We start from the raw sequence: 230,686 nt of genomic DNA, 5'->3' as shown, positions 1-230,686 counted from the left end.
ATGCCAAGTCCGACGTCAACGACTTCTGAGTTTGGTTCGAATACATAGTAGCCAATCAATTCTTCCCCATTCAACACAGCGAAGTAATGCTCGGTCCGTTCCTCTGGATTGAGAAACTCGGCTAAATCTTCCTCGTCATTCGGCATATCATAAAATGCAAACGGTCCATCATACTGCCACTCGTAGGCAATCTGCTCCGCCTGCCGCTGCGTTAGCGGTGCAAAGACATAGTTCATCGTGTTTCAGCTCCTCTTCGGTTCGTTAACGAGATCGATTCTTTCGGTAGTCTAACAGTAGCGGCAATACATTTAATCCGATCGAGATGAACGTCAATACCCACAGTGCCCGCTCCATGCCCGGTACGACGTCTTGTAACGCTGCCCAGTCCTTCCGTGCCACAAATTCCGCGACGAGTCTGTATTCCGCGCACAGCGTCAGTGCCGTAAAACTCAGTCCGAGCACCATCAGGAAACGATAGTCTTTACCAATTAAATAAAAGATGATATTCAGAGCAGTAAAACCAATCGCCAGTAAACCTAGTATGATCCACATCGAACCCTCTCCTCTCACCTCTCTTTTTTACTATATTTGGAATCCATTAATCGGTATATCCGCCTAGAGTTGGATTTTCTGTCCGCTCAGCGAAATAACGCTCGAGCAATCGATGATGGAGTAACGTTTCGACCAAACGGACGGTTTCGAGCGTCGCCGCAAAATCAACCTGTTCAAAATCCGTATGCTCATGCAGATAACCGACGGACAAGTTGACAGCCGGAATAGCTCGTAGCGCGAATAGTTTCGCATCACTACTTCCCCCGTACCGCGTCATTTGCCAATCTGGCATACCACTCAATATACCGGCTTGCTCAAAACATGCACCAAAAGCCGTCTCGCAAAAATCAAACTCTCCATAACACCCCGTAACGATATCGCGTGTACCGCGGCGGTCAAAGACGATTGCTGCATCGACGTCCTCTAAAAAGGACGCGTCCATCGCTTCTGTACCACGACAACCGATTTCCTCTTCGACTGAAAATGCGAGCTTGATCGTTCCGCGGAAGTCAGTCGCTGGGATGCGTTCCATGAGTTCAAGTATCGCAGCGATACCCGCTCGATCATCTGCCCCGAGAATTCCGTTTGAGCTCGTTAGGACCGTTCCTTCTTGAAACAGCGTCCGGTACGAATCGATACGTTCGACGGTATCGAGATGTGCCGATAATAAAATGACCGGTCCTTCCCCTCGATGGTAGGTCACGAGCAGGTTCCCTTTTTCATCGACAAAAGAATCGTCAGCAAACCGGCGGACTGCCTGTTGTACGCGACTGCGAACCATCTGTTCCCTTCTGCTTTGTCCAGGAATAGCGAGCCATCTGAGCAGACGCTTTCTGAAGCGTTGCAATTGCAGCTCTTGTATCGTCGACGCGTCTTGTTTGATGCGGTATAAGACTTCCGCTAAATCGAGCAACAGCGAACGCTGCTCTCTCACTTCAAGTTGAATCCACCGACTCTGTAAGGACACGGTCAACCCTGGAACCGCGTCTGCCGCTAAACGAAGCAAATACCGTTGCTGGTTCGTCAGCAAATCCTGCGTATAAACCCGAGCAGCTCGTTTACCGTGACCGTCACAACAGGAACTTGTCAAAATTCCAAGTTCGTTCAACATACGGACGATGCCTCTGACATACCCGTCAAACAGATGATAAGGTAACGCCTGTCTTCTTGGATCAAACAATGCTTCCATCCCATGATCGTCAAGTGGTGCATAGCGATGTTTTGCTTCTTCGATCCAATCGAGAATCTCTTCATCCGTCGCTTCCTGTTGACCCGCTCGTTGCACGACATCTTGCACACAAGCTGACCATGTCTGTTCTTTGATGACTTCTCCACGTAAAATGCCATAACGGATCCATTTGCTTTCGTTTCTCATCTCATATCGACTCCTTTAGTGTTGGTACCTATAGAGTAGCAACACCGCTGTGACAGCTTGTCACACGCGTTCGTCCGCCCTATGATGAAAGAAAAGAGACAGAAAGGATGACCGAAATGATAACGAGTTATGCACGAGCGCAAGAACTCCAGCGCGCCATTCGGGAAACGACAGATCGAGATAAAAGAAGACAATTGGAAGACGAACTAACGAATCTGTATGTCCGCCAAGCGGAGTACTCGAAATTTTCGGAGACACCGGATTATGACGCAGCGCGTCGCGCATTGACTAAGGCAATCCGCCTTCGTCCGAAGCATCCGCTTGCGAATTATCGTATCGGCTATATTCATTATGTCGATCGTCAGTATGCGGAAGCGATTCGTCACTTCAGCCGAGCGCTCGACGGTACGGTCGATGCTGCTCTCAGTGACATCCAGACGACGCTGACGCATATGTTCGTCGTCAACTGCAGCATCTACCTCGCTCGCGAATCACTTGCTGAACTCGAATACCGCGAACATGAGGAGCACCCGGATGAAGCAGCACGACTCAATAAATATCGAAACGAGTTACTCGTTGAAGACGAGCAATTATTTGACCGTCTCTATTATCGAAAGATCCAAGATGGAATGGAGACATTAATCAATGAACGTTCGTTTCAGGAGTATCAGGCTGACGTTCAAGAAATCATCTTACGTAGCAGTTCAGAGGGAACCTTCGTCGAGTGGAAAAATCAAACCATCTTACTGAATCCGAACGGTTTCTTGACACTCTTCATGATTATGACGAACACGACGTCAACGTATCCTGCGCTAGCCGAGCGATTGACGGAATTGAGTGGTCAAGCGATTACGTACGATCATGTTCGCCAATTACTGCGTCGTTTACGAAGTGACCTATTTTTCTTCCAGGACATCGTCCAAACGACACCGCTTCGCATGAATGATGGCACGCGAATGAATGGCTTTTCTGTCGCTGATGGTGTGAAGGTGACGGTTTTATGTCGAGCGGACCATTTGTTGACGTAAAACTGTACATTGAATAAGTACATAACGTAAAGAAGACCGAATAATGATTTCGGTCTTCTTTACGTCTATTTCGTTTTGGAACGGCTACAAAACTATACGCAAAATCAATGACTCACTTTAATGAGTTTATAGCTTACTAAAACTATTCATTCTTCCTACTCGGGTTCATATAGTTCATCATTGACTTGATACGTGATGATTTCTTCTGGCATACTCCGAATGACGTTTTCTAACGAATTCACCGATCGATCGTTTGAACATATGAAAAAACCACATCCGTCATGACCAGGCTTGATAAGCACCGATGGAGGATTTCGATCAAACGAAGCAACTGACAGATATTGTTGAAACCCCCAATGTTGCCTTTCCTCAAACGTAAATTTTAAATTATCATAATTCGAAATCACGTAGAAGACATTCTCTTCTCCTAACCAGTACGTTTTACGAACGACGCGTCTGAGTGCTTCCTTGTTCTTTAACTCGACTGTAAAATAGACAAGCGGATCTAAATGATGTTTGCGATTCGGATAAACCGTTTGAATGGTATAGTCAACATCTTGTTGTTGAAAGAACTGCTGATGTCTTTCTCTTAATACATATTCATCTGAAAAATACAGATACAGCGGAAAATCATTTCGATGCTCTAAAAACTCAAACAAAATTTTCTTCGTCGGTGTAATACATTCGTCTCCCTCTGACGGACTTATTAAATATGCCGTTTTAATTGAATCATCCATATCTAAAAAGTGACCAAATAGACGCCCTAAATCACCCGTTACTTCATACTTTTCGATCCAGATCCTTGTCATGTTTTTCTCCCTCAGTATGTATAAGTACATCATTTATGTTTACCTTTTGACTACTATTCGCATCATCCTGCTTAAAAATATACTTTGTGCTAATCAAAAACTCTTTCAAAGTTTGTACTTTTTTTAAGTATGTCATTTCAAAGGGATTTTTTATATTGTCCTAATTTAATCTAGAGAGGTTCTTAAAAACTATGTAATGATTGTGCATTATCAATCATGTATATAATAAATGTAACTTTTGCATGTGCTCTTCCACGATAGAGACTATAATACTTGGAAATTAATGCAGTAACTACATTTCAATATTCATATACGTTAAGTATACGATTATTCGATGCGAAGATAGTTGTCCTATTGCTTAAATTTATGTCGTATAATAAACCATTTTGAGTTAGAATTAATATGGAAATTAAATTCATAAATGTACTAAATTAGGATTAAATTAATAATTACTGATGGAGGATACGTCGTGGACAATGAAAAGAAACGTACTTTTAAATATAGTCGTTATAACAGACGGACCATCCAGATGCGCTGGATTATCGGAATCCTTGCAGTTGTAATAATCGGGGGATCGTACTTTCTTGGGATGCATGCTAAATCTTCACAGGTTAAAAAGGAAAATCCTATCACAGAATCAAAAACAGAAAAAGCAAAACAAAAAAATGACACACCTGTAGCTTCTGATCCGAGAGACCTCGCCTCTTTCGGACATGGAACAAATGTAGAACAAACGAACAACGATTTTTCTCCAGAAGATGTCCAAAATGCTTTAGATACAGGGAAGCCTGTTGTTGAGAAAGCTATTTCATCCACAACCGAGTTAGTGAACCGTATTGTTAAAGAACAAAAAGAGATGAAAGAAACAGAACAACTTCGAATCAAAGATTTTCAAAAAACTGTCACCCAAGATGTGAGAGATCGAGTAGACGCGCAAGTTAAAGTACTAAACGAAGCTGCACAGATTGCCCATATGATGGCATCAGGTGCGTACATGGCGAAGAATGAAGACGTCCCATTCACAAATGTAGAAAACGTGATAGCTGAAAAACTCGAAACTCTTTCTCAGAACCTATTAGATATGGCATACAGCTTAGAGACGTATACGGTTTCTAAGAGTTTTGAAACATGGAACGAAGCTGAAAACTATTTACCTAATCGAGAAGAAAAAACTTTACGGGCAATTCCGCTTAATGAAGCTATCTTCAAAGCTTCTTCTACTGATGCTACTGAAACGAGTACTGGTGTTTCAAATGTAATGAACAAAGATGATGGAGAATTGATTGCAGAATTTTTAGATGGTCAATTTCAACTGACAGCCATGCTAAAAGAAGCGGATGAAAAATATTACGAGATGTCACTCGAATATCCAGTAGAAGCTGACGATTTAACAACTGGCGATTCTTTGTCTCTCATGGTAAATGGTATGTCGGAAAAAATCATAGGCATTCAGAAATCGCTCACAGCAGATAGAGATATCAAACACATCGCCAACGCCTTGTCGACTACGATCATTGAGATGCAATCCACTGCGTCTGAATTAGTGAGTTCGGAAAGACTACTTAAGAGTGATGAGATGGAAACGCGTCAGGACGGATACTATAGAGGACAAGAAGCTATCCAAAATTTGAACGACTTGAACAGCAATTTAGATACATCCGGATTTACCTCGCTAGATTTAACTACACCCGATATCGACGGCAATTAAAAAGGTTTACACTGAAGGCACTCAGGTGCTTTTTCTTTCTGACAGAAACAGAACATAAGTATGTAAAAAAGTTATGATTTGAAAATTTCTTAACAATCGAACTGGCATTAAAAACTTCAGTACAATCCGAAATGTCATCCAAAAAAGACTTGGTGATTTTGATTCGAGCAGCTTTTGAAACGCAAAGAAACCGCTCAACCGAGCGGCTCATAACATTTTGGCGAAAAAAATAAAAAAGTGGGAACTGAGTGGGAACTGGCGCCCACTCATCTCTCACAAATGGCTTAAGACTGCGGTCTTTTCCGACGCAAACCATAATATTGATAGAACTGAACTTCAATATTTCCGTTATAGAGCTTCCGGCGTTTCGTCGCTGGGCGACCGTACGCTTTTTCGAACTCAACATACGACGTGATCATGTAGACACTGTAGTATGGGAATTCTTTATACGCTGTTCCAATCTTGCGGTAGAGCTGATGGACTTCACGTGCATCTTCCAAACGTTCCCCGTACGGCGGGTTCCCGATGATGACACCGAAGTCTTCCTTCGGTTTGAAGTCTGCAGCGTCGCGTTGCATGACGTTGATCGCATCGCGGACGTCTGCGAGTTCTGCGTTTGTTTTCGCAAGCTTGACCATCTCTGGATCGACATCGCTTGCGTAAATCTTCAATGGTTTGTCCCACTCTGCTTTTTCGTTCGCTTCGTTGATCGCATCAAACCATGCCTTCTTCGGAATGCATTTCCATTCCTGTGAGACGAACTCGCGGTTGATCCCTGGTGCGATATTACGCCCGATCATTGCTGCTTCGATCGCCAGCGTACCTGAACCAGTGAAGACATCGTAGAGCGGCATGTCCGGCTTCCAGTTCGTCAGCATCAGCATCGCTGCTGCCATCGTTTCTTTTAGTGGGGCTGCTGAATGGAACTCACGGTAGCCGCGTTTGTGCAATGCGTCGCCTGACGTATCGATCGTTAATGTTGCGATGTCTTTTAACAAGGCGACTTCGATCGGATAGCTCGCGCCTGTCTTCGGCAACCATTCCGTTCCTTTGTTGTACGCTTCTTGCATGTGCGAGACGATCGCTTTCTCGGTGATCTTCTGACAGTCACGGATCGAGAAGAGCTTCGACTTGACCGAACGACCGTTGACGATGAAGTTCGCATCCCACGGCATCAATTCGTGCCATGGCAGTGCCTTAACTTGATCGAACAATTTTTCGAATGTCGTCGCGCGGAACTCGGCAACGACGAGTTTGACCCGGTCCGCTGTCCGAAGCCACATGTTCAAACGGGGAATGTCCTCCATCTCACAATCGATGTAGACCTTTCCGTCCTCGACCGTACATTCATACCCTAACGCACGGACTTCTTTTGCGACGAGCGCTTCGATTCCCATCGCCGCTGTCGCGATGACTAAGCGTTTTGCCATATCGCGTTCACTCCTTTATCATTTCTTCCACTGAATCGTTTCATTGCAATAAAAAAAGAGCCCAGGGTGGACCTGGACTCTCGTTCAACTTAAAAATAACAGCCTATGTGGTCCTGTAAGCCATGTTCTGTTCCTTAGTGTTTCAAACGGTTTGACCCTCACACGCAGGCGACAATCATCTATCTCCGTATTTGCATACGCTCTCCTTCGCGTTCAATTCCGCTCCGGAAATTCCCCTACCAAATTTGGGTTTCTCGCTCGTGGGGTTTACCTCGTTCCACCTTCATGGTTTCCCATGAAGCTCCGTCACTGTGGCACCTTCAAGAAGTTTCGGCCATATCCGAAGACTTAGGCGTTCCTTCTGCCGTCAGCTTGACGCTGCCTACACTTATCTTTTTGTGTAGCACGATCACTACAGCCATCGCAGGCTGTGCGAGCATGGACTTTCCTCAAAGCACCGAAATGCCCCGCGATTGTCCGAACCAACATAGTCACTGCTTATGAGTGTAGCGTAGATGCCGCTTTCCTGCAAGAGGCAATTCTCGTTTTATAAACGAAAAAGTTGCGTCTCTGCCTCATTTCACGGTATAGTACAAGAGTTCAGAAGGGGGCATGTAGCATGAAAAAACGACGCTCTGGTACGAACCGGCGAACGGTTCGCAAGTTGACGTTCTTGATTGAGATCGACGAGATCAAGGCACTTCATCTGCGAAACGGCATCTTCGCCTTCTATCGTCAAGGAGAGCTCATCCACGCGTTCGAGCCGTTTAACGTCAAGGCGCCCGATGCACTCTCAAAACGTAGCTATCATTTCGATCAACACGATATCTTGCTTATGAATGAACGTTTCCCTGAGCAAATCCCGTTGTATGATGATGCAATGACGTTACGCTCTTGGGCTGACCAGGTCGCTTATGGTTTATATCAATTGATCGATTCCAGTCGTCTGTCGTTCGTCCATGAGGATGACACAGGATACAAGATGGAAGCGATGATCACGTGGACTGGAGAGGCAATGACGCCTCCGACGCCCGTCTATAAAAAAGGAAAAGACCCGAAGTAACCTCCGGGTCTCGTACGGCGCTTCTCACTATGTGAGTAGCGCTTTTTTTATTTCACAGTCAATAATCGTTCAACGGTGCGCGTATGACGTCCGCCTGTCGTAGTAAAGACGAGCTTGTAAGACCCCTTCTCTTTCAACTTGTACGTAAATTTATGTGTCCCATTTCTTAAATTCGATTGCGTGAACGTTTTGACAACTTTGCCATCCTTATACAGACGCGTCGTCGTCTTCGCACTCGCATATTCATCGAAGTAGAACGAAAACAGCTGATTCGGCTTCACCGTTGACGGCAACGAAATCTTCGAGATCGGTGCCGGCAGTGTCGCAAGGATGCCGGCATTTAAGCGACCGGTTCCGTAATGCGACTTCGTATCGCCTGATTTTTTTGATGCCGCAGCGTATAACTTGCTACGCATCGTCGTGTTCGAGACGAACGGATTTTTTGATTTCGCAAGTGCGAGGACACCACTAACAACGGGAGTCGCCATCGACGTGCCATCGAGATAGCCATATTTATTGCCGACGATCGTCGAGTAGACACCTTCGCCTGGTGCCATAATGTTGAGTCCTTTACCATAGTTCGAGAACGTCGAGGCGCGACCGAGAGTACCGACCGAGCCGACAGCAACGACTTGACTCATCGAGCCCGGGAAGAGGACTTTGCCCTTCCCATCGTTTCCTGCCGCCCCGACGACGAGAATGTTCTTCGCTTCTGCTTTTTTAATCGCAGACTCCATATACGGATCGTATTCGTATTGTCCGAGCGACAGATTGATGACGTCTGCCCCTTGCTCGATTGCATACAAAATACCGTCGCCGATATCGATTGATCCGGCAAATTCTCCATCGAAGACATCAGCCCCAATCAATTTAACACCAGATGCGACACCAACGATTCCTTGACCGTCTTCACGTGCCCCAACGATTCCCGCGACGTGTGTCCCGTGGTCGTCGGGTTTGCGGATTCCAGAGATCGTCGTTGTTTTATAGATGACATCTTTGAACTCACGGTGTTTCGTATCAATCGCATCATCGATAATCGCGACGCGAACATCTGATTTACCACGGCTATACTTCCAGTACGTAGGAATGCGTGACTGATCAAGATATGTTTGTTGGAACTGGGCAGAATCCGTCGCTTTTTTGACTTCCGTAATCGGAATCAAATCAGCATCGATGTCCTCTTCCTCGAGATGCGCAAGTGGCTCGACGAGTGAGAAGCCTTTTTGTTTTAAGGCGCGAAGCTCAGTCAGTCCTTGATTCGCTAACCACTCTTGTTTTTGTTGTTCTGTAAACGATGGGTCGTATTGTACATATTGAGACTGCGCGAAAGCAGACGTTGGCATGGCGACGATTGTCGCTAGCGTGAGTAGTGCAAGTTGCTTTTTCATGGGAACCCTGCCCTTCTCTGTTTACGCGCCGACCGAAGAATCGTCTGGACTAAAGCGGAACCGTACCGTCCGGTTCTTCGCTGACTTCAAAAGGAATGATCTTTCCGATCGTCACGTAAGCATAGTAGCGTGCAAGGACCGCACGCCAACGCGTTGCATCGATGCCCGTCAGGTCTTCACCTAATGGAGAACCGTCGAACGTCTCGAACTGCTGGCAAAAGAACGCTTCTTCCTCTTCATGCCACGTTACTTCCTCACCGATGAACCCGGTCGAAAAGCGGACGAAGTCCGCAATCGAGGGTCCGATCACTTCTGCAGGTAAACGTTCGCTCATCCGTCCGACCAGTTCATACCGGTCGCGTTGTGCTTGTTCCGCTTCTTCGATCGAATGACACAATAGCACTTCACGATTTATTTCTACTAACACGACATAGTCACCACTCGGTAAATTGACGTGAATCATCCCTACACCCCTTGGATTGGATTCGTGCGGCTTCTAGGTGTCATTTTTTCTTCGATAATTTATAATGTCCATTTTCGATCAAACGTTAATTCAATCGGCTCGTTATCTTTCGACTTTAACATACCGACCCGTGTCGTTTCAATTTGATCGATGAGATCTGGTTGACGCAGCGACTGGATTTCCTTTGATGAACCGGCTTCAATTCGGTCTCTGTACGGGGCAAGCAACTCTTGTTGATTACTCGCGAGTGCGTACCAGGCAAGGCGAGCGAATGGTTCATCCTTCGCTGTTTCGAGCGCATAACTCTCGAAAATATCTGGAAGATAACTGCTAAATTGATCAAGTGCGTCGATTCGTTCTGCGACGTCTAAAATCGTCAACCAACTTGGGAGTGATAATAACGATTCACTCGACCACCAGTCCAGTAAATCGACATGTTCTTTAAGTAATTGCTGGGTTTCTGATCGATCAATCATATGTTGTAAGGTCTGGATGAGTTCGTTCCAAGCGAGCGACCAATATTCCTCTGACGGATTAGCTGAGAGGAAGAATTGACGATAGACCGTCAGTAATTCGGAAACATCCGTTAATGGTTCGACTTCTAAGCGTTGATTAAACCGACTAACTGCTTTTGTAAAATAACTTGGTTCAAGTGTCAGTGCCATATAGAGTAATTTGGGCGCATTTTTAATTTCGCCTTGGTCGACCGTCTCAAATAATTCTTGAATCCATTCTGGTTGTGGTTGTGTCATAATCTTTTTCCTCCGTTTAGTAAATTTGTTTACTATACCCGAAAAAAGATTAGTTAAATCATGTCCTCCTTAAATCGCTCCGATTCGTTTCGCGGTTTCTTCTGAACATAAAACAATCAGCGTTCCGTTTTTTGGAATCGATTCATCCAGACGTTGGTTCAAATCAAGCCGTTTTCCGTCGGATAAAATCGTCACACCTTCCTCAAGTAAGGCATGGAACGCATCGCGGTATGTCATCCATTCCGGTCTTGTCGGAATCGAGAACATCCCCTCGCCATCCTTCGTCAACAAGTTTGTCACGACCTTCGTCACACCAGGATGATGCGACGCGAGAATCGCCATCCGGGCAATCGTCTCGTCGCCGAGCAAGACTTCATCGACTTTGACCTGTTCGAAACTATCGAGGTGTTCCTCAAGCATCATCTCAACGATTGTATAAATGTTCGGATTCGCCCGTTCGATGCTTGACGCAATCAAGAGCGTCCGTCCATCCGCATGGACCGGTGGAATCGAATGATCGGCGAGGACGATCGCACGAACCGCTTTTTCAATGTGTGCTCGCTCGAGCGTTGACGTCAGTGCCGGGTCACCACAGACGTAATGAAACCGTGGGTGACTGAATGGCTCGCGCTCTAAATCATCGACGAGGACGACATCCGTATGTTCGAGTAATGACTCGATGACGTGCTTCGAACGGCGACTGTACCCGAAGACGACTGTATGCCCTGTTTCCTTCACTTGCAACAACCCTCTTTCCTTTTGATTACGAATCAACTGAACTCCATCGACCAGTTTTGAGATTAATCCACCGACGATCCCGATCCCGAAGATGAAGACGAAGATCGTCAGAATCCGACCGGTATCGGAATTCGGGAAGAAGTCTCCGTATCCGACTGTGACGACGGTCGTCATCGTCCAGTAGACGGCACGGAAGTAGGATCCGAACGTTTCCGGTTCCAGCGCATACATGATTCCTGCGACACCGAAGACAAAGATCAAGGACGCATACCCAAGCGTCCGCATCCGTAGAAACGAGACTTTTCGTAAAAAACGTAACCAGACCATGTTTTTTTCATTCCTTTCGAACAATCTGGTCTCTTGCCCTGTCAATAAGGGCGAAGGAGGTGATACACATGACACAAGCAGAAGAGATCAAAACGAGTCTCGTCATCGTCTTCGAACGCAAAGACAAAGTGACAGCAAACGGCGATGCCGTCGTTGCTCGTCGCCGCTACAACGGCTTACGTTCGAATCTTCCAGCAGACGTCGTCGCTTCGATTGGTCAAGCGGTCGGCAATTTGCTTGAAGGACGTTACGCGCTGACGGAAATCAGCCGTGACTACGCTTTACTGAAGGCATAACCCATCCCCTACATTTCATGAAAGGAGTGACCACTGATGGAACATACGATCGTCCTGACTTTTGATACGGTGACGAAAAAACCGTATCGCTTACGCATCGCTGGTGCGAAGGAGAACGCGACTGTTGCTGAGATCAAAGCAATCGGAGATTTGTTCGTCGCCCATGACCCGTTCATGAACGGCGTCACACGCCTCGCGTCCGCCGAATTACAAAACAGTTCAGAATCGCCATTCGTCTTGTAAGCTTTTTCAGACCATCGTCACGGGATTACGTGACGATGGCTTTTTTTTGGTATACTAGAAACATCAACCAGCTGAAAGGAAGTCAATTTATGGCCAAACGCCCACTCACTCCTCGCGAATGCGAACTCGTCGTCTGTAGTCTCTACGTAATGGAACTCATCCCGTTCGAAGGTATCATGGAACGTCTCGAATCCATTACGCTGCGAGACATCATCGGCCCCGTCGCACGTGGCGAATCGACGCGGGAGCAAGCTGCTGACGCGCTTGACCAGTACATCAAGGTTCGACGTCGCCGGTTCCGTAACGTCCCACCAGAGCACCTCTGGTCGCTTGACGACCGGATTGAACAGGAAGCACTGCGGATGATCCGCAAGCGCTCGCCACTCTCGGCAGGAGAAAAGCTTCAGCCGAAAGCCATTCCCCATGAAATGGGTGATACGGTCGAGATGAAAGTGACTGAAATCCAAGATCGCAACAATAAAGTGACCTTGATCGGGAAAGTCGGTAATGTCACGGCGAAGCTCCCGGTCGCGAACCGTCAAGCCTATAAAGGCAATAAGACGATCTCCGCTTGGATCACGGGTGTCGAAAAGAAACCCGCCTTACTTCATCTGTCGACATCTGATTACGGCAAACACCAACCGTCGGAAGACGTCAAGGCAGCATATGCGACTGCTGTCGCAGCGTTACGTCTTTATTTCGAGACGAACGAACTCCCGACGACCGAAGAAGTCGATCTCGCGAAATCATTATTCCAGCGGATGATCCGTCGCGATCAAAACGATTGGTTTACGGTATACGTCGCAATGGGTCGCCCGCAACTCGATCACGTCCGCCGCTGGGTCAAGGTCATTCAGATGCTCGCCCGCTCACTGCGCGGAGACGAGGAAGCGACACAACAGCTCGCTTCACAGGAAGATCGTTTCTTCAAGGATGCCTTATTGCGTGCCTGTAAAGCAGCAGAGAAAAATTTCACTTCTTGATGCTTTCGCCTTATGATGGATCGATTCCTAGTTAAATCTAAAAAAAGAACGCTTCGGACCGGATAACTTTTTCCGGTGCAAAGCGTTTTTTCATTCGCTGATCATTGAATCGCAAAATCGTAGATACTTGTTCCTTTTTTGTGATTTGCATCTTTGATTTCACCTTGATACATCAGGTGCTCATTCTTCAGATCAATCACGGACATTTGGAATCCATCGTTCGTCTCGGATGCGAGATAAAGCTGCATCTCGTCCGTTGAGTCCAACCAATCGATCTTTTTCATAACAAGCGGACTACTGACGCTATGCTCAGATAATTGCTTCGCTTCCAAATCGAACTTCGACCATTCGATTCGCTTCGTTTCCCCTTCCGGTAGACGGAATCCGATTAAATAACGACCGTTCGCATATGGTGTATAACCGATTTCTTGCTGATTTAACTCCTTGATGGACTGAGCGCTTTTTCCGTCATCGAGGAAATAAGATAGTTTGGTGTTCTGTTCATCGCTGTCAGACGGTTGTTCCGTGTAGACAACCTCATTTTGATGAATCGCTAAAAATTGGCGAGAATGGTTAGGCGTCACTGATTTTTGAAGAACGATTTCTTCGACCTGGTCGCCTGCTAAATCGAGCACAAGGAGTTTTGTTTCCATGGGCTGATCGACACGATCGAGTTGAATATAGACCTTCATCGCCTGTTTATCAACGACACTTGCTTGCAAGTCCGTCCCCGTCTCAAGTTTCGTCTCATATTTAAATGTTTTCTCAAACATTTCCTTTGTCTTAAACGTAAACATCTTAAATTGCAGTCTATTGTGTTTGATTTGAATCGCATACTCCGATTGTTCATCTCCACTGACGTTCGTTTCCATTTGCGTCGTGAAAGTATAATATTCGTCTGGTAAAGCCGTCATTCCATCCTTACGGAATAGTTGTCCGACGTATGAGTTTGACTGTTTTTCGATGTCTCCATTTGCATTGACATCATAAATCGTCGAGCGCATGCCTTTCGTCTGTAAACGTAAATTAAAATTTTCGATTTCCGAAGATTTTCCACTGACGGTCTTAAGGGACAAGTCTGCGCCTTGGATTGAAAGCGTATAACCGATGTAGCTTCCGATTGTAACGAGAATGATCAATCCATAGATCAGAAGGTGACGATATCGTTTCATGAGATTTCTCCTTTAAACGGATAGGCGCGTCTGGACTAACCGCAGATTTTTGTACGACACATATAACGTCAAGAGCACAACGTATCCAAAATAAAATTGCATGTGCAATTGACTCAAATCGTTCGAAATAGCTGTTAATGTCACACCTATGACGAACCAACCACCAATTAAGGCAACGCCATGTAATCCGACGAGTAAGAACGCTTTTCCTCTACGGAATGATCGTTCAAGTAAAACTGTCATGAAGACGAACGAGATGACGATGAATGTCATCAGTAAAATGAATAAAATGTCAGTTGGGTACATCGTATAGAACAACTTCATGTAGAAGGAGTATTCGTTGATGCTGGCTGTGACCTGTTGAGCATCTGGCAATAGCCATAAGTAAAGATTGCGACTAAGTAACAACAACACCCACTGGATCCCGATCAGACTAGCAACGACGAGAAGAACGGCCGTCAGTTTTGATGCAACAATCGCCCGGCGTGAACCAGGTAACAACAGCAATCTGTAGATGTATTTCGTCTCGCCCATCCAGTCGCGGTACCAAATCCAGAACGCGAACAAGAGGATCATCCCCATCGCTAATACGATGATTGAATCGTAAAAATCCGTTGCCTGTGCGAAGGTCAACGCACCACCTGCTCGCGCGATCGCATCCATTTCTGATATCTGATCAATCCGCATCGTTTTTTCGATCGTGCTTTGATAATCGTAAATCTGATAGAGCAGTGACGCGATTTCCGCGACAATCAATCCTGAAATCAACAACACCAGTAATTTCATGCTCCGTTTCAGTTCTTCATTCGTTAATAATAACCAGCGTTTCATCCTTGATATACCTCCCGCATCCGGTCCTGGACCGATTGATGATGACGTCCGCGCAGCTCATCCGTCTCTTTGACTTCGACGATTTTCCCGTCCCGTAAGAACAACACTCGGTCAATCACCTGCTCGACCTCGGCAATTTCGTGAGTCGTCATCAGGATGCTCCGTCCTTCCATGAACTCACTTGAGAAAATCCAAGCAATCTGTTCCTTCATGAAGAGATCAATTCCTGCGAGCGGTTCGTCGAGTAATATGTACGGTCGATCGAGGGCGAATCCTAAGACGAGATTGAACTTCGCCTTGTTCCCTTTTGATAAGTTCGCCATTTTATCCGTCGTAAACAGCTGGAACGTCTGCAGCAGTCGTTCCGCTGTCTCTTGATTCCAGTCTGGATAATGATCCGCCATATACGTGAGCGCTTGTCCGATCGTCATATAGCTCGGCATCGTCTGAAGATCAGGCACGAACGCGATCTGGTCGCGCGACGTTTTACCGTCGACCGTCACCGTCCCGGCATCTACCGGAATCAGACCGAGAATTGCTTTTAAAATCGTCGACTTCCCTTCCCCGTTCAAGCCAATCAGACATGTCACTTCGTTTAGACCGACAGAGAACGTCACGTCACGTAAGACCTGTTTTTTTCGTCCGTATCGCTTTTGTAACCCCTTCACTTCAAGCACTAGAATTCCCCTCCTCAATTCCTACCATTGTATTAAGACAATAGTACATCTGTTAACTGTATGGTACATGCCATACAGTCTAGCGTCAACCTGTTTTTTCCTGCTATCATCCAGAAAATGAAAAAGAGCCGGACAATCATGTCCGACTCCGCGAGTATTTCGACTTCATTTCTACTTTTTATATCCGGAAGAAAGGAAACCGATTTGTTCACTCGAAATCACTTCCCAGGAAAACGATTCGAGATGAACAAAAAAGAGAGGACGCCCTGATGGACGTCCTCTCTGAACACGTGACTGGTGTTTCAATAAATATCAATCGTTGACTCCAGTGCTCGGCATGTCCGACGCACGGTCGGTAAGAAGTCGGTCCGTTTTGCGACACCGCCTTCAATCTGTACATGCTGAATGCCTTTCGTCCGCTGCATCGCTGTTAAGACGGTGACCAGCTCGATGAACCAATTCGAGATCAGTTCGACGACCTGTTCGTCAAAAGCGGCAGCACCATACACATCATACCCGTTCTCGCAGAGATGGTTCGGGAAGCGGGCTTTGAACCGATGAATCAAAGTGTCCGTCGTCGGAATTAAAAATTCATCATAGACAACACGTTGTTCGGCATCAAGCGTTTGTTCTGTCACACCATCCATCATCAAATGTGGCTGATTGCCGATATTCAATGTCCAACTCGTCTTCTTTCGCTCGCCAGTGGAAGTGATCGTTCGCATGGTTTTATCCATCTCCTTTTGATGTGTAAGCGTTTACCTTCTCATTCTACCTGTCATTTGACCTGTTCTGCAACCGTCAACTTGACCAATTTAAACGATGACTTCGCTTGACATTCAGTCTACCAAATTCAACGCTTTTTGACGATGTCAGGAATTAACATCGTCCTTGTAAATGTAGACGGCAATGAGGTCGATTAAGACATGGATGATGATCAGCGGCCAAAGTGTCTCGAGTGCTAGGTACAAGTAACCGAACCCTGCCCCAATCAGTCCCGTCACGAGGATTGCGAACCACCCTTGATAACGATGAGCGACACCGAACAAAATTGCCCCGATCCAGACGAAACTAACGTCAGAAAACGGTAAAAATAGTCCGAGCGTATGAAAGAGAAACCCACGATAAATCAACTCTTCCGTCACACCTGCCATCAGCGCGACCATCTGGAATCCGGTCCGTTCCTCCTTCGTTCGTGGCAAAATTAGCTGTTCCGCCTCACTTTGATAGAGTGGCAACAGTCGTTTGCGAAACGCCGGAACGGTTGCTGTCAAGATGAGGACGATGAATAGAAAAACGATCATTCCAATCGTCGCGTACCAGACGGGACCACTTGGGACAAAAAACGTTAACCCGACTTCTTGCAATGTCGTACCACTGATCAGCGTTCCACCGACAAGCAACAGACATAAGATCCCGCTTGACTGGACCATCGAGGGATAAAATTCCTTGCGTGGGACGATCGTCAAATCGACCGGACGGACTGCCGCGATGATTGAAAGGACGACGAGCAATCCGAGTAAAAAACCATTTACGAAGAGATACATGACTTCGACTCCTTTTTTGATTCCACACTCCCGTCACAGAAAGTGCTATTAGACCCTACTAAAATATGATACCATTCAGTGGAATCCTATATAGAGGAGAGAACAATATGCGAAAAGTTTTTCGAATCAGCATCTTGTTCGTACTGTTCGCCCTCATCGTCAGCAGCTTCATCTACTGGCAAAATCGGGAACGTGTTCAAAATGAAATGTATCGTACGTATTATGGACAGCATGGCGTACCTGCCGAGAACATCGACATCTACGAACAAGCCGCGGCACGTTACGGCATCGACTGGAAGCTACTCGCCTCCATCCATCGCGTCGAGACGATTTTCTCGAACTCGTCAGCGATGCAATCGTCCGTTGGCGCCATCGGTCCATTCCAATTCATGCCGAAAACATGGGTCGGTTGGGGATACGAAGGTGGCACGTCGCTCGGTGACATCGAGCATGACGGCATTGACGTCACGGATCCAAAATCCATCGAGAAGTATGGTGGTCTTGGAGTTGACGCGGACGGCGACGGGAAAGCCGATCCGACAAGTCTCGTCGATAGCGCCCACACGGCAGCGAAATACCTGAAGCAACACGATGTCACACAGACATCCGACCGAGACACGCTCGCGACAGCACTGTTTGAATACAATCGCAGTGAACAATATGTCTCTGACGTGCTCGCCCAATACGATCGTTACCAGCAACAAGTCGAGGCGATCGATGCGAACGATCTCGACCTCAAGAAGAAGACACTCGCGTTCTTCCTTCGCATCAGCTCACGTTTGACCAATTAAAAGGAGGCACCACCCATGACACCAGCCGATTCTTCCGAACTCTTGATTGAGGAATCGTCGATCCGCGTCCAGACGACGTTTGATCGAGACAAGACGAAACGCTATTTACGCAGCTACATCTTTGACGACATCGCAGAAGGTACGCACGTCGCCGCTTTAATCTACACACCACGGACGACGGACGCCTTTCTCTCTGGAACGACGACACAACGTGCGTACAATTTGATGAAGAAATATGTCAGTGATCCTGTTAAACAATATGACATCATCAGTTTGATGCCCGACCTGCTCGTCAGCGAGGATCTGCCGTTCGCGCAAGCGAGCTTCGATGAGACGAACTATGAGTTCGTTGCGAAGACCCTTGCCGATGTCAAAGCAAAAAATGGCGTCGTCCTTTGTGGCTGGGGTTCTCCTGGTCGTCTGATGCACCATTTGCCGGCTTACGAAGATCTGTTCAATGAATATGCCGATATTTTGTATTGCTCCGGTATTACGAACAAAGGCGAACCAAACCATCTGCGTTTGACGATGGACGACAGCCCGATGATCACGTACAACGACATGAAACAAAAAGCGAAAAAATTACGTCGTAAATGACACAAAAGACCCTTCCATAACGGAAAGGGTCTTTTTTTGAAACATTTTCCAAATCTTTCGCGTATAATCAAGGTCTACATACTACATAGCAAGGAAGGTCATACAATGGCATTTTGGGATGAAGAGTTACAAGAAGAAACGATGATTTCAGTTAATGAAGCAGACATTAAACGAATCGAGCAAGCCGTTAACGGTCGACTTCCTGCCCGTTACCTCGAACAGATCCGGGAACAAAATGGCGGTTCTCCAGAGGCAATGGCCGTAATGGTCGAGTTCGAGAATACATGGTCGGACGAAGAAACGGGATTACACCTCCCACTCCGCTCCATGACGTCATTATCATTCGAACGGTATCTGAACGAATTGTCGGTTCTTCGGGAATGGGGTGTCGAAGGAAACGTCATGACGTTCGCAGAAGGAGAAGGTAGCTATTTTTGGTACTTCCACTACACGGAAGCTGCTGAGCCGACTGTCTGGTGCCTCGACATTTCGGACGAGACGACACATTTCGTTGCGGCGACCTATGACGAGTGGTTAACGAAGCTGAGTCTCGATGTTCCAGAAGTAGTTGAATCGGATGTCGTATTTCTGACGTTACCTGAAATCAAGGACATCCTCCGTGGTGAGGATGAGAACGAAAAACTCCTCGCCTACTCCCACTGGATGATTCTCGATGAAGAACAAGAAGAACTCATCGAAGCATTTATGACACTAATCGAACGAAACGACCAGCCTGATTTCCTCGACTCCTATGCGTATTACCTCATGGAAGTGTTGACGAACAACCCTGAGTTGTTAGAACAGAAACGAGCCGACGTCACGGCTTTGATCCTCAGTAAAGGTGATGCTCTTGATGCAGAGGATCTGTTGTCTTGGATGGACGAAGAAGAAGAGTTATGACCTAAACAATAAAGCCAGTATTCCTCGTCCATACGGATGACGAATACTGGCTTTTTTATATGCCTATCAAATCATTTAAGACAACATCAACTCAAGCAGGCAGTCGACGAGATCCTTCTCCAGTTCAAGTGCTTGCAACTGGTGCATCATGTTGACCGGGTCGAGCTTTTGTGACAAGAGACGGTACAAACGGTCCTTCAGGTCATAGCTGATTTCCGCTTGATCGAGGAACGTATACAACCGGTCCATCTTGTTCTCGTTCGTCGACATCTCGACTTGAAGTGACAACGTGATCGTATCCGTCACTTCACCCAGTTCAACGCGAAGGGACTGTGTCGCATGATCATAGTGGCCGGTTACACTCTCCCCGTCGCGTTGCACGTATCCTTCACGGACTCCACGTAAGATCAATGTGATCGAACGGCTCTCCGGCAATAAATCACGATGCCCGGTCGGTGCTGCAATCGTCAGCTCACGTGCCCCCCAGTCGAGCGCAAACGTCGTCTCGACGTTGACACCGTCGCGGTGCGCAACACCTGAACTGTCGTCTTCAAACAAGGTAAACCGGTTCGATGCGCCTGGGAAGACGACGACTTCGAGCTCTTTTGGATTATGCAGGGCATTCGACTGTTCAAGATGACGACCGAGTGGAACGATTGCGCCGGCTTTTGCGAGTACGCCTTGGTCTTCGAGATAGCGGAACAAGCGTATTTGCTTGCCGCCACGGTACCGATGCCCATTGAAGAAATCGAACCATTCGCCTTCCGGTAACCAAGCTGTCGTAGATGTCATGTGCAATTTCCGATGCATCGGTGTGACCATCGGCGCGACGATCAGTTCCGTTCCGAAGTAAAACTGATTCGGAACGTTGTAGGCTTGATCGTCTTCCGGGTGCTCATAATACATCGGTGAGACGAGTGGTAACCCGTCAAAGTGATTGCGGGCATTCATCGTATAGATGTATGGCACGAGCTGGTGACGGAGTTGCAAGTATTTCTTCATAACGTTCGCTGCATCAGTCGAATAACGCCATGGTTCTTTTCCGTTGAAGATGCTCATCGTACTGTGGAGGCGCATGATTGGACTGAAGACACCGTACTGGAGCCAACGTGTCGATAACTCATCATCTTTTTCCCCGCGCTGGTGACCGCCGATATCATGGCTCCACCACCCGTAGCCGATGTTTGACGCTGTTGCCGTGAAATACGGCTGGAATTGAAGCGATGCCCACGAGATGATCGTATCGCCCGAGAAACCGACCGGATAGCGGTGACTTCCGGGTCCTGCGTAACGGGAGAAGATCAACGGTCGATTGCCGTCGCGCGCGATATCAAGCGCGTGATAGTGATTGAGCATCCAAAGCGGATCGAGTCCCTTCATCTTCGAGTTCGCGCCCTGTTGCCAGTCGATCCACCAGAAGTCGACTCCATCCGCTTCGTGCGGATGATGCAGCTTCGTGAAATAGTTCTCGATGAACGTTCGGTCTGAGAAATCAAACGGGATCCGGACATCTGATTCAGGATCGACGCCCATTGCGACCGCCATTGCTTCATATGCTTCCTCAAAGCCACGGACACCGTCGGCTGGGTGCAAATTAAGCGTGACCATCCGGTCGTCGTCTTTCAACCATTGTAAGAAGCCGCGTGGATCTGGGAACAAATCACGGTTCCACGTGTAACCCGTCCAGCCGCTCCCGTATCGTTCCGGGATGTCGGTGACGTGCCAATCCATGTCGATGACACTGACCGAGAATGGAATGTCCTCCGTTTTGAAGCGTGTCATCAAGTCCTTGTACTCTTTCTCACTATAACGCCAGTAGCGACTCCACCAGTTGCCAAGTACCTGACGCGGTAACATCGGCGTCGGACCTGTCAGGTGGTAGAAGTCACGCAATGCCTGTTTATAGTCGTGACCGTATCCGAAATAGTAGATGTCATGCGTACCGGAGCGACGCGGCTCGACGAAGTGATCTTCCGTCAGGACGAAGGCGTTCGAGTCGTCGATCGCTGCGTAGCCTTGGCGTGAGAGAATCCCTTCTTCGAGCGGGATGACACCGTCTGCATGATCGAGTGTCCGCGCCGTTCCTTTTAACGTCCGAAGTGGTCCACCGAACGTATAGCGGCTGTAATAGGTACTGAAGTTCCCTAGTACATCGATATAGAGTGTGTTCGCAGCGAACGGTCCCTTCGTATAATGCAGATGGACATGCTCGGTGATGATTTGCAATTCTTCCTCGTTTTCGACGATGCGGTAAGCAGGTACCGGGAAATCACGATTGAAGACCGTTTGGGTCGGTCGATCCTCGAACTGTCCATCCGCCGCGTATTCGAGTCGAATCATCCGACTCGTCAATACCGTGAAACGGTAGACATCTCCTTGGATAATAGCGTCTGGTCGTGCTTGTGGTTTCATGTCGCGCGTGTAGAAATGGGATTCATCAATTGTTCGCATACGGGTTCGGGACTTGCGCCCCTTTCACTTCCTTCCAGGCTAAGTAGTGTGCAACCGATTACACATCTAGTGTATAAGAGTTCATGTTCCCACTTCAAGGAAGAATCAACCCAAAAATGTCCCGCATCAAAAAATAGATGCGGGACATTTGGTCATAATAATGGTGAAATCAAACGTGAGAGTGACTCGAAAATTCGGAAGCGGAGTGGTCGTTTGACGTAATCATTCGATGATAACTGAATCGAAACATCAAAATCAGCGATGAAGTCGCGCTCGAGCTGCTCGGTGCTTTCCGTGTCATATAAAAATGCCATCAGTTCATAGTTGAGGACAAAGCTACGAATGTCCATGTTCGCCGTTCCGACGGCACCGATTTTCCCGTCGACGAGGAACAGTTTCGCATGAATGAAGTGACGGTTATACGTATAAATCTTGACGCCATCCTTCAGAAGTGGTCCGAAGTAGGACCGAGTCCCGTAATAAGACGTAAAGCTATCGCCTTTACCTGGTGTCAGGATCCGAACGTCGAGTCCGGCACGGGCTGCGAGTCGAAGCAAAGTCATCGTCTCGTTGTCTGGAATCAAATACGGTGTTGCGATCCAGATTGAACGCTGCGCCGAGATGATGGCAGCAATCAATGCATTTCGAATCGCAGGGTCCTTTGAGGTCGGTCCGCTCGTGACAATTTGAATCGCCCCGTCTGTCGCGACGTCGTGTTTCGGGAAATACTGACGAATCGTCTCATCACCAGCAAACGTTTCCCACGTATCTTCCGATTCGATTTGAGCATAGATCCAGTCGTCAAGGAACGTCGCTTGCAACTCTTTGACGGCACGCCCTTCAAGACGTAAATGCGTATCGCGCCAAAAGCCAAACTTCTTACTCTTGCCGTCGTACTCATCTCCGACGTTCAATCCACCCGTAAAGCCGACCTTCCCATCGACGACAACGATCTTCCGGTGATTCCGGAAGTTTGCTGTGAAGATGAACAACGGACTCGAAATTGGATCGTAAGCTGCGATGTGTGCTCCAGCGTCTCGAAGTGGGCGCAGGAAGTTCTCACCGAGCATATAGCTCCCGAGTCCGTCATACATGAAGCGCACCGTCACGCCCGCTTCTAGTCGCTCGATCAATGCTTCCCGGATCGCCTTGCCCGTCTCATCATTACGATAGATGTAATACTGGATGTGGACGTGATGCTGTGCTTGACGAATCGCGTCAAGAATCGCCGGGAACGTCTCTTCTCCATTCGTCAGAATCTCACTTGATGTATGAACGTCCACACCGCCACCACCGAAGTTACGAATCGTGTTCGCAAGCTTCAAATGATTCGGTGGCAACTCACTGACAGCAAGCGACCGGACTGGACGGATCGCTTGTTTGAGCAATTTCCGTTCATCGTGTGAACGACGATTCCGGCGACGTCGTCGCGGGTTACGACCAAACATCAACCAGATGATAACACCGAGAATCGGTAAAAAAATCAGGACGAGAAACCAAGCAATCGTTGATTCTGCTGTCCGGTTTTCGATAAAAATGATCATGATGACGGCAAGTGGCACGACCGTCGCTGAAATCGTTAAAACATAAAATAAATAGCCGAGTTGATATAGTCCCCAAATGATACCACCGGCGACTAAAAATACGAGTGCGAATTGTAAAATCCGGTTGCGCACAGATTTTCCTCCTTCAATTAACATACCTTCACTAGTATTCTTTCCCCATTCACTATGAAAATATAACAAAAAAGAGAAACCGCAGATACGGTTTCTCTAAAGATTGACCTCTTATGAAAAGTTTTCTTCGTACATCTCACGACCGGGAATCGGATCGTTCAGAGATGCCCAGTCTGTTTCCTCTGCTTGGACGAGACACGTATCAAACAACGCTTCGAGTTTCGCTTGTTCTAGCCCAATACCAATCAAGACGAGCTCTGTCCGTCGATCCTCGTCTGATGCAAAGCGACCAGCATATTCCATGTTCGACGCATATCCTGCTTGATGGAACAAGAGTGCCATCTCGGGACGAGTTGCGAGGAACAAGAAGCCTTTCGCCCGGACGACTTCTTGCGGCCAGTCTTCGATCAAAGCAAGCAAACGCTCAGGGTGAAATGGGATGTCCCGCTTGTAGACGAATGAACTGATTCCGTATTCTTCTGTTTCCGGTATATGTTCTTCGGCATTTAACTCACGAATCCAACCGGCACTTGCTGCTGCTTGTTCGAAATCAAATAGATCGACGTCGAGAATGTCTGCTGGATCAACTTGACCATACGTCGTCTCGATCAATCGAGCTACTGGGTTCAATGCCTTTAAGTAGCCGATGACGGTATGGCGTTCTTCTGGTGTCAGGCGATCGACTTTATTTAAGACGATGATGTCCGCAAACTCGACTTGATCGACGAGTAGATCGACGACTTCACGGACGTCCGTCTCATCGACTGCCTGTTTCCGTTCAATCAATGATTCGCCAGATTCGAAGTCCTTCAAGAAACGGTACCCATCGATGACCGTAACCATCGCATTGATTTTCGTGACCTGTGATAAGTCAATCGCACTGTCCGGATCTTCATACGTAAAGGTCTGAGCGACCGGAATCGGTTCCGAGATGCCACTCGACTCAATAACGATACCATCGATATCGCCTTGGTCAACGAGGCGTTTGACTTCAAGTAACAGATCATCACGTAACGTGCAGCAGATGCAGCCGTTCGAAAGTGTGACGAACGATTCTTCTGTCCGCGAGAAACCACCCTGTTCAATTAGTGCTGCGTCGATGTTGACTTCACTCATGTCATTGACGATGATCGCAAGGCGTCGCCCTTCGCGATTATGTAGCAAATGGTTCAATAATGTCGTTTTACCGGATCCAAGATATCCAGATAAAACGGTGATCGATATCGGTTGCATCATCATTCATCTCCTAAAACGTAATCATTACGCTTTATAGATTAACCGACTTTTCTATTGACGTCAATCGGAATCATTTCGATTTATTTTTCATAAAAGAAAAAAGCCGACGCTTGTCGACTTTCTCCATCACTCATTTTTGAATCGGTAAATTCCATGTCGTACCAATCAAATCCGTAATTCGCATTGCTGCCTCGTGGGAAAAACCAGCAATCGTATAATGATTCGTGTCCGCAATCACATGATACATTCCGTTCGGTAAATGGTCTGCAAACGCGGCATGAGCCGTATTGATTTGTTCGGTCAATGCCGGATTCAACCAACTTTCTGGCATACCACCTGCCCAGTCTGAGGCAGACAGAACGAGAACTGGCTGTGTCACCTGTTCGATTAATAAAAGGATTTTTTGATTGTTTTCCTCGACCGTCTGCCATTCGTCAAGCGTTCCACGCCAGTGTCCGGGCGCTGCAAAATGCCGCCACATCGGTAGTTGATCGGCTTCTGGTAAGACACTGAACATCTTTTTACCAATTTGATCAGGAATCATCCAAGCAATCGGTCGGATATGACTAAGGAAATAGAGAAAACGATTCCACTCCTCTTGCGTTCGTTCATACCAGTTCGGTAATGCCGCATCGACATCTGGATGCGATGGATCGAGTAAGACGATACCACGAGTCTCGTCCGCAAACAGTTGACCACTCGCGAGCGAGATATAGGCACCAAGCGAGTGACCGATGAAAACGTATGGTCCTTCGACACGAAGGATCCGTAAGACGTCCGCGAGCTCATCCGCTTGATGTGAAAAAAGACGTTTATTTTTCCCGCGACTCGAGCGACCATAACCAAGACGCGAGTATTCAAAGACCCGTCCCCGTTTTAATAATTCAGTTCGTAACCAACCCCATTGATGCCGATTCGACATCATCCCGTGATCGAGGACGAATGTAACGTCCCCGCTTCCTGTTAACCGGGTATCAAATCGACCGGCTGGTGTTTCAACGATATATTCCACGCTATCTCCCTACTTCCATTCATTCAAATAACGATATCTTCAATTCGTATCCGAGGATGTTCAAATAATCAAATAGCTGTGATCGATGATGATAGAGATGGACTGCAGCTTCAATCGCCCATCCATTCATCGAGTCGTCAACACCCCAGTACGTCGGACGCGTCATAAATCCAGTCGTTAGTTTTTCTTGATAGATACGAAACGCCCGATCGATGCGGTCACAGAGCTGATCGCGCGTGACCTGCTCTGCGTAAAATGTCTCCATTGTTTCCGCATTCGCTCCGGCTGCAATCAATAAATCGGCTTCGAGCAACACAGCAAGATGAACCGCCACTTCCCCAACGGTCCGTTTACCAGGAATTGGCCGTGCGTCCCAATCCTTCGCCTCAATCTTCTTAAATAAGACTTTCGACGTTTTGACACCCACTCCGACATGGCGAATGAGCGCACGTTCCCAGTCAGTCATACGCGTTCCCCCAAGCGATTGCACGATGTTCGAGTTCCTTGACGAATGCATCCTTTCCGGCGATATAAGCTTCGATATCATACGGATATGTTGCAGCCAACTGCTCTTTTAATGTCCCATAAGCATTAGCTTCTTCTGGATGCGCACGCAAGTAGTCTCGGAAAACGAGATGCCGCTCGATTTCTGGATTTCCTACCGCATACAGATGAATATGATGCGTCCGTTCGTCTCCGCCTTTTCGGAAATAGCGTCGTCCGGGCATCCCGAACTCACCCTTCGCTTCGTAACCGAGTGCTTCCATTGATTCGTTAAACTGCTCGATTTCATCAAGAGAATTAACGACAGGTAAGATATCGATGATCGGTTTTGCTGCGAGTCCTGGAACAGAGGTACTTCCCATATGATGAATGCGATGTAGACGTGCCCCAAACACGTCTTGTAATCGTTTTGCTTCTCGTGCGTATTCACTTTCCCATTCTGATTGATATGGTAACACAATGACTTGTCGCATGTACGTCCCTCCTCTCGTCTCAGTATGCCAGTTTTTAGGGTAAAACAAAACGACCTTCCGCTTTGGAGGTCGTTTTATTAAACGTGATGTTAGCAATTCGTTAATCCTATAGATAATCGTGCAGTTTCGCAGGTCCACCAAGTCGAAGATCAGCGATGATATGCTGGGCATCGACGATCTTTCGAACTGGGAAGTCAGCAAGTGGCGCCATGACATGTTCAAACAACTGAAGGCGTGCTGGTCCACGGTATGCTTCTTTCACCTCAAGATCCGTAATCTGACTGCGTGTCAGTTCAGAAATGATCAACTCACCTTGATAGCCGCGGTGTTGCTTGAGCATGAACTGTGGCGCACCAACAATCGACTGTGCTTCTTCGATTGCCATCGGAACATATTTGTATCCCATCGTCGCTTGAGCGACACGGAGTGAATGATAGTCAAGTGTACCAACGAGGACATCATTATCGAGATACAATCGGGGAGAACCATACTTTTTCGGAAAAGCAGCTACTTCACGACCAGATGCGATCGCCGGCTGATTGTTGACGTACATCGAGAGGTAAAACTCGCCGATTTCTCCTTGATAACGTACCGGAATGACTTGTCCGCACTCGAGATAACTACCCAGTCCTGTACTATCGGGCATATTGATGATTTCAAACTTGATCTGATTGCTCAGTACTTCAAGCGGTTCCGGAACGACTGCTTGTAACGCTTCGATATCCGTCTCATAGATGATGTTCATGTATTCCCGGTTACGAAAGAAGATATCGACTGCCGGAAAGACCGGAGCATTGATTGGCGTCGCAACAACATGTTTTACATCTTCCTGTCTCATCTGAGTTCCTCCTTTAATCGTTCAGTAAAGTAGCAAAGCGTGCGACACTTGTTTCAAAATCAGGAACCATCTTCGCAGCTTGCGCTTCTTCGACGATTTCTTGAATGAGTGAGTTGAACGGTGTTGCGATATCGTACGTGTTACCGTACATCGTGACGATCCCATTGATGTAACGAATCTCGGTCGGTTGCCCTTTTTGTAAGTCCTGCAACATGCTCGCTTCTAAGTCTCGCGATCCGTGCATCAATTGTGGCACGGTGATCAATTTTTCATCGATATCATCCAGTGTCGCGTAGGTTGCCGGCTCAAACGTACTCATCGGAGCGAACGTGATGCCATGGGCGTGACCAACTTGAACGACTTCCTGCATCGTATGAAGCGCTGCCCGTAATAAGATGGGATGATCGAGCACGTCGCCATACGTCCCATTACACGCAGCAGATAACCCACTGAACGTACTATTGATGACGAGTTTTGACCATTTCGTTCCCGAGAGATTATCGGAAATTTCCGTACCACCGATGTGATCGAGGATACCTTTCAAGTGAACGATTCGGTCTGTTGTCTTCCCATCTAGCTCACCGATTTGCATCGCATACGTCTTAAAGTGTTCGTAGTTCGACGTCAAGCGTGACTCGCCTGGTCCAACGTACGTTGCTCCGAACTCGACCGATCCCGCGATGATACGTTCGCTTGGAATCTGTTGTTGAATGAACTCTTCCGGCACACCGTTTTGCAAGGAGACGAGGATCCCGTCTTCCTTCAAGATTGTCCGCACTTTTGCCAGAACCGGTTCATTGTAGACCTGCTTCGTCAGCAATAACACGATATCGTACATATCCGTGATGTCATCCGGATGAATCGCATGAACGGATTGCGTTAGATCCGGTCCAATGACGTGTGCGCCTTTCGTATTCAATGCCTCGATATGTGCGCGATTCGTATCGATCAGATCGACACCCGCACTTTGTTGACTCAAATAAGCTCCCATAATGGTTCCAAGTGACCCTGCTCCGTAAATTCCGATTTTCATTTCTATCACCTCTGGTATTTACGATATACTGGTTTTATCATAAACAGAAATATATATAATTGTATATTTTGATAACCTGTAGGTTATGTCAGGAGGATATCATGGAACTCTTACATTTGAATTACTTTCGTCACGTCGCGGAAGAATTGAACGTGACACGTGCTGCCGAACGATTATTCATCAGCCAACCTGCCCTCAGTGCAACAATCAAGAAACTCGAGCGGGAATTGAACACGACATTATTTCATCGAAAAGGCAGAACGATCAGTTTGACTGATAATGGTCGACTGTTACTACAGTCGGTCGAAAAAATCGAACACGAACTGACACGTGTTCAGGAACGAATGGCACGGAATGATGCATCAACGGAAACACCACTCAGTCTTGCTAGTTCGCACGGTCGCTTCATCCAATTGATTCTACGGGAGTTTCTTCTCCCGCAAACGGCTCCCTTATTCAACTCGGACATCCTCTCGAACCGTGAAATCCTGACCGGTCTGCTCCGTCAAGAATTCCATTTCTCGATCAGCTTCATGGAACTCAAACATCCGCTCATTACGAGTGAACCTATTGTTGAAGAGGATATCGTCATCACTTATCCAGCTTCCTATTCAGAGAAAGAAGCAATCCAGGCGCTATATGCAGATGCAACCGAGACTGCCTTTTTATTCCCCTCCCACAATAAGGACTACAACCGCTTCATCCAATTGAAGATGGCGGAACTGAACATCTATGCCAATACCACGCATTACATCGATGACGTCTCACTTCAGCTCGCCTTACGCCAGCAACGGTATTTCAGCTTCGTTCCTGTTTCCGTCTGTCGCGAGATGGAGCTTCCCTTCATTACGGACGATGTATTTACCGTTACGTCGCGACTCTATATGTCGCATGCGACGGATCAATTGACGGTAGAGCAAGCAACTATGTATGAACGTGTCAAACGATTCCTGCTCTCACAAGGCACGTTTTTATCCAAATAAAAACGGATGCCTGCATATGCAGACACCCATTTTTCATATTACTTCGTGATGAAGTAGCGTGATTGATCGAGATGATCCTTCGCTGTATAGATGTTGAGTTTGTACGAACCGTTCGTCAATGCTTGACGCATCTTCAAGACGTAGTTCCCGTGCTGATCCGCTACGTCTTGTGCGATCAATTGGTAACCAGACGCTGTTTTTTGGTAAAGGCGGACGATTTGACGTTTTTCGACTTTACCAGTCAACGTCTTTTTACCTGACCATTTTTTAACCGGATACGTGTTCTTGATCGTGAACGACGCTTTTTTCGTGATCTTGTTCGAGATGTCTGTCGACTTGACTGTGTACGTGCCCGTCGTTAGACCCTTCTTGACCGCAATCTTGAAGCCACTTGCTGTCGTTTTTGCTTTTGCAATCTTCGTTGATCCTTTGTAGAGCGTGACGTCAAGACCTTCCGTTGCTTTACCACGAAGGACCGTTGATCCGTAGACTGCTGACTTTTTATCAATTGCTGGTGTTGCAACGACACCAGTTCCGACAGTGACGCTTGTTTCTGTTTTCATGAAGCTAAGTTCTGAGACAACCGTCAACTTGTCACGCAATTTGAGCGGACGTGTTGCGACTTCGTATTGACCCGCTTCGTTTGCAGTTGCCGTACCGAGGACTTTATCACCGAGTTTAACCGTGACTTTTGCGCCCGGAACGGCTTGACCTGTGACGACTTTTGCACCTGGTTTGACTGCTTTTGCCGAGACTGTGAAGTCTTTCATCGGCACGTTCATGTTGAATGTAAGGAACGTACCCGTTTCACCTGGACGCGTTTCACCTGTGTTCGTGATACCTTCGTACCGTTTGACGTACGGTGCCGCTGCAACCGCTGAATCAAAACTGACCGTCATCGGCTTACTTGCAACGAGTGACCAGTTGTCATCGGCTTTATAATCAACTGGTTGTTTTGCTTTAATGAAGTCTGAGATGACGTTACGTGTTTCGTATGCTGATTTGTAGACGATATTCTTACCGCCGCCAAGACCTGGGAACGTCGCACTACCTGCACGATAGTTGTTCGTCGCGACGAGGAATTCTTGATCATCTGCGATCGCTTTCCCTTGATACTTGATATTTTGGACACGGCTTGCATCCTTATTGACAACAACACCGTTATAGTCGAACTTCGCTGGTTTCGTAATATCGATTTCATATGTCAATCCATCGAGAATATCGAAGTTGTAGCTACGGAATTCTTTATTCAATAAGTTCGTCTGCTCACCGTCGACTTGGTTGAACTGACCCGCTGACATTTCGAGCCAGTCTTTGACGTCTGCACCGGTTACTTTGACGACTTCCAGTGTATTCGGGTACACGTACAGATCGGCAACATTCTTAAGTGCGATCGGTCCTTTTTTGATTAATGTGTAATCTGATGCGTTGACTTGGTTACGACCACCTGTCTTAAATGGTGCACCTGCTGACAACAATGGAAGATCTTTATATTTCGCAAGATCCGCATTTTCCTTGAGTTGTTTCTCGACATACCATTTTTGAGCGTTCGTGACGAACTGAACTGAATCATCATCTTGTGCGAGGGCGAAGAAGCTCTGGATATCGTCGTTGATCGTCCCGACTTCTTGACGAATGTAAGCGAGTGTTCCTTCATGCGCTTTTTCGATCAACTTAACGGCGCCTGCATCTGCTGTCGTGTCTTTCGTGACGTCTGCTAGTTTTGCACCTGACGTATCAACCACCCATTTGCCGTCAACTTGCTTCAACTGAAGGTCGATGACACCGACGTTTTTCCCTTGCGTGTTCGCCATGACGACCGGTTTGCCATTGATTAGACCATTTGCCGCATCAACGTTCGGTAGTTTGTTGAAAGCAGAATCGGCTGCTGGGAATTTCCCGTGCTGATGACCTGTCATCAAGACATCGATGTCTGCGACTTTCGTCAACGCGTAGCCGACATTCTCATCGCCATCTTTTTGATCCGTCGTATCCCCGATACCTGTGTGTGCGAGTGCAACGACGACGTCTGCGCCAGCATCTTTTAATTTTTTCGCTGTTGCTTTAGCAGTCGGGATGATATCTTCAGCCGTGACTTTCCCCGTCAGGTTCCCCGCATCCCATGCCATGATTTGTGGCGTGACGACTCCGAACACACCCACCTTGACTGTTTTCATGTCACCGTTCTGGTCCTTGACTTGACGTTCGATGATTTGATAGTCTTTTCCATCTTTGTTGTAGTCCGCGACGATCGGCTTTTTCGTGACTGCATCCAATACGTTCGAGTTGACGAACTTGATTGAACCGCTCGAAGCACTCATCGCTGACTTGAGGAAATCAAGACCGAAGTTGAATTCATGGTTTCCGAGCGTGACCGCATCATAACCGAGGTATTCCATCAATTCGTACATCGGATGTTTGCCTTTGTTTCCTTTGTCGTACTGGTTCTTCACGTAATCACCGAATGGCGTTCCTTGAAGTGTATCTCCGTTATCGAACAAGAAACTGTTCGTTGCGCCCACTTCCGTTTGTTGTTGTTTGATGACCGTAGCGGCTTTGACGAGACCGATTGTTTCGTCCTGCGCATCCTTGAAGTAATCGTAGTTCATTGAGTTCGTATGTAAATCCGTTGTTTCTAAGAAGCGTAACTTGACGACACTGTTGTCGGCAGCAAGTGTCTTGACTTGAACGACTGGTACGAGCATCGGTGCGATCAACGTCGACGCGATGACAAGTTTGGTAGCTTTTTTCATATGGATTTTCCCCCCAGGATGTTTTGACTGCTTCATTAATTTAGCATGGTTCGATTATAGCTAATAGTCCTTTCAAATAGGTCGGACATCCGTCTTATTTAACCTACTTAACTAATTCCAAATAATGGCTTTACATTGTTGATTTCCCCTTTACAAATCAGGTGTTAATGGTAAAAAAAGGTGTTTTACATCATTGTATGATTCATATAAAAAAAACGATACTTTTTCAGGATTTAGTCCTGAAAAAGTATCGTTTTAATTAATGCAGAACGTATCTATTCATTCTCGACTCCTATAGGAAAAGAAAGCACGCTCTTCGCTTTCGTCAGGATCAGGTGAGGCCCGGTAGTCGAAACGGAGTTTTGGATACCACGGCTTACCTCCCGCCTGTGGAAAGCGAGGATGACAGTAACGTTCGTCGCCCGGATTCATGGCACAGGATTTTCACTACGCCATGTTCCCTTACACCGTTTTCTCTGGTTTCCGTCGGACGACATAACCGAGAATACCAGCAAGTAACGCAAGTCCTGCGGCGTAAAGTACCGTCCATCCTGCTGTCTGTTGAGCAAATTCGAACAAGACGTCACTGCGCCACTTCATCGCGAATTGGACGTATGAAGCTTGACTGACGATGAAGCTAATGACACCGATCGCAATTGCAAAGACGAACGGATCGATGATCGACTTGAAGCTTCGGATACTACAAACGAAATAGATCGCGAATGTCACGAGCAATAATACCCAATACCCACTCTCACTCGAAACATTCGGTGGTGTCGCTCCTGCTGATTCCGCATCAATCACTTGGATCGTCTGTCGCGCGACACCGTAATCAACAGAATCGAGCTTCAATTGTGTCGCTGACAAGTCAGGGCGTTCTCCACCGAGTAGCGTCAACAGTTGTTCGGTCACCCGATCCGTATCAATCCCGTCGACGACTTTTTGAATCGAGTCATTGAGCTGATCCGTTGAGGTTTCACCGTTCAACATTGAGACAGGAACTTCTGCGTTTGCTCCAAGGACGTCTGCTTGATAGACGACTTGACCGCCGTGGATCCAGTCGTACATCCCACCACTTCCGGCGTTCAAACTTGCGACGGTCAGTGCTGTCCGTAGTGAGGAATCTCCGTCGTACGCCGCTTCATCTTGCACTGTGAAGACGAGTTGCAGAGTACTTGCGAACATCAAGATGAGCAGACTGGCACGTCCAGCAGCTGTTAAACCGGATAACTTCTGCGGGAAGAACGCCATCCAGCCAAGTAGACTGACGACGAGGAGTGGTAAAATACCATTCATCGCGTAGCCGTCTTGTAGCGCAAGGAACGGTACATCATTTCCTCTTCCGGCAAGTACGAACCAAATGATACCGACCGTCAAAAAGAAACTGACTGAGCGAATCGTCCAACCAAGACGACTTGCTTTAATCCGTAATACTAAAAATAGCAAAGTGATCAAACCGATGCCAAATACGGAGTAGAGTAACGTCCCGTAAGAGACATCAAACGTAAGTGGTGCGAGGACTTGTTTTAAATCGATTCCGAACAATGATAAGACGTCTCCGGCAGAACTCGCATCAAGCACCTGATTGATGATCCCTTCCCGGACCGCACTCGGCATCGTAATCGACAGCCCACCAACGAACAGGAGCATGAGCGAGACCGTAATATCTGTATCATTCCATGAGACATCCGCCTGTTGCATCTGCGTCACAAGATCTTGATAGTCTGAGGACGAAGTAATCTGTGAAGTCAAAAATGCCATCGCGCCATAGATGACACCGAAAAAGATGAGACCGATGAGGACGCCATACAGGACATCCCAGACGGAAAACCGTCGTTGTTTCCTTTCTTGCCTTGGCTCCATCCTAGTTCCTCCTTTTATGTCTGATGTTTGAATATTCCTGCTTCAGCGAAACCAAAAACATCAAATTCATTCAACAGCCATTATATCCCACCTTTTCTCTGACTGTCTCCACTGATTTCCAAAACAAAAACCGACTTCTCAAAGTGAGAAGCCGGTTGAACGATCTGGTGCCATGGTATTTTTTCTCTATTAGATGCCTTCGTATGCTTGTTCCATGATCGTCCGTAACTCAGCGACAAGCGGCATCTTCGGATTCGCTGTCGTACATTGATCCTCGAAAGCATCAACTGCCATCTTATCGAGTTTTGCCTCGAAGTCTGCTTTTTGAATGCCTTGCGCCTTGAATGACATCTTGATGTTGAGACGTTGTCCAAGATCAGCAACTGCTTGAATGAGTGACTCGACCCCTTGTTCCGTCGTTGCTGCCGGAAGGCCGAGGTAGCGGGCGATGTCGGCATACCGTTCATCGGCAACGAATGACTCATATTTCGGGAATGCTGCTAGTTTTGTTGGGCGTGACGCGTTATAGCGAATGACGTGTGGCATCAGGATCGCGTTCGTCCGTCCGTGTGGCGTATGGAACTCCCCACCGATTTTGTGCGCAATTGAGTGGTTGATTCCAAGGAATGCATTCGCGAATGCCATCCCTGCCATCGTTGACGCATTGTGCACTTTTTCGCGTGCTTCCGCGTCAGATCCGTTCGCGTACGCTCGTGGCAAGTAGTCGAAGATCATTTTGATTGCTTTGAGTGCCAGTCCATCCGTGTAGTCGTTCGCAAGAACTGAGACGTACGCTTCTGTTGCGTGTGTCAAGACATCCATCCCCGTATCAGCGGTGATCGAAGCGGGAACTGTCATGACGAATTCTGGATCAACGATCGCGACGTCTGGTGTCAACGCATAGTCAGCAATCGGGTATTTGACGTTCTTCTCTTTATCCGTGATGACGGTGAACGGTGTCACTTCTGAACCTGTCCCCGATGTCGTCGGAATCGCAACGAACTTCGCTTGACGACCAAGTGTCGGGAATTTGTAGGCACGCTTACGGATATCAAGGAATTTTTGACGTAAGTTTGAGAACGTTTCGTTCGGCTGTTCGTAGAAGAGCCACATTCCTTTTGCAGCATCCATCGCTGAACCACCACCAAGGGCGATGATCAAGTCTGGTTTGAAATCACGCATCGCTTGAGCACCCGTCTGAACAGTCGTTACGGATGGATCCGGTTCGACTTGGTCGAAAATCCGGTAATTGACGGACTGCGGCAAGTTTTGAATCACTTTATCGGCATATCCGAATTGCACCATCGTCGGATCAGTGACGATCATGACGCGTGAGACGTCAGTCATCGACCGTAGGTACTGGACGGAGTTCTTTTCGAAGTAGATTTTTTCAGGAACCTTGAACCATTGCATGTTCACGCGTCGTTTCGCCACCTTTTTGACGTTGAGTAAGTGTTTCGCCGTTACGTTCTCTGAAACAGAGTTTTTACCGTATGATCCACAACCAAGTGTCAGTGATGGTGTCAACTCATTGTAAAGATCACCAATCCCTCCATGAGCAGATGGACTATTGACGAGGATCCGGCAGGCTTTCATCCGGAGTCCGAACGCTGTCATCAAATCATCGTTCGTCGTATGAATGACGGCTGTATGCCCGAGACCACCGATTTCAAGCATTTGTTCAGCAATCACGAACGCTTCTTCGGATGAAGCGACGCGGTACGCACCGAGAACGGGACTGAGTTTTTCGTGAGACAGTGGTTCTGCTGCTCCGACGTGCTCGAGTTCCGCGACGAGCATGACGGTTGTTTCCGGAACGTTGATTCCGGCTTTCTCTGCGATCCACGTCGCTGGTTTACCGACAATGTCCGCGTTGACAGCACACGTATCGGTTTTGATGACGAGTGTTTCGAGACGTTGTTTTTCTTCCGGCGAACAGAAGTAACAACCGAGTGCTTCCATTTCCGTCCGGACCGTTGCATAAATCTCTTGGTCGACGATGACGGCTTGCTCAGATGCACAAATCATCCCGTTATCAAACGTTTTTGAGAGAACGAGATCGCTGACTGCCCGTTTTACTTTCGCAGATTGTTCGATGTAGCATGGAACGTTCCCTGGTCCAACACCGAGTGCTGGTTTCCCCGTTGAGTACGCTGATTTAACCATTCCTGCTCCACCTGTCGCAAGGACCATGGCGATGTTTTCGTGGTTCATCAAGACTTTTGTTGCTTCAAGTGATGGTTCTTCGACCCATTGAATACAGTCTTTAGGTGCGCCTGCTTTGATTGCTGCGTCGCGGAGTGTTTTCGCCGCTTCAACGGAACATCGTTGTGCCGATGGATGGAACGCGAAGACGATCGGGTTACGTGTCTTAATTGCAATCAACGCTTTGAACATCGTCGTTGACGTTGGGTTCGTGACCGGTGTGACACCACAGACGACACCAACTGGTTCAGCGATGTATGTGATGCCATTTTGAACATCTTCTTCAAGAATTCCGACTGTTTTTTCATGACGTAGACTATTATAGATATACTCTGTCGCGAACATGTTTTTAATCATTTTATCTTCAAAGACACCGCGTCCTGTCTCTTCTGTTGCGAGACGCGCAAGCTCGACGTGCCGTTCCAGTCCGGCAAGTGCCATATCACGAACGATCGTATCAATTTTTTCTTGATCGAATGTCAGTAATTCTTGTAACGCACGTTGCCCTTTTTCAACAATTTGTCCGATTGCTTGTTCGACCGGTGTTGCCGTCGATTTTGTTTTTTCTTTCACAGCCATGAGTGGTTTCCTCCCTGTCGTGGAACGAATCTGAGTTTGATTTGCCAACCATTATGTCAGGAATGCCAAGCTGTTTTTCAATAGTTTGTGCTTTCCTTCACAAATCAATCATAACTCCTTTTTCCTATTTTGTGCATGACTATCCTGTGAATTCCCTCACACTATTGATAGCGTTTACATACGTTGTCTGGTCTACCTTCTAGTCATTCCGTTCTAGACACGACAAACTGTGCGATTTATCACACCTCGCATTTTCCTGACTTGATAGCCGTTTCGTCATCTTGTATTCTGATATGGGGTACATATTAAGAGCTACCACTAAAGGAGGACACTTGAATGTCAGTCGTACAGGAAATGCTAGCTTTCAACGAGCGATTCGTCGCCGAAAAACAGTATGAGCAATTCGTCTCGGATAAGTTCCCAGACAAAAAAGTCGTCATCTTGACGTGCATGGATGCCCGTTTGACGGAGCTTCTTCCACACGCACTCGGTTTGAAAAACGGGGATGCGAAGATTATCAAAAATGCCGGCGCTATCCTATCGCATCCATTCGGTTCCGTCATGCGCTCGATTCTCGTCGCGTTGTATGCACTTGGTGCTGAAGAAGTCGTCGTTATCGGTCACCACGATTGTGGCATGAGCACGATTGATCCTAAACACATGATCAGCGAGATGAAGGGTCGAGGTATCGACCAACAGATTCTTCACACGCTTGAAGTATCAGGTGTTGATTTGAATCAATGGTTGCGTGGCTTCACGTCAGTTCAAGAAAGCGTCGCTCATTCGGTCAGCCTCGTGAAGAACCACCCATTACTGCCACCTGGTACGAACGTCCACGGACTCGTCATCGATCCAGGTACCGGTAAACTCGACGTCGTCGATTGTTGATCACTCTCTGTTGATCACTCTCTATAGAAGAAACGCAAATAGAATTGGATAATTTACTCTGCTTTAAACTAAAGATAACGTGCCATTTTCTCGTATCAGAGAAAGATGGCACGTTTTTTCGTATGAATCATTTTCAGTGATCAAAACGCTTCTCACTTCAAGCTTCAGGGTATAAAAGAATCTAACTTCTTGTGGAAAGCTAAAAAGCGTATCATTCATCTTTTGATTACGAGGTCAGACTTTTACTCTTGACAGCATTCCAACATGGCTGTAAGATACTTTAGTATAGTACAGTGATAACAAAAGAAAGTGTGGTTTTACTGAATGATAAACGCCGTATTGTTTGCCGTCTTTTTACTATTTATTTTAGCGATCTTCCGCGTCCACATCGTAGTCGCGATGGTCATCAGTGCGTTTGCCGGCGGTCTCGTCGGTGGTCTCGACCTGACTGAGACAACAAAAGCGTTCTCCGATGGTCTTGGTGACGGGGCAGAAATCGCCCTTAGCTATGCATTGCTCGGTGCTTTCGCTGTTGCACTCTCGAAAACCGGATTACCGGATGCACTTGCACACGCCTTGATTCAACGTTCACGCGGCGATGCAAATGCTTCTTCTGTCAAAAAACTAAAAGGATTCATCTTGTTTGCGATTCTCTTACTTGCGATTAGTTCACAAAACGTCTTACCGATCCACATCGCATTCATTCCAATCATCATTCCGCCGCTTCTTGGTCTCTTCAATCAGTTGAAGATGGATCGTCGCCGGATTGCAATCATCATGACGTTCGGTCTTGTGACACCGTACATGTTCTTACCAGTCGGTTTCGGAGACATTTACCTCAACCAGATTCTACTAAAGAACTTGAAGGCAAATGGTCTCAATACAGCAGGAGCATCCGTCATCGAAGCGATGGCGATTCCGGCACTCGGGATGGTCGTCGGTCTCTTAATCGGTCTATACTCATATCGTAAAGAACGGACATATGAGATGCGTGACATCGCACCGGACGATTATGAAATTCCGGTCATCACGAAAACAAAGCTTGTCTTAAGTGGTGTTGTCGTCATCGCGACCTTGATCGTCCAACTGCAAACCGGATCAATGATTCTTGCTGCGACAACAGGACTCATCCTCTTCTTGTTGCTTCGTCTTGTTCGCTTCAGTGAAGCAGATGACGTCATAACACGCGGTATGCGCATGATGTCATTCATCGGTTTCGTCATGATTTCAGCAAATGGATTCTCAAACGTCTTGCGTAAGACGGGAGATATCGAGCCACTCGTCGAGAACTCGAAATCGTTGATGGGCGATTCCCAACTCGTTGCAGCATTCGTCATGCTCTTGATCGGTCTTCTCGTCACGATGGGGATCGGCTCAAGTTTTTCAACTGTTCCAATCATTGCAGCAATCTTCGTTCCACTTTGTATCCAGTACGGATTCAGTTTAGAAGCGACGATCGCTATCATCGGTACATCCGGCGCACTCGGTGACGCGGGTAGTCCGGCATCTGACTCGACACTCGGACCGACAAGTGGTCTAAATGCCGATGGTCAGCATGATCACATGCGGGAAACAGTCATTCCGACGTTCCTTCACTACAACATTCCATTAATCATCTTTGGTACGATCGCTGCTGTCGTATTATAAAAACAAGACGGGTTCGCTGTCATAGCGAATCCGTCTTTTGAATTGTCTCCGTTTTTTTCCTTTTCATTTTACCGTCAGTTCTCTAAAATAAAGGAATGAACTGATACAAAGGAGTTGTCTTACGTGTTATCTCAAGTCGTCAACCAAATTTTGCTTTCGCTTGCCGATCTCGGATATTTCGGCATCGCCCTCGGGTTGATGATTGAAATCATACCGAGTGAAATTGTCCTCTCTTACGGTGGATTCATGATCTCCCAAGGAACAATCGGCTGGCCGCTCGCCGTCGTCGCTGCCGTCATTGGTGGATTGTTCTCGCAATTATTCTTATACTGGTTCGCGCGCTATGGCGGTCGTCCCCTGATCCTGAAATACGGAAAGTATGTCCTGATTTCAGAACACCATCTCGATTTAGCCGAGCGTTGGTTCTTGAAATACGGACAAGGGGTCATCTTTGGCGCTCGTTTTATTCCCGTCGTCCGCCATGCTATCTCGATTCCAGCTGGTCTTGCAAAGATGGATCAGACGAAGTTTTCCCTCTATACAGTCCTGGCGATCATTCCATGGTCGATTCTCTTCTTGTACCTGGGTGAAACGCTCGGAACGAACTGGCTCTCGATCAAGGAAGTCGCAGCACCTTACACGAACGGTGTGTTGATTGCTGCTGTCGTCTTAATCATTTTTTACGTCATCTTTAAACGCCGTCAACGAACGGTTTGAACAACTAGCAGTCTGTCTTACGACGGACTGCTTTTTTAAACAAACAGGAGGTCCTGCCATGCTCACATCCCCACTCGCCCATTTCCCATTACGTCGTTTGACCGCATCCTATCGTACAGGACGTCCAGTCGCGACTGGCATCACTGTCGACGGTCATATTTTAATCGTCGAAGAAACCGTTGACGAAACACGAAAGAAACATGTTCTTTCTATTCATCAGTTGATGGACGATTGGCGGAAGACGACGATCATTGAAAAAAATGAGATTGATTTTTCGCTCGTCGATCGCTTTCCTGATGGCCGTCTGCTACTCGTCGCTTCTCGTTGCGATGATGATGTAGACGGTACTTGGTTACCGAATGCTTTTATTTATGATATTCAAGGAAACCTAGTCAACCAATTTTGTTTAGACGATGGGATCCAAAACATGCAAATTGATAAAGACGGTTTAATCTGGGTCAGCTATTTCGACGAAGGTATATATGCAGATGCAGCAACGGGCTCAAATGGCGCTTTCGGTTTAGTCGCTTTTGATGACGCTGGTGAAGTACAGTATAAAAATCGTCAGTATCCGATCGATGATTGTTATGCACTCAACGTCTGTTCCTCAAAAGAAATCTGGTTCTTCTATTATTCCGATTTTCGTTTCATTCGAATTGGTCAAGATGAAGACCTCGTCTACGAGGCACCTACAATCGCCTTTTCTCAGTTCGCTCGATATGATGACTATATTCTTGCTGCAAATTCTGATGAAGTACAATTGTTAGAACGGAAAGGAACAGTTTTAGAAAGTGTTCGTTCGATTCGTTTTACGAACGAGCAGGGAGAAATCCTGTCAGGTGACCTTACAATGCGTAATGATCTGATTGTTTTATCCACTTCGAATCAGCTATTTTTCGGTAAATTAGAAAGACACCTTTCAGCTTTACTAGCCAACGAATGAAAGCTGTTACATGTTTGTTTCATAAATTCCTGATTCTTGAAACCTCCATTTCAAATTTTCAAAAAGACTAGCCGAGTCCTATCCGAGGATAGTATACTCAGCGTTATAGTTATTCGGGCAAGTTGTCTGAACATTATGACGTCACAGATTTTTTTGGGGGAAATGATGAGTTCGAATTTGAAACGCGATTTAACAGCACGACAAGTACAAATGATTGCACTTGGAGGAACGATCGGGGTCGGTCTGTTCCTTGGAGCATCAAGCACAATTGCTTGGACAGGTCCATCCGTCTTACTTGCGTACATGCTAGCAGGAGTCTTTATCTTTTTTATCATGCGTGCACTTGGTGAGATGGTCTACACCCATCCTCACAGTGGTTCGTACGCAAAGTTCGCAAATGATTATATCCATCCAGCCGCTGGTTTTTTGACAGCAAGCAGTAACATCTTCAACTGGGTCGTCGTCGGGATGAGCGAAGTCATCGCCGTCGGAACATACCTACGCTTCTGGTGGCCGGAACTTCCGACTTGGATTCCAGGGGTCGTCGTCATCGTTCTCTTGACGCTCGCGAACCTCGCTTCGGTCAAGATGTTCGGTGAACTCGAATTCTGGTTCGCCTCCATCAAGGTAATAACGATTCTTCTAATGATCGTCGCCGGATTCGGAATCATCTTCTTTGGTCTAGGAAATGACGGAAACCCAGTTGGCTTCTCGAACCTGTGGGCGAACGGTGGATTCTTCACGAATGGTTTCACCGGCTTCTTCTTTGCCCTCTCGATCGTCTTCGCCTCTTACATCGGTGTTGAGTTGATCGGCGTGACAGCTGGAGAAACGAAAGATCCAGAAAAGAACATCACAAAGGCGATCAATGGTGTCGTCTGGCGGATTTTGATTTTCTACGTCGGATCCATCTTTATCATCGTCACGGTCTATCCGTGGAATGAGTTGTCGGATCTCGGCAGTCCGTTCGTTGCGACATTCGCGAAAGTTGGTGTCACGATTGCTGCTGCTATCATCAACTTCGTCGTCATCACAGCCGCGTTATCTGGGTGTAACTCAGGGATATTCAGCGCAAGTCGGATGATCTATGCATTGGCAGAAAAAGGACAAGTACCGTCCTTCTTCTTGAAAGTCAACAAACGTGGAATTCCATTTTATACGGTCTTCGCGATTTCCATTGGGATTTTCTTCGGTGTCATTCTTGATATCACCTTACCGCTCGTTCTCGGGAAGGATACAAATATCTTCGTATATGTCTACAGCGCTTCGGTACTTCCAGGGATGGTACCGTGGTTCGCCATCTTGATTAGTCATATTCGTTACCGCAAAATTGAAAGTGAACGAACGGCTTCACATCCATTTAAGATGCCAGGAGCTCCTGTGACGAACTATCTATCAATTGTTGCACTCGTGACAGTACTCGTCGGAATGTTGTTCAATGACGAGACACGCGCTTCCATCTTAATCGGTATCGCCTTCTTGATTTTAAGTACGATCTATTACGTCGTAAAAGTACCAAAAATCGAAAAGTAATCGTATTTCTCTTCCTCTCATAGCAATATGGGAGGTTTTTTGTGTTTTCTATTTTTATATTGACATCACTTTTTATTCATGATAGCAAATCAAATACGAACCAATTCACCTTAGAACACCAAATTATTCATGGTTTTTTCGTTAAATGTCATATTTCATTTACTATTTTTTTAATAAAAAGACCAATTTTCAGAAAATATAATCTATTTACCCAAAGTGTATTTTGATGTTTTAAGGTCTTTTGAACGGGAATAAACTCACCATACACATAATATTTCATGTGTAGAACATCCTAACTAAAATATTTTTACGAAAGAAAGGAGAGATGTAACATGAACGGATTCAATCGTTTCCTACTCGTTCTGATCGGCATTCTCGGCTTGATCAGCGTCGGTCTTCTTGTACTCGGCGTTTATGATGTTCCACGCCTCAGTCCTCTGATTGAACAGTGGCAAGATCAACAATGGTACAGCTACACGATTTTATCGCTTGGTGGCTTCCTAGCATTCGTATTTGTCATTCTATTATTCACTGGACTGCTTAGCCGGTCTAAAGGACAACGCCTTCTGATCCAAACCGGTGACGGCAATATCACGATCTCAAAACAGACGATCGAACGAACGGCACTTGAGTCGATCCGCGGCATCAACGGGGTTCGATCCCCACGCGTGAACGCGGACATCCACTCGAAAAAAGAGACAGTCGCTCTCGAAGTCGACTGCTCGGTCTTTGGTCAAGAAGGATTACCAACAATCGGGAAAGACATTCAAGAACGTGCCAAACATGCAGTCGAATCATTACTTGAACTGCCCGTCACAAAAACACGTGTCCGTATTAGCGACACGAAGACAAAAACGTCTGAACGTGTCGTCTAAGACAAGGGAGGAGGAAGATCATGAAAACGAGCGAAGCACTTCGTCCGTATCGCTACCGACTACTCGGTGGACTAGTCGGACTAATCCTCGCCATCTTGTTCTTGACGATCGGTTTTGGACCAACGTTGTTAATCATCGTGTTCGCAACAATCGGTTTCTTGATTGGTCAATGGCGAGACAATGCCCTTGATGTCGAGGGATGGATTCAGTTCTTTCAACGGGACTGAACGTAAAGAACAGTAAAAAATCAGTTAACAAACATTAAAAGGAGAGATTTCTCATGGCTAACGAAATCAACACGAAACAAAACGAAAACGAAGTAGTACGCGAAAACAAACTCACATTCGAAGATCAAGTCATCAAAAAAATTGCTGGTATTGCATCAAATGATGTCAAAGGAATCCTTTCAATGAGCGGTGGCTTCATGAGTGGGTTGACAGACCGCTTCCGTAGCTCAGAAGACATCACAAAAGGAATCGACGCAGAAGTCGGCGAACGACAAGTCGCACTCGATTTAAAAGTCATCGTCGAATACGGTAAAAACATTCCATCGATCTTCCAAGACGCTGTAACGAAAATCAAAAAATCAGTCCATGATATGACAGGACTCGATGTCATCGAAATCAACATGCATGTCGAAGATGTCATGACACGTTCTGAGTTCGAAGCAAAAAGTAAATCGTCGAAAGAAGAGGAAGAAAAACGCGATTTAAAATAAGACCCTTAATTAGATAGCCGCACGAAATGGACCCGTTTAAAAGCGGGTCCATTTTACTTTTTCAGTGCCCCTCGTGCGTTCAACGCAGCAAAGATCACCATTGCGATACTGAGAACAGCAGCTACAATCAAACCTTGCCAGTAAACGGACCAATCGATGTCCGGACGAGTTAACACACTGCGCATCCCTTCCATGATATAGGTCGTCGGATTGATTGTCGCAGCAATCTTGAGCCACTCGGCCTCAATCAAATCTTTCGGTACGAACGTCGTCGATAGGAAAATCAATGGGAAGAATAAGAGTGTTCCAGCTTGTGCCGCTTGTGCGTTACGAGTCTTCAAGGCAACACCGACCGAGTAACCAGCAAAGGCAAGTCCGAATCCGAGCGCGAGTAAAATCGTCAAGAAAAAGCCGCTGATCCCCACTGGAATCGATAGACCGAGCAAAAAAGCCATTCCGAAAATCAATAACGTTTGGACGAATAATTGCAACATACCAGCTAACATCGGTCCGAGAACAATTGCGGTTCGTGAGACCGGTGTCAATAAGAGTCGAGCAAAATAACCGCTCTCGATGTCCTTGACGAGCGCTTGACCAGCACCCCCTGCTCCTCCGACAGCACCCGAGACGATTGAGACAGGCAGAATGAAGTTTAAATAATCGACACCATCGAATTGAGGTAAGTTCGAGATGCCAGAAAGACCACTCGTATAGACGAGTAGGAAAAAGACACTAATGATTAAGTTCGGGATAAAGGAGAAAGGATTGCGTAACGTCACGAGGAGACTCCGCCGCATCAAAAACCATGTTTCTCGTATCATGTCACGATTCCTCCTTATAGGCTTGCCCCGTCAAACGAATGAAGACATCATCAAGTGATGGTTGTTTGACGACGAGTGACGTAGCGACCATCTTCCGTTCGTCAAGAAAGCGGACAACAGCGCGTAATGTCTCCGTTCCATGCGATGGAATGATTAGACGATCTTTTTCCTGACGACCAGTAAATGTCTCTAAGACGATTCGCTCATCCTCTTTTTCAGTAAGCGTCAACTCGATTCGTTCCTCTCCGTTTGCTGCCTTCAGTTCTGCTGCCGTTCCTTCGGCAATCAATTGCCCTTCGTTGATGATCGCAATCCGGTCTGCCAGCTGATCGGCTTCTTCCAAGTATTGTGTCGTCAAAAAGATCGTCGTGCCGAACTCTTCATTTAATCGCCGGACCTCGTTCCAAATTTGCAGACGGCTCGCAGGGTCTAGCCCGGTCGTCGGTTCATCGAGAAACAGAACGGTTGGTTGATGGACGAGCGTCAAGGCGAGATCAAGCCGTCGTTTCATCCCACCGGAGTAAGTGCCAGACCGTCGTTGTCCGTCCTGATCGAGTCCGACGAGTCGTAGCAATTCCTCTGCCCGTATTTTTGCTTCCGTCTGACTTAATCCGAACAATTTTCCTTGTAGGACGAGTAATTCAAGCCCGGTCAAATCTTCATCGATGCCGGTATCTTGTAAGGCGACCCCAATTTGCAAGCGGACTTGTTTTTCTTGTTTGACGACATCGAATTCTTGTATCGTCGCTCGACCACCGGAAATCGGAATCAGCGTCGTTAACATCTGAACGGTCGTCGATTTCCCAGCACCGTTCGGTCCAAGAAAGGCAAAAATCTCCCCTGCCTGTACGTCGAACGAGATCCCTTTGACGACATCCTTTCCATCGTACGTCTTCGTCAAGTTCTCGACATGAATCATCTTCATTCCTTCTTTCCTCGAATTCAAAGTCATGTCCAAGATTTTCCCGTTTTTTCTGTTCGCGAATCAAAAAAGACACCTGAATCGGTGCCTTGATTGAAGCTTTAACTATTACGCTACAATCTGGTATACACCATAGACGACACCAGCAGACACTAAGAGCGTCGTAACGATTGATACCATCATCACAGTAAACCCAAATCCTTTCAAACGAACGGCTCGAGCTAACGAGAGACTAAACGAGAGCACCGCACCACTCGCAAGTACAATCGCTCCTGCGAATAACAACGTAGGGTTAATCCATGACTCTCCGATGACAATCCATGCGTAAGTGACACAGGCAAAAAGAGCGGTCATGATGAGCCATTGTTTCGATGTTCCCTTTTTCAGCATATCGGTTTCCTCCTGGTTTGCTTCTACATACTTGTTCGCCTTTTCCCATCAAATTCCTGTCATTAAAAAATCGTGCCTCCTGTTGTTAGGAGACACGATCCACTTACGACGCTACTTGCCATTTCTCTTTTAATTGCTCCATCTCTTCCTGTCCTTCGTATGACTGCATCCAGAGGTTAAAAACATCGACGACGTCCCCTTCTGACTCTCGAACAAGATAACTCTTTTCCGCCGGAATCCATTTTTCCTGAATCGTCGGTGCTGCGAGTCGTTGATCGAGTGCTTCATAATGAATTGCCTCGACCGTATCAGTGATCATGACATCGACTTCGCCTGACGCGACCGCATGCGGGATGTCGAGGTTTTGCTCATACATGACAATCTTCGCTTTTGTGAACGTCTTGCGGACGAACTGTTCATTCGTTCCGCCTGGGTTTAGACCAATCGTGACGTCTGGACGATTGATCTGTTCGATCGAAGCGAAGCGTTCAGCATCTTCTTTACGGACGAGCGGTGTCTTCTGGAATGACAGGTAACTCGACGTGAAATCACCGATGATCTCGCGCTCAATATTCTTCGTCACACCACCGACGACCATATCGAATTTGCCACTTGCGAGATCAGCCGACAGCGTCGGCCATGTTGTTGGAACGAATTCGACGTCGATACCGGTCGTCTTCGCGAAAGAACGGATCACTTCGATATCGAATCCTTCGTACTCGTTCGTCTTCCGGTTCAAGTACGTGAATGGTTTGTAATCCCCAGTCGTTCCGACGACGATTTTTTTCGTCGCAAAGACGTTCTTCGCTTGTACACGTCGTGGTTGCTCCGATTGCCATAGCGTCAGTAAGCTCGCAAACAGGACGCCACCTCCGACAACGATCCATCCCCATTTACTCATGTGCTCCCGCTCCTTTCGCTCCGACCGTCTCACGCGTCGAGACGATGTTCCATTTTTTCTTCAATTTTTGAACTTGTTCTTGCCCCTCTGCACTTTCAATCCAGACGTGGAAGACGTCTCCAAGCTGCTTTTGTCCTGGTTTCATCAAATACGCCATCTCGGCTGGTTCCCACGCCTCTGTCAGTTTCGGCACCGCAAGATCGAGTTCGGTTGCATAGTGCAATGCCTCGATATCGTCTGTCACCATGACGTCGACTTGACCGCTTTGGACAGCTTTTGGAATGTCTAAATTGTTTTCAAAGACGGTCACATCCGCCTTTGGAAAATACTTCTTCACGAACGCCTCGTTCGTCCCACCCGGATTGACACCAATTTTGACGGATGGATGATTAATCGTTGCGAGTGAATTCAAGCGTTTGACATCTTCTTTCTTTACGAGCGGAGCTTTTTGAAAGGAGAAATACGACGATGTAAAGTCTCCGACGACCTCGCGCTCGACTTTTTTCGTGATGCCACCGACAGCGATATCAAACTTGCCTGATTTCGTATCCTCCGATAATGTCGGCCATGTCGTCTTGACGAACGTCACATCAAGATCCGCTGCTTTCGCAAACGCTTGGATGACATCGATATCAAAGCCTTGATAACGATTTTGTTCCTCGTTCCAGTATGTAAAGGGTTTATAATCCCCCGTCGTTCCGACGACCAGTTTTTGGTCTTCGAAGATGTCATGTGCTTCGGCATCTGTCTGTTGGTTCCAGATCATCCAAGCAGCAATGCCTGTCAAAACAAGTCCAGCTAATAGCCATGGTTTCTTTCTCATCGTATCTCTCCTTTCTGTTTCGTCGTTGCCCATTCACCGAATATTGCTACAATTTAACCCAAATGATTTTCGGTGTGGGTAATAGTCATTATCCTACCACACTTACACGTGATTTCAAGATAATTTGACGATTTTATGCATAAAAGCATTAAAAAGATGTTTTGATGACGGTTACAGTTCTATAAGTCGTCTCCCTTTACAGAATTGCCTCGTCTTTTCCATACTGATACAGAATCATCAAATCGTGAAATGGAGGAATGGAACATGAGTCAGATTTTCATCATTGGTGCAAATGGAAAAGTAGGTCGTCAGGCTGCTCGCTTACTGCAGGATTCGGAGCACGATGTCAAAGTAGGATTACGTTCCAAGGACCAGTTCAGTGATTTTGAGAAACTCGGTCATACACCGGTCCATCTCGATCTTGAAGACGACGTCGCAACAATCACGGAAGCATTACAAGGGGCAGATGTCATCATCTTTACCGCAGGATCAGGTGGTCATACTGGAGCCGACAAGACGATGCTGATTGATTTCGACGGGGCCGTCAAATCGATTGAAGCAGCGGAAGCAATCAATGCGAAACAGTTCATCATGGTCAGTGCCTTAAATGCCGATTCGCCGGAAACATGGTCCGACAGCATGAAGCCGTATTACATTGCAAAACGCTACGCGGATCGTGTCCTGAAGGAATCGTCACTCAACTACACGATTCTTCGCCCAGGCGGACTATCAGATGAAGCCGGAACAGGAAACGTCACGACGGATCCGTCCGAGCAAGCGACTAAAAAAATTCCGCGTGAGGATGTTGCACGCGTCATTTTAGCTGCAATCGGTCACGACAAAGCGTCGAAGCAAGTCGTCACACTGCTTGAAGGTGACACACCAATCAACGAGTTGTTCTAATCCAAAAGCTCACGTCTCAATTTCCGAGACGTGAGCTTTTTTTGATCAAATGAATCATTCGTATAATTGGCGATACATCACGAGCATCGTCTCACCAATGACGGGTAACGACGCCCGAATATCGATCCAGCGCTGGGTATCGTGATCAAAATACAGCCCTTCCGTACGCATCTTCTCTTTTGTGTTGATCTCATCGAACTCAAGAAACATATCCAGCTCATCATCCGCGTTCTGAAAGTCGTTCCACGGTCCGGGACCAAAATAAAAGAGTAGTCCTTCCGCATCGTAGCCAGCAAGCTCGTTCAATGCCCATTCCAAATGCTCTTTAGATTTTGCCGAGGTCCTGACGGAGTCGGCTAGTGTTTGATGAATCCCAAATGTGTTTCCGCTAATCAAGTGACGTTGCTGATACCATTCCCAGATGTTTTTCCAGCGTTGTACGAAAATACCAAACCGAAATGCTTGAGTTGCTTCATCCCGTTCTCGCACGTCATATGACCAGGAAATCTTTTCTCCACTAATCCACATACTTACGTGAAAGATTCCCTCACGCGCTTCATCAACTTGTAAAGAAGTCCACTCTGCTTGCTGTTGCTCTAGATAAGTAAAGAGTGGAAGTCGTTCTCCCGCTTTTTCCTCAAACTCAAATTCAAATCGTTCGATACAATTCAAAATATCTTCCTCTCCTTACCTCATTCGATCACAAAGTCGATTCCACTCGGCCCTGCAACCGGAATCTCGTGAAGTAACTCATATTTTTGATTCGTAATAAGCAGCTTCCCTTTATCCGGTTTTTCAGGGTCAAATTCGATGAAGTATGATTTTTTTGTCTTGGGATGAATGTATAAGTACTTGTACCATTTGTCTGCTTCCCAAAATTTCGGTTTGATTTCCTGAACCGAGAACGCTTTACCGAACGTCCATTTGACTAAGACTTGGCGATCCCGATTTTGATTATCACGCGAGGATTGCTGGACGACTTGAATCCCTTGTGATGCATCAATCATTCGAATCGGATCAGTACTATCAAAATTCGTATTCTGAAGAAACGGATAGTACCGCTCGGTTTGTTCACCTGCCTCATTGATTCGAATCATCCAGCCACCTGTACTAGCGAAGTATGCCGTATCATCCTTTCCATAAAGTGCTGAGTAAGCATACGGTTCTTCCCCCTTACGATATACAGTCGGTTTTTTAGTCTGTTTATCCAAGAAGATCATCGCTGCTTTTTCTTCTTGTTCATTTTCGCTTCCAATACTGGCATAAGCTAAATGATGCTCTAGTTCAATCATCATCGAATTTCCTGGTTCGAATCGCGCAGGTGTCTCATAGTTTTCTTTTGTATCAAAATTAGAAAAAGTTTGCGAAAAGCCTTTTCCTTGAGACGATCGTTGCGTACCAGTTTTGTATGAATTCAATGTCTTGAACCATGTGTCCGTCCCAAAGTGTTTGATCGATTCCATCATGGGATCGTGCTTGAAATACGTCACATTATGTTGAACAAACCGTCGTTTCGTAAAATCAAATGTATGGAAGTGATTCGGATATCCTTCGCCAGAGGCATACAACACATTCGGCGTACTCGGTTTTTGCACAAGCGTCATGTTCGTAACTCCAGGATCATTGACCTGTCGTTCGTTTACTACCTTTCCTTTCATGTTGATCGTGACAATCGAACTGTAGGCAAGTTCAGGATCATTCGTTTTTCCTTGCACCTGTCCTGGGTAAACTAACATCACGGTATCTTTTTGAGGACTGAAATCAATTGCTGTAATCGAAGAACGTGGTAGAACATTTGCGGTTGCTCGATTCTGTTGCACTTTCAGAAAAATTGCTAAAAGGATACTTCCACTTACAAGACATACTAGACTAAAATATTTCCACTTATTTCGGATAAGCTTATCCATTCTATTCATTACTCCTCGACTCATTGATTGATATCATTCCTTCTCTTTAGTTATACAATGTTAAATCGTTATATTTGGTCTTTCTTACAAGACTGTTAGACGAATTGACCCACTTTACAAACTTTTATTTTGAATTCTGAATACGTCAAAAATCCCTTACGTTCATTTTAGCAACGTGAGGGATTTAGAAATCAGTTTCTATGAATTTAATCTTGCTCTGCAATGGTACGCAATCCACGTAACGTTTGAATTTTACGTTCATGGCGTTGCATCACGAATGATAGACCCGTCACGATCGCGAGATTGAACCAGATCATCTGGTCGGTAATCGGATTAAACAAGTTAATGAGTACTGCGATGATATTAACCAAAAAAACGACTTTATAAAGCTGTAAAATCCGATGTTCGTGATGGATCTGTGAATCAAAATCAGAGTACATATGAAACGGTTCATCTGAGGTCCGTTTTCTTAAAAAGACCCAGCGGAACGATGTATCGACGACTTCAATATCCATCTCTTCTAAAAACTCAAAGTATTCCTGCGACTTCGGATGCTTTGGCATGTTTTCTAACAATTCGATTCGATACGTATACCTGTTAGGTTCGCCTTCAACGAATACATAACGTCCGAGTCGAAACTTCTGTAGGTACCAGCCTTTGTTTGCCATCTCGTTTAACCATACTTCTTCTTTCGCGTAATCAGCATAAAAGCGATAGACCGTTTTACTGTTCATCTTGACTCACTCCCATCGTTTCTTGTCCATGTCGCACGAGTTCTTTTAGTCGATCTAGCTCTACCTGTAATCTCTCTCGCCCCTGATTCGTCATGATGTACTCTTTCTTTCGCCCTGCTTCTTGCTCGATGGCTTCAATCCAGCCTTTATCGACTAGACTGCTGAGTGCGCCGTACAACGTCCCGGCAGCTAACTTGACCCGGTTGTTGCTCAATTCCTGGACGAATTGCATGATGCCATAGCCATGACGGGGTTGTTGGAGCGAAAGCAAAATATAATAGACGGCTTCTGTCAATGCTGTCGCTTGATCCGTACGTGCCATTTCCACACCCCTTACTACGTCTTCCGTTATATCGCTTACCGATATACTAAAAATATCCTATTTTAACTGAATTAGCAACAAAAAAAACGTACCGCCCCCTAAACCAACAGGGTCGGTACGTTACATGGTGCAAGATTATGATAAGCACTTTTTGATATGTTGATAGTTCTTGTTACCACCTGATAAGTTGCAAACATCCGTAAAACCAAGATTTTTCAAGACATTTTGCGCTGCATTACCGGTTACCCCTTTATTACAATAGACAATCGTCGGCAATGTCGGATCTAATTCCTTCGCCCGTGTCCGCAGTTCACCGAGTGGAATATGAATCGCTCCATCAACATGATTTTTCTCGAATTGTGCTTTTGAGCGTGTATCGATGATTTGGAACGCCTTTCCACTTGCGACTTGATCGATCAATTCATTCGGCGTCATCAAACGCGCTGTTTTTTTGATGGCATTATCAAGCGCCATCCCCGTGTAAAGAACTGGATCCTTTGTCGTCGCGAACGGTGGAGCGTAAGCTAAATCGAGATGGAACAAGTCTTCCGCTTTCGCTTTAAAGGTAATCGCTGTCGCTAGGACATCAATCCGTTTATCGACACCTTGCGGACCAACGATCTGAGCTCCGAGGACTCGTCCTGTTGCTCGATCGGCAATCGCTTTAATCGTCATCTCTTTACCGCCCATGTATTCTGGACGATCTGGTTTGATATTATGCAGTACTTCAATGTCATACCCTGATTCACGCGCTTCTTTTTCCGTCAAACCCGTTTGAGCGACAGTCAAATCGAAGGCTTTGAAGATACCCGTTCCTAAAATACCACGGTGCTCCGCTTCTTCTCCGGTAATGACCATACCAGCAATCCGTCCCATCTTGTTCGCGGTGGACCCAAGCGGACGATAAAGTGCTTCACCCGTGATGACAGAGAAACTCTCCGCGACGTCGCCGACTGCGTAAACATCCGCTACATTCGTCTGCATTTTACGGTTGACTGCAATCGCGCCTGTTTTACCAAGTTCTACGCCAATCTGCTTCGCAAGATTCGTGTTTGGTTTAACGCCAACGGACAGAATGACGAGATCCGTCTCGATCGTTTTTCCACTCTCAAGCGCGACTTCAGAAACGCATTCTTCTCCGTTGAACGCTGTCACTGATTCACCGAGCAAAAGGGATACCCCTTTATCTTTTAGATGATCGGCTACGCGTTCTGCCATATCGCGATCAAGCGGCGGCATGACTTGCGGCAAGCGTTCGACGAGCGTGACTTGAATGCCCCGGTACGTCAATTGCTCAGCCATCTCAAGACCGATGAATCCTCCGCCGACGATCGTTGCCGTCTTCGGATCATGGGCGTCAATGTAGGACCGGATCGCATCGGCATTACGGACATTTCGAACGGTAAAGACATTCTCCTGCTCGACACCTGGTAGTGGCGGAACGATACTTGACGCACCGGTTGCGAGCACTAACGTATCATACGTGTCCGTGAACCGATCACCCGTCAGAAGATTGACGATCGTCGCTGTTTTTGTCGCATGATCAATCGATTCGACTTCGTGTTGTGTATGAATATCAATGTTATACCGCTTTTTAAAGAAAGCAGCATCTCGTGGTGTCAATTCATCGATATCAGCGATTTCTCCCCCAACGAAGTAAGGAATCCCACAACCCGAATAAGAGATATCTTGATCGCGGTCATAAATCGTGATTTGCATCTCTTCACTGTTACGACGTGCTTTTGCTCCAACCGATGTTCCGGCAGCAACCGAACCAATAATCATTAATTTCATATCTAGTTCCTCCTCAAAATCAATAAAGTATCAAGCTGATATACAAGCCAAGCAATGTGATGGCAAGTGTCGGAATCGTCAGGATCGTACCAATCTTAAAGTATTGTCCCCAGCCAATCTTCACGCCTTTCGTCCGAAGTACATGGAGCCATAGTAATGTCGCTAGACTACCAATCGGCGTAATCTTCGGTCCAAGATCGGAACCGATGACATTCGCATAGATGAGTGCTTCTCGAATCGTTCCGGTTGCCTGACTTAAATCAATCGCAAGGGCATCGATCATGACGGTCGGCATGTTATTCATGATCGACGACAAGATGGCTGCTAAGAAGCCCATACCAAATGTCGCAGCTGCTAGATTCGTCGCAAAGCCATCAATGATGTCCGCGAGTACTTGTGTCAATCCGGCATTTTGCAGACCATATACGACGATATACATCCCAAGCGAGAAGAAAACGATCGCCCATGGAGCACCACCGATGACCTTTTTCGTCGGTACGCTCGGTGAACGGCGTGCCATCAACAAGAAGAACAAAGCGATGACTCCAGCGACAAGACTGACAGGAATGCCAATGACGTCACTCGTAAAGTATCCGACGACAAGCAAGATGAGAACGAACCATGATAGCTTAAACATCCGCTGGTCCTTGATCGCTGTCGCGGGTACGACGAGCTGCGCGACGTCATAATTCTTCGGAATACTTTTACGGAAATACAGATATAAGACGATTAGACTGCCGATGACAGAAAAGAAATTGACGAATACCATTCGTGACGCATACTCTGTAAAGCCGATGTCAAAGAAGTCTGCTGAGACGATGTTGACGAGGTTCGAGACGACGAATGGTAAGCTTGCCGTATCAGCGATGAAGCCGGAAGCAAATACATACGCTAATACGACGTAATCTGGCAGTTTCAAGTGACGTACCATCGCGAGGACAATCGGCGTCAGGATCAACGCCGCTCCATCGTTTGCGAATAACGCCGCAACGACTGCACCGAGCAATGTCATATACACGAATAGTTTGACACCGCCCCCTTTTGCGATCCGTGCCATATGCAGGGCTGCCCATTCAAAGAATCCGATCTCATCGAGGATCAACGAGATGATGATGAGGGCGATGAAGGTAAAGGTGGCATTCCAGATGATACCCCAGACCGTCGAGACGTCATCGAGGTTCACGACTCCCGTTAATAGTGCAATCAGCGCCATGCCCATCGCCGAATAGCCGATGCCGAGTCCTTTCGGTTGTTTGATGATTAAGAATAAGGTGATCAGAAAAATTCCGATCGCTAGTAAATGTGTACCGGTCAATGCGTTCACTTCATTTCTGTATTAAATTTCGTTTTTACCGATTAACAATTTGATGCTCCAAGAAGAACGATTTGCTGTCCTTCAGGTGTTTCTTCCAACGCAAGCGTAATATTTTCACTGACGCTCTCCAAATCACGATCAATCGCAAGTAATAAGCCATCAAAGTCTTTCACTTGATCACCGTCTTCACCTATACCGAATCCAAGTCCGAAACTCGGTCCACAACATCCTTGTCCGGATTGATATAAACGGATGCCAGGTGCTTGTTCATGCTCGACTTGTTCTTTTAAGTACGTAACTGCTTCGGGTGTAATGTGCATAGTGTTCATCCTTTCGAAAGTGTGAGTAATTGTTCGTATCCTGAGACCGGTCGGGGTTGCCATGCGACGACAGCCAACTGTCGACTTAGACGACCGACTTCTTCCAACCAAACACGTTCTGATTCTGCTTTATGACTTAAAATCGGATCACGTGTAGCCGTTGCGGCGAACGATTGATTGATAATCCATGCCATTGGTTCAATTCCGGCGCGTCGTAAGTCCTCTTGTAACCGATTGGCCTCAAAAACGGGTGTTGCCTCTGCAAGTGTCGTAATGATGACATGTGTTTTCTTTTCGTCACGTAGTTGCGGTAGCAATGTTTTGATTGATTCTGGTACTTCACCTGTCGCCCGTTCCATTTCTTGATGGTAACTTTCCGTTGCATCAAGTAATAGCAACGTATGACCCGTCGGTGCCGTATCAATGATGACGTAACGATCCTTTGCTTGCGCAACGGTATCGGCAAAGGCACGAAAGACCGCAATTTCTTCCGTACAAGGAGACTTCAAATCTTCCTCTAATAAAGCATGCGCTTCCTCTGTTAGGTTACCTGCCGCTGCATACACTTGTTCCCTATAACGATTGATTTCGATCTTTGGATCAATTTTACTGATCTCAAGACGCGGATTTTGGTTTGTTTCAATTGTTAATTCAAGATGGGCAGCAGGATCTGTTGTCGTCAAAAGAACATCGTGTCCACGTTCTGACAAGGAAATTGCAAGCATGGATGCCATTGTCGTTTTCCCTACCCCGCCTTTCCCCATCGTCATAACGACGCCGGGACCGGCAACTTCTAGTTGTTCGACTAGATGAGATAAAGAGGGTAGATCGAGTTGCTTACGTTCTACTGTCAGATCTGGATAATTTGTTTCTTTCAACCAGTTACGAAGCTGATCGACTCCAATCAAACTCGAAGTGGCATAAGGTAAGCTAAACACTGGAACATCATGTAAAAAGATTGCTGGCAATGTATCAAGCGCCTCTTTTTGTCGACGTAAGAAAGCTTGATAATACATATCTGGACTGACTGTCATTGGCAATATACCATTGACGACTAAACGTGCGTTTTGAATGCCGATGGCTTTTAGTTCCTTATATGCGTGAGCCGCTTCCATCAGCGTCACGGGTTCCGCCCGAGCGACTAGTATTAACGTTGTCTCCGCCGGATTTTCCAATAGTGTCATTGCTTGTTCATACTGCGACTTTTTTTCATTTAAACCCGCAAGTGGACCAAGACACGATGTACCCGTCGTATTTTCATCCAAATAAACATTCCATGCATTCGGCAAACTGAGTAAACGTAATGTATGTCCCGTCGGTGCCGTATCAAAGATGATATGGTCATATGTTTTTTCAGCTTCAGGCGCCGCCAGTAATCCTGTAAATTGATCAAAAGCCGCAATTTCGACAGTGCAGGCACCAGATAATTGTTCTTCCATGGAACGTATTGCGTTATCCGGTAAAATTCCCCGATAAGGACCAACGACCGTTTCTTTGTATGCTTCAGCTGCTTGTTCCGGATCAAAATTCGCAACGTGTAAGTGATCAACACCAGGAACAGCGGTCGGTTCTTCTGTTAGCTTCATTTTGAAGACATCCTGTAGATTACTCGCCGGATCTGTCGAGACAAGCAACACTTCTTTTCCGGTATCTGCAAGTTCGACGGCGAGAAGCGAGGCAGTCGACGTCTTTCCAACTCCACCTTTGCCAGTCAAAAACAAATATCGCGTCAAATGCAGTCCTTCTAACGTTAGCGGTTCCATTCTCGTCACGTCCTTACTTTAATGTCAGGCGAATTTTTGGTTTCCGTTCATCTTCGACAGCGAATCTTTTTTCATCTAAACCCGTTAATTTTGCGAATTCCGCATTAGATAAGTAACCATGGCGACGAACGATGGCACCATCCACGAGAGTGATTGGTAAGATATCAACACCCTCCGCAATGGCCTCTTTGATGAGATTATTCGTAACGAACGCCGTTGGCTCATTTGCTAAGTTGAATCGTTCTATCGGATAACCTTCTTGTTTTAAAGCGTGGACCACCATCGATATCCGTGTTAATTCAGGATCAATCGACGGTCCACATAAACCGGTCGGACAACACATCGCCGGATCATAGATTTCAATCTTTTTCATTTTCATTTTCATCATAATCTACTCCTCTATATAACTAAATGGTTATAAAATATATAACGTTTTCGTTATATAATCCACAAGGGAGGTTTCCCTTTTTTTAACGCGGCTAATTCAGCAATTTTTTGCTGGAATCGACGGCAACTCCATCGCATTCAAAATAGTCAATAGTAAATCATATTGAGGATGGTTCGGGTTGATTCGAAAATGTATCCATTGTCGTTCACGTCGCTCTAAAATGATTTGTGATTGACGTAATAACTTCAAATGGCGACTGATTGCGGGTTGTGAGATATCAAACATCTCGACGAAATCACAGACACAATGTTCACGGACGTACAGCCTTCGTAAAATTTCAAGACGTGTTCCGTCGCTAAGTAGCTTTAAGAATTGACTCATCTCTTCAACACGATTTGTGGTTTCAATCACGAAAATACTCTCCTTTCGTATCAGACAGTCGTTTCCTCTTTTGCAAATCGTTCGATCCGTTTCTTGATTTGTTCACAGACACGTTGGAAGACGCTCCATTTCTCCTCTTCTGATCCTGTCGCACGTGCTGGATCATCAAACCCCCAGTGCTCATGACGGACATTCGGTGAGAGGACAGGACAATTATCACGGGCATCACCACATAATGTGACGACAATCGTCGCCTGCTTTAGTAATTCTGGATCGATCAGGTCGGAAGTTTGTTTGGAAATATCAATGCCCTGTTCTTGCATGACACGAACTGCCTTTGGATTTAATCCATGTTGTTCAATACCTGCTGAATAGACATCCCAATCCTTCAGGTATCGTTTAGCCCAACCTTCAGCGATCTGACTACGACATGAATTCCCTGTACATAAAAAATAAATTATCGGCTTTGACATATTAGAATGCCCCCTTTTTCATATAACCACAATATTATATAACACTTCGGTTATGCAACCCCTTTTTAGAAACTTTTTATCAAGCTCACAGATAATAAGACGTTCTCCCTCACTTTTTGCTGTGGAATAAAAAAAGATCGTCCGCTACATTGGTGGACGATCTTGTAGTCACATTACTTTTCTCTTTTAGAAATTAACTGTTTTCAACTAACCGATTACTTTTTACCCGTACCTCTTTCCAATAGAGAAAAAGGAACGTCAACATGAAGCTACTTACACAAAGCAGTGATAAATGAAGCACCTGTGGTCCTACTGAACCATCCATGAACAGCAGACGGCTGAAACCGGAGACTGCATTCGGAACGGGCAGGAACGTTCCAAGCGATTGATAAAACGGTGCCAGCATCTTCGCCGGCACGATGTTTCCGGCAGTCATCAACTGGAACGGAATCAATGCGACGTTGACGAGCGGCGCAATCGGTCCAAATATCGCAAAGTTCATCTGCGTGACAGCGATACAGGTCGCAACAACGAGGAGTTCGAACGCCCACAGTTTGATGAACGGTGTCGTGATGTCCGTTAATACATGTGCCACGGAAACGAGCAGTAATGGAACGACCAGAAGGACGATCCCGTGCAACAGTTGGCGACTCCAAAATAGGGACCAGATCGAATGACGCTTACTTAAGATCGTGCTTACAAGGTTGAATTGAATCCCCATCGTCATCGTCGCAATATAGATGACGAAACCGAGGACGAGCGGCAGCATCGATAAGGCAAAATCTGAAACGGCATGTTCCGTGACGATCGACGTCGTGAACGTCGGTTCGCCATTTAACTGTTTACCGATCGTTTCTGTCGCCCGCTCGAGAATCGCGTTCGCGAATTCGGCATTCGTCTGACTGACGTGTGCCGTCAGTTGACGCGTTGCATCATCTTTTTGTAAGACGAGATCGACTACATTGGCATCGAGTGCTTCCAACCCTTTCGCTTCCGTCGCCACCGCTTGAACCGTAAATGGTGCTTCCTTTAGTGATTTGACGAACGGATCGTTCACTTCACCGACAACCCCGACATTTAATTGATCAAGCCGTTCCGTCGTGCCTTGGTAACCGGTCATCCAGACGACGAGGAACAAGAGCGGGACGACGATTGCGAAGACGAGTCCAACTTTCGTTTGTGTCATTGACCAGACATCTTTCCATGCTTTCATCTTTCTATCTCCTTTTTATATGCATTACTTATAATATCATGTGCAACTATATATCCGAAGGAAAACCATTCACGTCACATTCCGGTGAATGGTCTCGAGTGTTTCCTTTAATTGTTCGATTTGCTGTCGCGATAGTCCACGGAACGCTTCGAGTTGTAACTGATCGAGCTCTGGACCGAAACGATCGACGATGTCGCGTCCTTCACGCGTCATCAAAAGGAGAACGGCTCGCCGGTCCCTTGGATCGGGTGTCCGAACGATTAATTCCTTTTTACCAAGTTTATCGAGAATCTTACCAATCGTCGTCTGATCACGTTCCGTCACGAGTGCCAGTTGTTTTTGCGAAACACCATCTTGTTTAGCAAGTTCACTTAGGACAGAAAACTGTTCTGGCGTTAGACCGAACGCTTCCATCCGTTTAGCAGCGGCACGTTTGAACGCATAATAACTGCGGGATAGTTGCATCCCAAGCGACCATTCTGATTCCTTCATCCCATCATCTCCATATAGTTGCACTACTTATTATTTATTCACTATAACGGAATGAGAGACATCACGTCAACGACTTCATTTAGCCTGTCGTTGACGGATTCCTTCGATATGCGCCTGCTGTGTAGCACGATCGACTTGTGAATGCACGCCGAGTTTTCCAGCAATCGCATCCACCTGACTCGGCGTCAATGGTTTTTCAGTCGCGAGTCGCTCAATCGTTTTACGTAAGACGTTTCGTTTCAAGACACGAACATGCGCCGAATCGACCGTGATTTTTTTCAGTTCACACCGCTCGCTGAAGACAATCAATGAATGGAAGAGCGCAGGATCTGTCCCCTCCAAAAAGCGTTGCATGCTTTTGAGATGTCCTTCATTTTGTTTGATCGGATTATAGAATCGTTGTTTAAAGCGATTCTGGAATTGCTGCGTCCATTGACGATCCTGCTCACGACCGAAAATCCAGCCACTATAGTTTTTCGATTCGAGCACGTAGATGCCACTTTCATGAATGAATGTTACGTCAATCTCCGTCGTACCTTCGCCCCGCGCTCGCGGTAAGTATGTATTAAACACATAAGTTCCGTATCCTGATACTTGGTCGAGTTGACGTGTCGTCAAGTACTCGCCCCATTTTCCTTTATCACGGACGATCCGCAAAAACGGCTCTCGTGTTAATCGATAATAACGACTGCCGTGATACGAATTGCGTTTAACGAAGAAAAACAGACCAAACGTTCCGAAGAAGAACAGCACCATGAGCAGTCCGACTTGAATCAGAAACGGCAAAAATGTCACTATCACATTGTCCACTACATTTATCTCCTTTCCATATTAACCCTTTATTTTCCACTATATCAGCATAATCAATTTCCATATCATTTTCCACTATTTGTTATGGATGTTTTCCTATGGTACGGTGGAACAAAGGAAGGTGTTCACTATGGATTCTGTCGTCACGTTCGCACCACTGATCGTATTATTCTTCATCTGGATGTCCTTATCGCAAAAAGTGGATGTCCTTATCGCAAAAAGCGGACGAAGCAAAACGCCGTCAACAAACCATTCTAAAGAAATTACAACGCATCGAGGAACATCTCGGTCTAAATGAGGTGTCTTTAGAAGAGGCAGCCTTACAAGTCGAACTGGTTCAGTTGCTCAAAGAAGGCAAAATGGTCGAAGCCGTCAAACGGGTTCGGGAATCACTCGGCTTCTCCTTACTCGAAGCAAAACAGTATGTCGATCACTTGAAAGAAGAACATGGACTTTAGTCAAAAGACCATCTGACGTATGTGTGTTAGATGGTCTTTTGACAATTAGACATTCGGTTTTATCGCATCAAGAATTAACGAAGGAAATTTCATCTGTTCTGTATTCCGAGGATCATATCGTTTCGACCTGAAAATGATACCGTCTGTACCTTTCCAGTCCGCTTGATGAAATACTCCGTTCTCATCGTAATATTCAAGTAGTCGTACTTGAAATCCAGCTTCTTCAAATACGTTCTGTAGCGTTTCATACGTATAGACGATTTTGTGACTCGCTGCTGGATGGTCAGCAGGACCCGGACCACCGACTTGAACGATTGTTTGGTAGGCGTCATCCCGAAAATAACCGTCCGGGACTGCACAGCGGACGTAACCCCCTTGCTCAAGATAGGCGTAACAGTGCCGTGCTGCTTCCTTTCCTTCTTCGAGCGTCAAATGCTCCCAGACATGCTCGGCAAGAATTGCTTGCAACGTGTCGCTCGAACACAATGTCTCCCAATCAGACCAATTGAGCAGATTCAGCTCATCTTCCTGTGTATGATACCATCCTGGATTATTATGATACGGTCCCGCCCCAATAACGATGCGTTCTTTCATGTGATATCCCCCTTCTCGCTAACTACTTCGTATTTCCCAAGGTCATCCCTGCTTACGACAAAAAACAGACGACAGAGATTCCGTCGTCTGTTGCTGTTAGTCTCGCGCCGCGAGGCGGTACAAGAGATCGAGTAATTCGATATAGAGCCAGATGATCGTGACGATCAATCCGAATGCCGCGACCCACTCCATTGATTTTGGAGCACCTGCGCGAACTTGTTGCGAGATGAAATCAAAATCCATCACGAGTGACAGGGATGCGACGATGACGATGACGAACTGAATACCGAGCGCAAGCGGTGAGCTGCCTGTCATGAATGGGAGATCGACACCGAATAACGACAGGATCAAGTTGACCGCGTACAAGACGAAGATCGAGAGAATTGCCGCTGTAACCGCCGAACGGAAACGTTGCGTTACTTTAATCATCCCCGTCGAGTAGACGAACCACATCGCAAACGCAACGACGAATGTTGCAAGGACTGCCTTTCCGACGATGCCTGGGTACATACTTTCAAAGACGAGCGATAACGCTCCGACAGCGACACCTTCAGCTAGTGCATAGACTGGTGAAAGAACAGGCGCTGTTGCCGGTTTGAAGGTAATGATCAGGGCAAGAATCAGACCGATGACAAATCCACCGATTAATGCTGGGAATAGGAACGCTTGGTTTTCTGCGAGGAAGAACCAACTTCCCCCTGCTGCTGCCGTGACGAGAGCGAGCATCAAGAAAATCTTGCTCATCGTTCCACTCTTTGTCATTGGTCGTTCTCCGACACGTGCTGTATCGAATCCACGACGCAATGCCGGGTTAACTTTAAAACGTGAAGCCATTGCATTCACTCCTTTTTATGATTCTGTTGTCTACTACGATGGTTTCCCGAAAAAGTTTCAAAATAACCATTGATCGAGCGCTTTTAATTGCAACATGACGACAGGAATCGATGCTTTGGCATCAATTCGGTACGATTTTGCCTGACCAATCAAACCGGACGTCACGAAATCTGCGTTTTCTAATGCTTCACCAATCGGACCAAATGCATCACTATCGATTTGACGATGTCGGTAATGAATGAACCGCTCGGATGCCCCTTCTCTGACTTTACAGCCATCTTCAACGTCCGGACGATTCAATCCATATTCCGCGTAATGCCAGACGGTCGTCGTGTCCCATGGTGAGCCGATATGGAGGATTTGACCGCCCGCTTCAATGAATCGTTCGATCGGTGATCCCGGACCGAAGCCGTTTTCTACTGTATGGTCGGCAACGAATATTGCTGCATCTTTCCCCCACGCAGTGACGGACCACATCGGATGATCGCTTCGGACGACACCTGGATACGTCCGAAAGACTTCCGGTACGCGCCCGATCCCGCGCGTGACCGTTTTTGCCGGATCATAAGCAGGCATCTCCCGGCGGATTGTTTCCCACCATTCTTCAGGCACAGCCGGTTGACTCCAGTTCTTCGGGTCTGAATTATCCGTACTTTGCGCCGGCATCATGATCAAGCCTTCTGCTGTAACGACTTCCTGTAATGCTTCGATCAAGGCTTGAACACCACCTGGGATCCAGCCGATTTGTTTGAGCGACGTATGGACGAATAATTTCATCCCCGGTGTCACACCTAATTCGCGTAACGCTTCTTTGATTTGTGATTTCGTGACCATGTTTCGTGTTTCCATCGATCCTAGCTCCTTACTCGACGACTAGTGTAATCGTCGACCCCGTTTTTCCTTGTTTGACTTCGATTTTGGCATCAACACGTGATTTGAGTTCCTGGACATGACTGATGATCCCAACCATTCGACCGCTCGCTTGGATTGAGAGTAACGTCTCGATTGCTTGTTCGAGCGATTCCGGATCAAGCGTTCCGAATCCTTCATCGATGAACATCGTCTCGAGTGATACCCCACCACTCGCTTCTTGGACGACTTCTGACAGTCCGAGCGCAAGTGCGAGCGACGCCTTGAAGCTCTCTCCACCGGATAACGTCTTGACGTGACGTGTTTGTGACGTATAGGCATCAAAGACATTTAAATCCAGCCCATATTTCTTGAGCCCTTTTCCGGCTTCTGTTTTCCGTTCAAGCTGGAAACGACCGGATGTCATCTCATGCAGATGTCGGTTCGCAGCAAACAAGATTTCGTCGAAGTATGCCGTTTGAACATACGTCTCGAATGTCATTCGTTGTGCATTTTCACCGACACCGACACGGGCGAGTTCTCCGATGATGCCGTATCTTGCGTCCTCATCTTCGATTTGGCGTTGCAAGTTTTCCCAAGCTGCCATCAATTGATTAATGTGTGCCCGTTCCTTCTCTAGCCCAACCCGCCGATCCGTTTGCTCTGCTAGTGTATCCGTCGTCTCTTTTACCGCCGTCCGCAACACATCAAGATTCGGACGAACCTGTCCGTCCGTCTTCAAGCGAACGTGTTCCTGTTTTAACTTCAGTTCCTGCCGCTCTGAGCGATCCTGCTCGAGTCGTTCGTGGAGATGACGAAGGTCTTCGCGCGACCGTCTCGCTTCACGGAAGGCTTCAATCGTTGGGAACGCTTCTTCTGATAAGACAACACGTAGTTCCTGTTCGCGTTTCGTTAAGCGATCGCTCTGTTCCGCAAGTGCTTCAGTCAATTGACGGAATCGTCCTTGTTGTTCTGCTAAGTCACGATCGAGCTGCTCCTTCTTGCGTAACTGGTGTTGTTTGTCTTGCTCAAACTGTTTGATACGCGTTTCTGCCTGTTGTTGTTCCTCACGTAGTTCTGGTAACGATTTCGCGGTTTCTCCGGATTGACTCAAACGACCCGTTAGATGTGCCAGTTCCGATTCGATACCAGTACGGTCTTTTACCACCCTATCGATGTTCAGTTGTAGCTGCTCCATGGATTGCTCAAGTTGTTGCAGGCGTGTCTCAAGACGTCCTTTTTCCGTCTGCGATGCCGCTAACCGTGCTTCCGTCTGTTCGACTTCCCGGAGCTGTAACGCAATATCAGCGTGTCCTGACTCGTTTTCACTGGTCTTTTGAATCTCGGTCGTCAGTTGTTGCAGACGCTCCGCAATCGTCCGGTAAGAGGCTTGCAACTCTTGATGCGCCTGTTGTGCTTCTAGGAACCGCTGTTGCGCTACGTCGACGGATAGTTCCTGCGCGACGACGACAGCGTGTTGCGGATGGGTCGTGCTACCACAAACAGGACAAGCCGTTCCGTCCGTCAGTCCTTTCGCAAGTTCAGCAGCCAGTTGTTCCCGTTCATGTTTACGTGCTTCTTCATATTGGCGAGCCGCTGTTTCTTTTTGATCTCGAACGCTTGTACCACGAACGATCAATTGTTGTCGTTCTGCTTCCAACTTGTCATGTTCAGCGTACTTCGTCGCTAGCTGTTGTAAGGTAAATCGACGTTCTTGTGCCTGTAAGCGTTCCACTCCGACGTTTTGCAGCGGACGAAGTTGTTCTTGAACCGTCTTACGATCCACCCGTACTTGTTCCAGTTGTTTTCGTAACGTTTCCGGATCGAGTTGTTTTAACCGTTCTGTAAGTTGTTGTTGCTGTTGTCGCAAGACGGCTTCCGCTTCTAAGCGTTCGCGCTCTTCCTGAATTTTTTCAAGGCGACGATTTAATTGTTCGATGTTCGGTTCTTCGGCCAATAACCGCTCGACTTTCGCTTGTACAACCGCTTGTCGCTCCGTTAAACGAGTGACCTGTTGCTCCGTTTCCTGCTTCCGCTGCTTAAGTTGCGTCAGTTGTTCCTGATCTTGTTGCCACTGATCATGAATCGGTCCAACAACTTGAGCGCGTTCAGCCGCTGTTGCTTCTTCTTGCATCCGCTCAATCTCCGGTAACCGGTCGTGCAACTTTTGTGCTGTCCGGTGGAGTTGCTCTTGTTCCTGAAATGCGGATTCGAGTTGTTCGCCTTGCTGCAACAACAGTGTTTTTTCTTCAAGGATTGCGCGTGTCTGTACTTCAGCTTGACGTGCAGTTGCTAACGATTCGTCGCGTTCTGTCGTCAAGGCGTCCATCCGCAGACGTATGTCTGCTTCCGTCAGTTCACTCCAGTTCGATTGCAAGGGTAGTTCTTCGAGCTTGGCCCACTGTTTCGTCTTCGTTTCCTTAATCCGTGCTGCAAGATCAAGTGCTTGCCGGTGCAAGCGTTGCTGGAATTCACCGTAGTGCTCCGTCTTGAACAGCTGCTTGAGAATCTGGAGCTTATCTTTCGACTCTGCCATCAACAGTTCGCGGAACTTATTTTGTGGTAACAAAAGAATTTGTGAAAACTGTTTATGGTCGAGCTGGATCAATTCTTGAACGCGTTGCTTGATTTCCGGAATCTTGACCGCAAGCGGTTTCCACATCGTTCCGTCGAACCGCGCGAACTCGGCTTCATGCGAATAGCCAGTTTTGTTGACCGGATGCGGTTGACTCGGTTGGCGGATGATCCGGTACCGTTCCCCTTTAAGGGTGAACTCCAGTTCGACTTCCGTCTTTTGCTCGGGCACAGCGAAATGACTGCGCAGTTCGCTCATTTCCCGTTCACCACCAGACGTCTCACCGTACAGAGCGAATGTCAGCGCATCGAAAATCGTCGTTTTTCCTGCTCCGGTATTTCCAGAAATGACGAACATCGTCCGCCCGGCAAGTGCCGTGAAATCAATCGTCTCTTCGCCAGCAAACGGTCCAAAGGCGCGTAATGTCAGTCGTTCTGGGCGCATGTCGCTTCCTCCTTCAAGACGGCTTGCATCGCTTCCGTCGGTTTCTTCTCGCGGACCGCTTCATAGAACTCACTGAACAGATCCGCAACGGACGCATCCTTGACCTGCTCCCGCGACGCTTTGACTGCCCGGGTACTCTCGCGGACGAAACCAATTCGTTCGAGGTGTAAGATGTTCGGATAGATCTTTTTCAGCTTGCCCATCGGATCCATCAAGGCTTCGCCGTCCGTTAGATTGATTTTTAAGTAATCGTCCGTCGCTTGCGTCGCGACGAACGTCGGGTCTGTCAGTTCACTGAGACTACCGGTCAACTCTCGCAAGTCACGTTTTGGTGCAAGCGGTTCGAATCGGCGATCAAACGTACCTCCATCGTTTAACGTCAGAATATCGATGCCCTTGACGTGACTTGCTTCTGAAAACGAATATTTCAAGAGTGATCCGCTGTAACGAACCGTCTCCGATTGAATCGCCAGCGGATTATGCAGATGACCGAGCGCTGTATAGGTAAACGGTGAAAATTGGCTCGCGCTGACCTGTCCTGCCGTTCCAACCGACAATTGTCGTTCTGAATCCGTCTCGAGTCCACCGATCACAAAGGCATGTCCAACGAGGACACTCGGTCCCTCTGGTGTACAACTCGCAAGGATTGTTCGCATCGCGTCATCATGTGTCTTGATCGTTTCGTCCTTGTGCACGTATCGGACCGTCGCTGGATCCGCGAACGGCACTGGATAAAACGAGACTCCTTTGATCGTGACCGGCGTAATGACCGGCGTTAGTTTTCCGACGAGGTGCAAACCTGCCCGTTGCAATAAGGTCGTACCGAAACTCAATCGTTCGGCTGAGTCATGGTTCCCACTAATCGCAACGACCGGGATGTCTCGGTCGAGAATCAAGGAAGCGAGCGTCTCATCAAGTAGTTCGACGGCTTCCGTCGGTGGCACGGCACGGTCGTATAAGTCACCTGCAATGACGATCGCATCTGGTTGCTCCCGATCGACGAGTGCCAAAAAATCGGCCAGGACCGCTCGTTGGTTTTCGAGCATCGACTCGCCATGAACGATTTTTCCAAGATGCCAATCGGCAGTATGTATCCATTTCATCTTCATCACACTCACTTTTTAAATATAGTAGCTTAAGTGTAGCATGTGAGCGTCCGTACTGCGACGAACATCCGTTTGGAACACAAAAAGCAGAAGGCGGGTGCCTCCTGCTTTTCTTCCGACCAAACAATGGACTCGTTATTTCATCCGTTGTTTGCGAAAACGTTGGACGGAACGAATCACTGAAACGGAACCACCGATGATCGCGCCGACACCGACGACGATACCCGTTTTGAATTTCGTCCCTTGTTTTTCGGATGTATGCGTTGCTTGATTGTGTTCAAAAAGTTGTTGGAGGGGCGACGACGTCTCGACTTCGAGAATTTTCGATGCATCCTGATGCACGTCTTCTCTACGTTCGACACTACAAGGTGACAGATAGAATGGGTTCAAGTTCGTCCGGTACCGATTCGGATTCCAGTTGGCTTGTTGGACAACTGCCTGTTTCTCTTCCGTCTGTGCCTGATCCTTGATTGGATCGAATTCTTGTTTCATCTGAATCACTCCTCTTCACGTTCAAGACCTGTAGACCGATTTACGTCTGAAGTCTTATTTACCTGTTTTTTAAACATTTAAAACATATATATCAAAAATTAGTTTACCGTTTTGTGAACGTTTACCCGAAATAGGCGTGATAGAGCCGTTTTGCTTTGACGAGATCGGCTTCGCCATGAATCAATACGCGACCATCTTGGAAGGCGACCATCCGATGTTCATCCGTCGTAAACGCTAGCAAGTATGGATTATGGGCAGAAATTGCTGCGACCGGCTCGAGGCGTTGCTTCAATTGATCGAGATCCCGCTTGCCGTCCCCCCGAATCTGGACGGCATCACGACCGCAAAGTGCCGTAAAACGGACCGTCTGCTCCGATAAGTAAGGATACACCGGTCGAGTACCGCATGAGGGACATTCCGTTTGCTTCAACGATTGAACGTTGATTTGTTGGAACGTGTTCGACCAGATGTCAAAGGCAAGGAGACGTGTCCGCATGGCGTCCGTCTTACCGCTCAACCACTTCAGCGCTTCCGTCACTTGTAGAGAGGCGACCATCTGAACAGCCGGACCGATGATTCCTGCCGTATCACATGTCTCCTGATCACGTGGTAATTGATCGAGCAAACAATGGAGACACGGTGTCTCTCCCGGACGAACCGTAAAGGTGATCCCGTAACTGCCGACGCAACCACCGTAAATCCACGGAATCGAACGCAATAACGCCATGTCGTTCATCAGCAAACGAATATCGAAATTATCCGTTGCGTCGATGATCAAATCGATGCCGTCTAATAGCCACGTCAGCGATGCTCGGTCGACGTCTAACACGTGCGCTTCGATCGTTACCGTCGAATTGATTGCTTCAAGACGTGCTTTCGCAGCAATCGCCTTCGGTACGATGTGCCGTGCATCTTCCTCCGTATAGAGTTGTTGCCGTTGTAGATTACTCCACTCGACATAGTCCCGGTCGACGATTCGGACGACGCCGACACCGGCACGAACGAGTTGTTCTGCCGATGCTGTTCCGAGCGCCCCCATCCCGATGATCAGTACCTTTGCTACTGCTAAACGTTCTTGTCCTGCTTCCCCGATCGGTTGAAATCGAGTTTGACGTGAATAGCGGTTCATCGGATCAATCCACTCGCTGGACTACTCGCAACCGCATACTGTTTCTTCTCGATCCGCCCTGCTTCGTATCCTAAACGCCCCGCTTCGACTGCTAGTCGCATCGCGTACGCCATCTTGACCGGATCTTGGGCATGAGCGACCGCCGAGTTCAATAAGACACCATCTGCTCCGAGTTCCATCGCATAGGCGACATCGGTCGGTGAACCGATGCCAGCATCGACGATGACCGGAACCGTCGTCTGTTCGATGATGAACTGTAGATGAAGTGGGTTGAGAATGCCTTGTCCGGAGCCGATCGGTGACGCTGCTGGCATGATGGCGTGACAACCGAGTTCTTCAAGACGTCGTGCAAGCACGACGTCGTCCGACGTATACGGTAAGACGATAAATCCTTCTTTAAGCAACTCTTCAGAGGCACGTAATGTCTCAATTGGATCCGGTAACAAGGTTTTGTCGCAACCGATTACTTCAACCTTGACCATGTCACACATGCCGGATGCTCGTGCGAGTTTCGCTAGCCGGACGGCCTCTTCCGCTGTCTTCGCACCAGCCGTGTTCGGCAGTAGATCGTACTTCGTTAAATCAAGCGACTCCAAGAAATTCGCTTGTTGTTTATCAAAGATGTCAAGTCGACGGACGGCAAACGTCAAAATTTGTGAAGCGGAAGTGTCAATCGCCTCCTGCTGTACCGTAGCATCCGTATATTTCCCTGTACCGAGTAATAACCGTGAGTCAAATGTCTTTTCTCCAATTTTCAGCATGCTTATCCTCCTCCTACGAAATGAACGATTTCAAATGTGTCATTGTTCCGAACGACCGTCTGACCGTAAGCTCCGCGGTCGATGATTTGTCGGTTCTGTTCGACGATGACGAGCTTTTCTCCTAAGCCGAGTTGCGCAAGCATTTCCTCGATCGTTTCAATCTGTTCGATCGTATGGTCGTTTCCGTTAATCGTAATGTTCATCGGACTTCCTCCTTCTGAATCAATCGTAATGCTGCTGATAATACTTCCGCTGTCGCCGGCGCGAGTAAAATACCATGTCGGTGATGCCCCGTCGCTAGGAAGATGCGACGCGCAGACGCGGCGACTCCGATATACGGTAAGCCGGATATCGTTTGTGGTCGTACGCCGGACCAGACTTCTTCGATGACCGCGTCGCGAATCGGCGGATAGAGACGTTCTGCTGCTTGAAGCAGTGACGTGACCCCCGCGACACTCACGCCGACCGTCTCATCATGCGGTAATTCCGTCGCACCGATCAAAATCCGTCCGTCCGCTTTCGGTACGAGATAGACAGAATCATCGAACAGAATCGAGCGTAACGGTCGTCCCGCGAGACGGACAGCAAGACACTCGCCTTTGACCCCATACGTCGCAATCGAAATGCCGGCTGTCGCGAGCAAGGCTTGCGACCCCCGTCCGGCAGCGACCGTCACCGTTCGTCCTGTCCACATTCCCGTCTTCGACTCAACCTTCACGACGTCATCGCTCTCCTCGATACGCGTGACATCCACCTGTTCTTCGATTGGTATCCCCCGCTTGTGTAAAGCAAGTGTCAATGCCTTCGTCAGTCGTCGCGGATCGATTTGACCGACCGATGGAAATAAGTACTCTTCTTCGTCTCGTTTTAACAAAAACGGTTGTTCCCGGTAGCCACAATCGATGCCTGTCTCGCGCGCGAGGCGTCGCGCAAGTAACGGATACAGATGGCGACTTCGAGCGGCAAGCGCATGCAATTCATCACGTAGCTCGATGTCCGTCGCAAGCATTCCGGCAGCTGCCCGACTCGTTCCTTGCCCGCATGTTCCGCGCTCAAGGACAAGAACGGATTCGTTCTGACAGGCGAGACTGTAAGCAAGCGTCAAACCGATGACTCCACCACCAATGATGATGTGATCCGTCATACCCGTACCCCCTGATAACGCTTGATCGCAGCAAGTGGATCCGTTTGACCGAGAATGCCTGACAAGACGGCGATTCCGGTTGCACCGGTCGCTGCGATCTCAGGAATGCGATCTGGTGTAATGCCGCCGATTGCAATGACTGGTTTTGTCGTAAACGTAACGACTTGTTTGAGAGCATCGATTCCCCGTGATGGGAGATCCGGCTTCGACGACGTCGGATAAATATGACCGTACAGCAATCGATCGGCACCTTCCGCTTCTGCTGCAAGTGCTTCTGCCAGTGAATGAACGGATTTTCCGATTGTCAGATTCGGAAAGTGTCGTTTTACATCGCGGACGCGTAAGGAATGTCGCGTCAATTGCACACCGATGCCACCGACATGGGCAACGTCGACACGGTCATGAACCGTTAACTGATCAGGCGAATATCCTTGCGCAAGGAGCGCGTCAATTAAATCGAGCAACTGTCCCGCTGATAAAGCCGGTTCCCGCAGATGCAATTGATCCGTATAAGGTTGAAGGGGTCGAAAGATCTCAACTTTGTCACGCAGATCGATCGAACCTGTTGTAATCAGATGTAAACGCATCGCTTTCTTCCTTTCTAGACGAAAAAGGACCACTCCCGATGTTGAAAGGAGTGGTCCGAAAATGCGCTGAAGCGCTAAGGATATCTAAGGTTTCGAGCCACTTCCCTCCGCTAGTACGAACTAGATCAGGTTCAAAGGGTCCGGATACTTCCGTCTCAGTCTGCTGGGAGACTCCCCTAGTGTCTTTTCGTGTTTAGTTGGCTTGCCCCATTAGTCTAGCATGAGTCGCTTTACTTCGCTAGTCCTAGTTGAGCGCTTCCACTTGCTGAACAAGCTCCGATTTCGTCGGTCGCTCTTGCTCCTGACTATTGGCATACGTCTGCTTCAACTTCAGGATTCGCATCACTTTTGCATCGAGCATCTCGGTCGTCAGCGTTTCTTCTTTGATGGCTTGCATCACTTCAGCATGGACCTTCGTATAAGCACCTGCATCTGAAAACATTGCCATGTCAGCCCCATTGACGAGTGACTGCCGCGCTGCTTCAGCGAGACCATATTGTTGCGTGATCGCTCCCATGACAAGATCATCCGTAATGATGACACCCTTGAATCCAAGTTGCTGACGCAAAAGATCAGTCAGGATTGGCTTCGAGAGCGAGGATGGATTCTGATCGTCATACGCGGGATACAGAATATGGGCGACCATCACCATCTCGGCACCCTCTTGGATCGCTTCTTGAAACGGTAACAGTTCCGTCCGCTTCAGTTCTTCCTTTGATGCCGTCACTTTCGGCAGTCCGACATGGGAATCGACACTCGTATTTCCGTGACCCGGAAAATGTTTGACGACCGGAATCGTGCCCGTCTCCTGCATTCCGTGCATCAGTGCTGTACCAAAGGTCGCGACGGTCTTCGGATCAGCACTTAAGGCACGGTCACCGATGATCGGATTGTTCGGGTTACTGTTAACGTCTAGGACTGGTGCGAAGTCCATGTTGAATCCATAATACTGCGATACATGACCGAGCGTACGTCCGACGTCTTCCATCTTCGCCGCATCTGCCCCTTGCGCCATGCGTTGGCTCGTCGGCAGACGTAATCGTTGATCCGGTACCCGGCTGACCCGTCCACCTTCTTCGTCAATCCCGACGAACGCATACGGTTTTTGGTTCGTCTCTTGGATCGCTCGCGTGAACGTCAACAGTTGCTCTTCTGACGTGATATTTCCGCCGAGCAGTAAGACACCACCAATTGCGTGCGTCCGCAACAACTGCCGGTCTGCCGCTGAGAGTTCCGTACCAGCGACGCCGATGTAGAGGAGCTGGTCGACTTTTTCAGACGTCGACATCGCTGCCAGTTGTTGTTTTCGTTGTGCGTGTTGTCGTTCTTCCTTCGTCGGCTCAGATTTCGGTTTCTTCGCCTCGGTCGGTTGCTTCGTTTCTGGTTGTGATGATTTCGTTGGTTCCGTCGTCTCCTGCGCACACCCTGCAAGCAACAGACAACCGATCAGTACGGTTTTCTTCACAAAGGATCCTCGCTCCGCACACCATTAATCGAATAATAGACGGAAATCTCAGCGTTCAGGGATTGTGAGACCGAACAATATTTATCTTTTGATAACGAGATGGCACGCCGGACCTTATCTTCCGGGAGATCGCCTTCGAGTCGGTAATGAATCGAGATCGATGTAAAACGCCGTGGATGATCCTCTGCTCGTTCTCCTTCGATATCCATTTCGAAATGAGTGATCGTCAAGCGCATCTTCTCTAAAATCGAGACGATATCGATCCCCGTACAGCCGGCAACGGCATGTAGCAAGAGCTCGGTCGGTCGTGGTGCTTGATTTTCACCACCGTTTTCGGGTGCTGCATCCATCGCAAGATGGTGACCTGATTCCGTTTGTCCACTAAACCCCATCTGTTTGTTCCATGTCACTGTCGCTTGCATCGTTTCCACTCCTTTATCAGTAGTCTTCTTTTGTAGTATACGCAAAAAACAGAAACCTTGGAAATTCACGCGCTATTTCGAATAATGGTTCTTTTCCCGGAATCTTGTTTTGCGATACCCGACGAAATCGTTTCGTGCTATCCTGTTACTCATAGTTTCGCGCGCAAGCGCTAGAATTGAGGAATCATCCATGTCACCTACTACTCGTTTAAGTCGACGCGATTGGCTCTTGATCGCCACGTTGTCGCTCCTGACGTTCGTTCTCGGAACAAGCGAATTCGTCATCGTCGGGATCCTCGCTGAAATCTCCTCAGCCCTTGATATTACGATCGCAACAGCGGGTACGCTCGTCTCTGCTTTTGCCATCTCCTTTGCGATTGGTACACCAATCGTCATGTCGATGACCGGTCATTTAGAACGGCGTCGTCTGATTCTTCGTCTGTTACTTGCCTGGGTCTTACTGAATCTTGCCAGTAGTTTTGCGCCAAGTTATGAAGTGTTACTTGCCACCCGCATTCTGACAGCCATCTTAACCGGTGTCTTGATCTCGCTTGCAATGGTCGTCGCAAGTGACGGTGTGCCGGTCGCGAAGCGCGGTGTCGCCGTCTCGTTCATTTTCGGTGGTTTTACACTCGCGAACGTCCTCGGTGTCCCGATTGGTACGTTCATCGGTCAACACGCTGGATTCGAAGCCACGTTTTGGCTGACGACAGTTATGGGATTGATCGCGTTTCTCGCTGTGTGGAAGATCGTTCCCGTCCAGCAATCAACAGGTTCCGGTTCGATTAAAGAGCAGCTCGGATTGTTAGCCAATCCACGAATCTTGATCGCCTTCTTTATTCCATCGTTCGGCTTCGGGGCAACGTACGTCGTCTACACGTACCTCGTCCCGATCCTCCAAACGGAACTCGGTATCGCGAAGACATGGATCAGTCCGATCTTGCTCGCTTACGGTGTCGTCTCGATCTTTAGTAACATCCTTGCCGGTAAAATCGCTAGCAAAAATCCGATGGGACGATTACGATTCGTCTTCGTCGTGCAAGCAATCGTCCTTGCTGCCTTATACTTCACGACAGCATCGCTCTCACTTGGACTGTTTAACATCGCCTTGATGTCGTTGATGTCGATTCTACTGACGACTTCGACACAGATCTACTTGATTGATCTCGCTGAAAAGTTCAATCCGGAAGCAAAAGGACTTGCCGCTTCGTTGATGCCAGTTGCGAGTAACGTTGGGATTGCTTTTGGTTCGGCACTCGGGGGCATCGCCTATGCGAACGGACCGATGATGAACACGGCACTCGTCGGTGGACTTGTTGCGCTTGTCGCTGCTTTATTGACCGCAATCAGTCATCGCCTCGATCAACGGTCGTGAAACCGTTACCTTACGCTTTTTTGTAACAGGTCGATGACGGTTCAATGACGTTATGATGATAGTTCCCATCTGACTGATGATTTTTCAGTATGATGGGGACTATGTTGTAGTAGAGGAGTGTCTGAAAGTGAAAGCATTACACATCATCGGTCTCGGTCTGTTGACGATCATCCGACTCTGGCTCGGAATCCAGTGGTTCATCGCTGGAATCGGCAAGTACATCAATGGCTTCGATGCGAAACCGTTTCTCGAAGGAGCACTCGTGAAGTCAACTGGCGAAGACGCACTCGTCAGTTCCTGGTACGCGACGTGGATTGAGCAACTCGCCTTACCAAACGTCGGGCTGATCAACGCCTTGATTCCGTTCGCGGAACTCGTCGTCGGCATCTTGTTGATTCTTAGTCTATTGACGGTTCCCGCACTCATCGTCGGGAGCATCATGAATCTCAATTACTTACTTGCTGGGACGATTGCGTTGAACCCGGTCTTCCTAGCAGCAGCTGTCGCCTTACTTGCTGCAGGACGCTACGCGTATTACATCGGCATCGATCACTGGATCATCCGCTGGTATCGCTCATCGCAGCAACCGCACCCCCTTGACCGGATTCCGGTCTAACGAAAAAACTCTCCCGAACGCGGGAGAGTTATTTTTTTTGCTGCTCGAGAATCGTCTGCTGTGTCGGAACCCCACCGACTGAGACCGTCCGCTCGAGGAACAGGTATGGTTTGCCATCAACTTCAAAGCGACGGTCACCGAGATAACGCGCCGAATGTCCATCCGTTGCGAGTTTTTGCTCGATGGCTGCGGCGTGTTCGTCGAGTGAATAAAACCGGTCGTCAAATGTTAGCGTGATGTTTTTCTTACGGTACCCGAGTAAGAAGCTGTAGTAGAACCAGTACATAACTCCTGCGAAGACGACAAAAATCAAGAATTGCATGTGAGTTCCCCCTTCGTATAGTCTTTATACGTTGGAAGAAAACGGGAGGTTTCAAATTAGGAGTGGACATTGGTTACTTTTATTAATTTGTTGTGACTTCATTTAGATAAATATTATTTTTCGAACCTTGTTTCTGAATATTAGCTTCGTAAACGATTTCAGATGTCAGCGGATTGATCACCAATGATTTGACCTCATCTTTTTTCGTTCGATAAGCGAAATAGATATGGTCGTGGTCTACAGTAAAGCTCGTATGGGAAAAATCTTCTTCTGATGTAGGCGATTCGAGGTTAATCGTTTTGGTAATTAGTCGCTCTGACTCAACATCATAGATTAACCATCTTAACTTTTTCTTACTCGATGGTTTCAGAGAGATTTCAAGAAGTCCTAGATAATTTTTACCATCGTTTATGACATTTGATTCGTTGACTTGATCGAATTCTTTTAATACTTTTGTTTGTTGACCATCTTTTACGACGGTTTCAGACAAAAAATCATCAGGATATTCCAATTCTTTTACTTGATCGACAATCATTTTTCCATCGTAAAACGATCGAATCGTATCACCTTTTCCTAAACGGTCAGGTAATTTGATTTTAATCATCGTTTTCTTTTTTAAATCGATTTGATAGATATATTCTCTTTCAATCTGTCTATTAAGAGGGGTCGCATCAATGAGTAACTTGTCCTTTGTTCGTTGAAACGGAGAAAAACGTAACTGTTTATTCATTTGATCTTCAGGCAGCTTAATCGTTGTGCTCGTCAATTTCTTAGTCTGCGCATTCCAATACTGAAGTTCAAGTTTATTTTCGCTTAATCTATTGATTCCATATGTAATCGAATCTTTTGTAAACACATGTGTATCATTCTTCCAAGCGAATTGTTGGAACGATCGTGGAGCATCGGTCCAATTAGATTCATTATAAAAAAGTAACGAAAGTATTGTTTGACTATCCTTCGTCATATCCCCATTCATCGAAATACTATATTCATTCGGATTTTGTCCCCACTCACTAAGACTAAGTTGCATGTTTCGGACGACTTCTTCGTTTGGATCACCTTTTTTTGTTTCAACGACGAATTTCGTCTTATCGAACGAAAGTACTTGTCCCACATAAATTCCTAAAGACACGATAGAGATGACGCCTAAAAGTAAAACATATTTTATCGAACGCATAGTGTCCTCCTTAAACCGTAATTTTCCATTTTAATAAACGTAGACTTCTCCAAATCACATAAGCAAAATAGAGGACGAACAACCCAATCAATACAAGCGTCTTTTCTGAGTTCAACAATAATTTAGTTTGCTCTAAGAAATAAAGACCTGTCACAGTAAAAATAACCACGATGAAAATCTCGACTCCCATTCTCAGAAGACCAGTCCATTTACGATAGGAACGTTCAATTAAGACAAGTAAAAATATAAAACTAACAACGAACATCGACAACGCGATAAGGATGAGTAAGTTCGTCAAATTAAACGAAAAGATTTCGCCTAACGTACTTCCTAGTGTGCGATGACTGTCTTTATCCAGATAGTCAACTCGGACAGACCAATTAAATAATAGATTTCCGAATTGGATCAAACACCACTGGATACCGAGAAAACTCGTGATGATCAAAAGTAATGTCGTCCACTTCGAGAAGAAAATGCTTGCTCGATTTCCTGGAAGCATCAATAAACGATAGATATATTTCGTTTCACCAACCCAATCCCGGTACCAAATCTGAATTGTATAAATAACGACTAACGCCATACCAATCAATGTCATGTAACTGAAAAAGGAGGTTGTATCAATGAACGAAATTTTTCCAATGTCGTTGAATGCGTCATACAAAGTAGCAGTATTCGCCTTCAAGTAATCTTCGATTCTGCGCTCATGTAGTTTGACGTTTACAACGACCGATACCAGCTCAATCGCTGCCATCACAAGCACGACAATCACATAAAGCTTAAAGCTCCGCTTAATCTCTTCGTTCGTCAATTGTATGTATTGTTTCATCGCAAATAGACCTCCCGCATCCGGTCTTGTACCGACTTCCCGTACAGTTCTCGCATCTCTTCTGTCTCATGCTCATCGATGATCCGACCGTCCTGTAAGAAGACGACCCGGTCGATCAAGTGCTCGATTTCCTGAATTTCGTGTGTCGTCATCAGGATACCGCGCCCCTCCATGAAATGACTCGAAAATAGTCCAGCAATCTGTTCTTTCGTAAATAAATCGATTCCGGCGAATGGTTCGTCGAGCAATAAGTACGGACGATCGAGAGCAAATCCGAGGATCAAGCTGACCTTCGCTTGGTTCCCTTTTGATAAGTCTGTGATCTTGTCCGTCGAAAGTAGCTGGAAGACCCGCATCAATTCATCTGCCGTCGCTTGGTTCCAGTCAGAGTAATAATCCGCCATGTACGTCAGCGCATCACCGACCGTCATATAGCCGGGCATCGTCTGGATATCCGGAACGAAGGCAATCTTATTTCGGTTAATCTCGCCATCGACGAGAACTGTTCCCGCGTTAACTGGGACAAGACCTGCGATTGCTTTCAGGATCGTTGATTTCCCCTCACCGTTTAGTCCAATCAGACACGTCAATTGATCCATCGGAACAGAAAACGAGACGCCTTGAAGAACTGGTTTTTTACCGTATTTCTTTTGTAAGCCATGGACTTCAAGCATCGATCTTCCTCCGTTCCGTTTCCTGATACACCGTCTCGACTTTTGAGACGACCTCATCGAGTGGGATTTGAATCGCCTTGACGGCATCGATGAATTCAGAGACGGCTTCTTCCAGCATCTCAGCACGTACTTTTTGGACGACTTGTGGATCGCGTGTAATCTTACTCGGGACATTCCGTTCTGTCGTAATCAATTGCTGCTCCTCCATCTCTTTGTATGCTTTTTGTGCGGTATTCGGATTAATTCCGAGCTGTGCGGCGATTTCGCGGCGGGACGGGATCTCTTGCCCGCTTTGCAATTCCTCGGTCGCGATTCGTTGTTTGAACCAACGGACGACCTGCAGGTACACCGGGCTTCTTTGGTCGAACTGCATCGGTAGACCTCCCTTTCCTGTTTAATGTATTAAAACAATAATACACTTCTTCTCTGTATCATACTCACCATACAGTTTGACTGTCAAGCTGGTTTTTCATTTCTGTCACGAAAAAACCACCATCCTCGATTTGGATGGTGGTTCTGATCAATTCAATCAGTACGGACTCGGATCTTCCTGCGGTGTATCCGGAATCTCGGTTGGTTCTGGGAACGTATCCGGATCTGGTTGACGGACCGGATCTTCTTGTGGCGTATCCGGCACCTCGCTCGGTGGTGTCTGTGGGATTTCGTCCGGTTGATGATCTGGTTCGCGTTCAGGTATTTCGTTCGGATTCTTCTTCATGTTGTTTTCCCCCTTAAGACGTGATGTAGTCGCCGCCGTTGATATGAATCGTTTGTCCTGTAACGTAGCTTGAATCGCGCGACGCAAGATACACATAAGCTGGTGCATTTTCCGACGGTTGTCCCCGGCGTTTCATTAACGTATCTTCCCCGTGCGCCTCGACTTTTTCTTTCGAGAACGTCGCTGGAATGAGCGGTGTCCAAATTGGACCGGGTGCGACGGCATTGACGCGGATTCCCTTCTCAATCAAGCTCGAAGCAAGTGAACGTGTCAATGTCGTGATGGCCCCTTTCGTCGCCGAATAATCGATTAACGTTGGTGCCCCGCGATAAGCTGTTACTGATGAGGTATTGATGATTGTGTCTTCCTTATGCAGATGCGGTAACGCAGCTTGAATCAGATAGAACATCGAAAAAACATTCGTCTCGAATGTTTCCTTCAGTTGTTCTGGTGTGATTGAAAGGAAATCATCCTGTGGAAACTGTTTGCCGGCATTATTGACTAAGATATTCAATTGACCGAATTCTGCAATGACTAGATCGATGATCTCTTGTGCATTTTCAGGTTGACTGACATCTTTCGCGATTTTTAAGGCTTTAACCCCGTAACCTTCAATCAACGATTTTGTCTTTTCAGCGTCTTTGCCTTCATTTAAGTATACGATCGCGACGTTTGCTCCCTCTTTCGCATAAGCGACAGCGACAGCACGACCGATTCCACTATCCCCGCCTGTAATCAGCGCAACCTTCCCCGTCAGTTTTCCTGAACCGACATAATCCGGATCATCATAGATCGGTTCCGGCTTCATGGCGTACTCGACACCTGGTTGTTGTTCTTGCGTTTGCCCTCGTGCCTCCTGATGCATCGCTTCGAACTGTTCTTCTCTCATGAACGGTCAGCTCCCTTGTCACTGTTGGAATGAACTACATGATTAACCATTCCCTTGCGATACATCTATAAACGTTCTTCCGGAAAAGTCAGATGTCATTCGTCAACAGCGTTGGAAATACATTCGCTCGTAGCATCTCCGAGAGTTCACTAGGATACAACGTATAGTGCTCTAAATCTTCGAATGGCACGAATCGATACTTCAATCCTTCACCTTCAGGACCATAGAAGTCTTCTTTCAAGAGTGGTAGCGGTTCTCGACACGTCACTTCATAAAACATCCCGAGTTCATGAAATTGATGATCCGCGTAATGAAAGAAATTTTCATGCAAGAAACGAAAGATCGGCAGCTCGATTGTCTGCCCTAATTCTTCTAACAATTCACGTTCGATCGCTTTGGCACCACTTTCCCCAAATTGGACACGCCCTCCTGGCAATGACCAAAAATCATCTTCTCCTTGACGATGAATCAAGAGGTGTCCATCTTGAATGAGTAGCGCCACTGCGCGAATGTTAAGCTTTTTTTGATTTACTGTAAACGTCAAATCCATCTTAAAACCTACTCTCTTCTTATTAGAGTCCCATACTTTCTCATCATTTCCCATGATTGCATTTTGTCATCAAATTCATCTCGTTGTAACACGGATTCATCTTGATTTAAAGGGATTTTGAGATTGAATACATATTCAATATTACAACAATTGTTATTAGAATATATTTAAGCAATCGAATTGAAACACAAAGGTCTGATGTTTGAATGCTATACTCTCGTTAGTCAAATGACCGCATCACTCACTTCAATACACACTAAACGCATCCACTTCTATAGATGTCATTCCGACGACAACAAAAGATATTCAACTTAGGAGGAACATTCATGAAACGAACAATCACGACGTTAGCAATGAGCGCCCTCGTTGTTTCAGGTTTTGCAGCTACGGGTACAGGTAAGGTTGAAGCCGCTTCAGGCTCATCGTATAAAGTAAAGATTAAAGCAGACGGACTCCGCGTCCGGACTGGTCCATCGTTGAAACACCGCATCGTCGACGGCGTCAATGCGGGTCAAACATTTAAATACCTCGGTCGGACAGGAAACTGGACGAAGATCATGCATAAAGGCGAAAAACGCTTCGTCTATTCAGGTTACGTCAAGAAGTACAGTGTTTCTAGTAAGTCAGCGAAAAAAGCATCATTCTCTTCGTCGACTGGATTCATGCGTCCGACAAGCGGATCAATCACGCAAGGCTACGGAAATGCTAGCGGTAAATACGGCTACACGTTCCATAACGGTATCGATTTCGGAGCACCTACTGGAACACCAGTTAAGGCAGCAGCTGCCGGAAAAGTCATCAAGTCGTCATATCAGGGAGCTTATGGTAACCATGTCATGGTCCAACATAAAGTGAACGGTATTTCGTACACAACGGTTTATGCTCACTTAAGCAAACGTTCTGTATTCGTTGGTCAATCGATCCCGAAAGGCGCAAACATCGGAGCTGTCGGTAGTACGGGTAACTCTTCTGGATCACACTTACACTTCGAAATCCACCGTGGAAGCTACGTCTACAGCGGTTCTTCAGCAGCAAGCAGTGTCAACCCACTCGCTTTCTTATAAGCACTTTCAGGTACCTCATTCGGGGTACCTTTCTTTTGTTTGATGGGCATTTCATCTTATCCAATTCCATCCAATCTTGTCAAAGGATTTTATGGATAATTGGATAATGAATAAAATTAAGTCCGTTTAATATAATTTATTGAAATAATATCGAAATGTGAATGTAACATTTAAACATTTTCGTAAATGTTATACTCATCTATGAAATTTACATATCGGTTTAGTCATACAGATTACATATTCAGGAGGAATGAATCATGCATGGTTTTTGGAAAGGTGTTTCGGCGACAGCCATCGCCGTTGCAAGTTTTGCATCGTTTGCTATCCCACGTGCGGATGCAGCAACGACGTTCTATAAAGTGAAGGTCATGGAAGACGGCTTACGTGCTCGGACTGGTCCGTCGACATCATACGGTACGGTCACAAGTTTCGAAAAGGGTGATACATATAAGTATCTCGGACGGACAGGTAACTGGACGAAAATCCTCTATGGTTCAAAAAAAGTCTATGTTTCTTCTACATATGTAAAGAAATATTCTGTAACACGTATCTATAAGATTAAAGTCAACGTCGACAATCTTCGTGTTCGTAGCAGTAACTCGACAAGCAGTTCAGTCGTCGGAAGTGTCGATCAAGGAGAACGATTCCGCTACCTCGGTCGTACAGGGGATTGGATCAAGTTCCTATACGGAAGCGATAAACGATTCGTTCATGCGGACTACGTCTCGAAATACGCCGTTCTGACACTGACGAATAGCGGTGGTGCTTCGAAAGCGTCAACGTCGACTTCAAAGAGCTTTGCGACACCAACGAGTGGTCCGATCACGCAAGGCTATGGCAAAGCGAGTGGCGTTTACGGCTATACGTTCCATAACGGTATCGATTATGGCGCAGCAAAAGGTACTCCGGTCTACGCGACAGCAAGCGGTAAGGTCATCACGTCTCAGTTCAAAGGCGCATATGGCAACTACGTCATGGTCTCACATACTGTCAACGGATCGCCGTTCATCAGTCTGTATGCACACATGAATAGCCGCTCCGTCTCAGTCGGTCAAACGGTCGCACAAGGTCAAAAGATCGGTACAGTTGGCGAGACAGGTAACGCATTCGGCACGCACCTTCACTTTGAACTCCACAGAGGCTCATACGTCTATAGTGCAACGTCTGCCGGGAGCAGCGTCAATCCGCTCGATTATTTATAATAAAAATCGCCCCGACCACATGACTCATCTGAGTTGTCATGCGGTCGGGGCTTTTTATATCTTTTAAACGGTAGCAAATGCAGTCTGTTTCTCTTCAATCGTCGAGGCGATCGCACGAGCTGCGGTTTGTCCGCCATAAATCGAACGAGCGAACGGTCCGACCGTCAAATCAGCAAGACTTCCTGTCGCAAATAAATGCTCTCCCCACTCAAAAGTCGATTCATCCAGCAAAGGTGTCCGGCAAGGGGATAATGGCAGATTCAACTCTTGCTGTACAGCTTCGAGCCATGATCCTTCGACGACCATCGGACGGATACCCGTTGCGCAAATAATCGATTCAGCGGTGATGATCTGACCATCCGTCAGCTTTACTCCGCTTTCGACTTCCTGCTCGACTTCACCGGTGATATGTGTGACGATCCCTTCCCGAACGAGATGACGGACACGCTGAATCAGATCCTGTGTTGCCGTGCCCGGGCGCCGCTCCTGTATGATCAACGCGCGTCTCTCGCTCGCAGATAACAACTTGAAAGGGGTAAGTCCTTTCGGTCCCATGAATTTACGATCGGCATCAAACGAACTTTTTTCGAGTGGACGTCTTGAGAGAAGCGTCACCTGTCCAGGATAACGTTCGGCACATTGAATCGTATGATGCAGAGCACTGATTCCCCCACCGATGATGATGACCGGAGGTGTATCGTGCTTTGAAAAGAAAACGTGACGCGCTGAGTTCGCCCATTCCGGCATGACATGATGCTCCGATTGCCCGAGGGCGAGAACGACACGGCTTGCCCGTAATTCCCTCTCCCCCAACGAAACAATCCAAGTTCCGTTTTCTCGTCTTAGTCGCGTGACTTCCCCTTGTACCCAGCTCACCTCTACTTCGTTTTGCTGTGCTAGTCGAAGGGCATGGTCGTTGAACAGTTCCAAGGATGGTCGTCCGTATGTATCCTTGAATGCTTGATGTGTATACTCTTGTTCTTCAGCATGATGTCTGAGACTTGTCGGATTCGTCGAAGTGTGGTGAACACGTGTTGAACGTAGGTAAGGCATGCCAATCCGTTCGGTCTGTTTCCGCCAATTCATAAGTGGTTGCTCATGACGGTCGATGATCCGAATCATCTCTCGGTCGATCCCTTTTTCACGTAAGGCATTAAATACCGTCATGCCATGAATTCCTCCACCAACAATCACCCATTCATATCGATCCGTCATCACAAAAACTCCTTTACCTGATTTAAATCGTAATCATTACGTTTTATAACGATAGCGTGTTTTTGAAAAGAATTCAAGCAGATTTCGACAAAGACTCAAAAAAAATCTGCTTCCCCTCATCATGAGGAAGCAGATTTGAACTCATTAATCAGGAAGAAGCATGTTTCGCTTGATACGCTTTCGAGTAGCGATCGGCTGCAATGATCGCATCGGCAACTTCGTCAGCGGTGACATTGAATCCGCTGTGGATCGTCTCTCCTTCAGCCGTTGCTGCCTCGCCGACTTTGACGATGTCCTCACGCGACGCATCCTTTAGCTTGACGTCTTCGAGCGTCACCGGTAAGCCGAGATCCATGTAGAGCGCGATATACCGCTCGATTTCTTCTTGTGGATGTTCTTCGAGCGCCAGCTGAACGAGTGTACCGAAAGCGACCTTCTCCCCATGCGTCAAGTGATGGATCTCCCCATCCAGTGCTGTGAAGCCATTGTGAATCGCGTGCGCCGCAGCTAATCCACCACTTTCGAAACCGAGTCCACTGAGCAGTGTGTTCGCCTCAACGACGGCTTCGAGTGCCGGCGTGACAACTTTCGCCTGGACCGATTCATAGGCTAGACGCCCGTGCTCGAACAAGACTTCTTCACAACGTTTTGCGATCGCTTGCGCCGCAATCGTCGGTCGCCCACCTGCCATCGTTTGTCCACCAAAGGCAACGACGCTCCGGACTTCGACCCATGTCGCAAGGGCATCGGCGATTCCGGACGCAAAGAAGCGCGCTGGTGCTTGCGCGATCAGTTTCGTATCGACGAGAACGAGATCGGGATTCTTCTTATAGAAGCGATAACTTTCGAAAATCCCTTCGTCGGAATAGATGACGGACAAGGCACTTGTCGGCGCATCGGTCGAAGCAAGCGTCGGCACGATGACAACGGACACGTTCAACTCATCCGAGACCGCTTTTGCCGTATCGAGCGTTTTCCCGCCACCGACACCCATGACGAACCGGACGTCCGCTGCTTTTGCTTGCTCCGCGATTCGTTTTACTTCATGCCGTGAAGCTTCCCCACTAAAGTCCGCTTTCTCGATGCCGACGTTTTCGCTCGACAACGACTGCTCGACGCGTTCCTTGACGATTTTCCAGACGACATCATCCGCGATGACGAGCGCTTTTTCACCGAACGGGCTCACATATGTACCGAGCCGGTCAATGACATCCTTTCCTTGGACATACTTTGAGGGACTAATGAAGACACGTTCTGACATGTTTCAACATCCTTTCTGTAAGGGACACGATGGTCAATGACATACAGTAGAGGAATTTCCTTTTCTGCTGACGTTTAAACCCCATCAAGCCGAATCATCTTGACAAAACGGGTACTCTTTCAAGTGATTGAACAATAAGACGTCGATCTTCTTTTAATCGCTTGTCAGGATCAGGACCGAACCATTCGAGGCTTGCCGTCAAGTGCTCGAGTTGACCCGATAAGTCTTCAAAGAACCGTTGATAGTCAACGATGCCTTCGAACAGCGGAACCATCCCTTCTCGTGATCCGCTTGCTGCGTATACATTCGATGGTTCAAATACCGAGAACTGATCCGTTTTTGCAACGGTCTTCAGATGAAGGTGGTCCACATATGATGCCAGTCTGACATATGCTTCAACGGGGTCCGCCTTTGACTCGATGACATGTAAGACATCGAAGTTGATCCGACATGCTGGGTGATGAATCGCCTGTAGTAAACGTTGCGTTGCTTCTACCGTATCCGTCGCTGTGTTTGGATGAAATTCTAGTAACAAGCGTTGCCCTGCTGCATCAAGAACACGGCAAATCCCGTTCAGCCGATAAACGAGTTGATCCCATTTAGCGTCGGATAAAGTATGGCTCGCTTCATTACCAGCAAAAATCCGGATACGCTTAGTTCCAATTCGTGTAGCTAATCGCGAGAGTCGTTTTGTCTCCGCAAGTAGTTCTGACATCGGTCCATTTAAATTCAAGTAATGACTCAACATACTGACATTCAGATGGGATGACTTTAGCCGATCGACTTCTTCCGTTCTTAAATGTTCAGCATGAACGCCCCAGATATCAATGGCGTCAAAGTGTTCTTCTGAAGCAAATTCGATTAAATCATTAAATGAACGCAGATGATGCCGATAGCTGATCGTACAAAGTGCGAGTTTCATGTTCAATCCCCTCCTGTCGTTGAAACGCATGGAACGTATCGACGAGTTGTCGTTTAATCGCACGCTCACGACGCTCCTGTTCTTCAAGCAATCGTTCGATTTCCAAATATACTTCCACTTGCCCTGTCAAAGCGTATTTGACAGCCCGATGCTGGATGACAGAATATTGATTGACTAATGTTTCAACCTCATCCGTCCATTCTTCAAAATCAGATGTCTGTAAATCACGTCCGATCGTTTCATATAAATAAGCAAATGCATGCTCATAGGCATATTTTCGAATGGCAATGACCGGCAACTGCTTTAGGGCATTCGGTAATCCCTCAGGTTGGTCACGATAGTGATGCACAACACGTTTGACTGCTTCAGTCAACGGATGTTGTACGTTTATACAGCTCATGAAATACGCACTTACTGTCGTTGCGTCCGGTATTCGGACATCAGTACTTCGAAACGCAAACCCACCAGCGACAGCAGGATTACGTACTGCTTCAAGAATACGTGCTCTGTCTATTTCACCTTCATACCGGAAGTCAGGATCAAGCATATGCCACACTTCCGGATTTTTTGTCGCCTCTAACATGACGTAGTGTGGAAACACGTCGTGGTGAAATTTATTTTCGCGCTCAGGCAAACTGGCTAAATCCAACATGACGATCACGTTTTCATCTTTATCCTTCTGTTCGATTCGTTTAATCAGCTGAGCGATGTTTTCATCTTTTGACTGTTCGTGGTCGTACCATTCTTCGACTGGGATTCCATAAAGACGTTCATACCAATCAAGCATCTCCTGATGGTTGATTTTCTCATCATGATGGGAGAGGACATAATCAGCCGACAAGGAAAACGCAGCATCCCATACGCCAAAGTAATAGGGACGATGGTCCGCGTCCGATCGTTTGATCGTCTCGCAGACGCAACTGACGAGACAGTGTACTTTAATCATGTATGACCTCCTGTAAAACAGACATCAACTCTTCTACTCGCATGTTGGGGAGGGCTGACATGCGTTTATCTGGAATCACTAACCCGTGCTCTAATTCAAGATGAAGCAACAAATGAATCAAACGCATCGAATCCAGTCCTAAATCATCTCGTAGAGAGTTTGTGGCAGAGACGGCGACGGGTGACGACCATTCAAGTTGTTCGGTCAGTATATCTTCGAATTGCGCAATCGTTAAACGGGACATGCTTGTTCCCCCAATCGTTTTCTACTGACTTTCCCATTCGCAGATACCTCGATCTGCTCGACGAGTTGCCACTCCGTCGGTCGTTGATGTGGTGCGAGATGCTGCATGCAATGTTGTTTCAATTCTTTCTCCGATGCCGTCGTCACGAGTTGAGCGCAGACGCGCTCTCCTTGAAACGGATCCATTCGCTTAAAGACAACGACAGCTTCGACGGTCGGAAGCTGATGCAAGACATCTTCGACTTCCCCTGGATAAACCGATAAGCCAGATACATTGATCATCTCATCAAGTCGGCTCAGAAAATGCAGCCCGTCTTCAAAGTACATCAAATCCTTCGTTCCGATTCGTTCGTTTTGTTGCGTAACGACTAATTCTGCCGGTCGTGCCTTCGTTCCGGTTTGAATCTCAAGGTGCTCTAACGGATATCCGATGGCTTGTGGGCTCGTCGGATTCGGATGAAGTGCGATACAGCCGATTTCTGAGCAACCGTATTGTTGGAGTAAATGAGAGGTCTTCCGTTCAATCGATCGGAACCATTTCTCTGGTAATGTCATCCCGGAAATCATCACTGCATGGATTGATTCCGGAAACAAACTCATCGCATACGCCAGTCCCGGTGCCGTATAAATGATAGCGTCCGGATGCAATCGATGAATTGCTAAGACGTGACGTGGCGAGAAGTCTTGAAGGATGACCGGTGTTGCTCCGCGTTTTAAAGTCGCGAACACTCCACATAGTAATCCGAACGAGTGCGTCGTCGGACAAGCAACGATCGTCGCTTTCGTCGTCAGCGGAAAACTGTTCGTATAGGCATTCAGTTCCGTCTCGATCGACTCCCATGTTCGGTAAATGACTTTTGGTTGTCCCGTCGTACCGGAACTGAATTGAATCAATCCACCCGCACGTTCTTTTGCTTCCGGAAGCGAAATGATGGTCTCTTGATAAATCAAGTAGCCACATCCGGCTTGCCTCGCTAATCGTTTAGCACCAGAAACCGGCGTATCCGGATGAATAGGCAGGATCGTTCCATTCATTCGGCGCATCGCAAAACAGAGGGCTAACCACGCTTTTGTATCTGACGTACAGATGGCTACGGTCTTCCCTTCCGTTATGAACGATTGCTGCGCCAGTTCATGTGTCGTCAATGCTTCTTCTGTCACCCATTCCTTCTCAATCCATAGCATGATCGTTTTCCTCTCCTCGTTGAACTAGTGAATTTTTGACATCGATTTGATTCGTCAAACCAAAGCGTGGTGCTAGCAAGGCTTCAGCCGTCAATCGTGGTGCATACCATCCGATCCGTTCTAGTCGATCTCGATCAATAGGTAATCTCTCAATCGTCTGATGAATCCAGTCAAAGAACGTCGTTTCACTTAAATTCTCCGTCTGTTTAAGTTGATACGCTAGTTCCGTCAAATGGTAGACGAATAATGTATCGTACAGCAGCTCGCGTAAGGCAAGCGGATGTGACATTTCATAATACGTATTGATCGGTGCATCAAAATCAGGATGTAACTTCTTAAAATCAGGAACATCCGCTGGGTCGTAGAGTAGTTCGCTAACGAATTCGATACTGTCATGAAAATCGCGTAGCATGATCCGTTCCGGCCATCCATCGCGTAAGACAAGTAACGTATTCTGGGCATGTGCTTCGACACCGATTCCTTTCTCAGTGACGAGTCGGATGATCGGTTCGAGGTAGACGACGAAAAATCGACGGAGCCACTTTTCATGACCGTATCGTTCCAACCATGGACCTAGAAAATGACGTCCATCCACCTCGATTTGAGCAAGTGCTGTCAAAGGAATGACTTGTTCTTCTGCTTTTACATGAACTAAGACGTTTTCTCGAAAGACACAACCGACCCGGCCAGCAAGTGGACCGCTCGAGCCGACGCATGAAGCGAATTCAGATAACAACGTTACTGGTAATTCGCTCGCCTGTTTTTTCAACCAATCGGATACCGTAGGAGCTGCCACGACATTCGGCACGGAAAACGTCCGAATGGCTGATGTTTGCTTCAAGTCGAGAGGTAGTTTGATATGCGGTAGTTCAGGATGACCTGGGCAAAAAACGGTTCGAATCGACTGCGTCGCTTGAACGAATACTCCGCCTTCTCCTAAGTCGACACCCTCGACTTGCGCCACTTCCTGCTTGATACGTAACCATTGCCATGGGTGGACAGGAAGGATCTGATAATCGCCTCGATTCAATTTTTCTAGCCTATCCAAAAAAAGACGTAGCTTTTGCTCTCCAAGTATTTCTCGAATTGGCATACGTCCGTTTCCTTGAACGAGAGAAGCCGGCAAGGCGACCCAATGTAACTGGAATCGATTGCCCGCTTCAGGTCCGTATGCTTCATGATCAGCTTGCGAAAAGCCAATCCTTGATTTGAAACAAGGATGGTAGGGATGCCCTTCGATGATGGTCTGCTCCAACTCTTCATAATCCAAGCCTGCTCGGTGGATCCGTAACCGATGCCGCTGCGACAAGTCATCAAAATCATGCGTATGTCGTAACTCCTCTTGAAAGTCGTCCGAGATCGGTAACTGCGTCAAGAGATGGTCAAACCAGTCGTTGACATGAGACCGATCCGATGAACGTAATGTCGAGATGTCGAGCCGAATCCGGTCGAACGGACCACGTCTGCCTTCGACTGTCACTTCACTCTCTTTTATGTGGAATGTAAAACGACGCTTCATTCCGACAATCATTTCAGTAAAAGGTAGGATCTGCTCAAATAACAAACTTTCAAGAAGTTGTTTGCAGATGCGTTTTTTGCTGTCGTAAAGCATAATTGTCCTCCTGTAACGGATTATCCAAATCAACGAAGCAAACCCGTTCCCCCTCGACTTCGAGTTCATCGAGTCCGTGTAGACGCGTCAGTAAATTCGCCTTATATGGAAGTGTCGGCGATTCTAGCAACATGAAAAGCCAAGACTTGCCTCGCCCTTCTAGATTTTTGACTCGTTCTTGACACCATTCGCGTAGGATTTCTAAAGCAATCTCCTCTTTTACTAACTCGTCTGCTGCCAATCGGTCGATGACACTCGCCAGATGATTCCAAATCATGTAGTACGTCAGACGCTCAGCAATGACTTCTTCTGGGTAGAACAACGTCGTATCTTTCAGGTCTGGTTCGAGCAGGATAAAGGAATCCTGATTCGTGTCTGCTAAGTAATAGCCCTGATTATCCCGGACGTGGTATCGAACCGGCCACCCGTCTTCGAATGTGATGAGACTATTTTGCTGATGTGCCTCAAGTCCGATTCCTTGTTCCTCGTAAAGAGTAACGATCGCGCCTAACGTCAGCTCGAGGTATTGTCTCCACCACTGGATGACATGTTCCGGTTCGATTGATCCTGACTGCCGAATGAGGCGCAACATGAGCGATTCCGAATCCGGTAATGCCGGTTGAACGAGTGCCGCAACGTTTACTGCGTGGGGTGCAGAATCTCGCAGGATGACTTCGAATCCAGTCTCTTCTTTAGTCCGGATCGCTAAATAAGCAGGGTCATGGATGAGATGAAACGTATCTGGCAGCGACAGGTGACAAAACAATCGATACATCAAATAACCAGCATCTAATTCGTGCCGCTTGTTGACGCGTCTTGAGTTCGTCACTTGGACAGGTATGGATAACTTCAACATATGACTTCGGTCGAGTGCTTCAACTGTCCGAATCGACGAAGTCGCATTATATAGTGGTCCAGATGCGCCATGATAACGGAGAATACCTTGCTCGATCCATTGCTCAACTGTCGGCTGACGCAACAAATACTCAGCTTGAAGCGGATGGATCGGAACGATTCGTTCTTGCGCCGTCACTTGGATCGAGTTAGCCAGTTGGTTCCCCATCAGCTGACTAATCGTCTCGTAGCTACCTGAACGCTCCTCGAGCAATGTCTCATGTACCGTGAAATAGTGAAGTTGAAACGGCTGACGGAATTCAGGCGCATACGCTTTTTGTTGCCAGTCGGTCATACCGACTCTACTTTTTGGGGTCGGATGGAACCAATGACCACACCACAAGCGTTGTTCATAATCGATGAACGTCTCTTGCTCTTGTGCGTTCAGTTGTTCCTCCAAAATCAATTGCACTGTCCGGTGACTATCAAGAACACGGAAGAGTAAGTCCGTTTGATCCGGATCTTTTTGTTGAAGCTTGATGCAACAGGTGATGATACAGGACATGGCTGACACTTCCCGCCATCCGTTCTTTGTCTCTTCACGGATCATCCCGATCTCGTGTCGTCCGATGATAGCGCGACGTTTAATTTCGATGAGATACGGCTTCATCCAATAAAAAGAGGATGTCTCGGATGCATCAATCAACCTCTCGTTGACCCATTCTCCTGGGTTCACTTCTCGGATGTAGCTGTTCATGAACGATTGAAGCGTCACCTCGGTCGCCAGTCGCTCGATTTGTTCTTCGCAAGTTCGCACGCTCTACTCCTCCTCTTATTGAAAATCATTCTCATTCCATATCAATAGAAAAACGGGTTTCCCCGTTTTTGATGGTGTTTATTCGCACTTATTTTGAGTAAAAGATTTTCAAGTTCCTTCCATCCTTTTCACGTACGATTGAATCCTAGAAAGCCTATCTCGTCGTGAGATTTAACATAGATCAAACCGAGCGATCCTTCTAAGATACATACGACAAGACGACGTTTAGGTTCATTCGTCAGTCTTATCTGCCTCATCGTGAACTCCATCTGTAATGATAATCATTATCAATGATGAGTAACATGGATTTTCTTTTCATTTTTCATGGACAAACAAAACAGTTAAGATCGCTGATATATGTATGCAATTGACGCAACATATGCATCCGCCCAAGTGGTCCCCACGGATCCCAGTCTACACTGTCTGGCTGAAATACTCGTCCCATCCTTACGGCGCGAAGCATTTGCCACTCCTTCGTTCCTCGAACTCGTTCCACATCTGCCGGTTGACTCCACAACACAAACAGACCATCAGGATCCAACTGTTGTAATGTTCCTAAGTCAATTGTTATGTAGATAGTTTGCGGAAGTCCTTCTACTGCTCGTAGACCGATTTCATTGAATAAAAAATCTAACATCGTATGTCCTGTACTCCCGTACAGTCGGATTTCTGAGTCTCTAATCCAAATGACTGCCCATGTCACATTCTGATTAAATTCGAATTGTTGCTTCACAACTGTTTCAAGCATCTCGACCTCGTGGATGATGGCTGTCGTTCGCTCAAGCGTATCAGTCGCCTTAGCAACCGCATGTAGGTAATCTTTCCAGCACCTCTGTTTCGCAATATCAATGACCGGACAAGATGTCAACAGAGGGGGCGACTCACCTTGTATCGGTGTCCGTAAAACGAGATCAAGGTTTGATGTCTCGAACCATTCCGGTAAAATCGTTGTTGACGCGTCATAAAGTCGCGTACCTTCGATTTCGCTTAAATAGTCTGGTACACCGTTCGAACGATAGTGCGTCGGAAAAGATGGTGCGATGACAGGTTGAATGCCAAGTGCCAATAAGTGATCTTGTAACAATGCCTGACTCCAGATTCCGACGCGTGGAATCAACCGTTTTCGGTACTGCCTTGGAGATACTCCCTCCCGTTTTTTAAAGAGACGGCTGAAATAAAATTCATCATTGATGGATACACGTTCTGCAATCTTAGCAATCGTCCAGTCCGGATGCGCAATCATCCATTCCTTCGCTCGTTGCATTCGCAATTGATGCATCAGTTCCTTTGGTGATTGATCGTAGTGCTTTTTGAATTGGCGCGAAAATGTCGGCAGTGACATGTTCAACTCACTTGCCAAGTCACTGACTGTTCCTGATTTCCCAAGTTCTTCTAACCATAAAGACGTCACTTCTTCAAACGTCTGCTCCTGACGACGTTCACTTAGTTGCTCCAGCAGTTGATACAGATAGCGGCGCTGTCTAAGAGACCCGGGCAATGTTTCCGGACACCTGTGCATTCGTTCTAAGCACTCCACTAGTTCATTCGTTGGTTGTCGGTAGATTGGAAATGGCGTCAGCTCGACCTCTAACTGATACAACAGACAATGCCCCTCCTGGACGATGAATCGTTCACCTGATTTCATGACGAAACAGGCTTCTCCTGCCTCTACACGTTTTTTCTCCGTGTAGGTAAAGCCAGCGCCTTGTACGACGACGATCAAGCTCGGACGTAACGCCAATTGTCCTCCTGTTTGTAACGCATGTTTCCTCACTCGAAATGTATTTAATGCTTCTGTCATTTCCAACTCACTCCTAAAAAACATTTACTACCTGATGTTTTTTCGTAGATAAACTTTGAGTATTCCTAATTGATAATGAATATCATTTTCGTTAACACTATAGCATCACACTACCGGTTTTTGTCAACAACTGTTGCCAAAATACGTTCTACTGTCACAACAAAAAAGTCCCTTCACCCAGTGTAATCTGAGTGAAGGGACTTGATTTTTAAGCTACCCGCGATGACGACTGTGTTTCCGCTGTTTTCTTACCGACGATGGCTCCGATCACCCCACCAATGATAGCTGGAACGACCCATCCGAGACTGACGGAAGCAAACGGCAATACCGCATTGAACACGTTCGTGACGACTGAGACGTTGATCCCTGCTGTCTTTAATCCATCAAACAAGCTGACGAGGAATGTCATCCAAAGTGCCCCTTGATAAACGGCTGGTTTTCCTTTGAAGAGTGGATGTAAGAACGTCAAGAAAATCAGACAGATCGCCAGTGGATATAGCGTCATCAAGACTGGTTTAGAGACGGCGAGTAATTGATTCAGACCGATGTTCGCAACAAGTGCGCTGAATACCGATAGACCAATCGTCCATTTGACGTATGAGATTTTCGGCACGAGGGCTGAGAAGAACGAGGCACACGCCGTGATCAACCCGACACTCGTCGTCATACAGGCGACTGTAATCATCAGACCGAGTAAGATCGCACCATACTCACCGAAGTAATGATCCGACACGGCAGACAAAATCTCCGCTCCGTTTGCGAGTTGACCAATCTCCGAGACACTCGACGCACCCATGAACGCAAGCGCCGTATACGTGATTGCAAGTAAGGCTGCGGCAATCAATGACGCTTTCGTACAAATCAGCAACAACTGTCGTTTTGATGTGACGCCTTTTTCCTTGATCGCTGCGATGATGATGATACCGAAGACGAATGCCCCGAGTGCATCCAGTGTCATGTATCCTTCTTGGAAACCGTTAAAGAAGGCATTCGACTGATATGTCTTCAAAGGATTCTGAAAACTTCCGATTGGATGAAGGACGGCGACGACGATCAAGAGACCGATGAACGTAATCTTGATTGGCGTCAGTACTTTACCGACGACATCGACGATCTTTGTCGGGTTCAACGATAAAAGACAAGCGACCGTGTAGAACAAGACCGTGAAGATGAGTAAAGGCCAGTGGCTCGTTGACTCACTGAAGAATGGCTTGATGCCGATCTCATATGAGACCGTTCCGGCGCGTGGAATCGCGAAGAATGGTCCGATTGCCAGATACAAGATGACCGAGAAGCCGATTCCGAACATAGGATGAACGCGTGACGCCATCGCTTGTAGATCGCGTTCCCCTGAGTACGCGAAAGCGAGAATCGCTAGCAATGGTAGACCGACACCGGTAACGAGGAAACCGGCATTGGCGACCCAGACATGCTCCCCTGCGAGCTGTCCGAGCATCGGTGGAAAGATGAGATTGCCTGCCCCGAAGAACAAGGCGAAGAGCATCATACCGATGACGATGATAAATGATGTTGGAACAGTTTTAGACATAATAAACCCCCACTGATGATGATCGACTTGATCCGCTCCCTAAGCAGATGAAGTACTTCGTTCGAAAGAATACCATACGTTTAAGAGCTCGTGCTAGGAGTTTATCTGGAGAATATTCTGAAAATTATGCAGAAAGTTTGATATAGCTTGTTTCTACATAATTTGTTACGTCTGTGCGTCGAAGCGTGAAACCGGATTCATAAGTTCATCTGACGGAGTAGAAGCTTTTACTTCTTTTAAAAAAGAAGATAATATAAATTGTCCACAATGATGACTCTCACCAATCGACTTAATTCGTATGCAAAGAATCAAGTCTCCTTTGTCAGCGACACTTATAGTGAATAGTGAAAGGAGGGGAATAAATATTGCTCGATCAATTAAATCAATTGATGCGTTATATCGATGAACATTTGACGGAAGAACTATCACCTCAAGACATTACTCGACTGACAGGACTATCCGATTATCATTTTCGAAGAATGTTTTCTTATATGTCCGGGGTAACATTAACGGAGTATATTAAACAACGGCGTTTATCAGAAGCAAATCGCGACTTGATTCAAGGTGCTTCTGTCACTACGGTCGCCTTCCAGTATGGCTTCCGTTCTGTAGAAGGTTTTTCGAGAGCTTTTCGTAACTGGTCAGGTTATTTACCGTCATTTGCCATAAAACATCAGATTCAAAAAACCTTTCCTCCCTTCACATTTCATTTAGAAATTAAAGGAGGAACTTCAATGGAGTTTAAAATCGAAGAAAAAAGTTCATTTTTTATAACGGGTGTCTCTAAACGTGTACCAATTCAATTTGAAGGGGTTAATGAATCCATCATTGAGCTTGCCCAATCCATCACGACGGATCAACGACGACAAATGAAGGCAATGGCCGATCTTTATCCTAATCATATATTGAATGTATCTTTTGATCATGAGGAACAATTCCAGGAAGAAACCGGTTCACTTACTCATATGTTAGGATATGCTACAACGCAAAAATTAACTGATTCCGGTATAGGACTTGAACAGTTGTACATCGATGCATCGACATGGGTCATTTTCCCGAATCGTGGACCTTTCCCAGCAACTTTACAAGATACGATGGCTCGATCATATTCTGAATGGTTACCTTCCTCTGGTTATGAATTGATTGACTTGCCTGCCATCTCCTTTACGATTCACGGTGACGACCCTGAACAGGTTTATAGTGAAGTATGGGTCGCAGTTTCAAAGAAAAGTAGTGAACAGTAATTCTATATATATTGGCAAACGAAAAAGCCGTCTTCTCAGCAAACGAAGACGGCTTAAATCTCACACACTCCCTTAAATTATTTGAACTGAGGGAGTGTTTTCATTTCTTTTTATTATTCCTAATTCAATCATCCTCTTACAGACCTTACGATCGTCGCAACCCCTTGCCCGCCACCGACACATAACGTCGCAAGACCATGCGTTTCACCCGTCCGCTCGAGCTCATGAATCAACGTGACGAGAATTCGCGCACCACTTGCACCGATTGGATGACCGAGAGCGATTGCTCCCCCGTTCCGGTTAAGTTTTTCGTGCGGGAACTGTAGCTCCGCATCGACCGCGAGAGATTGTGCCGCGAACGCTTCGTTCGATTCGATGACATCGATCTCGTCAAGCGTCAGTCCCGCTTTATCGAGTGCCTTTTGGACCGCTTGGACGGGACCGATTCCCATGATGCTCGGATCAACACCGGACGTTCCATTCGCAACGATCTCAACGAGTGGTGTCACGCCGAGTTCTTTCGCCTTCGCCTCTGACATGATGACGAGTGCGGCAGCACCGTCGTTAATGCCTGACGCATTGCCTGCCGTGACCGTTCCGTCCTTCTTGAACGCCGGACGCAAGCGACTGAGTTTTTCGACAGACGTTCCGGCGCGTGGAAACTCATCTTGATCAAAACGAATCGGATCGCCTTTTCGTTGTGGAATCAATACTGGCGTGATTTCCGAGACGAACCGTTCTTCCGCTAATGCCGTCTGCGCTTTTTGCTGACTCGTCGCGGCGAACTGATCCTGCGCTTCGCGCGATAGTTCATACGCATCGGCTAAATTCTCTGCCGTAATACCCATATGGTAGTCATTAAAGGCACATTCGAGCCCGTCCTGGATGATCGTATCGACGAGCGGTTGGTCTCCCATCTTCAGTCCAGAGCGTGCACCCGCGAGAACGTAAGGTGCTTGGCTCATGTTCTCCATCCCACCGGCAACGATGACGTCGGCTTCGCCTGATTTAATCGCCTGATACGCGAGATGGACGGCAGATAGACCAGATCCGCAGACTTTGTTGACGGTCATCGCTGGGCACGTCTCCGGTAATCCGGCAGCAAGTGCCGCCTGTCGTGCTGGATTTTGACCAAGTCCTGCTGAGAGGACGTTTCCGAAAAAGACTTCATCGACGTGACTTCCTGCGACACCAGCTTTCTCGAGTGCCGCGCGGATGACCGTCGCTCCGAGTTCCGTTGCTTTGACGTCCTTCAAACTTCCATTGAAATTCCCGATCGCCGTGCGCGTCGCACTGACGATGACGACTGTTTCACTCATCTGCTCCATCTCCTTATTGAATCGTATATCCACCATCAAGGACGTTCGCTTGTCCCGTGATGCCTTTTGCTTTGCGGCTCGCAAGGAACAACGCGTAATCCGCGATTTCTTCGACAGCAAGCAAGCGTTTTTGCGGAACGAGCGGATAGATAACTTCTTCAAGTACCTTCTCAAGCTCGACGTGTCGCGTTTTCGCTAAGTCTTCCATTTGATTACGGACGAGTGGTGTATCAACGTAACCCGGACAAATCGCGTTGACGGTGATTCCGTGCTCTGCTCCTTCAAGGGCTGCGACCTTCGTTAGACCGAGCAACCCATGTTTCGCTGAGTTATATGCTACTTTACCGGCAAAGCCGATCAAACCGTTGATTGATGACATGTTGAGAATGCGTCCGTAGCCTTGATCCTTCATGATCGGAAAGGCATGTTTGATGGCGATGAACGGTGCCGTCAACATGATTTTAATCATCAATTCGAACTTCTCCGTCGGAAACTCCTCAATCGGTGAGACGTGCTGGAGACCGGCGTTGTTGATCAGGACGTCGAGTCGACCGAACTGTTCGACCGTTTGCTTCAAGACGGCTTCGACTTGTGCTTCATCGGTGACGTTTAACGTCATCCCGACTGCTTCATGACCGGCCGTGCGAATCGATGCCGCTGCTTCCTCTGCTGCTTCCGCACGAACATCCGTGACGACGACTTTTGCGCCAGCTGCTGCGAACGCCTTCGAGATTTCAAGTCCAATCCCACTCCCTGCACCTGTAACAAGTACGATATCTCCTTGTACCATCAGCTTCACTCCCCTACCGTCACGCGCTCGAGTTCCGGACTGACCGTGAACCGCGCTTCCGTGACTTGTTTGACGTCCTCGACCGTATGACCATTCAGCGTCTCGATCAAGACCATCCCGTCCGGTGTAAAATCAAAGACGGCTCGGTCCGTGATGAGGCGGTTGACGACGGCGCGTCCTGTCAACGGCAAAGTGCACGCCTGTTTGACTTTCGATTCACCGTGTTTGTTGACATGTTCCATGATGATGACGACGCGTTTTGCTCCATTGACGAGATCCATCGCCCCGCCCATTCCTTTGACCATCTTACCCGGAATCATCCAGTTCGCGAGATCACCGTTCTGATCGACTTCCATCCCACCTAGGATTGCGAGATCGATATGCCCGCCGCGAATCATCGCGAACGACTCAGCACTATCGAAGTAAGAAGCTCCTGATTGAGCCGTAACTGTCTCTTTTCCAGCATTGATCTCGTCCGCATCAACCTCATGATCGAGTGGATAAGGTCCGATCCCAAGCAGACCATTTTCGGATTGCAGCATCACATGCATATCGTCCGGAATCGCATTGGCAATCAATGTCGGAATCCCGATTCCGAGATTGACGTACATCCCATCTTCAATTTCCTGAAGTGCGCGTTCAATGATGATCTCTCGTGTCGTTTTCATGTCAATCTCCTCCTCAAGCTTCCCGGACAGTCCGGCGTTCGATGCGTTTTTCATAATCCGTCCCGACGACGATGCGCTGGACGTAGACGGCAGGTGTATGAATTTCGTTTGGATCAAGTTCGCCGACTTCAACCAGTTCTTCGACTTCGACGATCGTTACTTTTCCGGCTGTCGCGACAATCGGGTTAAAGTTGCGTGACGTCTTTCGGAAGACGAGATTCCCGAGACGATCCGCCTTCCAGGCTTTGACGATCGCAAAATCACCAACGATTCCTTCTTCAAGCAGATATGTTTTTCCGTCGAACTCTTTTTGTTCTTTTCCTTCGGCAATCGGTGTCCCAACGCCAGTCGGTGTGTAGAAACCAGGAATGCCAGCACCACCAGCCCGAATTCGTTCCGCAAGCGTACCTTGTGGGACGAGATCGACTTCAATCTCGCCACTGAGGTACTGTTGTTCAAACGTTTTGTTTTCTCCGACGTACGACGAGATCATCTTCTTGATTTGTCGCGTTTGCAAGAGCAGACCGAGTCCAAAATCATCGACGCCACAGTTGTTACTGACGACCGTCAAATCTTTGACGCCCTTCTCTTGTAACGCCGTGATTGATTTTTCCGGGATTCCGCAGAGTCCGAAGCCCCCTACGACTAGCGTCGCCCCGTCAAAGATGTCTGCTGTCGCTTCCGCGAATGATGCGTATACTTTCCCCTGTTTCATCTGATGATGCCCCCTTTGAAGTCTTTAATACAAACCAGTTAAGCTATACAATCCGATCATCAAGAAGACGGTTACTGTCTTGAGGATCGTAATCATGAAGATATCCTTATAGGACTGACGGTGTGTGAGTCCTGTGACCGCTAGCAACGTGATGACGGCACCGTTATGCGGTAACGTATCCATCCCACCGGACGCCATCGAGATGACGCGGTGCATGACTTCTGGCGGTACACCGCCTGACGTGATCGCTTGCGTATATTTATCAGACATCGCACTTAACGCAATCCCCATCCCACCAGATGCGGAACCAGTGACACCGGCAAGCGTCGTCGTCGTGACTGCTCCGTTGACGAGCGGATTCGTAAATGTTTCCGAGATCCCGCTTGAGACGGACTTGAATCCCGGAAGTGCAGCGATGACACCACCGAAGCCATACTCAGCACCGGTATTCATGACGGCTAAGAGTGCGCCGCCGATACTGACGTTTAGACCCGCTTGGAAGTTCGTCTTGATTTTCGGGAAGTCATATAGCATCGCTGCGAGAATTCCAATCAATAGCGCCATTTGGACGGACCAGATCGCAAGAACAGCTGGTGTCTCAATCTTTCCGAATGCTTCTAATCCAATCGCTGAAAAGTCGAACCCTTCTGGATACCATTTCGGAATCGACAAGGTGAAAACTTTGTTCATGACGGCAACGAGTACGAGTGGGACGAAAGCAAGGACTTGACGATAGACCGGTTGACGATCCGTCTCAAGTGTCATTTCTGGTTCATTTTTCAATTCCATCTGTGGTGCGGCACTCGCAGCTGTCGCTTCGAATCCAGCGTATCCTTCACCCTCTTGATGGGCTTTTTTCTTGCGTGACTCGAGATACCACATCCCGACGACTAAGATGAACAAGCCGCCGACCGTCCCCATGATCGGTGCAGCGTAGATATCTGTTTTGAAGAACGTCGTTGGAATGACGTTTTGAATCTGCGGTGTTCCTGGCAACGCGTCCATCGTGAACGTAAATGCACCAAGGGCAATCGTTCCCGGAATGAGGCGTTTTGGGATATTCGCTTCGCGGAACAGGTTTGCTGCGAATGGATAAACAGCGAAGACGACAACGAACAGGCTGACACCGCTATATGTAAGAATGGCGCCAAGCAAGACGATAGCGAGGATGGCGCGTTTTGCACCAATCATCCGGATGATCGTTTTCGCGATTGATTCCGCGATACCGGACATCTCGACGACTTTCCCGAAAATTGCTCCGAGAAGGAAGACCGGGAAGTAAGCTTTAATGAACCCGACCATCTTTTCCATGAAGATATTCGAGAAGAAGGGTAACACCCAATCCGGGTTCGTTAGTAAGACGGCGAACAAGGCACAGATCGGTGCAAAGAGGATGACCGAAAAACCACGATAGGCAACGAACATCAATAAGGATAAGGCAAGAAGAATGATGACTAGTTCCATAAATAGATCTCCTTCAATTTTTAGTAAGCGCTTTCATTATCGCTTCTTCCTCATTTAACAATGTCGTGTCTAGTAAGGTCAATTAAAATCGCAATATCTATAAGTACAACTTATAGAACGCATAATTTCACATTATAGACACATTTCATACCTATAGAATATTTTTTTAGAAAACAGGAGATTTTCCTTTTGTGGCGTATCTATTTTAAATAACGCTTATTTTTTGAAAGGATGGACGATTTATGAAAAGCATCCTTTTTGACGTCTTGCATAACGTGACGCTATTAATGGCTGGTTTCTATTTACTTGGGAAATTATCTCCACTTCCGATCACCCGAGAATCTCCGCGTATGACCCGCGTGTATTATGGTCTTGCCTTAAGTGTCATCTCATTACTACTCATGCAGATGACGATCGAAGCGGCTCCCGGTGTCATGGTCGATTTACGCCATATTCCAGTCATCGTCGCTGCCTACTTCGGTGGTGCTATCCCGACGACAATCGTGACAATCGCGATCATCATCTATCGATTTAGTTTAGGAACGAACTTAGCTGCTTTTACTGCCTTTGGTTTCATCGTTGCCGTTGCGCTCGGGACGAGTTTGATTGTGCGCGAGATGCCGCCTTACGCGAAACGGACGTTTACACTCGTCACGATTTACGCGACTGCTTTGCACGCTCTGGTCTTATGGATCGTCTTACCGAAACAGATTCTTTTACTCGAAGTGATGGCAGTCGTCATTCCTGCATCGTTCGTCAGTAGTTGGCTCGCCCTACTGATCATCCGTGATATTCGGTTAACGAAACAATCATTACGGATGCTCCATCAAAAAGCCCAACTCGACTTTCTGACGGGTCTGAATAATTCACGTGCCTTCAACGAATACTTTACGGATGTCAAACAACGGTTGATTCTAAACAAACAATCAGTTGTATTATTGACGATCGATATCGATCATTTTAAACAGGTCAACGACACGTATGGACATGAATCAGGCGACGAGGTGTTGCGACAGTTTGCTTCGCGACTGCGAGACGGTGTCGCCGAGAGTGGTTACTTATCACGTAACGGCGGCGAGGAATTTTCTGTCCTGTTTGAGGCTGTTCCGCTTACTGAAGTCCTGCCTTTAGCAGAGCAATTACGTGAACGGATTGCTTCTAGTCCGTTCCGACTAGCGACGACAGAACTATCGCTCACAGCATCGTTTGGTTTAGCCGCCTACGATGAGACGACATACCAGATCGAACACCTCCTGCTGGATGCCGACGCAGCACTCTATCAGGCGAAACAGCAAGGACGGAATCAAGTCGTCTTGTTTTCTACTAACGCGGAATCTGCCGTCAGCTTTCAAGAATAACGATGGACGTCACCACGGAAATCCGCTACCTTTAAAGAAGAGGTAGGTGATTGGCATGAAGTTAGCAAAAGGTCCCTATATCCTGATCGGCCTCATTTTAGGTCTCTTGTTCGGATTCATTGGTGACAACTTCTATTTGTATGTATCAGCAGGTATTCTTGTCGGAGCTCTGCTCGAGTTATATGTTGCATACGAACAACGCAAGAAAAACAAAAAATCATGATGGAGGTACCAGCATGACATTCAGTGATCTATTCCTTTCGACCCTCTCGTATATCGGTGTCGCAACCGTACTCCTTGCGATTGGTGTCGTCCTGTTCGAAGTGACGACGAAATCAAAGGAGCTCGAACTTATCCGTAACGGTAAGAAAGCTGCCGTATACGCATTCGGTGGACGTATTCTTGGTCTCGCCATCGTCCTCTATTCGAGTATCTCAAACTCTGTCAGTATTCTCGATATGGTGTTATGGGGCGCGCTCGCGATTGTTTTACAAATCGTCTTGTTCTATCTCGCGGATTTGTTGATTCCTCGTTTGAGCATGACGAAAGAGATTGATGCGAACAACGAAGCAGTTGGTTTATTGCTCCTCTTCTTATCGATTTCGATCGGTTTGATCATCGCAGGATCGCTTACATATTAAAAACAGATCGTGTTTCATTAAAAAAACACCCATGAGAGAAGAAAATTGTCTTCTTTCATGGGTGTCTTTTTTGATCCAACCCTATTTCTATACGCTTATTTAATAGTTGTAAAAGTCTTATCCCATTCCAATAACTTATCGAACTCAGATATCTTAAAATCCTTTGGAAGATTCGTTAGATCGATCCATACCCATGAACGAAAAGCTGTAGCCTTCTCGTCATCCGCTCCCATCACAATCACTTTTCCAGCCTTCATCGATCCGTCTTTCATTTTATCGACTAGCTTTGCCAAGTCTTTTTTCACCGTGTATTGCGCTTTCTTATGTACGTTCACCATGATTTCAACATGCTGCATCGACTCTTCGCTCAATTCTGTATATCTCATTAAATTATTCAGTTTTACATCATCTATGAATAATTCTGGTGGAGAGTTCACCTCAATCCTAATAAAGTTGTTTCCATACACCTCTTTTGCTTGGTTCGTAATTGCCTTACGAATATCACGTGACCAAATTTCTTCCCGATATGTATCGTACAATTCGTTATCATTATGGTACGTAGCGTAGAACGAAACATTATCCTCCTTATCCGGTTCGTCCGTATTAAAAATCGCCCCATACTCACTTCTAGTCGCGTCGTAACGAGTGTACTCTAGGTCAAATTTCGTTTTGTATTCTCGCTCTAAATCTACTTCCAATCGTTTTCCGATTTCTTTTTCTTTGATTGGATTTCCATTCATGATTAAAATAAATGAACCAACGATAACAATAAAACAAGCGATGATCACGATCCAACCAAACTTCAACCACATACGCCTCATTTTTCTTAACCACCAATACATACATGTGCCTCCTACTGTTTGTTCCATGGATTATTTTCTACAGTATTCATTCCTAATCGCTGGTCGCTTCGAATCAGTTCAATTCTGTCTAATACTTCAATTGCATATTTGACAATAAGCGATATTTCATACACTAAAACTAAACGGCTGAAGTCCGTTCACTAATTGGACTCAAGCCGTTTAAGCAATTCGTAGCTGATTTCGGTTATTTTTCAAGCTCCTCCAGTTCCGTCCGCGAACGTGGGAACCCGTTCGCTTGCCACTCGGCTCGATAGATGGAATCGAGTTTCGTCAATCCGATTTCATCCGGATCCTTCGAAGCATCCGGGCTCGGATCCTGATCGAGATGCGCTAAATAGTCACGTAACGCATCCGTCTGTGTTCCCTGTTCCCGTTTCCTTAACAGGAGTAGACTTGTCCCAGCAATGATGCCGGCACCGAACAAATACCGTTTTTTCAAGCCCATATGGTTTCCTTCTTTCTTTCCTTAAACCAACCCACCGCCGTCACGCAGTCGAGGATGCGCGATGCGTTTGACTCTTCCCTCTTCAACCGTCAGGACATGATCGGGTTGTCGCTCGAAGTAACCGGTCTCAAGCACCCCAGACCAGCTCTTGACTTCTTTTGCGAACAACCGAACGTCCGAGATGGCTGATAAATCAACATCCAGAATCATGTGACCTCCATCTGTAACGAAGGGACGATCATCTTTCACGCGTAGTGTTCCGGAGACATGTTTATCACGCAACCGCTCGAGCACATACGGTAAGGCAAACGGATCGAGTTCAACCGGTAACGGTCCACTTAAATGATGAACGAACTTTGAAGAATCGGTCAGATAGAGCAATTCACGACTCATCAGTGCGACGATTTTTTCGCGAAATAGCGCACCGCCACCACCTTTGATCGTTTGAAACTGACCGTCGATTTGGTCGATCCCGTCGATCGTCACATCGATTTCCATTCCCTCTTCCAGATCGATCAATGGAATCTGTAAACGTTCAGCAAGCTCTACCGTCGCAAGTGACGTCGCTACGCCTTGAATCTGTAGCCCCGCATGTACGAGTGGACCGAGCGCTTCAATGAATCGTTCGGTCGTCGAACCGGTCCCAAGCCCAACTACCATTCCATCCTTCACATAAGCTAGTGCCGCTTCGGCGACTAATTGTTTCTCCTGTTCATACATCCGCATCCCTCCTCACTTAGCCTTTTCCCGTTTCGATTCGTCTTCAATCGACTGGGAGAGATGATTCCGTCAAGGTAAGGTACTGCTCAATCGCCTCTACGAGTGGTTCTTGTGCTTCGACCCAAAAGGCAACAGAGGTCGGATCGGCGTTTAGATGACGTTTAACGATTTCATCGATCGTCGCTTGTCCCGAATCATGCATGACCGCTTCAAAGACTGTCGAAAATTGAAGAGGATCAGCTTGAACCGTCCGGTACAGACTATTACTCAGCAAATAACCGATCGTGTAGGGAATGTTATAGAACGCGAGATTCGGATTGAACAAGTGACTGATATACATCCATTTGTAGCGCGCCGGCTCAGGTAACACCGGACCGTAGGCTAAGCGTTCTTCGTCTTGCAGGAGTTCACTTAACCGATCGGCACTGACCGTACCTTGCTGACGTTCCGCATAAAAACGTTGCTCGAATCGGAACATCCCAGGAACGATGCTGGCATATTTCAGCCCTTCCCGAATCTTGACTTCAAGCAAAGCAAGCACTTCATCCCGTTCCGTCGTCTCTTTGATCGCAGCATCGAGGACAAGATTTTCCATGAACGTCGAAGCCGTCTCCGCGATGCTCGTTCCTTTGACTTGATTTAAATACGGTTCGTCTTGCAGTAAATAATTATGATAGGCATGACCGAATTCATGAGCGAGCGTCGCGACGTCCGGATAACTGTCGCGGTACGTCATAAAGATTCGACTCTCTTTGGCAATTGGAAAGGCAGCACAAAATCCGCCCTCCGCTTTTCCAGGACGATTCTCTGCATCGACCCAGCCTTTACTAAACACTTTTTCCGCGAAGGCGCCGAGCTGCGGATTCAATCGTTTGAATTGTGTCGTGACGATTGTCTGTGCTGTCTTAAACGGAACGTGACGCGCGGAGCGATAGGTGTTCGTCTCAAAATCATGCCATTCTCCCGTTACCCGCTCCGCCTGAGCAATCTTGCGAGCGTAATAGGCTTGGAAAAGTTCCCGGTGATGTTCGAGTGCGTCCATCATCGCTTGTAGGCTCGCTTCCGTGATTCGGTTCTGCTCGAGCAGCTCAGTTAATGGTTGCTCCCAGTTCCGCATCTTGTAGGATTGCAGTCTGAAGCCAGCAATCCGGTTCAGAATTGTCGCAAACAAGTCAGCTTCTTCTGCACACGTAGCGTCAATCGCTTTCGCTGCCGCTTGACGCGCTAAGCGGTCAGGCGCAAACATTGCTTCGTGTAGTCCCTGACCGATTGTGACCTGCTTCCCGTCTAAGTCAACACGTAATGCCATAAAGCGCTGTTTGTAGAGTTGCCCCCAGCCCTGGAATCCGTCCACACCCAGATCTTGTAACAATTGTTCCTGAACAAGCGGTGCACGACGCGACTGGATGTCACGGCGTTCATTCAAGAAAAAGGCATACGGTGAACCGGCAACAAACGCTTCCCAATCTTCTGTTGATACCGCTGCAATCTGCGTATCAAGCGCTGCTGCCAGACTACGCACCGTTGCTTGAACGATTTCGATCTCTTCGAGCAGTGGATGGACTTCTGAACGCGTAACATCCTCGGCGTATAAACAATAAATGAAGTCACTCCATTCCTCGACGTCTCGCGCGACTCGCTGGTAGAGTTCGACTTGTTTCGTTAATGTAGTTGGACGTTTTATCAACGCCGCTTGTATCGAGGCGATTCCCGCTTTGACGTCATCAATTGTATACAGTTTTTCTAGTTGCCATCGTGTCTGTTGCATTCTATTTCCCCCCTATGTGTGATCTATTCGTTCTTTCATTCGAGAGAATGCTTCGCTTCTCCTGTTTTTTCCATTCATCATAAAAAAACCTCCTTCAGTCATTAACTAAAGGAGGACATTGTCATCATAAAACGAAAAAGTAGACACAGAGGAAGTGTGCTAGACTTCCGAGAAGGACGAATATATGGAAAATCTCATGGAACCCGAGATATTTGAATGATAGAACACGCGGCTTCAGACCATAGATGATGCCACCAATCGTATAGAAGATACCACCAAGGAATAATAAACCGATACCGAGTGGCGAAAGGACTTGTGCAAGCGGTGTAATCGCAAATACCATGATCCAGCCCATTCCGATATAGAGCGTCGTCGATAACCAGCGTGGACTGTTGAACCAGACCAACTTAAACGTGATTCCGGAGACGGCAATCAACATGACGATGCTAAATAAGACCCAACCGGTCGGACCATTCAGACTGACGAGACAAAACGGAGCATACGATCCGGCAATCAATAGATAAATCATCGAGTGATCCAACCGACGCCAGATGGCAATCGCCCGGTCACTGGCAAGCACCATATGATATGTTGCTGAGACGGCATAGAGCGCCATCATACTGACCCCAAAAATAATCGCTGCGACGATTGCGAGCGACGCCCCTCGTTCTAACGATGCTTTGATGACGAGTGCGAGTAACCCGACAAAAGCGAAGACTGCCCCTCCAAGATGCGTTAGTCCATTGATTGGTTCTCTCATATAAGCTTTCACTGTTGTTCCTCCTCTGATATGTAGTTTCAAATACTACATGGCGTTATATACATATTCTATCATATGATGGAGAAGTAGAAAGTCCTATTTTAACGATTTTGGAGGTTTTTTTATGACACGTTCTGACGACACGAGATACGATCGTCAATTACAGCTCGAAGATATCCCGAACATCGATCTCTATATGGATCAAGTCATCCAACTGTTCGAGCGGACATTCGAGGAAACGACACGCAATGCGGACGAGACGATTTTGACGAAGACGATGATCAATAACTACGCCAAAAAGAAATTATTCTTTCCGGTGACGAATAAAAAGTATACGAAAGAACACTTGATTCTGATCAGTTTGATTTATCAGCTGAAAAGTTCATTTTCAATCAATGATATCAAGACGATTCTTGCGCCCTTAAACGAAGGGATCGAACAGAACAAACTCGATCTAGCAGACTTTTACCGAAATTACCTTGAGCTGACAGAACAAAATACAGCCCGCTTCGAAACGGAACGAGAGGCTTTGACGGCTTCGACGACCGATCCATTAGAGCAGATTCTCGCTATGGCTCATATGAGTAATCTATACCGACGCGCGGCGGAACAGTTGATCGATACACAACTGAAAAAATAAAAGAACGGTTTCACTGCGTGGTACACTAGAAGAAAAGGCTGAGGAGGAACGGTCATGGAATTAGCGACGAATTTCTTGCGACACTTGGATGACATCGGACCAGAACTGAGAACGTACCAAGATGGTATTCTGATTGAACTGGCATTCGACCGGACGATTGGAACAGAGCAGGTCCCTGCAAGTGTGCTACTTGAGACAGCCGACGATTTAACGGCACGACTGCGCACACAAACCACTCAGGCACTGCTACTCGCTTCGAAAATCCATGCGTTTGACGTCCATGCACCGAGCCGCATCGCTGAGATGATGTCAATTCACGGCTATTTTAAATCTCACCGTCTATCACATCCCTTGAACGCTTACTCCACCGCCCTGTTCATTAGCCGCCTCTCACCGCAGGACACGGTACTCGAACGGACGGTTCAACTATATGCACTTCTTAAGAAACAGCATCGTTTTATCGTGACGCCTTTACTTACCTCTTTCGTTTACTTTCATGCTACGACACGCGGTGATTTAGATGAACTCGCCACACGTATCGAAACGGTCTACCAACGACTGAAACGACGGTTTGGTCGTGCGCAACAGACGTACGTCGTCGCCTTATTATTTGCTTTACTACCAGAGGACGATTGGGATCGCTATATCGCTCAGCTAGAGTCGTCTAAAAAACTGCATCGCAAACATCACGTTCCCTTATCGTTTCATGGCATGCTTGCTTTACTAGGTGACCCGAGCGATCACGCTTCATCACTCGAACAAATGGTAGAGACGTTACGGTCCGATTTGCACTTTAAATATCGGAAAGATTTAATCTATTTGACAGCCATCCGGTTGTACTTGAGTCAACAAACGATTCTTCAGCAGCTCTTTCCGTCTTCTATCCTACCGCCGGATGGAGCCGACACGATTCCCTTCTTACTTTTCCCAGTTGATTTAACCGATACATCTCATGCAACGGATGGTGGGATCGACAGTGGATTTGATGGCGGAGGAGATGGCGGTAGCGGTGGTGGCGAATAAGTTTTCAAGAACACCACATCAAAAAGAGCACTCGCGGTTTGGTATTTCTACCGAATCGCGAGTGCTCTTTGTATTGGTCATTCCTTATCTTGCTGATTCTCTTCAGATGGCTCGACATCGCCGTCTTCATCTGAAGCATGCGATAAATCGGGCGCTTCTTCACTTGAAGCTTTACGATCTGGTTGTTCTGTTTTCTCAGCATCGTGGTCTTGATGCTTCGAGTCTGTTTCATCCTTCGATTTCTCCGGTACATCCGTATGGTTCTGCGGATCACGTCCAGCAATCTCATCCTTCGTCATACGATTCCCAGAAGTAATCGGATCCGTTTCTTTTTCGTGTTGATCAGCCATTTGGCATCCCCCTTAAAATGTACTTGTTCCACATTTTAAGGTATTCCCGACTGTCGTCCCGTTAAACCTCTGTTCGTCCCCGCGCGATGTCTTCGACGAGCAAGGATTCAACCGGTTGCGGATGATGGACCTCGTACCCTTGCACATATAATAATTCATCGAGTGATTGAATATGTTGCAGTTGAGACGGTGTTTCGACTTCTTGAATGACTAACGCGATGTTTAGAGCAGACGTTAAAGATTGAACTGACCGAATCATCGAACGCTCCAATTGATTCTGAACGAGACGACGTGTAAAGATTGGATCGAGTTTGACCGCTTGGACAGGTAAGCGTAATAACGAGTTGAGCGACGCGTAATGGCTGCCGAAATGATCAACAGTCAGACGATAGCCCGCTTGACGTAATTGTTCTAAGCGTTTGATGGCAAAACGACGACGTGTTTGCAACACTTCTTCCCGGATTTCAAGAATGAGTCGTTCTTCTGGAAAATAGGATTCTTCCGTTAATCGAAGAAGCTCTGCGAATAGTTGATCTGACTCGAACTGACTCGCAGATAGATTGACGGCGACTGAAATCTTCCGACCGAACGTCTCCTCTAGCCGACGTTGATCCAGGATGGCCTGACAAATCGTAAAGCGACCGATGTCAGGGAAAATATCCATCTTCTCGGCAATCGGAATGAAATCCGTTGGACTAACGAAACCAAGTACTGGGTGATTCCAACGTAGTAGTGCTTCAACGGCAACAAAACGTTCTTGTTTCGCATCCACGATCCACTGGTAGTAAAGTTCGAACTGCCCGCGTTCAAGAGCATGGGATAATTCAGTCTCGAGAACCGCTGCAAAGGGATGTTGTTCCGCGCTTCGATCCGGATTAACGAACGACGTCCGATGTTTTCCGTCATGTTTGACTTGTTGCATCAAGGCTTCCGCCGCATAAATCTGCGTCTGACGACTCGTCATGTCACCGGTCAAGAGACTGACACCAGACGATGCTGTCACATGAATCGGTTCGTCCGCGACACCAACGATTGGTTTCTCGATCGCTTCCGTAATCATACGGGCATAGTCTATTGCATGCTGTTCGAATTCGTCTTCCTTCTCAAGTTCTGCCAATACGACGAACTCATTACCATCCATCCGTCCGACGACATGATTCGGTAACGGTACATACTTCAAGCGACTTGCGATTTCACGTAACACTTCATTCCCTATCCGGTAACCGTGCGTAGCATTAATCGCATGAAAACGGTCGAGGTTCAAGACCATCAAGAAAGCTGGATGAATCGTCACACTCGAAATCAAACGATTCATATAGCGTTCGTTATAGACATCCGTCAAAGCATCTTTGATGACATACGTTTCAACGTTGATTGATTTACTAATGATGTCCGCATACCGTTCCACAAGTGCAATATCCTGCTCCTTGAAGTCAAATGGCTGGTCGTCGAAGGCACATAACGTCCCGATTTTTTCATTCTCAGCGTTCTTGATTGCCACTCCCATGAAACTCCCGTTCCCCAGTGCTTTTGTAACCGGATGATTAACCGTCAACGGGTCATTGAGCAATTCACTGATTGACACCTTCCCATCCGTTTCGTCGACGACCAGCTTACAGAGGACATGTTGGAAGACATGGGTCGATCCTTCTTCGATCAACTGTCGCTCTTGATTGATCGCCTTGACGACAAAGTTGCTATAGGAATCATTTAATGCAAAAAACAACGTGTTGACGCCAATCCGTTCACTGAGTTTTTCCAAAATCTCTTCGACGAGCGGATGGAGCGCCTCATAGCGAATGTGTGCGTTATTGTTCACCGTGTCTTCCTCCTCTCGTTGTCCGCCGTTCGTCATGCGTCGATTGGCAGCTGAATGATGAAGGTACTGCCTTCCCCTTCCGTCGATTGGACGGAGATCGCCCCTCCGTGGTCTAAAACAATCATTCGACAAATCGCGAGTCCTAAGCCGGTTCCACCGATTTTGCGTGTATCCGAATTGTCGGCTCGGTAAAACTTATCAAAGATATACGGCAGTGCTTTTTCTGGTATCCCCAGTCCTTCATCGGAAATTTCAATCCGTAGCATGTCAGACTGAATCATACCTTTGATTCGAATCGCACCGCCCTCAGGTGAGTATTTAATCGCGTTCATGATTAAGTTGGTAAACAGTTGCTTCATCTTTTCATTGCTTGCAGGAATCGTATAAGAACCAGGCTCGAACTGGACGCTGATCCGATGCGCCCGACTTGCGAGATCAAACATCGGCTTCATCTCGAACATCAGCTGCTTCAGATCAAGCGGCTCTTTTTGTGTTCCATGCGTCGAGTCCTCGCCTTTTTGAATTTCTAAGATGTCATTGATCAATTCCGCTAACCGGACCGTCTCCGAATGAATCGTCTGGAGATAACGTCGCTGACGCTTCGGATCCACTTCTCGTTTCATCAACAGTTCTGTAAAGCCCATGATGGAAGAGAGCGGCGTCCGCAACTCATGTGATACGATCGAAACGAACTCTGCTTGCTTCAAGTCGAGTTCTTTATCCTTCGTCACGTCACGTAAGACGAGCATCATTCCCCACTCGACGTTTGCAATCGCAATCCGCTCAGCATAGGCACTCAGCAATAAGTTCCCCCGAAATGCTGAAAGTTCGATCGTCTCTCCCGGTATATCCCCGTTCATCAGTTGCCCGATATAGTCATGAAGTGCGTCCGGCTGATCGACGTGTTCAAACAGCGACGTCGCTCGTTCATACGCATGGCGGAATCCTTGCGCTTGATTGACGAGTTTTGGAGGAAACATGTTCAACAATGCTTGGTTTGCATAGATTTGTTCCCCACTGCTCTCGATGTAGAGGACCGCTTCCCGAATCGAGTCGAGGAGCTGGTACGTCTTGATTTTTTCATGCTCCATTTGATGGAACAACAGATGACGTTCAAGCGTCATCCCAAGTTTTCGTGATAGATCCAGTAAATCCCCGACCTGTTCTAGATTGAACTGTGGAAAAGCATGACGGATGTAGAGCAACCCGACGACTTGTCCATTACTTGGTGACTGGACTGGTATCGCGGACTCAAACTGATCATCAAGCGGTAACTGGACGGATTTACGCATGACGAACGCACGACGTAAGACAGAATATTGATCAAGATCCTTTTCAATTAGTTCCATCTCATCGATGCCTTGCGCAACGAAATGATTCAACTGTTCGCGACGATACAGAAGGATGGCTCCCTCTTCGATCCCAAGCAGTTGCAACAAAATCGTCAAAACCGTTTCACAGGCTGCTTCGACATTTTGTGTCGCTAACGCTTCCATGATTTCATTACGTTGCTTCAATTTTAATTCGACTTCCCGCAAATTCTGTTGCAAGCGGTCGATTTCACGTTGATCGAGTGTCGTGGGCGGTGCTTCAGTTGCTGCCGGAAGCGTCCCTTGACGTAATCGGTATGGACGATCCTTCGAATGGTCGCGTAAAATTCGTTTCAACGTGTATCCTCCTTCCTGAATTCATTCCTGTTTCAAATTATAGCATGGTCCCTATTCAATCGACAGTTCGAGTACTGCGTCACTCACATGCTTGTTTGCACTAATGTACAAAATGCCTCTTCAAACGCTCGGTCAGCGTCACGTGTCCGCTTTTTCGGTCCCTTCGTCCGTCCACCCGCTCGCCGGATTTGTTGTCCGACATGACGCGTGTGAAGCAATAGATCAATATTATCGTTCGTAAATTGACGACCGTTTTGATCGATTGCGAGCCCTCCACGCGCTAAGACAAGCGCTGCTAATCCATAATCCTGGGTGACGACGAGATCACCACGCTCCATCCGATTGACGATCGCATAATCGACGGCATCCGGTCCTTGTCCGACCGTAATCGTCGCCGCTCCATCGCGCATCATCTGATGCGCTGTATCACACACTAAAAAGACGTCATGTCCCTGTCGGTGTCGAATGACGAGATCGACAACGGGACATCCGTCCGCATCTACGAAAATAGACATCTGAATCCTCCCTTATTGTTTCCACTATCAGTGTCACAAACAGAAAGATTTCTTGTCAAGTCGCGCTTCCCATTTGACCCTTCCTTCGTTCTTTCGGACAATGAAAGAGAGAGGATGTGTTGAAATGAACGCTGCGACGTTCCAGTCTTTTTACCTGTTATTGAAAAAAACGAAACCCCCGGTCGGTTTATTATCCGCCGCTGTTTCTGTCTCCGTCATCCAAGCGCTGGCAGCACTCGCGATTCCTTGGTTCTTAAAAACATTAATCGACGGTTTTACGGTCGACCGATTGACGCCACAATTGATCAGTCTATTCGTAATCGTCTTCGTCGTCCAAGTCGTCGCGAACGCTCTGTCGATTTATTGGTTGCAGATCGTCGGTCAACGGATTGTCGCTAATTTACGGACGCTTCTATGGAAGCACCTCTTGACGTTATCGATCCCATTCTACGATGAGACGAAGTCCGGTGAGCTTGTCTCGCGACTTAATAGTGACGCGACGACGCTCCAACAATTGCTGTCGGAACAGCTCGTTCGCCTGCTGACGTCACTCGTTTCGATCATCGGTGCAATCACGATCTTATTCTTCCTCGACTGGCAGATGACACTTGTCATGGTCATCGCTGTGCCCGTGACGCTATTGATCATCATTCCGCTCGTCCGAAAGTTGCATAAGATTTCTCGTGAGACGCAAAAAGAACTTGCTGGATTATCTGGCTTTTTTGCTGAAATGCTTGGTGAGGTCCGCCTTGTCAAATCACAAGCGACTGAAGAACACGAACTCGGACGCGGTCAGACACGAATTGAGAATTTGTACGGATACGGCGTCAAGGAAGGACGAATCCAAGCCCTTCTGTTACCGATCTTTAACGTCACCTTGACGACGATGCTCATTTTAATCATCGGTTTCGGTGCGTACCGGGTCGCGACGAACCAAATCACCGCAGGCGAACTCGTCGCCTTTTCGCTCTATTTGTTCCAAATCATGACGCCGCTCGTGACGATGACCGAATTCATCACGAAATTACAGAAGGCTCGTGGGGCAACGGAACGGATCATCGAGCTCCTCGATGAGACACCGGAGTCTCCCGGCAAGCTTGACGCGCCACGTCCCTTCACAGACGTCACCGTCGAACGGTTATCGTTCGGTTACAATGAGACACCTATCTTACAAGACGTCAGCTTTACGTTACCACGCGGTAAAACGACCGCCATCGTTGGTCCGAGTGGTTCCGGTAAAACAACGTTGTTCGCTTTGCTCGAACGCTTTTATCAACCGACGTCCGGACAAATCCGACTGGGTCACCACCCAATTTCTGATTTGACGTTGTCATCTTGGCGCCAGGCGATTGGTTACGTCGCGCAGGACTCTCCCGTCTTATCCGGGACGATTCGCGATAATCTCGTCTACGGTCTTGCGGAAGACGTCAGTGAAGAACGGATTCGTGATGCCGCACGGATGGCGAATGCCGATACGTTCATCGAAGAATTTTCCGAAGGATATGAAACGGAGATTGGCGAACGAGGCGTCAAGTTGTCCGGTGGTCAACGCCAACGGATTGCCATTGCACGTGCACTCTTGCGCAATCCAGAAATACTATTACTGGACGAAGCAACGTCTAGTCTCGATTCAGAATCGGAACGTGTCGTTCAAGAAGCACTGGAGCGCTTGATGGTCGGACGGACGACGTTCGTCATCGCCCATCGTCTTGCGACGGTCCGCCATGCCGATCAAATCATCGTCCTTGAAAAGGGTCGAATTTCTGGGATTGGAACACATGAAAGTCTAGTCGTCGACAATCCATTGTATAATAAGCTCGTAACGCAACAATTCATCGGCACGGAACGTGCAAGGGGGAATCACGTATGAAGACAGTCGGTTTTATCGGATTAGGTGTCATGGGGCAAGGAATGGTTCGCAATCTGCGCAAAGCAGGTTTTGCAGTCAAAGGCTACAATCGTACGAAAGAGAAAGGACTTGTCCTTGAGGCGGATGGTGTCGAGATCGTCGATACGATTCAAGATGTCGTCACGGATGTCGACGTCGTCATCTCGATCGTCGGCTATCCGCAAGACGTCGAACAGATCTACTTAGAGAATGGGATTCTCGATCATGCTGCACCTGGAACGATCCTGATTGATATGACAACATCAAGTCCTGCACTTGCTGAACGGATTGCGAAGGAAGCAACGACGCGTGGGTTACAGGCACTTGACGCACCCGTCACAGGTGGTGACCTCGGTGCGAAGAACGGAACACTTGCGATTCTCGTCGGTGGTGAAGACGACGCTTTTACGAAAGCGAAGCCCTTGTTTGAAGCGATGGGCAAATCGATTTCGCTCTTCGGTGGTCCTGGTAAAGGACAATCGGCAAAACTCGCGAACCAAATCGCAATCGCTGGCTCGATGATCGGAACAGCGGAGATGCTGTTGTTCGTCACGCGATCCGGCATCGATCCGACGCAGTTCATCGAGACGATCAAGTCTGGATCTGCTGGTAGCTGGAGTCTCGAAAACTTGATTCCACGTGTCATCGCTGAAAACTACTCACCTGGTTTCTTCGTTAAACATTTCATCAAGGATATGCGCCTTGCACTCGAACGCGGAGCCGAGATGGGCATCGCGACACCTGGTCTCGCACTAGTCAAAGATTTATATGAAGAGCTTGCTGAGATGGGACACGCTGATTCTGGAACACAAGCGCTCTATCTCTTACTTGCCGAACGCTCACGTGCTTCGGTAGAATGAACAAAAGCCTGTACATGACGTCATGTACAGGCTTTTTTCGTTCATCCTTCAACAGATGATTGACGTGTTGGTTTCAAGCGTTCATAGAAGTGTGCCATCGTCGTATCGAAGTACGGCGTCAAGAAGATGACACCAACCGTACTGAGCAGCGCGAGGATACCCCAGCCGATGAAACTCAAGTAAAGCATAATCAATTCACGCTTATGCCCTTTCATCATCCGGCGGCTCTCGCCGAGGACTTGCCAAAACGACAATTCAGGTCGGTCGACCAAAATATACGGTACGAGGCGATACGATAAGTAAAAGTAAAGTGCCGGTAAAATCAAGAATGACCCGACATAGACTAATATCGTTACGATTGCATACGCAGCAATCGTTCGGAAGGCACGTCGAAACGAAGAGAATCCTTCAAACAGTGTTCCGATTCCTGCAGACTCCCCGCGGGTGAAGCGTAAGTAAGCAATCGTTCGACTAACTGTCACTGGAGCCAGGACGATCGTGACGACCATGTTCAGCCCGATGAAACGTACCATGCTGTCGATGTCATCTTGATCAAATGACATCCGACTCGCAGCGAGGGCGAAAATCAGAAAGTAGATGATCGAAATGCTTAATCCGACCAACCAACGTCCCTTTAATGAGCCGAGAGCGGCTTGTTTCAATTGTTTAGAGTTCATGTCATACCCCTTCATTTCCACTATTTCCATCTTTGATTTTAGCGTAGTCTCGTTGAAAAACCTAGTTATCCCACTCTGCTTTTCACGCGACTCAAGTGAATCGTCGAAAATCCGTCACGAACATTTACAAAAAAATCCATTTTTCTTATCTCGTAAGACAAGAAAAATGGACTGGTTCATGACACGATCAACCAAGCAGACGTGTTAATGCCTCGACACGCTCTTTCTGGATGACACCGTCTTGCAAGACAGCTGAACCCACGTGTAGTTCAGATGCTTTCGTTGCCTCAAGAAGAGTTTCTGCATTCTCAAGCGTAATCCCGGATCCCGGTAAGATGATCAAATCCGGATAATCCTCGATCAATCGTGCAATCGTCTTCTTACCCTCAAGTGCCGTCGCTTGACCACCTGACGTCAAAATTCGGTCAACTTCCGGAAAATCAGCGAGCACTTCTGCCGCTTCGAGAATATCACGGCTACTATCGATTGCCCGGTGGAACGTCAACGATAGCTCCCCTTTATGTTTGATGATCCGACCAAGGAATCCTTCATCGACTCGTCCGTCAGCCGTCAAGGAACCGACGACGATCCCGGCAGCGCCGAGTTCTCGAATCAAGTCAATATCAGTGATAATCGTCTCTTCGTCCGCTTTCGAATAGACGAACGACTTACTATGTGGTCGAACGAGGACGTGAACTGGAATCTCAACCGTTGAGACAACTTGACGGATCAAACCATAACTCGGCGTCAATCCCCCTTCGGATAATGCGGAAACGAGCTCGATCCGGTCCGCTCCGGCTTGTTCTGCTGCGACCGCTTCTTCTACGGTCGATGCGATGATTTCTAACATGATACATCCCTCCCGCATCAGTGTATCATGAGACGACCATCCAGTTCACGCGTTCGTTGAACAGTTTCATCTCCCAAGATGGTGGATAAGACGCTGGACTGAGGACGATTTTTGCGCGACGGAACTCCGCCACCTTGTACTTTCGATTTCCTTGGAATTCGTCATTCGCTAAGAAGGCATAGACATCTTTCGTGCAACTAATGACTGCTTTTTGGATAAGTGACGATTCGATATCATCACTGACGAAGCCTCGCTCAATCTCAGCACCGTCAAACGATAGAAAACAGGCATCAAAAGCGTAAGCATCCAATGCTTGCAAAACTTCGACTCCGACCGTCTGCCCATAGGCATCGACCGTCCCGCCGAGTAATCGAATCTCTCCTTTGAACGGTCCCGTCTTGCGGCACTGCTCCAAGTGACTGGCGACTACTAGTGAATTCGTAACAATCGTCGCGTTTCCCGTTAGATAAGGTAAGAGATGCTCGACAGGCTCGCCTCGCCCCAAAAAGATACAGGAATAATCGCTGAGCCAGCCTTTCGCATAACGCGCTAAGCGGCGAGACAGCTGATCCGTCCGGCGAGAAATTGGTGTCTCTCGTTTTCCACCTTGATAAATCGCTCCCCCATACACACGTTTTAGCTGACGTTCCCGTTCTAGCTCCTCTAAGTAGCGTCGTACCGTTTCTCCCGAGACATCGAGACGTTCGATCAAATCCTTCGTCATGACTTTCCCTTCCTCTTCGAGCCATTCCATGATGCGTGATTTCCGCTCTTCTCCTAACAACGACACGTGCGCTTCCCCCTTTACAGACAAGTTCTAGTTCTAGTGTATCGAATGTCTGTAAAGGTCTTGTAAATCAGGTGTAAATAAACGTGTAGTTCCTATGAAATGTCGTTGAATTCGTCCGTTATCCGACTTTTTTCTGTACAAAAAGACGCCCTAACATCTCAATTTAGATGCTAGAGCGCCAAAAACGTTCATTCAGACGGTTTCTTTGCAAAGAGTGGAATCTTAGACTCTGTTCCTTGGCGAATCCGTTGGATGTTATCGCGGTGCTTGAAGATAACGAACAATGCTAGGACTGTAAAGAACGTCGGAACGATCCAGTCATTCGTCAAGACACCAATCGTGATCGACACGACGATTCCGATACTTGCTGCGACGATCGAACTGAGCGAAACCATCCGGCTCAGACGAAGCGTCGTCAAAAAGGAGACGAGCAGAAAGAGGAATAGGATCGGGCTCGTCACGAGCAACATCCCACCGGACGTTGCGACAGCTTTACCACCTTTGAACTTAGCGAAGATCGGATAAATATGACCGACGACGGCTGCTAGTCCAGCAAACAAAGGATGTACATCTGCTCCCATTAAAATCGGAACGAGACTCGCGACAGCTCCTTTTCCGAGATCACCGATCAAGACGATGATCCCCGCCTTTTTCCCCAAGACACGGAACGTATTCGTCGTTCCGAGATTCCCGCTACCGTGTTGACGGATATCAATCCCATGTCCCCACTTCCCAACAAGTAGTGCGAACGGAATCGAACCAAGCAGATAGCCAAGAACCAAAATCCCTATGATTTCAATCATAGTTAACCTCCAACCTCTTAGTGACCGACTTTCATATATTCCTCAAGAGTCTGTCCGTTATTTTTAATTTGTGTCGCAACATCGACACCGACATAACGAATGTGCCATGGCTCATACGTGTACCCTGTCCGGGATTGGAAACCACGATCGTAGCGGACGATGAAACCATATTTTGCTGCGTTGTTCGCAATCCATTTTCCTTCTTTCGTATCACCAAGAGCAGCTGTTAAGCCATTACCAACGCTTGGTGCCGAAATATCGAAAGTGAGACCAGTCTGGTGTTCACTATGACCAGGGCGTGCTGAATATTGATCAGCAGCTGCCTTGCCGTCACGTGCGACATAATTATTATACAATACTTTTTGACGTTCGCCTGAACGGAATCCGCTGACAGCGTTCAATGTCACGCCTTCTTTTTTAGCAGCGGCGAACATCTTTTCCATCTGCTTCGCAGCTGGCGCCCGCATGTAGCTCTGTTCGAGAACGCCTGAGTAAGAGAAGCTGACATTCGGTACGACGAGATCCGATGGTTTGTAGTCAATCGGTAAGCTGTACTTCTTGTTGACGACGACGAGATTACCAAGTGATAGGTCTGCTTTGGCATCTGCTGATTTATCGACGTCTGGCGTCTCATCTTCTGGTTTCGATGGTTTTTCTTGCTCTGGATCCTGAGACGAACTGTCCGGTTTATCCGTCGATTCGTCCTTTTTGTCTTCTGTTTTGTTCTCTGCTGCAGGTGTATCTTCTTTTTGCTCTGTTTCATCCTTCGTTGCTTCATCCGAAGAACCTTGATCTTCTTGTGTTGCCTCATCAGACGAGTTGTCTTCTTGTTTTGCATCTTCTGACGCATCGTCTTTTGTTGTTTCGTCTGTTTTGTTTGATTCTTCTTTGTTCGTATCTTTTGCTGTGTCTTCTTTTTTCGTTTCGTCGTTTGATTGTGTTGTCTCATCTGATTTCTGTTCAGTTTTCGTCGTATCGTCCGCTTGTTGATCCCCAGGATTACATCCTGCAAGGAGAAGCGCTAACGTACTAACGGTTACGATTTTTTTCATGAGTAAGACCCCTCTTCTTTTTATGCTTCTCTATGTTACCGCTAATCGTTCCATCCGTCGAGTCTACTTCCAACAGATGGAGTAAGACCCTACCTTACTTCAGCTTCTTTATTTTCGCAAATGATCCTGACTTTGTCATCGGTCGTTAGTACCAAGTGCTAAATTTTACTGTTCAGGCTAAAAATAAAAAAAGCGAGACCGATTTAAATCGATCCCGCTGTTGATGTATCTCTTCACGCTTCCGTTAAGAGTGCTGCGTCTGTCTCGCTCATCTTTTCATAGATATCGTGCCAGTTCGGGAACACTTTTGGCAAACGAATCGGTCGGAAGTTTTCTTTTTTGACGACGACATGGGTCGTCTTCGCAGATACCGCCAGTTTTCCGTCCGGATGCTTGACCGTATAGCCGTAAATCGTCCGTAATCCATCGTAATGATCAATCCAGACTGTGACGACTGCCGTATCACCGTACGTCAACGAACGTTTGTAATCGAGATTGACATTCGTGACCGGAGAGACGTATCCCGCATCTTCCATTTCCTTGTAATCAAGGCCCAAGGACTGGATCAATTCTGTCCGTGCCAGTTCCAAATAGACGAGATAGTTTGAATGATAGACGATGCCCATCATGTCCGTCTCGGCGTACCGGACAGGTATTTCAATCGTGTGCATGTAGCTTCCCCCTTAAAAATCCTCTTTTTCAAGATAGGACCATTCTGAACCGGATAAGCTAACTTTGTCAATTAATCGCATCGACTGCTTCGCGATAGCTTGTTCAACGATCGTAATCGCCGCCCGGGCGTTTCCGTTCGGAACGACGTCAATCTTCTCTGTCAGCGTTTGTCGTGCATCCTCCGTCAGCTCGTACCCAAATCGTGCTGCGTAGCCCTCAATGATTTCAATCAACTCGTCTGGCGAGTAATTTGGGAAGTGGAATGATCGTTTAAAGCGTGATTTTAACCCTGGATTACTAGCAAGTAAGGCATTCATCTGTTGCTCGTAACCGGCAAGGACAACGACGAGATTATCTTGATGTTTCGTCATCTCGTCAACGAGCGTATCGATCGCTTCCTTCCCGAAGTCGTTCGCTCCGCCGTTCAACGCATATGCCTCATCGATGAATAAGACACCACCTAGCGCGTCGCGGATCGCGTCACGTGTTTTTTGCGCCGTTTGTCCGACGTAACCAGAGACGAGATCCGCCCGACTGACGACTTTCAAATGTCCGCGTTTCAAATAACCGCATTGTCGTAAGACATCAGCATAGAGCTGAGCGACGGTCGTCTTCCCGGTTCCACTATTGCCGCTAAAGACCGCGTGCAATTCGACTGGCAAGACTTTATAGCCCGCTTCCCGACGACGTTTTTGCATCGATAATAACGCTTCGATCTGCTTCAGTTCATCTTTAAGATCAGACAGTCCGACGAGTGAGGCAATCCGTTCCTCGACAGTAGCGTCCGGTTCCTGCACCATCTCGAAATCTTCTTGTTCGAGTAAGGCGAAGTCCTCGTGACTCGCACTTTCCCCGAGACTCGCCCCTTTTTTGAAGATCGCATCGAGCACGATGTTGCGGACGGCCCGACCGTTTCCGAAGCTTGCGTCGACACGTTCCCGCTCCAAGCGACCGAGCAGTGCTCGTTCTGCTTGTTCCGTCAAGACGTAATCATTTGCTGTTGCAATCGATCGTCCGATGGCGAGTAACTCCTGATCTGTATAGTCAGCAAGCAGATAATGATTCGATTCCGGGAAACGACTCCGGAGTCCCGGATTCGCCTTCAGGAAATCGCGCATCTCTTCCGGATAACCAGCAAGGACGACCGCAAACCGCCCCGCATACTCGCCACTCGTCATCGCGGCGACAAGCGTGTCAATCGCTGCTTGTCCATAGTCGTTGCCACTTTGTCCGGCACGTTTTAAAGCGTAGGCCTCATCGATGAAGAGCACACCACCGACGGCTTCGCGGACCTTGCTCATGACTTGTTCTTCCGTCTGACCAACGAATGCGCCGACGAGCGATGAACGATCCGTCTCGACGACTTCTGGTCGTTCGAGGAGTCCGAGCTCGTGGTAAATCTTCGCCATCAAGCGAGCAAGTGTCGTCTTCCCGGTACCCGGATTCCCCATGAAGATCATGTGTAGCGATGGTTGATCGCTTGAACGATAGCCATCTTCCGATCGTTTTTGTTGATACTTCAAGAACCGATACATATGGTGAACCCGTTGTTTGATGTCTTCTAAACCAATCATCGCGTCGAGTTCCTCGAGTGCCGATCGCTCGACTTGTTTGCTTTCAACGGGGAGCAAAGCAACGACACGTTTGAGGTCTTGAATCGTCGTCGCCTTCAGTTCCGTCATCTCGCGGAACGCTTCTCGGGAATAGAAGCGCTCTTGTAGGCTATCGACGAACGTCTGCGCGGTCTGTTCAAGCGTGGCACTCGATCGAAGTAATGCTGTTCCAGCGTCAAACAGCTCCGTCCAGCGTTCAGCATCCAAGCGGCGCAACCGTTCCGTCAGTTCGACGATTTGATCCGTTTCCTCGACGATTTGGCTCGCTTGGAGGATCAGTTCCTTCGTCGCCGATCGTTTGGCGTTCGCATTATCTGTTTCGCGAATCGTCGGGAACGTATGCGCGACGAGACGTTGATACGTACTTTGTAATTGTTGTTCCGTTAATAACTGTTCGAGACGTGCCGGCAAGCGATCGTGCTGACGAATCTCTTGCATCCAGCTCTCAGCAAGCGCATCGAGTCGTCCTGTCATAATATAGCGATGCTCGACGAGTAACGCTAATATCCGGACGAGTGCTTCCGTTTCGCCAAGTAACCGACTACTTTGGGCATATCGTAACGCTAGCACCTCCTCGACTTTTGCGCCCTCTTCCCACGCCTTGATTTGATTGAACATCTCCTCTTTCGAGAATGCTTCCATGTTGAACCTCCTGCGTCTCGAAAAAACCGACTTTGTCCGCTACCGTTTCGTAGCGTCATCGCCGGTCGTTTCTTGATTATTTTGCTTTTAACCAATCAGGATCGAACGTATCGATCGTTTCAAAACTCTTCATCTTGACGGAGTAGAACAGTTTACCGTTATTACGCGATTCCGCACCAAGTACTTTCGAACGGTCAGATGCTACGTAATACGTCGCTTGTTCTTGGTTATTTTCTTTATCGAAGATCGATGGATATTGTTTGATCCAGTCCTCTGGTACCGTACTCGACGGTTCTTTTTTCACATACACGTCTGCTGCCATTCCGGCAATGTCCGCTTCCCCTTCGACTTGTCCAAAGTCACCTTTGTTGATGAAGGCGAGGATCTGTTCGTTGAACCCACGTGAGAGGAATGGGCGCGGCGCACTGACGCTCTTGCCAGCTTTCGTCTCATTGACTAATTTGCCTGTCGCATCATACTCACGGAACATCGTACCGTTCCAGATCGCAAGCGACCCTTTAGACGGACCGTCTACGACTTCTGTCCGGAAGTGTCCTTTGTCATTAAAGACGACTTCATACGTGCGTGATTCAAGTTCATCCTTTTTCGTCGCGAGCTTTTTCTCAACATATTGAATGCGTGTCATCGTATAGAACGGTTTGACCGTCGCAGCTTTTTCATCGCTTGCGGTCTGCGTCTTGTTCAAGAGATAAAAATTGTAGGCAAGGAGGATCGCCATTGCCACGATTGCTACTGCAATCCACGTGCTCGTTCGTTTCGTCATGCCATGTACACCTTCCTAGCTCAAGTCTCTATTCCTTATCATCGTATCGGTTTTAAGGGGAGAATACAAAGGGTTTGTCCGAGATTTCACGATTTCTAACTAAATTCGTCAGACTTTTGAACAAATCTGAAAACGGTCTAGACGACAAAAAAAGACGAACCGAATCATTTCGGCTCGTCTAGGCATCAAGACTGTTGTTCTTTTGGTGTTAACGAGACAATCATCGACTCATCGACGAGGTAATAGCTATGATGCGGCATTTCGCGTAAATAGCCATCCTGATACAACATCGCACAGTCGACTTGGAACGTTTTACTATACGCTTTCAAAGGGAGCTTCTTCACCCGGTCAAAGTAACGATCAACGGCAACTTGAACATGATCCATCTCATAGACGAGTTCCCGGTCTTTTGCTTCCATGATGGCGAATGTCTCGCGCGACATGTAAAACACTTGTGTCGAACGGACCTTTAAATACGGCTCCAGCTGCTTTAAGTCGATGCGCTGCTCATCATCCAGAAGTACCGTCCGATTCGTCCCTTTCGGTAGTTCGGATTCAAAGGCATGCGTCGCTTGTTTGACTTCTTCAAGCGTCACATCACGCATCGGCAATGGCTGACCTTCCTTCGGTTGAAACCACTTCTTGAATCGGTTCATCGGATTCCCCCTCTCGTCAAAAAAAGGTGGGGTTTCCCCCACCTTTGATTAGACAATTTATGCTTGTTGGAGACGTTCACGAAGGACCATTGGTAAGATCCCGCCGTGACGGTAGTAATCGATGTCGACTTCTGAATCAAAACGAGCAATTGCTTCGAATTCAGTGACTTTTCCATCTGCCGCTGTTGCTGTGACTTTGACGATGTCACGTGGACGAACAGACTCATCGATTGCGATACTGATTGCTTCTTCACCTGTTAGACCAAGTGTTTCCGCTGTCGTGCCTGCCACATATTGAAGCGGCAGAACACCCATCATGACGAGGTTTGAACGGTGAATCCGCTCGAAGCTCTCCGCGATGACGGCTTTGACGCCGAGCAAGTTCGTTCCTTTTGCTGCCCAGTCACGGGAAGAACCCATTCCGTAATCTTTACCAGCGAGGATGACGAGACCTGTGCCATCTTCTTTGTACTTCATCGCAGCATCGTACATTGCCATCGTTTCGCCTGTTGGCCAGTACGTCGTGAAGCCACCTTCAGTACCTGGAGCGACTTGGTTACGGATCCGGATGTTCGCGAACGTTCCGCGCATCATGATTTCGTGGTTACCACGACGTGAACCGTATGAGTTGAAGTCTTTTGGTGCAACCCCTTTGTTGACGAGGTATTGACCGGCTGGTGTCGTTTTCGAGAATGAACCAGCTGGTGAGATGTGGTCCGTCGTGACCGAATCAGCGAACTTACCGAAGACACGGAGTCCGTTGAGGGCTTCGACTTGACCAGCTTCCTTCGCAAGGTTCTCGAAGAACGGTGGGTTTTGGATGTATGTCGACTCACCGTCGAAGTCATACTGATCTCCTGTTGGCACGTCAAGGTTGTTCCAGCGTTCGTTTCCTGTGAAGACTGAATCGTATTCTGCACGGAAGCTTTCTGGTGTGACGACCGTGTTGATGATCGTTTGGATCTCATCACGCGAAGGCCAGATGTCAGCGAAGAAGACTTCTTGTCCGTCTTTGCCTGTTCCGAGTGACGCGTTCATGATATCGACGTCGACCGTTCCTGCAAGTGCATAAGCGACGACGAGTGGCGGTGAAGCCAAGTAGTTCGCTTTGACGAGCGGGTGGACACGACCTTCGAAGTTACGGTTTCCTGAGAGGACAGACGAAACGAGCAAGTCTGAACCAAGGATTGCATCTTCAACAGCACGGTCGAGTGGACCGGAGTTACCGATACATGTCGTACAGCCGTAACCGACCGTGTTGAAGCCGAGTTCGTCAAGATACGTTTGGAGTCCTGATTTCTCGAGGTAATCCGTAACGACCTTCGATCCTGGCGCAAGGGAAGTCTTAACGTATTTCGGAACCGAAAGACCGAGTTCAATCGCTTTTTTCGCGACGAGTCCCGCACCGATCATGACGTATGGGTTTGATGTGTTCGTACAACTCGTGATCGCAGCGATTGCCACGTCCCCTGTACGCATCTCAACCGCTTCGTCTTCGAACTGAATGACTGCGACTTTGTTTGCTTCTTCTTCTGCAAGACCAAATCCAGCGTTTCCTTGTGGAGCCGTCAACGCTTTTTTGAATGATGTATGCACATCTGTCAAATCAATCCGGTCTTGTGGACGTTTTGGTCCAGCAAGAGCAGGAACAATCGTTGAAAGATCGAGTTCGACTGTTTTCGTGAATGTTGGATCCTCGTTTTGTGGCGTGTAGAACAAACCGTTTGCTTTCGAGTAGTTCTCGACTTTTTCGATCAATTCTTCATCGCGCCCTGTCAAACGAAGGTACGTCAGTGTTTCTGTATCAACTGGGAAGAATCCACATGTTGCACCGTATTCTGGCGCCATGTTTGCGATTGTCGCCCGGTCAGAAAGTGACATCAAGTGGAGTGATGGACCGAAGAACTCGACGAATTTACCGACGACGTTCTCTTGACGGAGCATTTCCGTTACGCGAAGGGCAACGTCTGTTGCTGTCGTTCCTGGGTGCATCTCACCTGTGATGCGTACACCGATGACTTCTGGTACTGGGAAGAACGATGGCTGCCCGAGCATGCCCGCTTCCGCTTCGATCCCACCGACACCCCAACCGAGGACGCCGAGACCGTTGATCATCGTCGTGTGTGAATCCGTTCCGACGAGTGTATCTGGGTACACATCAACTGTACCGTCCGCTGTTTCCTTTTCAAGGACGACAGATGCCAAGTACTCGAGGTTGACTTGGTGGACGATCCCTGTTGCTGGTGGTACGGCACGGTAGTTATCGAATGCCGATGTCGCCCAGCGAAGTAATTTGTAACGTTCTTCGTTACGCTCGAATTCGAGATCCATGTTTTCTGCAAGTGCACCAGCAAAACCGTATGCATCGACTTGAACCGAGTGGTCAACGACGAGGTCAACTGGTACTTCTGGGTTGATGACCGATGGGTCTCCACCGAGATCTTGCATCGCTTTACGAAGTGACGCGAGGTCTACGACCGTTGGAACACCTGTGAAGTCTTGCAGGATAACGCGTGACGGTTTGAACGGAACATCGACATCGTTCGAAACTTGAGCTGTTCCCCATTTCGCCAAGTTCTCGACGTGTTCACGTGTGATCGAACGACCATCTTGTTGACGAAGTACTGACTCGAGTAGGACACGAATCGAATATGGAAGGCGTTTGACTTCCGTCAATCCGAGTTCTTCCAATTTTTCAAGACTGTAGTACTGATAATTCTTACCGTTTGCTTCAAACGAACGGCGTGCGCCAAAGACATCTTGCGACACATCTGTTTGCTTCATGGTGATTCCCCCTTTAAGTGTTCACGACATCAAGCCCCTGATACCGCTTACTTGTACAGTTCTATCATAGTATAATATGGATTCCGTTACAATTTGAAAGAACAAAAGACTTTCGATAAGTTTTACTTATTGCCAATATTAGAAAATTATTCTGTTGTCTTGTTTTTCTCATATTTACCGTCAGGCGTTTCCATTTAGAATGTTCAGGGTACTTAAAAAGTGTAGTACGATATCCGATTCTTGTGGAGGCGTTTATTATGGCGAAATATAAAAGCGAAGCAACGCACGTCATTACGACAATCATATTCAGCGATTTAGAACAAGCAAAAACAGGCTTTGCGATGATTAAAGATCTCGAAGCAATCAAGGAAATCGAGATGGATCAGATGGTTCTCGCGAAACGTGACGAAGCGGAAGGCTTCTCTTTCATCGATGCAATCGACTTCACGCAACAAGATCAATCGTTTAAAGGTTCCCTTATCGGTATGGCGATTGGTGTCGTCGGTGGTCCGTTCGGTATGCTCGTCGGTTCCGTCGCTGGCTACTTGATCGGTGCAAATCGGGATGAGAAGAACGAGCGGGAATCATTTGATTTATTCAACCGGACGCTGAATCAGATCAATCCCAACCATTACGGTGTCATCCTCATCAGTGAGGTCAACGAAGATTCAGAAGCCGTCAATGCGATCGCCGCTGAACTCGGAGCGACGATTCGACGCACAGGTGAGACGTTACCGGATGGTACGGTCTAATCAAATCAGAGTTGTCACCTTTACGTTCTCGTTTTAAACGGGGACGTTTTTTAATTCGTTGATCACCTGTTTTGCTGCTTCCTGTGTCGTGTCAGGATCTACTTTGTTTAATGAATTTTGTTGTACGGATATGAGGATGTTTTTGTAGCTAATGATAATGAGCTCGCCGTAACCACCGTTTGATTGATACTGAACCATATCATTGCCTATGTATCGGTCCGTATATGCAAAATGGATTGCTAACTGCGTATCTTGCTTTTTATTCTCAAAATAAAGTGACTCTTGTGTTGATCCACTGTCGATTGTTCCATCAACAGTCAACCATCGTCGCTTACCGAAACTTAATGCTCGATCTACAACCGTGAAATCGTCTCCTAGCGTGCTTGCCTTCAACTGGAATTGATCTATCTTTACATGCTGATCCATGTTTTCGAATAATTTTTCATACTGCTCATGTGTCAACACTTGATGTTGCTTTTCGTTTATCTTTTGATCCGTATGAGCAGCTGTTTTGACCTCTGCTTTCGGCTTCGTCGTGGCTGCCTCATCTGTACACCCAGCGATTAAAAATATACTTGAAATCAGGATTAGCATTCTCCCTCTATGTTTCACGACACACCCTCCTATAACGAACTACTTCACTTCGCCTTAAAATTGTATAGCGGTTTAATGATTTCGATGACATCGACCGTTTCTTTCGTGTTACGGATGATTTCGTCCGTCGGTTTGTAGACGAACGGTGATTCGTCACGTGTCGATGCGACGACAGAACTCGACCAGACATCAGTCATGGTCTTTTCAAACGCATCTAGTTCAACCGTTTTGAATGCTTTTGACCGCGACATAATACGCCCTGCTCCGTGTGGCGCAGAATAGTTCCAATCGGGATTTCCTTTTCCGACGACGATCAAGGAGCCATCGCGCATGTTCATCGGAATGATTGCCCGTTCGCCTTCTTTCGCAGAGATGGCACCTTTTCGTAGAATCATTGCCTCGAGATCAATATAGTTGTGAATCGTATCGAACTGATCCGCTACCGTCCATCCCATCGCTTCGAAAATGACCTCGGTCATCGCTTGTCGATTTAGTGCTGCGTAACGTTGCGCGATCTTAAGATCATGCAGGTAGCGCTCCATCGCTTCGCCGGAAACAGATGCTAAGTCTTTGTTAAATGAAGATCGTTGTTCCTTCAGTTGTTGTAAAGTCTCCTGAATATCTGACTGACGCACTTGTTGCTTTAATTCTGCGATCACTAGGTCCGCATCAAACTGGAATCGCGTTGTTTCCGCTTCTGCTTGATAATGTTCAGCGATTGTCTTCCCAAGATTGCGGCTACCAGAATGAATCACGAGATATAATTGTCCTGCTGCATCCTGATTCAGTTCAATGAAGTGATTTCCTCCACCGAGCGTACCAATCGATAATCGTGCGCGGGTCTCGTTAAACGGAGCAAGTACTTGATCAAATGGTATCTGTTCAGACAATGGATGGGCTTGCTGCCGTACCGACATACCACTAGGAACAAGACGCTGAATCGTTGCATCCAATTTCGCATAGTCAATCGGTCCCTGTTCAACGAGTCGCGTGCATAACATGCCACAACCAATGTCGACCCCAACGAGATTTGGTACGACTTCGTCGGTCACATGCATCGTCGTTCCGATGACGGAGCCTTTTCCAGCATGACAGTCTGGCATAATCCGGACGCGACTGTCTGTCGCAAATTGTTCGTTTAACATGGCGGAGACCTGTTGAATCGTCAGGTCGTCCACGTTATCCGTGAAAATTTTTGCTTCCCCGTACGTACCTTGAATTGTTTTCATACAATCTATCCTTTCTTTCCGATCGATTTAATTAGTCTGCTATTTCTTGCATGATTTCAATGAACTGTTTCGTCAGTGTCGTCGGTCCTGTCTCTGTTAACCAGACGAAAGCTGTTGTACTTGATGCACCTGACAGGTATGTCTGGTGCAGTCCTGTCATATCTAGTTCCCGCAATGTACTTTTCGGTAAGACGGTTACGGCTTGTCCGCTGCGGACGAGTCCGATCAGCGTCAAGACATCGGAACACGTCTCTTGCGATACGACACCGAGTCGTTGACTTAACGTCTGAAAGACACCGAGTCCTTCTTGACTTGGAATGATCAGATCTGCGGTCGGATGATCGGGGTGCCAGACTTGATGAAAGGGTTCTTCCTCCATCCATTCGATTGAGACACCTTGCGCATCAATTGGGAGACGAACGAACGCTGCATCAAGCGATCGCTCTTTCAACCGTTCGATGAGCGCACTCGATTCTCCTTGGTGGACTTGTAAGATGATGCCAGGATGTCGCCGCTTCATCTGTTCAATCCAGTCGACTAAACGGCTGGCTGATAACGTGTTGACACCAATCCGCAAAATCCCCGTACGACCGGCTTCGATATCGCTCACTTCCATCCGTGTCTCCTGCTCGAACTGTAGTAAAGAGACCGCTCGTTCATATAAGCGATTGCCACTTGGCGTAATTCGGATCCCGCGTCCTGCCCGCTCAATCAGACGAACACCGAGCTCTTCTTCCATTCGCCGGATTTGCTGGGTTAAGGCAGGTTGTGCCATCCGTAAGCGCTCCGCTGCTCGCGTAACGGATTGTTCCTCAAAGACCGCACAAAAATAGCGGTACTGCCGTAAATCCATATTCATCATCTCTTTCATATGTTTTCATATATAAAGATATATGAATCATAACATCAATCATATGCTATGATGCAGGAATATCTGAAGTTAAAGAAAGGAGCTTTTTCATGAAACAAACGACTTCTACCTTCCAGTGGATCGTCTTTTTACTCGCGAACACGATTGCCTTACCAATCGTCGTCGCCAGTCTGTTCGACCTCTCCTCAGTCGAAACAGCTGCCCTTGTCCAACGGTCGTTCTTTGTAGGCGGGATTGCCTGTTTCCTACATGGCGCTTTCGGCCACCGGCTTCCGATCGTATCGGGCCCTGCCGGATCATGGGTCAGCATCTTCGTCGTCATCGCCGCCTTACCGGTCGATTCAAAAACAGCCTTTACGATTGCGATGGCAGCTGTTGTCATTGCTGGTGTTGTTCTCATCATCCTTGGTTTAACAGGATGGACGAAATACTTATTACCTGTCTTCACACCGCTCGTCAGCGGAACGTTTTTGCTCTTATTATGTATTCAATTAACAGGTGTCATGCTCGGTGCCGTCCTCGCCGTTGAAGCGACTCGCGTTGCCGGTATCATCACGTTCTTACTCGTCCTCGGACTCAGTCAATTCGGTCCGAGCCGCTTACGTCCGTTTGCCTTGATGATCGGAATCATCGTCGGTTGGCTCGTCAGCCGTCCGTCGCTTCCTACGTCGTCTAGTTTGTTTGCACCACCACAAGCGTTACCCTTCGGGTGGCCGCAGTTTGACGGCAGTGCATTTCTTGTCGCGATTCCATTCGCAATCTTACTCGTCGTCAACTTGATTGCTGCCTTAAGCGCCGTCGAAGCGACGCTTCAAAAACAAGGACGCTTGCACCAAGGGTTATCGATCGAAGGTGTCATTCACTTGCTCGCTGCTACGTTCTCGACGCTTGTACCGGTTCCTTTACCGATCACGAGTGGCTTCATCGCGCAAACAGGTAGCCGGAAACGCCGTCCGTTCTTGATTGCCTCACTTGTCATCGCACTGATTGGTTTCTTCCCAAGCTTGATCGGCATCATTGCGACATTACCACGTAGCGTTGCGAGTGCCGCATTGCTTGCGACATTGCCGCACATGTTCCTGATTGCCTGGCAGTCAGCAGAAAGTAACATGGAAAACAGTCGACGCCGTCATGCGTTTGCGATCAGTGCCGTCATCGGTATCAGTATCTTGTTGCAATCGACCGTCATCGCTGAAGTCCTACCGTTGACGCTGCGTCCATTCCTCAGCAATGGATTGCTTGTTGGAACAATGCTCGTGCTCGGTTTCGAAATCATCGAAAAAGTTCGCTCACGTCGCGCGAAACAAGCGGATCGACTAGCGAGCTGAATCATTTGAATTAAATTGAACTAATAAAAAATAGCCTTTCCGGAGGGTGTCGGAAAGGCTATTTTTACATCTTCGTATTCAATTAAAAACAAAAAGCTACTTCACTCAACGCACTTCGCGCCACCATTTCCGTGTCGTGCTCTCTGGTGTCACACTCTCCCCAATCATCGGTGTCAGAACAGGAATTTCATCGCGTTTTGCTTCTTTTAATAACCGTTCGACCGGTTCGAACCACGCATGAAACGCGAGGATGAAGGCGGACCAGTGAATCGGCATCAAGACCCGTCCTTTAACGTCACGGTGCGCTTGAACCGTCTGTTCCGGTAACATATGCGAATTCGACCACCGGACATCATACTGCCCACATTCCATCATCGTCAGATCAAACGGACCATATTGTTCACCGATCGCCTTGAAGTGCGGACCGTATCCGCTATCTCCACTAAAGAAGACTTTTTGTGAGCCTTCGATGACCCATGACGCCCAAAGCGTTGAAAACTGATCAAGACCATTTCGACCGGAATAATGGCGTGATGGAGCTGCCGTCAATTTAATACCGCCGACTTGCGTCGATTCATGCCAGTCGAGTTCCGTGATCCGATCTGCTGCTACGCCCCATCCACGCAGACGACTACCGACACCGAGCGGCACGATGAAGCGACCGACTCGATTTTTCAAAGCGAGAACCGATGGATAGTCGAGATGATCATAATGATCATGTGAATAGACGACGACATCAATCAATGGAAGTCGCTCGAGATCGACTTTCTGCGTCGTTTGAAAACGTCCTCCTCCTAGTTTCGGGAACGGTGACGGGGCGCGACCGAGCATCGGGTCAAAGAAAATCGTCTGCCCGTCAATTTCGAGTAAAAACGCCGAATGTCCAAACCACGTGACACGCGGTGCTTCGCTATCGTCTTCTCGTCGTTGATACGGAAGCGTCGGCAATGCTTTGACAGGACGTAGATTCGGAATGTTTCGTCCGTAGTCCTTTAAAATACTTTTCATTGATTCCCATTCCATTTTCAACTGGAAATCCGTCTCATTTTTGAATTTCCCATCGATAAAACGATCTGACCGTTCAAAACTGCGTCGATCCGCTCGGCTTGGTCGTTTCCCGAACACAGGATATCGGTTGATGAACCACGCACTTGCAAGACCGATTCCTGCTAAAGCTGTCACTACTTTTTTCATGTCTTATCACCTCTTCGATGCTCTCAGTATAGCACCTCGATTCCTCACACATCTCGCCCTACGACTCCAGGTGCGAAAAAAAGTGAAGTTCACCGAAAGCGGTGTCTTCACTTCTAGGTATTAATCGATATCGTCGGCTTTCCATTTCGCCCGGTCGCTCTTCTCAGCGTCCTCACGATGATTGGTTTCATAGGCGTTGTTCCCTGGATTTTCGACTTTATTGTCATCATGTCGGTGATCATGGTCGTGGTTATGGTTATGATGATGCTCATGGTCATGATGGTGATCGTGATCGTGATCATGGTCGTGATCTCGATCCTTGACGAACAATGCAAGACCGCCGCGTTCAACTTCCGCGTAATGCCGTTCTGCCTCATCATCTGAGTGCCCGACACGTTTTAACGTCTCACGAAGCGGTGGTTCTTTAGAGAACTTTGATTTGACTTGATCGATCCAGCTTGCACCTGATGCTTCGTCTGCTGCGTCATCTCGACCCACTACAGAAAAGTCCGATTCATGATGCCCCTGTTGTTTCAAATCCTCAATTTTTCGTTCTAGACTCGATTGATCTTGATAGATTCCAACAAAACGTTTCGCCATCACATGACACCTTCCTTTTTCATATGAATTCAAACACGCTCTATTTTTACCCTTGTTCGATTGTCATCAAACGAGATTTCAAGAACGAAAAAACGGACCACTTCGAAAAGTAGTCCGTGAAAAAATTAAAGTTGTTGCGGTGAATCGACCAAAGTGATCGTTCCTTCGTTTTTCTGAACGAATCGCTCGTAGACGAAATCGTTCGCGAATAACAGAACGGCGTTTTCCCAGCGGTCATACACAAGAACCGTCCGTGAATCCGTCAATTGTTTGACAGCAGCGACTTCTGCCGGCTTGATCCACTTCGCAACTTGGAAGTTCGCAGCATCCTTCAAGATATCAACGCCATACTCACCTTTGAGCCGGTGCTCGAAGACTTCGAATTGGAGTTGTCCGATCGCTCCGAGGATAATTTCGTTGTATTCCGTTTTGTAGACCTGGATCGCTCCTTCTTGTGCGAGCTGCTCGACACCTTTTTGGAACTGTTTCGACTTCAAGGCGTTTTTCGTATAGACCTTCAAGAAGAGTTCCGGCGCGAACGTTGGGAGTGCTTCGTATTGCAGTGAAGGATCACCGTTCGTAATCGTATCACCGATTTGATAGTTGCCTGAATCGTATAATCCGATGACATCTCCTGCAAACGCTTCGTTGACCGTTTCACGCTCATCCGCCATAAATTGAGTTGACTGTGACAGTTTCATTTTCTTACCTGTCCGTGTCAAGACGACGTCCATCCCACGATCGAACTTACCAGTACAAATCCGAACGAACGCAATCCGGTCGCGGTGGTTCGGGTTCATGTTCGCTTGAATTTTGAAGACGAAACCACTGAAGAATTCTTGAGCAGGTTCGACCTTTCCTTTATTCGACTCACGTGGTGTCGGTGAAGGAGACAGATTCAAGTAATGCTCGAGAAGCGGTGTGACACCGAAATCAACAAGGGCTGATCCGAAGAAGACCGGAGTCAATTCGCCTTTCGCAATCAATTCTTCATTGTACTCGTTACCTGCACCGTCGAGTAAGTCGACTTCGTCCATTAACGTCTCGTACATTTCCGAGTTGATCGTCGTTGCGAGTTCTTCGTTCGCAAGACCTTCCTCACCAAGTTCGATCGTCTTCCGATCGTTCTTGAAGCAATGGAATTGTCCTTTGACACGGTCGTAAACACCTTCGAACTGCTGTCCTGACCCAGCTGGCCACGTCACAGCAACCGACGGGATGCCAAGCACTTCTTCAAGTTCTTCCATCAATTCGAGTGGGTCACGTGCTTGACGGTCCATCTTGTTGATGAACGTAAAGATTGGAATACCGCGCATCCGACAAACTTGGAACAGTTTCTTCGTTTGCGACTCAATCCCTTTCGCCGCATCGATGACCATGATTGCCGAGTCAACAGCTGTCAGGATCCGGTACGTATCTTCACCGAAGTCTGAGTGACCTGGTGTATCCATGATCGAAACGATTTTTTTATCGTATTCGAATTGCATGACCGAAGATGTTACAGAGATTCCGCGTTGTTTTTCGATTTCCATCCAGTCGGATTTCGCGAATTTCGAGTTTTTCCGCGCTTTGACAGAACCTGCCTCACGGATTGCGCCTCCGTGCAGGAGGAATTTTTCAGTTAATGTCGTCTTACCCGCATCCGGGTGGGAAATGATGCCGAAAATCCGACGCTTTTCGACTTCCGTTTGTAAAATGTTTGTCATGTATGGTAGTTCCTTTCACCGATATATTCAAATGTCCGATCAATCTTTTTCGCAACTAGTCTATCATACCGAATTTTCAAGGTCTCGTCCATTTCACTTCATTGACTTAATTTTCAGAATAAAAGTTGACAATTCAACACTTTCTTCATTACGATGACTAGGAAGTTCACTATTACAGAAGGAGGAGACGTACAATGGTATTCCATCAAGCCCGGACATCTGTCCACACTGTCTTTGTATCGGCTACAACTGTACGTCACCCAATCGTTTAATTTTTAATTAAGCAGGGTGTGCGTATGCGTATACGTACATGCTGCCCTCTTATATTAGGACGGGTATGCCCATATTTGTGCGTATCCGTCTTTTCTATTGTCTAAAAACGGAATATAAGGGGTTTTCACTATGTTTAACGCACTCAAACAGCTCGATCGCAACATCTGGATCCGGTTCGTCGGGGAAACGATCACGGGAATCATGATGTTCATGATTGCACCATTTTTAGTTCTTTATTACGCGGATCGACTCGATTCCTACTTCCTCGTCGGTGTCATCATGGCGACCGGACCGATCATGTCACTCGTCGGCGCCGTCCTAGGTGGTCACTTCGCCGATAAGTTCGGTCGAAAACCACTGATGGTCCTCTCGATCATCGGTGACGTCATCGCCTTAATCGGTTTCTCGTTCGCCGATTCATTCGGACCGTTGCTCGCTTTGAACGCGCTGCTCGGTTTATCGAGTTCGCTGTTCCACCCGGCAGCAAGCGCCATGGTTGCTGACGTCACACCGCCAGAACGATTGAACGAATCGTTCGGATTGCTCCGGATGGGGCATAACGTTGGGGCAGCGTTCGGTCCGCTGCTCGGAAGCGCCGTCCTGTTCGTCGATCGTTCGCTCATCTTCTACTCGGCTGCTTTCGTCTTTTTCCTATACGGACTCGTTCTCTACTTCTTCATTGAAGAGACAAAACCGGACTATATCGAAAAGACAGACGAAGTCAAAGTCTCACCACTGACCGTCTTGCGAAAGGACCATGTCTTTTTGATCTTCATCGGGGCTGGTGTCTTCATTTCGATGGGCTTTGCCCTCGTCGAGAGCATGTTGCCAGTCTTTTTGAAAGAAGCACTACCGGGGTTACCAACGAAACAAAATCCGTTCCCTTACTTGATGGCACTGAACGGGATCATGGTCGTCTTGTTCCAGTTCCCGATCGCAGCTCGCTTGTCAGGGAAGGCATTCGGAAAAGTCATGTTGCTTGGCGCTTCGATCTTTGGAATCGGGATGATTTTCCTCGCGTTCGTGCCGTCTTACTTGTTCTCACTCGGAACGGATTATGTCGTCCTCGTGACAATCTTACTTGCGATCTATGCTTTTTATACACTTGGCGAAATGATCATGTCACCTGTCCAGATGACGTTCATCGCCTTGATTGCACCGGAACATCTTCGCGGAACGTACAATGGTGCTGCGAGTCTTCAGTGGTTGATCGGTGGTGTCACCGCCCCGCTTCTCGGATCCTTGTTCCTTGACACTGGGAAAGGTGATTTCGCCCTAGCGTTCATCGGATTGCTCTGCTGCGTTTCGGGTGGTGTCTATCTCGCACTCGACCGATCGATTCAGCGTGCGAAACGATTAACGAAATCTGCTTAAAGCTAAAAAAAGCGATGTGTAGCGCCCCGACTTCAGTCAGAGCGTTACACGTCGCTTTTCTCGTTAAGATGGTAATTGATTTGCCGCTACGAACGGACCGAACAAGACTGGTAACGGATCGAGTCGTTGCTGAATTTCTGCAATGAAATTCGTCGATCCACTGACGAAGACGATCGGATCATTTGCTGTAATCATCGTCAGGAACTCGTGCATCTGTAGCTCCCAGCCAGTTTGTTGGATTTGATGAAGAACCATTCCTTTCGTCGTCAAGGATACGACATTCGCTAGCATCTGCTCTGCTAGTGTTTCAGCTGAGACGTGAAGTAACGTCGTCTTTCGACCACTAAGAAGTGCATGGCGTGCTTCATCAATGACGGCACCAATATGATGGTCTTCTGCAATCAACAAGATATCCTGCTGTCGCCAGTTTCCGACCTGACGATACTTACAGAAGTGTCGACACGTATCGACGAGTTGGTGATGGACGATGCGCCAAGCTTGTAGAAGCGGTGCATCGTCTGCGAGTGCATATTCGATCTGGATGGCTTTTAGAATCTCATAGCTGATAATGTCCGGATACGTCAACAGAAACGATTTCGTCTGATCGATTTCGTTTATCAAAATCAATTTAAACAGTTCGCTCGATTCGTGCTGATTGGTAATCTGGTTCAGTAATTGGCTCAGGCGCAAAATCCGTAAGGCACGAGTCCCGTCCTGAGCCCCCGCTTCCCGAAGCGCGCGCAGTTCTTCTTCATACGTCGCCTCAAGCGAGTCATAGAAGCGCGTCGCGATCCGCAATCCCTTTTGCTCCATCGAAGGACCGAGCTGTTGCAAAAGGTGTAATGCCTGATCGAAATGCATAATTTAACCTACCTTTCACCGTTCATTATCCGATAATTCCTTCTTAAAAACAATCTGTAAAATGCATCTTATTTTTTGCACATTGAGATTTGTAAAAGCTTGCGTCCCCCCCTAGTATGTGTGTTAAGTAGGTGATGAAAATGCGCATGACACGTTATACGGATTATGCGATCCGGTCTCTGCTCTTCGCAGCAGCCCATCCCGATCGTTTAGTCCGAATCCAGGAAGTAGCGGATTGTTACGACATTTCTAAAAATCATTTGATGAAAGTAGTCTATCGTTTAGGACAGAGTGGTTTGATTGATTCTGTTCGTGGTCGTGGAGGTGGATTCCGATTAGCTGGTCCTCCAGATGCAATTCATATCGGTGACGTCGTACAACTGTTTGAACCAACCGTTCATTTTCTCGATCCGCAAGAAGGCATTCACGAGGTCCCTTCGCTCAATCCGGCACGTGATGCTTTCGATGATGCCATTGCGGCGTTCCATCAAGTACTCAATAGTTACACAGTACATGATTTGCTACATCCGACAGCTGACACTCATCCACAAATACTTGAAATGATTCCGAACCGCGATTGAGCGGGTTCGGAATCTTTTTTTATTCCGTCCTTGCTCAATTGCGATTTCTCAAAACGCTCGTGGTATACTTATATAAGAAAGGAGGGGTACAGATGAACCCTCAAGAAGAACTCCATCTCTTATATCTTCGCTTAAAGGAAGAAGAACCCTCCGTTGCACGCGGTGAGGCCTTATGGGCCGTCTTTGAGGAAACAGCTGATGATTCACTCCGCTTCCTCTCCTTATGGACGTTTTCACAAAATCAATTTGATTTAGGACACTTCCGGTCGTTTCTCGTGTCCTTTACGCTTTTGATGGAATGGATTCGTAAAGACGAGATGACACTGACTCCAAAACAAGAACTTGATTTGTACTGGAACTATAAGTCCTATTTGATCTATATGGCAGAACAAGAAGATGTGACGGTTTCGCTCCTCGAAGAAGATCTCGATCGTTTCATCGACTTCTGTGACGCGCACGGCTTTATTCGGACGCGCGACTATATTAGCTTCATGGTCTATAGCAAACTCGGTGACGAGGAACAGGCCGATCACTATCTATCGGAATGGGTCGATGCGCCAAGCGACGAACTCAGTGACTGCCCATCTTGCGAAGCCTTCAGTCGCATGACCTATGCCATCGAGCGCGGATTCGAAGATCGTGCCCTGCTTCTGTATGCAGCACTTCGTCATGAACGCGGTTGTTCACGGATGCCCGATCAGGCACATCCATATATCCTTCCGCTATTTCTTAGTCGGAAAAAAGAACGCTTTGACTGGAGTGAACGTTTGATTGAAGAAGTCAAACGTGGTGAATCGCTCTTTACAGGTGGCGACGAGCCCTATCATCTATACGCGAAGATGTACTACGATACGAACTACACGTGGTCGATGGAAGAGAAAAAACAGTTGATTCCATTCTTGACCGACCGTGGGTATCTCCAGTTTCTACTCGCTCACTATGCATTCGCTCATCGGCAATCCCTGGGTGAGGAAGCGTCGTATCTTGCAGCGCTCCGAACGAACTTATATGAGATCGCGCAGTCACTCGATCGTCGAATCGAAGGTGTCTTCTATTTGAACCTCGTCGAGCGTGAACTGAAACGCATCACACAATTCGTTGCTTGAATCTAATTCGTAAAGGAAGTGTCTTCATGTTAGATCATGTCCAGCTCGCTATGCCGAAAAACGAAGAAGATCGCGCCCGTGCATTTTATGCCGGGCTTTTACATATGAAGGAAGTCGAAAAGCCTACTGGTGTTCAAGCAAGTGGGGGTGTCTGGTTCGAAGATCACAGTGCAGCGATTCACCTTGGTATTGAGGACCCGTTCTCTCCTGCTAAAAAAGCGCATCCCGGATTAACCGTCGCTGCATTTGAAGCGTTAAGTGATCGGCTCCAAGCAGCCGGATATCCAGTCGAACACGACGCCCGCCTTGCGCCGCGTCGTCGTTTCTTCACCGCCGATCCGTTCGGTAACCGTTTAGAAATCATTGCCGCTCAATTGCCGACGTTAACACCGAACAAATTGACGGATGGTTCGCATATCCGCCTAGTCGCACCTGCTTCGAGCCTCTCGACGGTCGAGATGAAGATCATTGACGGTGCAATTCAGACGCTCGAATCGTTCGGCTTACGCGTCTCGATCAGCCAACATGCACGTGCTGCCAATCCGTTCGGTTCAAGTGATCCTGAGTTACGGGTTGCAGATCTTCATGCCGCGTTCGCTGATCCGAATGTTGATGCGATCCTGTGCGTTCGTGGTGGGTTCAGTACGAATGAACTTGTCGATCTACTCGACTACGAACTAATTCGGACACATCCGAAGATTCTTTGTGGCTTCTCCGATATCACAGCGCTCAGTCATGCTATTCTGACGAATACCGGATTAGTGACGTACTCCGGACCCATGTTACGGGCTTTCCGTGATCGTGATGCCTATACGATCGATTACTTCAAACAAGTGTTGTTTGGAACGGATCCCGTTACAATCAAGCCTTCGGTCCATTGGCGTGATACCGATCGTGGACATGTCATCACATTACCGAACAAAGGTCCGATTCTTTTATCCTCTGGGCAAGCAAGCGGTCGGCTACTTGGCGGGAACCTTTGTACATTGAATCTCCTACAAGGCACGAAGCACTTCCCTGATTTACGGGATACAATTTTATTCCTTGAAGACGATTACGAAGTCCACCCAGCGACGTTCGCCCGTGATTTTGCCTCGTTGATGGCACAACCGGGTGCCGAAACAATTCGTGGTATCGTCTTCGGACGGTTCCAGCTCGCAACGAAAATGACGGAAGAGCATCTGCGTTATCTGATCTCGCTCTATCCATTCCTAGAGCACGTACCAGTCCTTGCAAATGTTGATTTCGGACATACGAGTCCCCTGTTCACATTCCCAATCGGTGGACAGGTTGAACTGCATGACGAGATCATTCGACTTCATATTTCCTGAATATCAAAAGAAGGAGACGCGGCAATCCGCATCTCCTTCTTTTTTTAATAGTCGAGCAATCTCGAAGCGTCGATTTGACGTTTCGACCCATCCGCGAACATCTCGAGTGTCGCGAAAATCTGGTCATTTGCCCATTCATAGTGAAGTAACGTGAAGTCTTCAAGTGTCGAGACCGTCTTGAACGTTTTCCCGACCGTAAACGCACGCTTCCGGCTTGCATCTTCTGCCGGAACGGTGACGAAGATGACCGTGATCTCCTTACCCTTCGTATCATAATAGAATTCAACGATCCGACCGTCCGCTGTTTCAGGTAAGACACCTTTACGGGGCTGTCCGGTCTCGTCCAATTGTACGTATGGTTGCAGCATTCTTTCGCCTCACTTTCTCCGTCATTCATCATAGCACGTCCACCTGATTTATGCTAATCTATATTTGATGTGAAAGGGGGATGAGTCGCGCATGGAATGGTTCATGAACGGGATTCTGCTCTGGGGCTTTATCATGATTACACTCATGGCGATTGGCGGGTTTTTCATGTTCCGGAAGTTCCTCAAGAAGTTACCGAAAGAAGACGGTAAATCGATGATGGACTGGGAAGATGAATACATCGACCAGACACGACATCTTTGGACGGATGAGACGATGGAATTATTGAACGCCCTCGTCATGCCAGTACCGTCAGCGTTTCGCGATGTCGCGCGTCGTAAGATTGCCGGACGGATCGGGCAATTTGCACTCGAGGAACAAGCGAAAGAGATGACATCTGAACTGGTCGTCAAAGGGTACATTTCCGCTACGCCGAAACGCGATCATAAATTCTTGAAAAAAGCACTGACGGAGCACGCCATCGACTGGCGAGACTACGCATTATACTTCCAAAATTGAAGAATGCATGAAAAAAACCGCCGAAGTCGCCTTCAGCGGTTTTTTGTTACGGTAAATGCGCGACCGGTACTGCTCCCGACTTCACGCGTTTGTATTTCAAATACATCGCGAAGCGCCACGGAACGATCATTCCGAAGGCGACGAGATAAAAGATTCCGCCCGTTTCGAAAATATCAATCTGTCCGCCGATGAAGAACTTCGCAACCGTCCGAATGAATAAGATACCGAATAAGACGATGAAAAAAGCTTTCGAACGTTGCAAATAAATCTGCCCTTCTGCTTCATAAAAATTGGACGTCTTGATCAAGAAGATGCTGAAGATAGCTCCAATGAGCAAGGCTTCTGCTACTTCCGTCCATGTCAGACGGGATGCTGGGTATAAAAACTGTAGCATCCCCGTCGACATCGCAAAGGGCGGGATCAAGATTTTTTTAGCATTCGTCGGTTTTGCTGATGCCTTCACACGAATGAAGCTGATCAGCAATCCCATGACGAGCGCTACCCCAGTTGATATCCAAATCATCCGATCACTTCCTTGATTAAAATCCAGTGAATCCGACGATGTCACTCATCCATGCTGCGAATTTACTCAAGCCATCAAAATACAGCATGACTCCGAACACCATCATCAAGGCTCCCCCGAATTTCGTTAATTTCAGACTATACTGCACGAACAAACGAGAACGACCGACGAAGAACGCCATCAATAAGAACGGAATCGAGAAGCCAAGGACATACGCGAGCATGTAGAACATGCCTTGACTCGGATTGGTCGCAGCTAATCCGATGACTCCTGCGAGAATCGGACCTGTACAAGGTGTCCAACCGGCCGCAAAACCGATTCCGACGAGTATCGTCCCGACGTATCCCCCTTTTCGTTCCCCGAGATTCAGTTTCTTTTCACGCATCAAGAATGTTGGTTGCCATAATCCGACGAGAACAATCCCAAATACGAAGATGACGAGTGCCCCAATCATCCGTAACGTATCCCGATATGTGATAAAGACATCTGCGAATAACGATGTCGATAACCCGAGCACAACGAATACCATCGCAAAACCAACGAGGAACGCTAACGTATGAAACAAGGATCGCTTTTCTCGTACGCCCCGTTCTTTTAAATCCGTTACCGACACGCCTGTGATGTATGAGAGAAACACAGGATACAGTGGTAGCGTACACGGAGAGACGAAAGATAATAATCCTGCTCCAAACGCTAACCATAACGAGAGCTCCATCATGAGCATCCCCTTTCCTTTACTACTATAGAAGAAGTTCCTCCTCTATTTTGCCAAACTCCTCTGCATTTAGCACCTATTATCTCACAGAAAGTTGCAAAAGATTCGTGTCCGCCAAAATTACAAAAAAATTACATTTCGTCGATTTTACTGAAATCTCGTTGCACCTCGTAAATAGAGTTGCTAGAATATGGATACGACACCAATGTAAGGGAGACTGCTATGACGACACAACAACTATTGACGCTAGCGATCGAAGCCAAACGTAGCGAACTATATCATCAAGCTGACCAGTCCAGCTTCACCTCCCCGCGTGTTCTACAACTTAGTCATGAACTCGATGTCCTGCTTTTAGAATATTCACGCATCGTCCAAAACTACACCATTCACGGTTCGAATGAACCGCTTTTATCTTAATGTACGATCTGGTCAGCATTCGAGTGCGAATGCTGACTTTTTTATGGTTTCTTATTTCTGATGGAGGTGCTTTATGTCCGATCTTACATTCATTGCTAGTTCTCGTCCCCTCTATATACCTGACGATCTCCCTCAATTATCCGTACATGAAGTCGAAGCGATGGAATACGTATCATTAAAGCGAGGAAGATTCACGATGCCTTACCTGTACACGATCGAAGGTGCCGATCAGTGGGACTTCATGATTTACTTACATCGTTATATGGAAGAAGGAGATATCCTCGAGTTGCTTTATATTGAAAATCAAAATGACAGCATGCATGACCATCTACCGTCCGTCCCGCTTCTAGAGCCGATTAAAATCAATATTCGACAGCGAACGTACCAAACGATTCACGGCACATTTCAGCTTTCCGCTAACGATTGGATGCAGGAACTGTTTCATCGCTCCTATCTGACAGCGTTTGGTGTGACGACAATCGTCAAGTATTGATCTGCATATCATCCGCTTCACTTTTTTATCACTATACGATAGAAGAATGACATAGTTTCTATTTTTAAGACTTTTTTTCTGTTGAATTGTGCGAATTTTTCAGCTTTAGTAAGTCAAAAGACCTATAAACGTCCATTTTTCATAATCAGTATGTCCTATCGATGACAAAAACCGTCCTTTTGCAATCTTGTTGTCACAAAAGCCCGGTTTGTAACTCGAATGACATTGACCTGTAAACGCACAGGTCAGATTTGCCGTGTAAAGTAGGAACAGTAAACACAGCATATGTCAGGAGGACATCAATAATGAAAAAAGCAGTTTTCGCTGCCGGTCTTGCAGCAACAGCTCTATCAGTAGGATTTGCCCAAGAGACAGAGGCTGCCTCAGAAACGGTAACAGTAAATACACCAGTACTCAACGTACGCACAGCACCTACAACTGCATCAGCAGACGTAGGCAATGTATATAAAGGTCAAACATTAAATGTCGAAGGACGTTCTGGCGCATGGATCCAAACACACATTAACGGTCAAAAACGTTATGTCCATGGCGCGTATACGTCTGCAGCAGGCTCATTCGACTTTAAACAAGCGACAGTTACTACGGCAGTACTAAACGTCCGCACACAACCAACGACAAGCTCGAAAGATGTCGGTAACCTCTACAAAGGCGAAAAAGTCAACGTAGAAGGTAAGGTCGGTGCATGGATCAAAACAACAATCGATGGTAAAACACGCTACGTACACAGCGACTATACTTCACTCGCTGGCGTATCGAAAGCACCAGCAGCACAACCAGCTGCGAAGCCAGCGGCTAAACCGGCTGCGAAGCCAGCACCAAAAGCAGCAGCTCAACCAGCAACTGCAACAAAACAATCAACACCTGCAAAATCAGGTACAAAAGTGACGATGAACGTCAGTGCTTACACGAACGACCCATCTAACAATGGTAGCCAACTCTACAATGGTCGCGCGTTGACAGCAAGCGGTTATGACGTCACGAATACGATCACGTACAATGGTATGCGTATCGTAGCAGCTTCTTCACAATACCCAATCGGTACACGTATGCACATCGAAGGCATTGGTGAAGCAATCGTACTTGACCGTGGTGGCGCAATCCAAGGTAACAAACTTGACCTTCTCGTTGGTTCACAACAAGAAGCACTCAACTGGGGACGCCAAAACGTCACAGTTACAGTCTACTAATCAAAACAAACAACCTGCCGGGCGAGATCGCCTGGCAGGCTTTTTTTATGCCTATTTTTTAAGAAACGGTGACATGACCGGATTGTAACTGATACATCTTCTTATACAAACCATCTTGCGCAATTAATTCTTGGTGATTTCCTTGTTCGATGACTTCCCCTTGATGTAATACGAGGATCAAATCAGCATCTTGAATCGTCGATAGACGGTGCGCAATAGCAATCGTCGTCCGTCCTTGACGCATCCGTTCAAGTGCCACTTGCACTTTCTCCTCTGTCTCCGTATCAATCGAACTCGTCGCTTCATCGAGAATCAGGATTTTCGGATCCCGTGCCATCGTGCGTGCAAAGGAAATCAACTGACGTTCCCCAGCTGAGAATGTGGCACCCCGCTCCGCAACGGGACTGTCATATTGCTGATCGAGTTGATTGATGAACCCATCGGCTTGGACGAATTTTGCTGCCGCCTCAACACGATCAAAGGAGATCGAGCTATCGAATAATCGAATATTGTCAGCGACTGTACCCGTGAATAAGAACGAATCTTGCAGCACGAGCCCGACATGCTGCCGTAGCTCTTCTTCCGATAATTGTTCGAGCGGTTGACCATCGATTAAAATCCGACCCGATTGATAGGCATAAAAGCGCATCAAGATATTGATGATCGAACTCTTTCCGCTTCCGGTATGACCGACAAGGGCTATCGTCTGTCCTTTTTTCGCCTCGAACGAAATGCCTTTCAAGACGTCTTTTTCCCCGTCATAACTAAAACGAACGTCTTCAAAGACGATATGTCCTTCTGATACACGTGCGTCCCCTTCGAGTTGTTTCGTCGGCTCTGGCTCATCCGTATCAAGTACCTTGAACACTCGGTCTGCTGAGACGACAGCTTGTTGGAACTCGGACAACCGTTGCATGATTTGCTGAACCGGTTGGAAGATCCGTTCCATGTAACTGATGAAGGCATAGACGACACCGACTTGAACTGTTTGCGAGAACGATAAGATACCGAAATACGTCACGAGTGTCGCAATCGAGATCGCTAGTAACAATTCAATGATTGGTCGTAGTAACCAACTATCGAGCTTCAAGTTCTTATAGCGACCGTTCTGGTGAGCGACGTTCGTCTCTTCGAATTCTGCCATTAAGCGCTTTTCTTGGCGGAATTGTTGGATGATCGCCATCCCGTTGATCGATTCGTTCAGTTGGGCATTGATTTTCGACAGTAAATCGCGGACTTCCGCGTAATATTTCGTTGAGTACTTTCGGTAAATCCAAATGATGAAATAAAACAGCGGTAACAACAGTAACGCAATCGTTGCAAGTCGCGGCTCTAGTAGATAGAGGAAGATATACGTTCCAATCAACTGAACCCCACTTTGAACGAAAGTCGACAGAACACCGATATAGAGTTCTTTGATTGCTTCCGTATCGTTCGTGATCCGGGAAACGAGTACCCCAGCAGGCGTCCGGTCGAAATAAGCGAGCCGTAAATGCATGACGTGCCGGAACACATCGATGCGTAAACGCTGAATGACTTGTAAGGCAATCTTTTGGAACTCGAATGCCTGCAAATAATCAACGATGATCCCTGTCGTATGCAGTAACAAGTAAGCTGTAAACAAGAGTGCGACTTCTTGAACTGGATACGTCCCTGGTGCAACATACTCATCGATGAAAATTTTGACGAGATACGGTCCTCCAAGTTTTGCTGCTGTCGTGATGAACAGGAGAACGAAGGCGATACTGACTTGCTTCTTAAACGGTTTGACGAAATCAAGCAATCGTTTCAGGACGGCTTTTTCATTGATATCATGATTCATTAGAACGCCCTCCTTGTTCGACGAGTGATTCTAGTTGCTGACGGTCATATGTCTCTTTGTACCAACCGTCGTGCGCGAGTAACTGATCATGCGTCCCCCGCTCGATGATCCGACCGTCTTCAAGGACAATGATCTCATCGGTATGCGACACAGCGGACAGACGATGGGCAACGATGATTTGTGCTTGATCGTGATCAGCCGTACGGAAGTGATGGATGATCGCTTCCTCTGTCTTAGCATCGACAGCAGACAAGGCATCATCGAGCACTAGAATCGGACAGTCCGCTAGTAACGCCCGTGCAATTGAAATCCGTTGCTTTTGACCACCAGACAATGTGACGCCACGCTCGCCAACCATCGTCGCGTACCCTTCTTTAAAGCCAAGGATATCCTCGTGAACCGCTGCGATACGCGCTGCTTCCATGATGTCTTCCATTGACGCATCAGGTTTCGCAAAGGCGATATTATCCGCAATTGAAGCGGAGAACAGGAAATGATCCTGTGGAACGATCGCCACTTGACGTCGAACGGTATCTCGTGTCAATTGTTTGATGTCTCGTCCGCCAATCGTGATCGCTCCCTGTTTCACGTCATATTCACGTGATAACAAACGAACGAACGTTGATTTTCCGGCACCCGTCTTGCCGACAATCCCAAGCGACTTACCAGGCTTCAACGTCACATCGATATCTTGTAAGACCGGTTGTGTGTCATAGATGAAACGTTCAATTCCAACATGGAGTTCTGGTGACGAAACAGTCGTTGCCGCTTCCTTCGCGTCTTTAATTTCCGGTTCGATCGCAAGCATCCGCTCGATTCGGTCATAAGAAGCACGACCACGTTCGACGATGTTGAACAACCAACCGAAGGCGAGCATTGGCCATGTCAATAAACCTAGATATGTAGTGAATGAGACGATGTCACCAATCCGGATTTCGCCTTGTTGCAACAAGTAGGCACCGTAGCCGACTGCGATGATGTACGATAGACCGACTAATCCGAAAATCGTCGGATCAAACAGAGCATCGATTTTTGCCACACGTCGGTTTTTTTGAACAACGTCATCGGACAAATCCGTAAATGTCTGTACATCAGACTCGACTTCCCCTGTCGCTTTTAAGACACGGACACCACTGATACTTTCCGCGACCTTATCGTTTAAATCGGAGAAGGCTTCCTGCGCGTCATGAAAACGCGAATGTAGCATCTTACCGTAGCGTGATGTCAAATAGACCATGAGTGGCATCGGCAGGAGCGACACAAGCGTCAACTTCCAACTGATCGTCGTGACCATCGTGATGATGACGAAACTCCCCATCGTCACCGAGTCAACGAGTGTAAGAATACCGGCACCCGCTGTCATTGAGACGGCTTGTACATCGTTCGTCGCATGTGCCATCAAATCCCCGCTCCGGTATTTCTTATAGAACGATTGATCCAAATCTGAAAAATGACCATACAGTTGACTGCGTAACAATCGACCGAGACGAATCGATGCACCAAAGATATGAAAACGCCAAAAATAACGAATGAAATACGTCGCGACCCCGATGAGCAACAATGTACCTGCTAGACGAATCAAATCATTTTTCGTCAAGCTCCCCTCACTTAGACCATTGACTGTCGTTCCGATGATCTTCGGTGGAATGAGTTCTAACCCCGCTACAAAAATCAAGCAGACGACCCCAAGACTATATGCTTTCCATTCTCGTCGGAAAAACCAACTGAGTTTCCTGAAGACTCCCATTCAAGTCTCCCCCCCTTTTTAAAATCCTGTGATTATTTGAAATAGTCTCACATTTTAGATTAGTTCTCTTTCTAAAAAATAGCAAACAAAAAGGAGACCATTTGGTCCCCTTTCGTATAGCTTATTTTTTAGGTGATTTCATTGAACCACTCATTGAACGCATCACTTGGTTGACTTTCTTTTGTGATGGCTTTTGACCCATTTGCATCATCAATGTCTTAATCATATCTTCGTTGATTGGTGGGTTTTGCTCCAAGTAGTTCATCATGTATCGACGAGCGATATAGAAACCAAGGGCGACACCTGCTACCAAGCAAAGAAGGGCAATTAAAATCCAAATCCATGTAGCCAAGTTGCTTCCTCCTCTAACTTAAAACGTCGCTTTTTACTATACTATAATTCCAATTGTTTGCATAGATGATAATAGATGAAAAACGAGTCCGACTAAGATCGGACCCGTTTTTCCGGAAATGATTATCCGAGTTGCTTGACTGTCGCTAAAACGTTCTCAACAGACATGCCGTATTCTTTCAAGAGGAAGTCTCCAGGAGCAGATGCGCCGAAACGATCGATTCCGATGACTTGTCCTTCTGTTCCTACATACTTGTACCAGCCGAGTGAAGCACCTGCTTCGATTGCTACACGTTTCGTGATGTGTTTTGGAAGAACCGATTCTTTGTACTCTGCTGATTGTGCTTCGAATACTTCCCATGATGGAAGCGAAACGACAGCTGTTGATTCACCAAGTTCTTTTTGTGCTTCTACAAGAAGGTGAACTTCTGAACCAGTACCGAGCAAGAGTGTATCGGCTTTCGTGACGTCACCAGCGATGACATAACCACCTTTTTCAGCGCCCTCTGTCGTCGTGCCTTCAAGTTCAGGAAGACCTTGACGAGTCAAGACGAGAAGTGTCGGTTTGTCTTTTGCTTGAACGGCTGTTTTCCATGCTGCGATCGTCTCTTTTCCGTCTGCTGGGCGGTAGATCGTGACGTTCGGCATTGCACGGAAGCTCATCAAGTGTTCGACTGGCTCGTGTGTTGGACCATCTTCACCGACAGCGATTGAGTCATGCGTCAAAACGAAGATTGATGGAAGACCCATTAATGCAGCGAGACGGACCGCTGGACGGAGGTAATCCGAGAATACGAAGAATGTCGCACCGTAAGGAATGACGCCACCGTGAAGTGCCATACCGTTGACAGCTGCTGCCATTGCGAATTCACGTACCCCGAACCAGATGTTGCGACCGCTTGGGTCGATATCGAAGTCTGCTTCGCCTTTAAGCATCGTGTTGTTCGATCCTGCAAGGTCAGCTGAACCACCGAACAAAGTCGGAACGTTCTTCGCGAGACCATTCAAGACTTCACCGCTTGTTTGACGCGTTGCTTTTTTCGACGACAAGTCGTATGTCGGAAGGTCTGCTTCCCAGTTGCTTGGCAATTCGTTTGCGATTGCGCGAACGAGTTCAGCATGCAATTCTGGGTGCGCTGCTTCGTATTGTTTCATTGTCTCATTCCATGCGTCTTCTGCAGAAGCACCACGTTGAACAATGCGCTCGTCAAACAATGATTTGACTTCTTCAGGGACGTAGAACTCTTCGTGATCCCAAATGTAGCTAGCTTTCGTCAACTTGATTTCTGCCTCACCGAGTGGAGCACCGTGAGAAGCGGACTTCCCTGATTTGTTCGGTGAACCGAAACCGATGACTGTCTTGACTTCGATCAATGTTGGTTTTGTCGTCTCTGCTTGTGCCGCCGCGATTGCTTTCGAAATCGAATCGATATCCGTTCCGTCTTCTACGCGAATGACTTGCCAGTTATACGCTTCGAAGCGCTTCTGGACGTTCTCAGAGAACGATTTATCGAGATCTCCGTCGAGTGAGATATCGTTTGAATCGTACAATACGACCAATTTCCCAAGACCAAGGTGACCTGCGAGTGAAGCGGCTTCAGCTGAAACGCCTTCCATCAAGTCTCCGTCTCCACAAATTCCGTATGTGAAGTGATCAACGACGTTAAGGTCATCACGGTTATATTTTGCTTCAAGATGACGCTCTGCCATTGCCATACCAACTGCCATCGCAATCCCTTGACCAAGTGGACCAGTCGTCGCATCTACACCAGCCGTGTGGCGGTATTCCGGGTGACCTGGTGTTTTAGATCCCCATTGACGGAATGATTTTAGATCTTCCATTGATAGATCATATCCCGATAGGTGGAGGAGTGAGTAGAGAAGCATCGAACCGTGTCCGGCTGAAAGTACAAAACGGTCGCGGTTAAACCATTCTGGATTTTTAGGGTTGTGGTTCATATGATCCGCCCAAAGTGAGAATGCCATCGGCGCTGCTCCCATTGGCATACCTGGGTGACCCGAGTTCGCCTTTTGTACGGCATCAATCGATAAGGTACGAATCGTATTAATTGCTAATTGTTCTACTGTCGTCATGTTCGTCAAAACAATCATCCTCTCTCTTTTTCACAAATTCCTACTCATTTTAGCACACTCTCAAATGTGATACAACTTTTCTAAATAGTATGTCACATTAAAATGAATGCGCTATCTATAGCCGTTCTATCGACTCATACAGGATGTCTGAATCGATGAAAGCCCTCTATTAAGATGTATTGCTATCGTACAATGTTTCCTCATCTAACCGCTCTAACAAAAAAGAGGTCCGCTTATAGCGAGACCTCTTTCTTCTATAGAAGAAACAAACGATTATTGTTTATTCCGTTCTTCTTCTTGTGCTTGTTTTAATTTCTCAGGTGTTACGTCCGTTCCCTCTTCATCGACGATTTTCATGCCCATGAGTTGGTTTTTGAACGATCCACGGAATGCTGCGAGATACGCTGCACGTAACTCTTTTTGCTCCGCTGTTTCGGCTTCTGATAACGGCTCAACTTTTGATTTATTCGCTAATGCATTGATTCGATCTAATTGTTCTTGTGATAACATGGAATCCCTCTTTCTCTATGACTCAAACTTGAGTAGTTCAATTGTATTCTTACTGTAAAAGAGCTTACAAAAAAAAGCAAGTTAACCGCGTCAGTCAGCGGGTAACTTGCTTCTTATTCCGGGCTAGGCGTCAGTTCACGGTATTCGAGGTATCGTCGATTGACGGTAGCTTTTGAAATATCGTGCCCCATTCCCCGTAAGGTGATCGCAATATCAGAAAACGTCAATCCGAGTTCACGAAGACGTACGATTTCTTCAATCGGTACATCTTTCCGACTCCGTCCGGCGTTCTCTCCTTGTCGATTGAGATTACGTTCTGGGCGAAATCCTTGTTCGACCGCCCGTCGCATGCCACGCGCGATTTTTGCATTATGCAATTTCCGTTGATATTCTTCAACGAGTGAGACAATCTCAAGGACCATCGCTTCCGCATCAGCAAGCTGATATTCGCCATCGGAATCGAGTGTCATCAGCTGAACACCGTGTTTCTTGAACGTATGCAAAATGGCAATTTTCGCATTCCCTCGTCCAATTCGTGTATCATCCGTCACGAGGACAGCATCTATCGCTTCGCGAGTCACATGATCAAGAACCGTCAGCATCCCTTCACGGTCAACATCATATCCACTCTCTTTTTCAGAAACGACATCTACGACATCAAATCCTTTTTGAGATGCCACCTTCGAAAGCTCCATCCGTTGACGTTCAATCGAACTATCTTGTGCTTCTTTTTCAGTCGACACCCGACAATAAATCACGACCTTCATCGTACCTCACATCCCTGTTCGTTCTTTCACAACTTTTCTATTCTGTCATTGTTGTGCGATTGGTACAACGATTTTGCTTTTTGAGATGACGTGTTTTGTTTCGACATCATTATTTTTGATCAACCAATTGACATATTCTTCATCTGACATTGAGCCGTCGTTATAGACTTCAGCAATTTGTTCGACTGTAGCGTTCTCATCGACCGTTACGGACGCCGTCATCAGTTGCGCCACTTTTTCATCCGGACGTGGTATGAGTAAAAAGATTACGAAAGCAACACTTAAAGCATAGAAGAGAATAGAAAAAGCATGAGTACGAATCGTATGAATCATCATGAATCCCTCCAAATATAAGATGAAATGAATTAGAATAAATGTTCGCGGAACAATTGTTCGCATAACTCATAATAAACACAGAACCGGTGTTCGGTCAACACAAAATGTCGAACAATTGTTTGTACGCTCATTTGTTCTATGTTATAGTGAATTTAGAAACATATATTCTTACATTTCAAACTTCAATCCAGAAAGAGGTGGCAATTCGTATGCGGAAAATGTCTAAGCGCCAACAAGAGATTCTTGACTACATCGTCTCTGAAGTGAAACTGAAGGGGTATCCACCATCAGTTCGCGAAATCGGGGAAGCAGTCGGACTCGCGTCTAGCTCGACGGTACACGGTCATTTGGATCGACTCGAGAAACGGGGAATGATTCGCCGTGACCCGACGAAACCACGTGCGATTGAGATATTGCTTGATAAGCCTGAAGAAATCACGGAAGCTATCGTTCATGTCCCTGTTATCGGGAAAGTCACAGCTGGTCTTCCGATTACAGCGATTGAAAATATCGAAGAACAGTTCCCGCTCCCTGCACATTATGTAGGAAACGAAACAGTCTTCATGTTAACGATCGACGGTGAATCGATGATTAATGCAGGTATTCTTGACGGCGATCGTGTCATCGTGCGCCAACAAAACACAGCAGAAAACGGAGAAATCGTCGTAGCTATGACCGAAGATAGCGAAGCGACGGTGAAACGGTTCTTCTTAGAAGATCAACAGGTACGTCTACAACCAGAAAATGACTCGATGGATCCGATGTATTTCGATAATGTCTCCATTCTTGGTAAGGTAATCGGCGTGTATCGGACGATTCATTGACGGAGGGACCAGTCACGACTGGTCTTTTTTCATGCCTTCAGGAAATGTACATGACACCGTCAATACCGTCGCGCTGACGGGTTACGTTGCGTATTCGGTCGCAACGCAACAAACCGATTGGTTACCGACCGCCATTGGTATCGCTGTCGGTACGCTTTGGCTGTCGCCCGACCTTGATTTAAAATCAGAACCGTATTATCGCTTCGGACCGTTTCGCGTCCTATGGATGCCCTATGTGAAAATCATGCCTCACCGCTCGATTTGGTCACATGGACTGATCATCGGAGACATCATCCGACTTCTTTATAGTGCTGCTATTTTAATTCCACTACTGTTTCTAAGTTTGTACTTTCAGATTCTTGATTCGGCAACGATTGATTCGTGGTTCGCTTCCCTGCCTGCTTTTATCATCGGCATCATGGTAGCGAGTACGATTCATATCCTACTAGATTATTCCAGTAGCTGGTTTCGACCTAAAAAAAGAAAGAAGCGTCGTCGTTAACACCTCTTATTACCTTTACACGGGTAGGAAGAGGTGTTTTCTTATCCATTTTTCCGTATCTTTAAACATCAAAATAAAAAATTTCCATTCCTATATTTCAATTATTTGTATTGAAAACGTTCTCAATTCGGAGTAATTTAAAGTAGAAAGGCCATTATCTGCTTTAATCCAAAGGGAGGGTTTTTGCATGAATAACTTTGTACTAGAAATGATCGGTACGATGATCCTCATCCTGCTCGGGGATGGTGTCGTCGCCGGTGTCGTCTTGAAAAAGACGAAATCGGAAAACAGTGGATGGATTGTCATCACGTTCGCTTGGGGTCTCGCCGTCATGACAGCAGCATTCGTCGCTGCTGAGAGTGGTGCGCACTTGAACCCTGCATTAACGATTGCACTTGCTTTGAACTCTGACCTACCGTGGGCAGACGTTCCGATCTACATTGCCGGACAACTTGTCGGAGCTTTCATCGGCGCCATTCTCGTTTGGCTTCATTACATGAAACATTTTGAAGCGACTGATGATCAAGCTGCAAAACTCGGTGTGTTCGCAACAGGTCCAGCGATTCGTCATACGCCGTCGAACTTGATTTCTGAGATCATCGGGACATTTGTTCTCGTCTTCGGTATTTTGGCACTCGGTTTAACGACATTCGGTGACGGTTTAAAACCACTCATCGTCGGTTTACTCGTCGTCGTCATCGGTCTCTCGCTCGGTGGTACGACAGGATACGCTATCAACCCGGCCCGTGACCTTGGGCCACGTATCGCGCACGCCATCTTACCGATTCCGAACAAAGGTTCATCTGACTGGGGTTATTCATGGATTCCAGTCGTCGGTCCAATCATCGGTGGAGCAATCGCTGTGCTCATCTATCAATTGATTTACTAAGATTCTGCTTTACTAACACATAATGCTCAAGGGGGATTTCGAAATGGAAAACAAGTATATCCTAGCACTCGACCAAGGTACGACAAGCTCACGTGCGATCATTTTCGATCACGATGGGAAAATCGTCAACTCGGCACAACGGGAATTTAAACAGTACTTCCCGCAACCAGGCTGGGTCGAGCATGATGCAAACGAAATCTGGGGTTCGATTCTTGCTGTCATGGCTGAAGCACTCGGAACTGCAGATATCAAACCTGAGCAAATCGCCGGAATCGGCATCACGAACCAACGTGAAACGACAGTTGTCTGGAATAAAGAAACAGGCAAACCAGTCTATCACGCACTCGTTTGGCAATCGCGTCAAACTTCTGGTATTTGTGACGACTTAAAGGAACAAGGTTTGAACCAGAAGTTCCGTGATAAAACAGGACTCCTGATTGATGCCTACTTCTCTGGCACAAAAGTTAAATGGATCCTCGACAATGTCGAAGGTGCACGTGAGCAAGCAGAAAATGGTGAATTACTCTTCGGTACGATTGATACGTGGCTCGTATGGAAACTGTCTGGTGGAAAAACACACATTACAGACTACACGAATGCTTCACGGACGTTGATGTACAACATCTACGAACAAAAATGGGATGAAGAGTTACTCGATATTCTCGGTGTTCCGGCTTCAATGTTGCCAGAAGTTCGTCAGTCGAGTGAGGTCTATGACAAAACGGTACCGTATCACTTCTTCGGTTACGAAGTGCCGATCGCTGGTATTGCTGGTGACCAACAAGCAGCACTCTTCGGTCAAACGTGCTTCGAAGCCGGTGAAGGAAAAAACACATACGGAACAGGTTGCTTCATGCTCATGAACACGGGTGAAAAAGCCGTTTCTTCTGATCATGGACTTTTGACGACAATCGCTTGGGGCGTTGACGGGAAAGTTGAATATGCGCTTGAAGGTTCAATTTTCGTCGCCGGTTCTGCGATCCAGTGGCTCCGCGATGGTCTTCGGATGTTGAAGAATGCGAAAGACTCAGAAGGTTATGCAGCGAAAGTTGACTCAACAGATGGCGTTTACGTCGTTCCTGCTTTCGTTGGTCTTGGCGCGCCGTACTGGGATTCAGATGTTCGTGGTGCAATCTTCGGATTAACGCGCGGAACTGATAAAGAGCATTTCGTTCGTGCGACGCTTGAATCACTTGCATACCAAACACGTGACGTGTTGACAGCAATGGAACAAGATTCTGGTATCGAACTGAAGACACTTCGTGTCGACGGTGGTGCTGTAGCGAATAACTTCTTGATGCAGTTCCAATCGGATATCCTTGGCGTTCCTGTCGATCGTCCACAAATCAACGAAACGACAGCACTCGGTGCAGCATATCTTGCTGGATTAGCCGTCGGTTACTGGAAAGATAAGGCGGAAATCAAAAAACAATGGAAGCTTGATCACCAGTTCAAACCAGAGATGAAAGAAGACGATCGTGAACAACGCTATGCAGGATGGCAAAAAGCAGTTGAAGCGACAATGGTCTTCAAACCATCGAAATAAGAGCAGAACTAGTTACCCCGGTCCCTTTTGCAGAGGGACCGGGTTTTTGATATCTTATAGAACATATAGCGAGAGGTGTATCATGAATTCTACTTATTCGGATCAACAGCTAAAAGAACACATTCAGCTTGCGCTTGATGGCACCATCACGCATGAAGAACTGGCAGATTGGTGTTACCGGTATATGATCGACGTCTACCATAATGACTTCTATCATCTTGAAACTGAAAGACGTGGGAGCTATCCGTTAAGTGAACAAGCGACTGAAGTAGCAAACGATATCGATACACAATTGGATCTCTATCTTTTTAACAGTTATTCTTGGGATGCATTACAAACACTTGATCTAGCTACAGTTCGCTTACCGAGAGAGTGGTTAGAAGAGCGGCTCCGAAAGTTTTGATTCATGTGAATCCATACTAGATTTTAATACGAATAAAAGTAATTGAAATAAATCCCCCTTCGCCTATTCGCAAAGGGGGATTTAACACTTATTTACCGAATTCTTTTTTCAACCCATCTTCAATCTCATCGACGGATTTCGACTGTCCGCTTAGGACTGCCGCTAAAAACGCACCTTCGACGAGTGGTGCGTCGATAAACCGTACCGTCCGTTCGCCGCTGTATAGTTCAAGTGCTAGTTCTGTGTTCATCGTCGCAGAACCGATATCCGTTAAGACGACTCCATCGTCGTCCAGCGTATTCAGCGTTTCTTCGATACGAGTCGCGTCCGTTCCAATACTACCATCCCCAAGTCCTGCTGCTACTAAGACTGGCGTATCCGGTGCCATCTCTGCCAACAGTTCCTTTAGTCCAGTCGCAAGCTTCTCACTATGGGAAACGAGTACAAGATTAACCATGGAGCACCTCCGCGATTTCGCCAAGTAACAGGGCACTCGATAGACTACCTGGATCCTGGACACCTTGAGTTGCTTCACCGAAGTACGACGCGCGCCCTTTTGTCGCGATACGTGCTTTTGTATCAGCAAGCGCTTGATCGATTGCCGCTTTCAAATCACTTTCTTTTGAAAGTGCTTCTTGGAATGGCGTCCAGATGTCAACCATCGTCTTTTGACCGAATTCCGATTTTCCACGCAACTTAATGCCTTCTGTCGCTTCGTGGAAAGCATCGGCAAGCTCTGCACCTTCGACTTCGGTTTTTCCTTTAAACGCACCGGCAAACTTGACGAATGCCGTGCCGTACAGAGGACCAGATGCTCCACCGACTGTTTTAATCAGCGTCATCCCGACTTCTTTTGATAATGCGCCTAAATCTTCGTATTCCCCGTGTTCCTCAAGCGTCTTTTGAACGGCTTGGAATCCCCGCGACATATTGATCCCGTGATCCCCATCGCCGATTTCTCGGTCAAGATCCGTCAATTCATCTTTATGCTGTTCAATCTGTTCTGCTGCTTTAATAAGTGCGCTTCGCAACTGTTCCTTCGTCAACTTCATATTAGTACACCCCGTTTATCTAAATTAGAATCCAATCGCTTTTGTTTCTGCGTCGAGATAACCGAGCAGTTCATCATCCACTGGTAGAAGCGTGATCGAGAAACCATGCATCTCGAGTGAGGTCATATAGTTGCCGACGAACGAACGGGCAATCTCGTAACCATGCGCCTGAAGTTCTTCCGCGACGTATTTATACGTGATATACAGTTCGGATTCTGGCGTTCCGCCCATTCCGTTCACCATGACAGCGACTTTTTTATCCGGTACTTCTTTCGTTAGACGATCGAGCAACTCTTTGACGATCGCATCAACGGAAGCAACTGCTTTTCGTTCGAGTCCTTTTTCCCCATGAATCCCGATTCCAATCTCCATCTCGTCGTCATGCAGTTCAAACCCTGGTTTCCCGCTCTCTGGCATGTAACATGGCGAGAGCGCCATTCCGATCGACCGGACACCATGAATGACCTTTTCCGCGACTGCTTTGACTTCACTCAGTGATTTCCCTTCTGCCGCAGCAGCTCCGGCAATCTTATGAACGAAGATAGTCCCTGCAACTCCACGACGGTCTTCTTCTTTTTTGATGGCAATGTCATCGTTGACGACGACCGTATCAACTTCGATGTCCTCAAGTTCAGCAAGTTCCTTCGCCATATCAAAGTTCATGACGTCACCAGAGTAATTCTTGACGACGAGCAATACGCCTTTCCCTCCATGCGCAGCTTTAATTCCTTCGAGCACCATATCAGGCGTTGGTGACGTGAAGACTTCCCCACATACAGCTGCAGCAAGCATACCATCCCCAACGAATCCCGCATGGGCCGGTTCGTGACCACTTCCCCCACCAGAGACAAGACCAACTTTTCCATCGAGTGGTACTTTCCGTGCCACGACGTTGACACCTTCGACCTTTTTATACAAATCAGGGTGAGCAAGTACGAGTCCGTCGACCATGTCTGAAACGAACCGGTTTGAATCTTTCATTAATTTGTGCATGAAAAACGCTCCTTTACCAATCTGATTTTGCCGTACCACTTACTCTTTACCACTAAATCAAGTCGAATATGTCGAAAAAAACGATGAAAATATTGACCAGTTAGTGACGATATTCCGCATGAATGCTATGCTCTTTTAAAAAGAGGAGGAATCGAATGTCATCAGCCTTCCAAGCAGGTGTTCGTGCCTGTCTCCCAACCGTCCTTGGTTATATCGGTATCGGCTTCTCAGCCGGCATCGTCGGTCGCGCTTCGGGTTTAACTCCCTTTGAAGTCGGATTCATGTCCATCTTCATTTACGCTGGCGCTGCTCAATTCATCATCACGAGTCTCTTGCTGTTGAATAGTCCTGCTTCTGCCATCATTCTAACGACATTCATCGTCAATCTGAGACATTTGTTAATGAGTCTGACACTTGCCCCACATGTCGAGACCCGGCACCTCAATGATCGGATTGGCATTGGCACACTACTGACCGATGAGTCGTTCGCTGTCGCGATGAATACTGCCCAAAAAGGGAAGCTTTCCCCGTCTTTCATGCATGGCTTGAATCTGACTGCGTATCTCAGCTGGATCATAGCAACCATTCTCGGCGCCCTTGTCGGTAGTTGGTTTCCTGATCCCGAGCGATTCGGTCTCGATTTTGCACTGACAGCAATGTTCATTGGCTTATTGTACTTACAGTTCGAAGGAGAACGTTCCCGCATTGCCGTGAATAGTTGCCTCCTACTGATCGTCATGTTTTTGCTTTACATAACCATGCGCTACTTTTCTCCAGAAGTCGCTGTTCTTTGTGCGACGCTTGGTGGTGCAAGTATAGGAGTCGTGATCACACGATGGAAATCCGTCCAGAATTAATTGCTCTCTTTTTAGCTTGTGGACTCGTCACTTGGATTCCACGCGTTTTACCATTTCTAGTCCTTCACGGACTGACGTTACCGCGCCTCGTAACGGAATGGCTCTCCTTCATTCCGGTCTGCTTACTCGGTGCGCTCTTCTTTCAAAATCTACTGATCGCGCAAGACGATGCGTTCCCCACTGTTTCGACGCTTCACGTCTTCGCAGCACTACCGACGATGGCCATCGCGATTTTCAGTAAAAGTTTATCCTGGACGGTCGTCACCGGTGTCGTCACGATGGCGTTTCTACGGCTGTATCTATAACTAATCTACTATTCTTTCCTTTAGCACGATTTGATATCAATCTTGTGCTATTCTTAAATAGAAATAAATGGATAGTGAAGGAGGTCCTAATATGCCGAATAAGTGGCTGTTGTCCTTTTTGATGTTATTGTGCGCTAGTTTTCTACTGGTGAATCAAATGGATCTACCTTATATGCTAAAACAAGGACTGATCGTGCTCTACGTCGTTGCCTATTTCGTCGCGATGGTTGTTTCTCGAAAAAAAACGACTAGATCTCAAAAACAATGACTCGAAAAAATCTCCTCTGGTCTTGAGAGACTGGAGGAGATTTTTGTATTCACGTATTTGCTTGTACGTCCTGATAATCCGATTGATGTTCAAACTCTTTTTTCGCAAACGGACATAACGGTAACAGTTTGATGTTTGCTTCCCGTGCCCAGTTGACGATCTCAGCAACGAGTTGTTCCCCGATTTGTTGATTCCGGTGCGCGGGATCCACATACGTGTGGTCGATGATCCACATGCCGTTGTTCGTGTCACTATAGGTGATTTCCCCGATCACTGTGCCCTCATGATGGGCTTCGATTTTACGTTCCGCTCGTTTCAGCTCCATTCGCTTCCCTCCGTTCATAAGATAAGGCACCGCTCGGACAACCGTCGACGACCCGCATGACGTCTTCGACCGGTGCTCCGTCCGCTTCAATCCACGGACGTCGTTTGACATCAAAGACAGTTGGTAGACTTCGTACACAATGACCTGAGTGAATGCAGACTTCCGAATCAAAATAGACCGTGATCTCTTTGCCTTCATATCCCTTCTTCATTACGTCTCGCCTCCCTATTTCTTGCTGTTGTTTCTTTTCCACGTCCCACCGTCAATCCCTGTTTTTCCATTACAAATAAAAAAAGCACTTCCGGACAGAAGTCCAAAAGTGCTTGAGTTAGATTAGAACAAGACCATGTACTGATCGCGTTCCCATTCCGTGACTTGTGTCCGGAACATATCCCATTCGATTTCTTTCAATTCAACGAAGTGCTCTGCGATGTGATCGCCGAGAGCGTGCATGACGACGTCATCCGCTTTCAGAACTTCTAGTGCGTGGCTGAGTGTTGATGGAAGATCATCAATTCCGTTTGCAACGCGTTCCGGTTTGTCCATAACGTAGATGTTGCGGTCGATTGGAGCCGGTGCTTTCAAGTTGTTCTTGATTCCGTCAAGACCTGAAGCAAGCAATGTCGCAAGTGCGAGGTACGGGTTTGCTGCTGGGTCGACTGAACGAACTTCGATACGCGTCGAGAGTCCACGTGCTGCAGGAACACGGACGAGTGGTGAACGGTTACGTGCTGACCATGCGACGTAGCAAGGTGCTTCGTAGCCAGGAACGAGACGTTTGTATGAGTTGACTGTCGGGTTACAAACTGCTGTGAACGCACGAGCGTGTTTGAGGATACCCGCTGTGAACGCACGTGCATCATCCGACAATTGCATGTCTTCGTTGCCTTCGTCGAAGAAGACGTTCTCGTTGCCTTTGAAGAGCGACATGTTCGCGTGCATTCCTGATCCGTTGACACCGAAGAGTGGTTTTGGCATGAATGTCGCGTGCAAGTTGTGCTTCGCAGCAATCGTCTTGACGACGAGTTTGAACGTTTGGATGTTATCCGCTGTCGTGATCGCATCCGCATATTTGAAGTCGATTTCGTGCTGACCTGGCGCGACTTCGTGGTGCGATGCTTCGATTTCAAAGCCCATGTTCTCGAGCTCGATGACGATCTCTTTACGGCAGTTCTCTCCGAGGTCGACTGGTGCGAGGTCGAAGTATCCACCTTGGTCATTCAACTCAAGTGTCGGACGGCCTTTTTCATCTTTCTTGAAGAGGAAGAATTCTGGCTCTGGTCCAACGTTGAATGATGAGAACCCGAGCTCTTCCATCTCTTTAAGTACCCGTTTGAGCTGACCACGTGGGTCTCCTGCGAACGGCGTGCCATCCGGATTGTGGATGTCACAGATTAAACGTGCAACTTTCCCTGTTCCATCTTCTGTCCATGGGAAGACGACCCATGTGTTCAAGTCTGGGAAGAGATACATATCTGATTCTTCAATCCGGACGAATCCTTCGATCGATGAACCATCGAACATCATTTTGTTATCAAGTGCTTTTTCCAATTGGCTTACTGGAATCTCAACGTTCTTGATCGTTCCGAGGATATCTGTGAACTGTAAGCGAATAAAGCGTACATCCTCAGCTTTAGCGATTTTCAAAATGTCTTCTCGTGTAATGTTGCGACGTGTCATGTGACAAATCCCCTCTCCGATTCGTTTTTATATGGTAACAGGTCCTTACTTGAAGAAACGCCCGAGCTCACCTTGGATGAGCGACGTCTTTCCATGTCGTCCTGCTTCCTTCAATTCATTTTTCAGGAGTTTATACAATTCGCCGTCAGATAGTTCCGGGCGCGTCTCGACGACGCTCTCCGCAACGCGTTCGCGTTTGACGAGATCGTTTTCAAAAATCAATTTGATCCCTGCGATATTCAGTCCTTGATCCAGGTATTCCTTGATCGACAACAGGCGATCGACATCGTTGAACGAATAGAGGCGACGCTTCGTCTCTGTCCGCTCCGGCTTGATCAGTCCCTGTTCTTCGTAGTATCGGATCTGGCGGGCAGATAACGCGGTCAACTCTTGAACGACTCCGATGGGAAATAGTGGCTTGGACTGGCGTGATGAGTCTGCCATGTGGTTCCTCCTTTTTCCTTACTCCATGAGAATAAACCTCTGTCAGGCAACTTGTCAAGCGATGTAAGAAAAGTTAACACAACTTTTTTAATCACTTGACATGAAGTCGTTCAGAGGTCTTTTCACGAGATATTCTAGTATTAAACGTTTTTTTCTGGAATTAATTGTTTTTCCATCAAATGATTGACGGCTGAGATGATGGCGATCTTGACGTGACTATACGTCAAACCACCTTGAACGTACGCGGTATACGGCGCTCGGATCGGACCATCCGCTGACAACTCGATCGATGAACCTTGTACGAATGTTCCTGCTGCCATGATGACATCGTCCGCATATCCCGGCATATAATCCGGAATCGGTAACGCATGTGCATTGACGGGTGAAGCAGCTTGAATCGCCTGACAGAAGGCAATCATCGGCTCCGGTGCATGAAACGAGACCGATTGAATCAAATCCGTCCGTTCTGCTGTATGATGCGGTGCCGTGTCAAAGCCGAACTGACCGAGCATGCTCGACGTAAACATCGCGCCCATCAATGCTTGACTGACCGTATGCGGTGCCATGTAGAACCCTTGATACATATCTGGAAGTGCGGATAGCGAAGGACCGGCTTCCGCTCCGATTCCTGGTGTCGTCATCCGGAACGATGCTCGTTCAATCAAGTCGGTCCGCCCGACGAGATAACCACCGGTCTTCGCAAGACCACCACCTGGGTTCTTAATCAACGATCCTGCCATCAAGTCCGCCCCGACATGCGTCGGTTCGATCGTCTCGACGAACTCACCATAACAGTTATCGACGAAGATCAAGACATGCGGATGAACGGCTTTAATGGCAGCGATTGCCTCACCGATTTCGCTAACTGGTAGACTGCGACGTGTCGCATATCCTTTTGAACGCTGGATTCCGACGACTTTCGTCTGTGGTGTGATCCGTTCGAGAACAGCCTGTACGTCAATCGTCTCGGCGTTTTTCATCTCGACGACATCATAGTGGACGCCCAGTTCCTTTAATGAACCGCGTCCGTCACCACGAATCCCGACGATCTCTTCAAGCGTGTCGTATGGTTTTCCTGTGATATAGAGCAACTCATCGCCCGGCAACAACAACCCGAACAACGCGATACCGATTGCGTGCGTCCCGCTGATGATTTGTGGACGACAAAGACCGGCTTCCGCCCCGAAGACATCGGCATAGATCCGCTCGAGCGTATCGCGCCCTTCATCGTTGTAGCCGTAGCCTGTTGACGGCATGAAATGAAAATCACTGACCTTGTGACGTCGGAACGCATCGAGGACACGGAATTGATTATATTCCGCGACCTCTTGCGCCTTCTTGACGTACGGTGCGATCTGTTCCTCCGCCCGGTCAATGAGTGGACGGAGGGTTTCGTAATGGGTTAATTCTGAAAACATGTTTACACCTCGTATTGTTTCAATGTCGCGTAGAGCCGCGTATCTTTACGCAAGTAACCTTTTAGAATGACGGAACCATCTTCTTCAAACGATTCTTTCAAGTTCATCATGACTTCCTTCGCCGGATTGTAATGGGCAAAACCATCAACCGGAATGCGAATCTCGAGATACTCGAGGATTTCGCTGATCGAACGTTCGATTTCTTCAATCAAGCGCTCGATGTCCTGCGGATCAAGCGCAGAGATCAACAGCTTCCCGCCTGTGAACAAGCGGTTCAGTTGGTCTTTCTTGTTGTAGACTTCCAGTTGCGGGATGTCACCAGCACCGAGTTCATCGAGGACATCGTTCGTCGTCTGCATCTGATTCAAATAATGCTCACTCGACGCATCAACGACGTGGAGGATCAAGTCCGCTTCAAGCACTTCTTCGAGTGTCGAACGGAATGCGGCGATCAACTTCGTCGGGAGATCTTGAATGAAACCAACCGTATCCGTCAGAAGGATTTGACCACCTTCTGGCAAATCAACTTGACGCGTCAACGGATCGAGCGTCGCGAACAACTCATCCTTTTCGTATGTGTCGGCTTGTGTCAACCGGTTGAAGATCGTTGACTTGCCGGCATTCGTATAACCGACGAGTGCGATTTGGAACGTCTGATTTTCTTTGCGACGTTCCCGGTAACGGGCACGGTGAGCAACGGATGTCTCGAGTTGTTTCGAGATCTCATCAACCCGACGACGGATATGACGGCGATCCGTCTCGAGTTTTGACTCACCTGGTCCACGTGTTCCGATTCCTCCACCAAGGCGCGACAGTTGTGTTCCCTGTCCCGCGAGGCGTGGTAAGAGATAACTCATCTGTGCCAGTTCTACCTGCAATTTCCCTTCGCGTGACTGGGCACGTCCAGCGAAGATATCGAGGATCAACTGTGTCCGGTCAATCAATTTGATCGCTTCCGGGTCTGATAAGGCGATCCGAATATTTTTCATCTGACCGGGCGTGACCTCGGCATTGAATATGATTAAATCAGGTTCAAGTTCGTCTGCTAACGCAACGAGTTCTTCAACCTTTCCTTTTCCGATGAACGTACGGCGGTCAATCGCTTGTCGTTTTTGATCCAAACGACCGACGACGACACCATGCGCAGTCGTTACGAGTGCTTCGAGCTCCGCGACCGATTCTTCATAGACATGGTCCGGTACACCGGGGAGCTGGCAACCAACGACGATGACGCGTTCTGACATAATATCATTCCTTTCACGAGTAAAGACGTACTGCGCCCTTTATCATACCACAGGCACCGGTTCGTCTGAACTTTTTTGGACAGGAAACATCCGTTCGGTTTATGATGGAAGAAACACTACGATGAAGGGAAGGAAAACCATGGCACGCGAGCAGTCGTATACGCTTCCAGAGTTCATTGAACGCTATCTGTTTTATTTAACGACAAGTGGACGTCAACTTTCGACCGTCCGGCGCTATCGGTATGATTTAATCGAAGTCCATCGTTACATGACGGATGTAGATCAACCGCTCGAGACGATTGACGATTTCAAGGCGATTTCAATCGAAACCTGGAAGACGTTCATCAATGAATATTTGATCGAAGAAAAACTCTACCAGCAAGCGACGGTTGCCCGAATCGTCACCGTCATCAATCAAGTCAATTACCAGATTCGGCAGACGAAAGCAAAGCTGATTGAATACGCACAACCGACGCACGAATTGACGGCAAAACATGTCGCTTCCTTCAAAGAATACGAGCAATTGGTCCGGACGAATCAATCTGACCGCGGACTGACAGAACATCAATTGAAAGCACGTCCGTTTTTAATCGATCGAAACGAACTGATTCTCCGCCTGTTTTATCGCTACGGCTTACGCGTCCATCACATCATCGGCTTAAAGATGCACGATCTCAACTTCGCCCAGCAAGAGATGACCGTCCACGATCGACTCGGCAACCGCTACTTGCTTCATCTCGAGCGGGAAGATCAAGATATCATGTTACGATACTTGAAGACGATCCCGGAGCCAGTTCGCCCCCGTTATAACAGTACCGATCCCTTTTTCGTTGCGTTCGACTTCGCCCGGATGACATTCCGCTGGGTCTACAGTAAGAATGCCCCGAAGCAATTGTCGATCGTCATGATCACGAAGATGATGCGTCAGCTGAATGAACGGTCGGATAACAAACGGATTTTGACCCCGTCGATGTTACGCAACAGCTTCATCTTAAAAACGTATCAGGACGAGATGACGAAAGAAGAACGCCTGCAGAAGACATGCCTCTATAAGGATGTCTCGCTGCGGCGTTATGAAGAGGCGGTTGAGGAACTGACGCCGTTATTGTAAAAAATCATTAGACTTGGAAGTGACATGAATGACGATTCGAATGACTTATGATCAAGAAGCAGAAATGGGATATCTATATCTCTTCCCAGAAACATTTACTCCCGCAATTAAAGAGACGGACGAACTAGAAGCAAATGAATGCCTTAACGTAGACTTTGATCAAGAGGCGCGCATCGTCGGAATCGAATTTTTTAACGAGGAAGCAGACGTGATCCGTGACGTTCATTCCAAGGCATTCTTTTACGAGGAACTAGCAGATCGTTTCTCGCTTCGATTGCGAAATACGATTCCGAAGAGTACGTGCCTTCTTCAAGGAGTTACGTTTTACTTTTCTGAAACTGATCATACCGGGTTCATCGGACTCGATATCCTTGACTTGAAGCGATACCGTGTTGACGTTCTTCGTACGATTGCACAGCCAGCGTATAAATAATGAAGTGAACAAAAAAAGACGACCCCCCGGTCGTGGGGGTTGTTTTTGGGGGGGGGGGGTGGGGGGGGGGGGGGGGGGTTTTGTTGGGGGGGGGGGGGGGGGGGGTGGGGGTGGGGGGGGGGGTGGGGGTGGGGGTGGTGGTGGGGGGGGGGGGGGGGGGGGGGGGGGAGGGGTGGGGGGGGGGGGGGGGGGGGGGGGGGGGGGTTGGGTGGGGGGGGTGGGGGGGGGGGGGGGGGGGGGGGGGGGTGGGGGCGACCCCGGTCGTCTTTTTTGTTTAGCGAGAGACTTCTTGCGTCTCTTCTTGCTCATATAACGTCACGTTGCGTGCTGGTGCAAACGTCGAAATTGCGTGTTTGTAGATCAATTGCTGCTTACCTTCAGACTCCAAGATGACCGTAAAGTTATCGAATGACTTGATCAGACCCCGTAATTGATACCCACTGATTAAGAAAACCGTCGTCGGGACTGCATCTTTCCGTAATTGATTTAAAAAGACGTCCTGAATGTTGTATGTCGCTTTCATGATTCCCCGTGCCCCCTCTTTTTATCTGTTTCTGTCTTCGGGCAACTCTTATTTAACCGCTTTCAGAAACTCTACAGTTCTATCATAGATAATTTTGAACGTTTCTTCAAATGAAAACTTTCCCATATCTACCCAAACGCCATCAAATTGATGACGGAACCATGTCAATTGACGTTTCGCGAAGCGTCGTGTGTTCCGTTTTAGCATGTCAACAGCAGGATCGAGTGGTGCCCCGTCAAGGACTGGTAACATCTCTTTGTAGCCAATCGCTTGCAACGCCTTCGTCTGTCGGTACCCGGCAGCGTCAAGACGCGCCACTTCTTCAAGAAGCCCACTGTCGACCATCAAGTCTACCCGCTGATCGATTCGGTCATACAACCGATCCCGGTCTTCCATGTGTAAGACGAACAATAGGCTGTCGTAGAGTGCCGGCTTACTACCGGTCGTTTGTGTCTGACCGGTCCGTGCGACCTCGATTGCCCGAACGACGCGCTGGATGTTATTCGGATGGATCGCTTCGGCACGAACCGGATCGAGTTCCTTTAACTGGTCATGAAGCGCATTCGCACCGTGCGTCGCCGCGTACGCTTCGAGCTCGGTACGCAAAGCTGGGTCTTCCGCCTGTTCGGTAAACTGGTAATCATATAAAATCGACCGGATATAAAGCCCTGTTCCGCCGACGATGATCGGCAACTTACCCCGACTTGCAATCTCATCGATCGTCGCCCGAGCAATCGTTTGGAAACGCGCTACACTCATCTCGTCATCCGGTGTCACGAGATCAAGCAGATGATGCGGCACTCCTTCCATCTCATCGGTCGTCACTTTTGCCGATCCAATATCCATCCCTTGATAGACTTGGACAGAGTCCCCAGATAACACCTCTCCGTTTAGTCGTTTTGCTAGTTCAATGCCTGTCTTCGTTTTTCCAACTGCTGTTGGTCCGACGATGACGATGACTGGTTGTTTCTTCATTTTTCTTCACCCATTCTCTAACTTTTCATTCTGATTCGAGTGTACCACAGCCACTTACTCGGATTAAAAAAATCCACAAAAAAAACCGCCCTCCTTGGACGGTCCCACAAATACAAGTCTTATACGCGACGGATGAAATCGTCATAGATGGCACTAAAGATGCACCATCCGCAAATGACGACGCCTGTCAGCATGATGCCCCAATCTGCCATGGTCGTTCCTCCTCTAATCATCGTTATTCTCTCTTTTGACGGTTTAAGCGGAATGTAAACCCTTTCGAGCAGGTTTGACACCAATTCTTGGAATCAGTATGATAAAAGTACGATTGGTACGTAGCGCGGAGGCTGACCTGCATCGGCTTCCTATTAGAGGCACTGCCTCTCGATTCCATGTCTTATGCTTGCATAAGGCGACATAGGGAGAATTCATTCTTCCAAGCAACAGGTCCGGCATTATACCCGGGCCTGTTCTGCGTGCCATTACATCATGATGAAAGGAGAAATTTCTCATGCGTATTCAAATCATCGGCGGTTCCGGTACCGGAAAGAGTACGCTCGGCGCCTTCATTGGACAAGCCGAGCAGATCCCTTGGATTGATACCGATCACTATTTATGGAAAGATACGATGTTCACCGAAAAACGAACTGTTGCTGAACGGTTCGCCCTGTATGAAGCAGACCTCGCGTCTCATAACGACTACATCGTTTCCGGTTCCGTCTTTGCTTGGCATCCCGACGGCTTCACTAATCGAGACTTACTAGTATTTTTATCGCTCGACGAAACAGTTCGGATGGAACGACTTATCGCGCGAGAAAAAGCGCGCTACAAAGATTTCACAGGCTACAATGAATTTCTCGACTGGTGCCGGACCTATCACACGGCAACGGACCCTTCGATGATTGGTACGTTCGCAGAACACCAATATCAAATGGAACGATCAATTTCGCCGGTTCTCATACTAGATGCTTCGTTATCGACACAGATCCAATATCAAAAAATAATCGAGGCATACAATCAATTGTCGCTTAAGCATTGAAAAACGGGTCCCCCTCTACAGGTGGACCCGTTCGTCTTAATACATATCTTTTTGTGTGAAGTTCCAGAACGCAACGACTAATGCGGCGACCGTCCAGCAGCCGAGAACAGCTAGTGAGAACGGAAGCGTCATACCTTCAATCGGTGGAGCTTGCCCATCGAGATAGTTGATCAGACCGAAGTTGACGTTGACGAGATACTTCGAACTCGTCCAACTTGAACCGAGTGACGTCAATAGCGTACCGGAAATCAAGACAGCCATCATGATCCCGATTCCTGTCGCCGTATTTTTGACGAGGACAGAAACCATCAGGGCGATCGTTCCGACGACAGCCGTGACGATCCAGGCTAGACCAACAGCCATCAAGAGGTATTCCCACATCGGTAACGTGTGCACGAACTCAGTCGAGAACGTACCGCTCGGAGAGGCTTGGAATCCGGTCAAAATCGGTGCGGACCAGCCGTCATAGCCGAGGACGATCCCGGATATCGCATAACAGACGGCGACGGTCAATGCCATCAGCATCGACGTATAGAGCAAGACAGTCAACCATTTCGCCATGAGGATCTTCCAGCGCCGGACCGGTCGCGACAGCAGTGTCTTGATCGTTCCGTCATTTTGTTCACCACTGACGATGTCTGCCATGATGACGATGATGAACAGCGGTAAAATCAGCGTCAACCCTTGCGAGAAGAAGATCCGGATGAACGTCGGGGCTCCCGGATAGTTCGGATTGATATCGTTATCGAGATAGTACTGATTCTGTTTTAGATCAAACTCAAGGAACTGACGGAACTCATCTTGAATACTGCTAGAAGCAAGACGGTTTTGCGTATCGACGATGTCTTGTTGTAACTCGACTCGCCAATCGAGCGTTCCCTGTTTTTTAATTTGTTCTTGGATGTCTCGGTACTGCGCGTACGTAAACATTGAGACAAGAACGATCAAGATGATCGCAACGACCGCAAAACGACGTTTTGAAGCGATTTTCGTGACTTCATTTCGAACGAGACCGATCATGTTCGGATTACGCAATGTGATCGCCTCCCGTCAACGTGATGAACAGATCTTCGAGTGTCTGGACTTTTCGTTCAATCGTCCAGACTTCGACTCCTGCTTCAAGTAGCTGCTTGTTAAGGGCTGGTGTCTTACTGGCATCCATCAAAGTATGAACCGTGTTTGCATCGACGACTTCTGATACTTGGACTTGATCGGACGCTGATAAGATCTCATTCGCTTTAAAGGCATCATCAACACGCCAGTCAACGCCAGGTGCAAGTGACTCGACCAATTCCTTGACCGTTCCGACTTGGACGATTTTGCCATAACTCATGATCGCAACACGATCGGCAAGCATTTCAATCTCAGCCAAGATATGACTCGAGACGAGGACGGACAGTCCCGTTTCCTCGACGAGCCGGCGGATGAATTGGCGTAAATCCCGAATTCCCATCGGATCGAGACCATTCGTCGGTTCGTCGAGAATCAAGACGCTTGGTCGTCCGAGTAATGCCTGCGCGATGCCGAGACGCTGACGCATCCCGAGCGAGTATGTCCGGACTTGATCGTCGACACGTGCCGTTAAATCGACGAGATCGATGACTTCCTGAATCCGAGCCTCATCGACATCTGGTAACATCCGTGCGAAGACTTGTAAATTTTCGCGACCTGTCAAATACTTATACAACTCCGGGTTTTCAACGATCGAGCCGATTCGCTCCATCGCTTGGACGAACTGTTTCCGGACGTCAAAGTCACAGACTGTGATTTTGCCGGACGTCGGTTTAATCAAGCCGACGAGCATCCGAATCGTCGTCGTTTTTCCTGCCCCGTTCGGTCCAAGGAAGCCAAAGACTTCACCCGGTTGAATTTCAAACGAGATATTATCGATGATCGTCTTTTTTCCGATCACCTTTGTTACACCTTCTAATTTCACTGTTGGTTTCACGTCTCTCACCTCTTATTGTCTATTCTAGCGGAATAATGAATCATTTGACTTGTCAGAACACTTCATTTCCGCACATTCTTTCAATTTTTGCTACAATCAGGTTAGAAACTAGAAGGAGGAACGTTCATGAAGCGATTACGCTGGCCCTTGTTTTTAACCGTCTCACTCGTTTTGACGGCAATCTTTGGATATGGCTTCGTCAGTGCCTATAGTGACGTCGTCAACCCACCAAAACGTGCTGTCCTGACACCAACAAAGGAAGAGCCTGTCAAAAAAGGCGGAACGTACGTCGCGCTTGGTGACTCATTAACACGTGGTGTTGGAGCATCAAACGGCAATAGTTATGCCGCAATCGTCGGACGCGATCTTGTCAAAGATGACACCGTCGAGCGTTTCCAGAATCTTGCCGTTAGTGGTGCTCGGACGGAAGATTTACTGAAACAACTAGAACAAAAAGAAGTATTACGCTCAATCAAACAAGCAAAAGTCATCTCGGTGACGATTGGCGGGAATGACTTGTTCAACCGTGGTGAAGGCGTCGCGAACTTCAATGCGAAGAAGACAGCCGAAACCGTCACGGCGGCACAAACAAACTTGAAAAAGACATTCAGTATCCTACGAGAACAAAATCCGGATGCTGTCATCTTCTACGTCGGTCTCTATAATCCTTTCCGTGCGACGGAAAATGGTGAAGCGTTCGACGCAATCGTTCAAGAGTGGAATGCCAAATCACGGACGCTCGGTATCGAGTACGATGTCGAAATCATCGACACATTCAACCTCGTCCGCGACGTCAAACGTGATTTGTCGAGTGACCAATTCCACCCGAACGACTCTACCTATGAAGAAATCGCGAAAGCTTCCTTACTCGCTGTCAACAAACGTTTCTAACAATAAAAGCCGCCATTTGGGCGGCTTTTTGTTCCGATTCATTTCAAGCGTTTCGCAAGTGAAACAAGTCCCCACTGAAGCGGCAACCGTGTCCAAAGCAACCAAGACGGAAGACGTTTTCCGTTAATCGGCTTCGGATTGACTGCCATGTTGACGTTTGCGGGTAAGACAGCATATAAGAAGGCAGGAAGTGTTTTGCGAACGAGATGTACACCTTTTCCTGTCAACAACATGATCCCGTAAGCGATTTCGATGACACCCGTCACTTGGACGAAAAAGCGCTTGAACGGAATGAATGACGGCATGATGCTGACGAACCCTTTTTCATTGCGGAAATGACCAACTCCCGCAAACAATAATCCTGCTCCATACACTAGACGTAATAGCATTATGTTTCACACTCTCTTTCTGTTAATGAAATATATGTTCGAGACAGCTTCAGTGTATCGAAACGACCTGATTATCTCAACTTTTAGAAATTGTCGTCGAATTATGGGGAATGATGAGTCATTTCGGAATGTCTCCCGTAATCAGGAAAGAGGTTGCTACATTTGCTATGATGAAGTCAGAAATCACACAGAGAGGAATGATGACTTATGGCTGGAAAAACAAAAGCACTTTTACCTGGATTAACTGGAGGCATCATCGGCGCAGTCTTGACGGCTACGGTCGCCTTTCCGATTCTACTCGATCAAGAACAGCAAGTTGCAGATACACCGTTATCAAATGGCATGCCAAAACAAGTCTCGACGACGACAAGTGACCCTGTGACGAACGCAGTCGCTACCGCTCAAAAATCCGTCGTGACCGTGACAAACTATCAAGCAGGCAATTCGATGTCGCAACAAGAAGCGGCGGCTGGTTCAGGATCTGGTGTCATCTATAAGAAAGAAGATGGAAAAGCATACATCATTACGAACCATCACGTCGTTGATGGTGCATCAAAACTTGATGTGACGTTGAATGACGGCAAGACGCTCTCAGCAAAATTGCTCGGTAGCGATGAAACATATGACTTGGCTGTGCTTGAAGTGGACGCAAGCGACGTTCCTGGCGTCATCACGATCGGAAAATCGGCTGACTTAAAAGCAGGTCAGACCGTTCTTGCAATTGGTAACCCGCTCGGTGAATTCCAAAACTCCGTCACACGCGGAATCGTCAGTTCAAAAGACCGAACTGTCCCGGTCGATACGAATAGTGATGGACAGGACGACTTCAATACGACGGTCATCCAGACCGATGCTGCCATCAACCCCGGAAACTCGGGTGGTGCCTTGATCAATGAACAAGGACAACTCGTCGGAATCAACTCGATGAAAATTGCCGAGTCTGGTGTCGAAGGAGTTGGCTTCAGCATCCCAATCGATGATGCGTTGCCAATCCTCAAACAACTGGAGACAAACGGTAAAGTCGAACATCCGACACTTGGTGTCTCCTTGCAAGACGTCGCGGCGTTCCCTGCTGGTTATCTAAAAGATCAAGTTAAACTACCAGATAGTCAGAAAACAGGTGTCGTCGTCATGTCGGTCGAACCAAACAGTCCGGCTGCCGCAGCTAAACTGAAAACAGGTGATGTCATCACGAAAATCAATGATTCCGATATTAAAGGGTTCGTTGACATCAAAACAGCATTAATCAAATCAGATGGTCCGCTCTCACTGACGATCATCCGTGATGGGAAGCAGATGACGGTCGAGACTAAGACAACGACGACCGATCAGCTGTAAACCTTCCGCCTCACGTTTCATCCGCCTTCCTTTTCGGGTATTGTTTTAGAACAATATCGAATTGGGGGGCTTTTTCTATGTATGATTTAATCGGCATCGGTATTGGACCGATGAACTTAGGATTGAGCGCACTAGCGCATCCGACAGAATTAAAGACGTTATTTTTTGACGAAAGTGAACAATTTTCATGGCATCCTGGCATGATGATTCAAGACTCGATGATGCAGACGAGCTTCATCTCCGATCTCGTCACACTCGCCGATCCGACAAGTTCGTTTTCCTACCTCAATTACTTACGATCGATTCACCGTCTTCATACCTTCTATTTTTATGAAAAACTTCTAATCTCAAGACAAGGCTATAACGATTACTTACGTTGGGTGGCGACACAACTTGACGATTTACGATTTTCGACACGTGTCATCGATGTCCAAGATACAGGCGATAGTTTTGAAGTCCTCGTCGAAGATGTCTCGACCGGTAAACGTGAAACGTTCGAAGCGCGAAACGTCGTCATCGGTACTGGTTCCAAACCCGCGATTCCTGAATCGTTTGACGACCGTGTCATTCACAATACGCAGTATGTCATGAATAAAGCAGAACTCCTTCAGCGCGAAAAGATCAGCATCGTCGGCTCCGGTCAAAGTGCTGCCGAGATTTTCCTCGATCTCTTGACGACGTCTGCTCCAGAGCGACCTGAGCTCGAATGGATTGCGCGATCGACACTGTTCGAGACACTTGAGACGGGTAAGCTTGGCGAAGAAATTTTTTCACCGAGTTACGTCACGTACTTTAACCAACTTCCTCTTGAAGTACGCCAAGAGTCGGTCAAGAAGTTCGCTCGTTCGCAAAATGGGATCAGTCCTGAGACGCTACAATCGATCTATGCCCACCTCTATGATTTAACGGAAGAGGAACAGCAACAGGTCGCGATTCGCGCGAATCTCGAAGTAAAAGAAATCACATACGATGACCGTTTCACGATCTCGATGCAACATCAAGAACGCGGGGATGACCGCGTATCCGTAACAGATGCCGTCATCGCAGCAACTGGCTTTTCCCCTTCCCTTCCGAGCTTCATCGATCGACTCGACATCGTGTTCGAAGCACCGAATGCTTGGAAAGTCGATGCCGACTATCGAATTGAACGTTCGGTCGATACACCGCATCATCTTTATGCAACCGCTAATTTAGAGCTGTCACATGGTCCGGCTGCGGATAATCTCGGAATGTCCGTTTCGCGGAACCAATTGATTTTGAACGCTGTCGCTGGTACGGAACTCTACCCGGTCGAACGACATGCGACGTTTACGACGTTTGATTAAATCAAAGAACCGCACATCAAAAATGGACGATCGATGGCACAGGTCATCAGTCGTCCATTTTTTCTATTCTGTTTCACTTCAAGGTTTTTGTGTCAGTTCTAGTGCTGCTAGTAGTAACAAAGTAGCTTGAACTCGTGTCACACCCGTTTTAGCGAGTAACAGATGAAAGGCAATCAACCAGTTGACCTCGTCAGAAAAACGGTTCCGTGCTCGCTCCCGATCGACAATGCGTGTCACATAAATCCAGTCGACACGTTCCATCGACGGTAACAACGCAAGAATCGGCATTAAACGATCCCAAATGATGATTTCTCGCCGTTCGAGTAATTCCCGCCATGCAATGATTCGTTCCTGTTGCGCTGAAGGATCTGGATGCGCCGCTAAGATTTGCGCAGTAATGACACGTTCACTCGTCCGTTCCATATATTGCGCGAGCCACTCTTCTGATGTATCGACCCGCTCTAGAAATTCCTTTGGTAATGGCTTCTGTTCAAGCAAGGTCGATGTCACGACGTACTGCTTCGCAGCATTCAGATGAGGCCGTGTCGCATGCAGGCGTTCCATATAGGGAAATGCATCGATGCCTTGCCGACGATTTAGTACCTCGTTGAGTGCAAAAAATGGACGGACGCCTTTATCACGAATCAGGCGATGTTTAATCTTTTTTTCCGCGACGATGATCTCTTCGATCAAGAAATCTGGATCCGTACTATTCAATTGAACATGAGCAACGAGCAATGGTGTATAGCGGCTCCGGAGCGCTGAAAAGCGCGATGTCTTTTGTTTGATCGTCCGCATCAGCCGCTCATAGACAGCTTGTTCAAAAACGGTATCATGAATCGTGTACGACAGCGCAAAAAAACGATGGAAATCATGTGACGTCTCTTCCCGTAAGACGGGATAACTCTCATCATAGTTCTCACAGAATTGACCGTACATCCTTCCACCTCTCCTTCTTTTCTATGGATCGTTTTCCCTAAAATCGACTTGTACAACCTTATTTTTGAACGAACAAAAAAAGGCATCGGACCAGGTCCGTTGCCTTTCATTCATTTAAACGCGCTGTCGTTCTAATAAACGGGAGAAATAACCACCTTGATCCATCAACTCGTCATGCGAGCCTTCTTCGACGATTCCGTCCTTCGTGACGACAAAAATCTTATCAGCATTCCGGATCGTTGCTAAACGGTGTGCGATGACGAGCGTCGTCCGGTTCTCAGACAACTCGGCAAGCGATTCCTGAATCAGTGCTTCCGTTTCCGTATCAAGAGCTGACGTCGCTTCATCGAGAATCAGAATCGGCGGGTTCTTGAGGAACATCCGCGCTATGGCGAGTCGTTGCTTTTGTCCGCCTGACAGTTTTAGTCCACGTTCCCCAATTTGTGTGGCGTATCCATCCGGAAGATCCGCGATCATTGGTCCGAGATGCGCCCGCTCTGCTGCTTGCACGATTTGGTCATGCGTCGCGTTCAAGTCACCGTAGGCGATGTTTTCAGCGATCGTCCCTGAGAACAAGAAGACATCCTGCTGGACGATCCCGATTTGTTGTCGCAATGACTCCTTCGTCATCTGTCGAATATCGATTCCGTCAATCGTGATTGCTCCGTCTAAGACATCATAAAAGCGTGGAATCAACGAACAGATTGTCGTCTTCCCTGCCCCCGACGTTCCGACGAAAGCGACCGTCTGCCCTGGTTCGACCGTCAGATTGATATTTTCTAAAATCAGACGGTCGGCTTCATAACCGAACGCGACATCCTTGAACGTAATGCCACCGTTCAACCGATCGACGACGAGTGCGTCTGGCGCATCAGGTAAGGATGCATCTTCATCAATCATCGAGAGGAATCGTTTGAAGCCCGCCATCCCCTTCGGATACATCTCAAGCAACGCCGTAATCTTATCGATCGGCTTCAACAGGATATTCATATAGAGAATGAATCCGACGAGTTCCCCTGCCGTTAAAGTGCCACGATACGTCAGGTAGGCTCCGACGACTAAGACGGCAAGCGTCATCAAACGAGTCGTCAAGTAGATGCCGGATAGACTCTTACTCATGACCTTGTAGGCATTGATCTTCGACTGCCGGAACGTCGCGTTGTCTTTTTCGAAACGCTCGATTTCGTAAGCTTCGTTCGTAAACGACTGAACGACACGGACACCAGAGACACTGTCCTCGACGCGTGAATTGACTTCCGCGATATTGCCGTACATCCGGTCCCACGATTTATTCATCCGGACGTTCGCATAACTGATCAGCCAGATCAAAAACGGTACGGCAATGATCGTCACGAGTGCGAGCGGCACGTTGATCGTCAACATGATCGAGAAAGCACCAAGCAGCGTCATGACAGCGATGAAAGCATCTTCTGGACCATGATGCGCGAGTTCTCCGATATCAAACAAGTCATTTGTGATCCGGCTCATGATATGACCCGTCTTCGTATTATCAAAGAAACGAAACGACTGTTTCTGAACATGACTAAACAACTGACGACGCATATCGGTCTCGATATTGATCCCAAGCTTATGTCCGAAATAGTTGACGACGAACTGCATCATCGTACTGATCACGTATAACGCTAATAATCCGACGCTGACGAGGATGATCCAGTTCATCTCTCCGTTTGGTAACAAGGAGTCGATGAACCACTGGACAGCGAGCGGAAAGGCTAGTTCTAAAATCCCGACAAATAAGGCAGATGTGAAATCCAGCCAAAAAAGACGTTTGTGCGGGATATAATACTGATAAAAACGACGTAACATGTGTAGCCTCCTCTCCAATACTCCTAGTGTACTCGAACTTTTTTGAAAATACTCTTTCTAGACATTTGTTTTTCTGCAAAATGGTAGCACAGTTTTTCAGACAAAAAATATATTTTTAAATCAGGGAAATTGTCGCTTTTTATGACAAAATGGTAACAACGATTTTCACCCATTTTTGGAAGGAGCTATGTCACGTGAAAAAGACTGTTCTCGCCCTCACGACGTTTGCTCTGATCGGTACCACGGTCCCGGTTTCGGCTGCGTCAACGACACTGACTTTGACGGATAACGTCAATATTCGCACGGCTGCCTCGACTTCCGCGAAGGTCATCACGACTCTAAAAAAAGGTACGAAACTAACGGCTGTCAAAAAGGTCAACAGCTGGTACGAAATTAGGTATCAGTCGAAACCAGCGTTCATTACTTCAGCATATGTCAAAGCAACGACGGAAAAGGCTCCCACAACTACGACTTACATAACGAATACCGATGCCGTCAACATTCGTCAAAAAGCAACGACGAGTTCGAAATCACTTGGAAAACTGGCAAAAAACACAATCTTAACTGTTAAGAAAAAAACAGGTGATTGGTATCAGATTACGTATAAGAAACAAACGGCTTATGTCCACGCGACATTAGTCAGTAAAAAGACGTCGAACGTCACGACGGATTCGAAACCACCAGCAACGACTCCCGTCAAACATGTCGTTAAAGCGGTCGATCGCTCGAAGGTCTATACGGTCAATGCGAAGGAAGGCTTGAACGCGCGGACTGCCGCAGCAACAAATGCAAAAGTCTATAAGACATTGCCACACCAGACGGTTCTCGATGTCACAGGCGCCGTCGATTCATGGTATCAAGTAAAGCTCGATGGAAAACAAGCATATGTCGCTTCGACCTACGTCAAAGCCTCAACAAAAGCTTCTCCACCAACAACGCCGACGACTCCTGGTGTCTCTTTGACACCAGTCGATACCTCGAAGACGTATCGCGTCAATGCACCAACCGGGCTGAACGTCCGCACGTTACCTTCGACATCGTCTAAAGTCTTCACACAAGTCGGACACGGTTCGACGGTCAACGTCACGGGTGAAACGACAGGAAAAGATAGCGGCTGGTACCAGATCAAGATCGGAACGGGTCTCTACTATGTCGCGAAGAGTTACATCACGACGGGATCCGTCACGACGACGCCTCCGGTCACACCGACGACACCTCCTGTGACGACCGTTCCTGGTTCGACATTGATGGAACGTGCGATCTCGATTGGTCAACAATATCTTGGTACACCATACGTTTGGGGATCAAGTAGCCCCGTCAATGGTGGATTCGACTGCTCTGGATTCATTAACTATACGTTGAATGCCGCTGGCTATGCAGTCGGACGGACGAACGTCAACGGCTACTGGAACGATGATCGGTACCTCGGAGCGAAGTTATCAAAATTACGTCAACCGAAGCGTGGCGATATCATCTTCTTCGAAAACACATATGCCGCCGGTCCGACGCATATCGGGATCATGCTGAACAACGATCAGTTCATCCATGCGAACACACCGGCACTCGGCATCAGCCGTGTATCGGAACGTTACTGGACGCAAAAACTATTAGGCTTTAAATCACTTTAAACTTTTCTTATCCATCCCTCGGGGTGGATGTTTTTTTGACTGCTCACCCTTCTTTGGGATATACTGGATATAGAAGGGATGTGTCTGCATGTCTTACGCAACACTCTATGTCCGGCTCCTCTTTCTTGCCTTACTGATTTTTGGTGGCTCCATGCTCTTGCATTACATCCAGACAGGAGACGTCTATATCGGACACTTGATCGTTTCCGTCGTCGCATGCGTTTTACTTATTGTTAGACGAACGACATCATCACACGAACAAGCATGAAGCGTACTCGCTTCATGCTTGTTTTTCGTTATTGAATATTAATCAACGCTTGTATCTCTTGCTCGAGATCGTCTCTTAGCCGTTCGCTTTGAAGTTCATCCTTCAATCGCTGAACATCTTCCAAACGTTCCTGACCAACACCTTGTTGCATCGCTAACACGAGTGTCCGTAACATCATCGCTTGGTCAAATCCACTTGCTGCAAGCCACGCATCTTGCATCTCCCAGATCTTATCGACGCTCTGCTGAAGCGTCTGATTTGGTAATTCGATGCCGTTTACAAGGAGATGGATCTCCAGTTGTCCAATGTAATGCTTCGCGTCATCAATCGCGACAGCGACGAGTTTTTCCCACGCCATTTGCATCCCGTTCGAATCGTTTTCAAAAATCGCGATAAGTCCTTTCGTCAAATCGACTTCAATCCGTCCAACGGCATTCGTTTCACTAAATGCAAAAAATTGTTCCAATCGATCAAACTCTCGCTGTGATTGTTCGACTTCCCCTTCCAGATACAAAAACAAACCGAGGAAACGTTGAAACGAAATGACATGGTAATAGACATCTTGTTCCCGCATGTATTGAACCCCTTCACGCAATAGCGCAATCGCTTCTGCGTAGTGATCATCGAACATACTCGATCGTAGCACACGAAGGATTTGAAATTTTAAATAGGTTTTCGGCGCAAGTGGAATCTCGCGTGGAACGTCCATGATTTCGATCAGCTCATAAGCTTCCTTTGTTCGTTTTAAATTAAATAAAAAGTAGACTTTTGCGATTTGAGCAAGTAATTGTTCATCTTGACGACCGAGCTGTTGAAAAACTTGCTCTGCCTTCTCGAAATATGTCAAACCAAGCTCCGGATCAGACATTCGGAGAGCATCGCCGTATTCATGAAAGACCTGCCCTTGCCAGTAGGAATTTGTCTCCGGAACTAAATACGGGCGCAAGATTTCCTGAACTTTTTCGTCCGAATGATACGTGGTATTCCGTGAACGGATCGTTTCAATGAGTTTGCGCATCTGAACATCCCGCGGATCAAGCATCAATTCCTCGACTGTCACCTGTAATCGCTGAGCAATCGCTTGTAATGCTGGTAAAGACGGGGTTGCTTTCCCGTTCTCGACCATACTGAGCATCGACTTCGTGATGATACCGGTCGCAACGTCCGTTTGCGTCATTTTTTTCTGTTTTCGGATCTGTTTGATACGTTCCCCTAGCACAGCGGTCACTCCTTTTATAACAAAAAGTTAAATTATATTGAACTTACTCTTTACATTTTTCTTCCACTCCTTTATTCTACACTAAAGTTCAATTTAATTTAACTCTAAAGGAGTGGAAATGATGTCATTTAATTTGAAACGTGTCTTATTCGGAAAGTTTTGTTCGTTGTTTGCGGCAAGTCTCTTTACGTTCGTCGCTGGACTGACCGTCTTACGGGAAACGTCGTCTGGTTTTCAATTCGCGCTCGTCCTGCTTGCAGGATCCGTGCCACGAATTTTGCTCTCACCGATCGCGGGTGTTCTCGCTGATCGCTGGAACCGCAAACGAATCATCGTCACGACCGAGAGTCTAAGTGCACTCGTCTTATTTGGACTCTTGCTCTATTCGTTACAAGCCCCTCTACATACCGTTCATTACATCGTCGCAAGTGTCCTTTTGACGAGCCTGTCAACGTTCCTGTCCGTCACCTTATCAAGCTCGCTACCACGACTTGTGCAAGAAAAGGAGTTACAACGCGGAAACGCCCTCTTCTCGACGATTCAATCGACCTCAACGATTACCGCTCCACTCGTTGCGGGATTGCTCATCGCCGCTGTCTCGATCACGCAATTCTTGGTTTTACCGTTTCTCTTGTTTGCTTCTGCTGCCTGGTGGAATAGTCGTCTCCGCTTTCATGCAGTCGATACCTCTTCTTCTCCAGATAATGGCGATACTCCATCTTTTGTCACGGAGTTTAAAGAAGGCTACCGCTACCTGTTTCGTCAACCCGTACTAACGACGCTTGTGCTGATGGCGATCGTCCTGAACTTCTTTTTTGTCGCTTTCGAAATCTTATTACCAATCATTTTGCTCGATCGACTGCAATTCACACCATTTCGGTTTGGACTGGTCGAGTCCGCACTTGGTGCCGGTCTTCTTGTCGCTTCGTTGCTCCTTGCCTTACCTCGCTTTACGGTGAAACGTCCGTTACGAACGATATTCGAGTCGCTCTTTTTACTCGCCTCTTGTTACGCACTTCCTGCACTTGCGCTACTCGGCTACGTTCCATCTGCTCTCCTTCTACCTTTTTTCATGGTTCTATTGTTCCTCGACGGCATGCTCGTCTTACGGATGAACATTCCGCTACAGCTCATCGTGCAAAAACAGACCGATCCAGCTTACCTCGGACGTGTCATCGGTGTCCTTGAATCGGTCGCCATGGCGATGATGCCAATCGGTACCCTATTGTTTGGTTTACTCAGTGATCATGTGTCTATCATCGTGCTACTTGGAGTCGGTACAGTCGGCTTATTCAGTGCAGCGTTATTCGGATTCCTCCGACTTCGTAAAGACATCTTGTCCGAGAGCGTTCCTGTAGCAGACGCAAAAAACACGTCCTCCCTCACTTCGTGAGAAAGGACGTGCGTATCGGTCAAACCGTCGCTTTGACAGCGTCCATGATCAATTTTAATGATTGTTGTTTTGCTTCTTTGTCTGCGATCATCGAAGCGATCATCACTTCGTCCGTTCCATATGAATCGGCAAGCTCCTGCAATTGTTTCGCAACAGATTCCGGATTACCGACGATCATTCGTTTGCGGTTTTCAGCGATTCGGAACTGATCTTGGAACGTATACGGATAAGCTGCTGCCTCTTCAGGAGTAGGCGTTCCTGTCGACGAGACGCCTTTTTCCAGTAAGAGCAGTGACAGATCCAGGCTTGACGCTAGACGTTCTGCTTCTTCCATCGTTTCAGCACACGTCACGAAGATCGAGACGAGCGTTTGTGGTGTTTCATTGAACGACGTCGCCATGAAATTATGACGGTAGTAATCCATCACTTCCTGACCACCTTGTCCATTGATGAAGTGAGCAAATGCAAATCCGAACCCGCGTTGTGCGGCGTTCAAGGCACTACCCCCACTTGATCCAAGCAACCAGCCCTCTGGTGTCGTATCGATTTCTGGTGTTGCAACGAGTCCTGCGAACCGGTGTCCGGCAGGAGCACCGTCTTTCAAGTAATCGACGAGATCATCGAGTTGTTCGCCGTAATCGGCTCCACCAAAACGTGGGGACGAACCTTCCTGCAACGCACGTGTCGCAAGCGGCATACCGCCTGGTGCCCGACCGAGTCCAAGGTCGATCCGGTTTGGTGCAAGCCCTTCAAGGACACGGAAGTTCTCTGCGACTTTATAGGCACTGTAATGCGGCAGCATGACACCGCCTGAACCGAGACGAATCTGTTTCGTCACGGCCGCCATGTAAGCGATCAAGACTTCCGGGCTCGAACCAGCTAGTGTTTTTGCAAAGTGGTGTTCGGATACCCACAGACGATGATAACCGAGTTCGTCTGCAACTTTCGCGAGCTCGACCGTTTCGTGTAAAGCATCAGATGGGGATTGTCCTTTAGAGACCGGGGATTGGTCTAAAATACTAAGTTTCATGTATGTCTCTCCTTTTTCTTTCGAATACGTACCTACACTGTACGCCTCCTCGTTGTACCGTGCAACGAAACTGCTTCTTTCCACGATGGGGACGTTTTCATTTTCGGATTAAGGGAACATTGCCTAAGTGAGCATAAAAATCTAACGAATGAGGTGGAGTTACATGTCAACACATACTACGAATCAAGAAGCAGTCGAAACGGTCAAGAAACTGATTGATAAAATTGAAACAGCCATGCTGACGACGATTTCAGCAGAAGGACTCGTATCCCGTCCGATGCAAACACAAGATATCGAATTTGATGGCGACCTCTGGTTCCTCACTTCAAAAGAGACAGACAAATATCAAGAACTACTTAAAAACCCGAGCGTCAACGTTGCATACGTCGATAAATCATACGTCTCGATCCGCGGGACAGCAGAACTTGTCGAAGACATCGAACGGAAAAAAGAGCTTTGGAGCCCACGTTATGAAGCCTATCTCGGAACGACATACGAAGATCCAAAAGTCGTCTTGATCAAGGTCAACACGGAAGCAGCGGAGTACTGGGAAACAGGAAACACGACGAAATCCGTCAAACAAGTATTGAAAAAAGTCGTCGGTAAAGACGATGAGAACGAAATCAACAAAACAGTCGACCTATCTTAATCATCCTCTTCCCCCACGCTCTTTGCGTGGGGGTTTTTGTATGTCAGAGTGGTCGTTTTGAAAAAAATAGGATAACATAAGAAAATGAACTAATATGTAACTTAACTAAAAGGAGTACAATCATGGGAGAATTCATTACGTTATTACGCCGGGGTAACCGGTCGGCGCTGACGGCAGCAATCGTTAACTCCGTCATCGCTATCATTAAGGCAGTCGCCTATGTCTTGACGGGAAATGTCGCCATGTTCGCGGAGATGATGCATACGCTCGGTGACGCTGCTAACCAATTTTTTGTCTTCATCGGTTCTGCCCTCAGTAAAAAGGCACCAACAAAACGGTTCCCGAACGGCTTCGGTCGTCTCGTCAATCTCGTGTTACTTGGTGCGATCCTCTTCGTCGGCATCATGGCGTACGAAACGATTCATGAAGGGATCGCCCACATCATCGAACCGACCGAATCGACAGGTTTTTGGATTACGTTATCCGTCTTGTTCGTCGGTGTCGTTTTAGAGAGTGGTGTATTTGTTAAAGCGATGCAGGAAATTGCTCATGACGCAAAACTCGACTCAAAAGGACCACGTCTTATTCTCGACAGCTTCCGCTCACTCAAACAAGCGAAACCAGCAACACGTCTTGTGTTCCTCGAAGACTTAGTCGCAACAGCTGGTGGCGTCGTCGCGATGATCGCTGTCGTCATTTCGCATGTGACACCGTTCCATCAGGCAGAAGGAATTGCTTCAATCCTGATTGGACTAATGATGTTTTATGTCGTCGGGAACGTCTTCTTGCAAAATGCAGCTGGTGCGCTTGGTGAAGCCGATGAGACGATGGCAGCTCGCCTTGGTGGACTAATCATGAAAGATCCTGACGTCAAAGACATCAGTAAGCTTGAAGTCATTAAAGAAGGAGATCACTTCCACGTCGAAGTAGAGATTGAAGTTGATCCGACGTTGACGATTGCACAAGCGGACGATATCAAGGACCGTCTCGAACTGCAGATTCGCCTGCAACAAGGGATTATTGACGTAACGATTGGTTTTGATGAAGACGATAAGATTCAACAGTACATCGTTGCTACGGACGAAACATGACCCCATTCACGCAAGAAGTCTTAGCAATCATCCGCTCGATTCCAGCTGGTCGTGTCATGACTTATGGACAAGTCGCTCGACTCGCCGGTCATCCACGGAGTGCACGACAAGTGGCGCGGATTCTTCACAGCATGAGTAAGACGGAACGTCTACCATGGCACCGTGTTCTTGCTGCTGGTGGGAAACTGTCGCTTGAAGGTGACGAACAACGACTCGCGCTTGAAGCAGAAGGAATCGAGTTTCTAACGGCTCGTCAACTCGATTTATCGCGTTATCAAGTAAGAAGCGAATAGATACAAAAAGAGAGGGGTGACCGGTTCTTGGACCAGTCACCCCTCTCCTTTTATTGTAATGAATCACGCCTTCGACGTACTCGAAGCCGCAGCAATTTGCCGGCGTACTTCTGCTTCAAGCTGTGGTTCCGGTGGTTGCCAGCCTTCCGGTTTCATGACCTTTTGGTCTGATTCCCGGAAGATTGGTTTCCCGTCCGGTCCAAGCTTCGCCATGTTGGCGCGTTGGACGATTTCGAACAATGGAGCCGGATCAAGCCCGATCTCAACGAAACTTCCCATGATGAAATAGAGCGCGTCCGTCAAGGCATCGCCTTGTCCGACGAGCCGTTCGACGTCTGTTTCCGGTTGTTTCATCTGGAGTGATTTTTCGACCGCTGTATCAAGTCCAGACTTGAAACGTTCGATCGCCTCTAAAAATTCTGCTTCACTCGTAGCCGTTTGATGCAAGAACTCAACGACTGCTTCTTCCGCCGTCCAAGTCGAGCGTTTGATGCCACGATCTACCGTCATAGGTGTTGGCGTCGTTGCACCAGGATGTGAAAACACACGATGGAATTCCTTTACGTCTTGATAATAATTTGTCATAACCGATCATCCCCTTTTACCGAATGTCTCCATTCTAACAGGTTCAGAACCGGAGTTCGACTCATTGATGAACGACGTCAAGTAATGCCATCCCGCGTGTGATCAATTCATCCCGTTGCTCAGATGTTGCTTTTAAGCGATTAAGATCAGCGATCAGACGAGGTTGATCGACTTCGTCCGCTAACTCGAGTAATTCAAGACGAAGCAACCAAGCATCTGGTAACTGGACGAGTGTCTGATCGATCAGTTGTGGTAACCGTTCACGCCCAGCACGCCCTTCGCGAATCTCACGGACGACTTCGAAGATCGGATCAGCCGCTGTCAACGGACGTTCGATTCGTTCGAACTCGACCGTTTCCGGAATCGGCTTCAGTGCTTCAACTTCCGTTCCTGGGAATGCTGACGTGATGTCACCGACGATTAATTCCATCCGGTCCATCGTCATCGTTTTTCCATCGTTCGTTAGTGTCGCTGTCTCTAAAACGACGAGTGCTCGGTGACCATTGACGTTTTGAATCGCTGAGATATCACCTGTAACTTGGACTTTGCCTTCCGTCCAGTCAAGACGTTCACCGACTTTAACTTGCATCAATACTTCATTTAATTCCTTGCCGTGAAGGAGTGTAAAACCTTCCGGATGATCTGCAAGTCCTTGACCCGTCAATACTTCACCGTTTGCAGCAAGTGCTGTCGGTCCTGTCAGTTTGACGAGATGCAATGAGTCGTGAATCTCTTGTGTTTCAGGAACACCGACGAGCGAGAGACCACTCTCGAAGACGAGCGTCGACAAGTTACCCGATTCGACCGCTTTCGTCAGTCCGTGGATGCCACCGCGGATGTATGACATCGACTGTGCGAATTCTTCCAGTGCATCGCGGAGTTGTTCGAACGATTCACAGACGAAGAGTTCCTTTTGCATGCTCGTTACGTCATGTTTCGTCGCGAGTGCTTTCTCAAGCGAGAACGGATGTTTGACGACGGCGTCGGTCAAGCAGTGACGACTTTCACCGACTGATGAGAGAAGACCTGCACCGTAGATTTGTGGATTGTCGATGTCACCGATCAGACCAAATTCAACTGTCCACCAGAACAGACGTGAGATTTCGTTCGCTTCAGAGATGCCTTTGACGTGTGTCCGTGTCTCAGCGAGCTCGATTTCAGCTTGCTCGATATCGGCTGGTGTCGAGAATGGGCTCTCTTTGACGATCGTCAATTTCTTGAGTGCCTTGAAGACGTCATGCTCTGCTTTATGGTTAAAGGCGTGTGCCCCGATTTCACCAAAGCGACGAACGAATTCTGCGTAGACCGGATTCATTAAGATCGGAGCATGTCCCGCTGCTTCGTGCAAGATGTCCGGTGCCGGTGTGTAGAGAATGTTATCAACTTTCCGGATATCAGTTGCGATCGGCAATAAACCGTGACCTTGGAAATCGAAGAACGCGACGCCAGGAATGAGACCATCGACAGCGACTGTTCCCCAGCCACCACGGCTTAGGTTCGCTGTCATCTCGCGCACGTCTGGAATCCGTTCCGGGCTAATACCTGATGCGGCAAGTCCTTCAAGGTATGCCGGATGCGCCGTATCTTGTAATGTATTTAAGTTCAGTCGCATGACGTATCTCCACACGGCATGATCCGTTGGCGTGTAATCTTCGTAGTGCTGTGGTGCGACGTGTGGACGTAAGTGACTTGGAATGATTGGTGTAGACATATGAGTTCCCCCTTGAATGAATGATAGATAACAAAAAAGCCCCTGCCGAACGTATTGTTCGACAGGGGCGACGAAAGCCGCGGTACCACCCTGATTACCCAGTCATCGACTGAGTCACTTGATTGGGATAACGGTGTGCTCCGCTTGCTTACACAAGAAGCTCAGAAACTGTAATTCAAAACCATCTGTGTACACGTTCGCAGCGCCACGTGCTCTCTGAAACAGGGAGATGGTTTTTACTTCGGTTTCGTCATCGCTTAATCTTTCGTTCTGTTATGCTGTTATACTGTTATGCTTTTAGCAAGTAAAGTATCGTTAAGGAGGACTATACGCTTACTTTTTACTTTCGTCAATGGCTTTTTTGCGTTTAAATCGATTAAATGTTTTATCCCGGACCGATTTTTGCTCGATCGTCAGTGATGTGATGTGACGACGAAGCGCGCCATTGAGCCGTTTTTCGAATGCTTCAAGTTCTTGGATCCACTCATTCATCGAGACGACGATTGGTAGAATTTCCATGATGACTTCTTCCTCGAGCTCATCTCGATCGAGAAACGAATGCTTGACGAAGGCAATGTTTTCTTTGACGAGATCCTCCATTGCGAGTGGTTCTTCCGTCAACAGGAGATCATATGTCAGTAAGACCTTCTCCTGGCGCTGGGCGATATGCATCAAGTGATAGAACAATTCGCTCCGAAGATCGTCAGCAATCGAGTCGAGTGCCTTCTCTCGCTCTCTGAAGCGCTCTGCTGTCGCGACACCACGTTCGAGGCACGATTGCATATGTTTGAGAATCAACAGGTTCCGTAAGAGCGAGGCGTGCTTCTGACGCGTTCCTCGGATCTCTTCCTTGTGTAGGTTGAACAGATTTTGTGTCTCAAGGAGTGAACTTGACATCTTATCGATTGCCGCACGATACGGAACGACCTTTCCTTCAAAGGCAATCGCTCGCGTAACGACGAGCAACTTTTCGAAGAGTTTCGTCGCTTTCTGGTAGTAGACGTTGCCATAACGCGGTGGAAAGATCAGTGCATTGATGCCGAGCGCACAGCCGATCCCAAGCATAACGAGCAAGTAGCGAATTAAGACGACTTGCCAGAGTGGTTCTGTCGCAGTCGCGACACTTTCGAGAATGACGATGATCATCAGGACGACGTGTGGAATCGTCCGTCCAAAACCAAAAGCAAGTAAGATCGAAATCGCTGCCATGATGACGATACCGATCGCGAGTGGATTGGCCGGATTATCCCCTAAAATCCATAATGCGAGCAACGTCAGGAAGGCACCAATCAAGTTGGCTTCCGCCTCCTCAAGAAATTGTTTCCATGTCTGATAGACCGAGGGCAGGAGTGTCGTCGCTGCCGATATCGCAGGTAGGATCGGGCTGAGGTTGAACAGGTTACTGATCAACAGCGCCAAGATGACCGCAAGACCTGTCTTGATGGTCCGTGGTCCGATTTGTAAGGATTGTCCACCCATGTCCATCCCTCCTTCTTATTCAGTATGCCCTCTATTCTTCACCGTTAGCCGCCAAAATACAACAAAAAATCCCCTCCGCTTGAAAACGGAGAGGATTTAGCTGAATTATGATGCTTTCGTACCTGTTCCTTCTGTCATTTCCGCTTTCGCGACCGATTGGTCAACAAGCGGTTTTTTGAGGAAGGATAGGATTGCCGCACCGACGAGTGAACCGATGAGGATCGCACCCGCGTAACCGACGATTGCCATGACCGTACCTGATGGACCATCAAGTAACGGGAAGACGAAGATACCGCCGTGTGGTGCTGGGAGCAAGACGCCGAAGACGATCGTCAACGCACCAGCGATCGCTGAACCAATAACGCTTGACGGAATGACGCGGAGTGGATCGGCTGCTGCGAATGGAATCGCACCTTCTGTGACGAACGATGCACCCATTGCGTAAGCAGCGATACCTGCTTCACGTTCTTGTGGTGTGAATTTTTTACGTGCGAACAATGTTGATGAGAAGGCCACGATGAGTGGTGGAACCATCCCACCTGCCATGACGGCTGCCATGACTTCCGTGTTACCTGCTGTAAGAGCAGCTGTACCGAATACATATGCTGTTTTGTTGATTGGACCACCCATGTCGATTGCCATCATACCTGCGACGAGCATACCGAGGAGGATTGCGTTCCCACCGCTGAGCCCGTTCAACGAATCCGTGAGCCATGTCATGAATTGCGCGATCGGCTCATTGATGACGAGTAACATGATCATCCCTGTGATGAATGAACCAAACAGTGGATAGAGCAAGACTGGTTTGATTCCTTCAAGAGCTGCCGGGAGACCTTTGAAGACTTTAACGAGTAAGAGCACGACGTAACCAGCAAGGAAACCGGCAATCAATCCACCGAGGAAACCAGCGTTACCACTGCTTGCAAGGAAACCAGCGATCAGACCAGGAGCAAGACCTGGTTTATCAGCGATCGACATCGCGATGAATCCAGCAAGGATTGGAATCAAGAGACCGAATGCGGCTTGTCCGATCGTCATCAACTGAGCAGCGAACTCGTTGTATGACGGATCATCCGGGTTCGCAGAGTTGATTCCCCAGAAGAAGCTGATCGCGATCAAGAGACCACCAGCAACGACGAGTGGCAACATTGCGGATACCCCACTCATTAAGTGTTTGTAGAATCCACCACGAGCTGGTTTCGAACTTTCGCTTGAACCGCTCGCTTTATAAACAGGTGCGTCCTGTTTGACGGCACGGTTGATTAATTCTTGTGGTTTACGAATTCCTTGTGCAACTGGTACTTCGACGACGTGTTTCCCGTTGAAGCGATCCATCTCAACCGCTTTATCCGCTGCGACGATGATGGCTGTCGCATCGTTGATGTCTTGTTGTGTCAAACCGTTCTTGACGCCTGTCGATCCGTTCGTCTCGACTTTGATGCGGACACCCATCTCTTCTGCTTTTTGACGAAGGGCATCAGCCGCCATATACGTGTGTGCAATCCCTGTCGGACAAGCTGTGACAGCGAGAATATACGGTGCGTCTTGGTCAACGTTGTCGCTTGAGACGTCAACTGGACCTTCTTCTTCACGTTCCTTCGCTTCGATTGCTGCGATGACTTCGTCTTTCGTTTTAGCCGCAAGGATCGTATCGCGGAAGTTCATATCCATCAGATAAACCGATAGCTTCGAAAGTGTTTCAAGGTGCGCATTATCTGCGTTCTCACCCGCTGCGATCATGAAGAACAACCGACTTGGTTGACCATCGAGTGCTTCGTAGTCAACACCTGCCGAACGACCGAAAGCGATCGCTGGTGTTTTGACTGCTGCTGTTTTTGCGTGTGGAATGGCAATACCTTCCCCTAAACCTGTCGTACTTTGCGCTTCCCGTGCGAGAATCGCTTCTTTATATGCCGAGCGATCGTTCAGTTTTCCTGCCCGATCGAGGACGTTGACGAGTTCGTCGATGACAGCGGCTTTAGATGACGCTTGTAAATCAAGCTGAATCGTATCACGTGTCAAGAGATCAGTAATTTTCATGAGTAGTCACACTCCTTTTAGGATTGAATGAGTTCAACGACATTGACGTCTTTGATGAGACGATCGATATCTTCCTTCGTACAAAGACCGAAGGAATAAGCAGACGCACTACCAGTCGTTACCGCATAACGAAACGCTTCTTCTGGTGATTTGCCGAGCGCGTGGCTGGCGACGAATCCGGCGACGAGTGAATCTCCGGCACCGACGGAGTTGACGAGCTTCCCTGCCGGTGTGTTTGCCGTATAGGCACCTTGACGATTGACGAGCAGTGCTCCGTCTCCTGCAAATGAGATGACGACGTTCTCAGCACCACGTTCAACGAGTTGTTGTGCGTACGGAACCGCCATCTCCTTCGACGTAATCTCGACGTCGAAGATTTCACCGAGTTCATGGTGATTCGGCTTAATTAAAAATGGACCGAGCGGTAAGACTTCAAGCATCGCTTCCTTCGTCGTATCGACGGCGAAGCGGACATTCCGTTCATTCAAGATCGTCGCGATATGACGATAGAGATCATGCGGTAGACTGCTTGGGATACTGCCTGCGAAGACGACGATGTCACCGGCTTGCATCGTCTTGAATCGGGATAATAAATGCTCCAGCTCTTCCGGTTGAATCTTCGGTCCCGCTGCATTTAACTCAGATTCTTGATCGGCACGAATCTTCACGTTGATCCGCGTTTCATCTTGAATCGGTGTGAAGTCTGTTAACACGCCTCGTTTCTCGAGTTCCGTCCGGATGAATTGTCCGGTACTTCCTCCAAGAAATCCGAGTGCTTGTGTTTCTACCTCATAGTTTTTTAGGACGAGAGAGACGTTGATTCCTTTCCCTCCAGCCACTTTTTCCGCCTGTTCGACACGATTGACTTGTCCTGCCTCAAATACCGGTAACGTGACATAATAGTCGATGGATGGGTTGAGTGTCAGTGTATAAATCATTTCGCGTTCACCACCTCTGTGTATTGACTGTATTTCGCTTCTTGCTCACTGGATGTCGTCGTGATGATCGTCGCCGCTTGCAAGGACGCCACCCGACTGAAGCTGATCGCATCCAGCTTCGTCTCATCGACGAGTACATACGATTGTTTTGCTAATTCGATCGCTGTCTTCTTTACGAGTGCCTCTTCCGGATCTGGTGTCGTGAAGCCTTGTGTCGGATGAACACCGTTCATCCCAAGGAACGCGACATCAAAATGGTAAATCAACATTCCTTCACGTGCATTGTAACCGACGAGTGCTTGCGTTGAATGCTTGAGTTGACCTCCGACGACGAACGTCGGGATACGGTGATAGAGTAACGTGTTCGCTAGAGGAAGACTGTTCGTTACGACCGTAATCGCCTTCTCTTCGAGATATGGAACGATGGCAAGCGTCGTCGTTCCAGCATCGAGATAGACATACATGCCATCCTCGATCAGGTCGGCAGCCGCTCGCGCGATCCGTTCCTTCTCTTCGACATGTTGGTCGCTCTTCTCGAAATAACTCGGTTCTTCAATTTGCAAATGGTTCGCTGTCGCTCCCCCGTGCACCCGACGCAGATGACCTGCTGTCTCGAGTTGTGATAGATCCCGACGAATCGTGGATTCACTCGCACCGGTTTGCTCGACGATCTTTTGCATTTTGACGACTTCTTCTCGAGCTAAAAGCTCGAGGATGAGTTGATGGCGTTTTTTGGTTAACATAAGGTTTCCCTCCGCATCTTTAATATAAAGCGTTTACATCTAAAAATCAATCAAAAACGTTCAAAAATTATATAATTTCTCTATAAAACGTTCAAAATACGACTTTTTTCGACATGAAACCGTTCTTATAGTTTCATTATACATCAAAAACGGTCATTTGATGACTGTTTTATTGTTTATAATCAATCATTTTTTAAATTTTTGATGATTTTCACAAAATAAAAAACCGCTTTCCAATGTAATTTGGAAAGCGGTGAATGAAATTCAAGCAATTCGGTCATCTTCGTTCACTGGACTTCATTTTGCAGGCGACCAATCCCTGCGATTGAGACTTCGACGACATCCCCCGTCTGTAGATAGACGGGCGGTTTCATCCCGTGACCTACGCCAGCAGGAGTTCCTGTCGCAATCACGTCACCGGCTTCAAGTGTCATCCCGCGTGACACTTCGACCAAAATCGTCACGACGTCACGCAACATCAAGGCGGTTGATCCCGACTGACGGAGTTGTCCGTTCACACGTGTCTCGACGAGGACGTCAGTCGGATCAAAGTTGTCCGCTGAGACGATGACTGGTCCGAACGGACAGAAACCATCAAGTGATTTACCGCGGAAGAACTGGACATGTTCTTTTTGTAAGTCTCGCGCTGTCACGTCATTGACGATGCTATAGCCAAACACATGATCAAGTGCATTCTCTGTTGTTAAATCACGACCCGTCGTACCGATGATGATAGCGAGTTCCCCTTCGTAATCAAGTTGCTCTGTTAGATCCGCATGCCGTTCAATCGGTTCGAACGGTCCAACGATCGATGTCGGGGCTTTTGTGAATAAAACGAATTTCCCTGCTCCCGCTGTATCCATCTCTTTGATGTGATCGGCGTAGTTCTTGCCGACACAGATGACATTTCGTGCCGGAACATACGGAGCTAGCTTACGAACATCCCCTTTTAGTACTGGTGCGATATCCAGATCGAGATCAACATCGAACTCGCGTGAGATCACTTCGAGTAGCGAATCCGTATAGACTTGTGCCGTTACATCATATGTAGAGCCATCCTGTTCAACCCCGATACCTACTTTTCCCTCTTGCTCAAATCGAAACCATTTCATCCTAAATGCCCCCCTTTTGTTTCAGTATAGCGAAACTAACGGCAAGTCGCACTTATCATCAGAATCTGAAGATTTTTCTATATATTAGAATGAAAAAAACAAGCGACAGACAAATTGCCTGCCGCTTGTTGATTCTTCTATTATACAGTGAGCATGATTACGCAATCCGCTGAGCTAGTCGATCGACGAGCGCTTGCGACTCTTCATTTAATCCAGTGAGTTCGACTTTTTTTCCGAGTCGTTCGTATTTCAAGACGACGTTTTCGATCGCTTCGATGGCTGAATCATCAAATAAGTGACACGCAGAGAAATCGAGCGTGATGACGGACGATGGATCAGCTTCGAGCTGGAACTGTTCTGCAAATGCCGTCGTCGACGCAAAGAATAACGGTCCACGAATCGTATAATGCACACGTTCCGCTTGCTCTTCTCGTTCTACTTGAATACGAGAAATTTTAGAAGCGAACAATAGTGCAGCGAGCAAGATTCCGACAAGAACGCCCATTGATAAGTCGTTCGTCAATACGGTGACGAGAACGGTTGCGAGCATGACCGCAGAATCACTCTTCGGTGACGTCTTGAGCATCTTGAATGAACCCCAGTCAAATGTCGCATACGAGACGAAGAACATAACACCGACGAGTGCTCCCATCGGAATCGTCATCAATAGATCGTTCATCGTAAACATCAACAGCATCAGGAACACACCTGCTGTCAACGTCGACAATCGACCACGCCCACCGGACGTGACATTGATGACCGATTGACCAATCATCGCACAGCCCGGCATACCACCGAACATACCAGCGATGATGTTCGCAATGCCTTGTCCGCGTGATTCCATTGCTTTGTTTGACGTTGTCTCCGTCATCTCATCGACGATTCGTGCCGTCAGCAACGATTCGATCAATCCAACGAAAGCAAGGGATAAGGCATACGGGAAGATGATTTGGAGCGTCTCAAGTGAGAACGGAACATCCGGCAAGAAGAAGCTTGGTAACGCCGCTTCGATTTGTCCCATGTCTCCAATGACTCGTGTATCGAGTGAGAAGACGACCGTCAACACCGTCATGATCGTGATCGCAACGAGTGGTGCCGGAATGGCTTTCGTCACGCGTGGGAATAACAAGATGATGGCAAGAGATGCGGCAACCATTGCGTACATGATCCAGTTTTGCCCTTCGAATTGAGGGAGTTGCGCCGAGAAGATCAAAATTGCCAGAGCGTTGACGAATCCAACCATGACTGCTCGGGGAATGAAGCGTAATAATTTGGCGATTCCTAAAAAGCCGAATGTGATTTGCAAAAGCCCGGCAAGAATACCGGCAGCAAGTAAATAATCGACGCCATGATCCTTAACGAGTTGCACGACGACAAGTGCCATCGCACCGGTTGCAGCCGAAATCATTCCGGGGCGACCACCAGCAATCGAGATGACGATTGCAATGATGACGGAAGCATATAAACCGACCATCGGATTGACACCAGCAATCAACGAAAACGCAATCGCTTCTGGAACAAGTGCCAAGGCAACGACGATGCCGGACAATAGATCCGCTTTTGGTTGCAGGAACCACTCTTTTTTCCACTGAGTAAACATATGATGATTGAGACCTCTTTTCTAACATGAATGGTCTCAGTGTAATCGTCCCAGTTTCAAAAAGCAACCCTTTTAGGAATTTTTAGTCCGTACGCGGGCAATCTCATCGACCATTGCCTTATAGGTTGCCATGATTTCTTGACCCGCAAAGACTGGATCTTCATCCATCGTCTCAAGCGCACGGCGAAGAAGATGGATTTTCGGTTTCTTCCGTTCAAGCAGTTCCTCGTAAATGAAATCGAGCACCTCTTCATGGGCTTCCTTCGATTCATCGGAAATCGAAGACAAAGTGATCAACCGCTTCATATGCGCACTCGTCTTTTCAAATAAATCCTTCCGAATGACGACTTCATCTTGCGGACGATCGAGCCAGACCGATAGGAATCGTGGTGGAATCAATTGTTCTTCCGTTCGACTGACATCTTCAACGAGGTGCGTCAATCGATTAAATACATAACGGACGACCCGCTCCGGTTGCGTATTCGGTTCGGATTGACGGAAGAAATACATTGCATACTGCAACATCCCGGTATAGATGACAGCTAGATCAAGAAGATACGGTTCCTTCGTCTGACCGAATAGATCCTTTAATCGCTCGAACGTCCACTCGATTTCAAGGAGACGATTGTTCTCCATGAACGCTTTGAGTTCTTTTTCGTTCGACGCAATCGCCTCTTCGAATAGCGTGTATAATTTATATTTTTGCATCAGTTCCAAATAACAGTTCCCCTGTTGGATGAACGTCTCATAGTCCGAGACATCTCGTCCAACTAAGATTTCTTTACGTGCCGTCCGCATTTTTTCGAAAACGGTATTGAAAACATCGATAAACAGTTCGTTTTTAGATGAAAAATAGTTATAGAATGTTCCTTTTGAGACATTACTGTGCTCAAGAATGTCCTGGATGGACGTCGATTGATAGCCTTTTTCGACGAATAGCTGATAGGCAGCATCTAGTAGTTGTTTCTTTTTTGGATTCATGGTCTTGTCCTTTTCTGTTCAAATGATGAGAATGGTTTAGCAAACACTTATTTTAGTGTATGAAGCAAATAATTTGAAATCATTCGACTTCGGCTGGTAAGATAGCCAAGTCAGTCATAGAATTCAAGTCTAACATTTTAGACTCGTAGTACAAAAGGAGCATAACGAAATGCAATCAAGCAAGCAATCATCACGACTTTATTTAATTTTAACTGTCCTCATGGCAGGTGCGTTCGTTGCGGTCCTGAACTCAACGTTACTTAATATTGCCTTACCGTCGATCATGGGATCATTTGGTATTCAAGCAAGCACCGCCCAATGGTTAACGACGGGTTATATGCTCGTCAACGGAATCATGATTCCGACGTCGGCGTTTCTCGTTCAAAAGTTCTCGACTCGTCAACTGTTCTTGACGGCGATGACGTTGTTCTCACTCGGTACGATCATTGCCGGTCAAGCACACGTCTTCCCGCTTCTACTTGGCGCTCGCATGATGCAGGCATCCGGTTCTGCAATCATGATGCCGCTTTTAATGAACGTTCTCTTGACCGGTTTTCCGATTGAAAAACGCGGACAAGCAATGGGGATCTTCGGACTCGTCATCACGTTCGCCCCAGCCATCGGACCGACATTGTCTGGTTGGATTCTCGAGCATTATGAATGGCGGATGTTGTTCCATCTCGTCACACCCATCGCGTTACTCGTACTGTTCACAGGTGCTTTCTTATTGAAGAAAGAAACAGTCCGCAGCACACTCAAACTCGATTTGTTCTCACTCGTCCTCTCAAGCTTCGGTTTCGGTGGTTTGCTGTATGGGTTTAGTTCTGCTGGTTCAGCTGGATGGGGTTCATGGACGGTCATTGGTTCATTGATCATTGGTGTGATCAGTTTGACTTCTTTCATTATACGTCAATTCCTGCTTGAAGAACCGATGCTTGAGTTCGGAATCTTCCGTTACCCGATGTTTGCCTTATCACAAGGGATTTCGATGGTCCTGAACATGTCGATGTTCTCGGCAATGATTCTGATGCCGATCTACATCCAGACAATTCGCGGTATCTCGCCGTTCCACTCTGGTCTGTTGATGTTACCAGGTGCGATCGTCATGGCGATCATGTCACCGATCACTGGTCGTCTCTTTGACCGGTTCGGTGCCCGAATCCTTGCTATCATCGGCTTGTCGCTGACGGTCTTGACGACATTCTCGTTCAGTCAGTTAACTGCGGATACATCGTATGCCTACCTCGTCATCATGTATACGTTGCGTTTCCTTGGGATCTCGATGGTCATGATGCCGGTCATGACGAACGGCTTGAACCATATCCCGCAACACTTAACGCCACACGGTACGGCATTGAATAATACGTTGTCACAAGTATCCGGTGCCATCGGATCAGGTCTGCTCGTGACGATCATGACATCGCGGACGAAACAACACGTCCCGGAACTCGCTTCACAACCAGAAGCTGCAAATCCGGAATGGTTGCAAATGCAGGCGATGATTGAAGGGATCAATGATACGTTCTTTATTGCGACGTTACTTGCACTCGCAGCATTGATCTTATCGTTCTTCATCAAAAAACGACGGACGACGACACTTGCAGTCGTTGAGTCCGTCGATCAAGAACAAAAATACGCATGATTTGGTTCTCCCCTGTCTGATGAGACGGGGGAGTTTTTTGTCTAGTCCAAACGTTTGTTTAGCTGTAGTCGATTATAGATTCTTTGATTCGTACTCCCTCGAAAGCTCGTCGTTCGGTCAAGTTTCGACAGAATGAACGGACCATCGATCAATCCGTCCAGTCGGCGCAACAAAGAATACCATTTTCGATGCTTGATGATATCTTCCAACACATAGCCCGTATATAAGATTACCTCATAGTCTGATCCAAGTTGTTCGAGAAGCTGCACGAGTGCTGCTGCTTGCAGCATCGGCTCCCCACCAGACAATGTCAAACGACGATTTCCGATCGCCTGAATCCGTTCCACTGTTTCTCCGATTGTCCATTCCACTCCCCCTGCCGGATCCCAAGAAGTTGGATTATGGCAACCGACACAGTGATGCGGACAACCAGCGAGAAACAGCACTGTTCGTAATCCTGGTCCATCGACGACAGAATCAGGTAGAAGGGATAGGACGCGTAACATCATGCTTCACCCGATTCTGCTCTTCTGCTCGTTTTGCTTCATTCCAACGATCTAGCGTACCGACGAGATAGCCCGTGATGCGGCGAATTCGCTCGATCGATGTACTTCCGCAAACCGGACATTGTTCTTCGATCGTCTGCTCCGTTCTACAATCGAGACAGCGGTCAACCGGATGATTGATTGATCCATAACCAATTCCAGCTTCCACCATCATCCGAACGATATCTTCAATCGCTTGTGGATTCCCGGCAAGGGCACCGTCCGTCTCGACATAGGTGATATGTCCACCATTACATAGTGCATGAAACGGAGCTTCAAGCTGAATCTTCTCGCGAATCGTGACGGGGGCATCGACGGGAATATGAAAGGAATTCGTATAATACGGCTGATCCGTCACGCCTTCAATCTCACCAAAATCACTGATATCCTGACGCGTGAATTTTCCCGATAATCCTTCAGCTGGAGTTGCGAGCAAACTAAAGTTCAACCCTGTCCGTGCGCCATAATTGTCAATGACCGTCCGCATCGCTTGAATCAAGGCAATACCAATTCGGTGTGCAAGTTCGGAATGACCATGGTGGTTTCCCGTTAAGACGGTCAAACATTCAGCAAGACCGATGAACCCGACTGCTAGCGTCCCGTGCCGAAGGACAGAACCGACGTTATCCTCACCACGCAATGTTTCTCCCTCTTTCCAGACATGCTGATATAAAAATGGAAACTCGTCAGCGGTTCGACTTGCCTGTAACTCATAACGAGTGAGTAACTGTCTGCAGGCAAGTTTTGTCGTCTCTTGGACAGCTTCAAACATTTGATCGACCGTTTGACTTTGTAGTGCCAAGCGGACAAGATTGATGCTCGTAAACGATAAATTTCCTCGACCCGTAACGGAAGGTGTACCCCCACGATCCTCGAACACGCGTGTCCGGCATCCCATATACGCAACTTCCGGTCCTCCAACTTCCGTTTGTCGATTGAATGGTGCATCGAGAAAGGCAAAGTTCGGAAACAATCGTTTTCCCGTCACGCGCGTTGCTAGTTGAAACAGGTCGTAGTTCGGATCGTTTAATGATTGATTGATCCCCTGTTTGACTTTAAAAATCTGAATCGGAAAAATTGGTGTTTCTCCCTTGCCGAGTCCTCGCTCTGTCGCTATCAGCAAAGCCCGCTGGAAGAGGCGTCCCGCTCGCGTTGTATTCGTTCCGTAATTGACAGACAAAAACGGAACTTGTCCACCGCCACGCGAATGCATCGAGTTCGTATTATGGATGAATGCCTCACATGCCTGAAATGTCTTTTCATACGTCTCCTGCCACGCACGTTGTTCCCGCTTTTGTCGCTTCCAATGAGGTACGAGTTCTTCTAGTTTCATGAATTCTCGATGATAGGTTTTTTCAACGAAGGGTGCTAGATCATCATCAAACGTCGCAAAGGCTTGTCCGCCATGCTGCATGTTTTGATTCGCTTGGACGATGATTGCCGCGAGGGCAAGGGCAGAGCGGATATCTTGCGCGGGACGAATCGATCCGTGTGTCGTCTGAAACCCGTTCGAAAGAAGTTGTCCAAGTGGAATTTGAGCACAAGTCGTTGTTCCAGTCACGTAATAATCCGCGTCATGAATATATAAGATGTTATCATCAAGCGCCTGTAAAACATCCGGTTCAAGTTGCCGTCGCATCATCTGCCTTGCTGCTTCTCCAGCAATTCGTTGTAATTTCGCAAGTGGCGTTTTACCATCAATATTTGCATTCTCCTGTTCGATATCCCGAGTTGGTGTCAGTAACGCTTCTAAGCTCTCCATGATACTTCTCCCTCTCACACTTTTTTGTATTCACTATAGCGAGAGTCCAGAAACGTTCGCAATCCCTGCATACATTTCGATATTTTCAACTGTTTTAGCCATTCTGTCATCAATCTGTCTGATTTATTTCGTAAAAGTCCGACCCTACCACCATTTCTGCGATCTCGTTTCTTTGGACGAATCTCACACGAAACACGACAAAAAGAAGAGGCGCCTGATACCGCCTCTTCTTCGTCTTTTCATTCCGCTTCGAGTAACGCGTCTGCTGCACTTGGTAATTTAACTCGGAAAACCGTTCCTTCTCCGAGAATCGACTCGACTTCGATGTTTCCATCATGAGCGCGAACGATTTCTTTACAGATTGATAAACCGAGACCTGTTCCACCAATCTTTCGGCTATCTGAGTTATCGACGCGGTAAAACTTACTGAACAAATGTGGCATCGAATGACTTGGAATTCCGATACCAAAATCCCGAACACTCAGCTCGATTTGGTTATGCTGATGGGTCATCGTGACGACGACATCGCCACCGTCTGGTGAATATTTGACCGCGTTGTTCAACAGGTTGCCCAGTAATTGTTTCATGCTGTTCGCATCTGCTTCGACCATGAAGTCCTGTTCGTCATTTAAATCAAGTTGCAGACTGTGTTGCTCCGTTGCTGCTTGATAAAATTGAATTTGTTCTTTAACGACTTCTTTGAGATCAAAAATCTGTTTGTCGTACTCTTGTTTTCCTGATTCCATTCGCTGGACGTTTAAGAAATCACTGACGAGATCCGTCAGACGTTTTGATTCATCATGAATCGTCTGCAAGTACCGTTTGTTTCGCTCCGGGTCCAGATCACGTTTCAACATCAGCTCCGTAAAGCCATAGATGGATGAAAGTGGTGTTCTGAGTTCGTGCGAGACAGTCGAGACGAGTTCTAACTTCACACGGTCGACCTCTGTCTCAGCCGTGACATCACGGAAGACAAGAATCGTTCCTTTTGAATGTTCCCCGTGAGCAATGGCTTCTGCATAGACTTGAATAAAATACTCGCCTTGATCAATCGACAAAGAGAACATCCCCTCAGGAATCTCACCCGATAAGACTTCTTCAAAGTATGCTTCAAAGGCTTCCTTCTGATCCATCTGCTCAAACATCGTCTCCGGTCGAACTTCAAGGAAGGTCATTGAATCATTGTCTTCTTCGACTTGTAACGACTGGAAGATATCAAACAGAGCTTGGTTTCCTAAAATCGTCTTCTCTTCATGTTTGATATAAAGAATCGCTTCCCGAACGGAATTCAACAGTTGTGCCGTCTCTTTTCGTTCATATTCCATCTGTTCATAAAGGGACATCCGCATTAACGAAATCGCAATTTGTTTTGAGAACGATTCGAGTTCTGCTAAATCTTTTTGATCGAATGGTGCGTCAAAACGAGCTAGATAAAGACAAGCAATCAGTTCTTCCTTCGCAGGGTCCATGATCGGAATGACGCCTTCGTAGACGTGATACGGATACTTGATCAGATCGTCGTTCGCAACTTTTTTCGAGGAATGAGCCGTTTCTTTTGAGATCATGACACGTTTTAAAAGTAACGATTCGGTCTTCAAACTCTCTTGTTGCTCTTCCGTCATCTCTTTTGGAACGACTTGAGCGATTTCATTATTCTTAATCAGTAAGAGCGCTCCGAACTCCGTCTTCGTCAGACGGACGATCGTACTAATGACGGACGAATAATCGAACAAACTCTCTTTTGACGCGAGTGTCTCGATTAGTTCATTGCGATCCTGTAAATGAAGCTCATTCGTCCGCGTCACTTCGAGCGCTTGTTCAAGCTCCTCTTGTTTTTGTTGTAGGACCTCTTGATTGTGTTCCATCTCTTGATTCTTCGCTGAAAGTTCTGCATGTTGGGAAGAGATCGAACGTGCCATCCGGTAAAACGATGCCGTCAATTGACCGACTTCATTATGGCTATCGACGTCATGCTCGAGCGAAATTGACTTGCCTTCCGCGAGACGACCACTCTTGACGTTCAGTTCGCGTAGCTGTGACGTCACCCGATGAATCAATGGGCGAACGATGAACAGTAGACAAAATAAAAAAATCATCAAGTTCAAGAACCAGAACCATTGTGTCTTTTGCAACTGGTCGAGCACTTGTTCCTTCGTTCGTCCTGCAGCGTTATCCACATATAAATAACTGGCAACCGATGTGACGACACTTAGTGCAAAGACACTATAAAAAATCGCCATCAACTGTCTGCCTAATTTCTCAGTCATCCAGTGTTTCATATTCGTAAATCCTCCTAGCAATAAGTTGCCCTTCGTTCAAGATTGTTTCCTCCTCTTTCTCTATCACCTAATGATTCCCGGAAACCTCCATCTTGAATCCTGTCTGCTCAGGCAGGCGAGAGTTCAATGCCAGTTACAAGGGCAATGGCATCAACGATTTGTCCTTTTGTCAGATCGTCCGTCTTAATCTGCTGGCTGAACAGTGGATCAGACAGTTGACGCAAACGTTGCTTCGCTTGTTTTCCACCCCATGAATTCGGACTTTCAAGACGGCTGACGAGTCGACGTTTGACGGTCGCCTCCTTTGCCATCAGTGCAATATGACGGACATCATGCCCACTGTCGCGTAACGTTCCGATGATTTCCTGAAAGTATTCCGGGTTCGTCAAAGTCATCGGCACGATGATTCGGGCATCTTCTGTATTGAGCTGTTCGAGTAGTTGTCGATTAAACGTGCGCCAAAGCGGTTCATCCTGAAAATCGTCTTTGTTTTCCGGCAGTTGCGCCCGTAAAAAATAACCTGTCTCTTCTGGGTCAAAGATATATGAGCCACTCCAGCGTTGTTGTAATCCAGTTGCTGCTGTCGTTTTACCGACGCCAAACGTACCGTTAATCCAGATGATCATTTTAGTTTCCTCCACTCTGTTTTCTGTTTTACTATACTGAAAAACAAGAAGACAAGTTTCAATCGGCTATAAAAAAATCACTCTGCTTTTAAACAGAGTGATCAACCATATAACCATGTAATTAAAAACGGTGCGAGCACGCTGGCACAAACTGCCGTTAAGACCATTGTCAACAGTCCGACCGCCCCCTCGCGTTGATCGAGACTCATCGATTTCGTCGCACCCATGACGTGAGCAATCGATGCGAGTCCAACTCCGCGACTGACGAAATGCCGAATCTTTAAGCCCGTCATTAATTTGGGACCAACGATCGATCCCGTCAATCCGGTTAGTAAAACGAATGCTGCCGTCAGCGTCGTCGTACCACCTGCTTTTTGTGAAATCGCTAAAGCGACGGGTAACGTGACCGATTTCGGTAACAAGGCGAGATTCGTCGTTCGCTCGAGATGAAGCAATAGACCAAGTAACAAATCAGAGGTCATGGCGATACATGTTCCAAGGAGAACACCAAGTCCGATTTCCGGTAAAAAGCGCCGAACATGATGACGAACCCGGTAGAGCGGAATCGCAAATGCCGTAATCGCTGGTCCAAGCATCTTCGACAGATACTGACCACCTTGCATGTATTCTGCGTGCGAGACCCCAGAGTAGACGAGAATTAAGATCAGAACTGCCGTCACCGTCAGGATCGGTAACGTCCAGACACGAGGATAACGTTGATAGATGAACATCGCGATGCTAAACAATACAATCGATAGGATGATCCAAAATAGTGCCTCATTCATGTCGTGTCACCGCCTCTTTTCGATGTGCTAGCCGATCAACGATATACGCTGACCCAACCAACGTCAGCAGACTACTGACGACGACGATCAATACGACCTGTAAACCGGACGTCCGGAGAAATGTTGTATAATCCATGATTCCGGACAATGCTGGAACAAAGAACAATGGCATGACGAACAGAAGGAATGTTCCGCCCCGTTCAACGGCAAAGAGCGGAATTAGGCGACTTTTTAACGCGACATATAAAAGAATCAAGCCGATGATGTTGCCGGGTAATGGTAACTCGAAGGTTTCGCTCACCCAGTCCCCACTGAGTGAAAAACAAAAAATGAGTGCGATTTGAGCAATGATTTGAATGATACGCGTAACGCGTGAAAGCATGATAAAGGTCCCCTTGTTAACAGTTTCGGGTTTTATTATCCGCCTCTTTTCCTCAACAATCAATGAAATCTAGTTAATCAAGTGAAGTAAACGTTCTCATGAAAATCTATTCCTTTTTTGTATTAGCACAAACAAAAACTAGTCAGTCGTGTATCAGTACAAAAAATGATTCGAGATGAACGAAAAGGAGAAAGATGCTGACTCAAAAAAAAGAATGAAGCGTCTTTTCACGCACTTTCCTCAGGCGAGACACAAGCCAGTTTTCCTGCTTTATTCAAGCAGGAAAGCGGGTCTTATTTGTCTCTGAAGCGCATAAATGCGCTTTTCCTGTAGGAGTTGCGTGTGACGCGTCATTCTTTGTAGAAACTGACTTTTGAGTCAGCTCTCTTTTCTATAATCTGAGACACCTGAACGGTATCGTCTATTTCTCTTACATGACTCGTTTGAATAGCTTCTCAAGTTCATACGTCGTCCATTCGATGATGACCGGACGTCCGTGCGGGCACGTGAACGGCATTTCTGTTTTCGCTAGATCATCAATCAATCGGCGCATCATTTCGTCGTTCAGTGGATGATTCGCTTTAATCGATTTCTTACACGCCATCATGATCGCTGCATCTTCCCGGTACGTCTCGAGATCGATTTTTCGTTTCATCAACGCTTCGTCAAGTAACTCCTGAATCGTCTCTTCCTGACGATGGGACGGGAACCATGTCGGAACTTCTCGGACGATAAAACTTTGTGGACCAAACGCTTCGAACTCGATGCCGACATCTTCCAGTAACGGAAGGACTTCATCCATTCGTTTCATGTCGTCCGATGAAATTTCAAACGTATAAGGGAGCAATAATTGCTGACGTTGCTCCGGTGGTCGACCGAACATGACCTTGTACGTCTCGTATTTAATACGCTCCTGCGCCGCATGTTGATCAATCATATACATACCGTCTTCCCCGGCACAGACGATATACGACGAATGAAGTTGACCGATGACGTCAAGATGCGGAAAACGTGGACGCGCAGGTCGTTCCTCGATTGGTGCGACAACTTCCTGTTTGATCGATTCGCTTGGCTCGAACAGATTGTCCTCATTGCCAAATGGCAATGGATTTTCTACAGCTGGTCGATCATCTTCCTGTGGTTTTTTCGGAATCGGATAATTCCAGACTGCTCGTGAAGACGTCTCTTCAACTGGCTCCGCGACATAAGAGAAGTCGAGCTTTTCTTGACTGCTCGGATCCTTTTTCGGTTTTGGTGGTGTCACTTTCGGAATCAACGTTTCTCGGCTGAGCGTCATCTTGATCGTCTCCTGGATCAATTGACAAAGTTCCATCTCTTTTGAGAGACGGACTTCCCGTTTCGCCGGGTGGACATTGACGTCAATCAATAGTGGATCCATCTCCACCTCGATGACAGCAATCGGATAACGCCCGATCGGCAACAACGTATGATAACCGTTCAAGACGGCTTGTGTCAGCGCAAAGTTTTTAACCGAACGTCCATTGAGAATCAACGTGATGTAATTCTTCGAGGCACGGGTCACTTCTGGTTTGACCAGATGGCAGGTCAATTGATAGTCAGCGTTTGATCCTTTCGCAATCAGTGTTCCTTGGATCGTTTGATGACCATAGACACTCGCCAGTGCTTGCCGGACGTCTCCTGATCCATTCGTCTGGATTAGTGTTTTCCCTTCATGGGTTGCCCGGAGTTTAACCTCTGGGTGGGCAAACGCCATTCGATTCAAGACGTCCGTAATCGCGGCAAGCTCCGTATGTGTCGTCTTCAAGTATTTCAAACGAGCCGGTGTATTGAAGAATAGATTTTCAACCGTCAGTTCCGTTCCGCGGTTCATCGCAGCTGGTGTCCGCTGAACGACCGTACCGTACTCAAGCGTCACTTGAATTCCTTCTGCATCCTCGCGTTTCGTCTTCAACGTCACTTTACTGACAGATGCGATCGAGGCAAGTGCCTCTCCGCGAAAACCAAGTGTCTTGATCCGGAACAAATCATGCTCGTCCTTGATCTTACTCGTCGCGTGACGGACAAAAGCCAGTTCGGCGTCATCCGGATAAAATCCATGTCCGTTGTCGCGAATCGTCATCCGTTTCATTCCCGCTTCTTCAAGCTCGACATCAATTTGTGTCGCACCAGCATCAAGCGCGTTCTCAACCAATTCCTTAACGACCGATGCGGGACGTTCAACAACTTCTCCTGCCGCGATCCGGTTCGCTAAACTGTCGGATAATTCACGAATGATTCCCACTGCATTCTCCTCACTTTCTCGCTTCAGCTTGTAGACGATATAGCGTATTCAGTGCTTCAAGTGGCGTCATGTTGATCAAATCAAGACTAGCCATCGTCTCACGTAATGGATCTGCTTCTGAGAACAGGCTGAGTTGATCGATTTGCTCCTCCTGAACAGGAGCTTTGACAGGTGCCGTGACCGGAACAGGTTCTGCCTGCTCGAACTCAGACAAGAGGACTTGCGCTCGCTCAATCAAACTGTCTGGTAAATCAGCTAGACGCGCGACGTGAATCCCGTACGATTGATCGGCTTTTCCATCGCGTACTTCGTGCAAGAAAACGACGCGTCCGTCTTGTTCGACAGCACGGACGTGAACGTTTGCTAGTCGATCAATCGATTCCTCGAGCACCGTCAATTCATGGTAATGGGTCGAGAACAACGTCTTCGCTCCGACATGACGGGCAATGTGTTCAACGATTGCTTGCGCCAGTGCCATTCCGTCGTACGTCGACGTCCCGCGCCCGATTTCATCAAGCAAGATCAACGACCGATCCGTTGCACGCGTCAACGCTTCTTGTGTTTCGACCATCTCGACCATGAATGTCGACTGTCCGCTGACCAGGTCATCCGCTGCCCCGATCCGGGTGAAGATTTGATCGAAGATCGGGAGTTCCGCTTGAGCGGCTGGTACGAACGAGCCGATTTGATGCAATAAGGCAATCAACGCGAATTGTCGCATGTATGTGGATTTACCGGACATGTTCGGTCCAGTGATCAACAACATCTCGCGTCCTTCGTTTAACGTGATTCCGTTCGCGACGTATTCACCGCGCGGTAAGACTGTCTCAATGACCGGGTGACGTCCTTGCTGAATATCAACCGTTCGTCCCGTCGTCGTGATCGGTCGGACGTAGTCGTGCGTCTCAGCGATTTCCGCGAGTGCAACGAGGACGTCGAGTTCTGCGATCCGGCGACTAACCCGTTGTAAGCTTTCGATGTGTCCTTTAACTTCGTCACGTACCCCGCAGAAGAGATCGTACTCGAGCGTGACACTTTTTTCTTCCGCACCAAGAATCAACGCTTCTTTTTCCTTTAATTCCGGTGTGATATAACGTTCAGCATTGGCGAGTGTTTGCTTCCGTTCATACCGTCCTTCTGGTAAGAGTTTCGCATTGGCACGCGATACCTCGATGTAATAGCCGAAGACGCGGTTGTAGCCAATCTTCAACGTCTTGATCCCTGTCGCTGCCCGTTCGCTTGCTTCAAGCGTCGCAAGCCACGTCTTCCCGTCTTTTGAAGCGACGAGTAACTCGTCGAGATCTGCTGAATAACCAGCTTTGATCATCCCACCCTCTTTTGTTGAGATTGGTGGTGCTTCAACGAAGGCACGATCGAGCAAATCGCTTAACTCGTCGTGCGGATCGAGTCCAAGGCTGAGTTGACCAAGACGTTCGCTCATCATCTCTTCAAGCGCCGACTGGATACGCGGAATCAGCCGTAACGTCGACTTCAATTGCACGAGATCGCGAGCGGACGCTGTTCCGTAACCGACTTTTGCGACGAGTCGCTCGAGATCATACACCTCGCGTAATGTATCTTTTAATTGCTGACGTTCAAAATAGTGTTGCAACAGTTCCTCAACGGCGTCGAGTCGTTCCGTGATGACGCGTTCCGATAACAACGGTTTTTCGAGCCAACGTTTTAGCATTCGTCCACCCATCGCTGTTCCTGTCACGTCAAGTAAACCAAGCAACGATCCTTTTTTGTCCCCGGTCCGTGCTGAACGGACGAGTTCAAGGTTCTTGACCGTATTTGGCTCAAGTTGCATGAAGTCACTTGCTTCATAAACGACGGCTGGTTGTAGATGCGTCAACGCCCGTTTTTGTGTATCGTGCATGTAGGCATAGAGGACGGCAAAGGCTTCCGCTTGTGCCGTATCAATGGCGCGATCGCCGTGTGGATGCGATTCACGCCGCGAACTATGCGTTAGCGGAATCCGTAAGTGCGCAAGCGCCGTCTCGTGTTCCTCTGTCGTGATGATGATCTCTCGTGGCAGAATGATACTCAGTTCCTTAACTACACCGTCTAGCGTCGCAACGCTTGTCAAGGCGCTCTCACCTGTTGAGACATCTCCGCGGGCAATCCCAAAACGACCGTCCTGTTCGACGACCGCGACTAAGTACCGATTCTCTTTTTCCGTCAAAGCAGACATCAACGTTCCTGGTGTGATGACTTGGATGACCTCACGTTTGACAAGCCCTTTCGTCAACTTCGGGTCTTCCACTTGATCGCATAGTGCTACTTTATAGCCGCGTTCGATCAACTGTTCGATATAGCCGTTTGCTGCGTGATGCGGTACACCACACATCGGAATCGGATGCTCGGCGTTCTTCCCGTTTTTCGCTGTCAGCGTCAATTCCAGCTCATGAGCAACCTTTTTTGCGTCTTCAAAGAATAATTCATAAAAATCTCCGAGCCGATAAAACAGAAAGGCGTCCGGATAATCCGCCTTGATCGAGAAGTATTGTTTCATCATCGGAGTGTTGTGTACTGCTTCCATTCTTCCACCTCATTCGTAGAAAAAGCCGACGGATGTCCGTCGGCTTTTCGTTCATTTCGTGATTAGTAGCCGCAACCGCCGCTTTTGTTTTCTGCTTCCATGCCGCTACCTGTCTTACCAGCGAGAACATCTCCGTCCGTCGCTTCGATGATTTGATCCGTAATCCCGTTCGAGATCGTCACCGTGATGTATTGGAGAAGTCCGTTGACTTCTTCTTGCGTTTCTTGGAACTGTTGGACGACAGGCATCTCATCGAGCTCAGCGAACAATTTATCGAGTTTCGCTTCGACACGTGCGAGTGCTTCTGTTTTGCCGTAATGTTGGCAGTTGACTGCCTCTTTTTGAAGGAACTTGATTTGTTTCATCATCTTTTGGACTTTTTCATTTCCATTGATGTTAGCTTCTGCCGCTTTGAACCGTTCTACTTCCTGTGTCTCTGAAATCATTTTAGCGATTTCATTAGCTTTTTCGATGATTTGTTCATCTGTATACATCCACATTCGTCCCCTCTATCGTTAGCGAACACGTCGCTTCCCTTAGCATTCTGAACGATTCCTCGTTCTGTCGCATTCATTATACCGTTCTCGCGATAGAGTGACAAGAATAGTTCCTTATTCAATCGAACGCCATAACAGATAGGCGGCGTGACTGCGAACAGGAGCAAATTCTTCGGCTAGTCGTGTTGCTTCTTCCACTGATGGTCGGTACCCAAGTAATCGTTCGAAAGCGCGTAAAATCCCGATATCTGATGCCGGAAATAGATCCGGACGACCGTACCCGAACATTAAGACATTTTGAACCGTCCATGGTCCGACGCCTTTTAAAGCAATCAGTGTCTCGGCGATTTCTGCATCGGTCGCTGCCGCTAAGGCCTCGTAATCAATGTCTGCCTTTGCTACACCAAGCAGATAATCGACTTTACGTCCTGATAGTTGTAAGGCAAGCAAATCTTCTCGATTTGCTACTGCTAGTTGGCGTGGTATCGGTGGTAGGATGATTCCGTCCTGGACCGTCCCAAATGTTCGAAAGACCCGTTCCGTCAACGTATGCGCAAACGATAAGTTGATCTGTTGATGAATGATCGAACGGATCAGCGCCGTGAACGGCGAATGGTCAAGAACGAGTCGTTCGTCACCAAATCGTTCAACGATCGCGTGTAACGATGTCGCCTTGAGACGTTTCGCGGGATTCGGCTCACTGAGACGAAAACGTCGCTTTAATTGTGCTAGTATCGTTTCTTTCGGTCCTGTCCCGTCGACCCGCAGCGTCCAGGCGTCCATCGCTTCGATCGTTGCAAGGTACGCCTGTTCATTGATGAACACCGGAACGACGAGACGCCCTGCACGCTCGACTTGTAACGGGTCTTCTGTCAAACGAGAGACGATTCCTTTGAAATCAAATGCTTCCGACAAGGCCAGGTCATACGTCCACCGGCTCATCCGACGAACAACTTGATTGCACCGAGGATCAAACCGATGATGAATCCGCACAATGCCCCGTTGACCCGGATCCACTGCAAGTCACTGCCGACCTTATCCTCGATCATATGAATCAATGTTTCCGTATCGAAGCGGTTCAAGTTCTCACGAACGAGTCCACCGATTTTTTGGTGATTTTGCTCGACGAAGCGAACGAGTTGTTCCTTCATCCACTGATCACTGCTATCCTTGAATGTCGGATGCTGTTCCCAGTCGTCTAACGCACGGGAAAGCATTGGCATCGCCCGTTCCGTCCAAAAGGCATCTGACGTCAAATAGCGTTCGAGTTCAAGTAATCCAGCGTCATAAGCACGTTCAATGACTGGAGTAAAGTCAAACCGGTCGACTTCGCTTGCCTTCCAGGCATCGATTTTCGCGAGACGGTCTTCATCGATTGATAACTGTGCCAGATTACGACGCAGATGATCAAGAATCGCTAAACGATTTGGGTGATGGACTTGTCGCATATCTTGAATGACTGTCAACAAGACGCCTTGAATGACCAGACTGAGTTTCTCTTCTGAGTAGACTTTTTGCACGGTTCGTGCCGTCACTCGTAAGAACGTGTTCTTTTCTTGGTCGATCATCGCTGTATAGGCGAGCCGTCCGATTTGGTCGCGAATGATCGGATCTTCAAGCAGGCGTTGTCCATAACCGAGTAACTGATCCATCAACCACTCATCAAGTCGACGTTCCTCATTCAATTCCATCGCACGGACAGCCAGCCGTCTTGACGGATACGCTTTAATCGTTTCCGTTAATCGTGTATCCGCGAATTCAAGAATCGCGTCTTTCGGCAACTTTCGAATCAGACCAATCATCAGTTCGGTAACGGTCGCTCGAAAAGCAGGCAAAACAAGAATCGAGCGTAAGATTTTGATGACACGGTCCGCAAGCGTCATATGCTGCAGTTTCGCGACGATACTTTCTTTATTCAGTAAGTCCGTCTCGAGCATATGAACGATCGACTCGATGACCCGTTCCCGATTTTTTGGCAACAGGTTCGTGTGGGGAATCTTTAAGCCGAGTGGGTGCCGAAACAGCGCCGTGATGGCGAACCAGTCGGCAATCCCACCAACGAGCCCTGCTTCAAACCCACTCTGGAGCCAAAAGACCCAGGCATTTTCTTTAAATGGCAATGAGACGACGAATCCGACCGCCATGAAAATCAACGAGACGGTCGCAAGCCGCCGTGTCGATGTTTTAGGTTGTTCAAGTGATGACACATCGTTTCCTCCTTCAACTGAGTCACTTATCTACCTTACGAATCGAAATCCAATTAGGTTTCGACACGAAAGAGCCCCAGTCATCGACTGGGACTCTCTATGTACTTAAAACGTGTATTCACCAAAACGGTCGCCATCCCATGTCGCGGTTGCCGTTGAGACGAAATAGACCAGTCCGTTGCCGAATGTGTTTTCCATTAAAGAAACGAGTTGATGTCCGTTCGTCTGCTCAACGAACGCTAATCGTACTTCTTCTTTCCCTTGATAAATCCGTTCATAGACACTTAACCCGCGTGCATTGAGGAATGTCCGCGCTGACTCGAATTGAATCGGACCGACTTCAGGTCGTCGTTCCTGAATGAACGACTGACATTTTTGCTCGAACGTCTCCATGGTCTTTCACTCCTTCTCTCTTTCTCTTCATGGATATCATGTTCCCGACTCTTCCTCATCATAATCCTCAAATGTGAAAAAAGCGACAGATGCGTCGCTTCTTTCATCATTTTACAACGATTTCTCATATTCTGACGCCAAACTGTCGGGCAACATGAATCGCTGACGTCGTCGCGCCGATCGTCCCAGCACCAGGGAAGATCGTATCACCAATCGCAAAGAACCCGTTGATGCCTGTTCGAAACGGTGCCGCAAACAACAGGCTCGTGCTCGGACGTTGCGGATATCCGCCGACTCCACCATCCGGACGAAACGTATAGCGAACCCACGCACCCGGTCCACCCGGATGCCGTTCGATTGCCTGTTGCTTAAAACCAGGAAACTGTTGTTCAAGAATCGCTTCGAAGATCGCTGACATCGTCTCGACTTGTTCGTCGTAACGTTCCCGGTCCGTCTTATCAAACGCACCAATCGGAACATGGCACGACATCGTCAGTGTCCGTTGACCGACTGGTGCGCGTAACCGGTCATCCGTTCGGGAGAGAGAGATGAACGCGTGACCGGAAGGCAAGGACGGATCGTGAACTTGTCGGAACGCTTCGTCTGAGACGATGACTGACTCCGGAATCGCCGCGTAATACGTAAAGGTCGCCCACTGCTGTAATTTTTCTTGTCGACGATACGTCCTCCGTAGCGTTTTTTGCATATTTGCACTGACGACTTCCCGAATGCTTTCAAGTGGAACCGCACAGATGATGTCGTCTGCGATCGTCAGCCGTCCTCGACGGTCTTCAATCAAAAAACCATCCGGTGTCGTTCGAATCGACGTGACTTTTCGTCCAAGTAGACACGTCGCACCGTTTGCCTCTGCATTCTCTTTTAATTGTTCAGCAAGTCGGTATAACCCCCCAGGGACGTAATAAGCACCCTCATGATAAATCGATAAGGCGACAGCTCCAAGTAATGCCGACGCTTCTTGCCCTGTCTGCATGCTGTCGAGCAAGATTCCATCAATCACTTGTGCGAACAATGTATCTGCTAGCTGATGCTTCCGTAATAGATGACCAATCGTCAGCGGGAAATACGGTAAGAGAACCGCGCTTTTCGCGTGACGGATTAATCGTTTTACGTCAGATAAATCTTGGAGTGGTAACGCTGGCAGTTCTGCCATTAAGGGGCGAATGGCCTCATGAATTTGCTCGATTTCAGCGAAGAAGGCATGAATGGACGATGCCTGCTCTGGAAAATGTGACGTCAACTCGGACAGAAAAGCATGACGATCTTGATAATAATGAATCGTATGTCCTTCGATGCGAATCGTCATGACGACGGCAAGCGATTCGACACGATGCGTCACCCCGAGATGGTCGAGAACGCGGGCATGAATCCCGCCTGGCTCAAATCCCATCCCGAGCGTCGCCCCCACTGGGTAGGTCAGCTCTCGGCGTGTGAACTTTCCAGCAGATCCTCCCCATTCGCGACTCCCCTCAAGCACGGTAACGGCATGTCCTTCTTGTGCGATCAGTGCTGCAGCCGTTAGACCGGCGATTCCTCCGCCGACGATAGCGACGTGTTTCATGATGGCTCCTCCTCCGTGACCTGATTTTCTTTAAACAAGAAATTGCGGATTTCGCGGAAGACTGGCTCCCGGCGATGAATTGTAAAGTGATCATACTTATAGGATTTCGTTTGAATGTTATCGGTGTAGTTCTCAAGTGCAAACGAACTAGTTAAAGAAATCAGATTGAAGTCACCGCCCTTTGCACCGAACGAATAGACAAGCACGTCACGGGGCCACGTCTCAAGCCGTTGTGTTAAATTGTTCATCGCCGCCGAACCTTTTGCAAGATCACGGATTGCAGGACTGTTCGTGTTCGTTCCGAGTGGCGCGAGCGTCAATCCGAGCTTCGCATAATCCGACCCAGCAATCGGTGAGTCGAGCGTCACGACTTTTCGGACATGATACGGCATCTCTTCTTGCACCGTATAGGCGACGACATCGACACCACCCATACTATGTCCAACAAGTTGGATATCAGCAAAGGTCGCTTTTTGTTTCGCATCATAAGCGGCAATTGCCGCATTTAACCACTTTTGTTGGTCGGCAAGACTTGCCTCATCATCCGCGAAGACGATTCGGACGAGCGGGTAACCGGTCGATGAAGGTTTGACGATACAGGTCGCCTTACCTGAACGTGTCACGTCACATCGTCCTCCGTCATCGGCGACTTTCTTATTCGTGAAGTTCTGAATCATCGGAACGAACGTCCGCTCCGTCCCGAACAATCCATGAACGAGGAACGTCGGCACGATTTCGCTTTTTCCTTGCGTGACGATCTGACGTGTTGGCGGTGGAGCACTCGACGTATCTTCTGCAAACAGCCACCACGCCCCGCCTCCAACAATCAAGCACACGAGAAGTGAGATGCTGATCGTCTTCAATTGTTGTCGCCGTAGTTTACGGACACGATGGAACACCCAGTAGAGGAATAATCCGACACCAATCAACAATACGATGCCGGTAATGATCCAACCTGTCGGGTTCGGCACGTAAGCAATTAATTGTAGCTGGTTCGCTTTCGTCCCGTATAATTTCCACGACACATCATGATAATTCGACCAGTCGATTTTTTCACCGTTTTGAAGACCAATCACTTTCGGACCGTGGAGCTTGATTTCGATATCGGCCTGACGAATATAACGATCGGCGAGTTTCTTGACCTGTCCTGTCGGTTGATAACCTTTGATATTCAACCGATCGATGCTGAGATCAATATTCGTATCGAGTCGGTACGTATCAAACCAAAAACCATCTGATTTTTTCATGTCGAACTTCGTATCAGGGGGAATGAGAATTCCACCGATCCCCGTCTTCCATTCGTCCTTGATCGACGTCATATCCTTGAAGTTTGCGAACGTCTTCTGCATCCGGATACCTTCGTAGTCATCCTTCGTCTTGAACGTCTTCGCCGCATAGCCATTTTTTTCTGCCTGTTTGACATAACTATTCCAATTCGGATTCAGATTCAATAAACGCGCAACCGGATGTTCCTTCGCGGCATATGTCGTCTTTAAGGTGACACTCTGATCGGTATGAATCGTCGCATCGTACTGGATGCGAATACAACCCCCAAGGAGCAGTGTCAGCATCAAAAATGAGAGCAATATCCCTTTTTTCTTCGTACTCATCAGGTCACATCCTTTCCTCATTCGTATTCCCTATCTCGCAAAAGTAAAAACGGTCAACTTTGATTCTGCTGTCAGGACGCACAGCAGGCAGCGGGTCGATGACCCACTGCCTGAGAGTATGCGGACGACGTTCGTCCGTGATCAGCATCAACCGATCAAGTTTAATTCACGACCAACTTTTTCGAATGCTGCAAGCGCCGTCGTTAAATCTTCACGCGTATGTTCCGCCGTCACGATCGTCCGGACACGTGCTTTTCCTTTTGCAACCGTCGGGAAGGCGATGCCTTGAGCAAAGACACCTTCTTGACGTAAGCGGTCCGACAACTCGTGGCAACGTGCTTCATCCCCGACGATGACAGGTGTGATTGGTGTTGTTGACGTACCGATATCGAATCCAAGATCGCGTAATCCTTGTTTGAAGAATTCCGTGTTTTCCCAGAGGCGATCAAAGAGAACCGATTCTTCTTCCATGACGCGGAGCGCTTCGCGGTTCGCTTCAACGACTGCTGGTGGATGTGATGTCGAGAATAGGAACGGACGTCCTTTATGGATCAGGTAATCTTTGACGTGCTGCTCACACGCAACGTATCCGCCGAGAACACCGATGGCTTTTGAGAGCGTACCGACTTGCAAGGCAACGCGTCCGTCAAGACCGAAGTGATTGACCGTACCGCGTCCCGCTTTCCCAAGCACACCTGAAGCATGCGCATCATCGACCATGACGAGCGCATCATATCGCTCAGCTAATTCCACGATTTCCGGAAGTGGTGCAATGTTCCCGTCCATCGAGAAGACACCGTCCGTGACGACGAGACGCGTCCGTGCATCTTGCGTTTCTTGTAATGCTGCTTCGAGATCCGCTAAGTCGACGTGGTTGTAAATCCGACGTTTCGCTTTCGTCAGACGGATTCCGTCGATGATCGACGCATGGTTCAACGCGTCCGAGATGACGACGTCTTCAGGACCGAGCAGTGCCGATAAAACACCGAGATTCGTTGCAAAACCTGACTGGAAGACGAGTGCTGCTTCCGTATGTTTAAATGTCGCAAGTTCCCGCTCAAACGCTTGGTGCATCTCGAGCGTTCCGGCAATCGTCCGAACCGATCCTGTTCCGGCACCGAACGTCCGCGCTGCTTCTGCAGCTTTTTCTGCGAGACGCGGATGTGCTGCTAGTCCGAGGTAGTTATTAGACGAGAGTTGAATCAGTTCCTTCCCGTCGATTGTTACGCGATTATGCTGTGCGCTTTCGAGTGCCACGAGGTTGCGGAACGTGCCCGCTTGTTTCATCTCTTCTAATTCTGTCCGTAAGTGTTCAAATCCCATTAATTCGTCCCCCTTGGTTGTAATACGACTTTCCCGCATTTCCCTTGACGCATCAATTCAAATCCTTCTTCGAACCGCTCAAGCGGCAACGTGTGTGTGATCAATGGTCGGACATCGACTTTCCCGCTCGACAAGAAAGCAGAGACTTGACTCCATGTCTCGTACATCTTCCGACCCGTGATCCCTTGCACACGGACTCCTTTAAAGACGACGTGATTCGTCAAATCGATTTCGACCGGTTTGACCGGCAGACTGAGGATGTTGACGTCCCCACCTGCCGTCACCATCTCGAACGCTTGGCGGATTGCAACAGGATGACCACTCATCTCACAGACGACATCAATCCCGTCGCCGTCGGTCATGCGTTCGATTCGCTCTAAGACATCATCATGACGTGAATCAATGACAACATCCGCTCCCATCGTCCGTGCGAGCTCAAGACGATATGGGTTAACGTCGATTGCGACGACTTCCGCAGCACCAGCTGCTTTCGCGACCGAAACCGCCATCAGACCAATCGGACCACAACCGACGATCGCGACCGTTTTGGCACTGACATCACTTGCGAGGACAGTATGAACGGCATTACCCATCGGCTCTTGAATCGAGGCGATTCCTGCTGGCATGTCTTCCGGGTTGACCCAGAGGTTTTCTTCCGGCATGACGACGTATTCCGCAAAACAGCCTTGCGTGTCGACACCGATGATCTTCGTGTTCTTACAGATATGGTATTGACCACGTAGACACTGTTTACATTGATGGCAGACGATATGCGTCTCAGCCGAGACACGGTCACCGAGTTTCAAACGTTTTGTGCCTTCTCCGAGCTCGACGACTTCGCCTGAGAACTCATGACCGAAAACATACGGTGGATTGACACGTGAAGCTGCCCACGCATCCCACTCATAGATATGCACGTCCGTCCCACAAATCGATGTTGCCTCGACACGAATCAAGACTTCCCCACGACTCGGTACGGGCACCGGTACTTCTTTCAATGTTGCACCAAATCCACGCTCTTCTTTGACGAGCGCACGCATCGTTTTCGTCGTTGCTGTCTCTTCTACCGTCGTTACTAATTTCGTCATCTTTCCCCGACTCCTTCTCGGAAGTTCACGTTTATTTATATGTTGCGAACTCCCAAATGTTTAGCATCCCCAAAAAACCAAACACATCTTTCCTCTATCTTACATGAATTCTGCTGCCAGTTTACCGAATGTTTCTTCGTTTAGCTCAAGATCCGCATAGGCGAGACCGGATTCTTGATAACCATCGATTTGTGACTGGTAATCAGGACGTGTCTCATCCTGATAGATCAATCCCATGACGAGACCATCGTGTGCATGAACCGTTTGTTTCGCAAGATCCAGGTTCGACGGGTCATATCCTTCGATATCAGACAGCTTCGTCAAGTTCTGTTTGAACCAATCGTACGTATTGACTTTATTGAACGTGACACACGGACTGAAGACGTTGATGAACGCAAATCCTTTATGTGCTGTCGCTTGCTCGATCAATTGCGTCAATCCTTTTAAGTCATTCGAGAAGCTTTGGGCAACAAATGTCGCGCCTGCCGTCAAAGCAAGTTCAACCGGTGAAACACTTTTTTCGATTGATCCTTTTGGTGTCGACTTCGTTTTGAATCCAGGTGCAGAGGTTGGTGACGTCTGCCCTTTCGTCAAGCCGTAGATCTGATTGTCCATGACGATATACGTCATGTCGACATTACGTTTGAACGCATGAATCGTATGCCCCATACCGATCGCAAATCCATCACCGTCGCCACCAGACGCGATGACGGTCAATTCGCGGTTCGCCATCTTAACACCTTGGGCGATCGGAAGGGAACGTCCATGAACGCCGTGGAAGCCATACGTATTGATATAACCGGAAATCCGACCAGAACAGCCGATCCCGGAAATCAGTGCTAATTCTTCTGGTTCAAGACCAACGTTCGCGACAGCACGCTGAATCGCTGCTTGGATCGAGAAGTCACCACATCCCGGACACCAGTTTGGTTTGACATCATTTCTAAAATCTTTAAAGGTTGCCATGATATACCCCTCCTACGACCTGCTCGACGACCTCTGCTGGGTAGAACGGATCGCCATTGAATTTCAGGATATGCTCGATCTTCGACGCATGTCCACAGTTCATCTGGATCAGTTTCGCCAATTGTCCCGTTGCGTTGTACTCGACGACGATGACACGTTTTGCTCGTTCTAAATGCGGCGTGACGAGTTCGCTTGGGAATGGATGAACTTGACGGATGTGCAGGTGATCAACCTTTAATCCTTGTGCTTCAAGACGTGGCATGATCTCTTCGATCGTTCCACGCGTCGAATTGAAACCGACGAATAAGATATCCGGTTCTGCGTGATGTTCTGTTACGAGAACAGCATCGGGTAGACGGAATGTATTCAGCTTACGGAGTCGTTTCGTCATCTGATCGACACGGTTCTTCGTCGCTTCCGATGGACGACCTTCCTCATTATGCTCGACACCTGTCACGTGATGGATTCCGTGCTTCATACCAGGAATGACACGTGGGCTAATTCCGTCTTCTGTCACTTCATAGCGTTTGAAATAGGCTTTTCCTTCAAGTTCTGGCAAGTTCTCTTGAATCAACTTTCCACGACGAATCTCAACCCGAGACATGTCTGGCGGTTCGACGGATTGTTTACCGAGCGACAACATTAAATCCGTCAATAGAATGACGGGACATTGATACTCTTCCGCAATGTTGAAGGCTTCTGCTGCATCGTAGAACGCTTCTTCGACCGTTGACGGTGCAAGAACGACTTTCGGAATCTCTCCGTGCGTGCTGTAGATCATCGCCATCAAGTCCGACTGCTCCTGTTTCGTTGGTAGCCCTGTTGACGGACCACCTCGTTGTGTATCAACGATGACGAGCGGCGTTTCCGTCATTCCAGATAGTCCGATTGCTTCCGCCATCAGCGATAGTCCTGGACCAGCAGAGGCCGTCAAGGCACGAACACCAGCGTAGTTGGCACCGATTGCCATCGTCACCGCTGCCAGTTCATCTTCTGTCTGAACGACGGTTCCACCGAACTGCGGTAATTTCTTAATTAAGTACTCCATGATCTCAGATGATGGTGTGATCGGGTAAGCCGCCATCAGACGTGCTCCACCAGCAATCGCACCAAGCGCGATCGCATCGTTTCCGATCATGAACATCCGCTGTTTTCCGTCTGCTGGATCTAAGACGAATCGCTCACCATCTCCTGCTAATGCTTCAAATGCCGCTGCACCTTCACGGATTGCCGCTAAGTTTTTCTCAACCATGTCTGGACCTTTTCGTCCAAAAATCTGTTCGACGACTGCTTGGAAACGCTCCGGTGCAATCCCAAGAATCGCACTCGATGCACCAATCGCAACCATGTTCTTCATCAATGCCGTACCGAGATCAGCCGCGATCTCCGTAAATGGGATCGCATACAACGAGGCACGTGCTTCGTCTGGATTCGTTGGATTGAATTTCGCATCCGCGATGATGATGGCACCTTGACGTAACTCATGGAAGTTGACGTCGATCGTCTCTTGGTCGAACGCGACCAAAATATCGAGATCATCGGAAATCGTTCGGACTTCCTGTGTTGCGACACGAATTTTGTTATTCGTGTGCCCTCCCTTGATACGTGACGAAAAGTGACGGTAGCCGTATAAGTAATAGCCGAGTCGATTCAAGGCAATCGCAAAGATTTCGCCTGTTGATTCGATCCCTTCTCCTTGCTGACCGCCAACTTTCCATGATAACTGATTATACATCGACGTTCGCTCCTTCTCTGTCCCCTGAAATGATAGTTCTCTCTATCCTCCCTCATGATACCGATTTACCGGAAGTAGTACAATGCTCCCTCGGTGGAAAGGTAAGAAAATTTCGTAGACGTAGCAAAAAGACCATCTACTCCAGTCGAGTAAATGGTCTACTTGCAATAGGACCTATGTCCAATTCGTCATCGTGGTTCAATGATGAGTTTGATGGCGGTTCTCTCTTCTCCATCAATCAAAATGTCTGTGAAGGCTGGGATACAAATCAAGTCGATGCCAGAAGGAGCCACGAATCCACGTGCGATGGCGACGGCTTTGACAGACTGATTGAGCGCTCCCGCACCAATGGCCTGAATCTCGACGGAACCTCTCTCTCGAATGACACCCGCGAGTGCACCTGCTACCGCGTTTGGATTCGACTTAGCTGATACTTTCAGGACGTCCATGCGTGTACCTCCCCATCCAGAAGTGGCAATCAGTCGAAGAATACTGACTGATCCGTCAGATGAATCCGTTCAATCTTCGTTGCTTTTTTTGTTGTGTCATCGATATGAATCAAGACTCCATTAAGTTGTTCCCGTCCTTCGGCAACTTCAAACCGTGTTGGGAGCTGTGTTTTAAATTTTCGTAAAACATCTTCTTGACGCATACCGAGGACACCATTCAATGGACCTGTCATTCCAACATCGGTGATGTAGGCTGTTCCCCCGTCAAGGACACGTTCATCCGCTGTTTGGACGTGTGTATGTGTGCCGACGACAGCTTGAACGCGACCGTCAAGGTGATAACCCATTGCGATTTTCTCACTCGTTGCTTCTGCGTGGACATCAACAAAGATCGCATCGACCTTCCCTTCGACTTCTGCAATCAATGCGTCGACCGTCCGGAACGGGTCGCCGAGCGGTGGTAAGAACACGGTCCCTTGCACGTTGATGACGGCAATCTTTTTATTGCCTGCCTTGACGATCATCATCCCGCGTCCTGGCGTTCCTTCTGGATAGTTTGCCGGACGAACGATCCGGTCCGCGTCGTCAATCCAGTCAAAAATATCACGGTTATCAAACGTATGGTTTCCCATCGTGATGCCGTGGAATCCGAGTTCGAGGAATTGATGATAGATCGACTTCGTGATCCCGCGTCCATGTGCTGCGTTTTCACCATTGACGAGCATGACGTTCGGGTTATATTTTGCTTTTAAGCGTGCTGTGAATTGTTGCAGGATATGTCGACCGGGTGCACCGACGACGTCTCCGATGAATAAAATCTTCATTTGTTGTTCCTCCGTTCATTAAAAAAAGTGGCGGTCGCCCGCCACTCCACTTATTTCGCGTATTCGACTGCTCGTGTTTCCCGAATGACCGTGACCTTGATATGTCCCGGATAATCGAGTTCTTCTTCGATTTTTTTCCGGATGTCACTCGCCATCTTGTGAGCCAGCACATCATCGACGACGTCAGGTCGAACGATGATACGGACTTCACGACCCGCTTGGATCGCAAATGATTTTTCGACACCGTCGAACGATTCCGAGATTTCCTCGAGGCGTTCGAGACGGCGGATATAACTTTCGAGTGTCTCTTGACGTGCACCTGGACGAGCGGCAGATAAGGCATCCGCTGCTGCAACCAAGACGGAAATGACAGATGTCGCTTCCGTATCCCCGTGGTGGGATGCGATCGCGTTGATGACCGTCGGATGCTCTTTGTACTTCGTACCGAGCTCAACACCAATCTCAACGTGACTGCCTTCGACTTCGTGGTCGATCGCTTTCCCAATATCATGTAGAAGACCCGCACGCTTCGCAAGCGTGACATCTTCTCCAAGTTCAGCTGCCATCATACCCGCAAGGTGGGCAACCTCAAGTGAGTGATACAGGACGTTCTGTCCGTAACTCGTACGGTACTTCAAGCGACCGAGAATTTTGACAAGGTCCGGATGAATGCCATGAATCCCGACATCATACGTCGCTTCTTCTCCGATTTCTCGAATCCGCTCGTCGACTTCACGACGGGACTTATCGACCATCTCTTCAATACGGGCCGGGTGAATCCGACCATCCTGAACCAATTTCTCGAGCGCCATTTTAGCGACTTCGCGACGAATTGGGTCAAAACCAGACAAAATGACGGCTTCCGGCGTATCATCGATGATCAAGTCGATCCCCGTTAAGGTTTCGAGCGTACGGATGTTGCGGCCTTCCCGTCCGATGATCCGACCTTTCATCTCATCGTTCGGTAAGTTGACGACCGATACAGTCGTCTCTGCGATATGTTCAGCGGCGAACCGTTGAATCGCAAGTGACAAGATGTTACGTGCTTTCTTGTCGGCTTCTTCTTTTGCTTTTTGTTCGATTTCTTTTTGAAGAATGGCTGCATCATGTAAAGCAGCCTGTTTCGTCTCATCCATGATGATCGTTCTTGCCTCGTCTTGCGATAAATTCGCGACGCGGACAAGCTCTTGACGTCCCTGTTCATACAGGTCCTCTACTTTGCGCTCTAGTTCTTCAGCTTGATGCTTCCGTTTCGCGATCTCTGCATCACGTGTATTGATTTGATCTTCCTTACGGTCGATGGCATCAACACGGCGATCGAGTGTCTCTTCTTTCTGGAGCAACCGGGCTTCTTGTTTCGCTAGCTCTTGGCGACGTTCACGCAATTCTTTTTCCACTTCGTTACGAAGTTTGAATGCTTCATCTTTCGCTTCGAGTACTGCTTCTTTTTTCGTTGCCTCAGCTGATTCACGCGCACGTTCGACGATTTTATTCGCTTCCGTTTCTGCGCCTTGAATTTTCGCTTCTGCAATCGACTTTCGCAAGAAGTAGCCTACGATGAATGCGATCAGCAAAGTGAGGAGAAGTATGACAATCCAAGTCAGTGTACTCATGGGTTCACCTCCCCTTTGCAAGGTGTTTCTTAGTTCATTTCGGTATTTCATCGAAGCTGTCTAAAAAACGTACATCTATATTGTAAGGATAGCACTCGTTCATTGTCAACGAACGGACGGGAAAGAATTCCACTGTTTTCCTCTTTTACACTAAAAAAGAGAGGATTCGCATGCGAATCCTCTCTAAAACGGCTTATTCAGCAAATAAATCTTCTGGTTGTTCCGCTTCGAAATCAACCGGCTCTGCGCGATCGACGAGACCGTGATGTTCACGAATCAAACGTTCAACCTCTGCTGCGACTTCCGGATGCTCGACCATATATTGTTTCGCATTCTCACGTCCTTGACCGAGACGCTCTGAGTTATACGAGTACCATGCACCACTCTTTTGAACGATATCAAGATCTGTTCCGATGTCGATCAACTCACCGACTTTTGAAATCCCGAGACCATACATGATGTCAACTTCCGCTTGTTTGAACGGAGGTGCAATCTTGTTCTTGACGACCTTGATCTTCGTTTTGTTACCGACGACGTCCGTACCGTTTTTCAACGCTTCCGCACGACGCACTTCTAAACGAACAGACGAGTAGAACTTGAGTGCTCGACCACCAGGAGTTGTTTCCGGGTTACCGAACATGACACCAATTTTTTCACGAATTTGGTTGATGAAGATGACGATCGTCTTCGATTTATTCGTTGCACCAGACAATTTCCGGAGCGCCTGACTCATTAAACGAGCTTGAAGACCGACGTGTGAATCACCCATCTCACCTTCGATTTCAGCTTTTGGTACGAGTGCTGCAACCGAGTCGACGACGAGAATATCAACAGCGCCAGAACGCACGAGTGCTTCCGCGATTTCAAGTGCTTGTTCCCCAGTGTCTGGTTGTGACAAGAGGAGCTCATCGATATTGACACCGAGTTTATTTGCATATGCTGGATCAAGCGCGTGCTCTGCATCGATGAAAGCTGCTTGTCCACCTTGTTTTTGAACTTCTGCGATTGCGTGAAGCGCAACCGTTGTTTTACCTGACGATTCAGGTCCATATACTTCAATGACCCGTCCACGTGGATATCCACCTGCACCTAGGGCAATGTCTAATGTAATCGATCCAGAAGAGATTACTGATACCTTCTGATCCGCATTTTCTCCGAGTTTCATGATGGAACCTTTACCGAACTGTTTCTCTATCTGGCGTAACGCCATCTCAAGTGCTGCTTTACGATCACTCACGTAGCAGGCCTCCTTCTAATTATCTTACTGAGATTATTGTACTTCTTTTGAGACCGAATGACAAGCATTTTACGAACATTTATTCGCATACTTGCACTTTGACCATTTTTCTCACTCTGGTGCTTTTTCGAGATGTTTCAGTAGAAGGAAATAGGTATCTTTGACAGAACGCAGGCGAATCATTCCACGGTCGAACGACGGATATTGCCATTCGACGATCCGTGTTCCGTCGGCATCTGCGACAGCACAATAGACTGTTCCAACTTCTTTGCCGCTATTGCTCGTCGGACCCGCTTCTCCCGTCAAGGCGACGGCAATGTCGGATTGATACAGGCTTCGTGCCCCTTCCGCCATCGCGATCGCCACCTCTTTACTGACTGCCGTATGCTCTTTTAGAAGTTCTTCCGGTACTGATAATACCGCTTGCTTCGCAGCGTCATCGTAGACGACGGCACTGCCGCGCAACACTTTACTCGCACCGCTCACATCGACGAGTCCACTTGCAACGGCTCCTCCCGTCAGTGACTCAGCAAGCGACATTGTCAATCCAGCTTCTTGATACCGTTTCAAGACGACTTCCGGCAAACTCGTCTCGCCATATCCATAGAAGTACATGCCGACTTCAGCAAGTACATGTTGTTCGAGTTCGTCGAGCATACGATCAGCTTCTTGTTGATCGAGTGCCTTGGCTGTTAGACGCAACCGGACTTCAGCAAGTTCAGCATAGGGAGCGACCGATGGATTCGTCGCTTCTTTGATTAACGTTTCAAGCCGGTCGTTTAAAGCAGATTCGCCGATTCCAAAGAAACGGAGTGTTCGCGAACGAATCGTCTCTTGACCGAACAGATGACTGAAGTGATCTTTTAAGATCTGCTTCATCTCGCGTGGTACACCTGGCAAGACGATATATTGATGGTGTTCGGTCTGTACTGACATACCAGGAGCGAGCCCAGCATCATTGCGCAAAACCGTTGCACCATCGATGATTAATGCTTGTTTTCGTTCGTTGATCGTCATCTCCCGTTGGCGCGTTTTTAAGAATCCTTCAATTCGCTCGTACGCCGCTTGATCCAACACGAGATCGCGACCAAGGAGATCGGCGAGTACTTCCTTCGTCAAGTCGTCCTCGGTCGGTCCAAGACCTCCTGTGATCACGAGAAGATCTGCCCGTTGTTGCGCTTGACGGAATGTCTCTTGCATCCGCTCACGATTATCACCGACGACTGTATGGTAATGAACGTCAATCCCTGCACTCGCTAACCATTCGGAAAGGTACTGTGCATTCGTGTTGGCAATTTCTCCAAGGAGAAGTTCGCTTCCGACTGCGATGATTTCTGCTTTCATGTTGATGCCTCACCTTCTTGAAGTATAAGAAAAGACTGTTCGGTATGACGAACAGTCTAAATTGATCCAACTTACATGGATTTTGTAATTAACTTAATGTTTTTCGAGAAATATTCAACGCCTGAGTAAATCGTCAGGATGAGAGCGAGCCACATCGTGATATCTGCGAATGGAATATTCCACATCGCGAAGACGATATCGTGTAAAAGATAGGCTGTGATCGATGTCAACTGGACCCATGTCTTAGCTTTCCCAGAGTTTCCGGCAGCAAGAACGATTCCCTCGTCAGAAGCGACGAGACGAAGACCTGTGACAGCAAACTCTCGACAGAGAATGATGACGACGATCCATGCTGCAACGAATCCAAGTTCCACAAGATAGACGAGCGCAGCAGCGACTAACATCTTATCCGCTAATGGATCCATGAATTTTCCAAAGTTCGTAACTAATTTTTGTTTGCGAGCGATATAGCCATCGAGCCAATCCGTTAAAGATGCAATCAAAAAGATAATGGCTGCAACGAAGTGTGAGACAGGAAGTTCAGCTCCCAGTACGTCCCACTGTCCCCAGTTCGGATCAATCGCAAGTACGATGACGAACACGGGAATTAATAAAACGCGTAATACTGTCAATTGATTCGGTAAGTTCATGTAACGCCCTCCTCCTTCATTTCATATGTAGATGACCCTGTCATCTAAAAGAAGGCACGCCGGATTACGGCGTGTCTACTTTCTTCAAATAGATATTTTGGACGAGAAGCGAACGGTTCAGTTTCAGTTCTTGGTCATTGACGACGATTTTATCAATTCCTTTAATCGAACCAATCCGGATCCGAATCAAGTCCGTCTTCGCGTCCTTCACGACGATCGGATTTGGATCCGATGCATTGATGTGATCTGGCGCAAGTGCTTCTCCCTCAAGTGAAGTATCACGCACACCAACGAATGGTGATGGAGACGCGTCTTTCTTGATTTGAATCGAGACATTCATCGTATCCTTCGTTGCTACTTCATAAGTGACATCTTGACCAGATGTCGACTTCACAGCAAGTGCCTCTTTTTTAGGTTCTTCTTTTGTTTCTTCTTGTTTCGCCGGTTCTTCCTTCGGCTCTTCTTCGGTCTTCGCAGGCGCATCCGTTTCTTTACTCGGTGCGTCTCCTTGATCGATCGTCACATCATTTTGTTTCGGCGCGGACGTCTTCGCCTCTTCGTTACCGTCGAGGAACATCTGCAGACCATAATACAAGGCAGCACCGATTGCAAAAATCAACACGATGATGATGATGTTCGGAATCCAACGTTTTGCAACACTCTTTTTCGGAGCACTGGATTTCGAATACGTCGCTCGGCGCGACAGTCCGACGACTGGCTGTGCTTCCGGTTCTGGAAGGTCACGCTTGTAAGTCGTAAACACTTCATCAACGTCAAGACCGAGTGCTTCCGCATATGTCTTGATGAAGGCACGGGCATAGAATGCACCCGGTAATTGATCGTAATTGCCTTCTTCAATCGCGACGATGTAACGCTTTTGAATCTTCGTCGTCGTTTGAATTTGTTCGAGAGAGACACCCAGTGCCTCCCGTTGTTCCTTTAAGTAGGTTCCGAGCTCGGTCATCGGTAACACACCTTCCATTTTTCATACTTATTCAAAGTTGAACCAATCATTTCCACCATGGGAACGAGGCAGTTCAGTCACAATGATTTCTTCAGTCGTGTTGCGTAATTCAATGATGTAATCAAAATCATCCCACGTATATTCACTTGATTTAACGAAAGCGTCCGGATGCTCGACGATCTTCGTCGCCGGTAGTCGCATGACTTCGCGCAGGATTTGCCAGTGCCGTTCATCGAAATTTCGTTGCGATACTAACGCATCGATGATATAGACATAATCACCCGTCCGCTCATCGTCGAACAACGACGTTCGAACTGTCTGTTTAATCAACGTCGATGACAGGAACAGCCATTTCTTATTCGCACTGACGCTTGCTGCGACAATCGATTCCGTCTTCCCGACGCGCGGCATGCCACGGACACCAATCAACAAGTGACCATCCTGTTTGCACAGCTCTGCCATGAAATCGACGAGAATCCCTAAGTCTTCTCGAACGAAGCGGAACGTCTTTCGCTCATCACTACTTTGATCGATATAACGACCGTGTCGAATCGCAATTCGGTCTCGGAGCTTTGGTTTTCGTAGTTTGATGACCTCAATGGTTGACATCGTCTTGAGAATAGCGGCGAGTCGTGGAATTTGATCCGGTTGTTTCGTTTGCAATAACATACCACGTCGTTGATGATCAACACCATTGA

At 47.6% G+C, this 230,686-nt stretch carries 232 protein-coding genes, 1 other RNA gene, 1 riboswitch and 1 other annotated feature (2 of these 235 only partly in view); of the genes, 63 read left to right on the top strand and 170 right to left on the bottom strand.

From position 1 onward, the window contains the following. The 3 genes in view from K6T22_RS06665 to K6T22_RS06655 are tightly spaced (at most 46 nt apart) and all read right to left on the bottom strand, a layout consistent with a single transcriptional unit that may run on beyond the window. A protein-coding gene (locus K6T22_RS06665; protein WP_238239576.1) for a GNAT family N-acetyltransferase crosses the window boundary here: on the bottom strand, window positions 1–236 show its beginning. It extends 265 nt beyond the left edge of the window; only the first 236 of its 501 coding nucleotides appear in the window; it begins with the start codon at window positions 234–236; the stop codon falls past the left edge of the window. A 25-nt stretch (window positions 237–261) separates the two neighbouring features. Beyond that, window positions 262–552, bottom strand: a complete 291-nt coding sequence (locus K6T22_RS06660; protein WP_238239574.1) for a hypothetical protein — start codon at window positions 550–552, stop codon at window positions 262–264. A 46-nt stretch (window positions 553–598) separates the two neighbouring features. Continuing rightward, entirely contained in the window at window positions 599–1,927 is a 1,329-nt protein-coding gene (locus K6T22_RS06655; protein ID WP_238239572.1) for a M20/M25/M40 family metallo-hydrolase, read from the bottom strand. Window positions 1,928–2,034: 107 nt separating this feature from the next. Here K6T22_RS06655 and K6T22_RS06650 point away from each other — a divergent pair, with 107 nt between their 5' ends. After that, on the top strand, window positions 2,035–2,955 hold the full coding sequence (locus tag K6T22_RS06650; RefSeq protein WP_238239570.1) for a tetratricopeptide repeat protein: 921 nt from the start codon (window positions 2,035–2,037) through the stop codon (window positions 2,953–2,955). Between the two features lie 155 nt (window positions 2,956–3,110). Here the strand turns inward: K6T22_RS06650 and K6T22_RS06645 are convergent, their stop codons facing one another. Beyond that, window positions 3,111–3,764: a hypothetical protein gene (locus tag K6T22_RS06645; RefSeq protein WP_238239569.1), complete on the bottom strand. Its 654-nt coding sequence runs from the start codon at window positions 3,762–3,764 to the stop codon at window positions 3,111–3,113. A 469-nt stretch (window positions 3,765–4,233) separates the two neighbouring features. On the opposite strand from K6T22_RS06645, the gene K6T22_RS06640 reads away from it, so the two are divergent. Further along, window positions 4,234–5,472, top strand: coding sequence for a hypothetical protein (locus K6T22_RS06640; protein WP_238239567.1), 1,239 nt, complete (start codon window positions 4,234–4,236; stop codon window positions 5,470–5,472). 284 nt (window positions 5,473–5,756) lie between these two features. Here K6T22_RS06640 and K6T22_RS06635 read toward each other — a convergent pair whose 3' ends face one another. Then, window positions 5,757–6,902, bottom strand: a complete 1,146-nt coding sequence (locus K6T22_RS06635) for a THUMP domain-containing class I SAM-dependent RNA methyltransferase (RefSeq protein ID WP_238239565.1) — start codon at window positions 6,900–6,902, stop codon at window positions 5,757–5,759. A 111-nt stretch (window positions 6,903–7,013) separates the two neighbouring features. Then, window positions 7,014–7,387, bottom strand: an RNA gene (gene rnpB / locus K6T22_RS06630) — RNase P RNA component class B. Between the two features lie 134 nt (window positions 7,388–7,521). Between rnpB and K6T22_RS06625 the strand changes: the two genes are divergently transcribed. Then, window positions 7,522–7,965, top strand: coding sequence for a hypothetical protein (locus K6T22_RS06625; RefSeq protein WP_238239564.1), 444 nt, complete (start codon window positions 7,522–7,524; stop codon window positions 7,963–7,965). Between the two features lie 47 nt (window positions 7,966–8,012). Here the strand turns inward: K6T22_RS06625 and K6T22_RS06620 are convergent, their stop codons facing one another. The 4 genes from K6T22_RS06620 to K6T22_RS06605 all read right to left on the bottom strand — a co-directional run bounded on the left by K6T22_RS06620 (window position 8,013) and on the right by K6T22_RS06605 (window position 11,636). Continuing rightward, window positions 8,013–9,356 carry a S8 family peptidase gene (locus K6T22_RS06620; RefSeq protein ID WP_238239562.1) on the bottom strand — a complete coding sequence of 448 codons (1,344 nt, stop codon included), beginning with the start codon at window positions 9,354–9,356 and terminating at the stop codon, window positions 8,013–8,015. A gap of 49 nt (window positions 9,357–9,405) precedes the next feature. Then, window positions 9,406–9,819, bottom strand: a complete 414-nt coding sequence (locus K6T22_RS06615; protein WP_023467922.1) for a hypothetical protein — start codon at window positions 9,817–9,819, stop codon at window positions 9,406–9,408. Window positions 9,820–9,878: 59 nt separating this feature from the next. Next, window positions 9,879–10,571: a hypothetical protein gene (locus tag K6T22_RS06610; protein ID WP_238239561.1), complete on the bottom strand. Its 693-nt coding sequence runs from the start codon at window positions 10,569–10,571 to the stop codon at window positions 9,879–9,881. A 69-nt stretch (window positions 10,572–10,640) separates the two neighbouring features. Continuing rightward, a complete protein-coding gene (locus K6T22_RS06605) occupies window positions 10,641–11,636 on the bottom strand; it encodes a potassium channel family protein (protein WP_238239560.1) in 996 nt (331 codons plus the stop codon). A gap of 68 nt (window positions 11,637–11,704) precedes the next feature. Between K6T22_RS06605 and K6T22_RS06600 the strand changes: the two genes are divergently transcribed. The 3 genes from K6T22_RS06600 (at window position 11,705) to K6T22_RS06590 (ending at window position 13,158) form a co-directional block, all read left to right on the top strand. After that, window positions 11,705–11,932, top strand: coding sequence for a DUF1659 domain-containing protein (locus K6T22_RS06600; protein ID WP_050677064.1), 228 nt, complete (start codon window positions 11,705–11,707; stop codon window positions 11,930–11,932). A 36-nt stretch (window positions 11,933–11,968) separates the two neighbouring features. Then, window positions 11,969–12,175 carry a DUF2922 family protein gene (locus tag K6T22_RS06595; protein WP_035408457.1) on the top strand — a complete coding sequence of 69 codons (207 nt, stop codon included), beginning with the start codon at window positions 11,969–11,971 and terminating at the stop codon, window positions 12,173–12,175. Window positions 12,176–12,264: 89 nt separating this feature from the next. Beyond that, window positions 12,265–13,158 carry a hypothetical protein gene (locus K6T22_RS06590; RefSeq protein ID WP_029341391.1) on the top strand — a complete coding sequence of 298 codons (894 nt, stop codon included), beginning with the start codon at window positions 12,265–12,267 and terminating at the stop codon, window positions 13,156–13,158. Window positions 13,159–13,259: 101 nt separating this feature from the next. Here the strand turns inward: K6T22_RS06590 and K6T22_RS06585 are convergent, their stop codons facing one another. The 5 genes from K6T22_RS06585 to K6T22_RS06565 all read right to left on the bottom strand — a co-directional run bounded on the left by K6T22_RS06585 (window position 13,260) and on the right by K6T22_RS06565 (window position 17,385). Further along, the gene (locus K6T22_RS06585; protein ID WP_238239559.1) at window positions 13,260–14,330 is read right to left on the bottom strand and encodes a hypothetical protein; all 1,071 of its coding nucleotides are present in this window, start codon (window positions 14,328–14,330) and stop codon (window positions 13,260–13,262) included. A gap of 12 nt (window positions 14,331–14,342) precedes the next feature. Then, entirely contained in the window at window positions 14,343–15,161 is an 819-nt protein-coding gene (locus K6T22_RS06580; RefSeq protein WP_238239558.1) for a hypothetical protein, read from the bottom strand. Continuing rightward, on the bottom strand, window positions 15,158–15,838 hold the full coding sequence (locus K6T22_RS06575; protein ID WP_238239557.1) for an ABC transporter ATP-binding protein: 681 nt from the start codon (window positions 15,836–15,838) through the stop codon (window positions 15,158–15,160). Before K6T22_RS06575 ends, K6T22_RS06580 begins: the two co-directional genes overlap by 4 nt. 302 nt (window positions 15,839–16,140) lie before the next feature. Beyond that, window positions 16,141–16,563 (bottom strand): hypothetical protein, encoded by a 423-nt coding sequence (locus tag K6T22_RS06570; RefSeq protein WP_050677057.1) that lies wholly within the window; start codon window positions 16,561–16,563, stop codon window positions 16,141–16,143. Between the two features lie 147 nt (window positions 16,564–16,710). Further along, entirely contained in the window at window positions 16,711–17,385 is a 675-nt protein-coding gene (locus K6T22_RS06565; protein WP_238239556.1) for a CPBP family intramembrane glutamic endopeptidase, read from the bottom strand. A gap of 107 nt (window positions 17,386–17,492) precedes the next feature. Here K6T22_RS06565 and K6T22_RS06560 point away from each other — a divergent pair, with 107 nt between their 5' ends. The 3 genes from K6T22_RS06560 (at window position 17,493) to K6T22_RS06550 (ending at window position 19,673) form a co-directional block, all read left to right on the top strand. Next, window positions 17,493–18,176 (top strand): lytic transglycosylase domain-containing protein, encoded by a 684-nt coding sequence (locus K6T22_RS06560; RefSeq protein ID WP_238239555.1) that lies wholly within the window; start codon window positions 17,493–17,495, stop codon window positions 18,174–18,176. A gap of 15 nt (window positions 18,177–18,191) precedes the next feature. Next, complete coding sequence (locus K6T22_RS06555) at window positions 18,192–18,773, top strand: DUF1643 domain-containing protein (protein ID WP_053453083.1); 582 nt, start codon at window positions 18,192–18,194, stop codon at window positions 18,771–18,773. 105 nt (window positions 18,774–18,878) lie between these two features. After that, the gene (locus K6T22_RS06550; RefSeq protein WP_238239554.1) at window positions 18,879–19,673 is read left to right on the top strand and encodes an SMI1/KNR4 family protein; all 795 of its coding nucleotides are present in this window, start codon (window positions 18,879–18,881) and stop codon (window positions 19,671–19,673) included. A 75-nt stretch (window positions 19,674–19,748) separates the two neighbouring features. Here K6T22_RS06550 and K6T22_RS06545 read toward each other — a convergent pair whose 3' ends face one another. The 8 genes from K6T22_RS06545 to K6T22_RS06510 all read right to left on the bottom strand — a co-directional run bounded on the left by K6T22_RS06545 (window position 19,749) and on the right by K6T22_RS06510 (window position 28,896). Beyond that, the gene (locus K6T22_RS06545) at window positions 19,749–22,124 is read right to left on the bottom strand and encodes a glycoside hydrolase family 31 protein (RefSeq protein WP_238239553.1); all 2,376 of its coding nucleotides are present in this window, start codon (window positions 22,122–22,124) and stop codon (window positions 19,749–19,751) included. A gap of 152 nt (window positions 22,125–22,276) precedes the next feature. Then, window positions 22,277–23,800 carry a cardiolipin synthase gene (locus K6T22_RS06540; protein ID WP_238239551.1) on the bottom strand — a complete coding sequence of 508 codons (1,524 nt, stop codon included), beginning with the start codon at window positions 23,798–23,800 and terminating at the stop codon, window positions 22,277–22,279. 111 nt (window positions 23,801–23,911) lie between these two features. Further along, window positions 23,912–25,033, bottom strand: a complete 1,122-nt coding sequence (locus K6T22_RS06535; RefSeq protein WP_238240047.1) for a GTP-binding protein — start codon at window positions 25,031–25,033, stop codon at window positions 23,912–23,914. Between the two features lie 133 nt (window positions 25,034–25,166). After that, window positions 25,167–26,048: an alpha/beta fold hydrolase gene (locus tag K6T22_RS06530; RefSeq protein ID WP_238239549.1), complete on the bottom strand. Its 882-nt coding sequence runs from the start codon at window positions 26,046–26,048 to the stop codon at window positions 25,167–25,169. A gap of 19 nt (window positions 26,049–26,067) precedes the next feature. Next, window positions 26,068–26,514, bottom strand: coding sequence for a DinB family protein (locus tag K6T22_RS06525; protein WP_238239547.1), 447 nt, complete (start codon window positions 26,512–26,514; stop codon window positions 26,068–26,070). Beyond that, the gene (locus K6T22_RS06520; RefSeq protein ID WP_238239546.1) at window positions 26,507–27,025 is read right to left on the bottom strand and encodes a GrpB family protein; all 519 of its coding nucleotides are present in this window, start codon (window positions 27,023–27,025) and stop codon (window positions 26,507–26,509) included. Before K6T22_RS06520 ends, K6T22_RS06525 begins: the two co-directional genes overlap by 8 nt. A gap of 106 nt (window positions 27,026–27,131) precedes the next feature. Then, window positions 27,132–27,863 (bottom strand): acetoacetate decarboxylase, encoded by a 732-nt coding sequence (locus K6T22_RS06515; protein WP_238239545.1) that lies wholly within the window; start codon window positions 27,861–27,863, stop codon window positions 27,132–27,134. Window positions 27,864–27,876: 13 nt separating this feature from the next. Then, window positions 27,877–28,896, bottom strand: a complete 1,020-nt coding sequence (locus K6T22_RS06510) for a ketopantoate reductase family protein (RefSeq protein WP_238239543.1) — start codon at window positions 28,894–28,896, stop codon at window positions 27,877–27,879. A 101-nt stretch (window positions 28,897–28,997) separates the two neighbouring features. On the opposite strand from K6T22_RS06510, the gene K6T22_RS06505 reads away from it, so the two are divergent. Then, on the top strand, window positions 28,998–29,879 hold the full coding sequence (locus tag K6T22_RS06505; RefSeq protein WP_238239541.1) for a LysR family transcriptional regulator: 882 nt from the start codon (window positions 28,998–29,000) through the stop codon (window positions 29,877–29,879). Between the two features lie 38 nt (window positions 29,880–29,917). Here K6T22_RS06505 and K6T22_RS06500 read toward each other — a convergent pair whose 3' ends face one another. From K6T22_RS06500 to adhE, 3 genes are all read right to left on the bottom strand, one after another. Beyond that, entirely contained in the window at window positions 29,918–32,632 is a 2,715-nt protein-coding gene (locus K6T22_RS06500) for a bifunctional 2',3'-cyclic-nucleotide 2'-phosphodiesterase/3'-nucleotidase (RefSeq protein WP_238239539.1), read from the bottom strand. Window positions 32,633–33,094: 462 nt separating this feature from the next. Beyond that, on the bottom strand, window positions 33,095–34,495 hold the full coding sequence (locus tag K6T22_RS06495; protein WP_238239538.1) for a hypothetical protein: 1,401 nt from the start codon (window positions 34,493–34,495) through the stop codon (window positions 33,095–33,097). Between the two features lie 189 nt (window positions 34,496–34,684). Continuing rightward, window positions 34,685–37,279, bottom strand: coding sequence for a bifunctional acetaldehyde-CoA/alcohol dehydrogenase (adhE, locus tag K6T22_RS06490; RefSeq protein ID WP_238239536.1), 2,595 nt, complete (start codon window positions 37,277–37,279; stop codon window positions 34,685–34,687). 336 nt (window positions 37,280–37,615) lie between these two features. On the opposite strand from adhE, the gene K6T22_RS06485 reads away from it, so the two are divergent. The 8 genes from K6T22_RS06485 (at window position 37,616) to K6T22_RS06450 (ending at window position 44,600) form a co-directional block, all read left to right on the top strand. Next, window positions 37,616–38,167, top strand: a complete 552-nt coding sequence (locus tag K6T22_RS06485) for a beta-class carbonic anhydrase (RefSeq protein ID WP_238239534.1) — start codon at window positions 37,616–37,618, stop codon at window positions 38,165–38,167. Between the two features lie 327 nt (window positions 38,168–38,494). After that, entirely contained in the window at window positions 38,495–39,814 is a 1,320-nt protein-coding gene (locus K6T22_RS06480; protein WP_238240045.1) for a Na+/H+ antiporter family protein, read from the top strand. 123 nt (window positions 39,815–39,937) lie between these two features. Then, window positions 39,938–40,531 (top strand): undecaprenyl phosphate transporter UptA, encoded by a 594-nt coding sequence (locus K6T22_RS06475; RefSeq protein ID WP_238239532.1) that lies wholly within the window; start codon window positions 39,938–39,940, stop codon window positions 40,529–40,531. 58 nt (window positions 40,532–40,589) lie between these two features. Further along, window positions 40,590–41,474, top strand: coding sequence for a hypothetical protein (locus K6T22_RS06470; RefSeq protein ID WP_238239530.1), 885 nt, complete (start codon window positions 40,590–40,592; stop codon window positions 41,472–41,474). Window positions 41,475–41,636: 162 nt separating this feature from the next. Continuing rightward, entirely contained in the window at window positions 41,637–43,007 is a 1,371-nt protein-coding gene (locus tag K6T22_RS06465) for an amino acid permease (RefSeq protein WP_238239529.1), read from the top strand. Between the two features lie 332 nt (window positions 43,008–43,339). After that, window positions 43,340–43,882 carry an alkaline shock response membrane anchor protein AmaP gene (gene amaP, locus K6T22_RS06460; protein WP_238239527.1) on the top strand — a complete coding sequence of 181 codons (543 nt, stop codon included), beginning with the start codon at window positions 43,340–43,342 and terminating at the stop codon, window positions 43,880–43,882. 20 nt (window positions 43,883–43,902) lie between these two features. Further along, window positions 43,903–44,109, top strand: coding sequence for a DUF2273 domain-containing protein (locus tag K6T22_RS06455; protein WP_238239525.1), 207 nt, complete (start codon window positions 43,903–43,905; stop codon window positions 44,107–44,109). A 53-nt stretch (window positions 44,110–44,162) separates the two neighbouring features. Next, window positions 44,163–44,600 carry an Asp23/Gls24 family envelope stress response protein gene (locus K6T22_RS06450; RefSeq protein ID WP_238239524.1) on the top strand — a complete coding sequence of 146 codons (438 nt, stop codon included), beginning with the start codon at window positions 44,163–44,165 and terminating at the stop codon, window positions 44,598–44,600. 53 nt (window positions 44,601–44,653) lie between these two features. Here the strand turns inward: K6T22_RS06450 and K6T22_RS06445 are convergent, their stop codons facing one another. The 5 genes from K6T22_RS06445 to K6T22_RS06425 all read right to left on the bottom strand — a co-directional run bounded on the left by K6T22_RS06445 (window position 44,654) and on the right by K6T22_RS06425 (window position 48,457). After that, window positions 44,654–45,421 carry an ABC transporter permease gene (locus K6T22_RS06445; protein WP_053453061.1) on the bottom strand — a complete coding sequence of 256 codons (768 nt, stop codon included), beginning with the start codon at window positions 45,419–45,421 and terminating at the stop codon, window positions 44,654–44,656. 1 nt (window position 45,422) lies between these two features. Next, complete coding sequence (locus K6T22_RS06440) at window positions 45,423–46,346, bottom strand: ATP-binding cassette domain-containing protein (protein WP_238239522.1); 924 nt, start codon at window positions 46,344–46,346, stop codon at window positions 45,423–45,425. Window positions 46,347–46,451: 105 nt separating this feature from the next. After that, entirely contained in the window at window positions 46,452–46,733 is a 282-nt protein-coding gene (locus K6T22_RS06435; protein ID WP_238239521.1) for a hypothetical protein, read from the bottom strand. Window positions 46,734–46,836: 103 nt separating this feature from the next. Next, on the bottom strand, window positions 46,837–47,634 hold the full coding sequence (locus K6T22_RS06430) for a transporter substrate-binding domain-containing protein (protein ID WP_238239519.1): 798 nt from the start codon (window positions 47,632–47,634) through the stop codon (window positions 46,837–46,839). Then, a complete protein-coding gene (locus K6T22_RS06425) occupies window positions 47,627–48,457 on the bottom strand; it encodes a transporter substrate-binding domain-containing protein (protein ID WP_238239518.1) in 831 nt (276 codons plus the stop codon). The genes K6T22_RS06430 and K6T22_RS06425 overlap by 8 nt, the downstream gene beginning before the upstream one ends. A gap of 264 nt (window positions 48,458–48,721) precedes the next feature. Here K6T22_RS06425 and K6T22_RS06420 point away from each other — a divergent pair, with 264 nt between their 5' ends. Continuing rightward, window positions 48,722–49,360, top strand: coding sequence for an SDR family oxidoreductase (locus tag K6T22_RS06420; RefSeq protein ID WP_238239517.1), 639 nt, complete (start codon window positions 48,722–48,724; stop codon window positions 49,358–49,360). Window positions 49,361–49,414: 54 nt separating this feature from the next. On the opposite strand, the gene K6T22_RS06415 is transcribed toward K6T22_RS06420, so the two are convergent. The 14 genes from K6T22_RS06415 to K6T22_RS06350 form a co-directional block, all read right to left on the bottom strand. Beyond that, entirely contained in the window at window positions 49,415–50,032 is a 618-nt protein-coding gene (locus tag K6T22_RS06415; RefSeq protein WP_238239516.1) for a hypothetical protein, read from the bottom strand. 20 nt (window positions 50,033–50,052) lie between these two features. Further along, the gene (locus tag K6T22_RS06410; protein WP_238239515.1) at window positions 50,053–51,267 is read right to left on the bottom strand and encodes a hypothetical protein; all 1,215 of its coding nucleotides are present in this window, start codon (window positions 51,265–51,267) and stop codon (window positions 50,053–50,055) included. A gap of 206 nt (window positions 51,268–51,473) precedes the next feature. Then, window positions 51,474–52,001 (bottom strand): DUF2812 domain-containing protein, encoded by a 528-nt coding sequence (locus K6T22_RS06405; RefSeq protein WP_238239514.1) that lies wholly within the window; start codon window positions 51,999–52,001, stop codon window positions 51,474–51,476. Next, window positions 51,991–52,323, bottom strand: coding sequence for a PadR family transcriptional regulator (locus K6T22_RS06400; RefSeq protein WP_238239513.1), 333 nt, complete (start codon window positions 52,321–52,323; stop codon window positions 51,991–51,993). The genes K6T22_RS06405 and K6T22_RS06400 overlap by 11 nt, the downstream gene beginning before the upstream one ends. 135 nt (window positions 52,324–52,458) lie before the next feature. Beyond that, window positions 52,459–54,117, bottom strand: a complete 1,659-nt coding sequence (locus K6T22_RS06395; RefSeq protein WP_238239512.1) for an FAD-dependent oxidoreductase — start codon at window positions 54,115–54,117, stop codon at window positions 52,459–52,461. Window positions 54,118–54,136: 19 nt separating this feature from the next. Continuing rightward, on the bottom strand, window positions 54,137–55,441 hold the full coding sequence (locus K6T22_RS06390) for an arsenic transporter (RefSeq protein WP_238239511.1): 1,305 nt from the start codon (window positions 55,439–55,441) through the stop codon (window positions 54,137–54,139). 32 nt (window positions 55,442–55,473) lie between these two features. After that, window positions 55,474–55,752 (bottom strand): adhesin, encoded by a 279-nt coding sequence (locus K6T22_RS06385; protein ID WP_238239509.1) that lies wholly within the window; start codon window positions 55,750–55,752, stop codon window positions 55,474–55,476. 5 nt (window positions 55,753–55,757) lie between these two features. After that, complete coding sequence (arsA, locus tag K6T22_RS06380; protein WP_238239508.1) at window positions 55,758–57,515, bottom strand: arsenical pump-driving ATPase; 1,758 nt, start codon at window positions 57,513–57,515, stop codon at window positions 55,758–55,760. Between the two features lie 13 nt (window positions 57,516–57,528). Next, a complete protein-coding gene (gene arsD, locus K6T22_RS06375; RefSeq protein ID WP_238240044.1) occupies window positions 57,529–57,888 on the bottom strand; it encodes an arsenite efflux transporter metallochaperone ArsD in 360 nt (119 codons plus the stop codon). Window positions 57,889–57,999: 111 nt separating this feature from the next. Further along, window positions 58,000–58,314: an ArsR/SmtB family transcription factor gene (locus K6T22_RS06370; protein ID WP_058705126.1), complete on the bottom strand. Its 315-nt coding sequence runs from the start codon at window positions 58,312–58,314 to the stop codon at window positions 58,000–58,002. A gap of 20 nt (window positions 58,315–58,334) precedes the next feature. Continuing rightward, on the bottom strand, window positions 58,335–58,757 hold the full coding sequence (gene arsC / locus K6T22_RS06365; protein WP_238239507.1) for an arsenate reductase (thioredoxin): 423 nt from the start codon (window positions 58,755–58,757) through the stop codon (window positions 58,335–58,337). Window positions 58,758–58,950: 193 nt separating this feature from the next. Further along, window positions 58,951–59,970 carry an ABC-2 transporter permease gene (locus K6T22_RS06360; protein WP_238239506.1) on the bottom strand — a complete coding sequence of 340 codons (1,020 nt, stop codon included), beginning with the start codon at window positions 59,968–59,970 and terminating at the stop codon, window positions 58,951–58,953. Window positions 59,971–60,039: 69 nt separating this feature from the next. Further along, window positions 60,040–60,462, bottom strand: coding sequence for a MarR family winged helix-turn-helix transcriptional regulator (locus tag K6T22_RS06355; RefSeq protein ID WP_238239505.1), 423 nt, complete (start codon window positions 60,460–60,462; stop codon window positions 60,040–60,042). Window positions 60,463–60,537: 75 nt separating this feature from the next. Further along, complete coding sequence (locus K6T22_RS06350) at window positions 60,538–61,272, bottom strand: nuclease-related domain-containing protein (RefSeq protein WP_238239504.1); 735 nt, start codon at window positions 61,270–61,272, stop codon at window positions 60,538–60,540. Between the two features lie 203 nt (window positions 61,273–61,475). Here K6T22_RS06350 and K6T22_RS06345 point away from each other — a divergent pair, with 203 nt between their 5' ends. Continuing rightward, complete coding sequence (locus tag K6T22_RS06345; RefSeq protein WP_238240146.1) at window positions 61,476–61,730, top strand: hypothetical protein; 255 nt, start codon at window positions 61,476–61,478, stop codon at window positions 61,728–61,730. 45 nt (window positions 61,731–61,775) lie between these two features. On the opposite strand, the gene K6T22_RS06340 is transcribed toward K6T22_RS06345, so the two are convergent. The 13 genes from K6T22_RS06340 to K6T22_RS06280 form a co-directional block, all read right to left on the bottom strand. Beyond that, a complete protein-coding gene (locus K6T22_RS06340) occupies window positions 61,776–62,324 on the bottom strand; it encodes a class I SAM-dependent methyltransferase (RefSeq protein WP_238239503.1) in 549 nt (182 codons plus the stop codon). Between the two features lie 96 nt (window positions 62,325–62,420). Further along, the gene (locus K6T22_RS06335; protein WP_238239502.1) at window positions 62,421–63,158 is read right to left on the bottom strand and encodes a Bax inhibitor-1/YccA family protein; all 738 of its coding nucleotides are present in this window, start codon (window positions 63,156–63,158) and stop codon (window positions 62,421–62,423) included. Between the two features lie 57 nt (window positions 63,159–63,215). Further along, window positions 63,216–64,007, bottom strand: coding sequence for an AAC(3) family N-acetyltransferase (locus tag K6T22_RS06330; RefSeq protein ID WP_238239501.1), 792 nt, complete (start codon window positions 64,005–64,007; stop codon window positions 63,216–63,218). Between the two features lie 13 nt (window positions 64,008–64,020). Beyond that, window positions 64,021–67,026, bottom strand: a complete 3,006-nt coding sequence (locus tag K6T22_RS06325; RefSeq protein WP_238239500.1) for an AAA family ATPase — start codon at window positions 67,024–67,026, stop codon at window positions 64,021–64,023. Continuing rightward, window positions 67,008–68,129 (bottom strand): exonuclease SbcCD subunit D, encoded by a 1,122-nt coding sequence (locus K6T22_RS06320; RefSeq protein ID WP_238239499.1) that lies wholly within the window; start codon window positions 68,127–68,129, stop codon window positions 67,008–67,010. Before K6T22_RS06320 ends, K6T22_RS06325 begins: the two co-directional genes overlap by 19 nt. 138 nt (window positions 68,130–68,267) lie before the next feature. Further along, a complete protein-coding gene (locus K6T22_RS06315) occupies window positions 68,268–68,624 on the bottom strand; it encodes a hypothetical protein (protein ID WP_238239497.1) in 357 nt (118 codons plus the stop codon). Window positions 68,625–68,745: 121 nt separating this feature from the next. Beyond that, entirely contained in the window at window positions 68,746–69,753 is a 1,008-nt protein-coding gene (locus K6T22_RS06310; RefSeq protein WP_238239496.1) for a ThiF family adenylyltransferase, read from the bottom strand. After that, the gene (locus tag K6T22_RS06305; protein ID WP_238239494.1) at window positions 69,750–70,514 is read right to left on the bottom strand and encodes a thiazole synthase; all 765 of its coding nucleotides are present in this window, start codon (window positions 70,512–70,514) and stop codon (window positions 69,750–69,752) included. Before K6T22_RS06305 ends, K6T22_RS06310 begins: the two co-directional genes overlap by 4 nt. Window positions 70,515–70,516: 2 nt before the next feature. Next, a complete protein-coding gene (gene thiS, locus K6T22_RS06300) occupies window positions 70,517–70,717 on the bottom strand; it encodes a sulfur carrier protein ThiS (protein WP_238239493.1) in 201 nt (66 codons plus the stop codon). Next, window positions 70,714–71,658 carry an FAD-dependent oxidoreductase gene (locus K6T22_RS06295; RefSeq protein ID WP_238239492.1) on the bottom strand — a complete coding sequence of 315 codons (945 nt, stop codon included), beginning with the start codon at window positions 71,656–71,658 and terminating at the stop codon, window positions 70,714–70,716. The genes thiS and K6T22_RS06295 overlap by 4 nt, the downstream gene beginning before the upstream one ends. Continuing rightward, entirely contained in the window at window positions 71,655–72,245 is a 591-nt protein-coding gene (locus K6T22_RS06290; protein WP_238239490.1) for a thiamine phosphate synthase, read from the bottom strand. Before K6T22_RS06290 ends, K6T22_RS06295 begins: the two co-directional genes overlap by 4 nt. A gap of 85 nt (window positions 72,246–72,330) precedes the next feature. Beyond that, window positions 72,331–72,433, bottom strand: a riboswitch (TPP riboswitch). Between the two features lie 56 nt (window positions 72,434–72,489). After that, window positions 72,490–73,710, bottom strand: a complete 1,221-nt coding sequence (nagZ, locus tag K6T22_RS06285; RefSeq protein ID WP_238239489.1) for a beta-N-acetylhexosaminidase — start codon at window positions 73,708–73,710, stop codon at window positions 72,490–72,492. After that, window positions 73,707–74,132: an OsmC family protein gene (locus K6T22_RS06280; protein ID WP_023467853.1), complete on the bottom strand. Its 426-nt coding sequence runs from the start codon at window positions 74,130–74,132 to the stop codon at window positions 73,707–73,709. Before K6T22_RS06280 ends, nagZ begins: the two co-directional genes overlap by 4 nt. Window positions 74,133–74,322: 190 nt before the next feature. Between K6T22_RS06280 and K6T22_RS06275 the strand changes: the two genes are divergently transcribed. Beyond that, entirely contained in the window at window positions 74,323–75,507 is a 1,185-nt protein-coding gene (locus K6T22_RS06275) for an MFS transporter (protein WP_238239488.1), read from the top strand. A 127-nt stretch (window positions 75,508–75,634) separates the two neighbouring features. Continuing rightward, complete coding sequence (locus K6T22_RS06270; protein ID WP_238239487.1) at window positions 75,635–76,123, top strand: DoxX family membrane protein; 489 nt, start codon at window positions 75,635–75,637, stop codon at window positions 76,121–76,123. A gap of 28 nt (window positions 76,124–76,151) precedes the next feature. On the opposite strand, the gene K6T22_RS06265 is transcribed toward K6T22_RS06270, so the two are convergent. The 8 genes from K6T22_RS06265 to K6T22_RS06230 form a co-directional block, all read right to left on the bottom strand. Next, a complete protein-coding gene (locus tag K6T22_RS06265; RefSeq protein WP_238239486.1) occupies window positions 76,152–76,445 on the bottom strand; it encodes a hypothetical protein in 294 nt (97 codons plus the stop codon). 82 nt (window positions 76,446–76,527) lie between these two features. Then, window positions 76,528–77,622, bottom strand: a complete 1,095-nt coding sequence (locus tag K6T22_RS06260; RefSeq protein WP_238239485.1) for a hypothetical protein — start codon at window positions 77,620–77,622, stop codon at window positions 76,528–76,530. 10 nt (window positions 77,623–77,632) lie between these two features. Next, window positions 77,633–78,448, bottom strand: a complete 816-nt coding sequence (locus K6T22_RS06255; protein ID WP_238239484.1) for a hypothetical protein — start codon at window positions 78,446–78,448, stop codon at window positions 77,633–77,635. Next, on the bottom strand, window positions 78,445–79,122 hold the full coding sequence (locus tag K6T22_RS06250) for an ATP-binding cassette domain-containing protein (protein ID WP_238239483.1): 678 nt from the start codon (window positions 79,120–79,122) through the stop codon (window positions 78,445–78,447). The genes K6T22_RS06255 and K6T22_RS06250 overlap by 4 nt, the downstream gene beginning before the upstream one ends. Then, a complete protein-coding gene (locus K6T22_RS06245) occupies window positions 79,115–79,495 on the bottom strand; it encodes a GntR family transcriptional regulator (RefSeq protein ID WP_023467846.1) in 381 nt (126 codons plus the stop codon). Before K6T22_RS06245 ends, K6T22_RS06250 begins: the two co-directional genes overlap by 8 nt. 156 nt (window positions 79,496–79,651) lie before the next feature. Next, complete coding sequence (locus tag K6T22_RS06240; RefSeq protein WP_238239482.1) at window positions 79,652–79,840, bottom strand: hypothetical protein; 189 nt, start codon at window positions 79,838–79,840, stop codon at window positions 79,652–79,654. 13 nt (window positions 79,841–79,853) lie between these two features. After that, a complete protein-coding gene (locus K6T22_RS06235) occupies window positions 79,854–80,729 on the bottom strand; it encodes an SDR family oxidoreductase (RefSeq protein ID WP_238239481.1) in 876 nt (291 codons plus the stop codon). 88 nt (window positions 80,730–80,817) lie between these two features. Further along, entirely contained in the window at window positions 80,818–81,279 is a 462-nt protein-coding gene (locus tag K6T22_RS06230; protein WP_238239480.1) for an NUDIX hydrolase, read from the bottom strand. A gap of 326 nt (window positions 81,280–81,605) precedes the next feature. Between K6T22_RS06230 and K6T22_RS06225 the strand changes: the two genes are divergently transcribed. Beyond that, window positions 81,606–82,343, top strand: coding sequence for a peptidoglycan DD-metalloendopeptidase family protein (locus K6T22_RS06225; RefSeq protein ID WP_238239479.1), 738 nt, complete (start codon window positions 81,606–81,608; stop codon window positions 82,341–82,343). 257 nt (window positions 82,344–82,600) lie between these two features. Continuing rightward, window positions 82,601–83,545, top strand: a complete 945-nt coding sequence (locus K6T22_RS06220; protein ID WP_238239478.1) for a peptidoglycan DD-metalloendopeptidase family protein — start codon at window positions 82,601–82,603, stop codon at window positions 83,543–83,545. Window positions 83,546–83,608: 63 nt separating this feature from the next. On the opposite strand, the gene K6T22_RS06215 is transcribed toward K6T22_RS06220, so the two are convergent. The 10 genes from K6T22_RS06215 to brnQ all read right to left on the bottom strand — a co-directional run bounded on the left by K6T22_RS06215 (window position 83,609) and on the right by brnQ (window position 95,930). Further along, window positions 83,609–84,760: an FAD/NAD(P)-binding protein gene (locus tag K6T22_RS06215; protein WP_238239477.1), complete on the bottom strand. Its 1,152-nt coding sequence runs from the start codon at window positions 84,758–84,760 to the stop codon at window positions 83,609–83,611. Window positions 84,761–84,908: 148 nt separating this feature from the next. Continuing rightward, window positions 84,909–86,021 (bottom strand): glycerol dehydrogenase, encoded by a 1,113-nt coding sequence (locus tag K6T22_RS06210; RefSeq protein ID WP_238239476.1) that lies wholly within the window; start codon window positions 86,019–86,021, stop codon window positions 84,909–84,911. A 94-nt stretch (window positions 86,022–86,115) separates the two neighbouring features. Then, window positions 86,116–86,943 (bottom strand): sugar phosphate isomerase/epimerase family protein, encoded by an 828-nt coding sequence (locus K6T22_RS06205; RefSeq protein WP_238239475.1) that lies wholly within the window; start codon window positions 86,941–86,943, stop codon window positions 86,116–86,118. After that, complete coding sequence (locus K6T22_RS06200) at window positions 86,891–87,889, bottom strand: DUF6005 family protein (RefSeq protein WP_238239474.1); 999 nt, start codon at window positions 87,887–87,889, stop codon at window positions 86,891–86,893. Before K6T22_RS06200 ends, K6T22_RS06205 begins: the two co-directional genes overlap by 53 nt. Beyond that, window positions 87,882–88,133 (bottom strand): phosphopantetheine-binding protein, encoded by a 252-nt coding sequence (locus K6T22_RS06195; protein WP_238239473.1) that lies wholly within the window; start codon window positions 88,131–88,133, stop codon window positions 87,882–87,884. The genes K6T22_RS06200 and K6T22_RS06195 overlap by 8 nt, the downstream gene beginning before the upstream one ends. Continuing rightward, complete coding sequence (locus tag K6T22_RS06190) at window positions 88,121–89,317, bottom strand: AMP-binding protein (protein WP_238239471.1); 1,197 nt, start codon at window positions 89,315–89,317, stop codon at window positions 88,121–88,123. Before K6T22_RS06190 ends, K6T22_RS06195 begins: the two co-directional genes overlap by 13 nt. Continuing rightward, a complete protein-coding gene (locus tag K6T22_RS06185; RefSeq protein WP_238239470.1) occupies window positions 89,304–90,929 on the bottom strand; it encodes an IucA/IucC family protein in 1,626 nt (541 codons plus the stop codon). The genes K6T22_RS06190 and K6T22_RS06185 overlap by 14 nt, the downstream gene beginning before the upstream one ends. Then, on the bottom strand, window positions 90,886–92,580 hold the full coding sequence (locus tag K6T22_RS06180; RefSeq protein WP_238239468.1) for an IucA/IucC family protein: 1,695 nt from the start codon (window positions 92,578–92,580) through the stop codon (window positions 90,886–90,888). Before K6T22_RS06180 ends, K6T22_RS06185 begins: the two co-directional genes overlap by 44 nt. Before the next feature lie 322 nt (window positions 92,581–92,902). After that, window positions 92,903–94,381, bottom strand: coding sequence for an AraC family transcriptional regulator (locus K6T22_RS06175; RefSeq protein ID WP_238239466.1), 1,479 nt, complete (start codon window positions 94,379–94,381; stop codon window positions 92,903–92,905). A gap of 208 nt (window positions 94,382–94,589) precedes the next feature. Beyond that, complete coding sequence (gene brnQ, locus K6T22_RS06170; RefSeq protein WP_238239464.1) at window positions 94,590–95,930, bottom strand: branched-chain amino acid transport system II carrier protein; 1,341 nt, start codon at window positions 95,928–95,930, stop codon at window positions 94,590–94,592. A gap of 365 nt (window positions 95,931–96,295) precedes the next feature. Between brnQ and K6T22_RS06165 the strand changes: the two genes are divergently transcribed. Continuing rightward, window positions 96,296–97,174: an AraC family transcriptional regulator gene (locus tag K6T22_RS06165; protein ID WP_238239463.1), complete on the top strand. Its 879-nt coding sequence runs from the start codon at window positions 96,296–96,298 to the stop codon at window positions 97,172–97,174. Window positions 97,175–97,302: 128 nt separating this feature from the next. Here the strand turns inward: K6T22_RS06165 and K6T22_RS06160 are convergent, their stop codons facing one another. The 5 genes from K6T22_RS06160 to K6T22_RS06140 are packed head-to-tail and all read right to left on the bottom strand — an operon-like array spanning window position 97,303 to window position 102,130. Then, entirely contained in the window at window positions 97,303–98,493 is a 1,191-nt protein-coding gene (locus K6T22_RS06160) for an acetyl-CoA C-acetyltransferase (protein ID WP_238239461.1), read from the bottom strand. Between the two features lie 13 nt (window positions 98,494–98,506). After that, window positions 98,507–99,283: a 3-hydroxybutyrate dehydrogenase gene (locus K6T22_RS06155; RefSeq protein WP_238239460.1), complete on the bottom strand. Its 777-nt coding sequence runs from the start codon at window positions 99,281–99,283 to the stop codon at window positions 98,507–98,509. 5 nt (window positions 99,284–99,288) lie between these two features. Then, window positions 99,289–99,951 carry a 3-oxoacid CoA-transferase subunit B gene (locus K6T22_RS06150; protein WP_064300169.1) on the bottom strand — a complete coding sequence of 221 codons (663 nt, stop codon included), beginning with the start codon at window positions 99,949–99,951 and terminating at the stop codon, window positions 99,289–99,291. 13 nt (window positions 99,952–99,964) lie between these two features. Continuing rightward, on the bottom strand, window positions 99,965–100,666 hold the full coding sequence (locus K6T22_RS06145) for a CoA transferase subunit A (protein ID WP_029341303.1): 702 nt from the start codon (window positions 100,664–100,666) through the stop codon (window positions 99,965–99,967). A 24-nt stretch (window positions 100,667–100,690) separates the two neighbouring features. Continuing rightward, window positions 100,691–102,130: a GntP family permease gene (locus K6T22_RS06140; RefSeq protein WP_029341302.1), complete on the bottom strand. Its 1,440-nt coding sequence runs from the start codon at window positions 102,128–102,130 to the stop codon at window positions 100,691–100,693. A 242-nt stretch (window positions 102,131–102,372) separates the two neighbouring features. Here K6T22_RS06140 and K6T22_RS06135 point away from each other — a divergent pair, with 242 nt between their 5' ends. From K6T22_RS06135 to K6T22_RS06125, 3 genes are read left to right on the top strand one after another with little or no spacing between them, the layout of a single operon-like run. Then, window positions 102,373–103,488 carry a GGDEF domain-containing protein gene (locus K6T22_RS06135; protein WP_238239458.1) on the top strand — a complete coding sequence of 372 codons (1,116 nt, stop codon included), beginning with the start codon at window positions 102,373–102,375 and terminating at the stop codon, window positions 103,486–103,488. 55 nt (window positions 103,489–103,543) lie between these two features. Continuing rightward, a complete protein-coding gene (locus K6T22_RS06130) occupies window positions 103,544–103,711 on the top strand; it encodes a hypothetical protein (protein ID WP_023467823.1) in 168 nt (55 codons plus the stop codon). 13 nt (window positions 103,712–103,724) lie between these two features. Further along, window positions 103,725–104,129 (top strand): DUF350 domain-containing protein, encoded by a 405-nt coding sequence (locus tag K6T22_RS06125; protein ID WP_023467822.1) that lies wholly within the window; start codon window positions 103,725–103,727, stop codon window positions 104,127–104,129. A gap of 95 nt (window positions 104,130–104,224) precedes the next feature. On the opposite strand, the gene K6T22_RS06120 is transcribed toward K6T22_RS06125, so the two are convergent. The 5 genes from K6T22_RS06120 to trhA all read right to left on the bottom strand — a co-directional run bounded on the left by K6T22_RS06120 (window position 104,225) and on the right by trhA (window position 108,697). Next, window positions 104,225–104,971: a hypothetical protein gene (locus tag K6T22_RS06120; protein ID WP_238239456.1), complete on the bottom strand. Its 747-nt coding sequence runs from the start codon at window positions 104,969–104,971 to the stop codon at window positions 104,225–104,227. Between the two features lie 205 nt (window positions 104,972–105,176). Next, window positions 105,177–105,437, bottom strand: coding sequence for a hypothetical protein (locus K6T22_RS06115; protein WP_238239455.1), 261 nt, complete (start codon window positions 105,435–105,437; stop codon window positions 105,177–105,179). Window positions 105,438–105,458: 21 nt separating this feature from the next. Continuing rightward, window positions 105,459–106,157 carry a ribose-5-phosphate isomerase RpiA gene (gene rpiA / locus K6T22_RS06110; RefSeq protein ID WP_238239453.1) on the bottom strand — a complete coding sequence of 233 codons (699 nt, stop codon included), beginning with the start codon at window positions 106,155–106,157 and terminating at the stop codon, window positions 105,459–105,461. A gap of 43 nt (window positions 106,158–106,200) precedes the next feature. Beyond that, complete coding sequence (locus K6T22_RS06105; RefSeq protein WP_238239452.1) at window positions 106,201–107,925, bottom strand: M3 family oligoendopeptidase; 1,725 nt, start codon at window positions 107,923–107,925, stop codon at window positions 106,201–106,203. Between the two features lie 124 nt (window positions 107,926–108,049). Then, window positions 108,050–108,697: a PAQR family membrane homeostasis protein TrhA gene (gene trhA / locus K6T22_RS06100; protein ID WP_238239451.1), complete on the bottom strand. Its 648-nt coding sequence runs from the start codon at window positions 108,695–108,697 to the stop codon at window positions 108,050–108,052. 112 nt (window positions 108,698–108,809) lie between these two features. On the opposite strand from trhA, the gene K6T22_RS06095 reads away from it, so the two are divergent. Together K6T22_RS06095 and K6T22_RS06090 are read left to right on the top strand one after the other, a co-directional pair. After that, window positions 108,810–109,325, top strand: a complete 516-nt coding sequence (locus K6T22_RS06095) for a DUF1836 domain-containing protein (RefSeq protein WP_238239450.1) — start codon at window positions 108,810–108,812, stop codon at window positions 109,323–109,325. A 54-nt stretch (window positions 109,326–109,379) separates the two neighbouring features. Next, window positions 109,380–110,348 carry a DUF4003 family protein gene (locus K6T22_RS06090; RefSeq protein WP_238239449.1) on the top strand — a complete coding sequence of 323 codons (969 nt, stop codon included), beginning with the start codon at window positions 109,380–109,382 and terminating at the stop codon, window positions 110,346–110,348. Between the two features lie 77 nt (window positions 110,349–110,425). Here K6T22_RS06090 and K6T22_RS06085 read toward each other — a convergent pair whose 3' ends face one another. The 4 genes from K6T22_RS06085 to K6T22_RS06070 form a co-directional block, all read right to left on the bottom strand. Then, window positions 110,426–110,698 (bottom strand): hypothetical protein, encoded by a 273-nt coding sequence (locus K6T22_RS06085; RefSeq protein ID WP_238239448.1) that lies wholly within the window; start codon window positions 110,696–110,698, stop codon window positions 110,426–110,428. Between the two features lie 61 nt (window positions 110,699–110,759). After that, window positions 110,760–112,517: an EAL domain-containing protein gene (locus tag K6T22_RS06080; RefSeq protein WP_238239447.1), complete on the bottom strand. Its 1,758-nt coding sequence runs from the start codon at window positions 112,515–112,517 to the stop codon at window positions 110,760–110,762. 32 nt (window positions 112,518–112,549) lie between these two features. Beyond that, window positions 112,550–114,184, bottom strand: a complete 1,635-nt coding sequence (locus tag K6T22_RS06075; protein ID WP_238239446.1) for an ATP-binding protein — start codon at window positions 114,182–114,184, stop codon at window positions 112,550–112,552. Window positions 114,185–114,267: 83 nt separating this feature from the next. Then, a complete protein-coding gene (locus tag K6T22_RS06070; RefSeq protein WP_238239445.1) occupies window positions 114,268–114,699 on the bottom strand; it encodes a YaiI/YqxD family protein in 432 nt (143 codons plus the stop codon). A gap of 124 nt (window positions 114,700–114,823) precedes the next feature. Here K6T22_RS06070 and K6T22_RS06065 point away from each other — a divergent pair, with 124 nt between their 5' ends. Both K6T22_RS06065 and K6T22_RS06060 read left to right on the top strand, forming a co-directional pair. After that, window positions 114,824–116,569, top strand: a complete 1,746-nt coding sequence (locus K6T22_RS06065; RefSeq protein WP_238239443.1) for an ABC transporter ATP-binding protein — start codon at window positions 114,824–114,826, stop codon at window positions 116,567–116,569. After that, complete coding sequence (locus K6T22_RS06060; protein ID WP_238239442.1) at window positions 116,566–117,447, top strand: NAD(P)-dependent oxidoreductase; 882 nt, start codon at window positions 116,566–116,568, stop codon at window positions 117,445–117,447. Before K6T22_RS06065 ends, K6T22_RS06060 begins: the two co-directional genes overlap by 4 nt. Before the next feature lie 41 nt (window positions 117,448–117,488). Here K6T22_RS06060 and K6T22_RS06055 read toward each other — a convergent pair whose 3' ends face one another. The 10 genes from K6T22_RS06055 to acnA form a co-directional block, all read right to left on the bottom strand. Next, window positions 117,489–118,124 carry a DUF975 family protein gene (locus K6T22_RS06055; protein ID WP_238239441.1) on the bottom strand — a complete coding sequence of 212 codons (636 nt, stop codon included), beginning with the start codon at window positions 118,122–118,124 and terminating at the stop codon, window positions 117,489–117,491. Between the two features lie 187 nt (window positions 118,125–118,311). Continuing rightward, window positions 118,312–118,974 (bottom strand): copper homeostasis protein CutC, encoded by a 663-nt coding sequence (locus K6T22_RS06050; protein WP_238239440.1) that lies wholly within the window; start codon window positions 118,972–118,974, stop codon window positions 118,312–118,314. Between the two features lie 25 nt (window positions 118,975–118,999). Then, entirely contained in the window at window positions 119,000–119,764 is a 765-nt protein-coding gene (locus tag K6T22_RS06045; protein ID WP_047391234.1) for a DeoR/GlpR family DNA-binding transcription regulator, read from the bottom strand. 188 nt (window positions 119,765–119,952) lie between these two features. Then, a complete protein-coding gene (gene plsY / locus K6T22_RS06040) occupies window positions 119,953–120,567 on the bottom strand; it encodes a glycerol-3-phosphate 1-O-acyltransferase PlsY (RefSeq protein ID WP_238239439.1) in 615 nt (204 codons plus the stop codon). 17 nt (window positions 120,568–120,584) lie between these two features. Then, the gene (locus K6T22_RS06035) at window positions 120,585–121,619 is read right to left on the bottom strand and encodes a M15 family metallopeptidase (RefSeq protein ID WP_238239438.1); all 1,035 of its coding nucleotides are present in this window, start codon (window positions 121,617–121,619) and stop codon (window positions 120,585–120,587) included. Window positions 121,620–121,852: 233 nt separating this feature from the next. Then, complete coding sequence (locus tag K6T22_RS06030) at window positions 121,853–122,290, bottom strand: acyl-CoA thioesterase (protein WP_053452991.1); 438 nt, start codon at window positions 122,288–122,290, stop codon at window positions 121,853–121,855. 12 nt (window positions 122,291–122,302) lie between these two features. Continuing rightward, complete coding sequence (locus K6T22_RS06025) at window positions 122,303–124,546, bottom strand: AAA family ATPase (protein ID WP_238239437.1); 2,244 nt, start codon at window positions 124,544–124,546, stop codon at window positions 122,303–122,305. 76 nt (window positions 124,547–124,622) lie between these two features. Continuing rightward, window positions 124,623–125,330, bottom strand: coding sequence for a hypothetical protein (locus K6T22_RS06020; RefSeq protein ID WP_023467799.1), 708 nt, complete (start codon window positions 125,328–125,330; stop codon window positions 124,623–124,625). A 185-nt stretch (window positions 125,331–125,515) separates the two neighbouring features. Beyond that, the gene (locus tag K6T22_RS06015; RefSeq protein ID WP_238239436.1) at window positions 125,516–125,986 is read right to left on the bottom strand and encodes a DUF3939 domain-containing protein; all 471 of its coding nucleotides are present in this window, start codon (window positions 125,984–125,986) and stop codon (window positions 125,516–125,518) included. 57 nt (window positions 125,987–126,043) lie between these two features. Then, the gene (gene acnA / locus K6T22_RS06010; protein ID WP_238239435.1) at window positions 126,044–128,770 is read right to left on the bottom strand and encodes an aconitate hydratase AcnA; all 2,727 of its coding nucleotides are present in this window, start codon (window positions 128,768–128,770) and stop codon (window positions 126,044–126,046) included. Between the two features lie 257 nt (window positions 128,771–129,027). Here acnA and K6T22_RS06005 point away from each other — a divergent pair, with 257 nt between their 5' ends. Then, on the top strand, window positions 129,028–129,522 hold the full coding sequence (locus K6T22_RS06005) for a hypothetical protein (RefSeq protein WP_238239434.1): 495 nt from the start codon (window positions 129,028–129,030) through the stop codon (window positions 129,520–129,522). Window positions 129,523–129,555: 33 nt separating this feature from the next. Here the strand turns inward: K6T22_RS06005 and K6T22_RS06000 are convergent, their stop codons facing one another. From K6T22_RS06000 to K6T22_RS05990, 3 genes are read right to left on the bottom strand one after another with little or no spacing between them, the layout of a single operon-like run. Next, window positions 129,556–130,134 (bottom strand): hypothetical protein, encoded by a 579-nt coding sequence (locus tag K6T22_RS06000; RefSeq protein WP_238239422.1) that lies wholly within the window; start codon window positions 130,132–130,134, stop codon window positions 129,556–129,558. Window positions 130,135–130,160: 26 nt separating this feature from the next. Beyond that, window positions 130,161–131,345, bottom strand: coding sequence for an RtcB family protein (locus tag K6T22_RS05995; protein ID WP_238239421.1), 1,185 nt, complete (start codon window positions 131,343–131,345; stop codon window positions 130,161–130,163). A 31-nt stretch (window positions 131,346–131,376) separates the two neighbouring features. Then, window positions 131,377–132,198 carry a LysR family transcriptional regulator gene (locus tag K6T22_RS05990; RefSeq protein WP_238239419.1) on the bottom strand — a complete coding sequence of 274 codons (822 nt, stop codon included), beginning with the start codon at window positions 132,196–132,198 and terminating at the stop codon, window positions 131,377–131,379. 107 nt (window positions 132,199–132,305) lie between these two features. On the opposite strand from K6T22_RS05990, the gene K6T22_RS05985 reads away from it, so the two are divergent. Next, the gene (locus K6T22_RS05985) at window positions 132,306–133,544 is read left to right on the top strand and encodes a purine/pyrimidine permease (RefSeq protein WP_238239417.1); all 1,239 of its coding nucleotides are present in this window, start codon (window positions 132,306–132,308) and stop codon (window positions 133,542–133,544) included. Window positions 133,545–133,649: 105 nt separating this feature from the next. Here the strand turns inward: K6T22_RS05985 and K6T22_RS05980 are convergent, their stop codons facing one another. The 3 genes from K6T22_RS05980 to K6T22_RS05970 form a co-directional block, all read right to left on the bottom strand. Continuing rightward, window positions 133,650–134,738: an MBL fold metallo-hydrolase gene (locus tag K6T22_RS05980; RefSeq protein WP_238239415.1), complete on the bottom strand. Its 1,089-nt coding sequence runs from the start codon at window positions 134,736–134,738 to the stop codon at window positions 133,650–133,652. Window positions 134,739–134,858: 120 nt separating this feature from the next. Beyond that, the gene (locus K6T22_RS05975) at window positions 134,859–135,338 is read right to left on the bottom strand and encodes a YflT domain-containing protein (RefSeq protein ID WP_238239414.1); all 480 of its coding nucleotides are present in this window, start codon (window positions 135,336–135,338) and stop codon (window positions 134,859–134,861) included. A 125-nt stretch (window positions 135,339–135,463) separates the two neighbouring features. After that, window positions 135,464–137,044 carry a peptide chain release factor 3 gene (locus tag K6T22_RS05970; RefSeq protein ID WP_238239413.1) on the bottom strand — a complete coding sequence of 527 codons (1,581 nt, stop codon included), beginning with the start codon at window positions 137,042–137,044 and terminating at the stop codon, window positions 135,464–135,466. 402 nt (window positions 137,045–137,446) lie between these two features. Between K6T22_RS05970 and K6T22_RS05965 the strand changes: the two genes are divergently transcribed. Beyond that, complete coding sequence (locus tag K6T22_RS05965) at window positions 137,447–138,691, top strand: MDR family MFS transporter (RefSeq protein ID WP_238239412.1); 1,245 nt, start codon at window positions 137,447–137,449, stop codon at window positions 138,689–138,691. 63 nt (window positions 138,692–138,754) lie between these two features. Here K6T22_RS05965 and K6T22_RS05960 read toward each other — a convergent pair whose 3' ends face one another. After that, window positions 138,755–139,552, bottom strand: coding sequence for a hypothetical protein (locus K6T22_RS05960; protein ID WP_238239411.1), 798 nt, complete (start codon window positions 139,550–139,552; stop codon window positions 138,755–138,757). A 140-nt stretch (window positions 139,553–139,692) separates the two neighbouring features. Between K6T22_RS05960 and K6T22_RS05955 the strand changes: the two genes are divergently transcribed. The 3 genes from K6T22_RS05955 to K6T22_RS05945 all read left to right on the top strand — a co-directional run bounded on the left by K6T22_RS05955 (window position 139,693) and on the right by K6T22_RS05945 (window position 142,570). Continuing rightward, a complete protein-coding gene (locus K6T22_RS05955; protein WP_029341264.1) occupies window positions 139,693–140,133 on the top strand; it encodes an RrF2 family transcriptional regulator in 441 nt (146 codons plus the stop codon). A gap of 92 nt (window positions 140,134–140,225) precedes the next feature. After that, window positions 140,226–141,239: a hypothetical protein gene (locus tag K6T22_RS05950; RefSeq protein ID WP_238239410.1), complete on the top strand. Its 1,014-nt coding sequence runs from the start codon at window positions 140,226–140,228 to the stop codon at window positions 141,237–141,239. Window positions 141,240–141,265: 26 nt separating this feature from the next. Continuing rightward, window positions 141,266–142,570 (top strand): VOC family protein, encoded by a 1,305-nt coding sequence (locus tag K6T22_RS05945; protein ID WP_238239409.1) that lies wholly within the window; start codon window positions 141,266–141,268, stop codon window positions 142,568–142,570. 44 nt (window positions 142,571–142,614) lie between these two features. Here the strand turns inward: K6T22_RS05945 and K6T22_RS05940 are convergent, their stop codons facing one another. Beyond that, complete coding sequence (locus K6T22_RS05940; protein ID WP_238239408.1) at window positions 142,615–142,938, bottom strand: hypothetical protein; 324 nt, start codon at window positions 142,936–142,938, stop codon at window positions 142,615–142,617. A 91-nt stretch (window positions 142,939–143,029) separates the two neighbouring features. Between K6T22_RS05940 and K6T22_RS05935 the strand changes: the two genes are divergently transcribed. Then, on the top strand, window positions 143,030–143,455 hold the full coding sequence (locus K6T22_RS05935; protein ID WP_238239407.1) for a DUF2621 family protein: 426 nt from the start codon (window positions 143,030–143,032) through the stop codon (window positions 143,453–143,455). 46 nt (window positions 143,456–143,501) lie between these two features. Here the strand turns inward: K6T22_RS05935 and K6T22_RS05930 are convergent, their stop codons facing one another. Together K6T22_RS05930 and K6T22_RS05925 are read right to left on the bottom strand one after the other, a co-directional pair. After that, a complete protein-coding gene (locus K6T22_RS05930) occupies window positions 143,502–143,978 on the bottom strand; it encodes a CcdC family protein (protein WP_238239405.1) in 477 nt (158 codons plus the stop codon). 16 nt (window positions 143,979–143,994) lie between these two features. Next, window positions 143,995–144,693, bottom strand: a complete 699-nt coding sequence (locus tag K6T22_RS05925; RefSeq protein ID WP_149427050.1) for a cytochrome c biogenesis CcdA family protein — start codon at window positions 144,691–144,693, stop codon at window positions 143,995–143,997. Window positions 144,694–144,915: 222 nt separating this feature from the next. Between K6T22_RS05925 and K6T22_RS05920 the strand changes: the two genes are divergently transcribed. The 3 genes from K6T22_RS05920 to K6T22_RS05910 all read left to right on the top strand — a co-directional run bounded on the left by K6T22_RS05920 (window position 144,916) and on the right by K6T22_RS05910 (window position 146,811). Then, the gene (locus K6T22_RS05920; RefSeq protein ID WP_029341257.1) at window positions 144,916–145,110 is read left to right on the top strand and encodes an aspartyl-phosphate phosphatase Spo0E family protein; all 195 of its coding nucleotides are present in this window, start codon (window positions 144,916–144,918) and stop codon (window positions 145,108–145,110) included. 196 nt (window positions 145,111–145,306) lie between these two features. Next, entirely contained in the window at window positions 145,307–145,603 is a 297-nt protein-coding gene (locus tag K6T22_RS05915; protein ID WP_238239404.1) for a hypothetical protein, read from the top strand. A gap of 305 nt (window positions 145,604–145,908) precedes the next feature. Then, entirely contained in the window at window positions 145,909–146,811 is a 903-nt protein-coding gene (locus tag K6T22_RS05910; RefSeq protein ID WP_238239402.1) for an SH3 domain-containing protein, read from the top strand. 58 nt (window positions 146,812–146,869) lie between these two features. Here K6T22_RS05910 and K6T22_RS05905 read toward each other — a convergent pair whose 3' ends face one another. From K6T22_RS05905 to yneA, 7 genes are all read right to left on the bottom strand, one after another. Continuing rightward, complete coding sequence (locus tag K6T22_RS05905) at window positions 146,870–148,633, bottom strand: ABC transporter ATP-binding protein (protein ID WP_238239400.1); 1,764 nt, start codon at window positions 148,631–148,633, stop codon at window positions 146,870–146,872. After that, window positions 148,623–150,380, bottom strand: a complete 1,758-nt coding sequence (locus K6T22_RS05900; protein WP_238239399.1) for an ABC transporter transmembrane domain-containing protein — start codon at window positions 150,378–150,380, stop codon at window positions 148,623–148,625. The genes K6T22_RS05905 and K6T22_RS05900 overlap by 11 nt, the downstream gene beginning before the upstream one ends. 121 nt (window positions 150,381–150,501) lie before the next feature. Next, window positions 150,502–150,732 carry a YneF family protein gene (locus K6T22_RS05895; RefSeq protein ID WP_012370001.1) on the bottom strand — a complete coding sequence of 77 codons (231 nt, stop codon included), beginning with the start codon at window positions 150,730–150,732 and terminating at the stop codon, window positions 150,502–150,504. A gap of 122 nt (window positions 150,733–150,854) precedes the next feature. Beyond that, complete coding sequence (gene tkt, locus K6T22_RS05890; protein WP_238239398.1) at window positions 150,855–152,843, bottom strand: transketolase; 1,989 nt, start codon at window positions 152,841–152,843, stop codon at window positions 150,855–150,857. Between the two features lie 255 nt (window positions 152,844–153,098). Beyond that, entirely contained in the window at window positions 153,099–153,335 is a 237-nt protein-coding gene (locus tag K6T22_RS05885) for a DUF896 domain-containing protein (RefSeq protein ID WP_035398122.1), read from the bottom strand. 113 nt (window positions 153,336–153,448) lie between these two features. Beyond that, window positions 153,449–154,102 (bottom strand): YneB family resolvase-like protein, encoded by a 654-nt coding sequence (locus tag K6T22_RS05880; protein WP_238239396.1) that lies wholly within the window; start codon window positions 154,100–154,102, stop codon window positions 153,449–153,451. 45 nt (window positions 154,103–154,147) lie between these two features. Continuing rightward, a complete protein-coding gene (yneA, locus tag K6T22_RS05875; RefSeq protein ID WP_238239394.1) occupies window positions 154,148–154,438 on the bottom strand; it encodes a cell division suppressor protein YneA in 291 nt (96 codons plus the stop codon). Window positions 154,439–154,647: 209 nt separating this feature from the next. Between yneA and lexA the strand changes: the two genes are divergently transcribed. The 5 genes from lexA to K6T22_RS05850 all read left to right on the top strand — a co-directional run bounded on the left by lexA (window position 154,648) and on the right by K6T22_RS05850 (window position 158,602). Beyond that, the gene (gene lexA, locus K6T22_RS05870; protein WP_023467770.1) at window positions 154,648–155,262 is read left to right on the top strand and encodes a transcriptional repressor LexA; all 615 of its coding nucleotides are present in this window, start codon (window positions 154,648–154,650) and stop codon (window positions 155,260–155,262) included. Between the two features lie 31 nt (window positions 155,263–155,293). After that, window positions 155,294–155,764 carry a metal-binding protein gene (locus K6T22_RS05865; protein ID WP_238239393.1) on the top strand — a complete coding sequence of 157 codons (471 nt, stop codon included), beginning with the start codon at window positions 155,294–155,296 and terminating at the stop codon, window positions 155,762–155,764. Window positions 155,765–155,951: 187 nt separating this feature from the next. Continuing rightward, window positions 155,952–156,653, top strand: coding sequence for an MIP/aquaporin family protein (locus K6T22_RS05860; RefSeq protein ID WP_053452962.1), 702 nt, complete (start codon window positions 155,952–155,954; stop codon window positions 156,651–156,653). 43 nt (window positions 156,654–156,696) lie between these two features. Next, on the top strand, window positions 156,697–158,199 hold the full coding sequence (gene glpK, locus K6T22_RS05855; RefSeq protein ID WP_238239392.1) for a glycerol kinase GlpK: 1,503 nt from the start codon (window positions 156,697–156,699) through the stop codon (window positions 158,197–158,199). Between the two features lie 82 nt (window positions 158,200–158,281). Then, window positions 158,282–158,602, top strand: coding sequence for a hypothetical protein (locus tag K6T22_RS05850; RefSeq protein WP_238239391.1), 321 nt, complete (start codon window positions 158,282–158,284; stop codon window positions 158,600–158,602). 88 nt (window positions 158,603–158,690) lie between these two features. Here the strand turns inward: K6T22_RS05850 and dhaM are convergent, their stop codons facing one another. Genes dhaM through dhaK form a run of 3 tightly spaced genes read right to left on the bottom strand, consistent with a single transcriptional unit; the run spans window position 158,691 to window position 160,647 of the window. Then, window positions 158,691–159,059: a dihydroxyacetone kinase phosphoryl donor subunit DhaM gene (gene dhaM / locus K6T22_RS05845; protein ID WP_238239390.1), complete on the bottom strand. Its 369-nt coding sequence runs from the start codon at window positions 159,057–159,059 to the stop codon at window positions 158,691–158,693. Further along, complete coding sequence (dhaL, locus tag K6T22_RS05840) at window positions 159,052–159,654, bottom strand: dihydroxyacetone kinase subunit DhaL (protein WP_238239389.1); 603 nt, start codon at window positions 159,652–159,654, stop codon at window positions 159,052–159,054. The genes dhaM and dhaL overlap by 8 nt, the downstream gene beginning before the upstream one ends. Before the next feature lie 24 nt (window positions 159,655–159,678). Beyond that, complete coding sequence (gene dhaK, locus K6T22_RS05835) at window positions 159,679–160,647, bottom strand: dihydroxyacetone kinase subunit DhaK (RefSeq protein ID WP_238239388.1); 969 nt, start codon at window positions 160,645–160,647, stop codon at window positions 159,679–159,681. 155 nt (window positions 160,648–160,802) lie between these two features. Here dhaK and K6T22_RS05830 point away from each other — a divergent pair, with 155 nt between their 5' ends. The 3 genes from K6T22_RS05830 (at window position 160,803) to K6T22_RS05820 (ending at window position 162,077) form a co-directional block, all read left to right on the top strand. Next, complete coding sequence (locus tag K6T22_RS05830) at window positions 160,803–161,504, top strand: AzlC family ABC transporter permease (RefSeq protein WP_238239387.1); 702 nt, start codon at window positions 160,803–160,805, stop codon at window positions 161,502–161,504. Then, window positions 161,483–161,809, top strand: a complete 327-nt coding sequence (locus tag K6T22_RS05825; protein ID WP_238239386.1) for an AzlD domain-containing protein — start codon at window positions 161,483–161,485, stop codon at window positions 161,807–161,809. The genes K6T22_RS05830 and K6T22_RS05825 overlap by 22 nt, the downstream gene beginning before the upstream one ends. A 91-nt stretch (window positions 161,810–161,900) precedes the next feature. Continuing rightward, window positions 161,901–162,077, top strand: a complete 177-nt coding sequence (locus tag K6T22_RS05820) for a hypothetical protein (RefSeq protein WP_238239384.1) — start codon at window positions 161,901–161,903, stop codon at window positions 162,075–162,077. 49 nt (window positions 162,078–162,126) lie between these two features. On the opposite strand, the gene K6T22_RS05815 is transcribed toward K6T22_RS05820, so the two are convergent. The 6 genes from K6T22_RS05815 to hflX all read right to left on the bottom strand — a co-directional run bounded on the left by K6T22_RS05815 (window position 162,127) and on the right by hflX (window position 167,188). Then, on the bottom strand, window positions 162,127–162,402 hold the full coding sequence (locus K6T22_RS05815) for a GNAT family N-acetyltransferase (RefSeq protein WP_238239383.1): 276 nt from the start codon (window positions 162,400–162,402) through the stop codon (window positions 162,127–162,129). Then, entirely contained in the window at window positions 162,377–162,613 is a 237-nt protein-coding gene (locus K6T22_RS05810) for a (4Fe-4S)-binding protein (protein ID WP_050678346.1), read from the bottom strand. Before K6T22_RS05810 ends, K6T22_RS05815 begins: the two co-directional genes overlap by 26 nt. 122 nt (window positions 162,614–162,735) lie before the next feature. After that, window positions 162,736–164,082, bottom strand: a complete 1,347-nt coding sequence (gene glnA, locus K6T22_RS05805; protein ID WP_023467759.1) for a type I glutamate--ammonia ligase — start codon at window positions 164,080–164,082, stop codon at window positions 162,736–162,738. Window positions 164,083–164,127: 45 nt separating this feature from the next. Continuing rightward, the gene (locus K6T22_RS05800; RefSeq protein ID WP_023467758.1) at window positions 164,128–164,526 is read right to left on the bottom strand and encodes a MerR family transcriptional regulator; all 399 of its coding nucleotides are present in this window, start codon (window positions 164,524–164,526) and stop codon (window positions 164,128–164,130) included. 140 nt (window positions 164,527–164,666) lie between these two features. After that, entirely contained in the window at window positions 164,667–165,944 is a 1,278-nt protein-coding gene (locus K6T22_RS05795; protein ID WP_238239381.1) for a methionine gamma-lyase family protein, read from the bottom strand. Between the two features lie 2 nt (window positions 165,945–165,946). Continuing rightward, complete coding sequence (gene hflX, locus K6T22_RS05790) at window positions 165,947–167,188, bottom strand: GTPase HflX (protein ID WP_034785946.1); 1,242 nt, start codon at window positions 167,186–167,188, stop codon at window positions 165,947–165,949. Between the two features lie 139 nt (window positions 167,189–167,327). On the opposite strand from hflX, the gene K6T22_RS05785 reads away from it, so the two are divergent. Then, complete coding sequence (locus K6T22_RS05785; protein WP_238239380.1) at window positions 167,328–168,299, top strand: tyrosine-type recombinase/integrase; 972 nt, start codon at window positions 167,328–167,330, stop codon at window positions 168,297–168,299. Window positions 168,300–168,327: 28 nt separating this feature from the next. Further along, window positions 168,328–168,732, top strand: a complete 405-nt coding sequence (locus tag K6T22_RS05780) for a DUF2283 domain-containing protein (protein WP_238239378.1) — start codon at window positions 168,328–168,330, stop codon at window positions 168,730–168,732. Window positions 168,733–169,006: 274 nt separating this feature from the next. Here K6T22_RS05780 and hfq read toward each other — a convergent pair whose 3' ends face one another. Both hfq and miaA read right to left on the bottom strand, forming a co-directional pair. Continuing rightward, window positions 169,007–169,255 (bottom strand): RNA chaperone Hfq, encoded by a 249-nt coding sequence (gene hfq, locus K6T22_RS05775; RefSeq protein ID WP_023467753.1) that lies wholly within the window; start codon window positions 169,253–169,255, stop codon window positions 169,007–169,009. 48 nt (window positions 169,256–169,303) lie between these two features. Further along, on the bottom strand, window positions 169,304–170,230 hold the full coding sequence (miaA, locus tag K6T22_RS05770) for a tRNA (adenosine(37)-N6)-dimethylallyltransferase MiaA (protein WP_238239376.1): 927 nt from the start codon (window positions 170,228–170,230) through the stop codon (window positions 169,304–169,306). 508 nt (window positions 170,231–170,738) lie between these two features. On the opposite strand from miaA, the gene K6T22_RS05765 reads away from it, so the two are divergent. Further along, entirely contained in the window at window positions 170,739–171,266 is a 528-nt protein-coding gene (locus K6T22_RS05765; RefSeq protein WP_238239374.1) for a P-loop NTPase family protein, read from the top strand. Between the two features lie 36 nt (window positions 171,267–171,302). On the opposite strand, the gene K6T22_RS05760 is transcribed toward K6T22_RS05765, so the two are convergent. Beyond that, complete coding sequence (locus K6T22_RS05760; RefSeq protein WP_238239372.1) at window positions 171,303–172,301, bottom strand: ABC transporter permease; 999 nt, start codon at window positions 172,299–172,301, stop codon at window positions 171,303–171,305. After that, window positions 172,294–173,214 (bottom strand): ABC transporter ATP-binding protein, encoded by a 921-nt coding sequence (locus K6T22_RS05755; protein ID WP_058704288.1) that lies wholly within the window; start codon window positions 173,212–173,214, stop codon window positions 172,294–172,296. Before K6T22_RS05755 ends, K6T22_RS05760 begins: the two co-directional genes overlap by 8 nt. Before the next feature lie 126 nt (window positions 173,215–173,340). On the opposite strand from K6T22_RS05755, the gene K6T22_RS05750 reads away from it, so the two are divergent. Further along, a complete protein-coding gene (locus K6T22_RS05750; RefSeq protein ID WP_238239370.1) occupies window positions 173,341–174,105 on the top strand; it encodes an SGNH/GDSL hydrolase family protein in 765 nt (254 codons plus the stop codon). A 38-nt stretch (window positions 174,106–174,143) separates the two neighbouring features. On the opposite strand, the gene K6T22_RS05745 is transcribed toward K6T22_RS05750, so the two are convergent. Then, the gene (locus K6T22_RS05745; protein ID WP_238239368.1) at window positions 174,144–174,494 is read right to left on the bottom strand and encodes a DoxX family protein; all 351 of its coding nucleotides are present in this window, start codon (window positions 174,492–174,494) and stop codon (window positions 174,144–174,146) included. Between the two features lie 207 nt (window positions 174,495–174,701). On the opposite strand from K6T22_RS05745, the gene K6T22_RS05740 reads away from it, so the two are divergent. Together K6T22_RS05740 and K6T22_RS05735 are read left to right on the top strand one after the other, a co-directional pair. Beyond that, window positions 174,702–175,832, top strand: coding sequence for a S1C family serine protease (locus K6T22_RS05740; RefSeq protein WP_238239366.1), 1,131 nt, complete (start codon window positions 174,702–174,704; stop codon window positions 175,830–175,832). Window positions 175,833–175,909: 77 nt separating this feature from the next. Beyond that, complete coding sequence (locus K6T22_RS05735) at window positions 175,910–177,157, top strand: lysine N(6)-hydroxylase/L-ornithine N(5)-oxygenase family protein (protein ID WP_238239364.1); 1,248 nt, start codon at window positions 175,910–175,912, stop codon at window positions 177,155–177,157. A gap of 78 nt (window positions 177,158–177,235) precedes the next feature. Here K6T22_RS05735 and K6T22_RS05730 read toward each other — a convergent pair whose 3' ends face one another. Together K6T22_RS05730 and K6T22_RS05725 are read right to left on the bottom strand one after the other, a co-directional pair. Further along, window positions 177,236–178,096, bottom strand: coding sequence for a DUF4003 family protein (locus K6T22_RS05730; protein ID WP_238239363.1), 861 nt, complete (start codon window positions 178,094–178,096; stop codon window positions 177,236–177,238). A 114-nt stretch (window positions 178,097–178,210) separates the two neighbouring features. Beyond that, complete coding sequence (locus tag K6T22_RS05725) at window positions 178,211–179,923, bottom strand: ABC transporter ATP-binding protein (RefSeq protein ID WP_238239361.1); 1,713 nt, start codon at window positions 179,921–179,923, stop codon at window positions 178,211–178,213. 194 nt (window positions 179,924–180,117) lie between these two features. Here K6T22_RS05725 and K6T22_RS05720 point away from each other — a divergent pair, with 194 nt between their 5' ends. Both K6T22_RS05720 and K6T22_RS05715 read left to right on the top strand, forming a co-directional pair. Beyond that, window positions 180,118–181,551: a C40 family peptidase gene (locus tag K6T22_RS05720; RefSeq protein WP_238239360.1), complete on the top strand. Its 1,434-nt coding sequence runs from the start codon at window positions 180,118–180,120 to the stop codon at window positions 181,549–181,551. Between the two features lie 88 nt (window positions 181,552–181,639). Beyond that, window positions 181,640–181,819, top strand: a complete 180-nt coding sequence (locus K6T22_RS05715; RefSeq protein ID WP_238239358.1) for a hypothetical protein — start codon at window positions 181,640–181,642, stop codon at window positions 181,817–181,819. A 28-nt stretch (window positions 181,820–181,847) separates the two neighbouring features. On the opposite strand, the gene K6T22_RS05710 is transcribed toward K6T22_RS05715, so the two are convergent. Next, window positions 181,848–183,038 carry a helix-turn-helix domain-containing protein gene (locus K6T22_RS05710; RefSeq protein WP_238239357.1) on the bottom strand — a complete coding sequence of 397 codons (1,191 nt, stop codon included), beginning with the start codon at window positions 183,036–183,038 and terminating at the stop codon, window positions 181,848–181,850. Window positions 183,039–183,159: 121 nt separating this feature from the next. On the opposite strand from K6T22_RS05710, the gene K6T22_RS05705 reads away from it, so the two are divergent. Then, on the top strand, window positions 183,160–184,431 hold the full coding sequence (locus K6T22_RS05705) for an MFS transporter (protein ID WP_238239355.1): 1,272 nt from the start codon (window positions 183,160–183,162) through the stop codon (window positions 184,429–184,431). Window positions 184,432–184,450: 19 nt separating this feature from the next. Here K6T22_RS05705 and K6T22_RS05700 read toward each other — a convergent pair whose 3' ends face one another. Further along, entirely contained in the window at window positions 184,451–185,461 is a 1,011-nt protein-coding gene (locus tag K6T22_RS05700) for an LLM class flavin-dependent oxidoreductase (protein WP_238239354.1), read from the bottom strand. Window positions 185,462–185,624: 163 nt separating this feature from the next. Here K6T22_RS05700 and K6T22_RS05695 point away from each other — a divergent pair, with 163 nt between their 5' ends. The 3 genes from K6T22_RS05695 to K6T22_RS05685 all read left to right on the top strand — a co-directional run bounded on the left by K6T22_RS05695 (window position 185,625) and on the right by K6T22_RS05685 (window position 187,494). After that, window positions 185,625–186,110 (top strand): pyridoxamine 5'-phosphate oxidase family protein, encoded by a 486-nt coding sequence (locus tag K6T22_RS05695; protein ID WP_023467736.1) that lies wholly within the window; start codon window positions 185,625–185,627, stop codon window positions 186,108–186,110. 122 nt (window positions 186,111–186,232) lie between these two features. Next, a complete protein-coding gene (locus K6T22_RS05690) occupies window positions 186,233–187,201 on the top strand; it encodes a cation diffusion facilitator family transporter (protein WP_238239353.1) in 969 nt (322 codons plus the stop codon). Further along, complete coding sequence (locus K6T22_RS05685; RefSeq protein WP_238239351.1) at window positions 187,198–187,494, top strand: MGMT family protein; 297 nt, start codon at window positions 187,198–187,200, stop codon at window positions 187,492–187,494. The genes K6T22_RS05690 and K6T22_RS05685 overlap by 4 nt, the downstream gene beginning before the upstream one ends. Before the next feature lie 63 nt (window positions 187,495–187,557). Here K6T22_RS05685 and K6T22_RS05680 read toward each other — a convergent pair whose 3' ends face one another. The 9 genes from K6T22_RS05680 to K6T22_RS05640 form a co-directional block, all read right to left on the bottom strand. Continuing rightward, entirely contained in the window at window positions 187,558–188,079 is a 522-nt protein-coding gene (locus K6T22_RS05680) for a pyrophosphohydrolase domain-containing protein (RefSeq protein ID WP_238239349.1), read from the bottom strand. A 61-nt stretch (window positions 188,080–188,140) separates the two neighbouring features. Continuing rightward, entirely contained in the window at window positions 188,141–189,790 is a 1,650-nt protein-coding gene (locus K6T22_RS05675) for an aromatic amino acid hydroxylase (protein ID WP_238239347.1), read from the bottom strand. 60 nt (window positions 189,791–189,850) lie between these two features. Beyond that, window positions 189,851–190,053: a binding site (T-box leader), on the bottom strand. A 70-nt stretch (window positions 190,054–190,123) separates the two neighbouring features. Beyond that, window positions 190,124–191,269, bottom strand: a complete 1,146-nt coding sequence (locus tag K6T22_RS05670) for an FUSC family protein (RefSeq protein ID WP_238239346.1) — start codon at window positions 191,267–191,269, stop codon at window positions 190,124–190,126. Between the two features lie 105 nt (window positions 191,270–191,374). Next, on the bottom strand, window positions 191,375–193,309 hold the full coding sequence (locus K6T22_RS05665) for a PTS fructose transporter subunit IIABC (RefSeq protein ID WP_238239344.1): 1,935 nt from the start codon (window positions 193,307–193,309) through the stop codon (window positions 191,375–191,377). A 17-nt stretch (window positions 193,310–193,326) separates the two neighbouring features. Then, complete coding sequence (gene pfkB, locus K6T22_RS05660) at window positions 193,327–194,247, bottom strand: 1-phosphofructokinase (protein WP_195865443.1); 921 nt, start codon at window positions 194,245–194,247, stop codon at window positions 193,327–193,329. Further along, complete coding sequence (locus K6T22_RS05655; protein WP_238239342.1) at window positions 194,244–194,990, bottom strand: DeoR/GlpR family DNA-binding transcription regulator; 747 nt, start codon at window positions 194,988–194,990, stop codon at window positions 194,244–194,246. Before K6T22_RS05655 ends, pfkB begins: the two co-directional genes overlap by 4 nt. A 287-nt stretch (window positions 194,991–195,277) precedes the next feature. Next, window positions 195,278–196,102, bottom strand: a complete 825-nt coding sequence (locus K6T22_RS05650) for a fumarylacetoacetate hydrolase family protein (protein ID WP_238239340.1) — start codon at window positions 196,100–196,102, stop codon at window positions 195,278–195,280. Window positions 196,103–196,259: 157 nt separating this feature from the next. Then, window positions 196,260–197,702: a SulP family inorganic anion transporter gene (locus K6T22_RS05645; RefSeq protein WP_238239338.1), complete on the bottom strand. Its 1,443-nt coding sequence runs from the start codon at window positions 197,700–197,702 to the stop codon at window positions 196,260–196,262. A gap of 72 nt (window positions 197,703–197,774) precedes the next feature. Further along, the gene (locus tag K6T22_RS05640; RefSeq protein ID WP_238239336.1) at window positions 197,775–198,683 is read right to left on the bottom strand and encodes a TetR/AcrR family transcriptional regulator; all 909 of its coding nucleotides are present in this window, start codon (window positions 198,681–198,683) and stop codon (window positions 197,775–197,777) included. A gap of 169 nt (window positions 198,684–198,852) precedes the next feature. Here K6T22_RS05640 and K6T22_RS05635 point away from each other — a divergent pair, with 169 nt between their 5' ends. After that, a complete protein-coding gene (locus K6T22_RS05635; RefSeq protein WP_238239335.1) occupies window positions 198,853–200,325 on the top strand; it encodes a DHA2 family efflux MFS transporter permease subunit in 1,473 nt (490 codons plus the stop codon). Window positions 200,326–200,366: 41 nt separating this feature from the next. On the opposite strand, the gene K6T22_RS05630 is transcribed toward K6T22_RS05635, so the two are convergent. The 26 genes from K6T22_RS05630 to K6T22_RS05505 all read right to left on the bottom strand — a co-directional run. Then, entirely contained in the window at window positions 200,367–200,834 is a 468-nt protein-coding gene (locus K6T22_RS05630; RefSeq protein ID WP_238239333.1) for a 4Fe-4S single cluster domain-containing protein, read from the bottom strand. Beyond that, window positions 200,803–202,632 carry an anaerobic ribonucleoside triphosphate reductase gene (locus tag K6T22_RS05625; protein WP_238239332.1) on the bottom strand — a complete coding sequence of 610 codons (1,830 nt, stop codon included), beginning with the start codon at window positions 202,630–202,632 and terminating at the stop codon, window positions 200,803–200,805. Before K6T22_RS05625 ends, K6T22_RS05630 begins: the two co-directional genes overlap by 32 nt. A gap of 239 nt (window positions 202,633–202,871) precedes the next feature. Further along, on the bottom strand, window positions 202,872–204,911 hold the full coding sequence (locus K6T22_RS05620) for an ATP-binding protein (RefSeq protein WP_238239331.1): 2,040 nt from the start codon (window positions 204,909–204,911) through the stop codon (window positions 202,872–202,874). A gap of 107 nt (window positions 204,912–205,018) precedes the next feature. After that, window positions 205,019–205,537 carry an AAA family ATPase gene (locus K6T22_RS05615; RefSeq protein ID WP_238239330.1) on the bottom strand — a complete coding sequence of 173 codons (519 nt, stop codon included), beginning with the start codon at window positions 205,535–205,537 and terminating at the stop codon, window positions 205,019–205,021. A 101-nt stretch (window positions 205,538–205,638) separates the two neighbouring features. Then, complete coding sequence (locus K6T22_RS05610) at window positions 205,639–206,322, bottom strand: LrgB family protein (protein WP_238239329.1); 684 nt, start codon at window positions 206,320–206,322, stop codon at window positions 205,639–205,641. Further along, a complete protein-coding gene (locus tag K6T22_RS05605) occupies window positions 206,315–206,704 on the bottom strand; it encodes a CidA/LrgA family protein (RefSeq protein ID WP_238239328.1) in 390 nt (129 codons plus the stop codon). The genes K6T22_RS05610 and K6T22_RS05605 overlap by 8 nt, the downstream gene beginning before the upstream one ends. A 430-nt stretch (window positions 206,705–207,134) precedes the next feature. Beyond that, window positions 207,135–208,967: a DNA mismatch repair endonuclease MutL gene (mutL, locus tag K6T22_RS05600; protein WP_238239327.1), complete on the bottom strand. Its 1,833-nt coding sequence runs from the start codon at window positions 208,965–208,967 to the stop codon at window positions 207,135–207,137. A 10-nt stretch (window positions 208,968–208,977) separates the two neighbouring features. Further along, window positions 208,978–211,509, bottom strand: coding sequence for a DNA mismatch repair protein MutS (mutS, locus tag K6T22_RS05595; RefSeq protein WP_238239326.1), 2,532 nt, complete (start codon window positions 211,507–211,509; stop codon window positions 208,978–208,980). A 62-nt stretch (window positions 211,510–211,571) separates the two neighbouring features. Next, a complete protein-coding gene (locus tag K6T22_RS05590) occupies window positions 211,572–212,009 on the bottom strand; it encodes a YlbF/YmcA family competence regulator (RefSeq protein ID WP_053452916.1) in 438 nt (145 codons plus the stop codon). A gap of 111 nt (window positions 212,010–212,120) precedes the next feature. Then, the gene (locus K6T22_RS05585; RefSeq protein ID WP_238239325.1) at window positions 212,121–212,948 is read right to left on the bottom strand and encodes a DNA-3-methyladenine glycosylase family protein; all 828 of its coding nucleotides are present in this window, start codon (window positions 212,946–212,948) and stop codon (window positions 212,121–212,123) included. Next, window positions 212,945–214,213 carry a DUF445 domain-containing protein gene (locus K6T22_RS05580; protein WP_238239323.1) on the bottom strand — a complete coding sequence of 423 codons (1,269 nt, stop codon included), beginning with the start codon at window positions 214,211–214,213 and terminating at the stop codon, window positions 212,945–212,947. The genes K6T22_RS05585 and K6T22_RS05580 overlap by 4 nt, the downstream gene beginning before the upstream one ends. A gap of 105 nt (window positions 214,214–214,318) precedes the next feature. Further along, window positions 214,319–214,606, bottom strand: coding sequence for a hypothetical protein (locus K6T22_RS05575; protein WP_238239321.1), 288 nt, complete (start codon window positions 214,604–214,606; stop codon window positions 214,319–214,321). A gap of 124 nt (window positions 214,607–214,730) precedes the next feature. Then, entirely contained in the window at window positions 214,731–216,185 is a 1,455-nt protein-coding gene (locus K6T22_RS05570; RefSeq protein ID WP_238239320.1) for a phytoene desaturase family protein, read from the bottom strand. Then, window positions 216,182–217,798, bottom strand: a complete 1,617-nt coding sequence (locus K6T22_RS05565) for an alpha/beta hydrolase (protein ID WP_425293154.1) — start codon at window positions 217,796–217,798, stop codon at window positions 216,182–216,184. Before K6T22_RS05565 ends, K6T22_RS05570 begins: the two co-directional genes overlap by 4 nt. Window positions 217,799–217,942: 144 nt before the next feature. Beyond that, entirely contained in the window at window positions 217,943–219,118 is a 1,176-nt protein-coding gene (locus K6T22_RS05560) for a glycine C-acetyltransferase (protein WP_238239317.1), read from the bottom strand. Further along, window positions 219,118–220,206: an L-threonine 3-dehydrogenase gene (tdh, locus tag K6T22_RS05555; RefSeq protein ID WP_053452910.1), complete on the bottom strand. Its 1,089-nt coding sequence runs from the start codon at window positions 220,204–220,206 to the stop codon at window positions 219,118–219,120. Before tdh ends, K6T22_RS05560 begins: the two co-directional genes overlap by 1 nt. A 99-nt stretch (window positions 220,207–220,305) precedes the next feature. Then, window positions 220,306–221,172, bottom strand: coding sequence for a 2-oxoacid:ferredoxin oxidoreductase subunit beta (locus tag K6T22_RS05550; protein ID WP_023467707.1), 867 nt, complete (start codon window positions 221,170–221,172; stop codon window positions 220,306–220,308). Further along, on the bottom strand, window positions 221,159–222,907 hold the full coding sequence (locus K6T22_RS05545) for a 2-oxoacid:acceptor oxidoreductase subunit alpha (protein WP_238239316.1): 1,749 nt from the start codon (window positions 222,905–222,907) through the stop codon (window positions 221,159–221,161). The genes K6T22_RS05550 and K6T22_RS05545 overlap by 14 nt, the downstream gene beginning before the upstream one ends. A 188-nt stretch (window positions 222,908–223,095) precedes the next feature. Further along, window positions 223,096–223,356 carry a stage V sporulation protein S gene (locus K6T22_RS05540; protein ID WP_023467705.1) on the bottom strand — a complete coding sequence of 87 codons (261 nt, stop codon included), beginning with the start codon at window positions 223,354–223,356 and terminating at the stop codon, window positions 223,096–223,098. 29 nt (window positions 223,357–223,385) lie between these two features. Further along, on the bottom strand, window positions 223,386–224,180 hold the full coding sequence (locus K6T22_RS05535; protein ID WP_023467704.1) for a TIGR00282 family metallophosphoesterase: 795 nt from the start codon (window positions 224,178–224,180) through the stop codon (window positions 223,386–223,388). Window positions 224,181–224,230: 50 nt separating this feature from the next. Next, window positions 224,231–225,793: a ribonuclease Y gene (rny, locus tag K6T22_RS05530; RefSeq protein ID WP_023467703.1), complete on the bottom strand. Its 1,563-nt coding sequence runs from the start codon at window positions 225,791–225,793 to the stop codon at window positions 224,231–224,233. A 193-nt stretch (window positions 225,794–225,986) separates the two neighbouring features. Beyond that, window positions 225,987–227,030, bottom strand: a complete 1,044-nt coding sequence (gene recA / locus K6T22_RS05525) for a recombinase RecA (protein ID WP_283205703.1) — start codon at window positions 227,028–227,030, stop codon at window positions 225,987–225,989. 111 nt (window positions 227,031–227,141) lie between these two features. After that, window positions 227,142–228,374, bottom strand: coding sequence for a competence/damage-inducible protein A (locus tag K6T22_RS05520; protein WP_238239315.1), 1,233 nt, complete (start codon window positions 228,372–228,374; stop codon window positions 227,142–227,144). Window positions 228,375–228,445: 71 nt separating this feature from the next. Next, complete coding sequence (pgsA, locus tag K6T22_RS05515) at window positions 228,446–229,024, bottom strand: CDP-diacylglycerol--glycerol-3-phosphate 3-phosphatidyltransferase (protein WP_238239314.1); 579 nt, start codon at window positions 229,022–229,024, stop codon at window positions 228,446–228,448. Window positions 229,025–229,088: 64 nt separating this feature from the next. Beyond that, window positions 229,089–229,988: a helix-turn-helix domain-containing protein gene (locus K6T22_RS05510; RefSeq protein ID WP_238239313.1), complete on the bottom strand. Its 900-nt coding sequence runs from the start codon at window positions 229,986–229,988 to the stop codon at window positions 229,089–229,091. 27 nt (window positions 229,989–230,015) lie between these two features. Then, a protein-coding gene (locus K6T22_RS05505) for a DUF3388 domain-containing protein (protein WP_023467698.1) crosses the window boundary here: on the bottom strand, window positions 230,016–230,686 show its 3' portion. Its footprint extends 112 nt past the window's final position; the window shows 671 of its 783 coding nt (coding positions 113–783); its start codon lies off the right edge, out of view; its stop codon occupies window positions 230,016–230,018.

The organism is Exiguobacterium acetylicum (assembly GCF_022170825.1).
In the GTDB taxonomy this organism is placed as follows: Bacteria; Bacillota; Bacilli; order Exiguobacteriales; family Exiguobacteriaceae; genus Exiguobacterium_A; species Exiguobacterium_A acetylicum_B.
This window is presented reverse-complemented; position numbering and strand designations above follow the sequence as displayed.

Coding starts and splice junctions, on each gene's coding strand:
- K6T22_RS06120 (WP_238239456.1), bottom strand. CDS start 104,971: ATGTATTGGTGGTTAAGAAAAATGAGGCGTATGTGGTTGAAGTTTGGT.
- K6T22_RS06580 (WP_238239558.1), bottom strand. CDS start 15,161: ATGAAACGCTGGTTATTATTAACGAATGAAGAACTGAAACGGAGCATG.
- K6T22_RS05975 (WP_238239414.1), bottom strand. CDS start 135,338: ATGGCGAAACGTTTTGTTGGAATCTATCAAGATCAATCGAGTCTAGAA.
- K6T22_RS06495 (WP_238239538.1), bottom strand. CDS start 34,495: ATGGAGCCAAGGCAAGAAAGGAAACAACGACGGTTTTCCGTCTGGGAT.
- K6T22_RS05640 (WP_238239336.1), bottom strand. CDS start 198,683: ATGAATCCAAAAAAGAAACAACTACTAGATGCTGCCTATCAGCTATTC.
- K6T22_RS05925 (WP_149427050.1), bottom strand. CDS start 144,693: ATGGAGCTCTCGTTATGGTTAGCGTTTGGAGCAGGATTATTATCTTTC.
- K6T22_RS05740 (WP_238239366.1), top strand. CDS start 174,702: ATGGCTGGAAAAACAAAAGCACTTTTACCTGGATTAACTGGAGGCATC.
- adhE (WP_238239536.1), bottom strand. CDS start 37,279: ATGGCTGTGAAAGAAAAAACAAAATCGACGGCAACACCGGTCGAACAA.
- K6T22_RS06185 (WP_238239470.1), bottom strand. CDS start 90,929: ATGCTTTACGACAGCAAAAAACGCATCTGCAAACAACTTCTTGAAAGT.
- K6T22_RS05685 (WP_238239351.1), top strand. CDS start 187,198: ATGACCCCATTCACGCAAGAAGTCTTAGCAATCATCCGCTCGATTCCA.
- K6T22_RS06175 (WP_238239466.1), bottom strand. CDS start 94,381: ATGACAGAAGCATTAAATACATTTCGAGTGAGGAAACATGCGTTACAA.
- K6T22_RS06145 (WP_029341303.1), bottom strand. CDS start 100,666: ATGAAACAGGGGAAAGTATACGCATCATTCGCGGAAGCGACAGCAGAC.
- K6T22_RS05665 (WP_238239344.1), bottom strand. CDS start 193,309: ATGAAAATTACTGATCTCTTGACACGTGATACGATTCAGCTTGATTTA.
- K6T22_RS06295 (WP_238239492.1), bottom strand. CDS start 71,658: ATGACGGATCACATCATCATTGGTGGTGGAGTCATCGGTTTGACGCTT.
- mutS (WP_238239326.1), bottom strand. CDS start 211,509: ATGGAAGCAGTACACAACACTCCGATGATGAAACAATACTTCTCGATC.
- K6T22_RS05800 (WP_023467758.1), bottom strand. CDS start 164,526: ATGGCAGACTCATCACGCCAGTCCAAGCCACTATTTCCCATCGGAGTC.
- K6T22_RS06305 (WP_238239494.1), bottom strand. CDS start 70,514: ATGCTGAAAATTGGAGAAAAGACATTTGACTCACGGTTATTACTCGGT.
- K6T22_RS05955 (WP_029341264.1), top strand. CDS start 139,693: ATGCGCATGACACGTTATACGGATTATGCGATCCGGTCTCTGCTCTTC.
- K6T22_RS06620 (WP_238239562.1), bottom strand. CDS start 9,356: ATGAAAAAGCAACTTGCACTACTCACGCTAGCGACAATCGTCGCCATG.
- K6T22_RS06565 (WP_238239556.1), bottom strand. CDS start 17,385: ATGTATCTCTTCGTAAATGGTTTTTTACTCGGATTGCTCGTCGTCCTT.
- K6T22_RS06555 (WP_053453083.1), top strand. CDS start 18,192: ATGACACCAGCCGATTCTTCCGAACTCTTGATTGAGGAATCGTCGATC.
- K6T22_RS06240 (WP_238239482.1), bottom strand. CDS start 79,840: ATGAAGAAGAATCCGAACGAAATACCTGAACGCGAACCAGATCATCAA.
- K6T22_RS06610 (WP_238239561.1), bottom strand. CDS start 10,571: ATGACACAACCACAACCAGAATGGATTCAAGAATTATTTGAGACGGTC.
- K6T22_RS06645 (WP_238239569.1), bottom strand. CDS start 3,764: ATGACAAGGATCTGGATCGAAAAGTATGAAGTAACGGGTGATTTAGGG.
- K6T22_RS06290 (WP_238239490.1), bottom strand. CDS start 72,245: ATGCGTTTACATCTGATTACAACAGGTTCGATCGATCTGCGTGACAAA.
- miaA (WP_238239376.1), bottom strand. CDS start 170,230: ATGAAGAAACAACCAGTCATCGTCATCGTCGGACCAACAGCAGTTGGA.
- K6T22_RS06405 (WP_238239514.1), bottom strand. CDS start 52,001: ATGAACAGTAAAACGGTCTATCGCTTTTATGCTGATTACGCGAAAGAA.
- K6T22_RS06485 (WP_238239534.1), top strand. CDS start 37,616: ATGTCAGTCGTACAGGAAATGCTAGCTTTCAACGAGCGATTCGTCGCC.
- K6T22_RS05550 (WP_023467707.1), bottom strand. CDS start 221,172: ATGGCAACCTTTAAAGATTTTAGAAATGATGTCAAACCAAACTGGTGT.
- K6T22_RS05675 (WP_238239347.1), bottom strand. CDS start 189,790: ATGTCTACACCAATCATTCCAAGTCACTTACGTCCACACGTCGCACCA.
- K6T22_RS05930 (WP_238239405.1), bottom strand. CDS start 143,978: ATGATTTGGATATCAACTGGGGTAGCGCTCGTCATGGGATTGCTGATC.
- K6T22_RS06015 (WP_238239436.1), bottom strand. CDS start 125,986: ATGAACCGATTCAAGAAGTGGTTTCAACCGAAGGAAGGTCAGCCATTG.
- K6T22_RS06515 (WP_238239545.1), bottom strand. CDS start 27,863: ATGAGACAGGAAGATGTAAAACATGTTGTTGCGACGCCAATCAATGCT.
- K6T22_RS06625 (WP_238239564.1), top strand. CDS start 7,522: ATGAAAAAACGACGCTCTGGTACGAACCGGCGAACGGTTCGCAAGTTG.
- K6T22_RS05915 (WP_238239404.1), top strand. CDS start 145,307: ATGCCTTACCTGTACACGATCGAAGGTGCCGATCAGTGGGACTTCATG.
- K6T22_RS06520 (WP_238239546.1), bottom strand. CDS start 27,025: ATGCGACAAGTCATTGTGTTACCATATCAATCAGAATGGGAAAGTGAA.
- K6T22_RS06215 (WP_238239477.1), bottom strand. CDS start 84,760: ATGACGGATCGATATGAATGGGTGATTGTTGGTGGAGGAATTCATGGC.
- K6T22_RS06275 (WP_238239488.1), top strand. CDS start 74,323: ATGTCACCTACTACTCGTTTAAGTCGACGCGATTGGCTCTTGATCGCC.
- K6T22_RS06500 (WP_238239539.1), bottom strand. CDS start 32,632: ATGAAAAAAGCTACCAAACTTGTCATCGCGTCGACGTTGATCGCACCG.
- K6T22_RS06005 (WP_238239434.1), top strand. CDS start 129,028: ATGGCGAAATATAAAAGCGAAGCAACGCACGTCATTACGACAATCATA.
- K6T22_RS05815 (WP_238239383.1), bottom strand. CDS start 162,402: ATGGAGCTGAAACGAGCGGAACGTAAAATCGAAGCCCATCATGAGGGC.
- K6T22_RS06570 (WP_050677057.1), bottom strand. CDS start 16,563: ATGCGAACGATCACTTCCACTGGCGAGCGAAAGAAGACGAGTTGGACA.
- K6T22_RS06325 (WP_238239500.1), bottom strand. CDS start 67,026: ATGCGCCCAGAACGACTGACATTACGCGCCTTTGGACCGTTTGCTGGC.
- K6T22_RS06050 (WP_238239440.1), bottom strand. CDS start 118,974: ATGTTAGAAATCATCGCATCGACCGTAGAAGAAGCGGTCGCAGCAGAA.
- K6T22_RS05700 (WP_238239354.1), bottom strand. CDS start 185,461: ATGAAACTTAGTATTTTAGACCAATCCCCGGTCTCTAAAGGACAATCC.
- K6T22_RS06190 (WP_238239471.1), bottom strand. CDS start 89,317: ATGCTATGGATTGAGAAGGAATGGGTGACAGAAGAAGCATTGACGACA.
- K6T22_RS06445 (WP_053453061.1), bottom strand. CDS start 45,421: ATGATACGAGAAACATGGTTTTTGATGCGGCGGAGTCTCCTCGTGACG.
- K6T22_RS06060 (WP_238239442.1), top strand. CDS start 116,566: ATGAAGACAGTCGGTTTTATCGGATTAGGTGTCATGGGGCAAGGAATG.
- K6T22_RS05960 (WP_238239411.1), bottom strand. CDS start 139,552: ATGCATTTCGATCAGGCATTACACCTTTTGCAACAGCTCGGTCCTTCG.
- arsC (WP_238239507.1), bottom strand. CDS start 58,757: ATGTCAAAGCCGATAATTTATTTTTTATGTACAGGGAATTCATGTCGT.
- K6T22_RS05575 (WP_238239321.1), bottom strand. CDS start 214,606: ATGGAGACGTTCGAGCAAAAATGTCAGTCGTTCATTCAGGAACGACGA.
- dhaM (WP_238239390.1), bottom strand. CDS start 159,059: ATGGTTAATCTTGTACTCGTTTCCCATAGTGAGAAGCTTGCGACTGGA.
- K6T22_RS06025 (WP_238239437.1), bottom strand. CDS start 124,546: ATGGAAGCATTCTCGAAAGAGGAGATGTTCAATCAAATCAAGGCGTGG.
- K6T22_RS05980 (WP_238239415.1), bottom strand. CDS start 134,738: ATGAAAAAAGTAGTGACAGCTTTAGCAGGAATCGGTCTTGCAAGTGCG.
- K6T22_RS06235 (WP_238239481.1), bottom strand. CDS start 80,729: ATGAGAGAAGAACAGTTCGAAGCGATGCATCAGGAGGCACGAGGGCAA.
- hfq (WP_023467753.1), bottom strand. CDS start 169,255: ATGAAAGCGACATACAACATTCAGGACGTCTTTTTAAATCAATTACGG.
- pfkB (WP_195865443.1), bottom strand. CDS start 194,247: ATGATTTATACACTGACACTCAACCCATCCATCGACTATTATGTCACG.
- K6T22_RS05825 (WP_238239386.1), top strand. CDS start 161,483: ATGGAAATCCGTCCAGAATTAATTGCTCTCTTTTTAGCTTGTGGACTC.
- K6T22_RS06065 (WP_238239443.1), top strand. CDS start 114,824: ATGAACGCTGCGACGTTCCAGTCTTTTTACCTGTTATTGAAAAAAACG.
- K6T22_RS06230 (WP_238239480.1), bottom strand. CDS start 81,279: ATGGATTTGACGTTTACAGTAAATCAAAAAAAGCTTAACATTCGCGCA.
- K6T22_RS05985 (WP_238239417.1), top strand. CDS start 132,306: ATGAAACAAACGACTTCTACCTTCCAGTGGATCGTCTTTTTACTCGCG.
- K6T22_RS06605 (WP_238239560.1), bottom strand. CDS start 11,636: ATGGTCTGGTTACGTTTTTTACGAAAAGTCTCGTTTCTACGGATGCGG.
- K6T22_RS05850 (WP_238239391.1), top strand. CDS start 158,282: ATGAATTCTACTTATTCGGATCAACAGCTAAAAGAACACATTCAGCTT.
- K6T22_RS06510 (WP_238239543.1), bottom strand. CDS start 28,896: ATGAAAATCGGAATTTACGGAGCAGGGTCACTTGGAACCATTATGGGA.
- K6T22_RS06030 (WP_053452991.1), bottom strand. CDS start 122,290: ATGCACACGATTGAAATACCTGTCCGGTACGCCGAGACGGACATGATG.
- K6T22_RS05540 (WP_023467705.1), bottom strand. CDS start 223,356: ATGGACGTCCTGAAAGTATCAGCTAAGTCGAATCCAAACGCGGTAGCA.
- acnA (WP_238239435.1), bottom strand. CDS start 128,770: ATGAAGCAAACAGATGTGTCGCAAGATGTCTTTGGCGCACGCCGTTCG.
- K6T22_RS05900 (WP_238239399.1), bottom strand. CDS start 150,380: ATGGGAGTCTTCAGGAAACTCAGTTGGTTTTTCCGACGAGAATGGAAA.
- K6T22_RS05830 (WP_238239387.1), top strand. CDS start 160,803: ATGTCATCAGCCTTCCAAGCAGGTGTTCGTGCCTGTCTCCCAACCGTC.
- K6T22_RS06505 (WP_238239541.1), top strand. CDS start 28,998: ATGGAACTCTTACATTTGAATTACTTTCGTCACGTCGCGGAAGAATTG.
- K6T22_RS06125 (WP_023467822.1), top strand. CDS start 103,725: ATGACATTCAGTGATCTATTCCTTTCGACCCTCTCGTATATCGGTGTC.
- K6T22_RS06280 (WP_023467853.1), bottom strand. CDS start 74,132: ATGCAAGCGACAGTGACATGGAACAAACAGATGGGGTTTAGTGGACAA.
- K6T22_RS05945 (WP_238239409.1), top strand. CDS start 141,266: ATGTTAGATCATGTCCAGCTCGCTATGCCGAAAAACGAAGAAGATCGC.
- K6T22_RS05920 (WP_029341257.1), top strand. CDS start 144,916: ATGACGACACAACAACTATTGACGCTAGCGATCGAAGCCAAACGTAGC.
- K6T22_RS05820 (WP_238239384.1), top strand. CDS start 161,901: ATGCCGAATAAGTGGCTGTTGTCCTTTTTGATGTTATTGTGCGCTAGT.
- lexA (WP_023467770.1), top strand. CDS start 154,648: ATGCGGAAAATGTCTAAGCGCCAACAAGAGATTCTTGACTACATCGTC.
- K6T22_RS05880 (WP_238239396.1), bottom strand. CDS start 154,102: ATGAAGGTCGTGATTTATTGTCGGGTGTCGACTGAAAAAGAAGCACAA.
- K6T22_RS06220 (WP_238239478.1), top strand. CDS start 82,601: ATGCATGGTTTTTGGAAAGGTGTTTCGGCGACAGCCATCGCCGTTGCA.
- K6T22_RS05905 (WP_238239400.1), bottom strand. CDS start 148,633: ATGAATCATGATATCAATGAAAAAGCCGTCCTGAAACGATTGCTTGAT.
- K6T22_RS06590 (WP_029341391.1), top strand. CDS start 12,265: ATGGCCAAACGCCCACTCACTCCTCGCGAATGCGAACTCGTCGTCTGT.
- dhaK (WP_238239388.1), bottom strand. CDS start 160,647: ATGCACAAATTAATGAAAGATTCAAACCGGTTCGTTTCAGACATGGTC.
- rny (WP_023467703.1), bottom strand. CDS start 225,793: ATGAGTACACTGACTTGGATTGTCATACTTCTCCTCACTTTGCTGATC.
- K6T22_RS06210 (WP_238239476.1), bottom strand. CDS start 86,021: ATGTCAGAACGTGTCTTCATTAGTCCCTCAAAGTATGTCCAAGGAAAG.
- K6T22_RS06355 (WP_238239505.1), bottom strand. CDS start 60,462: ATGAAGGAATCAGAATGGTCGCTTGGGATGCAACTATCCCGCAGTTAT.
- K6T22_RS06135 (WP_238239458.1), top strand. CDS start 102,373: ATGAAAAGCATCCTTTTTGACGTCTTGCATAACGTGACGCTATTAATG.
- K6T22_RS06095 (WP_238239450.1), top strand. CDS start 108,810: ATGACACGTTCTGACGACACGAGATACGATCGTCAATTACAGCTCGAA.
- K6T22_RS05630 (WP_238239333.1), bottom strand. CDS start 200,834: ATGATGTTACGCGTCCTATCCCTTCTACCTGATTCTGTCGTCGATGGA.
- K6T22_RS05695 (WP_023467736.1), top strand. CDS start 185,625: ATGTCAACACATACTACGAATCAAGAAGCAGTCGAAACGGTCAAGAAA.
- K6T22_RS06155 (WP_238239460.1), bottom strand. CDS start 99,283: ATGGTACAAGGAGATATCGTACTTGTTACAGGTGCAGGGAGTGGGATT.
- K6T22_RS05570 (WP_238239320.1), bottom strand. CDS start 216,185: ATGAAACACGTCGCTATCGTCGGCGGAGGAATCGCCGGTCTAACGGCT.
- K6T22_RS06200 (WP_238239474.1), bottom strand. CDS start 87,889: ATGATTAAAGTACACTGTCTCGTCAGTTGCGTCTGCGAGACGATCAAA.
- plsY (WP_238239439.1), bottom strand. CDS start 120,567: ATGATTGAAATCATAGGGATTTTGGTTCTTGGCTATCTGCTTGGTTCG.
- K6T22_RS06385 (WP_238239509.1), bottom strand. CDS start 55,752: ATGCACATTACACCCGAAGCAGTTACGTACTTAAAAGAACAAGTCGAG.
- K6T22_RS06130 (WP_023467823.1), top strand. CDS start 103,544: ATGAAGTTAGCAAAAGGTCCCTATATCCTGATCGGCCTCATTTTAGGT.
- dhaL (WP_238239389.1), bottom strand. CDS start 159,654: ATGAAGTTGACGAAGGAACAGTTGCGAAGCGCACTTATTAAAGCAGCA.
- K6T22_RS06660 (WP_238239574.1), bottom strand. CDS start 552: ATGTGGATCATACTAGGTTTACTGGCGATTGGTTTTACTGCTCTGAAT.
- K6T22_RS05585 (WP_238239325.1), bottom strand. CDS start 212,948: ATGAGCCGGTGGACGTATGACCTGGCCTTGTCGGAAGCATTTGATTTC.
- K6T22_RS06360 (WP_238239506.1), bottom strand. CDS start 59,970: ATGAAAGCATGGAAAGATGTCTGGTCAATGACACAAACGAAAGTTGGA.
- K6T22_RS05860 (WP_053452962.1), top strand. CDS start 155,952: ATGAATAACTTTGTACTAGAAATGATCGGTACGATGATCCTCATCCTG.
- K6T22_RS06035 (WP_238239438.1), bottom strand. CDS start 121,619: ATGAAAAAAATCGTAACCGTTAGTACGTTAGCGCTTCTCCTTGCAGGA.
- K6T22_RS06315 (WP_238239497.1), bottom strand. CDS start 68,624: ATGAAACAAGAATTCGATCCAATCAAGGATCAGGCACAGACGGAAGAG.
- K6T22_RS06310 (WP_238239496.1), bottom strand. CDS start 69,753: ATGAACCGCTATTCACGTCAAACTCGATTTCAACCGATCGGGGAAGCA.
- glnA (WP_023467759.1), bottom strand. CDS start 164,082: ATGACACGTCGCAACATTACACGAGAAGACATTTTGAAAATCGCTAAA.
- K6T22_RS05995 (WP_238239421.1), bottom strand. CDS start 131,345: ATGAAAACAATTCAAGGTACGTACGGGGAAGCAAAAATTTTCACGGAT.
- K6T22_RS06550 (WP_238239554.1), top strand. CDS start 18,879: ATGGCATTTTGGGATGAAGAGTTACAAGAAGAAACGATGATTTCAGTT.
- K6T22_RS05535 (WP_023467704.1), bottom strand. CDS start 224,180: ATGAAGATTTTATTCATCGGAGACGTCGTCGGTGCACCCGGTCGACAT.
- K6T22_RS05635 (WP_238239335.1), top strand. CDS start 198,853: ATGCAATCAAGCAAGCAATCATCACGACTTTATTTAATTTTAACTGTC.
- K6T22_RS06320 (WP_238239499.1), bottom strand. CDS start 68,129: ATGAAATGGATACATACTGCCGATTGGCATCTTGGAAAAATCGTTCAT.
- K6T22_RS06470 (WP_238239530.1), top strand. CDS start 40,590: ATGCTCACATCCCCACTCGCCCATTTCCCATTACGTCGTTTGACCGCA.
- K6T22_RS06535 (WP_238240047.1), bottom strand. CDS start 25,033: ATGCAACCGATATCGATCACCGTTTTATCTGGATATCTTGGATCCGGT.
- K6T22_RS06395 (WP_238239512.1), bottom strand. CDS start 54,117: ATGAAATTAATGATTATTGGTTCGGTTGCTGCCGGAACATCGGTTGGA.
- K6T22_RS05865 (WP_238239393.1), top strand. CDS start 155,294: ATGCCTTCAGGAAATGTACATGACACCGTCAATACCGTCGCGCTGACG.
- K6T22_RS06250 (WP_238239483.1), bottom strand. CDS start 79,122: ATGCTTGAAGTCCATGGCTTACAAAAGAAATACGGTAAAAAACCAGTT.
- K6T22_RS06600 (WP_050677064.1), top strand. CDS start 11,705: ATGACACAAGCAGAAGAGATCAAAACGAGTCTCGTCATCGTCTTCGAA.
- K6T22_RS06430 (WP_238239519.1), bottom strand. CDS start 47,634: ATGAGTAAATGGGGATGGATCGTTGTCGGAGGTGGCGTCCTGTTTGCG.
- K6T22_RS05940 (WP_238239408.1), bottom strand. CDS start 142,938: ATGCTGCAACCATACGTACAATTGGACGAGACCGGACAGCCCCGTAAA.
- K6T22_RS05730 (WP_238239363.1), bottom strand. CDS start 178,096: ATGTACGGTCAATTCTGTGAGAACTATGATGAGAGTTATCCCGTCTTA.
- K6T22_RS05735 (WP_238239364.1), top strand. CDS start 175,910: ATGTATGATTTAATCGGCATCGGTATTGGACCGATGAACTTAGGATTG.
- K6T22_RS06635 (WP_238239565.1), bottom strand. CDS start 6,902: ATGGCAAAACGCTTAGTCATCGCGACAGCGGCGATGGGAATCGAAGCG.
- K6T22_RS06435 (WP_238239521.1), bottom strand. CDS start 46,733: ATGCTGAAAAAGGGAACATCGAAACAATGGCTCATCATGACCGCTCTT.
- K6T22_RS05795 (WP_238239381.1), bottom strand. CDS start 165,944: ATGTTTTCAGAATTAACCCATTACGAAACCCTCCGTCCACTCATTGAC.
- K6T22_RS06595 (WP_035408457.1), top strand. CDS start 11,969: ATGGAACATACGATCGTCCTGACTTTTGATACGGTGACGAAAAAACCG.
- K6T22_RS05615 (WP_238239330.1), bottom strand. CDS start 205,537: ATGATCATCTGGATTAACGGTACGTTTGGCGTCGGTAAAACGACAGCA.
- K6T22_RS06115 (WP_238239455.1), bottom strand. CDS start 105,437: ATGGGCTTGAAAAAACGGTATTTGTTCGGTGCCGGCATCATTGCTGGG.
- K6T22_RS05625 (WP_238239332.1), bottom strand. CDS start 202,632: ATGGAGAGCTTAGAAGCGTTACTGACACCAACTCGGGATATCGAACAG.
- K6T22_RS05590 (WP_053452916.1), bottom strand. CDS start 212,009: ATGTGGATGTATACAGATGAACAAATCATCGAAAAAGCTAATGAAATC.
- K6T22_RS05910 (WP_238239402.1), top strand. CDS start 145,909: ATGAAAAAAGCAGTTTTCGCTGCCGGTCTTGCAGCAACAGCTCTATCA.
- K6T22_RS06340 (WP_238239503.1), bottom strand. CDS start 62,324: ATGAAAGAACGCATCGTTATTGGGGCGGGACCGTATCATAATAATCCA.
- K6T22_RS06420 (WP_238239517.1), top strand. CDS start 48,722: ATGAGTCAGATTTTCATCATTGGTGCAAATGGAAAAGTAGGTCGTCAG.
- K6T22_RS06440 (WP_238239522.1), bottom strand. CDS start 46,346: ATGAAGATGATTCATGTCGAGAACTTGACGAAGACGTACGATGGAAAG.
- K6T22_RS05605 (WP_238239328.1), bottom strand. CDS start 206,704: ATGCTTTCACGCGTTACGCGTATCATTCAAATCATTGCTCAAATCGCA.
- K6T22_RS05510 (WP_238239313.1), bottom strand. CDS start 229,988: ATGACCGAGCTCGGAACCTACTTAAAGGAACAACGGGAGGCACTGGGT.
- K6T22_RS05680 (WP_238239349.1), bottom strand. CDS start 188,079: ATGACAAATTATTATCAAGACGTAAAGGAATTCCATCGTGTGTTTTCA.
- K6T22_RS05745 (WP_238239368.1), bottom strand. CDS start 174,494: ATGCTATTACGTCTAGTGTATGGAGCAGGATTATTGTTTGCGGGAGTT.
- rpiA (WP_238239453.1), bottom strand. CDS start 106,157: ATGTATGAACAGGAGAAACAATTAGTCGCCGAAGCGGCACTAGCTTAT.
- K6T22_RS05545 (WP_238239316.1), bottom strand. CDS start 222,907: ATGTATAATCAGTTATCATGGAAAGTTGGCGGTCAGCAAGGAGAAGGG.
- K6T22_RS05655 (WP_238239342.1), bottom strand. CDS start 194,990: ATGTTAACCAAAAAACGCCATCAACTCATCCTCGAGCTTTTAGCTCGA.
- tdh (WP_053452910.1), bottom strand. CDS start 220,206: ATGACGAAATTAGTAACGACGGTAGAAGAGACAGCAACGACGAAAACG.
- K6T22_RS06255 (WP_238239484.1), bottom strand. CDS start 78,448: ATGAAACAATACATACAATTGACGAACGAAGAGATTAAGCGGAGCTTT.
- K6T22_RS05520 (WP_238239315.1), bottom strand. CDS start 228,374: ATGAAAGCAGAAATCATCGCAGTCGGAAGCGAACTTCTCCTTGGAGAA.
- thiS (WP_238239493.1), bottom strand. CDS start 70,717: ATGAACATTACGATTAACGGAAACGACCATACGATCGAACAGATTGAA.
- K6T22_RS06090 (WP_238239449.1), top strand. CDS start 109,380: ATGGAATTAGCGACGAATTTCTTGCGACACTTGGATGACATCGGACCA.
- K6T22_RS05650 (WP_238239340.1), bottom strand. CDS start 196,102: ATGAAATGGTTTCGATTTGAGCAAGAGGGAAAAGTAGGTATCGGGGTT.
- K6T22_RS05810 (WP_050678346.1), bottom strand. CDS start 162,613: ATGAAGAAGGGATATGAAGGCAAAGAGATCACGGTCTATTTTGATTCG.
- K6T22_RS06085 (WP_238239448.1), bottom strand. CDS start 110,698: ATGGCTGATCAACACGAAAAAGAAACGGATCCGATTACTTCTGGGAAT.
- K6T22_RS06525 (WP_238239547.1), bottom strand. CDS start 26,514: ATGACTGACTGGGAACGTGCGCTCATTCGCCATGTCGGAGTGGGTGTC.
- K6T22_RS06455 (WP_238239525.1), top strand. CDS start 43,903: ATGAAAACGAGCGAAGCACTTCGTCCGTATCGCTACCGACTACTCGGT.
- tkt (WP_238239398.1), bottom strand. CDS start 152,843: ATGATTGTTTTGACGAACATGACGACAGTAGAACAATTAGCAATTAAT.
- K6T22_RS06260 (WP_238239485.1), bottom strand. CDS start 77,622: ATGCGTTCGATAAAATATGTTTTACTTTTAGGCGTCATCTCTATCGTG.
- K6T22_RS06450 (WP_238239524.1), top strand. CDS start 44,163: ATGGCTAACGAAATCAACACGAAACAAAACGAAAACGAAGTAGTACGC.
- K6T22_RS05560 (WP_238239317.1), bottom strand. CDS start 219,118: ATGGGATTTGAACACTTACGGACAGAATTAGAAGAGATGAAACAAGCG.
- K6T22_RS05885 (WP_035398122.1), bottom strand. CDS start 153,335: ATGTTATCACAAGAACAATTAGATCGAATCAATGCATTAGCGAATAAA.
- K6T22_RS06020 (WP_023467799.1), bottom strand. CDS start 125,330: ATGACGAAACGAACGAGCACGTGGATTGCAGTAGCAATCGTGGCAATG.
- K6T22_RS05715 (WP_238239358.1), top strand. CDS start 181,640: ATGTCTTACGCAACACTCTATGTCCGGCTCCTCTTTCTTGCCTTACTG.
- glpK (WP_238239392.1), top strand. CDS start 156,697: ATGGAAAACAAGTATATCCTAGCACTCGACCAAGGTACGACAAGCTCA.
- K6T22_RS05620 (WP_238239331.1), bottom strand. CDS start 204,911: ATGAAACACTGGATGACTGAGAAATTAGGCAGACAGTTGATGGCGATT.
- K6T22_RS06195 (WP_238239473.1), bottom strand. CDS start 88,133: ATGTCCCGTTTAACGATTGCGCAATTCGAAGATATACTGACCGAACAA.
- K6T22_RS06070 (WP_238239445.1), bottom strand. CDS start 114,699: ATGTCTATTTTCGTAGATGCGGACGGATGTCCCGTTGTCGATCTCGTC.
- yneA (WP_238239394.1), bottom strand. CDS start 154,438: ATGATGATTCATACGATTCGTACTCATGCTTTTTCTATTCTCTTCTAT.
- K6T22_RS06225 (WP_238239479.1), top strand. CDS start 81,606: ATGAAACGAACAATCACGACGTTAGCAATGAGCGCCCTCGTTGTTTCA.
- K6T22_RS06140 (WP_029341302.1), bottom strand. CDS start 102,130: ATGGAACTAGTCATCATTCTTCTTGCCTTATCCTTATTGATGTTCGTT.
- K6T22_RS05990 (WP_238239419.1), bottom strand. CDS start 132,198: ATGGATTTACGGCAGTACCGCTATTTTTGTGCGGTCTTTGAGGAACAA.
- K6T22_RS05780 (WP_238239378.1), top strand. CDS start 168,328: ATGACGATTCGAATGACTTATGATCAAGAAGCAGAAATGGGATATCTA.
- K6T22_RS06245 (WP_023467846.1), bottom strand. CDS start 79,495: ATGCAGTTCGACCAAAGAAGCCCGGTGTACCTGCAGGTCGTCCGTTGG.
- brnQ (WP_238239464.1), bottom strand. CDS start 95,930: ATGTCTAAAACTGTTCCAACATCATTTATCATCGTCATCGGTATGATG.
- arsD (WP_238240044.1), bottom strand. CDS start 57,888: ATGAAAAAGATTGAAATCTATGATCCGGCGATGTGTTGTCCGACCGGT.
- K6T22_RS06055 (WP_238239441.1), bottom strand. CDS start 118,124: ATGAACTCTAAACAATTGAAACAAGCCGCTCTCGGCTCATTAAAGGGA.
- amaP (WP_238239527.1), top strand. CDS start 43,340: ATGAACGGATTCAATCGTTTCCTACTCGTTCTGATCGGCATTCTCGGC.
- K6T22_RS06465 (WP_238239529.1), top strand. CDS start 41,637: ATGATGAGTTCGAATTTGAAACGCGATTTAACAGCACGACAAGTACAA.
- K6T22_RS06560 (WP_238239555.1), top strand. CDS start 17,493: ATGCGAAAAGTTTTTCGAATCAGCATCTTGTTCGTACTGTTCGCCCTC.
- pgsA (WP_238239314.1), bottom strand. CDS start 229,024: ATGAACTTACCGAATCAATTGACAGTATTACGCGTTTTATTAATTCCC.
- K6T22_RS05645 (WP_238239338.1), bottom strand. CDS start 197,702: ATGTTTACTCAGTGGAAAAAAGAGTGGTTCCTGCAACCAAAAGCGGAT.
- K6T22_RS06160 (WP_238239461.1), bottom strand. CDS start 98,493: ATGAGTGAAACAGTCGTCATCGTCAGTGCGACGCGCACGGCGATCGGG.
- K6T22_RS06105 (WP_238239452.1), bottom strand. CDS start 107,925: ATGCAACAGACACGATGGCAACTAGAAAAACTGTATACAATTGATGAC.
- K6T22_RS06330 (WP_238239501.1), bottom strand. CDS start 64,007: ATGGAAACACGAAACATGGTCACGAAATCACAAATCAAAGAAGCGTTA.
- arsA (WP_238239508.1), bottom strand. CDS start 57,515: ATGGAACCGCTAACGTTAGAAGGACTGCATTTGACGCGATATTTGTTT.
- K6T22_RS06410 (WP_238239515.1), bottom strand. CDS start 51,267: ATGGATAAGCTTATCCGAAATAAGTGGAAATATTTTAGTCTAGTATGT.
- hflX (WP_034785946.1), bottom strand. CDS start 167,188: ATGTCAGAACGCGTCATCGTCGTTGGTTGCCAGCTCCCCGGTGTACCG.
- K6T22_RS05725 (WP_238239361.1), bottom strand. CDS start 179,923: ATGTTACGTCGTTTTTATCAGTATTATATCCCGCACAAACGTCTTTTT.
- K6T22_RS05785 (WP_238239380.1), top strand. CDS start 167,328: ATGGCACGCGAGCAGTCGTATACGCTTCCAGAGTTCATTGAACGCTAT.
- K6T22_RS05690 (WP_238239353.1), top strand. CDS start 186,233: ATGGGAGAATTCATTACGTTATTACGCCGGGGTAACCGGTCGGCGCTG.
- K6T22_RS05950 (WP_238239410.1), top strand. CDS start 140,226: ATGAACCCTCAAGAAGAACTCCATCTCTTATATCTTCGCTTAAAGGAA.
- K6T22_RS05705 (WP_238239355.1), top strand. CDS start 183,160: ATGTCATTTAATTTGAAACGTGTCTTATTCGGAAAGTTTTGTTCGTTG.
- K6T22_RS06425 (WP_238239518.1), bottom strand. CDS start 48,457: ATGAGAAAGAAACCATGGCTATTAGCTGGACTTGTTTTGACAGGCATT.
- K6T22_RS06150 (WP_064300169.1), bottom strand. CDS start 99,951: ATGAAAACGACACGAGAGATCATCATTGAACGCGCACTTCAGGAAATT.
- K6T22_RS06345 (WP_238240146.1), top strand. CDS start 61,476: ATGTCCTTATCGCAAAAAGCGGACGAAGCAAAACGCCGTCAACAAACC.
- K6T22_RS05750 (WP_238239370.1), top strand. CDS start 173,341: ATGAAGCGATTACGCTGGCCCTTGTTTTTAACCGTCTCACTCGTTTTG.
- K6T22_RS06545 (WP_238239553.1), bottom strand. CDS start 22,124: ATGCGAACAATTGATGAATCCCATTTCTACACGCGCGACATGAAACCA.
- K6T22_RS06615 (WP_023467922.1), bottom strand. CDS start 9,819: ATGATTCACGTCAATTTACCGAGTGGTGACTATGTCGTGTTAGTAGAA.
- K6T22_RS06650 (WP_238239570.1), top strand. CDS start 2,035: ATGACCGAAATGATAACGAGTTATGCACGAGCGCAAGAACTCCAGCGC.
- K6T22_RS05965 (WP_238239412.1), top strand. CDS start 137,447: ATGTTTAACGCACTCAAACAGCTCGATCGCAACATCTGGATCCGGTTC.
- K6T22_RS05935 (WP_238239407.1), top strand. CDS start 143,030: ATGGAATGGTTCATGAACGGGATTCTGCTCTGGGGCTTTATCATGATT.
- K6T22_RS05670 (WP_238239346.1), bottom strand. CDS start 191,269: ATGGGTGGACAATCCTTACAAATCGGACCACGGACCATCAAGACAGGT.
- K6T22_RS06655 (WP_238239572.1), bottom strand. CDS start 1,927: ATGAGAAACGAAAGCAAATGGATCCGTTATGGCATTTTACGTGGAGAA.
- K6T22_RS05970 (WP_238239413.1), bottom strand. CDS start 137,044: ATGACAAACATTTTACAAACGGAAGTCGAAAAGCGTCGGATTTTCGGC.
- K6T22_RS06205 (WP_238239475.1), bottom strand. CDS start 86,943: ATGAAACTCGCACTTTGTACGATCAGCTATCGGCATCATCTGCGTTCA.
- K6T22_RS05610 (WP_238239329.1), bottom strand. CDS start 206,322: ATGAATGAGGCACTATTTTGGATCATCCTATCGATTGTATTGTTTAGC.
- K6T22_RS06400 (WP_238239513.1), bottom strand. CDS start 52,323: ATGGCACGTACGGATCAAGCGACAGCATTGACAGAAGCCGTCTATTAT.
- K6T22_RS06265 (WP_238239486.1), bottom strand. CDS start 76,445: ATGCAATTCTTGATTTTTGTCGTCTTCGCAGGAGTTATGTACTGGTTC.
- K6T22_RS06585 (WP_238239559.1), bottom strand. CDS start 14,330: ATGAAACGATATCGTCACCTTCTGATCTATGGATTGATCATTCTCGTT.
- K6T22_RS05765 (WP_238239374.1), top strand. CDS start 170,739: ATGCGTATTCAAATCATCGGCGGTTCCGGTACCGGAAAGAGTACGCTC.
- K6T22_RS06335 (WP_238239502.1), bottom strand. CDS start 63,158: ATGGCTTCACGTTTTAAAGTTAACCCGGCATTGCGTCGTGGATTCGAT.